This window comes from Paraburkholderia saeva (assembly GCF_907164555.1).
Lineage (GTDB): Bacteria > Pseudomonadota > Gammaproteobacteria > Burkholderiales > Burkholderiaceae > Paraburkholderia > Paraburkholderia saeva.
The window spans coordinates 282,469-511,450 of the sequence record NZ_CAJQZC010000002.1 but is presented as its reverse complement, the minus strand read 5'-3'; the positions used below and the strand labels follow the sequence as shown (position 1 = coordinate 511,450).

General features: G+C 63.1%; 208 protein-coding genes, 1 tRNA gene and 1 riboswitch (2 of these 210 running past the window's edge). Of the genes, 124 read left to right on the top strand and 85 right to left on the bottom strand.

What is annotated here, in order from left to right:
- The 6 genes from LPA36_RS06510 to kdsD form a co-directional block, all read right to left on the bottom strand.
- Positions 1-307 carry the 5' end (the start) of an RNA polymerase factor sigma-54 gene (locus tag LPA36_RS06510; protein WP_228875314.1) on the bottom strand. 1,208 nt of this gene lie to the left of the window's left edge, so 307 of the gene's 1,515 nt are visible here — the first part of the coding sequence; the start codon lies at positions 305-307; its stop codon lies off the left edge, out of view.
- A 198-nt stretch (positions 308-505) separates the two neighbouring features.
- Positions 506-1,288 (bottom strand): LPS export ABC transporter ATP-binding protein, encoded by a 783-nt coding sequence (gene lptB / locus LPA36_RS06505; RefSeq protein ID WP_228875313.1) that lies wholly within the window; start codon positions 1,286-1,288, stop codon positions 506-508.
- A complete protein-coding gene (gene lptA / locus LPA36_RS06500; RefSeq protein ID WP_228875312.1) occupies positions 1,285-1,986 on the bottom strand; it encodes a lipopolysaccharide transport periplasmic protein LptA in 702 nt (233 codons plus the stop codon). Before lptA ends, lptB begins: the two co-directional genes overlap by 4 nt.
- Before the next feature lie 21 nt (positions 1,987-2,007).
- On the bottom strand, positions 2,008-2,613 hold the full coding sequence (gene lptC, locus LPA36_RS06495) for an LPS export ABC transporter periplasmic protein LptC (protein ID WP_228875311.1): 606 nt from the start codon (positions 2,611-2,613) through the stop codon (positions 2,008-2,010).
- Positions 2,610-3,173 (bottom strand): KdsC family phosphatase, encoded by a 564-nt coding sequence (locus LPA36_RS06490; protein WP_228875634.1) that lies wholly within the window; start codon positions 3,171-3,173, stop codon positions 2,610-2,612. Before LPA36_RS06490 ends, lptC begins: the two co-directional genes overlap by 4 nt.
- Positions 3,170-4,153 (bottom strand): arabinose 5-phosphate isomerase KdsD, encoded by a 984-nt coding sequence (kdsD, locus tag LPA36_RS06485; protein ID WP_228875310.1) that lies wholly within the window; start codon positions 4,151-4,153, stop codon positions 3,170-3,172. Before kdsD ends, LPA36_RS06490 begins: the two co-directional genes overlap by 4 nt.
- Positions 4,154-4,302: 149 nt before the next feature.
- Between kdsD and LPA36_RS06480 the strand changes: the two genes are divergently transcribed.
- The 5 genes from LPA36_RS06480 to purU all read left to right on the top strand — a co-directional run bounded on the left by LPA36_RS06480 (position 4,303) and on the right by purU (position 9,471).
- Positions 4,303-6,306 (top strand): monovalent cation:proton antiporter family protein, encoded by a 2,004-nt coding sequence (locus LPA36_RS06480; RefSeq protein ID WP_228875633.1) that lies wholly within the window; start codon positions 4,303-4,305, stop codon positions 6,304-6,306.
- A gap of 129 nt (positions 6,307-6,435) precedes the next feature.
- Entirely contained in the window at positions 6,436-7,014 is a 579-nt protein-coding gene (locus LPA36_RS06475) for an adenine phosphoribosyltransferase (RefSeq protein WP_228875309.1), read from the top strand.
- A 48-nt stretch (positions 7,015-7,062) separates the two neighbouring features.
- The gene (locus tag LPA36_RS06470; RefSeq protein ID WP_228875308.1) at positions 7,063-7,677 is read left to right on the top strand and encodes a LysE family translocator; all 615 of its coding nucleotides are present in this window, start codon (positions 7,063-7,065) and stop codon (positions 7,675-7,677) included.
- An 18-nt stretch (positions 7,678-7,695) separates the two neighbouring features.
- A complete protein-coding gene (locus LPA36_RS06465) occupies positions 7,696-8,541 on the top strand; it encodes an NUDIX hydrolase (RefSeq protein ID WP_228875307.1) in 846 nt (281 codons plus the stop codon).
- A 60-nt stretch (positions 8,542-8,601) separates the two neighbouring features.
- Positions 8,602-9,471 (top strand): formyltetrahydrofolate deformylase, encoded by an 870-nt coding sequence (gene purU / locus LPA36_RS06460; RefSeq protein ID WP_228875306.1) that lies wholly within the window; start codon positions 8,602-8,604, stop codon positions 9,469-9,471.
- 147 nt (positions 9,472-9,618) lie between these two features.
- Here purU and LPA36_RS06455 read toward each other — a convergent pair whose 3' ends face one another.
- Positions 9,619-10,149: a single-stranded DNA-binding protein gene (locus tag LPA36_RS06455; RefSeq protein WP_228875305.1), complete on the bottom strand. Its 531-nt coding sequence runs from the start codon at positions 10,147-10,149 to the stop codon at positions 9,619-9,621.
- Between the two features lie 111 nt (positions 10,150-10,260).
- Positions 10,261-11,448, bottom strand: coding sequence for an MFS transporter (locus LPA36_RS06450; RefSeq protein ID WP_228875304.1), 1,188 nt, complete (start codon positions 11,446-11,448; stop codon positions 10,261-10,263).
- Between the two features lie 317 nt (positions 11,449-11,765).
- On the opposite strand from LPA36_RS06450, the gene uvrA reads away from it, so the two are divergent.
- Together uvrA and LPA36_RS06440 are read left to right on the top strand one after the other, a co-directional pair.
- A complete protein-coding gene (gene uvrA / locus LPA36_RS06445) occupies positions 11,766-14,642 on the top strand; it encodes an excinuclease ABC subunit UvrA (RefSeq protein WP_228875303.1) in 2,877 nt (958 codons plus the stop codon).
- Between the two features lie 32 nt (positions 14,643-14,674).
- Entirely contained in the window at positions 14,675-15,760 is a 1,086-nt protein-coding gene (locus LPA36_RS06440; RefSeq protein WP_228875302.1) for an AI-2E family transporter, read from the top strand.
- 23 nt (positions 15,761-15,783) lie between these two features.
- On the opposite strand, the gene LPA36_RS06435 is transcribed toward LPA36_RS06440, so the two are convergent.
- Positions 15,784-16,992 carry a citrate synthase family protein gene (locus LPA36_RS06435; RefSeq protein ID WP_228875301.1) on the bottom strand — a complete coding sequence of 403 codons (1,209 nt, stop codon included), beginning with the start codon at positions 16,990-16,992 and terminating at the stop codon, positions 15,784-15,786.
- 82 nt (positions 16,993-17,074) lie between these two features.
- Between LPA36_RS06435 and LPA36_RS06430 the strand changes: the two genes are divergently transcribed.
- Positions 17,075-17,590: a DinB family protein gene (locus LPA36_RS06430; protein ID WP_228875300.1), complete on the top strand. Its 516-nt coding sequence runs from the start codon at positions 17,075-17,077 to the stop codon at positions 17,588-17,590.
- On the opposite strand, the gene LPA36_RS06425 is transcribed toward LPA36_RS06430, so the two are convergent.
- A complete protein-coding gene (locus LPA36_RS06425) occupies positions 17,583-17,822 on the bottom strand; it encodes a hypothetical protein (RefSeq protein WP_228875632.1) in 240 nt (79 codons plus the stop codon). The two genes, LPA36_RS06430 and LPA36_RS06425, sit on opposite strands and share 8 nt — an antisense overlap.
- 501 nt (positions 17,823-18,323) lie before the next feature.
- On the opposite strand from LPA36_RS06425, the gene LPA36_RS06420 reads away from it, so the two are divergent.
- Positions 18,324-18,962 carry a flavin reductase family protein gene (locus LPA36_RS06420; protein WP_228875631.1) on the top strand — a complete coding sequence of 213 codons (639 nt, stop codon included), beginning with the start codon at positions 18,324-18,326 and terminating at the stop codon, positions 18,960-18,962.
- Positions 18,963-18,979: 17 nt separating this feature from the next.
- On the opposite strand, the gene LPA36_RS06415 is transcribed toward LPA36_RS06420, so the two are convergent.
- The gene (locus tag LPA36_RS06415) at positions 18,980-19,777 is read right to left on the bottom strand and encodes a bestrophin-like domain (RefSeq protein WP_228875299.1); all 798 of its coding nucleotides are present in this window, start codon (positions 19,775-19,777) and stop codon (positions 18,980-18,982) included.
- A gap of 197 nt (positions 19,778-19,974) precedes the next feature.
- Here LPA36_RS06415 and LPA36_RS06410 point away from each other — a divergent pair, with 197 nt between their 5' ends.
- Together LPA36_RS06410 and LPA36_RS06405 are read left to right on the top strand one after the other, a co-directional pair.
- Complete coding sequence (locus tag LPA36_RS06410) at positions 19,975-20,679, top strand: VC0807 family protein (protein WP_228875298.1); 705 nt, start codon at positions 19,975-19,977, stop codon at positions 20,677-20,679.
- Between the two features lie 252 nt (positions 20,680-20,931).
- Positions 20,932-22,575 carry a methyl-accepting chemotaxis protein gene (locus LPA36_RS06405; protein ID WP_228875297.1) on the top strand — a complete coding sequence of 548 codons (1,644 nt, stop codon included), beginning with the start codon at positions 20,932-20,934 and terminating at the stop codon, positions 22,573-22,575.
- An 87-nt stretch (positions 22,576-22,662) separates the two neighbouring features.
- Here LPA36_RS06405 and LPA36_RS06400 read toward each other — a convergent pair whose 3' ends face one another.
- Positions 22,663-23,553 carry a LysR family transcriptional regulator gene (locus LPA36_RS06400; protein ID WP_228875296.1) on the bottom strand — a complete coding sequence of 297 codons (891 nt, stop codon included), beginning with the start codon at positions 23,551-23,553 and terminating at the stop codon, positions 22,663-22,665.
- A 95-nt stretch (positions 23,554-23,648) separates the two neighbouring features.
- Between LPA36_RS06400 and LPA36_RS06395 the strand changes: the two genes are divergently transcribed.
- From LPA36_RS06395 to LPA36_RS06370, 6 genes are all read left to right on the top strand, one after another.
- Positions 23,649-24,947: an MFS transporter gene (locus LPA36_RS06395; protein WP_228875295.1), complete on the top strand. Its 1,299-nt coding sequence runs from the start codon at positions 23,649-23,651 to the stop codon at positions 24,945-24,947.
- 175 nt (positions 24,948-25,122) lie between these two features.
- Complete coding sequence (locus tag LPA36_RS06390) at positions 25,123-25,773, top strand: response regulator transcription factor (RefSeq protein ID WP_228875294.1); 651 nt, start codon at positions 25,123-25,125, stop codon at positions 25,771-25,773.
- A 162-nt stretch (positions 25,774-25,935) separates the two neighbouring features.
- A complete protein-coding gene (locus LPA36_RS06385; protein WP_228875293.1) occupies positions 25,936-26,670 on the top strand; it encodes a response regulator transcription factor in 735 nt (244 codons plus the stop codon).
- Positions 26,667-27,311 carry a response regulator transcription factor gene (locus tag LPA36_RS06380; protein WP_228875292.1) on the top strand — a complete coding sequence of 215 codons (645 nt, stop codon included), beginning with the start codon at positions 26,667-26,669 and terminating at the stop codon, positions 27,309-27,311. Before LPA36_RS06385 ends, LPA36_RS06380 begins: the two co-directional genes overlap by 4 nt.
- Before the next feature lie 188 nt (positions 27,312-27,499).
- Complete coding sequence (locus tag LPA36_RS06375; protein WP_228875291.1) at positions 27,500-28,243, top strand: aquaporin; 744 nt, start codon at positions 27,500-27,502, stop codon at positions 28,241-28,243.
- 28 nt (positions 28,244-28,271) lie between these two features.
- Positions 28,272-32,027, top strand: coding sequence for an ATP-binding protein (locus tag LPA36_RS06370; RefSeq protein WP_228875290.1), 3,756 nt, complete (start codon positions 28,272-28,274; stop codon positions 32,025-32,027).
- Between the two features lie 178 nt (positions 32,028-32,205).
- Here the strand turns inward: LPA36_RS06370 and LPA36_RS06365 are convergent, their stop codons facing one another.
- Positions 32,206-33,141, bottom strand: a complete 936-nt coding sequence (locus tag LPA36_RS06365; RefSeq protein WP_228875289.1) for a LysR family transcriptional regulator — start codon at positions 33,139-33,141, stop codon at positions 32,206-32,208.
- 440 nt (positions 33,142-33,581) lie between these two features.
- On the opposite strand from LPA36_RS06365, the gene LPA36_RS06360 reads away from it, so the two are divergent.
- The 3 genes from LPA36_RS06360 to LPA36_RS06350 all read left to right on the top strand — a co-directional run bounded on the left by LPA36_RS06360 (position 33,582) and on the right by LPA36_RS06350 (position 36,433).
- Complete coding sequence (locus LPA36_RS06360) at positions 33,582-34,709, top strand: porin (RefSeq protein ID WP_228875288.1); 1,128 nt, start codon at positions 33,582-33,584, stop codon at positions 34,707-34,709.
- A 196-nt stretch (positions 34,710-34,905) separates the two neighbouring features.
- Positions 34,906-35,340, top strand: a complete 435-nt coding sequence (locus LPA36_RS06355) for a CHRD domain-containing protein (RefSeq protein WP_228875287.1) — start codon at positions 34,906-34,908, stop codon at positions 35,338-35,340.
- A gap of 124 nt (positions 35,341-35,464) precedes the next feature.
- Complete coding sequence (locus tag LPA36_RS06350; RefSeq protein ID WP_228875286.1) at positions 35,465-36,433, top strand: alpha/beta hydrolase; 969 nt, start codon at positions 35,465-35,467, stop codon at positions 36,431-36,433.
- Here the strand turns inward: LPA36_RS06350 and LPA36_RS06345 are convergent.
- Positions 36,403-37,245, bottom strand: a complete 843-nt coding sequence (locus LPA36_RS06345) for an EcsC family protein (RefSeq protein ID WP_228875285.1) — start codon at positions 37,243-37,245, stop codon at positions 36,403-36,405. The two genes, LPA36_RS06350 and LPA36_RS06345, sit on opposite strands and share 31 nt — an antisense overlap.
- Before the next feature lie 247 nt (positions 37,246-37,492).
- Between LPA36_RS06345 and LPA36_RS06340 the strand changes: the two genes are divergently transcribed.
- Positions 37,493-39,088, top strand: coding sequence for an MDR family MFS transporter (locus tag LPA36_RS06340; RefSeq protein ID WP_228875284.1), 1,596 nt, complete (start codon positions 37,493-37,495; stop codon positions 39,086-39,088).
- Between the two features lie 29 nt (positions 39,089-39,117).
- Complete coding sequence (locus LPA36_RS06335) at positions 39,118-39,570, top strand: MarR family winged helix-turn-helix transcriptional regulator (protein ID WP_228875283.1); 453 nt, start codon at positions 39,118-39,120, stop codon at positions 39,568-39,570.
- A 94-nt stretch (positions 39,571-39,664) separates the two neighbouring features.
- Here LPA36_RS06335 and LPA36_RS06330 read toward each other — a convergent pair whose 3' ends face one another.
- On the bottom strand, positions 39,665-40,942 hold the full coding sequence (locus tag LPA36_RS06330) for an amino acid deaminase (protein ID WP_228875282.1): 1,278 nt from the start codon (positions 40,940-40,942) through the stop codon (positions 39,665-39,667).
- A 167-nt stretch (positions 40,943-41,109) separates the two neighbouring features.
- Here LPA36_RS06330 and LPA36_RS06325 point away from each other — a divergent pair, with 167 nt between their 5' ends.
- The 3 genes from LPA36_RS06325 to LPA36_RS06315 all read left to right on the top strand — a co-directional run bounded on the left by LPA36_RS06325 (position 41,110) and on the right by LPA36_RS06315 (position 43,958).
- Entirely contained in the window at positions 41,110-42,000 is an 891-nt protein-coding gene (locus tag LPA36_RS06325; RefSeq protein WP_228875281.1) for a MurR/RpiR family transcriptional regulator, read from the top strand.
- A 3-nt stretch (positions 42,001-42,003) separates the two neighbouring features.
- Positions 42,004-43,485, top strand: a complete 1,482-nt coding sequence (locus tag LPA36_RS06320; RefSeq protein ID WP_228875280.1) for an N-acyl-D-amino-acid deacylase family protein — start codon at positions 42,004-42,006, stop codon at positions 43,483-43,485.
- An 86-nt stretch (positions 43,486-43,571) separates the two neighbouring features.
- Positions 43,572-43,958 carry a RidA family protein gene (locus LPA36_RS06315; protein WP_090527857.1) on the top strand — a complete coding sequence of 129 codons (387 nt, stop codon included), beginning with the start codon at positions 43,572-43,574 and terminating at the stop codon, positions 43,956-43,958.
- A 751-nt stretch (positions 43,959-44,709) separates the two neighbouring features.
- Here the strand turns inward: LPA36_RS06315 and queF are convergent.
- From queF to ilvA, 3 genes are read right to left on the bottom strand one after another with little or no spacing between them, the layout of a single operon-like run.
- On the bottom strand, positions 44,710-45,534 hold the full coding sequence (gene queF, locus LPA36_RS06310; protein WP_228875279.1) for an NADPH-dependent 7-cyano-7-deazaguanine reductase QueF: 825 nt from the start codon (positions 45,532-45,534) through the stop codon (positions 44,710-44,712).
- A complete protein-coding gene (locus tag LPA36_RS06305) occupies positions 45,531-46,448 on the bottom strand; it encodes a 5'-nucleotidase (RefSeq protein WP_228875278.1) in 918 nt (305 codons plus the stop codon). The genes queF and LPA36_RS06305 overlap by 4 nt, the downstream gene beginning before the upstream one ends.
- Before the next feature lie 21 nt (positions 46,449-46,469).
- The gene (ilvA, locus tag LPA36_RS06300; protein WP_228875277.1) at positions 46,470-47,993 is read right to left on the bottom strand and encodes a threonine ammonia-lyase, biosynthetic; all 1,524 of its coding nucleotides are present in this window, start codon (positions 47,991-47,993) and stop codon (positions 46,470-46,472) included.
- A gap of 588 nt (positions 47,994-48,581) precedes the next feature.
- Here ilvA and LPA36_RS06295 point away from each other — a divergent pair.
- From LPA36_RS06295 to LPA36_RS06210, 18 genes are all read left to right on the top strand, one after another.
- Complete coding sequence (locus tag LPA36_RS06295; RefSeq protein WP_228875276.1) at positions 48,582-52,688, top strand: DUF3683 domain-containing protein; 4,107 nt, start codon at positions 48,582-48,584, stop codon at positions 52,686-52,688.
- Positions 52,689-52,721: 33 nt separating this feature from the next.
- Positions 52,722-53,150 carry an HIT family protein gene (locus LPA36_RS06290; protein WP_228875630.1) on the top strand — a complete coding sequence of 143 codons (429 nt, stop codon included), beginning with the start codon at positions 52,722-52,724 and terminating at the stop codon, positions 53,148-53,150.
- Between the two features lie 7 nt (positions 53,151-53,157).
- Entirely contained in the window at positions 53,158-53,577 is a 420-nt protein-coding gene (locus LPA36_RS06285) for a gamma-butyrobetaine hydroxylase-like domain-containing protein (protein ID WP_228875275.1), read from the top strand.
- Between the two features lie 82 nt (positions 53,578-53,659).
- Positions 53,660-54,391, top strand: coding sequence for a bifunctional demethylmenaquinone methyltransferase/2-methoxy-6-polyprenyl-1,4-benzoquinol methylase UbiE (gene ubiE / locus LPA36_RS06280; RefSeq protein WP_228875274.1), 732 nt, complete (start codon positions 53,660-53,662; stop codon positions 54,389-54,391).
- 35 nt (positions 54,392-54,426) lie between these two features.
- Positions 54,427-55,437, top strand: a complete 1,011-nt coding sequence (locus LPA36_RS06275; protein ID WP_228875273.1) for a Tim44 domain-containing protein — start codon at positions 54,427-54,429, stop codon at positions 55,435-55,437.
- Between the two features lie 155 nt (positions 55,438-55,592).
- A complete protein-coding gene (locus LPA36_RS06270) occupies positions 55,593-56,237 on the top strand; it encodes a ubiquinone biosynthesis accessory factor UbiJ (RefSeq protein ID WP_228875272.1) in 645 nt (214 codons plus the stop codon).
- A 15-nt stretch (positions 56,238-56,252) separates the two neighbouring features.
- On the top strand, positions 56,253-57,833 hold the full coding sequence (gene ubiB / locus LPA36_RS06265; RefSeq protein ID WP_228875271.1) for a ubiquinone biosynthesis regulatory protein kinase UbiB: 1,581 nt from the start codon (positions 56,253-56,255) through the stop codon (positions 57,831-57,833).
- A gap of 36 nt (positions 57,834-57,869) precedes the next feature.
- Complete coding sequence (locus tag LPA36_RS06260) at positions 57,870-58,529, top strand: methyltransferase domain-containing protein (protein ID WP_228875270.1); 660 nt, start codon at positions 57,870-57,872, stop codon at positions 58,527-58,529.
- A 139-nt stretch (positions 58,530-58,668) separates the two neighbouring features.
- On the top strand, positions 58,669-59,037 hold the full coding sequence (locus LPA36_RS06255; RefSeq protein WP_228875269.1) for an FmdB family zinc ribbon protein: 369 nt from the start codon (positions 58,669-58,671) through the stop codon (positions 59,035-59,037).
- A gap of 81 nt (positions 59,038-59,118) precedes the next feature.
- Positions 59,119-59,781 (top strand): DUF502 domain-containing protein, encoded by a 663-nt coding sequence (locus LPA36_RS06250; protein ID WP_228875268.1) that lies wholly within the window; start codon positions 59,119-59,121, stop codon positions 59,779-59,781.
- Positions 59,782-59,844: 63 nt separating this feature from the next.
- On the top strand, positions 59,845-61,647 hold the full coding sequence (aspS, locus tag LPA36_RS06245) for an aspartate--tRNA ligase (protein ID WP_228875267.1): 1,803 nt from the start codon (positions 59,845-59,847) through the stop codon (positions 61,645-61,647).
- Positions 61,648-61,812: 165 nt separating this feature from the next.
- Positions 61,813-62,289 (top strand): dihydroneopterin triphosphate diphosphatase, encoded by a 477-nt coding sequence (nudB, locus tag LPA36_RS06240; protein ID WP_228875266.1) that lies wholly within the window; start codon positions 61,813-61,815, stop codon positions 62,287-62,289.
- Positions 62,286-63,545 (top strand): phospholipase D-like domain-containing protein, encoded by a 1,260-nt coding sequence (locus LPA36_RS06235; RefSeq protein WP_228875265.1) that lies wholly within the window; start codon positions 62,286-62,288, stop codon positions 63,543-63,545. Before nudB ends, LPA36_RS06235 begins: the two co-directional genes overlap by 4 nt.
- A 316-nt stretch (positions 63,546-63,861) precedes the next feature.
- Positions 63,862-64,461: a TetR/AcrR family transcriptional regulator gene (locus LPA36_RS06230; protein WP_228875264.1), complete on the top strand. Its 600-nt coding sequence runs from the start codon at positions 63,862-63,864 to the stop codon at positions 64,459-64,461.
- Positions 64,462-64,565: 104 nt separating this feature from the next.
- The gene (locus LPA36_RS06225; RefSeq protein WP_228875263.1) at positions 64,566-66,353 is read left to right on the top strand and encodes an acyl-CoA dehydrogenase C-terminal domain-containing protein; all 1,788 of its coding nucleotides are present in this window, start codon (positions 64,566-64,568) and stop codon (positions 66,351-66,353) included.
- A 110-nt stretch (positions 66,354-66,463) separates the two neighbouring features.
- Entirely contained in the window at positions 66,464-68,899 is a 2,436-nt protein-coding gene (locus LPA36_RS06220; protein WP_228875262.1) for a 3-hydroxyacyl-CoA dehydrogenase/enoyl-CoA hydratase family protein, read from the top strand.
- Between the two features lie 83 nt (positions 68,900-68,982).
- The gene (locus tag LPA36_RS06215; protein ID WP_228875261.1) at positions 68,983-70,182 is read left to right on the top strand and encodes an acetyl-CoA C-acyltransferase; all 1,200 of its coding nucleotides are present in this window, start codon (positions 68,983-68,985) and stop codon (positions 70,180-70,182) included.
- 99 nt (positions 70,183-70,281) lie between these two features.
- Positions 70,282-71,052, top strand: a complete 771-nt coding sequence (locus tag LPA36_RS06210) for an enoyl-CoA hydratase (protein WP_228875260.1) — start codon at positions 70,282-70,284, stop codon at positions 71,050-71,052.
- 73 nt (positions 71,053-71,125) lie between these two features.
- Here LPA36_RS06210 and fdhD read toward each other — a convergent pair whose 3' ends face one another.
- On the bottom strand, positions 71,126-71,947 hold the full coding sequence (gene fdhD, locus LPA36_RS06205; RefSeq protein WP_228875259.1) for a formate dehydrogenase accessory sulfurtransferase FdhD: 822 nt from the start codon (positions 71,945-71,947) through the stop codon (positions 71,126-71,128).
- Positions 71,948-72,069: 122 nt separating this feature from the next.
- On the opposite strand from fdhD, the gene LPA36_RS06200 reads away from it, so the two are divergent.
- Complete coding sequence (locus LPA36_RS06200) at positions 72,070-72,564, top strand: nitrate reductase associated protein (RefSeq protein WP_228875258.1); 495 nt, start codon at positions 72,070-72,072, stop codon at positions 72,562-72,564.
- A 189-nt stretch (positions 72,565-72,753) separates the two neighbouring features.
- Positions 72,754-75,867: a sensor domain-containing protein gene (locus LPA36_RS06195; RefSeq protein WP_228875257.1), complete on the top strand. Its 3,114-nt coding sequence runs from the start codon at positions 72,754-72,756 to the stop codon at positions 75,865-75,867.
- Positions 75,868-75,894: 27 nt separating this feature from the next.
- Here LPA36_RS06195 and LPA36_RS06190 read toward each other — a convergent pair whose 3' ends face one another.
- From LPA36_RS06190 to LPA36_RS06175, 4 genes are all read right to left on the bottom strand, one after another.
- Positions 75,895-76,215 (bottom strand): hypothetical protein, encoded by a 321-nt coding sequence (locus tag LPA36_RS06190; RefSeq protein WP_228875256.1) that lies wholly within the window; start codon positions 76,213-76,215, stop codon positions 75,895-75,897.
- Positions 76,212-76,847, bottom strand: a complete 636-nt coding sequence (locus LPA36_RS06185) for a type VI secretion system amidase effector protein Tae4 (protein ID WP_228875255.1) — start codon at positions 76,845-76,847, stop codon at positions 76,212-76,214. The genes LPA36_RS06190 and LPA36_RS06185 overlap by 4 nt, the downstream gene beginning before the upstream one ends.
- Positions 76,848-76,849: 2 nt before the next feature.
- A complete protein-coding gene (locus LPA36_RS06180) occupies positions 76,850-77,404 on the bottom strand; it encodes a PAAR domain-containing protein (RefSeq protein WP_228875254.1) in 555 nt (184 codons plus the stop codon).
- A gap of 228 nt (positions 77,405-77,632) precedes the next feature.
- Positions 77,633-78,028, bottom strand: coding sequence for an acyl-CoA thioesterase (locus tag LPA36_RS06175; protein ID WP_228875253.1), 396 nt, complete (start codon positions 78,026-78,028; stop codon positions 77,633-77,635).
- 230 nt (positions 78,029-78,258) lie between these two features.
- On the opposite strand from LPA36_RS06175, the gene LPA36_RS06170 reads away from it, so the two are divergent.
- Entirely contained in the window at positions 78,259-80,154 is a 1,896-nt protein-coding gene (locus LPA36_RS06170; RefSeq protein WP_228875252.1) for an ABCB family ABC transporter ATP-binding protein/permease, read from the top strand.
- A gap of 55 nt (positions 80,155-80,209) precedes the next feature.
- On the opposite strand, the gene murU is transcribed toward LPA36_RS06170, so the two are convergent.
- The gene (gene murU, locus LPA36_RS06165) at positions 80,210-80,902 is read right to left on the bottom strand and encodes an N-acetylmuramate alpha-1-phosphate uridylyltransferase MurU (RefSeq protein WP_228875629.1); all 693 of its coding nucleotides are present in this window, start codon (positions 80,900-80,902) and stop codon (positions 80,210-80,212) included.
- Positions 80,903-80,949: 47 nt separating this feature from the next.
- On the bottom strand, positions 80,950-82,026 hold the full coding sequence (locus LPA36_RS06160) for an aminoglycoside phosphotransferase family protein (RefSeq protein WP_228875251.1): 1,077 nt from the start codon (positions 82,024-82,026) through the stop codon (positions 80,950-80,952).
- Positions 82,027-82,249: 223 nt separating this feature from the next.
- Between LPA36_RS06160 and LPA36_RS06155 the strand changes: the two genes are divergently transcribed.
- From LPA36_RS06155 to rsmA, 4 genes are all read left to right on the top strand, one after another.
- The gene (locus LPA36_RS06155) at positions 82,250-84,616 is read left to right on the top strand and encodes an LPS-assembly protein LptD (RefSeq protein ID WP_228875250.1); all 2,367 of its coding nucleotides are present in this window, start codon (positions 82,250-82,252) and stop codon (positions 84,614-84,616) included.
- Positions 84,617-84,683: 67 nt separating this feature from the next.
- On the top strand, positions 84,684-86,051 hold the full coding sequence (locus LPA36_RS06150; protein WP_228875249.1) for a peptidylprolyl isomerase: 1,368 nt from the start codon (positions 84,684-84,686) through the stop codon (positions 86,049-86,051).
- 5 nt (positions 86,052-86,056) lie between these two features.
- The gene (pdxA, locus tag LPA36_RS06145; protein ID WP_228875248.1) at positions 86,057-87,073 is read left to right on the top strand and encodes a 4-hydroxythreonine-4-phosphate dehydrogenase PdxA; all 1,017 of its coding nucleotides are present in this window, start codon (positions 86,057-86,059) and stop codon (positions 87,071-87,073) included.
- A gap of 21 nt (positions 87,074-87,094) precedes the next feature.
- Positions 87,095-87,952 carry a 16S rRNA (adenine(1518)-N(6)/adenine(1519)-N(6))-dimethyltransferase RsmA gene (gene rsmA, locus LPA36_RS06140; RefSeq protein WP_228875247.1) on the top strand — a complete coding sequence of 286 codons (858 nt, stop codon included), beginning with the start codon at positions 87,095-87,097 and terminating at the stop codon, positions 87,950-87,952.
- 45 nt (positions 87,953-87,997) lie between these two features.
- Here the strand turns inward: rsmA and LPA36_RS06135 are convergent, their stop codons facing one another.
- Complete coding sequence (locus LPA36_RS06135) at positions 87,998-88,936, bottom strand: DMT family transporter (protein WP_228875246.1); 939 nt, start codon at positions 88,934-88,936, stop codon at positions 87,998-88,000.
- Positions 88,937-89,229: 293 nt separating this feature from the next.
- Here LPA36_RS06135 and LPA36_RS06130 point away from each other — a divergent pair, with 293 nt between their 5' ends.
- The 3 genes from LPA36_RS06130 (at position 89,230) to gloA (ending at position 91,021) form a co-directional block, all read left to right on the top strand.
- Complete coding sequence (locus LPA36_RS06130) at positions 89,230-90,345, top strand: porin (RefSeq protein ID WP_228875245.1); 1,116 nt, start codon at positions 89,230-89,232, stop codon at positions 90,343-90,345.
- Between the two features lie 18 nt (positions 90,346-90,363).
- Positions 90,364-90,519, top strand: a complete 156-nt coding sequence (locus tag LPA36_RS06125; protein WP_228875244.1) for an AMP-binding protein — start codon at positions 90,364-90,366, stop codon at positions 90,517-90,519.
- Between the two features lie 115 nt (positions 90,520-90,634).
- Positions 90,635-91,021 (top strand): lactoylglutathione lyase, encoded by a 387-nt coding sequence (gene gloA / locus LPA36_RS06120; RefSeq protein ID WP_228875243.1) that lies wholly within the window; start codon positions 90,635-90,637, stop codon positions 91,019-91,021.
- A 64-nt stretch (positions 91,022-91,085) separates the two neighbouring features.
- Here the strand turns inward: gloA and LPA36_RS06115 are convergent, their stop codons facing one another.
- From LPA36_RS06115 to glyQ, 5 genes are read right to left on the bottom strand one after another with little or no spacing between them, the layout of a single operon-like run.
- Positions 91,086-91,970 carry a M48 family metallopeptidase gene (locus LPA36_RS06115; protein ID WP_228875242.1) on the bottom strand — a complete coding sequence of 295 codons (885 nt, stop codon included), beginning with the start codon at positions 91,968-91,970 and terminating at the stop codon, positions 91,086-91,088.
- A 45-nt stretch (positions 91,971-92,015) separates the two neighbouring features.
- Positions 92,016-92,774, bottom strand: a complete 759-nt coding sequence (locus LPA36_RS06110) for a lysophospholipid acyltransferase family protein (protein ID WP_228875241.1) — start codon at positions 92,772-92,774, stop codon at positions 92,016-92,018.
- Between the two features lie 40 nt (positions 92,775-92,814).
- Positions 92,815-93,375, bottom strand: a complete 561-nt coding sequence (gene gmhB, locus LPA36_RS06105) for a D-glycero-beta-D-manno-heptose 1,7-bisphosphate 7-phosphatase (protein WP_228875240.1) — start codon at positions 93,373-93,375, stop codon at positions 92,815-92,817.
- Between the two features lie 10 nt (positions 93,376-93,385).
- Positions 93,386-95,482, bottom strand: a complete 2,097-nt coding sequence (gene glyS, locus LPA36_RS06100; RefSeq protein ID WP_228875239.1) for a glycine--tRNA ligase subunit beta — start codon at positions 95,480-95,482, stop codon at positions 93,386-93,388.
- A 15-nt stretch (positions 95,483-95,497) separates the two neighbouring features.
- Positions 95,498-96,505 (bottom strand): glycine--tRNA ligase subunit alpha, encoded by a 1,008-nt coding sequence (glyQ, locus tag LPA36_RS06095; protein WP_228875238.1) that lies wholly within the window; start codon positions 96,503-96,505, stop codon positions 95,498-95,500.
- 378 nt (positions 96,506-96,883) lie between these two features.
- Here glyQ and LPA36_RS06090 point away from each other — a divergent pair, with 378 nt between their 5' ends.
- The gene (locus tag LPA36_RS06090) at positions 96,884-97,960 is read left to right on the top strand and encodes an RHS repeat-associated core domain-containing protein (protein WP_228875237.1); all 1,077 of its coding nucleotides are present in this window, start codon (positions 96,884-96,886) and stop codon (positions 97,958-97,960) included.
- A gap of 12 nt (positions 97,961-97,972) precedes the next feature.
- Entirely contained in the window at positions 97,973-98,245 is a 273-nt protein-coding gene (locus LPA36_RS06085) for a hypothetical protein (protein ID WP_228875236.1), read from the top strand.
- Positions 98,246-98,465: 220 nt separating this feature from the next.
- On the opposite strand, the gene lnt is transcribed toward LPA36_RS06085, so the two are convergent.
- The 7 genes from lnt to LPA36_RS06050 form a co-directional block, all read right to left on the bottom strand.
- A complete protein-coding gene (gene lnt, locus LPA36_RS06080) occupies positions 98,466-100,157 on the bottom strand; it encodes an apolipoprotein N-acyltransferase (RefSeq protein WP_228875235.1) in 1,692 nt (563 codons plus the stop codon).
- 55 nt (positions 100,158-100,212) lie between these two features.
- On the bottom strand, positions 100,213-101,106 hold the full coding sequence (locus tag LPA36_RS06075) for an HlyC/CorC family transporter (protein WP_228875234.1): 894 nt from the start codon (positions 101,104-101,106) through the stop codon (positions 100,213-100,215).
- Positions 101,107-101,364: 258 nt separating this feature from the next.
- Positions 101,365-102,021: a gamma-glutamylcyclotransferase gene (locus tag LPA36_RS06070; protein WP_228875233.1), complete on the bottom strand. Its 657-nt coding sequence runs from the start codon at positions 102,019-102,021 to the stop codon at positions 101,365-101,367.
- 15 nt (positions 102,022-102,036) lie between these two features.
- Positions 102,037-102,495, bottom strand: coding sequence for an rRNA maturation RNase YbeY (ybeY, locus tag LPA36_RS06065; protein ID WP_228875232.1), 459 nt, complete (start codon positions 102,493-102,495; stop codon positions 102,037-102,039).
- 55 nt (positions 102,496-102,550) lie between these two features.
- The gene (locus tag LPA36_RS06060; RefSeq protein ID WP_228875231.1) at positions 102,551-103,615 is read right to left on the bottom strand and encodes a PhoH family protein; all 1,065 of its coding nucleotides are present in this window, start codon (positions 103,613-103,615) and stop codon (positions 102,551-102,553) included.
- Positions 103,616-103,662: 47 nt separating this feature from the next.
- A complete protein-coding gene (miaB, locus tag LPA36_RS06055) occupies positions 103,663-105,036 on the bottom strand; it encodes a tRNA (N6-isopentenyl adenosine(37)-C2)-methylthiotransferase MiaB (RefSeq protein ID WP_228875230.1) in 1,374 nt (457 codons plus the stop codon).
- A gap of 120 nt (positions 105,037-105,156) precedes the next feature.
- The gene (locus tag LPA36_RS06050) at positions 105,157-106,128 is read right to left on the bottom strand and encodes a LysR family transcriptional regulator (RefSeq protein ID WP_228875229.1); all 972 of its coding nucleotides are present in this window, start codon (positions 106,126-106,128) and stop codon (positions 105,157-105,159) included.
- A 114-nt stretch (positions 106,129-106,242) separates the two neighbouring features.
- Between LPA36_RS06050 and LPA36_RS06045 the strand changes: the two genes are divergently transcribed.
- From LPA36_RS06045 to ribB, 4 genes are all read left to right on the top strand, one after another.
- The gene (locus LPA36_RS06045) at positions 106,243-106,674 is read left to right on the top strand and encodes a VOC family protein (RefSeq protein ID WP_228875228.1); all 432 of its coding nucleotides are present in this window, start codon (positions 106,243-106,245) and stop codon (positions 106,672-106,674) included.
- Between the two features lie 15 nt (positions 106,675-106,689).
- A complete protein-coding gene (locus LPA36_RS06040) occupies positions 106,690-107,856 on the top strand; it encodes an MFS transporter (protein ID WP_228875227.1) in 1,167 nt (388 codons plus the stop codon).
- 147 nt (positions 107,857-108,003) lie between these two features.
- On the top strand, positions 108,004-108,687 hold the full coding sequence (locus LPA36_RS06035) for a helix-turn-helix domain-containing protein (protein ID WP_228875226.1): 684 nt from the start codon (positions 108,004-108,006) through the stop codon (positions 108,685-108,687).
- An 82-nt stretch (positions 108,688-108,769) separates the two neighbouring features.
- Positions 108,770-108,931: riboswitch (FMN riboswitch) on the top strand.
- Between the two features lie 172 nt (positions 108,932-109,103).
- Complete coding sequence (gene ribB / locus LPA36_RS06030) at positions 109,104-109,823, top strand: 3,4-dihydroxy-2-butanone-4-phosphate synthase (RefSeq protein ID WP_228875225.1); 720 nt, start codon at positions 109,104-109,106, stop codon at positions 109,821-109,823.
- 79 nt (positions 109,824-109,902) lie between these two features.
- Here ribB and LPA36_RS06025 read toward each other — a convergent pair whose 3' ends face one another.
- The 3 genes from LPA36_RS06025 to glpD all read right to left on the bottom strand — a co-directional run bounded on the left by LPA36_RS06025 (position 109,903) and on the right by glpD (position 113,991).
- Positions 109,903-110,589 carry an HAD family hydrolase gene (locus LPA36_RS06025; RefSeq protein ID WP_228875224.1) on the bottom strand — a complete coding sequence of 229 codons (687 nt, stop codon included), beginning with the start codon at positions 110,587-110,589 and terminating at the stop codon, positions 109,903-109,905.
- A gap of 175 nt (positions 110,590-110,764) precedes the next feature.
- On the bottom strand, positions 110,765-112,270 hold the full coding sequence (glpK, locus tag LPA36_RS06020; protein WP_228875223.1) for a glycerol kinase GlpK: 1,506 nt from the start codon (positions 112,268-112,270) through the stop codon (positions 110,765-110,767).
- Between the two features lie 185 nt (positions 112,271-112,455).
- The gene (glpD, locus tag LPA36_RS06015) at positions 112,456-113,991 is read right to left on the bottom strand and encodes a glycerol-3-phosphate dehydrogenase (RefSeq protein ID WP_228875222.1); all 1,536 of its coding nucleotides are present in this window, start codon (positions 113,989-113,991) and stop codon (positions 112,456-112,458) included.
- Positions 113,992-114,169: 178 nt separating this feature from the next.
- Here glpD and LPA36_RS06010 point away from each other — a divergent pair, with 178 nt between their 5' ends.
- Positions 114,170-114,544: a hypothetical protein gene (locus tag LPA36_RS06010; RefSeq protein ID WP_228875221.1), complete on the top strand. Its 375-nt coding sequence runs from the start codon at positions 114,170-114,172 to the stop codon at positions 114,542-114,544.
- A 119-nt stretch (positions 114,545-114,663) separates the two neighbouring features.
- Here LPA36_RS06010 and LPA36_RS06005 read toward each other — a convergent pair whose 3' ends face one another.
- Together LPA36_RS06005 and LPA36_RS06000 are read right to left on the bottom strand one after the other, a co-directional pair.
- A complete protein-coding gene (locus LPA36_RS06005; RefSeq protein WP_176954051.1) occupies positions 114,664-114,861 on the bottom strand; it encodes a hypothetical protein in 198 nt (65 codons plus the stop codon).
- Between the two features lie 310 nt (positions 114,862-115,171).
- The gene (locus tag LPA36_RS06000) at positions 115,172-115,951 is read right to left on the bottom strand and encodes a DeoR/GlpR family DNA-binding transcription regulator (protein ID WP_228875220.1); all 780 of its coding nucleotides are present in this window, start codon (positions 115,949-115,951) and stop codon (positions 115,172-115,174) included.
- 274 nt (positions 115,952-116,225) lie between these two features.
- Here LPA36_RS06000 and ggt point away from each other — a divergent pair, with 274 nt between their 5' ends.
- The 4 genes from ggt (at position 116,226) to LPA36_RS05980 (ending at position 121,245) form a co-directional block, all read left to right on the top strand.
- On the top strand, positions 116,226-117,863 hold the full coding sequence (gene ggt, locus LPA36_RS05995; protein WP_228875219.1) for a gamma-glutamyltransferase: 1,638 nt from the start codon (positions 116,226-116,228) through the stop codon (positions 117,861-117,863).
- 176 nt (positions 117,864-118,039) lie between these two features.
- The gene (locus LPA36_RS05990; RefSeq protein WP_228875218.1) at positions 118,040-119,377 is read left to right on the top strand and encodes an MFS transporter; all 1,338 of its coding nucleotides are present in this window, start codon (positions 118,040-118,042) and stop codon (positions 119,375-119,377) included.
- A gap of 421 nt (positions 119,378-119,798) precedes the next feature.
- On the top strand, positions 119,799-120,626 hold the full coding sequence (locus LPA36_RS05985) for a ferritin-like domain-containing protein (protein ID WP_228875217.1): 828 nt from the start codon (positions 119,799-119,801) through the stop codon (positions 120,624-120,626).
- Between the two features lie 100 nt (positions 120,627-120,726).
- Positions 120,727-121,245 carry a hypothetical protein gene (locus LPA36_RS05980; RefSeq protein ID WP_228875216.1) on the top strand — a complete coding sequence of 173 codons (519 nt, stop codon included), beginning with the start codon at positions 120,727-120,729 and terminating at the stop codon, positions 121,243-121,245.
- A gap of 29 nt (positions 121,246-121,274) precedes the next feature.
- Here LPA36_RS05980 and LPA36_RS05975 read toward each other — a convergent pair whose 3' ends face one another.
- The 4 genes from LPA36_RS05975 to LPA36_RS05960 all read right to left on the bottom strand — a co-directional run bounded on the left by LPA36_RS05975 (position 121,275) and on the right by LPA36_RS05960 (position 125,866).
- Positions 121,275-122,843 (bottom strand): DEAD/DEAH box helicase, encoded by a 1,569-nt coding sequence (locus tag LPA36_RS05975; RefSeq protein WP_228875215.1) that lies wholly within the window; start codon positions 122,841-122,843, stop codon positions 121,275-121,277.
- A 209-nt stretch (positions 122,844-123,052) separates the two neighbouring features.
- Positions 123,053-123,673 (bottom strand): PAQR family membrane homeostasis protein TrhA, encoded by a 621-nt coding sequence (gene trhA / locus LPA36_RS05970; RefSeq protein ID WP_228875214.1) that lies wholly within the window; start codon positions 123,671-123,673, stop codon positions 123,053-123,055.
- Positions 123,674-123,814: 141 nt separating this feature from the next.
- Positions 123,815-125,113: a c-type cytochrome gene (locus tag LPA36_RS05965; RefSeq protein ID WP_228875213.1), complete on the bottom strand. Its 1,299-nt coding sequence runs from the start codon at positions 125,111-125,113 to the stop codon at positions 123,815-123,817.
- 21 nt (positions 125,114-125,134) lie between these two features.
- On the bottom strand, positions 125,135-125,866 hold the full coding sequence (locus tag LPA36_RS05960) for a c-type cytochrome (RefSeq protein ID WP_228875212.1): 732 nt from the start codon (positions 125,864-125,866) through the stop codon (positions 125,135-125,137).
- A gap of 188 nt (positions 125,867-126,054) precedes the next feature.
- On the opposite strand from LPA36_RS05960, the gene LPA36_RS05955 reads away from it, so the two are divergent.
- Both LPA36_RS05955 and LPA36_RS05950 read left to right on the top strand, forming a co-directional pair.
- Entirely contained in the window at positions 126,055-126,312 is a 258-nt protein-coding gene (locus LPA36_RS05955) for a hypothetical protein (RefSeq protein WP_228875211.1), read from the top strand.
- Positions 126,309-127,238, top strand: coding sequence for a CopD family protein (locus LPA36_RS05950; protein WP_228875210.1), 930 nt, complete (start codon positions 126,309-126,311; stop codon positions 127,236-127,238). The genes LPA36_RS05955 and LPA36_RS05950 overlap by 4 nt, the downstream gene beginning before the upstream one ends.
- Positions 127,239-127,505: 267 nt before the next feature.
- Here LPA36_RS05950 and dgoD read toward each other — a convergent pair whose 3' ends face one another.
- The gene (dgoD, locus tag LPA36_RS05945) at positions 127,506-128,654 is read right to left on the bottom strand and encodes a galactonate dehydratase (RefSeq protein ID WP_228875209.1); all 1,149 of its coding nucleotides are present in this window, start codon (positions 128,652-128,654) and stop codon (positions 127,506-127,508) included.
- Positions 128,655-128,742: 88 nt separating this feature from the next.
- Entirely contained in the window at positions 128,743-128,901 is a 159-nt protein-coding gene (locus LPA36_RS05940; RefSeq protein ID WP_228875208.1) for a hypothetical protein, read from the bottom strand.
- Here LPA36_RS05940 and LPA36_RS05935 point away from each other — a divergent pair.
- Entirely contained in the window at positions 128,830-129,561 is a 732-nt protein-coding gene (locus LPA36_RS05935; RefSeq protein WP_228875628.1) for a FadR/GntR family transcriptional regulator, read from the top strand. The two genes, LPA36_RS05940 and LPA36_RS05935, sit on opposite strands and share 72 nt — an antisense overlap.
- A 126-nt stretch (positions 129,562-129,687) precedes the next feature.
- The gene (locus LPA36_RS05930; RefSeq protein WP_228875207.1) at positions 129,688-130,023 is read left to right on the top strand and encodes a hypothetical protein; all 336 of its coding nucleotides are present in this window, start codon (positions 129,688-129,690) and stop codon (positions 130,021-130,023) included.
- A gap of 89 nt (positions 130,024-130,112) precedes the next feature.
- On the opposite strand, the gene LPA36_RS05925 is transcribed toward LPA36_RS05930, so the two are convergent.
- The 4 genes from LPA36_RS05925 to LPA36_RS05910 form a co-directional block, all read right to left on the bottom strand.
- Positions 130,113-130,189, bottom strand: a tRNA-Met gene (locus tag LPA36_RS05925).
- A gap of 119 nt (positions 130,190-130,308) precedes the next feature.
- Positions 130,309-131,967, bottom strand: coding sequence for an MFS transporter (locus LPA36_RS05920; RefSeq protein WP_228875206.1), 1,659 nt, complete (start codon positions 131,965-131,967; stop codon positions 130,309-130,311).
- Between the two features lie 227 nt (positions 131,968-132,194).
- A complete protein-coding gene (locus LPA36_RS05915) occupies positions 132,195-133,814 on the bottom strand; it encodes a sensor histidine kinase (RefSeq protein ID WP_228875205.1) in 1,620 nt (539 codons plus the stop codon).
- Positions 133,815-133,820: 6 nt separating this feature from the next.
- On the bottom strand, positions 133,821-134,606 hold the full coding sequence (locus LPA36_RS05910; RefSeq protein WP_228875204.1) for a response regulator transcription factor: 786 nt from the start codon (positions 134,604-134,606) through the stop codon (positions 133,821-133,823).
- Positions 134,607-134,834: 228 nt separating this feature from the next.
- On the opposite strand from LPA36_RS05910, the gene recA reads away from it, so the two are divergent.
- The 10 genes from recA (at position 134,835) to LPA36_RS05860 (ending at position 145,163) form a co-directional block, all read left to right on the top strand.
- Positions 134,835-135,908, top strand: coding sequence for a recombinase RecA (gene recA, locus LPA36_RS05905; RefSeq protein ID WP_228875203.1), 1,074 nt, complete (start codon positions 134,835-134,837; stop codon positions 135,906-135,908).
- A 7-nt stretch (positions 135,909-135,915) separates the two neighbouring features.
- On the top strand, positions 135,916-136,770 hold the full coding sequence (recX, locus tag LPA36_RS05900; protein ID WP_407674219.1) for a recombination regulator RecX: 855 nt from the start codon (positions 135,916-135,918) through the stop codon (positions 136,768-136,770).
- A 111-nt stretch (positions 136,771-136,881) separates the two neighbouring features.
- A complete protein-coding gene (locus LPA36_RS05895) occupies positions 136,882-137,619 on the top strand; it encodes a DUF2889 domain-containing protein (RefSeq protein ID WP_228875201.1) in 738 nt (245 codons plus the stop codon).
- Positions 137,620-137,677: 58 nt separating this feature from the next.
- A complete protein-coding gene (gene sucC, locus LPA36_RS05890; protein ID WP_228875200.1) occupies positions 137,678-138,847 on the top strand; it encodes an ADP-forming succinate--CoA ligase subunit beta in 1,170 nt (389 codons plus the stop codon).
- 106 nt (positions 138,848-138,953) lie between these two features.
- Entirely contained in the window at positions 138,954-139,835 is an 882-nt protein-coding gene (gene sucD, locus LPA36_RS05885) for a succinate--CoA ligase subunit alpha (protein WP_228875199.1), read from the top strand.
- A gap of 174 nt (positions 139,836-140,009) precedes the next feature.
- Positions 140,010-140,735, top strand: a complete 726-nt coding sequence (locus tag LPA36_RS05880) for a TerC family protein (protein ID WP_228875198.1) — start codon at positions 140,010-140,012, stop codon at positions 140,733-140,735.
- 111 nt (positions 140,736-140,846) lie between these two features.
- The gene (locus tag LPA36_RS05875) at positions 140,847-141,506 is read left to right on the top strand and encodes a pilin (protein ID WP_324250889.1); all 660 of its coding nucleotides are present in this window, start codon (positions 140,847-140,849) and stop codon (positions 141,504-141,506) included.
- A gap of 140 nt (positions 141,507-141,646) precedes the next feature.
- Complete coding sequence (locus LPA36_RS05870; RefSeq protein WP_228875197.1) at positions 141,647-143,443, top strand: PglL family O-oligosaccharyltransferase; 1,797 nt, start codon at positions 141,647-141,649, stop codon at positions 143,441-143,443.
- Positions 143,444-143,630: 187 nt separating this feature from the next.
- Complete coding sequence (locus tag LPA36_RS05865; RefSeq protein WP_228875196.1) at positions 143,631-144,692, top strand: class I SAM-dependent methyltransferase; 1,062 nt, start codon at positions 143,631-143,633, stop codon at positions 144,690-144,692.
- 84 nt (positions 144,693-144,776) lie between these two features.
- Positions 144,777-145,163 (top strand): DUF6632 domain-containing protein, encoded by a 387-nt coding sequence (locus LPA36_RS05860; RefSeq protein WP_228875195.1) that lies wholly within the window; start codon positions 144,777-144,779, stop codon positions 145,161-145,163.
- A gap of 71 nt (positions 145,164-145,234) precedes the next feature.
- Here LPA36_RS05860 and LPA36_RS29570 read toward each other — a convergent pair whose 3' ends face one another.
- Entirely contained in the window at positions 145,235-145,543 is a 309-nt protein-coding gene (locus LPA36_RS29570) for a hypothetical protein (protein WP_407674240.1), read from the bottom strand.
- A gap of 294 nt (positions 145,544-145,837) precedes the next feature.
- Between LPA36_RS29570 and LPA36_RS05850 the strand changes: the two genes are divergently transcribed.
- The 7 genes from LPA36_RS05850 (at position 145,838) to LPA36_RS05820 (ending at position 151,619) form a co-directional block, all read left to right on the top strand.
- Complete coding sequence (locus tag LPA36_RS05850; RefSeq protein WP_228875194.1) at positions 145,838-146,731, top strand: RES domain-containing protein; 894 nt, start codon at positions 145,838-145,840, stop codon at positions 146,729-146,731.
- Between the two features lie 243 nt (positions 146,732-146,974).
- Entirely contained in the window at positions 146,975-147,715 is a 741-nt protein-coding gene (locus tag LPA36_RS05845; protein ID WP_228875193.1) for a hypothetical protein, read from the top strand.
- Between the two features lie 292 nt (positions 147,716-148,007).
- Complete coding sequence (locus LPA36_RS05840) at positions 148,008-148,598, top strand: hypothetical protein (RefSeq protein ID WP_228875192.1); 591 nt, start codon at positions 148,008-148,010, stop codon at positions 148,596-148,598.
- A gap of 167 nt (positions 148,599-148,765) precedes the next feature.
- Positions 148,766-149,893 carry an FRG domain-containing protein gene (locus LPA36_RS05835; protein ID WP_228875191.1) on the top strand — a complete coding sequence of 376 codons (1,128 nt, stop codon included), beginning with the start codon at positions 148,766-148,768 and terminating at the stop codon, positions 149,891-149,893.
- A gap of 304 nt (positions 149,894-150,197) precedes the next feature.
- Positions 150,198-150,653, top strand: a complete 456-nt coding sequence (locus LPA36_RS05830; RefSeq protein WP_228875190.1) for a hypothetical protein — start codon at positions 150,198-150,200, stop codon at positions 150,651-150,653.
- A gap of 302 nt (positions 150,654-150,955) precedes the next feature.
- Positions 150,956-151,318, top strand: coding sequence for a hypothetical protein (locus LPA36_RS05825; protein ID WP_228875189.1), 363 nt, complete (start codon positions 150,956-150,958; stop codon positions 151,316-151,318).
- Between the two features lie 4 nt (positions 151,319-151,322).
- On the top strand, positions 151,323-151,619 hold the full coding sequence (locus LPA36_RS05820) for a hypothetical protein (protein ID WP_228875188.1): 297 nt from the start codon (positions 151,323-151,325) through the stop codon (positions 151,617-151,619).
- A 685-nt stretch (positions 151,620-152,304) separates the two neighbouring features.
- Here the strand turns inward: LPA36_RS05820 and LPA36_RS05815 are convergent.
- Entirely contained in the window at positions 152,305-153,288 is a 984-nt protein-coding gene (locus LPA36_RS05815) for a tyrosine-type recombinase/integrase (protein WP_228875187.1), read from the bottom strand.
- A gap of 139 nt (positions 153,289-153,427) precedes the next feature.
- Positions 153,428-153,907 (bottom strand): cyclic pyranopterin monophosphate synthase MoaC, encoded by a 480-nt coding sequence (moaC, locus tag LPA36_RS05810; protein ID WP_228875186.1) that lies wholly within the window; start codon positions 153,905-153,907, stop codon positions 153,428-153,430.
- Positions 153,908-154,172: 265 nt separating this feature from the next.
- Here moaC and LPA36_RS05805 point away from each other — a divergent pair, with 265 nt between their 5' ends.
- On the top strand, positions 154,173-155,909 hold the full coding sequence (locus tag LPA36_RS05805; protein ID WP_228875185.1) for a M48 family metalloprotease: 1,737 nt from the start codon (positions 154,173-154,175) through the stop codon (positions 155,907-155,909).
- 5 nt (positions 155,910-155,914) lie between these two features.
- On the opposite strand, the gene LPA36_RS05800 is transcribed toward LPA36_RS05805, so the two are convergent.
- The 6 genes from LPA36_RS05800 to LPA36_RS05775 all read right to left on the bottom strand — a co-directional run bounded on the left by LPA36_RS05800 (position 155,915) and on the right by LPA36_RS05775 (position 160,677).
- Complete coding sequence (locus LPA36_RS05800; protein WP_228875184.1) at positions 155,915-156,544, bottom strand: DUF2946 family protein; 630 nt, start codon at positions 156,542-156,544, stop codon at positions 155,915-155,917.
- Positions 156,537-157,592: a hydrolase gene (locus tag LPA36_RS05795; protein ID WP_228875183.1), complete on the bottom strand. Its 1,056-nt coding sequence runs from the start codon at positions 157,590-157,592 to the stop codon at positions 156,537-156,539. The genes LPA36_RS05800 and LPA36_RS05795 overlap by 8 nt, the downstream gene beginning before the upstream one ends.
- 55 nt (positions 157,593-157,647) lie before the next feature.
- Positions 157,648-158,094 carry a nuclear transport factor 2 family protein gene (locus tag LPA36_RS05790; RefSeq protein WP_228875182.1) on the bottom strand — a complete coding sequence of 149 codons (447 nt, stop codon included), beginning with the start codon at positions 158,092-158,094 and terminating at the stop codon, positions 157,648-157,650.
- 180 nt (positions 158,095-158,274) lie between these two features.
- Positions 158,275-159,300 (bottom strand): lipopolysaccharide heptosyltransferase II, encoded by a 1,026-nt coding sequence (waaF, locus tag LPA36_RS05785; RefSeq protein ID WP_228875181.1) that lies wholly within the window; start codon positions 159,298-159,300, stop codon positions 158,275-158,277.
- 210 nt (positions 159,301-159,510) lie between these two features.
- Positions 159,511-159,705: a zinc-finger domain-containing protein gene (locus tag LPA36_RS05780; RefSeq protein WP_090528136.1), complete on the bottom strand. Its 195-nt coding sequence runs from the start codon at positions 159,703-159,705 to the stop codon at positions 159,511-159,513.
- Between the two features lie 51 nt (positions 159,706-159,756).
- The gene (locus LPA36_RS05775) at positions 159,757-160,677 is read right to left on the bottom strand and encodes a branched-chain amino acid transaminase (RefSeq protein WP_228875180.1); all 921 of its coding nucleotides are present in this window, start codon (positions 160,675-160,677) and stop codon (positions 159,757-159,759) included.
- Positions 160,678-160,987: 310 nt separating this feature from the next.
- On the opposite strand from LPA36_RS05775, the gene LPA36_RS05770 reads away from it, so the two are divergent.
- The 9 genes from LPA36_RS05770 to LPA36_RS05730 all read left to right on the top strand — a co-directional run bounded on the left by LPA36_RS05770 (position 160,988) and on the right by LPA36_RS05730 (position 170,492).
- Positions 160,988-161,734 carry an AzlC family ABC transporter permease gene (locus LPA36_RS05770; protein WP_228875179.1) on the top strand — a complete coding sequence of 249 codons (747 nt, stop codon included), beginning with the start codon at positions 160,988-160,990 and terminating at the stop codon, positions 161,732-161,734.
- Entirely contained in the window at positions 161,731-162,057 is a 327-nt protein-coding gene (locus tag LPA36_RS05765; RefSeq protein ID WP_228875178.1) for an AzlD domain-containing protein, read from the top strand. Before LPA36_RS05770 ends, LPA36_RS05765 begins: the two co-directional genes overlap by 4 nt.
- Positions 162,058-162,277: 220 nt before the next feature.
- Complete coding sequence (locus LPA36_RS05760) at positions 162,278-163,471, top strand: phosphoglycerate kinase (protein WP_228875177.1); 1,194 nt, start codon at positions 162,278-162,280, stop codon at positions 163,469-163,471.
- A gap of 415 nt (positions 163,472-163,886) precedes the next feature.
- Positions 163,887-165,323: a pyruvate kinase gene (gene pyk / locus LPA36_RS05755; RefSeq protein ID WP_228875176.1), complete on the top strand. Its 1,437-nt coding sequence runs from the start codon at positions 163,887-163,889 to the stop codon at positions 165,321-165,323.
- Positions 165,324-165,500: 177 nt separating this feature from the next.
- Complete coding sequence (gene fba, locus LPA36_RS05750) at positions 165,501-166,565, top strand: class II fructose-bisphosphate aldolase (RefSeq protein ID WP_228875175.1); 1,065 nt, start codon at positions 165,501-165,503, stop codon at positions 166,563-166,565.
- Between the two features lie 131 nt (positions 166,566-166,696).
- Entirely contained in the window at positions 166,697-167,587 is an 891-nt protein-coding gene (locus tag LPA36_RS05745; RefSeq protein ID WP_228875174.1) for a phosphoribosylaminoimidazolesuccinocarboxamide synthase, read from the top strand.
- Positions 167,588-167,632: 45 nt separating this feature from the next.
- Positions 167,633-168,151 (top strand): 5-(carboxyamino)imidazole ribonucleotide mutase, encoded by a 519-nt coding sequence (gene purE, locus LPA36_RS05740; protein ID WP_228875173.1) that lies wholly within the window; start codon positions 167,633-167,635, stop codon positions 168,149-168,151.
- A gap of 87 nt (positions 168,152-168,238) precedes the next feature.
- On the top strand, positions 168,239-169,435 hold the full coding sequence (locus LPA36_RS05735) for a 5-(carboxyamino)imidazole ribonucleotide synthase (RefSeq protein WP_228875172.1): 1,197 nt from the start codon (positions 168,239-168,241) through the stop codon (positions 169,433-169,435).
- 13 nt (positions 169,436-169,448) lie between these two features.
- Positions 169,449-170,492, top strand: a complete 1,044-nt coding sequence (locus LPA36_RS05730; protein ID WP_228875171.1) for an L-threonylcarbamoyladenylate synthase — start codon at positions 169,449-169,451, stop codon at positions 170,490-170,492.
- Positions 170,493-170,615: 123 nt separating this feature from the next.
- On the opposite strand, the gene LPA36_RS05725 is transcribed toward LPA36_RS05730, so the two are convergent.
- The 3 genes from LPA36_RS05725 to dacB form a co-directional block, all read right to left on the bottom strand.
- Positions 170,616-171,803 carry an SGNH/GDSL hydrolase family protein gene (locus tag LPA36_RS05725; protein ID WP_228875170.1) on the bottom strand — a complete coding sequence of 396 codons (1,188 nt, stop codon included), beginning with the start codon at positions 171,801-171,803 and terminating at the stop codon, positions 170,616-170,618.
- A gap of 81 nt (positions 171,804-171,884) precedes the next feature.
- Positions 171,885-172,823: a sterol desaturase family protein gene (locus LPA36_RS05720; protein ID WP_228875169.1), complete on the bottom strand. Its 939-nt coding sequence runs from the start codon at positions 172,821-172,823 to the stop codon at positions 171,885-171,887.
- 331 nt (positions 172,824-173,154) lie between these two features.
- On the bottom strand, positions 173,155-174,699 hold the full coding sequence (dacB, locus tag LPA36_RS05715) for a D-alanyl-D-alanine carboxypeptidase/D-alanyl-D-alanine endopeptidase (RefSeq protein WP_407674218.1): 1,545 nt from the start codon (positions 174,697-174,699) through the stop codon (positions 173,155-173,157).
- A gap of 452 nt (positions 174,700-175,151) precedes the next feature.
- On the opposite strand from dacB, the gene LPA36_RS05710 reads away from it, so the two are divergent.
- The 6 genes from LPA36_RS05710 to LPA36_RS05685 all read left to right on the top strand — a co-directional run bounded on the left by LPA36_RS05710 (position 175,152) and on the right by LPA36_RS05685 (position 180,889).
- Positions 175,152-175,814: a response regulator gene (locus LPA36_RS05710; RefSeq protein ID WP_228875167.1), complete on the top strand. Its 663-nt coding sequence runs from the start codon at positions 175,152-175,154 to the stop codon at positions 175,812-175,814.
- A 4-nt stretch (positions 175,815-175,818) separates the two neighbouring features.
- Positions 175,819-177,120 carry an ATP-binding protein gene (locus tag LPA36_RS05705; RefSeq protein ID WP_228875166.1) on the top strand — a complete coding sequence of 434 codons (1,302 nt, stop codon included), beginning with the start codon at positions 175,819-175,821 and terminating at the stop codon, positions 177,118-177,120.
- A gap of 131 nt (positions 177,121-177,251) precedes the next feature.
- A complete protein-coding gene (locus tag LPA36_RS05700; RefSeq protein ID WP_228875165.1) occupies positions 177,252-178,757 on the top strand; it encodes a DegQ family serine endoprotease in 1,506 nt (501 codons plus the stop codon).
- Positions 178,758-178,929: 172 nt separating this feature from the next.
- Positions 178,930-179,424 carry a carboxypeptidase regulatory-like domain-containing protein gene (locus LPA36_RS05695; protein WP_228875164.1) on the top strand — a complete coding sequence of 165 codons (495 nt, stop codon included), beginning with the start codon at positions 178,930-178,932 and terminating at the stop codon, positions 179,422-179,424.
- Between the two features lie 350 nt (positions 179,425-179,774).
- Positions 179,775-180,110, top strand: coding sequence for a DUF427 domain-containing protein (locus LPA36_RS05690; protein ID WP_407674236.1), 336 nt, complete (start codon positions 179,775-179,777; stop codon positions 180,108-180,110).
- Between the two features lie 32 nt (positions 180,111-180,142).
- On the top strand, positions 180,143-180,889 hold the full coding sequence (locus tag LPA36_RS05685) for a CoxG family protein (protein ID WP_228875163.1): 747 nt from the start codon (positions 180,143-180,145) through the stop codon (positions 180,887-180,889).
- A 119-nt stretch (positions 180,890-181,008) separates the two neighbouring features.
- On the opposite strand, the gene LPA36_RS05680 is transcribed toward LPA36_RS05685, so the two are convergent.
- Positions 181,009-182,028: a helix-turn-helix domain-containing protein gene (locus tag LPA36_RS05680; RefSeq protein ID WP_228875162.1), complete on the bottom strand. Its 1,020-nt coding sequence runs from the start codon at positions 182,026-182,028 to the stop codon at positions 181,009-181,011.
- A 227-nt stretch (positions 182,029-182,255) separates the two neighbouring features.
- Here LPA36_RS05680 and LPA36_RS05675 point away from each other — a divergent pair, with 227 nt between their 5' ends.
- Entirely contained in the window at positions 182,256-182,900 is a 645-nt protein-coding gene (locus LPA36_RS05675; RefSeq protein WP_228875161.1) for a cysteine hydrolase family protein, read from the top strand.
- A 93-nt stretch (positions 182,901-182,993) separates the two neighbouring features.
- Here LPA36_RS05675 and LPA36_RS05670 read toward each other — a convergent pair whose 3' ends face one another.
- Positions 182,994-183,641, bottom strand: coding sequence for a TetR family transcriptional regulator (locus tag LPA36_RS05670; RefSeq protein ID WP_228875160.1), 648 nt, complete (start codon positions 183,639-183,641; stop codon positions 182,994-182,996).
- Positions 183,642-184,087: 446 nt separating this feature from the next.
- On the opposite strand from LPA36_RS05670, the gene LPA36_RS05665 reads away from it, so the two are divergent.
- The 3 genes from LPA36_RS05665 to LPA36_RS05655 are packed head-to-tail and all read left to right on the top strand — an operon-like array spanning position 184,088 to position 190,076.
- Positions 184,088-185,320 carry an efflux RND transporter periplasmic adaptor subunit gene (locus LPA36_RS05665; RefSeq protein WP_228875159.1) on the top strand — a complete coding sequence of 411 codons (1,233 nt, stop codon included), beginning with the start codon at positions 184,088-184,090 and terminating at the stop codon, positions 185,318-185,320.
- Between the two features lie 15 nt (positions 185,321-185,335).
- On the top strand, positions 185,336-188,542 hold the full coding sequence (locus LPA36_RS05660; RefSeq protein WP_228875158.1) for an efflux RND transporter permease subunit: 3,207 nt from the start codon (positions 185,336-185,338) through the stop codon (positions 188,540-188,542).
- Between the two features lies 1 nt (position 188,543).
- The gene (locus LPA36_RS05655; RefSeq protein WP_228875157.1) at positions 188,544-190,076 is read left to right on the top strand and encodes an efflux transporter outer membrane subunit; all 1,533 of its coding nucleotides are present in this window, start codon (positions 188,544-188,546) and stop codon (positions 190,074-190,076) included.
- A gap of 167 nt (positions 190,077-190,243) precedes the next feature.
- Here the strand turns inward: LPA36_RS05655 and LPA36_RS05650 are convergent, their stop codons facing one another.
- Positions 190,244-191,680, bottom strand: a complete 1,437-nt coding sequence (locus LPA36_RS05650) for a nucleobase:cation symporter-2 family protein (protein WP_228875156.1) — start codon at positions 191,678-191,680, stop codon at positions 190,244-190,246.
- 389 nt (positions 191,681-192,069) lie between these two features.
- Between LPA36_RS05650 and LPA36_RS05645 the strand changes: the two genes are divergently transcribed.
- From LPA36_RS05645 to fghA, 3 genes are all read left to right on the top strand, one after another.
- Positions 192,070-193,500, top strand: a complete 1,431-nt coding sequence (locus tag LPA36_RS05645; protein WP_228875155.1) for a xylulokinase — start codon at positions 192,070-192,072, stop codon at positions 193,498-193,500.
- Positions 193,501-193,593: 93 nt separating this feature from the next.
- On the top strand, positions 193,594-194,700 hold the full coding sequence (locus LPA36_RS05640; protein WP_228875154.1) for an S-(hydroxymethyl)glutathione dehydrogenase/class III alcohol dehydrogenase: 1,107 nt from the start codon (positions 193,594-193,596) through the stop codon (positions 194,698-194,700).
- Positions 194,701-194,716: 16 nt separating this feature from the next.
- The gene (fghA, locus tag LPA36_RS05635; RefSeq protein WP_228875153.1) at positions 194,717-195,562 is read left to right on the top strand and encodes an S-formylglutathione hydrolase; all 846 of its coding nucleotides are present in this window, start codon (positions 194,717-194,719) and stop codon (positions 195,560-195,562) included.
- Positions 195,563-195,639: 77 nt separating this feature from the next.
- Here the strand turns inward: fghA and LPA36_RS05630 are convergent, their stop codons facing one another.
- Genes LPA36_RS05630 through LPA36_RS05620 form a run of 3 tightly spaced genes read right to left on the bottom strand, consistent with a single transcriptional unit; the run spans position 195,640 to position 198,282 of the window.
- Positions 195,640-196,422, bottom strand: coding sequence for a metal ABC transporter permease (locus tag LPA36_RS05630; RefSeq protein WP_228875152.1), 783 nt, complete (start codon positions 196,420-196,422; stop codon positions 195,640-195,642).
- The gene (locus LPA36_RS05625) at positions 196,415-197,338 is read right to left on the bottom strand and encodes an ABC transporter ATP-binding protein (protein ID WP_228875151.1); all 924 of its coding nucleotides are present in this window, start codon (positions 197,336-197,338) and stop codon (positions 196,415-196,417) included. The genes LPA36_RS05630 and LPA36_RS05625 overlap by 8 nt, the downstream gene beginning before the upstream one ends.
- A complete protein-coding gene (locus tag LPA36_RS05620; RefSeq protein WP_407674235.1) occupies positions 197,335-198,282 on the bottom strand; it encodes a metal ABC transporter solute-binding protein in 948 nt (315 codons plus the stop codon). The genes LPA36_RS05625 and LPA36_RS05620 overlap by 4 nt, the downstream gene beginning before the upstream one ends.
- A gap of 288 nt (positions 198,283-198,570) precedes the next feature.
- Between LPA36_RS05620 and LPA36_RS05615 the strand changes: the two genes are divergently transcribed.
- The 6 genes from LPA36_RS05615 (at position 198,571) to LPA36_RS05590 (ending at position 204,532) form a co-directional block, all read left to right on the top strand.
- Positions 198,571-199,353: an L-iditol 2-dehydrogenase gene (locus LPA36_RS05615; RefSeq protein WP_228875150.1), complete on the top strand. Its 783-nt coding sequence runs from the start codon at positions 198,571-198,573 to the stop codon at positions 199,351-199,353.
- Between the two features lie 68 nt (positions 199,354-199,421).
- A complete protein-coding gene (locus tag LPA36_RS05610; protein WP_228875149.1) occupies positions 199,422-200,744 on the top strand; it encodes an ABC transporter substrate-binding protein in 1,323 nt (440 codons plus the stop codon).
- A 119-nt stretch (positions 200,745-200,863) separates the two neighbouring features.
- Positions 200,864-201,799, top strand: a complete 936-nt coding sequence (locus LPA36_RS05605; RefSeq protein WP_407674217.1) for a carbohydrate ABC transporter permease — start codon at positions 200,864-200,866, stop codon at positions 201,797-201,799.
- On the top strand, positions 201,796-202,659 hold the full coding sequence (locus LPA36_RS05600) for a carbohydrate ABC transporter permease (RefSeq protein ID WP_228875147.1): 864 nt from the start codon (positions 201,796-201,798) through the stop codon (positions 202,657-202,659). Before LPA36_RS05605 ends, LPA36_RS05600 begins: the two co-directional genes overlap by 4 nt.
- Complete coding sequence (locus LPA36_RS05595) at positions 202,656-203,345, top strand: HAD family hydrolase (protein WP_228875146.1); 690 nt, start codon at positions 202,656-202,658, stop codon at positions 203,343-203,345. The genes LPA36_RS05600 and LPA36_RS05595 overlap by 4 nt, the downstream gene beginning before the upstream one ends.
- 77 nt (positions 203,346-203,422) lie before the next feature.
- Positions 203,423-204,532, top strand: coding sequence for an ABC transporter ATP-binding protein (locus tag LPA36_RS05590; protein ID WP_228875145.1), 1,110 nt, complete (start codon positions 203,423-203,425; stop codon positions 204,530-204,532).
- Between the two features lie 107 nt (positions 204,533-204,639).
- On the opposite strand, the gene LPA36_RS05585 is transcribed toward LPA36_RS05590, so the two are convergent.
- From LPA36_RS05585 to dalD, 3 genes are all read right to left on the bottom strand, one after another.
- Positions 204,640-205,623, bottom strand: coding sequence for a sugar-binding transcriptional regulator (locus tag LPA36_RS05585; protein WP_228875144.1), 984 nt, complete (start codon positions 205,621-205,623; stop codon positions 204,640-204,642).
- A gap of 148 nt (positions 205,624-205,771) precedes the next feature.
- Positions 205,772-207,253 carry a xylulokinase gene (xylB, locus tag LPA36_RS05580; protein WP_228875143.1) on the bottom strand — a complete coding sequence of 494 codons (1,482 nt, stop codon included), beginning with the start codon at positions 207,251-207,253 and terminating at the stop codon, positions 205,772-205,774.
- Between the two features lie 137 nt (positions 207,254-207,390).
- Positions 207,391-208,785 (bottom strand): D-arabinitol 4-dehydrogenase, encoded by a 1,395-nt coding sequence (gene dalD / locus LPA36_RS05575; protein ID WP_228875142.1) that lies wholly within the window; start codon positions 208,783-208,785, stop codon positions 207,391-207,393.
- Positions 208,786-209,350: 565 nt separating this feature from the next.
- Between dalD and LPA36_RS05570 the strand changes: the two genes are divergently transcribed.
- Positions 209,351-210,283: an AraC family transcriptional regulator gene (locus LPA36_RS05570; protein ID WP_228875141.1), complete on the top strand. Its 933-nt coding sequence runs from the start codon at positions 209,351-209,353 to the stop codon at positions 210,281-210,283.
- Between the two features lie 29 nt (positions 210,284-210,312).
- Here LPA36_RS05570 and kynA read toward each other — a convergent pair whose 3' ends face one another.
- The 3 genes from kynA to kynB are packed head-to-tail and all read right to left on the bottom strand — an operon-like array spanning position 210,313 to position 213,196.
- Entirely contained in the window at positions 210,313-211,239 is a 927-nt protein-coding gene (gene kynA, locus LPA36_RS05565) for a tryptophan 2,3-dioxygenase (RefSeq protein ID WP_228875140.1), read from the bottom strand.
- 10 nt (positions 211,240-211,249) lie between these two features.
- Positions 211,250-212,500, bottom strand: coding sequence for a kynureninase (kynU, locus tag LPA36_RS05560; protein WP_228875139.1), 1,251 nt, complete (start codon positions 212,498-212,500; stop codon positions 211,250-211,252).
- Between the two features lie 60 nt (positions 212,501-212,560).
- On the bottom strand, positions 212,561-213,196 hold the full coding sequence (kynB, locus tag LPA36_RS05555; RefSeq protein ID WP_228875138.1) for an arylformamidase: 636 nt from the start codon (positions 213,194-213,196) through the stop codon (positions 212,561-212,563).
- A gap of 130 nt (positions 213,197-213,326) precedes the next feature.
- On the opposite strand from kynB, the gene LPA36_RS05550 reads away from it, so the two are divergent.
- Positions 213,327-213,836, top strand: coding sequence for an Lrp/AsnC family transcriptional regulator (locus LPA36_RS05550; protein WP_228875137.1), 510 nt, complete (start codon positions 213,327-213,329; stop codon positions 213,834-213,836).
- Between the two features lie 58 nt (positions 213,837-213,894).
- Here the strand turns inward: LPA36_RS05550 and LPA36_RS05545 are convergent, their stop codons facing one another.
- Positions 213,895-214,404: a flavin reductase family protein gene (locus LPA36_RS05545; RefSeq protein WP_228875136.1), complete on the bottom strand. Its 510-nt coding sequence runs from the start codon at positions 214,402-214,404 to the stop codon at positions 213,895-213,897.
- Positions 214,405-214,652: 248 nt separating this feature from the next.
- On the opposite strand from LPA36_RS05545, the gene msrA reads away from it, so the two are divergent.
- Positions 214,653-215,201: a peptide-methionine (S)-S-oxide reductase MsrA gene (gene msrA / locus LPA36_RS05540; RefSeq protein ID WP_228875135.1), complete on the top strand. Its 549-nt coding sequence runs from the start codon at positions 214,653-214,655 to the stop codon at positions 215,199-215,201.
- A 108-nt stretch (positions 215,202-215,309) separates the two neighbouring features.
- Here msrA and LPA36_RS05535 read toward each other — a convergent pair whose 3' ends face one another.
- Complete coding sequence (locus LPA36_RS05535) at positions 215,310-216,524, bottom strand: SAM-dependent methyltransferase (protein ID WP_228875134.1); 1,215 nt, start codon at positions 216,522-216,524, stop codon at positions 215,310-215,312.
- Positions 216,525-216,674: 150 nt separating this feature from the next.
- Positions 216,675-217,313: a pyridoxamine 5'-phosphate oxidase gene (pdxH, locus tag LPA36_RS05530; protein ID WP_228875133.1), complete on the bottom strand. Its 639-nt coding sequence runs from the start codon at positions 217,311-217,313 to the stop codon at positions 216,675-216,677.
- Positions 217,314-217,548: 235 nt separating this feature from the next.
- Between pdxH and tcdA the strand changes: the two genes are divergently transcribed.
- Entirely contained in the window at positions 217,549-218,430 is an 882-nt protein-coding gene (gene tcdA, locus LPA36_RS05525) for a tRNA cyclic N6-threonylcarbamoyladenosine(37) synthase TcdA (protein WP_228875132.1), read from the top strand.
- 104 nt (positions 218,431-218,534) lie between these two features.
- Here tcdA and trxA read toward each other — a convergent pair whose 3' ends face one another.
- Both trxA and LPA36_RS05515 read right to left on the bottom strand, forming a co-directional pair.
- On the bottom strand, positions 218,535-219,383 hold the full coding sequence (gene trxA, locus LPA36_RS05520) for a thioredoxin (protein ID WP_228875131.1): 849 nt from the start codon (positions 219,381-219,383) through the stop codon (positions 218,535-218,537).
- A gap of 66 nt (positions 219,384-219,449) precedes the next feature.
- A complete protein-coding gene (locus LPA36_RS05515; protein ID WP_228875130.1) occupies positions 219,450-220,331 on the bottom strand; it encodes a pirin family protein in 882 nt (293 codons plus the stop codon).
- 237 nt (positions 220,332-220,568) lie between these two features.
- Between LPA36_RS05515 and LPA36_RS05510 the strand changes: the two genes are divergently transcribed.
- Complete coding sequence (locus tag LPA36_RS05510) at positions 220,569-221,450, top strand: EamA family transporter (RefSeq protein ID WP_228875129.1); 882 nt, start codon at positions 220,569-220,571, stop codon at positions 221,448-221,450.
- Between the two features lie 94 nt (positions 221,451-221,544).
- On the opposite strand, the gene LPA36_RS05505 is transcribed toward LPA36_RS05510, so the two are convergent.
- Positions 221,545-223,077, bottom strand: coding sequence for an N-acetylmuramoyl-L-alanine amidase (locus LPA36_RS05505; protein ID WP_228875128.1), 1,533 nt, complete (start codon positions 223,075-223,077; stop codon positions 221,545-221,547).
- On the bottom strand, positions 223,059-223,616 hold the full coding sequence (gene tsaE, locus LPA36_RS05500) for a tRNA (adenosine(37)-N6)-threonylcarbamoyltransferase complex ATPase subunit type 1 TsaE (protein ID WP_228875127.1): 558 nt from the start codon (positions 223,614-223,616) through the stop codon (positions 223,059-223,061). Before tsaE ends, LPA36_RS05505 begins: the two co-directional genes overlap by 19 nt.
- A gap of 17 nt (positions 223,617-223,633) precedes the next feature.
- Here tsaE and queG point away from each other — a divergent pair, with 17 nt between their 5' ends.
- The 3 genes from queG (at position 223,634) to xerD (ending at position 226,438) form a co-directional block, all read left to right on the top strand.
- A complete protein-coding gene (gene queG / locus LPA36_RS05495; RefSeq protein ID WP_228875126.1) occupies positions 223,634-224,899 on the top strand; it encodes a tRNA epoxyqueuosine(34) reductase QueG in 1,266 nt (421 codons plus the stop codon).
- Positions 224,900-224,999: 100 nt separating this feature from the next.
- Positions 225,000-225,470 carry a methylated-DNA--[protein]-cysteine S-methyltransferase gene (locus LPA36_RS05490; protein ID WP_228875125.1) on the top strand — a complete coding sequence of 157 codons (471 nt, stop codon included), beginning with the start codon at positions 225,000-225,002 and terminating at the stop codon, positions 225,468-225,470.
- Positions 225,471-225,502: 32 nt separating this feature from the next.
- Entirely contained in the window at positions 225,503-226,438 is a 936-nt protein-coding gene (xerD, locus tag LPA36_RS05485; protein ID WP_228875624.1) for a site-specific tyrosine recombinase XerD, read from the top strand.
- 35 nt (positions 226,439-226,473) lie between these two features.
- Here the strand turns inward: xerD and LPA36_RS05480 are convergent, their stop codons facing one another.
- A complete protein-coding gene (locus tag LPA36_RS05480) occupies positions 226,474-228,051 on the bottom strand; it encodes a class I adenylate-forming enzyme family protein (RefSeq protein WP_228875124.1) in 1,578 nt (525 codons plus the stop codon).
- A gap of 130 nt (positions 228,052-228,181) precedes the next feature.
- Between LPA36_RS05480 and ybaK the strand changes: the two genes are divergently transcribed.
- Positions 228,182-228,673, top strand: a complete 492-nt coding sequence (gene ybaK, locus LPA36_RS05475) for a Cys-tRNA(Pro) deacylase (RefSeq protein WP_228875123.1) — start codon at positions 228,182-228,184, stop codon at positions 228,671-228,673.
- A gap of 109 nt (positions 228,674-228,782) precedes the next feature.
- On the top strand, positions 228,783-228,982 hold the 5' end (the start) of the coding sequence (gene plsY, locus LPA36_RS05470) for a glycerol-3-phosphate 1-O-acyltransferase PlsY (protein WP_228875122.1). Its footprint extends 436 nt past the window's final position; the window shows 200 of its 636 coding nt (coding positions 1-200); the start codon lies at positions 228,783-228,785; the stop codon falls past the right edge of the window.

Sequence of the window (228,982 nt, the reverse complement as noted above, 5' to 3'; positions counted from 1 at the left end):
CGACGCCCTGCGGCTCGCCGTTCTCTGAGCGTTCAGAACTGCTGGATGAAGACGGGCTCGAGTTGCCCATCTGTTCCTGCGTGGGCGCGTTGCCCGGCGCCTGCGTGATCAGCGAGCCGTCCGCCGCGACGCGCAATGGACTCGCAATCCAGTCGTCCTCGTTTTCGAGCAGCGGATTCTGGGCGATCGCCATCGAGACTTCCTGCTGCAGCTCAAGCGTAGACAACTGCAGCAGCCGGATGGACTGCTGTAGTTGCGGGGTCAGCGCAAGATGCTGCGACAGGCGGAGTTGGAGGCTGGCTTTCATGGCAGATTGAGATTCATTGTAGAGAGTTTGCCACGAGCGCGATACCTTGCAACAGTCACAAAAACGCCTGTTGCGTGGATTCGATGTTGGTGGGTGCGTTTGAAGCGCCCCGCCAGCGTGTCCCGGAAGTCCGGGAGCGAGGGTGTACTGGCCTTGCAGGCGGCATGACGCAGAAGTTGCCGTCCGCAAGGCCGTCGATTACATGCGGAAGTGCTCGCCCAGGTAGACGCGCCGCACGTTCTCGTTTTCGATGATTTCGCTGGGTGCGCCGGCGGCTAGCACGCTGCCGTCGCTGATAATGTACGCGTGGTCACAGATGCCGAGCGTTTCGCGCACATTGTGGTCGGTGATCAGCACGCCGATGTTACGCTGCTTCAGGAACTTCACGATTTTCTGGATTTCCAGCACCGCAATCGGGTCCACGCCGGCGAACGGTTCGTCGAGCAGAATGAAGCTCGGATTCGTCGCAAGCGCACGCGCAATTTCCACGCGCCGGCGCTCGCCGCCCGACAGCGACAGCGCCGGATTTTCACGCAGGTGAGCAATCTGCAGCTCGTCGAGCAATGCTTCGGTACGTGCGGAAATCGCGTCCTTCGTGAGGCGCTTGCCGTCGTCCTCGAATTGCAGTTCGAGCACCGCGCGGATGTTTTCCTCGACGGTGAGCTTGCGGAACACGGACGCTTCCTGTGGCAGATACGACAGCCCGAGCGACGCGCGTTTGTGGATCGGCAGCAGGCTGATCGACCTGCCGTCGAGATCGATCGCGCCAGCGTCGAGCGGCACGAGACCCACGATCATGTAGAACGACGTGGTCTTGCCGGCGCCGTTCGGACCGAGCAGCCCGACGACTTCTCCGCTCTTCACGTCGAGCGATACGTCCTTGACGACCGTGCGCGAGCCATAGCGCTTCTTCAGGTTGCGAACGGAAAGCGAACTGCTCGTGCCGGCGGGCTTGCGATTGGGCAGGGCGGGTGCGTTCACGGTTTCGTCGCTCCCTGGCCTTGATTCTGACCTTGCCCCTGCGCCGGCAGCTGCGTGGACGGCACGAGCGTGGCCGATGCGCCGTTCAGCGGCGCGGGCCCGCCGTTACGCGGCGCGAGCATCGCACGCACGCGGCCCGACGGATTGCCCGGGCCTGCGACGTCCTTGCCGGCCTTCGCGGTATAGAAATCGTTCTGGCCGTCGTACGTGATCACGCTGCCATGCACTTCGTCCATCAACGTCGTCAGGCCCTGCAGGCGGCGCACCGTCGCCCGCGTCGTGAGCGTGGTCAGGTCCTGTTTGCCGTCGTAATCGATACGTTCCGCATCGCCTTCGACGTATTCGTCGACGCCTTCGCGCTTCTGGCGAAAGTACGAGAGATTCTTGCCGGTCGAGGTGCCCGTCGCGTACTGATAGCCCTGCGGATCCTGATGCACTTCGACGCGATCAGCCTTGATGACGATCGTGCCTTTCGTGGCCACGACGTGGCCCGTGAAAATGTTGACCTGCTTGAGGTCGTCGTAAGTCATGTTGTCCGCTTCGATATTCAGCGGCTTGTCCTTGTCGGCGCGCTCGGCGTGCGCAGCCGGCGCGAAGCCGGCGAGCGGCAATGCGGCCAGCAGCGCGGCAAGCGCGGCACGGCACGCGGACCACGCAGGGGCGCGGCCGGTATCAGGACGAGGGAACGATTCGTTCATGCAGTCACGCCTGGAATGGATTTACCCGGGTTGTCTGGGGGAGCCGGCGCTATCGGACGCGGCGATGGCGCCACGCACGTTGCCGAACAGTTGCATAACCCGGGTGACGTTGTTGTAGTTCATGCCGCTGGCCGTCATGACCGACGGACCGCGTTGAAGTTTAACCGGCTTTTCGGTCTCGATGACATCGTCGTTGACCAGCACGCGGAAATGCTCGGAGTCGGCCTGCATGGCCGGGTCGCCGTAACCCGCGGCACGCAGGATCCGCGCATTGTCGTACAGGTTGACGATCGATGCATCGCCGTTCACCGTGCCGCGATCGCCCGTTGCCGTGACGATCGGCTTGCCCGGCTGGAACGCGCGGATCGCGGGTTTCGTCAGGTCGCTGTCTTCGTCATCCTCGTAATGCACCATGTGCGTCGCGGTCAGACGGTATTGGGTCGCGCCCGACTGGTCGAGTTCGGAGACGGAAAAGGTGTCGGCGAAATAGTCGGGCGTGTGCACCTTCTTGTGCGGCGCGCCTTCGTTGGGCGGCGGGAGCGTCGCCTGCAGCAGCCACCATGTGATACCGGCGAGCGCCGCCATCGCGACAACCGGAACCAGCGAAGTCAGTTTGAACTGGTTCATCCGACGAGGCCCTGCTGGTCGCCGCCGCCGCAGGCTGCCGCGAGCAGTGCATCGTACTTGTGCTGCGCGCGCAGCAGCGTGTCGCAGACTTCGCGCACCGCGCCGTGGCCGCCACGCGCCTCGGATACCCAGTGCGCGCGCGCGATCACTTCCGGATGCGAATTCGCCGGAGCGGCCGCGAAGCCGACCTTCAGCATGACGGCGAGATCGACCCAGTCGTCGCCCATGTAGCCGCATTCTTCGGCTGTCAGACCGGTTTCCTTCAGCAATTCGGCGAACGCTTCAGGCTTGTTTTCGACGCCCTGGTACAGATGCGTGATCTTCAGTTCCTTCGCGCGCACGGCGACGATGCCCGATTTGCGTCCCGTGATGATGGCCGTGTCAATGCCTGCCTGGCGCAACAGTTTCGCGCCGTGGCCGTCCATCGAATGGAACGCCTTCATCGTGTCGCCCTCGGCAGTAAACATCAGACCACCGTCGGTCAGCACGCCGTCGACGTCGAAGATCATCAGCTTCACGCGGCTGGCGCGTTCAGTGGCGGTAAGCGGGGCGGCCATCAGATCACCTTCTTGGAGAACAGGTCGTGCATGTTGAGTGCGCCGATGAGCGTGCCTTTTTCATCGACAACCAGCATCTGGTTGATCCGGTGCCGCTCCATCAGTTCCACGGCTTCGACGGCCAGCTGGTCGGGGCCGATCATGCGCGGGCCTTTCGTCATCACATCGGCGATCGGCAGTTCGCGGAAGTCGCCCGCACGTTCGAGTACGCGCCGCAGGTCGCCATCGGTGAAAATGCCTTCGACGTGATTGTTCGAATCGACGATCGCCGTCATGCCCATGCGCTTGGCCGTGAGTTGCATCAGTGCTTCACGCAGCGTGGCGCTGGCGGGCACCTTCGGGATTTCGTCGTCGGTACGCATGACATCGCGCACGTAGGTGAGCAGGCGCCGGCCGAGCGCGCCGCCCGGATGCGAGCGCGCGAAGTCGTCGGCGCCGAAGCCGCGCGCGTCGAGCACGGCCACTGCCAGCGCGTCGCCGAGCGCGAGCGCGGCCGTGGTGCTGGCCGTCGGCGCAAGATTCATCGGGCAGGCTTCCTTCGATACGCCGGCGTTCAGGTGGACGTCCGCGAGTTTCGCGAGCGTCGAGGCCGGCTTGCCGGTGATGGCAATCAGCTTCGCGCCAAGACGCTTGATGAGCGGCAGGATCGAAACGAGTTCTTCGGATTCGCCAGAATTCGACATCGCGATGAAGACGTCGTCGGCGGTGACCATGCCGAGGTCGCCGTGACTCGCTTCGGCCGGATGCACGAAGAACGCGGGCGAGCCCGTGCTCGCGAGCGTCGCGGCCATCTTGCGGGCCACGTGGCCGGATTTGCCGATGCCGGAAACGACGACGCGTCCGCGGCAACTGAGGATAAAGTCGATCGCCTCGACGAAACCATCGTCGAGTTGATCGCGAAGCGCGCGCACGGCGTCCGCTTCGATGTCGAGCACGTCACGGGCGAGTGCAAGCGCCCGATCGCCATTGATTTTCGCTATCATTCGCGGAGTATAGCAAAGGCGTTTGTTCGCCGCGCCGGGCGGGACGTGCCCGGCCGCTGCCTTCACGGGCCCCATAACCTTGTCGCACGGCCGTTTGCGCGCGGCGGTTCCTGACGAACGAGGACGCTTTTTCCGATGCGCGTTTGCCGATGATCTCCCCGCTCGAAATGACGCTCTTCCTGCTACTGGCTTCAGTGGCAGGCGTCGTCGTGTTCCGCTATCTGAACCTGCCGCCGATGCTCGGGTATCTGACGGTGGGCATCGTCGTCGGTCCGCACGCGTTCGGGATCGTGCCGGATTCAGTGGGCGCGCAGAATCTCGCCGAGTTCGGCGTCGTGTTCCTGATGTTCTCGATCGGCCTCGAGTTTTCGCTCGCGAAACTGCGTTCGATGCGCCGGCTGGTGTTCGGCCTCGGTCTGCTACAGGTGCTCGGCACGATTGCGGTTGCGCTGGCGCTCGGCTACGTGCTGGAGCGCTGGGTGCACATCACGTGGGAGGCGAGCGTAGCGCTGGGCGGCGCGCTCGCGATGTCGTCCACGGCGATCGTCAGCAAGATGCTCGCCGAGCGGCTCGAAATCGAAACCGAGCACGGCCGCAATATTTTCGGCGTGCTGCTGTTCCAGGATCTGGCCGTGGTGCCGCTCCTCATCATCATTTCCGCGTTCGGCAGCGATTCCACGCGTCTGATGGAAGCGCTGGGCCTTGCCGCGGTGAAGATCGTGATCGCGCTGGCCGTGCTGCTAATCGTCGGGCAGCGCTTCATGACCCGCTGGTTCAACGTGGTCGCGCGGCGGCGTTCGCAGGAACTGTTCATCCTGAACCTCTTGCTGGTGACGCTGGGCGCCGCGTTCATCACCGACAAATTCGGCCTGTCGCTTGCGCTCGGCGCGTTCATCGCCGGCATGCTGATCGCCGAAACGCCTTACCGGCATCAGGTGGAAGAGGACATCAAGCCGTTTCGCGACGTGCTGCTCGGGCTCTTCTTCGTGACGACCGGCATGCTGCTGAATCCACAGGTGATCTGGCATCACCCGCTCATCGTGCTCGGCTTTCTGGTCGGGCCGATCGTGCTGAAAGCGGTGATGATCACGGCACTCGCGCGGCTCTTCGGCGCTTCGCCCGGGGTCGCGATGCGCACGGGTATCGGCCTCGCGCAGGCGGGCGAATTCGGCTTCGTGCTGCTGAACCTGATTCTCGACAAGCATCTCGTCGACGCCACGTTGCTGCAGGCGATCCTTGCCGCGATGCTGCTGTCGATGCTGGCCGCGCCGTTCCTGATCCAGAACGCCGACCGGATCGTGCTGCGGCTGTCGTCCACTGAATGGATGATGCAATCGTTGCAGATGACGCGCATCGCCACGCAAAGCCTGAAGCAGAGCGGGCACGTGATCATCTGCGGTTACGGTCGCGCGGGGCAGAATCTGGCGCGCATGCTCGAACACGAAGGCCTCTCGTACGTCGCACTCGACCTCGACCCCGACCGCGTGGCGGCCGCTGCAGCGGCGGGCGAATCGGTCGTGTTCGGCGATGCCGGGCGGCGCGAATCGCTGCTTGCCGCGGGTATCCATCGTTGCGCGACCGTCGCGATCACGTATGCGAACACGCCGTCGGCATTGCGCGTGTTGCACAACATTCACGAGCTCGAGCCGACGCTCCCGGTCATCGTGCGGACCGTCGACGACGCCGATCTGGAAAAGCTGCTTGCCGCAGGTGCGACCGAGGTGATTCCGGAGATCGTCGAGGGCAGCCTGATGCTGGCGTCGCATACGCTCGTGCTGATGGGTGTGCCGATGCGGCGCGTCGTGCGCCGCGTCGAGGAGATGCGCGATGAACGCTACAGCCTGCTGCGCGGCTATTTCCACGGCGCCGACGACCAGAGCGACGAGGACGGCCACGAACAGGTGCGGCTACAATCGGTGCCGGTCGACGAAAAGGCCGACGCGGTGGGCCGCACGCTTGCGGAGCTGGGCCTTTACGAACTCGGCGTCGAAGTGACGGCGATCCGGCGGCACGGCATTCGCGGCGTCGAGCCGGATCCGGCAACGCGTCTGCGCGCGCTCGACATTGTCGTGCTGCGCGGCTTGCCTGAAGCGCTGGCCGAAGCGGAAGAGCGGCTGTCGAAACATCGGCGTGCCGGTGCCGTCGTGATGTGAAATGGCTGAGCCGGCCTCCATCTTTTTCACCTGCCGCGCGCTTTCGCGCGGGAACAGCGCCACGAGCGGCACCTGATGCGCCGCCAGCGCGGCCGATACTGAAGCTGTTACCCGAATACTGGAGACATCATGTCCAATGCACCTTCGCTCGCGCCAGCCGACGCGCCACTGAACGCGGCTGAGTTCGTGAAGAGCCAGATCCGCACGGTGCCCGACTGGCCGCAGGCCGGCGTGCAGTTTCGCGACATCACGCCGTTGCTGCAGCATCCGAAGGCGCTACGTGTGCTGATAGACCTGTTCGTGCTGCGCTATATCGATGCGAAGCTCGATTACATCGCTGGCCTCGACGCACGCGGTTTCATCATCGGACCGATTCTCGCGTATGAGCTGAACCTCGGCTTCATCCCGATCCGCAAGGTCGGCAAGCTGCCGTACAAGACGGTCGCGGAGTCGTATCACCTCGAATACGGCACGGCCACGGTCGAAATTCACGAAGACGCGTGCGGCCCTGGCGACCGCGTCGTGATCATCGACGACCTGATCGCCACCGGCGGCACGATGATGGCCGGCAAGAAGCTGCTCGAACGGCTCGGCGCGCAGGTGGTGGAAGGCGCGGCGATCATCGATCTGCCGGACCTCGGCGGCGCGCGGCTGTTGCGTGAAGCGGGGCTGCCGCTCTACACCGTCACCGAGTTCGGTGGACACTGACCGTACGTCGCGTATCCATCCCACGCACAACGCACCCGGATAAAAACGATGCCCAATTTCCTGCTGTTTCTCGCGACGTCCATCGCGATCACACTGGCGCCTGGCCCCGACAACCTGCAGGTGCTTGCGCGCGGTATTTCGCAGGGGCGCGCGGCGGGCTTTGTCGCGGCGCTCGGTTTTGCTGCTGGCATCACGTTCCATACGACACTTGCGGCGCTCGGTGTCGCGGCCGTGCTGCGCTCGTCGCCGGTTGCGTTTCAGGCGATCAAGCTCGCAGGCGCCGCGTATCTGGTCTGGATCGGCATCAAGGCGCTGCGTAGTCAGGGTCTCGCGACGGCACACGAGCGTCCGCCGCAGCCGCTCTGGTCGGTGTTCCGGCAAAGCGTGCTCGGTAATGTGATGAACCCGAAGGTCACACTGTTCTTCATCGTGTTCCTGCCGCAGTTCGTCGATCCGCACGGCGCGCAGAACGTCACGCTGCAGATGCTCGAACTCGGCGCGCTGTTCATGCTGCAGACCGTCGTAGTGTTTTCGCTCTTTGGCGTGTGTGCTGGCATGATCGGGAGTTGGCTGCGCCGGCGGCCGCGCGTCGGCGTGTGGCTCGACCGGCTCGCCGGCGCGACGTTCATCGCGATCGGCATTCGCGTCGCGCTGCGCGACTGAGCGGCAGGAGCGTCGATCATGACTTTGCCGTGCATCATTTCCGCCCGCCGTTTCGACGCGCGCGCCCACACGCCGTTCTGGATCGGTGAGGAACAGGTCGGCTGGATCCGTACCACCGACGTGCCGCTGCTCACACGCTGGCCGGATGTGTTCGATATCGACGCCACGCGCGTCGCGCTGTCGGCGCGCTTCGACACGTTCGATCTGCGCAGTGCCGCGCTTGGCGCCGTGATCGGTGCGCTCGCCGCCGAGGGCCGAATTCCAGGCTGGCGCGACGAGACCTACGCGATCCGCAACGCGTTCGATGCGCCGCCCCTCGCGTACATCGAACGCGCTGCGTCGCGCTTCTTCGGGACGATGACGTACGCGGTGCATCTGAACGGCGTCGTAGAATATGGCGATCGCGCGCCGCAGTTGTGGATCGCGCGCCGCAGCGATACGAAGGCGACCGATCCCGGCATGCTGGATAACGTCGTCGCGGGCGGTATCGGCTGGGGTTTCGGTATCGAGGAAACCATCGTGAAGGAGTGCTGGGAAGAAGCTGGCATTCCGGAAGAAATTGCCGTGCGCGCGCTGGCGGGCCGCACCGCGCATGTGTTGCAATCGTTGCCCGAAGGCACACAGGCCGAGCAGGTGTTCATCTACGACCTGCCGTTGCCGCCGGATTTCGCGCCGCGCAATCAGGACGGCGAAGTGGGCGAGCATCGTCTCGCACGGATCGACGAAGTCGCGCGCTGGATCGAGGAGGGCACAATGACGGTCGACGCGAGCCTCGCGACGCTCGACTGTCTGCTGCGACGTCGCTGGATCGACGAAGAAGCGTGTGAGGGTATTGCCACGGTGTTTGCGCCGGCGGTGATCTGAAGGCGCAGCGCGTCGTCATACTGAACGAATAACGGATCGAAGAAGGGAGTCACCCAGGTCATGTCGACCGAACATAGCTTTATTCTCAAACTGTCGTGCGCTGACCGGCCCGGCATCGTGCATGCGGTGTCCGGCTTTCTGTTCGAGCGCGGCAGCAATATTCTCGACTCGGCGCAGTTCGGCGACAGCCACACGGGCGAGTTCTTCATGCGCGTGCATTTTCAACAGGTCGGTGGTGATCCGGGGCTGGATGCGCTGCGCGTGTCGTTCGCGCCGCTCGCCGGGCAGTTCGGCATGAAGTGGGAGTTGCACGACGCATCGGTGAAACCGCGCGTTGTGATCATGGTGTCGAAGATCGGCCATTGCCTGAACGACCTGCTGTTTCGCTATCGCACAGGTCAACTGGGTATCGAGATTCCCGCGATCATTTCGAACCACAAGGAGTTTTATCAGCTCGCGGCGAGCTATGACATTCCGTTCCATCACTTCCCGCTGACGGGTTCGACGCCCGACGCGAAGGCCGCGCAGGAAGCGCGCGTGCTCGAGGTGATCGACGGGCATCAGACGGATCTGGTTGTGCTCGCGCGCTATATGCAGATTCTGTCGCCGCAACTGTGCGACCGGCTGGCTGGACGGGCGATGAATATTCACCACTCGTTCCTGCCGAGCTTCAAGGGCGCGAAGCCGTATTACCAGGCGTTCGATCGCGGCGTGAAACTCATTGGCGCGACCGCGCATTACGTGACGACCGATCTCGACGAAGGTCCGATCATCGAGCAGGAAGTGGAGCGGGTGGATCACAGCATGACGCCGGAGCAGTTGACCGCGATCGGCCGCGATGTCGAATGCGTGACGCTTGCCCGCGCGGTGAAGTGGCACGTCGAGCATCGTGTTGTGCTGAACGGAAGCAAGACGGTGGTTTTCCGTTGATGAGTGTGCATGCTGCCGGGGTGTGATTTCCGTCGGGAAACGCTGCAACTTCGTCGTCTGGATTTGAGTAGCACGTAAAAAGGCCCGCGGCATTACTGCCGCGGGCCTTTCAGTTTCAACGTTCAGTTGCTGGCTACGTGCCAGCCATCAGAACGGAATATCGTCATCCATCTCGTCAAACCCACCGCCAGCCGGTGCGCTCGGACGGCTGGCGCCGCCACCACCACCGCTACCGCCACGCGGTGCGCTGGCCTGACCACGACCGCCGCCGCCACCGCTGCGTTCGGACGGTTCACGGCTGTAGCCGCCATCGTCGCCGCCGCCACCGCCGCCCATCGAGCCGCCACGGCCGCCCAGCATCTGCATCTGTTCAGCGACGATTTCCGTCGAATAACGGTCGGTGCCGTCCTGCGCCTGCCACTTGCGCGTGCGGATGCGGCCTTCGATATACACCGACGAGCCTTTCTTCAGGTACTCGTTGACGATTTCAGCGAGGCGGCCGAAGAACGACACGCGGTGCCATTCGGTCGATTCCTTCATTTCGCCCGACGTCTTGTCCTTGTAGCGGTCGGTCGTGGCGAGCCGGATGTTTGCCACGGCGTCGCCGCTCGGCAGATAACGGACCTCGGGATCGGCTCCGAGATTGCCGACGAGAATGACCTTGTTCACGGATGCCATGCGTTTCTCCTGTTGATTCCGTTGCTGGCGGTCGGCAATACGCGGTTTCGTGCTGCGACCCTGTGGGCCGGAGATCGAAGCCGCGCCGCAGCCGTCCGCCGATAAATGCTGTTACGCCCTGCGCGGCGGCTGCTTCATGTTTGCGGCGATTATAAGCCAGCAAAACACGAGCCCCGAGCAGGTAAAAAACACGGCGCTCTGACCGTCCACTTTCAGCAGCCATCCGCCGATCACGCCGCCCATCGCAAGCCCGATCGACTGTGTGGTGTTGTACACGCCAGCCGCCGCGCCCTTGCGCGTGCCGGGTGCAAGTTTCGACACCAGCGAAGGCTGCGAAGCTTCCAATACGTTGAAGCCGAGGAAGTAGACGAAAAGAATCGCCGCGACAGACAGAATGGTATGGGGTGCGAGGCCGAGCAACAACTGGCCGATCAGGATAAGCGCAATTGCACCGAGCAGCACCGCCTTCATCTTGCCGCGCTTTTCAGCCGCGATGATCGCCGGGACCATCATGACAAAAGCGAGCCCCATCACCGGCAAATACACCTTCCAGTGCGACGCGACGGGCAGGCCGCCCGCTTCCAGAATGCGCGGCACGACGAGAAAGAGGGCTGTCTGCGTGGCGTGCAGCACGAGCACGCCGAAGTTCAGGCGCAGCAATTCGACGTTGTGCAGCACTTCGGCGAACGGCGCGCGGACGTGCACGGGCTTTGGCGCATCCGGCACGATCCACAGCACGACGCCGATTGCAAGAATCGAGAACACGCCAACGAGCGCGAACAGGCCGCTCATGCCGACCCACTGGAACACGACCGGCGCGCCGACGATCGCCACGGCGAACGACACGCCAATACTGCCGCCCACCATCGCCATGGCCTTGGTGCGGTGTTCCTCGGCGGTCAGGTCCGCGATGAACGCGATCACCGCGGATGAAACGGCGCCCATGCCCTGAATCACCCGTCCGACGATGATCCACGTCATGTCGTGCGCGCCGGCCGCGACAAAGCTGCCGAGCGCGAAGATCAGGAGACCGGTTGCGATAACGGGCTTGCGCCCGATCTTGTCGGAAATCCAGCCGTAGAAGATATAGAGCAGCGATTGCGTAACGCCGTACGCGCCAAGCGCGATGCCGACGAGCAGCACGTTGTCGCCACCTGGAATCGTTTTCGCGTAGATCGAAAACACCGGCATGATCATGAAGAGACCGAGCATGCGCAGCGCGAAGATCGCAGCGAGCGACACGGTCGCGCGCAGTTCCGGCGCGCTCATGCGTGAAGATGTTGCGGATGGATTGGACATCGGAAGCGATATTCGAGTGATCGGGTCGGCTAGCCGCGGCGCGGCTGTGCGCGATGCGTTCAGCCCGGCGGTGTACCGCGCGCGACAGTCGGCATGCGGCACGGTGCGTTGCCCGGTGGCCCGCTGCTGGCTTGCAGTCGCGGCAAACGTCCCCATCTGAAGGGCCTGAAGCCCGCTCGCCGCGGCGCCTGACCATGGCATGACAAACCTGCTCCGCGCCTTGCGGGCGTTGTCAGGAAGCCGTAACGACGGTCTGGAAAAGTCGTTATAGTAGCAGGTTTAGCCCCCTCTCTTTCTGCCAGGTCATGGAATAGCGCGTGGAACAAATCCGTATCCGTGGGGCCCGCACCCACAACCTGAAGAACGTCAATCTCGACTTGCCGCGTCACAAGCTGATTGTGATTACCGGCTTGTCCGGCTCGGGCAAATCATCGCTTGCCTTCGATACGCTCTATGCGGAAGGGCAGCGTCGCTACGTCGAAAGTCTGTCGGCCTACGCGCGGCAGTTCCTGCAATTGATGGAAAAGCCGGACGTCGATCTGATCGAGGGTCTCTCGCCCGCCATTTCGATCGAGCAGAAGGCAACCTCGCACAACCCGCGCTCCACCGTGGGCACGGTCACCGAAATTCACGACTATCTGCGTCTCCTGTACGCACGCGTCGGCACGCCGTATTGCCCGGACCACGAAATTCCGCTTGAGTCGCAAAGCGTCTCGCAGATGGTGGACGCCGCGCTCGCGCTGCCGGAAGACGCGAGGCTGATGATTCTCGCGCCCGTCGTCGCGAACCGTAAGGGCGAGCACGTCGAGCTGTTCGAGGAAATGCAGGCGCAGGGTTTCATCCGTTTTCGCGTGAGTTCGGGCGGCGGCACCGCGAACGAGGGCGTTGCGAAGATCTACGAAGTCGATTCGCTGCCGAAGCTGAAAAAGAACGACAAGCACACGATCGACGTGGTCGTCGATCGTCTGAAGGTGCGCGCCGACATGAAGCAGCGCCTCGCCGAATCGTTCGAAACCGCGCTGCGTCTTGCCGACGGCCGCGCGATCGCGCTGGAAATGGACACAGAGAAGGAACATCTGTTCAGTTCGAAGTTCGCGTGCCCGATCTGTTCGTATTCGTTGCAGGAACTGGAACCGCGGCTGTTCTCGTTCAACAACCCGATGGGCGCGTGCCCGGAATGCGACGGCCTCGGCCAGATCACGTTCTTCGATCCGAAGCGGGTGGTCGCGCATCCGTCGCTGTCGCTCGCGTCGGGCGCGGTGAAGGGCTGGGACCGGCGCAACCAGTTCTACTTCCAGATGCTGCAGAGCCTCGCCGCGTTCTACGAATTCGATATCGATACCGCGTTCGAGGACCTGCCGGAAAAGATCCGCAAGATCCTGCTGTACGGATCGGGCAAGCAGACCATTCCGTTCTCGTACATGAACGAGCGCGGCCGCACGTCGATTCGCGAGCACGTGTTCGAAGGGATCATCCCGAATCTGGAGCGGCGCTATCGCGAGACCGATTCGGTCGCGGTGCGCGAGGAACTCGCGAAGTATCAGAATAACCAGGCGTGTCCCGCCTGCGAAGGCACGCGTCTGCGTCGCGAGGCGCGCTTCGTGCGCATCGGCAACGATAGCGACGCCCGCGGCATCTTCGAAGTGAGCGGCATGCCGCTGCGCGACACGCTCGGCTATTTCCAGACGCTGCGTCTGGAAGGTGCCAAGCGCGAGATCGCCGACAAGGTGGTGAAGGAAATCGTCGCGCGGCTGATGTTCCTGAACAACGTCGGGCTGGATTATCTGTCGCTCGAACGCAGCGCGGAGACGCTTTCCGGCGGTGAGGCGCAGCGCATCCGGCTTGCATCGCAGATCGGTTCGGGCCTCACCGGCGTGATGTACGTGCTCGACGAGCCGTCCATCGGGCTGCATCAACGCGACAACGACCGGCTGATCTCGACGTTGAAGCATCTGCGCGACCTCGGTAATTCGGTGATCGTCGTCGAGCACGACGAAGACATGATCCGCATGGCCGATTACGTCGTCGACATGGGACCGGGCGCCGGCGAGCACGGCGGCATGGTGATCGCCGAAGGCACGCCGAAAGAGGTGCAGGCCGATCCGGCTTCGATGACCGGCCAGTACATGTCGGGCGCGCGGCGCATCGAGTTTCCGGACGATCGCAAGCAGCCCGACGAGCGCCATCTGCGTATCGTCGAGGCGTACGGCAACAACCTGAAGCACGTTACGCTCGATCTGCCGGTCGGGCTTCTGACCTGCGTGACCGGCGTGTCCGGCTCGGGCAAGTCGACGCTGATCAACGACACGCTGTATCACGCGGTCGCACATCACCTGTATGGCTCAGCCACCGAGCCGGCACCGTACGAATCGATTGAAGGGCTGGAGCATTTCGACAAGGTCATCAACGTCGACCAGTCGCCGATCGGCCGCACGCCGCGCTCGAATCCGGCCACGTACACAGGCCTCTTCACGCCGATCCGCGAGCTGTTTTCCGGCGTGCCGGCGGCGAAGGAACGCGGCTACGATCCAGGCCGCTTCTCGTTCAACGTGAAGGGCGGCCGCTGCGAATCGTGCCAGGGCGACGGCGTGCTGAAGGTCGAAATGCACTTTCTGCCGGACGTCTACGTGCCGTGCGACGTGTGTCACGGCAAGCGCTACAACCGCGAAACGCTCGACGTCCAGTACAAAGGCAAGAACATCAGCGAAGTGCTGGAGATGACGGTCGAGAACGCGTACGAGTTCTTCCGGCCGGTGCCGGTGGTCGCGCGCAAGCTGAAAACGCTGCTCGATGTGGGTCTCGGCTACATCCGTCTGGGCCAGTCGGCGACCACGCTTTCGGGCGGCGAAGCCCAGCGTGTCAAACTTTCGCTGGAACTGAGCAAGCGCGACACGGGTCGCACGCTATACATCCTCGACGAACCGACAACCGGTTTGCACTTCCACGATATCGCGCTGCTACTCGAAGTCATTCACCGGCTGCGAGATCAAGGTAATACTGTCGTAATCATCGAGCATAATCTCGACGTGATCAAAACCGCCGACTGGGTGATCGATCTTGGGCCGGAAGGCGGCGCGGGCGGCGGACAGATCATTGCGCAGGGCACGCCGGAGCAGGTGGCGAAGTCGAAGGCAAGTTTTACCGGAAAGTATCTGGCGCCGTTGCTGAAGCGCCAGGCGGTGGTTCAAAAATAAAACTGCGTCACCAGGTTGGGGACGGGAGAGTCATGACGAAGCGAAACCAGGCACCTGACGACAGGCACGTGCAGGATCTGCGCCCTCGCCCGGTGAGGCTGACGAGCGATATGAGTCTGCCGAAGCTGTCCGCTGTCGAGATCGGCAGTTATATCGTGGCGTTTCTCGCGATGTGGGCGGTGCTGCACCTGCAACTGCTGGGCGCCTTGCTCGCGGGCATGCTCGTCTACCAGCTCGTGCACACGATCTCGCCGCTGATCGAGAAACGGGTGTCGAGCCACTGGGCGCGCTGGATATCGGTGGTGCTGCTGTCGGCGGCAATTGTCGGCGCGCTGACGGGCATCACGATCGGCATCATCGAGCACTTCGAACAGGACGTGCCGAGCGTGCAGAAGCTGCTCGAACAGATGATGCAACTCGTCGATCAGGCGCGCGGGCGTATTCCACCTTCGATTGCCGAATATCTGCCGGTCGACACCGAACAGATGAAGTCGAAGGCAACGATGCTGATGCACGAGCACTCCGCGATGCTGCAACAGGGCGGCAAGAGCGTGGCGCGGGCGTTCGGGCATGTGGTGATCGGCATGATCATCGGCGCGATCATTGCCGTTGGCGCGACGCGCCAGATGCAGCGGCTGCCGCTTTCGACGGCTTTCGTCACGCGCGTGTCACGGTTTGCCGAGGCGTTCCGGCGCATCGTCTTTGCGCAGATCAAGATTTCCGCGATCAACGCGACGTTCACCGGCATTTTCCTTCTGCTGATCCTGCCGCTGTTTCATCAGCGTCTGCCGCTGTCGAAAACGCTGGTGATGGTGACGTTCATCGTCGGTCTGCTGCCGGTGATCGGCAACCTGATCTCCAACACGCTGATCGTCGCAATTGCGTTGTCGGTCAGTTTTCCCGCAGCAGTGATGTCGCTGGTGTTTCTCGTGCTGATCCACAAGCTCGAGTACTTTCTCAACGCGCGGATCGTCGGCGGACAGATCGAGGCTCGCGCGTGGGAACTGCTCGTGGCGATGCTCGTGATGGAAGCCGCGTTTGGCATTCCCGGCGTGATCGCAGCGCCGATCTTCTACGCGTATATCAAGCGCGAGCTGATTTACCTGCGGCTGGTTTGAACGCTGCCTGGCGCGGCCAATCGCTATCGTGGGGCGTTCTCCCCATCCAGCGCCACGCCGACATAACGCGCGCGTGGCCTGATCAACCTGCCGTTGGCCGCCTGTTCCAGTGCATGCGCGAGCCAGCCGACGCAGCGGCCAAGCGCGAACAGCATGAGCGGCGCACCCGCGGGTAACCGGCAAGCCACGCTCAGCGCTGCAAGCGCGAAATCCACGTTCGGACGTTCTCCCACCAGCCGCTCGACCGCCGCAGCCAGTTCGCTGAATTCCTCAGGTACATCAATCTGTTCGAGCAGCGCTTTCGCGCGCGGGTCGCCGTCCGGATAAAGCGGATGACCGAACGCCGGAAACGGACGCCCCTGCGCGAGCCATTCGCGCACTGCGGCCTCGCTGCCGGTCTGCACCGATGACGCGAGCAATGTCTTCATCGACGCCGAAGCGCCGCCGTGCAGCGGCCCGGTGAGCGTGGTGAGGCCGGCAAGCACGCCCACCGAAAGCGATGCGCCCGTCGAGATCGTGACGCGAGTCGCAAACGTCGATGCGTTGAGTTCGTGATCGGCGAGCAGGACCAGCGTGCGGCGGATCGGGTCTTCGTGTTCCTGGCGATTCCACGTCGCTGCGATGCGCGCACTGAGCGATCGTTGCGTGCGCAATTTCCGGCCACGCTCGCGCGGTTCGCGGCCGAGCATCGCGTGGGCCAGCGTCCTGAATACGTCGGCCGCTTCGAGCCGGAGAAGCGGCGCGGCACGTCCGTACGTCGGCAGATCGCCCGCGCAGCGCGCGGCGAGCGCAAGCAGCCCGGCGTTCAGTGAGCCGGTTGCGTTGTCTACAGGCGCCGACTTCGAGTCTGCATCCGGGACAACCCCTGCGTCGTCAAATTGAACCGCATCGCTTTCCCACAGCAACGCGGCCACTTCTTCGAGCGATGCGTGAGCAGCAAGCTCGACCGCATTGTGCCCCCGATACCAGAGCTGGCCAGCCGAGACGGTCGAAATCGCGGACGGCAAAACCGGGTCGCCCCATTCGATCGCTTCGGCCGAAACGGCTTCGACCTTGCGCCGTCCTTGAGGCCGCTTTGCAAGACGCATCACATCGTCGCGGTGATACACGCTGCGGCGCGGATCTTTGGTGTCGCGCTTCGCGCGAATCTTTCCGCGACTGACGTTCGCGTAGAGCGTCTGCGCGCGAACGTTGAGAATCTTGAGCGCATCGTCTGCGCTTAGCCACGCCATGATCGTTTCATGTTGATTGATTGCATCAAGATTGACATCAACTTCCATGAACCTACGATAGCGGAAACGCACGGAGGTTGCCATGTCGCTCAAGGATCATTTCGACACGTTCGCACGCTACAACGCATGGGCTAACGCGCGGCTCTATCACGCGGTCAGTCAATTGAGCGACGTCGATTACCGCGCTGATCGCGGCGCGTTTTTCCATTCGATACACGGTACGTTGAATCATTTGCTCGTTACCGACCGCGTATGGATGCAACGCTTCACGTCCGAAGGCGATGCGCCCGACAGGCTCGACGCGATCCTGTACGACCGTTTTGACGACCTGCGCCACGCCCGCGATCTCGAAGACGCATGCATCACGGCCTACGTGATTTCGCTTGGCGAAGCCGCGCTCGGCAGCATCATTACGTATCGGAGAGTCTCAACTTCAGAGGTGAAAGTGCAGCCGCTCGCGCCTGGTCTTGCACACTGGTTCAATCATCAGACGCATCATCGCGCGCAGGTCCACACGATGCTCACCGGACTGACCGGCGTCGCACCCGAACTGGACCTGCTGATCTTTCAGCGGATGTGGGAAGCGGGACTTAGATAAAGTGAAGGCGCGGCGTTTCGGCGACCGGCGGAAACACGCACCAGCAACCATCAGGATGCCGGAAGAAAAACAGTGCGCGGGTGCCGGCGGGTAAGGATGTCTCTACGCACACGTAACGTTTGCCGTTGCGCGCGGCACGACTAAAGCGGGTGACGTGCAGCGGAATCGACGGGGAGGGCGCGAGCCATTTCTCGATCTGCCCACGCAGGGACTGTTCACTGGAATTTTTCATGTCGGGCTCCAGCAAACACTTCCTGCCGCGAATCCACCATATCTTCGGCGTGCCTCGGCGGCGCCGGATCTTCTTCGTTCTGGATGCGCTCCAGCTCAAGACTGGCTGCGGCTGCCCGAAGCACTCTGCAATTCGCCGAATGCCGCATGTCGGAAAGCAGTCTAACCAGCTGACGCGGTGTTCTGCGTTTCATATCACACCTCCCCGCACTGCACACCAAACTTAAGAAAGCACTTTAACTATAGGACCGAAAAGACTGTCATTGCTAGTGTTTGGCTAAATAGCAACAGCTAGTCTTAAAACGGACACGGTCTGTACCGGCACCGCACACTTTCACTGTGACGCGAAGGTGCATGGCAGTCTGTACGTTTGCGAGCGAAACGCGCGCGCGGTTGACTGCGGGTTTTTGGCGCTGAACGGTAAACAAGTGCATGACGTTCCCGAATCGATGAACCCTGGTTCTTCGATAAAAGCATGTTCCGTTCCAGTCAAACGAAAACCATGGATATCGATTTCTCGACGCTCACCGAATATCAACGCTACAAACTGATGGCGAGCCTCATCGTGCCTAGACCCATCGCGTTAATCACGACGGCGGGCGCAAACGGTGTCGTCAATGCGGCACCGTTCAGCATGTTCTGCATGCTCGGCGAAGAGCCGCCGATCCTGATGGTGAGCATTAACCGTCTCGCGGATGGCGAACTGAAGAACACGTCGGTCAACATCAACGCGACGGGCGAATTCGTCGTGCACATCTGCGATGAAGACATGGCCGCAAAAATGCACCGTTGTGGTGAGCGCTTTTCCGCTGACGTCAGCGAACTGGAAATGGTCGGTCTGCATGCGGAAAAATCGACGGTGGTTGTGCCGCCGCGCATCGCGGAAGCGCCGGTCGCGTTCGAGTGCTGCCTGCACGAGAAGCTGGAAACGGCGAGCCGCGAGATTTTTATCGGACGTGTGCTGTCGTTACACGCACGCGAGGGCCTGATCGACACGGAACGCTGGCGCGTGCGTCTGCAGGATTTCTTTCCAGTGGCGCGCTTTGGCGCGAGCTTCTACATCGACACGCGCAACCGTTTCTCGCTTGATGGCACGGGCGGTCGCGGCGGCGAGAACTCGACTGCCGTCGACGAAATATAAAGCGCGACGATCCAGGACTAGCTGAGCAGATGCGCTAGCGCGTCTCGCATCGGCTGGCTGGGAACGGTGATGGGTCCCGTGAACGGCGTATCGAGATCGACGATGCCGTAAATCGCCGACGCGATCGATAGCGCGCCGAGCGTGATCGTGACCAGCGCGAGCGCGTTGCGCGGCGCGATCAACCCGAAGCTCAGAAAGATGATCGCCAGCCAGAACGTGAGCGTCAGGAAGAACGGGTCGGAAAGCGAGCTGTGCGATTCCTCGATCAGTTTCCAGCGCGCCTTGCTCACTACTGTGAACTGGTCGAGTACGTCGGTGGCGAGCGTCCGGTGGAACGCGTCGGGCGGATTGAGGCCGCGAATCTGGCTTTCAGCCTGATCGAGCAGACGGCCGAGCCGCGGATTTTCCAGGTTCTGCGGATCATGCGGGACGTTCTTCCTGTAGTAGTCGCCGGGCGGCGGTGTTTCCTGCGGCCACGTCGTCGCAATCGCTTCGGCGGTGTAGGCACGCAGCATCGAGCGCGCATCCGCTGCGTCCGGGCCGTAATCACGTAGCTTGAAGTCGAGCTGGATCAGGTCGGCGGCGTAGGCGCGGAAATCGTTCGCAACCGTGTCGAAGCTGGTTTTCGCCGACGCGGTCATCAAACCCAGCACCAGCGCGGCGAACGTGACCAGCATGCCGATCACGAGCTGGATCAGCTGCACGGTTTCGTGCGCCTTGTGCTCTTCCGGCAGCAACGGCCGCACGAGCACGCCGAACCCCGTCGCAATCAGGAGCACGATGAACACCAGCAATCCGGACTCCACTTCGGTCATGGCACGATGCTCCGGTCAATGTTTCGCCACTTTCCGTCAAGCCGCTGGGACAGGCAAGGCGGGTCATCCCCGTGAGTGCGCAACGCCGCATTTTGCATCGTTTGCCGGCGGTTGCGTTCGTCGAATACAGGCGGCCGTTGATCGCGCCGTATGCGCTGGCGCAGAATGTGGGACATCCCGAAAGTCGAACGCGATCCATGCTGGTCAGGATCGTACTCGCCGCGATTTGCGCGGCAAGCAGGTCTGCCCACATCACAGGCATGAAAAAACGGCTCAGATATCTGTCGGCTGTCTGCGTGAACCTGCTGCTGCCATGGCTCGCGTTTCGCCTCGCGGCGCCGCACGGGGGCTACGCCGCCGGTCTGCTCGCGTCCACGCTGCCGCTCCTCGCATGGATGATCTGGGACTACGCGCGCTACCGTCACTTCGACGCGCTGAGCGCGCTCGTGCTCGCGGGGATCGTGATGTCGCTCATTGCACACGAGATCAGCAGCGGCCCGGGGAAACGCGTGCTGGAACAGCCTGTCGTGTCCGGCATGGTCGGCGCATCGTTCCTCGCATCGCTGCTGTTTCGGCGTCCGATGGTGTACTACCTCGGGCGCTCGACGATGGCGCGTGAGAGCCCGGCCCGCGCCGCCGAATTCGAGCAGAACTGGAAGACGCGTCCGAAGCTCGTCGCAGCGCTGCGCATGATGACGCTCGTCTGGGGCCTCTTCATGACGTCCGAGAATCTCGTACGGTGCGTCATCGTCTGGTCACATCCGGGCGACCCGCAGGCCGCGCACGCGTCCGCATTGCTTGGCTATATCGTCTACGGCGGGCTGACGGTGTGGACGTTCTGGTACCGGCGCCAGCGGCTTCAGAAGGACCCCGAAACGGCGTCCGCTGCGATAGCGGAATAGACGACCGCCGGCCGTTGCCCTGCGTCACCCCTCACCGTTCACCGTCTGAAACATTGCGCCGCATCAATATTTGATGCACGTGCGGGGCCATTGCGCCATCAAGTTTTCGACCGTCAGGCCGACAACCAGATATGTTGCGTCCGCTTAACGAAAGACGGATGGAGCGGGGCGGCCGGGATACAGCGAACACGCGGGAGTCCAGCCGCACACGAGGCGCCGGACCCGCCGGGGCTGCATCACGGAGAAGAATGTATGTTGAAGAATTTGTCGATTCGCGCGTACCTGAGCCTGATGGTTGCCTTTTTTGGAATCGTCCTGCTGATCGGTGCGGCGGCGGGCCTGCTGTCGCTGCGTGCCAGCAACGAATCGCTGCAACAGATGTACACGGTCGATACGCCGGCAGTCGCGGATCTTGAAGGCAGTGCCGGCCAGTTGCTGCGCCTGCGCCTCGCTCTGGCAACCTACGCGTCGCTCGTCGATCTGAACGACCAGGATGGCGCCGACGCTGTGCTCAAGCGCTTTGACCAGTATCTGAAATCGTCGAACGATCGTCTCGCCCACTATGTGAGCAGTGCGGGCAACGATGCCGAAGAGCAGCGTCTCATCAAGGACATGCAGGACAAGCGCGATGCGTTCCTGCACGAAGGCGTCGAACCCGCGATGGCCGCGCTGAAGGCCAGCGACAAGACCGCATTCCAGCAGCTTCAGGCGCACAAGCTGCCGACGCTCTACAGCAACTTCGAGAAGTCGATGCTCGTGCTGGAGAAGCTGCAACTGGACCACGGCGAGCAGCGCTACGGCGACGCCCAGAGCCGCTTCAATATCGTGAGCGTGGCGGTTGCGGTCGGCATGGTGGCGTCGCTCCTGTTTGCCTGGCTCGGCCGCGTAGCGATGGTGCGCGCGATCGTGCATCCGGTGAACGCGACGATCGCGCAATTCCAGCGCATCGCGAATGGCGACCTGAGCGGCCGCGTCGCGATTACCGGTGACAACGAAATGGGGCAGCTTGCCGCGGCATTGCGCAAGATGCAGGAATCGTTGATCGCGACCGTGAACACGGTGCGTAGCGGGACGGAGTCAATCGATACGGGCGTGAGCGAAATTGCTTCGGGTAACACCGATCTGTCTCAGCGCACGGAAGAACAGGCCGCTTCGCTGGAAGAAACCGCGGCGAGCATCGAGCAGCTCACGTCGACGGTGAAGCAGACGGCCGAGAACGCGAAGCAGGCCAGCTCGCTCGCGCAGGGCGCATCGGACCTCGCCGCGCAGGGCGGCGAACTCACGCAGCAGGTGGTCGGCACGATGACGCACATCGTCAGCGATTCGCGCAAGATCGGCGACATCATCGGCGTGATCGAAGGCATCGCGTTCCAGACGAACATTCTCGCGCTCAATGCAGCCGTCGAAGCCGCGCGGGCCGGCGAGCAGGGCCGCGGTTTCGCGGTGGTCGCGAGCGAAGTGCGCTCGCTGGCGCAACGCAGTGCGGGCGCGGCCAAGGAGATCAAGGGGTTGATCGGCGAGTCGACGGCGCGCGTCGAAGCAGGCGCGGACCTGGTCGAGCGCTCGGGCTCGACAATGACGGAAATCGTCGATGCCATCACACGTGTGAGCGCCATCATGAGCGAGATCGCAGCAGCGGCTTCCGAGCAGAGCACGGGCATCGACCAGGTGAATCTGGCCGTCGCGCAGATGGACGAGGTGACGCAGCAAAACGCGGCGCTGGTTGAACAGGCTGCCGCTGCAGCAAGTTCGCTCGAAGACCAGGCGCGGCGTCTGACGGCTGCAGTCGCGGTGTTCCATACGGGCACAGGCACGTCGGCCTCCCTGAACGCCCGCGTGGCGCGACGTCCGGCCAGCGCGCCGGCAGGCGCATTGCCGGAAGCTGTTGCGACCTGATTTCGGACTCACGCCAGACCGAAACCTGAGGCTCAAAATGAAGCGACGCCCGCGTCAACGCGGCGCGTCGCTTCCTTTTTTCGGGGCCTAGCTGAAGAGGCGCTGCAACGCGGCGCGGGCGTTGGTCACGAGATCGTCCTCGCCGGGACGGCCCGGCAGCAAATGAAACTCCACTGAAGGCAACGCGGGAAGCCGCACCGAAGCAGGACAGGCGACAAGCCCGGCGCCCACCGACGACTCGTTCAGACACGAGATGCCAAGACCCGCCTTCAGCGCGAGTTGCAGCCCGGCCACGCCGGACGCCGAATGCGAGATGACATACGGCACGTCGCGCTCATCGAGCAGTTTCACGACGAAGCGCTGTAGCTGACAGCTCGATGGCAGCAGCACGAGCGGATATGGCGTCGCGATGCGCGGATCGGCATCGGCCGCCGTCACCCACACCAGCTTTTCGCGGCGAATCACCGAGCCTTTCTGGCGGCTGCTTCCTGTGGCGGCGGGGCGTTTGCTTTCGGGCGTCACGAGACGCAGCGACAGGCCGATGTCGAAGCTGGCGTCGTCGCTGGCGCTGTCGATCACGGCGCTCGGCAGCACCGTCACATGCAGACGCAGACGCGGATGCTGCTCCGAAAACGTCTTCAGCACGCCCGCGATTTCGTGCGGCCGATAGTAGTCGGTGATCGCGATCCGCAGTTCGCCGTCGAGCGCGCGCCCTTGCATGTCCTCGAACGCCGCCTCGCTCATCGCGAGGATGCGGCGCGCGTGATCGAGCAGCTTCGTGCCCGCGGGCGTCGCGGTGACGCCCTGCTTGCTGCGCACGAAGAGCGGCTGCCCGGCGCGCTCCTCGAGCTTTTTCACCTGTTCGCTGACCGACGACTGCGACAGGAACACCCGCTCCGCCGCCCCCGAAACGGTGCCGGCTTCGACCACCGCAACGAAGGTTCGAAGCTGCGCAAGATCGAACGCACGTTGGCTCATGATTCGGAATCTCCGATGGAAGTTATCTTATTTTCCCGCTTTTCCGATGGATCGTCCATCCGTACGATGACCTCATCGAGCCATCAGGAGGTCACATGAGCGGTCATCTATCATCGGATAATTCCAGCGAGCGGGCGCGCGGACATCGCTGGAAAGTGCTGGGCGTCGGCTTCGCGGCCAACGCGAGTTTTTCGGCGGCGTTCTCCGGCATCCCGACTACGGCGGTTTTCATCCGCTCGGGGTATCACGTCGACAATCACGTACTGGGGCTCCTCTTTGGCATGCTGGGCCTCGGCATTGCGGTGAGCGAGCTGCCTTGGGGCGTGCTGACGGATCGCTGGGGCGACCGGCGGGTGCTGCTGCTCGGCCTCGTGCTCACGGCGGCGGCGCTGGCGGCAATGGCGGTATTCGTATCGCCGCATGGCGCGTATGTGCCGGGCGTTCCGGTGCTCGCCGCGGGGCTGCTGCTGGTCGGTCTGCTGGGCGGCAGCGTCAACGGTTCGAGCGGTCGAGCGGTCATGGCGTGGTTTCGGGAAGGCGAGCGCGGTCTCGCAATGAGCATCCGGCAGACGGCGGTGCCCGCAGGTGGCGGGCTCGGCGCGCTGGTCCTGCCCGCGCTCGCTGCATGGCACGGCTTCGCATGCGTGTATGGCGTGCTGGCGGTGCTGTGCGCGGTCACAGCCGGATTCGCATGGCGCTGGCTGCATGAGCCGCCTGCTGCGGAGGGCGTCGCCCATGCCACGCATGAAGACACGCACACGGCGCACAAGCCCGCGCCACAAACGTCGCCGCTGCGCGACGTCCGGATCTGGCGCACGGCGCTCGGCATGGGCGTGCTGTGTGTGCCGCAACTGACTGTCGTGACGTTTGCCACGGTGTTCCTGCACGACTTCGGCCGCGCGGGTCTCCTCACCATCAGTCTTACGATGGCCGCGGTGCAGACCGGCGCCGCCGTCATGCGCGTCTGGAGCGGCCACTGGACCGATCGTCACGGCAACCGCCGCGTCTATATGCGGGCGTGCAGTCTTGTCACCGCGCTGCTGTTCGCTCCACTTGCCGTGCTGACAGCGGGCGTGGGCGCGTCGCATACGGCAATGGCGCTGGTCTTTGCCGTGATGATCGCGCTCGGCGGCGTGTCGGCCTCGGCGTGGCACGGTGTCGCCTTCACCGAACTCGCGACGCTCGCCGGTACACGTCGCGCGGGCACCGCGCTAGCCATCGGCAATACCTGCGTGTTCATGACGATGTTCCTCACGCCGCTCGCCATTCCGCTGGTGCTTTCGCTGGGATCGTGGCCGCTCGTCTGGGCGATGGGGAGCCTGTGTGCGCTAATCGCGCTGCCGGTGTTTCCACGGGCGGCAGCAGCGCGCGGCGCCACGCCCGCGCGAGCATGAGTCGCATGTCATCGGACCTTTGAGCGTTTCTGGCCGAATTACGATTTGTCATACGATTCGGAGCGCTCTGATTTTTGTTCTCCTTTTGTGGTGATGTGATTGGGCATCGCGCGCGCCGCCTTATCCCGGCGCGCCGGTATCTGCCACATACCTAATACCAACATGGAGAGAAAACATGCCGAAACTGCGAGTCGTCGTGGCCGACGATCATCCCTTTGTCGTGATCGGAGTTCGTGCGGCGCTGGCGTTGCACGAGACCATCGAGGTCGTCGGTGACGCGAACGGTCCGCAGTCGCTGATGCGACTGCTGGAGACACAGCCATGCGACGTGCTCGTGACCGATCTCACGATGCCGGAAGGGGGCGCCCCAGCTGAAGACGGCTTGCGTCTCATGCGCCGCATTCGCGAGGCCTGGCCGCAGATCCGCATCATCGTGCTGACGAGTCTCACGAACGCCGGCATCCTGCGCTCGATCATGACCGATGGCGTCTCTGGCGTGATTAACAAGACCGGCTCGATGGAAGAACTGGCAACCGCCGTGCGCACGGTCGGCTGCGGGCGCTCGTACGTCAGCAAATCGATCCTCGCGACGCTCGCCGAAGCCGGTTCCGAAGCAGGCGAAATGACGGTCGTGCCGCGCCTGTCGCCGCGCGAGACGGAGGTGGTCGGTCTTTTCGTGAGCGGGTTGTCAATCAGCGAAATCGCACGGCGGCTCGATCGCAACGTGCGGACCGTCAGCCGTCAGAAGCGGGACGCGATGCTCAAGCTGGGCGTGAGCAACGATCCCGGTCTCTTCGCATTTGTGCGCGCACACGGCATGGCCTGAAAGAATCGGATAACTAATCAAATAGAGCTGATCGTCAGGAATGAAAGGGAATTCAGACCTTTCTTATGTCGATCGGATGGCAAATATTCGATTCTCGATCCGGCAGACAGGACGCCCGCGACGCGGGCATCCACGTGCAGACCCGCGCCGGAGACCACCTTCATGACCGACCCCCACCTTAGCGACGCCAGCGTCATCGGCGCAATCAGAGACGCGGGTGAATCCGCCAGCTCCATTCGCACCATCATCGCCGACGACCATCCGCTCGTTTTGCTCGCGGTGGAAAACCTCCTGTCGGGATCTCCGAACATCCGGATCGTGGGGCGGGCGTCGAACTCGGTTGAGGTGCTCGCGCTGGCCGACGAGACGCCTTGCGACCTTGTGGTGATGGATCTGCATATGCCATACGGCGAACACAGCGATGGACTCGACACAGTCGCGCGCTTTCGGGCGCGTCATCCGCACGTCGCGCTCGTCCTGCTCACCATGGAATCCGACGCGCAGGCATTGCAACAGGCCGTGCAGCTTGGAGCGAACGCGGTGGTGAGCAAGCGCGACCGCATCGACCTGATCAACGTCGCGATCGTGACCGTGCTGGCACGCGAGTGCTATCTCGGTCCCACGGTTCGCGCGCAACTTTCCGATGCTACGCGCATGCGTCAGCTCGATCAGGTGCGCCAGTTGCTGTCGCGCCGCGAGATGGAAGTGTTTACGCACTACGCAACCGGCCTCGGCGTCACTGAGATCGCAACGCGCCTTGGGCGCAGCGTCAAGACGATCAGCGCGCAGAAATGCACCGCGATGAAAAAGCTCGCGCTGCATACTGACGTCGAGCTGTTTCGCTTCGCGGTCGACCATGGCGTCGTGAGCGACGCCGCCGTGCAGGCCGCGCGTTGACAGCAACCGTCCGCGTCATCGTTGCCGACGATCACAGTAGCGTGCGGGCCGGCGTCCGTTCGTTGCTGTCGGCGGCGCCGCATGTGTCAGTTGTCGGCGAGGCCGCCGATACACAATCTCTTGCGGAACTGCTGGATCAGTACCACTGCGACGTGATCATCTCGGATCTCGGCATGCCCGGTGTCGGTGGCGAGAGCAACGCGATATCGCTGTTGCGGCGGGTGCTGCGGGAGTCGCCGCACCCGCGTGTTGTCGTGCTCACGATGGTCCATCACGCGCATACGCTCGTCGGGCTGCTGCATATCGGCGTGAGCGCAATCGTCGACAAACGCGACGCACCCGGGTCGCTGCTGTGCGCGATCGAAGCCGCGGCCGGCGGCACACCATGGTTGTCCGGGTACGCACAGCGCGCACTGGAGAGCGCCGATCCTTCATCACGACCACGACTGGGCGTGCTGAGCCCGCGCGAGTGGGAAATCTTCCAGATGTATGCGCACGGCATGACGATCGACGGCATCGCGCGGGCACTCGATCGCAGCAGCAAGACAATCAGCACGCAAAAACGCAGTGCAATGCGCAAGCTGGGGCTCGCGTCCGAAGCCGAGCTTGCCGATTACGCGCAACAAGTCGGATTGATCTGATTACGTCAGCTGTTCCGTAGGCGGGGCCGATTTAGGAATCGTCCGATAAGTAGCGTGGAAATCGCGCCCCATACTCGCGCGTCCTGGCTAAAGCAGAATTCCATATATTTCGTCATGCAGATTGAATTTGTAAAGACCACGTCAGATGCCGTTGTCACTACGGGACATAACAATCCAGCGGAGACTGCATGGTTAGTCTGAGCAGACGTCTGCTTGCAGAGGGCGCTGGCACGGCCTGGATTGTGTTTATCGGATGCGGCAGCCTGATTCTGAACGGTGCGCAATCGCCGGGCGGCGGAGCAGGCCTCGTGGTGCCGGTCGCGTTCGGTCTGGCACTCGCCATCGCCAGCTACGCCGCGAAGGGCTTTTCCGGCGCGCACTTCAACCCCGCGGTGACGATTGGCTTCGCCGTTGCGCAGCGTTTTCGTGTGAGTCATCTACTACCCTATATCGCTGCGCAGATTCTCGGTGCGACGGCGGGCGCCGCGTTGCTCGACCTCATCGCCAGCGGCCGGCCGGGATTCGATCTTGCGATCAGCGACTTCGGTGCGAACGGCTATGCGGAACATTCGCCCGCCGACTTTCAGTTGCAGTCGGCGTTCGTCCTTGAACTGACGATGTCGCTCGTGTTCGTATGGCTGAACCTTCAGCTGTCGCGGCGGGCATCGCGCATGGTTGCGCCTGCGCTAAACAGCGCCTGCCTTTGCGTCATCTACATGATCGCCGTGCCGGTCACGAATGGGTCGATCAATCCCGCGCGCTCAAGCGGGCCAGCGCTCTTCGTCGGCGGATGGGCGCTCGATCAGCTCTGGCTTTTCTGGGCCGCGCCGATTGCCGGCGGCGTACTGGCCGGTCTGCTGCATATGCGCGCGGGCGTCGGACGCAAAGCGCGCGCAACCGGGGTGCCGCGCGAGGCGCTGGAACGCCCGTGATCCGTCTGCGTCGATGTCCAGAATCCAGATGAAGATTCAATTCGCGCTTTCGCGGTGGGGCGTCGTGCCGCGGGCGGCGCGTTGCGTGCTGATCTGCATAATGTTCGCGGTTGCATCAGTGGCTCACGCAGCGCTGGGCGCTGTGCCGCTTGAATCCGCATCAGTCTCGCTAACCAATGTGTCCACGGCCGGACTCACCATCGGTGTACTCGCGGGCGGCTGGGCACCGTTCGAGAGCATCGATGGCGTGAACCTGAACGGCCTGAGCGTCGATTATCTGCGCGCGCTCGTCGGCCCGGGCGTGACGTTCGAAACCCGCACATACGCCGACATGCCGCACCTGATCGAGGCCGCGTGCGAAGGGCAGTTCGACGTGCTGATGAGCGTCGCCCGCACCCCCGAGCGCGATCGTTGCCTGTTATTTACCGCGCCATATTTTCGCGCGCCTGTTTCCGTGGTGACGCGCAAGGAGCGCAGCGCGTCGTTCACGCGAAGCCAGTTGCAGGATTCCCGTCTCGCAATCGAAAGGGGCTTCGCGCTCGAAGGCTTCCTTGGCGAGCGCTATCCGCGCGCGCGCATTCTCACCTTTGCCGATATGCGTGCGGCGCTTGCCGCCGTCGAGCGACGCGAAGCCGATGCCTATCTCGGCTTCGCGCCCGCTGTCCGCTTGCAGCTATCCAGCCGCGCGTTCGTTGATCTCGATGTTGCATTCGAAGAGGCGGGGCGTACCGGCGAATTGCGCTTCGCCGTGCCGCTCCAGCGCCCCGCGCTGCGTGATGATCTCGACCGTGCGTTGTCGGCGATGCCGCAGGAAGAGCGGCATCGCATCCGCAACCGGTGGATCGGTCCGCCTGCGCCTCCGCGCGGCTTCGGGTCCGTCAGTGCGATGCGTCTGCTGCCGTTCTTGATCGCGGTCGGCGCGATCCTGATCGTGACGTTGCGCGCCTACGTGCTGCTGCAACGCGAGATGCGACTGCGCAAGCGCACCGAGCGCGAGCTCGCCACGCAACTCAATTTCCAGCGGACGATGATGGAAATGGTGCCGTATCCGCTCGTCGCGAAGAATCTCGACGGGCGGTATATCGCGGTCAATCGTGCATACGAGGCGTCTACGGGTCTTGCCCGCGAAGTCGTGGTCGGCCGCACAAGTCTCGACGTTCAGGCCTGGGGCGCAGCGAACAGCGTGAGTCTCGAGCGCATGACGCGGCGCACGCTCGAAAGCGGCGCGTGGCAGCAGATCGAGCTGGAATTCACCGGCCGCGCAGGCGACGTTCGGCACGGTCTCTTCTGGACATGCCTGTGCGCGGGCGTCGACGGCACACCCCTATGCGTGCTTGGGACGCTTGTCGACATCACCGATATCCGTCAGGCCGAAGTGCTCGCGCACGAAACCGAGCGGCGCCTCTTCGATGTCACGCGTTCGCTCCCGGCAGTCGTGTTCCAGCTCCGCCGCGACCCGGCCGGCGCGTATTCCTTCCTCTATGTCGGCGGCGATACGGAAGGTTTGCTCGGCAACGATGGACTTGTGTTGACTGAACCGGGCAGCCTCGATTTCACGCGCGTCTGTGTCGAAGACCGGCGCGCCCTGATGTTTGCGCTCGAACGGTCGGCGCGCACATTGATGCCGGTTCATGTCGAATTTCGTTTCGATGGCGGCGCGTCCGGCTTTCGCTGGGTGCGCGCGGAACTGGTGCCGCGTTGTGAAGCGGCAGGAAGCGTCGTGTGGAGCGGCTACGGCGTGGACGCAAGCGTCGATCACGCCCGCGCGGACGAACTGGCGCGTGCGCGCGACGTCGCCGAAGCGGCATCGCGCGCGAAGGACGATTTTCTCGCGATGATGAGCCACGAAATCCGCACGCCGATGAACGGCGTACTGGGTCTCGTCGAAGTCCTGGAGCGCACGCCGCTCAATGCCGATCAGGGCGAGATGCTCGGCATGATTCACGAGTCGGCGGGCGCGCTGCTGCAGATTCTCGATGATCTGCTCGACTATTCGAAAATCGAGGCGGGTCGTCTCACGATCGAATCCGAGCCGATCGAACTGCGTGAACTGGTCGACAACGCGGTCGGATTGCTTGCGGGGCGAGCACACGAAAAAGGACTGAAAGTGCGCGTGGACGTCGAGCCCGATGTGGCCGCGAGCCTGCGCGGCGACAGCGTGCGGCTGCGACAGATCCTGTTCAATCTGCTCGGCAACGCAATCAAGTTCACGCCGGCCGGTGAAGTGGACGTACGCGTGGCGTTGAGCGGGCAGGCGGACAATATGCAGACCGTCGAAATCATGGTCGAAGACACGGGTATCGGCATCGCGCCGGACGTACAGGCGCAGCTTTTCGAGCCGTTCGTGCAGGCTGAATCATCGACAACGCGGCGGTTCGGCGGCACAGGGCTTGGGTTGACGATCTGTCGCAAGCTGGTCGACCTGATGGGCGGCACGCTTGAACTGCAAAGCACACCAGGCGTTGGTACGCGCATGACATTGCGGCTTGCGATGCCTGTCGAAAGAAGCGGTCATACAGCAGGCCGGCTGCGCGGCAAACGCGGCATGGTTGTCACTGCCGACACAGGCGTGGCTCAAGCGCTGATGCACTTTGGCGAGGCGCTCGGCCTTGCGCTGGAATACCGCTCGCCGACTGCGCTCAACGAGGCAACGCCCCCGATGTTCACCGGCGTCGACCTGCTTTTCATCGCTGAAGTCGTAGCCATTCCGAAAGAGGTTCCGTCGTATGTACGCGTGGTGTGCCTGACGGAAAAGCCCAAGCCCACGGGCTATCGTGTCGTCGACAATAACGTCCGGTTGAGCATCAACCCGATCTCATGGCGTGGGCTCGGTACGGCGTGCGCGGCGGCGCTGAGCGGACTGGCAACCGTGCCGTCGCGGCAGACGGTCGCGATTGAAAACGGCGTCGACGGGCCGGATCGGGAGCGCGCGATGGCGAGTGGACGGCTTGTGCTCGTCGCGGAAGATCATCCGGTGAACCAGGAGCTGATCCGCCATCAGCTCGCGCTGCTCGGCTTCGCGTGCGATGTGGTCGATGATGGCGCCGAAGCGCTCGCCGCGCTCGAACGGACGCGCTACGGCTTTCTGATTACGGACTGTCATATGCCGAATCTGTCGGGCTACGAACTGGCGCGGGAAGTGCGCTCGCGGGAACATGAACGCGGGCAGGATGATGCAATGCGTCTGCCCATTCTCGGCATCACCGCCAATACCGCGCCGGAGGATTTGCGGGCCTGCCGCGAGGCCGGCATGGACGACTGCCTCGTCAAGCCGACCCGTCTTGCCACCTTGCGCGATTACCTCGCGCGCTGGTTCGGCGCGGATATGACGCGTGGGCCGGGCGAGACCGCGCAGACTGCTCATGCTGACGGCAAGCCGGCCATCGAACGTCGTGTGCCGGGGCTGGCTCACACGTTCGTGCCTGTCGATCTTGCGTACATGACGCAATTGTGGGGAAGCGAGTCGACGGTGAAGTCGCTGCTCGACGCGTTTGTTTCCGCGGTACGCGACGACCTGCGCGCATTGCCGGTGTTACTGGAAGCGATTGACGATATGCAGAGCGTCGAGTCACGGAACATCGAGCCTTTGCGGGAGTGGCATCACCGCGTGATGGGCGCGGCCGGGGTGCTGCAGTACCCGCCGCTGCTCGGCTTGCTGGAGCGATACCGGCAAGGGATGCAGCAGTGGCCGTCCACACAGCTTCGAGCGGAAGGGCACGAACTCGTTGCGCAATGCCGGACGATTCTGGATGGAATCGAAGAGCAGGCGGCACTCCTCGCGTGACGATACGTGACGCGTCTGCCTCACGGCGAGGAGAAAACGCAACCGTAGCCGCCCGGGCGAAAAAAAACGCGGCCGTAGCCGCGTTAAAGGTTTGGAGACGTCCTTCGATGAAGGAGTCACTTCTCGCAAGTCGAAGCGTACGCCTTCCGCGTCAAAAGATTGAGTACAGATTGAACAATTAATTGTTGGAATATCTGAAAAGGTGCGCGGGTGGGAGGCCGGCACGGAAGTAATTTACTGTGAAATCTACGAACGAGCGGGTCTTGGCCGACACGTGACGACGGCCCGGATAAACGAGCGACAGCTCCTTGTCAGCATCGAGAATGCGCCAGTCGGGTAGCACGCGCACGAGCGTCCCTTGCGCGAGATCCGTCGCGACATGGTTTTCGGGAAGAATCGTAATGCCCATGTCCGCGAGCGCAGCCTGCCGCAGCATGACCGAATTGTTGACGGCGTAAGCCGGCTGAAGGCTCACCGTATGGGCGCGCCCATCTGCGTGGGCGAAACGCCAGGTGGAACTGTGAATATCGGCCGATGGCGCCAGAAACGTATGCGCGATCAGGTGCTCGGGTTGGCCCGGCGCCGGATGTGTCTCCAGATAGCGCGTGGACGCAACAGCAACCGGGTGCACCTTGAACAGCGGACGCCGGATCATGGTTTCGCTGCTGATCTGCCCTGGCACGACGATGCCGACATCGAAACCCTCCTCGATCAGATCGACCGGCCGATGCAGCAGCGTGACCAGCAGCTTCACCTTCGGATGCTGCGCGTGATAGTGCTGCAACAACGGCGTCAACCCGAAGAGTGAGAACGACGCGACGGCGACAAGCTTGAGCGTTCCTGAAGGCTCGCTCGCGCTGCGGGCGACCTGCGATTCCACTGTCTCGATCTGGTCGAGCACCTGACGGCAGCCATCCGCGTATTCATGACCGGCTTCGGTCAGCGAAATGCTGCGCGTGGTGCGGTTGACGAGCCGCGTGTCCAGATGCGTTTCCAGCAACGCCACATAGCGTGTCACAACAGCGTTCGACAAACCGAGACTCGCGGCGGCGCGTCCAAACGAATTGCTCTCCGCGACCTGGAGAAAGACGCGCATGGCCTGAAGCAGATTCATCGACAGTTCTTACCCCGAAAGCGCGCATAGGGCGCATGAAAGAGCAGGATGTTAGGGGACTGCGGTCGCGGTAGAAACGGGACTTATCCGAAACATTCGCAAGGAATCGCGTATCCCGATTTAGTCGATAGAAAACGGATGTGGCGCAACGGCAACGCTTTATCTAGATAAGCATACCGAAATAAATATCGAGACAAGAGAAAAGTCTTTGTCATCAACATCGAGGACCGCCATATCGCGCGGTTTTTGAATAATTCAAAAAATGTTTTGTGCGTTTGGCAGTGGCCTCGTTAAAACCCAGCCCCCAGACTTTGGCATGCAGATGGAGCCGGTAACGGCCCAGGCAGGGCGCGCGCACCAACGCTGCTCAGGCCTGTAGTTGCGCTCAGTTGCGCTGCGAAATCAATCGAGTCAGTCGACTCAGTATCAAGGGGCTTTACATGAAAAAAACTCTGGTTCTCGCGGCTGTGTCCGCAACTTTCGCCACCGCCGCCAGCGCGCAGAGCAGCGTCACGCTGTACGGCGTGATCGACGCAGGCTTCACATACGTCCAGAATGAACGCACGAGCGCGTCCGATCTGGACGCACACGGCCCCGCGTACCGCATGACAAGCGGCAACGTACAGGGCAGCCGTTGGGGCCTGCGCGGTGCAGAAGATCTCGGCGGCGGCATGAAGGCTGTCTTCACCCTCGAAAGCGGCTTCGACGTCATGAACGGCCACAACGATGTGAACAACAAGCTGTTCAACCGTCAGGCGTTCGTGGGTCTGTCGAGCGATTACGGCACGCTGACGATGGGTCGCCAGTATGACTCCGTGGTCGACTACCTCGGGCCGCTGACGGCGACGGGCAGCTGGGGCGGCACGTACTTCGCACACCCGGGCGACAACGACAATGCGAACAACTCGGTTCGCATGAACAACTCGGTCAAGTATCAGAGCGCCAACTACGCGGGTCTGTCGTTTAGCGGCCTGTATGCGTTCTCGAACCAGGCTGACGGCTTCGCCGACAACCGCGCGTACAGCGTGGGCGCCGGCTACCAGGCGGGCGGCCTGAAACTGGGCGCAGCCTACCTGCAGATTCAAGGCTCGAACCTGAACACCAGCGGCGCCGTGCAGGATGGCCCGATCGCGGGCAATGCGGTGGCCAGCCAGACGCAGCGCACGTGGGGCGTGGGTGGCAGCTACGAGTTCGGCGCGGCGTCGGTCGGTGCTGTGTATACGCAAAGCCGTTACCAGTTCGCGTATGGCGACGGTTCGATCCGCTTCAACAACTACGAAGTCAACGCACGCTACAACCTGACGCCGGCGCTGGCGCTGGGTGCGGCCTACACGTACACGCAGGCCGTCGAGTCGACGCTCAACGCAGCGAACACGTCCAGCCACTGGAACCAGTTCGGCCTGCAGGCAGACTACGCGTTGTCGAAGCGCACGGACATCTACGCAGAAGGCGTGGTGTCGGCAGGTGGCAACGGCGCATTGATCCCGACGCAGGTCTTCGGTACGAACGCGCCTTCGAGCTCGCGTAATCAGGTCGTGGTCTCGACCGGTCTGCGTCACCGGTTCTAAGCCGCGTCCGGCGGGCCTTCCGGCCGCGCCTGATTGCAGCGCACGTAGTGAAAAAAAGCACCGCTCGCGGTGCTTTTTTTCGTTTTGGGCCGACGAAGCCTGGCCGACAACGAGTCTGGCCGATTTGCACTAGTATGTGATGCGACCGGTGCGATCGATTGGTTTGAGCCCGGCGCTACAAGTCGAGGAGAACAGGATGAACACGTTTCGCAGGCTGAGTCTGGCTGTCGCGTTGTGGACATTGGCGTCGGGGGCGGCGCTCGCGGACACCGTCGAGTTGAAGGCCAATCTGCAACCCTCCAGCGAAGTACCGCCGCGTGTGAGTCATGGTCACGGCGATTTGACTGCGACATTCGATACGTCGACGAAAACGCTGCAGTGGACGATCACATACGGTGATCTTTCCGGTCCGGCGACGATGGCGCATTTTCACGGCCCCGCACCGGTCGGACAGAACGCAAAGGTTCAGGTGCCTATCGACAAGGGTGCGCTCGTCAATCCGATCAAGGGATCGGCAACGCTGACCGAGCAGCAGGTGACGGACCTGATGAGTGGGCAGTGGTATTTCAACATCCATACGGCACAGAATCCGACGGGCGAGATCCGCGGGCAGGTGCTGCCGGCGAACTAGCCGTTCATTTTTGCGCAGTCCGGTGGGCGGCGCGTGGGCTGCCTTCGAAACTGGAGCGGGTCCCGGCTTCCGAAGCCGTAATCGCACGTACCATGGCAGCTCACCTTCCGAGGAGATCGACCCGATGAGCTGGCAAAGCGCGCTCGCGTGCTGGTTTCTGCGCAGGCAGTTTCGTCCCCAGACCTTGAAGCCGGATATCAACGTAGGGCGCGCCCGCGCACTCACGGCAAAACGTGTCTGGGTACCGAGTGTGCCGCGCGGCTGGGTCCTGCGTGAGCAGTATCGACCTGACGACGCGCCTCTGCGCGGCGAATGGCTCGAACCCTCACGGACGGGCGGGGCCGTGACCGATGTCGCGCCGCAACGCACGATCCTTTATTTGCACGGCGGCGGATATTACTTTTGTTCTCCGCAATCGCACCGTTCGCTCGTTTTCGAACTGGCGAAACGTGCCGGTGCGCGGACGTTTTCACTCGATTACCGTCTCGCGCCCGAGCATCGGTTTCCCGCCGCGCTCGAGGATGCCGTCGCGGCCTGGCGGCGCCTGCTCGCCGATGGGACGCCGGCCGGATCGATCGTGATCGCAGGCGATTCCGCGGGCGGTGGTCTTGCGCTCGCGACGCTTGTCGCGCTTCGCGACGCCGGCGACCCGATGCCGGCCGGCGCGGTGCTGTTTTCGCCGTGGACCGACCTCGCCGCGACGGGCGATACGATCCGCAGCAACGACGGCCGCGACCCAATGTTCAGCGGTCCCGCCATCGTGCGCGCGGCACAGGTCTATCTCGGCGACGCAGCGCCGACGCATCCCTACGCTTCGCCGCTGTACGCAGACCTGCGTGGGTTGCCGCCACTCTTCATGCAGGCGGGCGAAACAGAAGTGCTGCTCGACGACACGCGCCGGGTTGCCGCAAAGGCACGCGAAGCCGGGGTTCAGGTCGAATGCGAAATCTGGCCGAAGATGCCGCACGTCTGGCACATCTTCGCGCCGTTCATCCCGGAAGCGGGCGCGGCGCTCGATAGGGCAGCCGCGTTCGTCAACCAGGTGACGTCGGTGCGCGCGGCTCAGTCGTCGAGCGAGACGTCGATCGTCTGATACAAGGCCTCGACGAGCGCCTGTCCGTACTGACGTTCCAGCCGGCGCACGGTGAAATGACCGTGCGCGACCTGCTGGAAATGGTCGATGAAAACCGTGTTGACCATGGCACCCAGCACCGCGCCGATCGCGGGAATCGACTTCGCAGCAATCTGCTCGCTGACCTGCACGGAAAACCGCGAAGCGATCGTGTTGAGAAGCCGCAGGAGTGCCGCCGAGCCGTGCGAGGTCATGCCTTTCGCGGCGATTTCCGACGTTGCCTTCGATACGGACTGCGCCAGCGCGCCGCGCACGATGAAATAGCCGAGGTCGGCGTCATCGTCGGCTTTCGATGTGCCGCCCATCCCAAGCGCTGTCAGGCACTGCAGCTGCGTGTCGATGTCCGACAGATCCTCACCTTCGCTGCGCGCGATGTCGCAGATCGAACGGAACATCAGCGTGGTCGTGACCGGCAGTTCGACCGGTAGCGCAAAGAGCCCAAACGCGCCGCCCGCGGCGCCGGTCGTCGCCACGGCGAATTTGTGCAGCAGATTGCCCGGTTTGTCGGGCGCGGCGAATGGACCGGCGGCGACCGGCCGCCTGAGCGTTTTCAACGCGATCTGCAGGCACTTGCGCAGCGCGGCCTGCGTCGCGTCCGCCACTTTCTCACTGGCGATGCCCGGCATGCGCGCAATCAGCTTCTCCAGCGGCGCGCCGACGATACTCGCCAGCTTCATCGCGAGCCCCGGGCTTTCGAGTTCGTGTTTCGCGCGGCGCAGCGCTTTCAGATCCTCGGTCGACAGTTCCAGTGCGGCGCGGGGAATAGATTCCATGAGTCTCCCTGTCGACCAGAGTTGACGCTTTAGCGGCTTACTCTGGTCCCATGCAAATTATTGCGGTCGACCAGAGTGGGTGCAAAGCACTTACTCTGGCCCCATGCAAGTCATTGCGGTGTGGGCTGGCCTGTTCGGGTCAGCAAGGCGTTTCCGGACGACAAAGCCGCCCGTTCAGCCAGTTTAGAACCCGCTGTCGTGCTATGATTCAATATTCGTTGATCCGTCAACAGTTGCGCAATCAAAAATGGCTGTCCACACCGCTGCACACCACTCGAGCGGGCAAGTCCTGCCGTTCCGGGAATCGCTGATGGCGATGCTCGGCGTCTCGTTTGTCACCATGCTGGTCGCACTCGACCAGACCGTCGTCGGCACCGCGTTGCCTACCATCGTCGCGGAACTCAAGGGGTTTGAACTTTACGCGTGGGTCGCCACGTCGTATCTGCTCACGTCCGTGATCACCGTGCCGATCTTCGGGCGCCTTGGCGATTATTACGGGCGCAAGCCGTTTGTGATCGCGTCGATCATCGTGTTCACGGGCGCTTCCGTGCTGTGCGGCATGGCGAATTCCATGCTGTTTCTGGTCATCGCGCGTGGCTTGCAGGGCGTCGGTGGCGGCATGCTCGTCGGCACCGCTTTCGCATGTATCGCCGATCTGTTCCCCGATTCCGTCGTGCGGCTGCGCTGGCAGGTGCTGATGAGCTCTGCGTTCGGTATTGCGAACGCCGTCGGGCCTTCGCTGGGCGGCTTTCTCACGCAGTACTACGGCTGGCGATCGGTGTTCTACGTTAATCTGCCGGTCGGCCTCGTATCGCTGTTTTTTGTGTGGCGTTTCCTGCCGCATTTGCGCCACGTGGTGCATGAGACGAAGATGCGGCTCGACTGGCCAGGCGCGTTGCTGATCGCCGTGGCGCTTGGCTGTCTGCAGCTGTTCGTCGAACTGCTGCCGAAGCACGGTATCAGCGGCGCCGCGCCGCTTCTGCTGGCCATCAGCCTCGTGTCGGGATGGGCGCTATGGAAGTGGGAAAAGCGCTTCCCGCAGCCGATTCTTCCGCTCGACATGTTCCGCAACCGCAGCCTCGCCGCGCTGTTCACGCTTTCCGTGCTGGGCGGCTTCACGATGTTTTCGCTACTGTTCTATGCGCCGCTGCTGTTCCAGGGTGGCTTCGGGCTTTCGCCGAAGGAAGCGGGGATTGTCATCACGCCGCTCGTCGTATTCATCACGATCGGCAGCATTGCAAACGGCCGCCTTGTGTCGCGGATGCGCAATCCGAATCTGATGCTGTACGCAGGCTTTACGCTGCTGGCCGTCGCGTGCCTTGGCGTGGTGGTCGCGACGCGCAGCATGCCTCACTCGATCCTGATGACGTTCATGATCATCGGCGGCCTGGGTCTCGGTTTTGTGATGCCGAACCTGACGATCTTCGCGCAGCAGACGGCCGGCCGCGAGCACCTTGGTATCGCGACGGCGCTGCTGCAATCGCTGCGGATGATTGGGGGGATGATCGGCACGGCGCTGACCGGCACGCTCGTGAGCCATATGTACGCGAACGGCGTGCGCGACGCGCTGGAGAACGACAACGCAACGAAGTGGTTCGAAGATCTAGGCGATCCGCAGATCCTGATCAACCACGACGCGCAGGCGACGCTGCTGGGCCAGTTGACTCACGCCGGTCACAACGGCGCGCTGTTGCTCGAATCGGCGCGCGAATCGCTTGTTTCGGCAATCCACATCGGCCTCGCGGTGGCGGCGGCAATCGCCGTCGTTTCAGTGTGGCAGAGCCGCCGCGTGCCGCCCATCAAGCTTGTCCGTCATGTCGAGCCGGTGATTCACGCCGACTGACGCCCAGACTGCTGCCTTATCGATAAATCATGGAAGAACAGGATCGCATCGCCATCGTCCAGCAGTTCGGACGCACCTATCGGACGTTCATGTCCGCGTTCGAGGCGCACGTCGGCCATCCGATGCCGCGCTGGCGCATTCTGCTGGCGCTGCACAGCCAGGCGGGCGAATCCTCGCAGAAGCGGCTGGTCGAGCATCTGCAGGTCGATCCCGGCGCACTGACGCGGCAACTGAAGACGCTCGAAGGCATGGGCTGGATCGTGCGCAGCATGGATACGCGCGATAACCGCGTAACCAACGTGAGGCTGACCGCCGTAGGTCGCGCGGCAATCGAAGCCAGCATGCCGCGCCGTAATACTTTTCTTCACGAGACGATGGCAACGCTGCCGGACGAAGCGCTCGCCGCGCTTTCCGGCGCGCTGACGATGCTGGAAACGCGCCTCGGCGAAGTCGCCGCGACGTTGCCGGCCGAGCCTGTCTGACGCTGCGGCGTGCGACTGACTAAAAGTAAGAACGCCGACGAATGTCGGCGTTTTTACGTGTACGACGCGTGAAGCGCGAGACTCGAACCGGGAATCAGAAGAACGTCTCGATCACTTCGGTCACGCGATACGACGGATCGACGACCAGCAGCTGGCGCCACTTGTCGAACGTCAGGCACGGGTGCGAGATGTCGAACGCGATCATGTCGCCCACCTTGATGTCCGCGTTCATCGGAATGCGCAGGTATGCGTGCTGGTCCATCAGGCCGAAGATTTCCCACTTCTCGTCTTTCGCGATCGTGCGCGGCGCTTCGGTGCCCGGGCGATAGTGCTTTGCGGGTTCGGGCATGCCGGCATCGAACGCGGAATCGCGCTTGCCGAGACCGATGATCGCGCGATCCGGTTCCGGAATCGACTGCACGTACGCCCACAGTTGCAGCGCCGGCAGCAGACCTTCGCCCATTTTTTTCGCCACCGGATTGCGCGCGAAGATATCGTTCTGTGCCTTCTTGTAGATGCCGACGTCGTGCGTCAGATAGCAGCCGGGACGCAGCACGATTTCAATCTGCCCTTCGGCCGATGCCTTGGCGAATTCTTCCGCGACCACGTCGTACCACGCGGAACCCGCGCCCGACAGGATCGCCGGCAAGCGCGCGAAGCGGCCTTCGCTTGAGAGCGTGCGCGTGATTTCAACCGCGCTGCGCAGGAAATCGCGAACCTGACCTTCTTCCTGCAACACGCCTTCGTAAAGCTCGACGCCCGCGAGCTTCAGCGAATCCGGATAGCGCGCGATCGCTTCGAGCACGGCGTTGCGCTGGCCGGGGCTGCGCACGCCGGTGCGTCCGCCCGGCACGCCCAGTTCGAGCAGCACATTTAACTGTTTGCGTACCGAGCCGAAGAACTTGCCGAGTTGCTCGACGCCATCGGCCGAATCGACGATGCAGAAGAATTCGAATTCCGGATCGCTCAGCAACTCCGCGATCATCATCATGTTGCGGCGGCCGACCAGCTGGTTGGCCATCAGCACGCGCTGCACGCCACCGTGGTACGCCGCGCGCACCTGATGCGCGGTGGCCAGCGTGATACCCCACGCGCCCGTTTCCAGCTGGCGACGGAAGAGTTGCGGCGCCATCGTCGTCTTGCCGTGAGGCGCGAGTTTGACGCCGTATTCCGCGACGAAATCCTGCATCCACTTCAGGTTGTGCGCGATCCGGTCCGCATAGAGCACGGCGGCCGGCAGGCTGACGTCCTCGTCCAGCAGATTCCACTCAAGGCGCGCGGCATCCGTCAGCTGGATGCTGGTGCCCGGAACCATGCCCAAGCCCTTGCTATAAGGATCAATCGTTGCGCCCTGATAGTTTGTAACTTTCATGTACTCCTGCTCCATCGTCCAGTTTAATTGATACAAAGTTGACAGCGAGATCTTAACGAAAGTAGCATGGTTGTCGAAATGTTATTTAGTACCATGCCGGTTTCGTATGCGACAGGCGTGCTATGTCGAACGATACCCCTTGCCGCGTTGCGTTCCCACCGTTTTCCATGAATTCGACTGCCGAGCCGCTCACATTCGACATTGTCGCTCGCATTGCCGAACGCGCGCCTGAATTGCGCTCGGCCGAACGCAAGGTCGCCGGGCTGATTCTCGACGACCTGACGGGCGCCTCGCGCGCGAGCATCGGTGCGCTGGCGCAGCAGGCGGGCGTCAGTATCGCGACCGTGACGCGTTTTGCGAAGGCCGTGGGTTGCCGCGACGTGCGTGAACTGAAACTGCGGCTCGCGCAGGCCGCCGCCGTCGGGCAGCGTTTCCTGCAGACGAATGCAGCGGCGGATGCACCCGAGCTGCTCGCCACGCGCATCTTCGACGAACTTCAGACCGCGCTGGCTCACAACCACCAACTGCTTTGCCAGGCTCCGCTTGCGGACGCCGCGGCCGTGCTGCGCGAGGCGCGGATGATCTACGTGTTCGGCATGGGCGGCGGCTCGACCGCGCTCGCCGACGAGATGCGTTTCCGGCTGGTGCGGCTGGGAAGGCCGGTCGCGACGTACCAGGATGGATTGCTGCAGCGCATGGTGGCGAGCACCGTCTCGCGCGATTGCGTCGTGATTGCGCTGTCGACCACCGGGCGCGTGCCGGAGATGGTCGAGAACTGCCGGATCGCGCGCGATTACGGCGCGACCGTGATTGCGTTGACCGCGCCTGCGTCGCCGTTGGCGAAACTGGCTGACTGGGTGATCCCGATCGTCGCGTTTGAGACAGACTTCATCTACAAACCATCATCATCGCGTTACGCGATGATGATGGCGCTGGACGTGCTCGTCACGGAGCTTGCCGTCAGTCTTGGCGACGAGAGTCGCGAATTGCTGCGTCGCATGAAACACGCGCTCGACGCCCATCGCGGCGGCGGCGAACGACAACCGCTAGGAGATTGATCCATGCATTCGCATCCCGAAGCCGCCGATACGCTGATTGTCGGCGCACAGCTTTACGACGGTACGGGCGCGCCGCCGGTCGAGCGTGACGTCGCGGTGCGCGACGGCAGGATTGTCGCGATCGGCAATCTGTCGAACTGGCTCGCCGAAGACGTGGTCGAGGCGAACGGGCGTGCGCTCGCGCCTGGCTTCATCGACGTCCATACGCACGATGACACGCACGTGATCCGCTCGCCGCAGATGCTGCCGAAGATCACGCAGGGCGTGACGACGGTGATTGTCGGCAACTGCGGAATCAGCGCGTCGCCGGTTGCGTTGAAGGGCGATCCGCCCGATCCGATGAACCTGCTCGGCGAGCGCGACGCGTTCAACTATCCGACGTTTGCCGCGTACGTCGAAGCCGTGAACGCGGCGCGTCCTGCGGTGAATGTTGGCGCGCTGATCGGCCATACGGCGCTGCGCAACAACCAGATGGACCGGCTGGACCGCGCCGCGACCGCGCAGGAAATCGAAGGCATGGTCACGCAGCTCGAAGAGGCGCTGTCGAACGGCGCGCTGGGTCTGAGCAGCGGCCTTGCATATGGATCGGCGTTTTCCGCGCCGACGGAAGAAGTGATGGCGCTGGCCGAGCCGCTTGCCGCGGCGGGCGCGTTGTACACGACGCACATGCGCACCGAGTTCGACGCGATTCTCGATGCGATGGACGAGGCGTACAAGGTCGGGCGTCATGCGCGCGTGCCGGTGATCATTTCGCATCTGAAGTGCGCGGGGCCGTCGAACTGGGGGCGCAGCACCGAGGTGCTTGATTCGCTGGAGGGCGCGCGCCGCCTGCACCCGATCGGCTGCGACTGCTATCCGTACAACCGCAGTTCGTCGACGCTCGATGTGAAGCAGGTGACGGGCGACATCGATATCACGATCACGTGGTCGGAGCCGCATCCCGAGATGGCGGGCAAGCTTGTGAAGGACATTGCCGCCGAGTGGGGCGTGACGCAGCAGGAGGCGGGCAAGCGTCTGCAGCCGGCGGGCGCGGTGTATCACAACATGTCCGAGGACGACGTGCGGCGCATCCTGTCGCATCCCGCGACGATGGTCGGCTCGGATGGTTTGCCGAACGACCCGCTACCGCATCCGCGGTTGTGGGGCGCGTTTCCGCGTGTGCTTGGGCACTACGCACGGGACACGGGTCTGATTCCGCTCGAAGAGGCCGTGCGCAAGATGACGGGTTTGTCCGCGCGACGGTTTGGCCTGGCGCAACGGGGCGAAGTGCACATTGGGTACCACGCGGATCTGGTGCTGTTTGATCCGGTGCGGGTGCGCGACGCGGCGACGTTCGAGAAGCCGCAGCAGGCTGCCGATGGTATCGACGCGGTGTGGGTGAATGGTGTGTTGACTTACCGCGATGGCGCGGTTACCGGCGAGCGGGCAGGGCATTTTGTGGCGCGCGGCGCGGCGTCGAAGAGTGATGCCGCGGGTGGGTTCTGATTTCTGGTTTTTGTGCGTTGTTCTTTAACTTTTACGGCGTGGCTGATTCGTTTGGCGTCGCCGGTTTTTGATCAAGGAGTGATGTGATGAAGCGTTATGGCGTGGAAGGTGGAAAGGGCACCGGTGGGCAGCATATGCCTTTTGCTCGCGCAGTCGAGGCAGATGGCTGGCTGTTCGTATCCGGTCAGACGCCGATGGAGAATGGCGAGGTGATCAACGGTGGCATCGTCGAGCAGTCGCACAAGGCGATTCAGAACGTGTTTGCCATTCTCAAGGAAGCGGGTTACGGCGCTGAGCACGTCGTGCGGTGTGGTGTGTGGCTTGATGATCCGCGGGATTTTGCTTCGTTCAACAAGGTGTTTCGTGAGTATTTTGGTGAGAATCCGCCAGCGCGGGCATGCGTTGTGTCCAGCATGGTGATCGATTGCCGGGTTGAAGTGGATTGTGTCGCTTATAAGGCGCCTGGCGGCTAGGTTTTTTGTTTTGGCCTGGCGCTGATTCTTTTGGCCTTTCCTTGAATTCATGTCGGTCTATTAGTGTTGCCCCTGTGCGGGGCGGCACCTACTTTTCTTTGTCTTGCCAAAGAAAAGTAGGCAAAAGAAAGGCGCTTCGATAACTCACCATTTCCCGGTGTGTCAATGCCGGGGAATGGCAACCCGCGAGGTGTCGCCCCCGCGCGTGAAGCCGTATGGGTCCGCGCACGATCTGATCTCCCGCACAGCACCGCCCGTGACACAGGGCTCATTCATCCCACTCCGCACTGCGTGCGTCGCGGCGCGATTCTTAACGTGGGGGCGGATTTGACATCGCCGCGCGATCAAAGCGTGAGGTCGCCCGCAAACTAAACGCGACCGGGGTAAGTGAAGGATCGAGAAGGGTTATGCCGGTCGGCGACGCGCGTAGCGCGGAGTCGGGTGGATGACCGCTTTGTCACGAGGGACGAATGCGCGCGGGACGAAATCGCGTGGGGACCAATACGTGATGACCTTTTGGGGCGACACTTCTTGGGTTGCCATTCCCCGAAAGCGACACACCGGGAAAAGACGAGTTTTCAAAGCGCCTTTCTTTTGCCTACTTTTCTTTGGCAAGACAAAGAAAAGTAGGTGCCGCCCCGCACAGGGGCGACGCTAATAGACCGACATGACTTCAAGGAAAGGCCAAAGCAAAGAAACAGCTTCAGCACAAAAAAAACCGAAACGCCGCCCCGCCAGGGGGCCAAAAACCTCACTGCCGCGCAGTCCGCAAATTATCCGGCATAGGCAAATTAAAGTTAGTCCGGAACGGATTGATATCAAGCCCACCGCGCCGCGTATAGCGCGCATAAACCGCGAGCTTCACAGGCCGGCAGGCCCTCAGTACATCGACGAAAATCCGCTCGACGCATTGCTCATGAAACCCGGTGTGGTTCCGGTAAGAAATGATGTAGCGCAATAATCCCGCTTGATCGATCTGCGGACCGACATAATGAATCTGAATACTGCCCCAGTCCGGCTGCCCCGTCACAGGGCAATTCGACTTCAGCAGGTTCGAGAACAGCGTCTCCTCGACAGGCGCTTCATTCAGCGCAGCGGTCAGAAACGAAGGCTCCGGATGGTACACGGACGTATCCAGATCCAGCCGGTCCAGCGACAATCCCTCGAACTCCTCCAGCGCAAGCTTGCCAAACTCGGCCGGCGGCGCGAGGTGCAACGAAACCGATGCGCCGCTCGCGGCGGACACGTCCCGCTTGATCGTCTCGCGCACGACATCGATCGACTCGAATGCCGTGTGCGCGAACGAGCCCAGGTAGAGCTTGAACGACTTCGACTCGACGATATTCGGCGAATCCGCCGGAACGAAGAACGTCGCCACCGCGATCTGCGGTTTGCCTCGCGGGTTCAACCACGAAAGCTCGTACGCATTCCAGATGTCCGTGCCGAAGAACGGCAGTTGCGCGCCAATGCCGATCGCCTCGCGCGCCGCACTGCGCGCAATCGGAAAGAGCAGCGATGCGTCGTACTGTTCCGTGTAGGAAGAAGGTTTGCCAAGCGGCGATTGTTCAGGTGTCATGATGCGTTCACGATGCCACTCACGACGTGCCCGGTCGCTGTAACCACGCGGGCCGATTCGCAATGGCGAATTTGGTCGTCGAAGAAAAAGTCCGGTTCGAACTCGCGCAGGAATTCACCCTTGTCGAGCCCGCCGAGGAACATCGCTTCGTCGATTTCGATGTTCCATTGCATCAGCGTCCGGATCGCACGCTCGTGCGCGGGTGCTGAGCGCGCCGTCACCAGCGCCGTACGAATACGCATCGGCGCGCTCTGCACCGGCGCAGCCTCGTCAGCCAGTTTCTGCAAACGATGCAGCGCGCCCAGCAGCGGCTTCAACGGCCCATCCGCAAGCGGCAGATCCTTCTTGTCGGTCTCGTGACCGACGAACGCGCCCAGACCATCTTTCTGGAACACGCGCTCCGCTTCGTCGGAAAACAGTACAGCGTCGCCGTCGAACGCAATGCGAATCTCGTCCGGATGCCTGCTTGCCATTTTCGCCGATTCCGGCAGCACGCGTGCTGCCGGAAAACCGGCGGCCAGGGCGTCGCGCACGTCGTCCTGATTCGCCGACAGAAACAGCGACGCGTTGAGCGGTTTCAGATAGCTGAACGGCGGCCGCCCGCGCTTGAACACACCGCGCTCGATCGCAAGACCATGCTCGCGACACGAGCTGAACGCGCGCAACCCGCTGATCGGATCGCTGCGCGACAGGATCACCACCTCGACCCGATGCGCGCCCGCGTTCAGCGCCAGCAACTTGCGAATCAGCGGAAACGCGACGCCCGGCCGCGCCGGTACGTTCAGACGTTCGCGCTGCAACGCCTCGTAGGCCTGCAGGTCGCCGGCTTCGTACACGCGGTTCTCTTCCTCGAAGTCGAACAGCGCGCGTGATGAAATCGCCACCACCAGCTTGTCTTCGAGCGAAAAAGCCATATGCGTCGATGCCTGGTGCCGTCAGGAAAGAAACAGCCGGTAAACCGGATTCGCGCTTTCTTCCCAATACGGATAACCGAGCGAACCAAGGAAGCGCGCGAATTCGCCGTCCTCCGCGGCCGGCACCTGGATGCCGACGAGGATCGAGCTGTAATCGGCGCCCTGATTCCGGTAGTGAAAGAGGCTGATGTTCCAGTTCGGCGCCATTGAAGAAAGGAACTTCATCAGCGCACCCGGGCGCTCCGGAAACTCGAAGCGGAAGAGCCGTTCGTCGTGAGCAAGCGGCGAGCGCCCACCCACCATGTAGCGGATGTGCTGCTTCGAGAGTTCGTCGTGCGTCAGGTCGACGGTGGCGAAATCGTGGTCCTCGAACGACGCGGCGATTTCGGCCGATTCGCCGCGGTTTTTGATCTGCACGCCGACGAAGATATGCGCCGAACTCGCATCCGCAATCCGGTAGTTGAACTCGGTGACGCTGCGTGTGCCCACCAGTTCGCAAAAACGCTTGAAGCTGCCGCGTTCCTCGGGGATCGTCACCGCGAATACGGCCTCGCGCGCTTCGCCCACCTCGGCGCGCTCCGCCACGAAGCGCATGCGGTCGAAATTCATGTTGGCGCCGGACGTGATCGCAACCAGCGTCTGCCCCTCGATGCCTTCGCGCTCCGCGTACTGCTTCGCGCCCGCCACGGCGAGCGCGCCTGCCGGTTCCAGCACGCTGCGCGTGTCCTGGAAGACATCCTTGATGGCGGCGCACAGTGCGTCGGTATTCACGACCAGCACGTCGTCGAGATACTCGCTGCACAAGCGGAACGTTTCTTCGCCCACCAGTTTCACCGCCGTGCCGTCGGAGAAGAGCCCGACCTCGTTCAGCGTGACACGCTCTTTCGCCTTCAGCGATTCGGCCATTGCGCAGGAATCTTCGGTTTGCACGCCAATCACCCTGATCTCCGGGCGCACCGCCTTGACGTATGCCGCGACGCCCGCCGCGAGGCCGCCGCCGCCGATCGGCACGAAGATCGCGTGAACCGGACCCTGGTGCTGACGCAGAATTTCCATCGCGACCGTGCCCTGGCCGGCGATCACGTACGGATCGTCGAACGGATGAACGAACGTAAGCCCGCGTTCTTCCTGGAGCTTCGTGGCGTGTCCGTACGCGTCGCTATACGATTCGCCGAACTGCACGACTTCGACCGTCGGGCCGCCATGGGCGCGCACCGCGTCGACCTTCACCTGAGGCGTCGTGACCGGCACCACGATGATCGCCTTCACGCCCAGCCGCGCTGCCGAGAGCGCCACGCCCTGTGCGTGATTGCCCGCCGACGCCGTAATGACGCCACGTTCCAGCGCGTCGGCCGGCAGGTTCACCATCTTGTTGTAGGCGCCGCGCAGCTTGAACGAGAAAACCGGCTGATTGTCCTCGCGCTTCAGATAAATCGGGTTGTGCAGCCGTGCCGACAGATTCGGCGCACGTTCGAGCTCAGTCTCGCGGGCCACGTCGTAGACGCGCGCGGTCAGGGTTTTCTTCAGATAGTCGTGGGAAGCCATGCGGGTGGCGCGCAACGCGCTTTGCGGGACAGGAAAGGGCTAATGATAGCGCCAACCGCCGTCCGGCTCCCCCTGGGTTCGCGAGCGTCGGCCTTCTGGCCAGGGCGCAGGTCACGTCGCGCAACCTCGGCGAGCGCGTCATCCGCGCTGCATCGCCTGTTGGGGCTGCCCCGCCGCTCAGTGTTCGCTGTCCGACCGGCGGCGGCGCCGGCGCGGTCGCGTTTGTGTACGAAATGGATCGTCCATGAGGATGACAACGGCGCGAAATGCCCGTTGAAGCCTCGTCCCGCCTCCGGCGCGCGCACTGATCATGCGTTAGAATCCCATTTTGGAACAAGGATCGGAAGATGCACTGGCAGCCCCGGATCGACCATTTGATGCCCGCACCGCGTGAGTCCCGTCCCGCGGCGCAGCGGCACGTCCGGCATGCACGATCGTGTAGCTGCTAGCGCCGTGAGGCCGACGATGTGATTCGCCGTCGTACGGGCCTCGCCCAACAGAAAGATTTCCAGAATTGCGCCCCACGCGCACTGTCAGCCGGCCTCTTCGTCTGAAGCGGGCGTCGCTGACCCACCGAGTCGTCCGAATATGAACGCACCTCAAGTTTTCGATCCGCACGGCGCCGCCGCCGCGGTAGCCGTCGACCTCGAACCGCGCCTGCGCGAAATCCCCTATAACTACACGTCGTTTTCCGATCGCGAAATTGTCATCCGGCTGCTCGGTGACGAAGCCTGGGCCGCACTTGCCGAACTGCGGGCCGAACGCCGCACCGGTCGCTCGGCGCGGATGCTGTATGAAGTGCTCGGCGACATCTGGGTCGTGCGCCGCAACCCGTATCTGCAGGACGACCTGCTTGACAATCCGAAGCGCCGCGCGCTCCTGATCGAAGCGCTGAACCATCGTCTGACTGAAATCGAGAAGCGTCGCAAAGCCGACCTGATCGAGCACGGCGACGAAGCCGGCGTCGATCGCGCCGCGCGCGTCGAAACGCTGGTCGCCGCCGCGCGCCGCGCCGTCGCCGATTTCGCAAGCGAGTTCGAGAAGACCGCCGACCTGCGCAAGCGCGCGACCAAAGTGCTGGGCCGCCAGACGCAGAAGGACAACATCCGCTTCGACGGCCTGTCGCGCGTCTCGCACGTCACCGATGCAACCGACTGGCGCGTGGAATACCCGTTCGTCGTCTTGACACCGGACAGCGAAGCCGAAATCGCCGGCCTCATCAAGGCGTGCTTCGAACTCGGCCTGACCGTGATTCCGCGCGGAGGCGGCACGGGCTACACGGGCGGCGCGGTGCCGCTCACGCCGTTCTCGGCCGTCATCAACACTGAAAAGCTCGAAGAACTCGGCGCGGTCGAGATGACCGAACTGCCGGGGGTGGACCGGCGCATCGCGACGATCTTCTCGGGCGCGGGCGTCGTCACGCGTCGCGTGACCGAAGCCGCCGAACAGGCCGGTTTCGTGTTCGCGGTCGATCCGACGTCGCTCGACGCATCGTGCATCGGCGGCAACGTCGCGATGAACGCGGGCGGCAAGAAGGCGGTGTTGTGGGGCACGGCGCTCGACAACCTCGCCTGGTGGCGCATGGTCGACCCGGAAGGCAACTGGCTCGAAGTCACGCGTCTGGACCACAACATGGGCAAGATCCACGATATCGAAGTCGCGCGTTTCGAGCTGAAGTGGTTCGACGGTGAGTACGCACCGGGCGAAAAGCTGCTGCGCACGGAGTCGCTCGATATCGAAGGCCGGCGTTTTCGCAAGGAAGGGCTCGGCAAGGACGTTACCGACAAATTCCTCGCGGGTCTGCCGGGCATCCAGAAGGAAGGTTGTGATGGTCTGATCACGTCGGCGCGCTGGGTGCTTCACAAGATGCCCGCGAATACGCGCACCGTCTGCCTCGAATTTTTCGGCCAGGCGCGCGAGGCGATTCCGAGCATCGTCGAAATCAAGGATTACCTGTTCGAGACATCGAAGAAGGGCGGCGCGATTCTCGCGGGCCTCGAGCACCTCGACGAGCGCTATCTGCGCGCGGTCGGTTACGCGACGAAGAGCAAGCGCAACGCGTTTCCGAAGATGGTGCTGATCGGCGACATCGTCGGCGACGATGCCGATGCGGTCGCGCATGCCACGTCGGAAGTCGTGCGGATGGCGAACGGCAAGAGCGGCGAAGGCTTCGTTGCCGTGAGCGCCGAGGCGCGCAAGCGCTTCTGGCTCGACCGCAGCCGCACGGCCGCGATCGCGAAGCACACGAACGCGTTCAAGATCAACGAAGACGTCGTGATTCCGCTCAACCGCATGGGCGAGTACACGGACGGCATCGAGCGCATCAACATCGAACTGTCGATCAAGAACAAGCTGCAGTTGATCGACGCGCTCGAAGCGTTCTTCAAGGCCGGGAAGCTGCCGCTCGGCAAGAGCGACGACGCGAACGAAATCCCGAGCGCCGAACTGCTCGAAGACCGCGTGCAGCAGGCGCTGGATCTGCTCAAGCGCGTGCGCGTGCGCTGGGAGTTCCTGCGCGACAAGCTCGACCTGTCGCTGCGCGAGGCGCAGCACTACATGGTGCAGCTTGGCTACGAAGCGCTCGCGGAGAAATTCGCTGACCGCGTCGACGCACAACCGGATGCCACGGTTTTCCACGTTACGCAGGACCGCACGGTGCGCGTGTCATGGAAGGCGGAGATCCGCGCGGAACTGCGCCAGATCTTCGCGGGCGGCGAGTTCAAGCCGATCCTCGACGAAGCGCAGGCCATCCACAAGCAGGTGCTGCGCGGCCGCGTGTTCGTCGCGCTCCACATGCACGCGGGCGACGGCAACGTTCACACGAATATTCCGGTCAATTCCGATAACTACGAGATGCTGCAGGACGCCCACACGGCGGTCGCGCGCATCATGAAACTCGCACGTTCGCTCGATGGCGTGATTTCCGGCGAGCACGGTATCGGCATCACGAAGCTCGAATTTCTGACGGAAGAGGAAATCGGCGAATTCCGCGCATACAAGCAGCGCGTCGATCCGCATGGCCGCTTCAACGCGGGCAAGCTGCTCGCAGGCGCCGATCTGCGCAATGCGTACACGCCGAGCTTTGGCCTGATGGGCTATGAATCGCTGATCATGCAGCAATCCGACATCGGAGCGATCGCCGATTCGGTGAAAGACTGCCTGCGCTGCGGCAAGTGCAAACCGGTGTGCGCGACGCACGTGCCACGCGCGAACCTGCTGTACAGCCCGCGCAACAAGATTCTCGCTACGTCCCTGCTGGTCGAGGCGTTCCTGTACGAGGAGCAGACGCGTCGCGGCGTGTCGATCAAGCACTGGGACGAGTTCAACGATGTCGCCGATCACTGCACGGTCTGTCACAAGTGCGTGACGCCGTGTCCGGTGAAGATCGACTTCGGCGACGTGACGATGAACATGCGCAACCTGCTGCGCAAGATGGGCAAGAAGAAATTCAATCCGGGCAACGCGGCCGGCATGTTCTTCCTCAACGCCACCAATCCGCAGACCATCAATCTCGCGCGGACCGCGATGATGGGCATCGGTTACAAGGCGCAGCGCCTCGGCAACGACGTGCTGAAAAAGTTTGCGAAAAAGCAGACGGCGCGTCCGCCGGCGACCGTCGGCAAGCCGCCGGTCGTCGAGCAGGTGATCCACTTCATGAACAAGAAGATGCCGGGCAATCTGCCGAAGAAAACGGCCCGCGCGCTGCTCGACATCGAAGACAACAAGATCGTCCCGATCATCCGCAACCCGAAGACGACCACGGCCGATTCGGAAGCGGTGTTCTACTTCCCGGGCTGCGGCTCGGAGCGCCTCTTCTCGCAGGTCGGTCTCGCGACGCAGGCGATGCTGTGGGAAGCCGGCGTGCAGACGGTCCTTCCGCCGGGCTACCTGTGCTGCGGTTATCCGCAGCGCGGCTCGGGCCAGTACGACAAGGCCGAGAAAATCGTGACGGACAACCGCGTGCTGTTCCATCGCGTCGCGAACACGCTCAATTACCTCGACATCAAGACGGTCGTGGTGTCGTGCGGCACGTGTTACGACCAGCTCGCGGGCTACGAATTCGAGAAGATCTTCCCGGGCTGCCGGATCATCGACATTCACGAATTCCTGCTCGAAAAGGGCATGAAGCTCGAAGGCGTCAGCGGCACGCGTTACATGTATCACGACCCATGCCATACGCCGATCAAGACGATGGACCCGGTGAAGCTTGTCAATGAACTGATGGGCGCCGAGCACGACGGCTACAGGATTGAAAAGAACGACCGGTGCTGCGGCGAATCGGGCACGCTCGCCGTGACGCGTCCGGATATCTCGACGCAGGTCCGCTTCCGCAAGGAAGAAGAGATGCGCAAGGGCGCCGCGAAGCTGCGTGCGATTCCGGTAGTCGGCGAGGCGGGCGCGAACGCGGTCAATCCGGCGAACGCCTCCGCGGGTGCGGCGGGCGCGGTCGAAGGATCAGTGCTGAAGGCCGCTAACGGCCCGCAACCGAACGGCAAGTCGAACGGCGCGCCGGACATCAAGATTCTGACGAGCTGCCCGTCATGCCTGCAGGGCCTGTCCCGCTATAACGAAGACTCGGGCACGGAAGCAGACTACATCGTTGTCGAAATGGCGCGTCACGTGCTGGGCGAAGACTGGATGGCCGACTACGTCCAACGCGCGAACAATGGCGGAATCGAGCGCGTGCTGGTCTAATGACACGGCTGACATATCCGTTCGGGGAAGATGATGGATTGTGTATTTTGCCGTGAGGAAGGCGGCGATGTGCTGTGGCAGAACGATACGCTGCGTGTCGTTCTCGCCGACGAACACGATTACCCGGGTTTTTGCCGGGTGATCTGGAACGCGCATATCGCCGAGTTTTCAGATCTGTCTGAAGAAGAGCGCGACCGCGTGATGCGCGCCGTCTATGCGGTCGAGCGCGCGATGCGCCGGGTGATGCAACCCGTGAAGGTGAATCTCGCGAGTCTTGGCAACCAGGTGCCGCACGTGCACTGGCATGTGATTCCGCGCTTTTCCAACGACGCGCATTTTCCGCTGCCGATCTGGGCGCCACGCCAGCGGACGGTGTCGGAGGCGCTGCTGTCGCAGCGCCGCGCGCAGGCCACGCTGCTGCGCGAAGCGGTGCGCAACGAAATCGAACAAGCTCTCGCCTGAGGTCACCATGAGCGGACTGACTCCTGACACGCCGGTTCCGACCGGCGTCGTCGTTCACGCGAAATCGCGTGTGCTCGAACTCCAGTACGGCGATGGCAACAGTTACCGCGTACCGTTCGAACTCTTGCGCGTGTTTTCGCCGTCGGCAGAAGTGCGCGGCCACGGTCCAGGCCAGGAAACGCTGCAAACCGGCAAGCGCGACGTGTCGATCGTATCGATCGAAGGCGTCGGCAATTACGCATTGCAGCCGACGTTTTCCGACGGCCATTCGACGGGCCTCTATTCATGGGACCTGCTGTACGACATCGCGGTCCGCCAGGACGAACTGTGGCGCGAGTACTTCGACCGGCTCGAAGCGGCGGGCGTCGACCGCGACGCGCCGATGGCCGCAGCGGGGGCTGCCCACGGGCACGGACATTGCCACTGATTGGGTCGTCCGCTGGTACGATGCGGCCTGCGCGCCGGATAGTGCGGCGCAACATTCCAGAATACGCGAAAGGACAAGCGCGATGAACAAAACCCACTTCGGCTTTCAGACAGTCGACGAACAGGAAAAAGCGAAGAAGGTGGCGGGGGTGTTCCACTCCGTCGCCAGTAACTACGACCTGATGAACGATCTGATGTCGGGCGGGCTCCATCGCGCGTGGAAGATGTTCACGATCGCCCAGGCGGCTGTGCGGCCGGGCTTCAAGGTACTGGATATCGCAGGCGGCACGGGCGACCTTTCGAAGGCGTTCGCGAAGCAGGCGGGCCCGACGGGCGAAGTCTGGCATACCGACATCAACGAATCGATGCTGCGCGTGGGCCGCGACCGTCTGCTCGACAAGGGCGTCATCACGCCGGCGCTCTTGTGCGACGCCGAGAAAATTCCCTTTCCGGACAACTACTTCGACGTGGTCACGGTTGCGTTCGGATTGCGCAACATGACGCACAAGGACGTGGCGCTGGCAGAAATGCGCCGCGTGCTGAAGCCGGCCGGGCGGCTGCTTGTGCTGGAGTTCTCGAAGGTCTGGGATCCGCTGAAAAAAGCCTACGATGTCTATTCGTTCAAGGTCCTGCCGTGGCTTGGCGACCGCTTCGCCAAAGACGCTGAGAGCTATCGATACCTCGCCGAATCGATCCGCATGCATCCGGATCAGGAAACTTTAAAAACAATGATGGAACAAGCAGGCCTCGATGCCGTCAAATATTACAATTTGTCAGCTGGTGTGGTAGCTTTACACGTAGGGACGAAGTACTAGCGTCCTAACTCATTGTTTTTTAAGGAATGTGAAAAATGTCTGATTCCGTTGTGTTAGCTTCCCGTAAGAAATCGGGTTCCTGGGCGAGGCGAATCGGACTGCTGGCGATGGTCGGTCTGATCATGGCTGGAACCCTCGCATCGCTCGACGCCGAGGCGCGTCGCATGGGCGGCGGTCGCAGCTTCGGCCGCCAGTCGAATACCACCCAGCAGTCCACTACGCCGCCGCCGGCGCAGCCCGCGCAACCCATGCAGCAATCGGCGCAGGGCGCCCAGGCCCAGCGCGCGCAGCCGGCACCTGCCGCTACGCCGGCGCCGGGCCGCTCGCGCTGGCTTGGCCCGATCGCGGGTCTCGCCGCCGGCCTCGGTATCGCGGCACTGCTGTCACACTTTGGCCTCGGCGAGGCGTTTGCCGGCGCAATGGCGAACTTCATCATCATCGCGTTGATTGCGATGGTGGCTGTCTGGCTGATCCGCAAGTTCATGGGACGCAGGCGTAACGCCGGCACGCCAGCGTACGCGGGCAGCGCCGGTTCGCCGACGCTGAACGCCAGCGGAACGGGTTATTCGGCGCAGGAGCCGGTCTATACGGCGCCTCCTTCGAACCCGTATGCCGCGCCGCTCGGTAGCGCATCGGATGCATCGGCGGTTGGCGCCGCGCCTTCGGTGCCCGCGAACTTCGACACGGAAGCGTTTCTGCGCAACGCCAAGGTGTACTTCGTGCGACTGCAGGCTGCATGGGACGTCGGCAACATGGAAGACATCCGCGAATTCACGACGCCGGAAATGTTCGCTGAGGTGAAGGTGGATCTTTCGTCGCGCGGCGCGGATGTCAACCAGACGGACGTAGTGCAGCTGAATGCGGACCTGCTGGGCGTCGAGGACCGTGGCGCCGAGTACCTGGCAAGCGTGCGCTTCTCGGGTCTGATCCGCGAGACGGCCGGCGCTGCAGCTGAGCCGTTCGTGGAAATCTGGAACCTGTCGAAGTCGACGCGCGCGGACGAAGGCTGGCTGCTCGCGGGCATCCAGCAGGTCGCGCAGCACTGACCCTGAAGGCCGGGCACGCTATCGAAGCACCCGGTCGTGCATTCATCCGGCCGTCTGACTGGCCGTTCGGCATAGACAGTCCGCAAGCCAACGGACGTTACAATAGGAACCCGCGCTGGCAGATCGCCGGCGCGGGTTTTTTCTTTCCACTCCCGATGACCCTCGCCGCCAAGCCCTTCGCTGCTGCCGTCAACCATCTGCTCGCCCGCGAATCGTGGGCACGCGAGCGCCTCGCCCCCTACGCCGGCAAGACCGCCCGGCTCACCTGTTCACCTGTCACGCTGATACTGCTCGTCGGGCCGGACGGCTATCTGTCCGCGGTCGACGAAATCGAGACGCAACAGTTCGACGTCGTCGTGTCGGTGCCATCGGACGCATTGCCGGCCTTCGTACAGGGTGGTCAGGCTGCGGTCATGAAGCACGTGAAGATCGAGGGCGACGCCGAATTCGCCACGGTGATCGCGAAGCTCGCCGAGCATCTGCGCTGGGAGCCGGAAGAAGACCTGGCGAAGCTGATCGGCGACGGTCCGGCCGTGCGCATCGCGACGCTGGCGCGTACGGCGCATGACCAGGCACTGCGCACAGGTCGCAATCTGCTCGATTCGGTCGCGGAATATCTGCTCGACGAAAAGCCGCAACTGGTGCGGCGCGCGGCGCTGGACGACTTCAACGCCGAACTCGCCCGTGCGCGCGATGCGCTGGCGCGCGTCGAAAAGCGCGTCGAACGTCTTGAACACAAGGTTGAAGCCCGTGACGCCGATGCGTCGGGCGGAGCCGCCACTTCGCGCGGCACGCGCTAGTCACCGGGCTCAACGATGCGTTTTCTGCGCTTTCTAAAAATATTCTTTACCGTCATCCGTTTCGGTCTCGACGAGATGATGTTGAGCCGCGTCAACGACCGGCGCGTGCGTCTGCTGCTCCGTATCACCACGATCGGCCGCAAGTTCGACCAGCCGCCGGGCGTGCGTCTTCGTCTTGCGCTCGAAAGTCTCGGGCCGATCTTCGTGAAGTTCGGTCAGGTGCTCTCCACGCGGCGCGATCTGCTGCCCGTCGACATCGCCAACGAACTTGCGAAGCTGCAGGACCAGGTGCCACCGTTCGATTCGGATGTCGCGATCGCAATCGTCGAGAAATCGCTGGGTGCGCCCGTCGGCGTGCTGTTCGACGATTTCGAACGGGTGCCGGTGGCGAGCGCGTCGATCGCGCAGGTTCACTTCGCGAAAGTGAAGGCCGGTCAGCACGCGGGCAAGCCCGTCGCGGTCAAGGTGCTGCGGCCGAACATGTTGCCGGTGATCGACTCGGACCTCGCGCTGATGCGCGATCTTGCCGTGTGGGCCGAGCGTCTTTGGGCAGACGGCAAACGCCTGAAGCCGCGCGAGGTCGTCGGCGAATTCGACAAATATCTGCACGACGAACTCGACCTGATGCGCGAGGCCGCGAACGGCAGCCAGCTGCGCCGCAATTTTGCCGGGCTCGACCTGCTGCTCGTGCCGGAGATGTACTGGGAGTTCTGCACGCCCAATGTACTGGTGATGGAGCGCATGGTCGGCGTGCCGATCAGTCAGGTGGAAACGCTGCGCGCGGCGGGCGTCGATATTCCGAAGCTGGCGCGCGAAGGCGTCGAGATTTTCTTCACGCAGGTGTTCCGCGACGGTTTCTTTCACGCCGATATGCACCCGGGCAACATTCAGGTGAGCCTCGACCCGAAGCATTTCGGGCGTTATATCGCGCTTGATTTCGGCATCATCGGCGCGCTGTCGGACTTCGACAAAAACTATCTCGCGCAGAATTTCCTCGCGTTCTTCAAGCGCGACTATCACCGCGTCGCAACGCTGCATCTGGAGTCCGGATGGGTGCCGAAAACGACGCGCGTCGAAGAACTGGAAAGCGCGATTCGCGCGGTGTGCGAGCCTTACTTCGATCGCGCGCTGAAGGATATTTCGCTCGGTCAGGTGTTGCTGCGTCTGTTTTCCACGTCGCGGCGCTTCAACGTTGAGATCCAGCCGCAACTCGTGCTGCTGCAGAAGACGATGCTGAACGTCGAGGGTCTCGGTCGCTCGCTCGATCCCGAACTCGATCTGTGGAAGACCGCGAAGCCGTACCTCGAACGCTGGATGAACGAGCAGATCGGGCTGTCCGGCTGGTACGAGCGCCTCAAGATCGAAGCGCCGCAGTGGAGCAAGACGTTGCCGCAACTGCCGCGCCTGATCCATCACGCGCTGGCTGCACGCCATGACGCGCAGCACGGCCAGCCGAACGACGACGTCATGCGTCTGATCCTGCTGGAACAGAAGCGGACTAACCGGCTGTTGCAAGGGCTCCTGATGTTTGGCATTGCCGCGGGCGTGGGCGCGGTGATCGCACGCGTCTGGCTCGCCATGGTGTATGGCGGCTGATCACGGCCTGACAGCCAGCCCCACCAGGAGATATCGATGAGCGCCGAGTCAAACCGTCCTCCGTCGCCTTCCAGCGCAGGCCAGGTCGTGCCGGAATTCGCTTCGCGTGACCCGAATTCGCCTGCGTTCTGGGACGAGCGCTTCGAACGCGGCTTCATGCCGTGGGATCAGGCGGGCGTGCCGGCAGCGTTCAAGGCCTTCGCTGCGCGGCACGCCGAGGGCGCGGTACTGATTCCCGGCTGCGGCAGCGCGTGGGAAGCGCTGGCGCTCGCGCGGGAAGGGCGTCACGTGCGGGCAATCGACTTTTCGCCGAACGCGGTCGCCACCGCGCGCGAGCAGCTGGGCACTTACGCGTCAGTCGTCGAACAGGCGGATTTCTTCGAGTACGAGACGCCGTTCACGCCGGCCTGGATTTACGAGCGCGCGTTTCTCTGCGCGCTGCCGAAAGCCCGCTGGAGTGATTATGCGCAGCGAATGGCCGCCTTGTTGCCAGCAGGGGGGTTGCTCGCCGGCTTCTATTTTCTCGGTGCAACGCCCAAAGGGCCGCCGTTCGGCATCGAGCGTGAGGAGCTGGAGACGTTGCTGATGCCGCATTTCGAGTTGATCGAAGACGAGGCGGTCGCGGATTCGATTCCGGTGTTCGCCGGGCGGGAACGCTGGATGACATGGCGTCGTCGCGGTGTTGTGGCAGCTTGATCCAGGCCACAACGCCCCCATTTGATGTCGCGGCGGGTCTGTCCCGCCGCAGGCCCGGTTTTCCAGGGCGGCAGACCGTTTGCGGCTATAATTCAAGGCTTTGCAGGCGTTTACAGGATTTTCGCAGGGAATAAAGATCATGCCGATCTACGCTTATCGTTGTGAATCATGCGGCTTTGGGAAGGACGTGCTTCAGAAGATGAGCGACGCCCCGCTGACGCAATGCCCGGAATGCGGCAAGGACGCGTTCCGCAAACAGGTGACGGCCGCGGGTTTCCAGCTGAAGGGCTCGGGCTGGTACGTCACTGACTTCCGCGGCGGCTCCGGCGGCGCGAGTGCAGCCGCGAAGCCCGCTGCCGGCGAAGGCGGCGCTGCCGAACCGGCGAAAGCCGATGGCGGCAAGAGCGATGCGGGTTCGTCGCCGGCTGGCGCGGACAGCGCGAAAGCTGCGCCGGCCGCACCGGCGGCCGCGGCGCCTGCATCCAGTGCCGGTGCAGACGGCGCATAGCGGCATCGCGGCCCGAAAGGGCGGAAAGGGCGACAAGCACACCGCGGCGGATCGATCCCGCGCGGTTCACTGGCGGTACACATGACGACGAAAAAGACGACGCTCAAATCGGTGTTCCTGACTGGCCTGCTGGTGCTGGTGCCGCTCGCCATCACGCTGTGGGTGCTGGGCCTCATCATCGGCACGATGGACCAGACGCTCCTGCTGCTGCCGGAATCGTGGCAGCCGGAGCGCGCGCTCGGGTTCCGTCTGCCGGGGCTGGGTGCGGTGCTGACCATTGCGTTTATTTTTATCGTCGGTCTATTGACGCAGAACTTCATCGGGCAGACGCTCGTGAAGTGGTGGGAAGTCGTCGTGCGTCATATTCCGGTGGTCGGTCCGATCTACACCAGCGTGAAGCAGGTGTCGGACACGCTCCTTTCCAGCAGCGGCAACGCGTTTCGCAAGGCGCTGCTGATCGAGTATCCGCGCAAGGGTTCCTACACGATCGCGTTTCTGACGGGCATTCCCGGCGGCGACGTGGTCAACCACCTGAAGGAAGAGCACGTGAGCGTGTACGTGCCCACGACGCCGAATCCAACTTCCGGCTTCTTCCTGATGGTGCCGAAGAGCGAGGTCGTCGAACTCGATATGTCGGTCGACGCCGCGCTCAAGTACATCGTCTCGATGGGTGTCGTGGCACCGTCCGTGCCCGTGCAGCCGGCGCCCGTGCGCCGCGCGACCACCATCGAGCCTCCGCTGTAATGCCGGAGCGCGCCGTCAACCGGCGTGCACCGTTCGATCAATGCAAAACGAAAGACAAACATCATGTCGATGAGATCTGAATACTGCGGTCTGGTGACCGAACACCTGCTGGGCCAAACCGTGTCGCTGTGCGGCTGGGTGAGCCGTCGTCGCGACCACGGCGGCGTCATCTTCATCGACCTGCGCGACCGCGAAGGCCTCGTTCAGGTCGTCTGCGATCCGGATCGCGCGGAGATGTTCAAGATCGCCGAAGGCGTGCGCAACGAGTTCTGCGTGCGCGTTCAGGGCGTGGTGCGCAACCGTCCGGAAGGCACGGCGAACGCCAGCCTGAAGAGCGGCAAGATCGAAGTGCTGTGCCATGAACTGACCGTGCTGAACGCGTCGGTCACGCCGCCGTTCCAGCTCGACGACGACAACCTGTCGGAAACCACGCGCCTCACGCACCGTGTGCTCGACCTGCGCCGTCCGCAGATGCAGCACAACCTGCGACTGCGCTATCGCGTCGCGATGGAAGTACGCAAATACCTCGACGCGCAAGGCTTCATCGACATCGAAACGCCGATGCTGACCAAGAGCACGCCGGAAGGCGCGCGCGACTACCTCGTGCCGTCGCGCACGAACCCGGGCCAGTTTTTCGCGCTGCCGCAGTCGCCGCAGCTGTTCAAGCAGCTCCTGATGGTGGCGAACTTCGATCGCTACTACCAGATCGTCAAGTGCTTCCGCGACGAAGACCTGCGCGCCGACCGTCAGCCGGAATTCACGCAGATCGACTGCGAAACCTCGTTCCTCACCGAACAGGAAATCCGCGATCTGTTCGAAGCGATGATCCGTCACGTGTTCAAGGAAACGATCGGCGTCCAGCTCGACGAGAAATTCCCGGTCATGCTGTATTCGGAAGCCATGCGCCGCTTCGGTTCGGACAAGCCGGACCTGCGCGTGAAGCTCGAATTCACCGACCTGACCGACGTCATGAAAGACGTCGACTTCAAGGTGTTCAGCACGCCGGCCAACACGAAGGACGGCCGCGTTGCAGCGCTGCGCGTGCCGAAGGGCAGCGAACTGTCGCGCGGCGACATCGACAGCTACACGGAATTCGTGCGCATCTACGGCGCGAAGGGCCTCGCGTGGGTCAAGGTCAACGAAGTCGCGAAGGGTCGTGACGGTCTGCAAAGCCCGATCGTCAAGAACCTGCACGACGCGTCGATCGCGGCGATCCTCGAGCGCACCGGCGCGCAGGACGGCGATATCATTTTCTTCGCGGCAGACCGCGCGAAGGTGGTGAACGACAGCCTCGGCGCGCTGCGTCTGAAGATCGGCCATTCGGAATTCGGCAAGGCGAACAGCCTCGTCGAAGACGGCTGGAAGCCGCTGTGGGTCATCGACTTCCCGATGTTCGAGTACGACGAGGAAGAAGCGCGCCACGTCGCCGCTCACCATCCGTTCACGAGCCCGAAGGACGAGCACCTGGAATATCTGGAAACGGATCCGGGCCGCTGCCTCGCGAAGGCGTACGACATGGTGCTGAACGGCTGGGAAATCGGTGGCGGTTCGGTGCGTATCTATCAGGAAGAAGTGCAGAGCAAGGTGTTCCGCGCGCTCAAGATCGGCGCGGAAGAAGCCCGTGCGAAGTTCGGCTTCCTGCTCGACGCGCTGCAGTACGGCGCGCCGCCGCACGGTGGTATCGCGTTCGGTCTCGACCGTATCGTCACGATGATGGCGCGTGCCGATTCGATCCGTGACGTGATCGCATTCCCGAAGACGCAGCGCGCGCAGTGTCTGCTCACGCAGGCGCCGAGCGAAGTGGACGAGCGCCAGCTGCGCGAACTCCACATCCGTCTGCGTCAGCCGGAACCGAAGGTTCAATAAGCGTTCATCGAACGTTCGAACCGGCTTCAGCTGCATCAGGGAAAAAGGCGCGTCATGCGCCTTTTTCTTTTTTTGCGTTACAGTCGAAGCGAACCCGCTCCACTGACTGACACGTAGCGTGCGTACCCTGCGCGTGCACGGTGCGTTGCCCGATTACCGATCACCATGCCGAAACCGCCGAAGATTCCGGAGTCTGTCCTTGTCGTCATCCATACGCCGCAACTCGATGTGCTGATTATCGAACGGGCCGACCGGCCGGGTTTCTGGCAATCCGTGACGGGTTCGAAGGATCACGTCGATGAGCCCATCGTCGAAACGGCGGTGCGGGAAGTGGGTGAGGAAACGGGCATCGTCGTCGGAACGCCCGAGGTGCCGGCGAGCGCGCTGGTCGACTGGCAGCATCAGATCGAATACGAGATCTATCCGGTGTGGCGGCATCGCTACGCCGAAGGTGTGACGCGCAACGTCGAGCACTGGTTCAGCCTTCAGGTGCCCGCGCGCCTCGAAGTAACGCTCGCACCGCGCGAGCACACGGCTCACGCATGGTTGTCGTACGAGGAAGCGGCGGCGCGCTGTTTCTCGTCGTCGAACCGGGAGGCGATCCTGCAACTGCCGACGCGTCTCGCGGCGCGCCCGCGATGAAGAGCCTCGCCACGCGACGTTTCGCGCGGCTCCGGCAGAGCCTTCGCAACCGGCGTTACTGGCGGCGATACCGCTTCACCACCGGCAACGGCATCGAACTCTTTCGTTCCGGCAACGAATACTTCGACACGCTGACCCGACGCATCGACGCCGCGACGCACGACGTCGCGCTCGAGACATACATCTTCTGCGACGACGAAGCCGGCCAGAAAATATCTGCCGCGCTTTTGCGAGCCGCGGCACGGGGCGTGCGGGTGCGCGTGATCACCGATGGCGTCGGCACCGCGAAGCTCGCGCTCTTTACCGACTGGCTTCCGAACGGCGTCGAACACCGTATCTACAATCCGCATATTTTTGGTCGCTTCGGTTTTTCGCGCACGCACCGCAAGCTCGCGGTGATCGACGAGACGTATGCGTACTGCGGCGGCATCAACATCGTCGACGACTTCGACAACAACGGCGCGCGCCTGCCGCATCCACGCTGGGATTTCGCGGTCGAACTGAGCGGGCCGGTCGTGACCGACATCCGCGAAGCGTTCGAAGCACAGTGGCGTCGCATACGCATCGGACATAAGCCTGCCGAAATGCCTGGCGCGGGCGGCGAGCCGCCGCCTGATCTCGGCCGCTCGGCGCGCCTGCGGATGCGACGCCGCGCGCGCGGCGATGTGCGTGAAACCGGGCTGCCGTGCGTCGCGTTCGTTGCGCGCGATAACCTCGTCAACCGGCGTGCGATTGAAAAGGCGTATCTGACCGCGATTGGCCAGGCGCGCACCGAGGTACTGCTCGCCAATCCGTACTTCATGCCGGGCCGCAAGCTGCGGCGCGCGCTCACGCATGCGGCGCGGCGCGGCGTCGACGTCCGGCTCATCATCGGGCGCAAGGAGTTCGCCGCGCTCGATTACGCGGTGCCGTTCCTGTACCGGGCGCTGCTGCGTGCGGGCGTCAGGATCGCCGAATACGAAAAGACGCTGCTGCACGGCAAGGTCGCTGTCGTCGATTCGAGCTGGGGAACGGTGGGCTCGTCGAACCTCGACGCACTCAGCCTGCTCGTGAACAACGAGGCGAACGTCGTGCTGGTGGCCGATCCCGAGATCCACGACCTGCGCGCGGCGATCCTGACGGCGTTCGACGAGTCGCGCCGTATCGACCTCGCGCACTACGAAGCGCGTCCGCGCGTCGAGCGCATCCTCAACTGGCTGGCCTACAACACGTACCGGGCGGTGATGAAGGTGCTGACGGTGGGCGGCTACGACTGAACCCCGGCGCCTTCCCGCCTGGCGAGGCGACGCGCGCGACCGGGCCGCCAGAATCGTCACCCATCCTGTCCCGCGTCGTAGCGCAATCCGGGTAATTCACCTGGATACACCGAAGCCCCGAGCCGGTAAAACTGCCATTGAGCAGGATTGGCGAACAATCCCAAAGATGGCGCCTCGTCCGATTGACGGATGCCGCAAAATTGGTGGCCAGTTAGAAACCGGTTTCTAATAAAGTCCTTGTTTCGCGGGCGGTCGTACTCAACAATAGTACGGCCGTTCGATTTTCTTTCGGTCAAATCAGAACGGTACAAAAGCTATGCGAAAAGGCGAACAGACGCGGGCCGCAATTCTCGACGCAGCACTCGACCTGGCAAGCCGCGACGGACTTGAAGGTCTGACGATTGGTCTTCTGGCCGAGCGCATGCAGATGAGCAAAAGCGGCGTGTTCGCGCATTTTGGGTCGCGCGAGGATCTGCAGGTGGAAGTGGTCAGGGAATATCACCACCGGTTTGAAGAAGAGGTGTTTTTTCCGAGTCTGCGCGAACCGCGCGGGCTGCCGCGTCTAAGGGCGATGATCTCGCGCTGGATTGAGAAGCGCATCCAGGAAGTCACCACTGGATGCATCTATATCAGCGGCGCTGTCGAGTATGACGACCGCGCGGACAACCCGGTGCGCGAACAACTGGTGTCGAGCGTGACCACCTGGCGCGCCGCGCTCACGCGAGCCATTTCGCAGGCACAGGAAGAAGGGCATCTGCGGGCGGACGCCGATCCGCAACTGATGCTCTTCGAACTGTACAGCCTCACGCTGGGTCTGCATCACGATGCGCGCTTCCTGCATCTGCCGGACGCCGTGCGCCTGACGTGGGCCTCGCTGGATAAATTGATCGTTTCGTATCAGAGCAACAGCCGCTAGTCACGCCTCCGGATCCACAGGGTTCGTCGGCGCAACAGGTCCACGTTCTGGACGCTGGCTGGTGGCGAGGCTTTAAGCCAACACCTTTGGAGTGGAGAAGAGTCATGGGACAGTACGCCGCGCCGCTGCGCGACATGCAATTCGTGTTGCACGAGCTGCTTAACGTCGAAGCCGAGATCAAGCAGATGCCGAAGCACGCGGATCTCGACTCCGATACGATCAACCAGGTGCTCGAAGAAGCCGGCAAGTTCTGCTCCGAAGTGCTCTTCCCGCTCAACCAGAGCGGCGACCAGGAAGGCTGCACGTACGTCGGCGACGGCGTCGTGACCACGCCAAAGGGCTTCAAGGAAGCCTATCAGCAGTACGTCGAAGCGGGCTGGCCGTCGCTCGGCTGCGATCCCGAATACGGCGGCCAGGGTCTGCCGGCATTCGTGAACAACGCGCTCTACGAAATGCTCAACTCGGCGAACCAGGCCTGGACGATGTATCCGGGTCTCTCGCACGGCGCGTACGAATGCCTGCACGCGCACGGCACGCCGGAACTTCAGCAGCTGTATCTGCCGAAACTCGTCGCCGGTGTGTGGACGGGCACGATGTGCCTGACCGAGCCGCATTGCGGCACCGACCTCGGCATCCTGCGCACGAAGGCCGAGCCGAACAGCGACGGTTCCTACGCGATCAGCGGCACGAAGATTTTCATCTCGAGCGGCGAACATGATATGGCGGAGAACATCGTCCACCTCGTGCTCGCACGTCTGCCGGACGCGCCGAAAGGCACGAAGGGTATTTCGCTTTTCATTGTGCCGAAGTTCGTACCGAACGAAGCCGGCGAACCGGGCGAGCGCAACGGCGTGAAGTGTGGCTCCATCGAACACAAGATGGGCATTCACGGCAACGCTACGTGCGTCATCAATCTCGACAACGCGAAGGGCTGGCTCGTCGGTGAGCCGAACAAGGGCCTCAACGCGATGTTCGTGATGATGAACGCCGCGCGTCTTGGCGTCGGCATGCAGAGCCTGGGTCTGACGGAAGTCGCCTACCAGAACTCGCTCGTGTATGCGAAGGAACGTCTGCAGATGCGTTCGCTGACGGGCCCGAAGGCGCCGGAAAAGGCGGCCGATCCGATCATCGTCCATCCGGACGTGCGCCGCATGCTGCTCACGCAGAAGGCCTATGCTGAAGGCGCGCGCGCGTTCACGTACTGGTCGGCGCTGCAGATCGACAAGGAACTGTCGCACGCCGACGAAACCGTTCGCAAGGAAGCCGCTGATCTCATCGCGCTGCTCACGCCGATCCTGAAGGCGTTCCTGTCCGACAACGCGTTCGAAAGCACGAACCACGCAATGCAGATTTACGGCGGCCATGGCTTCATCGCTGAATGGGGCATGGAGCAGTACGTGCGCGACGCGCGTATCAACATGATCTACGAAGGCACGAATGCCGTTCAGTCGCTCGACCTGCTGGGCCGCAAGGTGCTCGGCGACATGGGCGCGAAGATGAAGAAGTTCGGCAAGCTGGTCGCCGATTTCGTCGAGGCTGAGGGCGTGAAGTCTGAGATGTCCGAATTCATCAACCCGCTCGCCGACATCGGCGAAAAGGTGCAGAAGCTCACGATGGAAATCGGCATGAAGGGCATGCAGAATCCGGACGAAGTGGGTGCTGCCGCCGTGCCGTATCTGCGGACCGTGGGTCATCTGGTGTTCTCGTATTTCTGGGCGCGCATGGCACGCATCGCGCTGGATAACGAAGCGTCGGGCGATCCGTTCTACAAGGCCAAGCTCGCCACCGCGCGCTTCTACTTCGCGAAGCTGCTGCCGGAAACCGCCATGACGATCCGTCAGGCGCGCGCCGGTTCGAAGTCGCTGATGGAAGTCGAAGAGTCGCTGTTCTAAATCCATTCAGGCACGCGCCGCGCGCAGCGTCACGCTGACCGCACGGCGCGTGTGCCCCCGTCGCGCATTCGCGCGACGGGCGATACCGCACCACTCCCCGGAGGAACGACGTGAGCAATCTGATCATTCGCAAGGTAGCCGTCCTCGGCGCCGGCGTGATGGGCGCGCAGATCGCTGCGCACCTGATCAACGCCAGGGTGCCCGTGCTGCTGTTCGACCTTCCCGCAAAGGAAGGCCCGAAAAACGCGATCGCGCTGAAGGCGATCGAAAATCTGAAGAAGCTGTCCCCGGCGCCGTTCGGCGTGAAGGACGACGCGCAGTACATCCAGCCCGCGAACTACGATGACGACATCGCGAAGCTCGAAGAATGCGATCTCGTGATCGAAGCGATTGCCGAGCGCATGGACTGGAAGCACGACCTGTACAAGAAAGTGTCGCCGCACATCGCGCCGAACGCGATCTTCGCGACGAACACGTCGGGTCTCTCGATCACCGAACTGTCGAAGGGTTTTTCGGACGAGTTGAAGTCGCGTTTCTGTGGCGTCCACTTCTTCAATCCGCCGCGCTACATGCATCTCGTCGAGCTGATTCCGACCGCCACGACGCGCCCGGAAATCCTCGACCAGCTCGAAACGTTCCTGACGAGCGTGGTCGGCAAGGGCGTCGTGCGCGCGAAAGATACGCCGAACTTCATCGCCAACCGCGTCGGCATTTTCTCGATCCTCGCGGTGATCACCGAAGCGCAGAAGTTCGGTCTGCGTTTCGACGAAGTGGACGATCTGACGGGCAGCCGTCTCGGCCGCGCGAAGTCGGCGACGTTCCGTACCGCCGACGTGGTCGGTCTCGACACGATGGCGCACGTCATCAAGACGATGCAGGACACGCTTGCGGGCGACCCGTTCTTTGCGGTCTACGAAACGCCCGCCGTGCTCGCCGGCCTCGTGAAGCAGGGCGCGCTCGGCCAGAAGACCGGCGGCGGTTTCTACAGGAAGGAAGGCAAGGCGATCAAGGTGCTCGACCCGAAGACGGGTGGTTACGTGGACGGCGGCGCGAAGGCCGACGACATGGTCGGCCGTATCCTGAAGCGTCCGCCGGCGGAGCGTCTGAAGCTGCTGCGTGAATCGGATCATCCGCAGGCCCAGTTCCTGTGGGCGATTTTCCGCGACGTGTTCCACTACATCGGCGTGCACCTCGAATCGATCGCAGACAACGCGCGCGACGTCGACCTCGCGATCCGCTGGGGCTTCGGCTGGAACGAGGGTCCGTTCGAAGGCTGGCAGACGGCTGGCTGGAAACAGGTCGCCGAGTGGGTGCAGGAAGACATCGCAGCCGGCAAGGCGCTCTCGGACGCACCGTTGCCCGCGTGGGTGCTGGAAGGCCCGGTCGCGGAAAAGGGCGGCGTGCATACGAACGAAGGCTCGTGGTCGCCGGCTTCGAAATCGTTTGTGCCGCGCTCGTCGCTCGGCGTGTACGACCGGCAGGTGTTCCGTGCGCCGCTCGTCGGCGAAAGTTCTGCTGATCCGAAGACGTACGGCAAGACGCTGTTCGAAACCGATGCCGTGCGCGCATGGGTCGACGACCGCACGGGCGAGAACGATGTGCTCATCGTGTCGTTCAAGAGCAAGATGAATACGATCGGACCGTCGGTGATCGACGGCCTCGTGCAGGCCATCGACCTCGCCGAGAAAGACTACAAGGGCCTCGTGGTGTGGCAGCCCACATCGCTGAAGCTCGGCACGCCGGGCGGCCCGTTCTCCGCAGGCGCGAATCTCGAAGAGGCGATGCCCGCGTTCATGATGGGCGGCGCGAAGGGCATCGAGCCGTTCGTGAAGAAGTTCCAGCAGGGCATGTTGCGCGTGAAGTACGCAAACGTGCCGGTGATTTCAGCCATCTCGGGCATTGCGCTCGGCGGTGGCTGCGAGCTGGCGCTGCATAGCGCGAAGCGCGTCGCGCACATCGAAAGCTACCTGGGCCTCGTCGAAGTCGGCGTTGGCCTCGTGCCGGCGGGCGGCGGTCTGAAGGAAGCCGCGTTGCGTGCCGCCGAAGCCGCAACCCAGGTGGGCGCCACAAACGACCTGCTGAAGTTCGTGCAGAAGTCGTTCGAGAACGCCGCGATGGCGAAGGTTTCGGCCTCCGCGCTCGACGCCCGCGCAATGGGCTACCTGAAGCCGTCCGACACGATCGTCTTCAACGTGTTCGAACTGCTCGACACCGCGAAGAAGGAAGCCCGTGCGTTGTCGGCTTCGGGTTACCGCGCGCCGCTGCGCGTGACGCAGGTGCCGGTGGCGGGTCGTTCGGCGATTGCGACGATCAAGGCATCGCTCGTCAACATGCGCGATGGCCGTTTCATCAGCGAGCACGATTACCTGATCGCCGGCCGCATCGCGGAAGCGGTGTGCGGCGGCGATGTCGAAGCGGGCAGCCTCGTCGACGAAGAATGGCTGTTGCAACTCGAGCGCCGTGCGTTCGTCGATCTGCTTGGTACGCAGAAGACGCAGGAACGGATCATGGGCATGTTGCAGACCGGCAAGCCGGTGCGTAACTAGGCGCGACGAGCTGACAGCAATCAAATGCATGGGACCGGAGTAAGGCGTTAAGGCGCGCGCTCCGTTCGACCTGGGAGTTTCAAATGGCAAAGCAATTGCAGGACGCATACATCGTTGCCGCGAGCCGCACGCCGATCGGCAAGGCCCCGCGCGGGATGTTCAAAAATACGCGCCCGGACGAGCTGCTGGTGCACGCGATCCGTTCGGCCGTGGCGCAGGTGCCGGGCCTCGACACGAAAGTGATCGAAGACGCGATCATCGGCTGCGCGATTCCGGAAGCGGAGCAGGGCCTCAACGTCGCGCGGATGGGCGCGCTGCTCGCCGGTCTGCCGAATACGGTGGGCGGCGTGACGGTGAACCGCTTCTGCGCGTCGGGCCTCACGGCGCTGGCGATGGCGGCGGACCGCATTCGCGTCGGCGAATCGGATGCGATGATCGCGGGCGGCTGCGAATCGATGAGCATGGTGCCGATGATGGGCAACAAGCCGTCGATGTCGCCGCACATTTTCGATCGCAGCGAAGACTTCGGCATCGCCTATGGCATGGGCCTGACCGCCGAGAAGGTCGCCGAGCGCTGGAAGATCAGCCGCGAAGCGCAGGACCAGTTTTCGGTCGAATCGCACCGCCGCGCGATCGCCGCGCAGCAGGCCGGCGAATTCAACGACGAAATCGCCGCGTACACGATCACCGAGCGTTTCCCCGATCTCGCCACTGGCGAAGTGAAGGTGAAGACGCGCGAAGTGGCGCTTGACGAAGGTCCGCGTGCCGATACGTCGATGGAAGGTCTCGCGAAGCTGCGCACGGTGTTCGCCAACAAGGGTTCGGTCACGGCCGGCAACAGCTCGCAGACGTCGGACGGTGCGGGTGCCCTGATCGTCGTGTCGGAAAAGATGCTGAAGGAATTCAACCTGACGCCGCTCGCCCGTTTCGTCAGCTTCGCCGTGCGCGGCGTGCCGCCGGAAATCATGGGCATCGGTCCGAAGGAAGCGATTCCGGCTGCACTGAAGGCCGCCGGTCTGAAGATCGACGACATGGACTGGATCGAACTGAACGAAGCGTTCGCCGCCCAATCGCTCGCGGTGATCCAGGATCTCGGCCTCGATCCGTCGAAGATCAATCCGCTTGGCGGCGCGATCGCGCTCGGTCACCCGCTCGGCGCGACGGGCGCGATCCGCGCTTCGACGGTCGTCCACGGGCTGCGTCGCCGTAACTTCAAGTACGGCATGGTGACGATGTGCGTCGGAACCGGGATGGGCGCAGCGGGCATCATCGAACGCCTGTAAGCGCGGACGGCACAACGCACAGGCAAGACGAACGGTTCGCAGGTCTCGTGGCTTGCGAACCGTTTTTTCCATTCGGGAAGTCGAAGAGATAGTAAGGAGATGGCGATGGATATTCTGGTCGAGCGCGCCGACGGCGTAATGACGATTGCCTTCAACCGGCCGGACAGAAAAAACGCGATCACGGCCGCGATGTATCAGACGATGGCCGACGCGCTTGTCGAAGCGCACAGCGACGCCTCGGTGCGCGCGATCCTGATTCGCGGCAGCGTCGGCATTTTCAGCGCCGGGAACGATCTGGAAGACTTCATGAAGTCGCCGGGCGGCGGTGAGAACGCGCCGGTGTTCCAGTTCCTGCGCGCTATCAGTTCGGCGGAAAAGCCGCTGGTCGCTTCCGTGGCGGGGCCGGCGGTCGGCGTTGGCACGACGCTGCTATTGCATTGCGATCTGGTCTACGCAGCGGAATCGGCGACGTTCTCGCTGCCGTTCACGCAACTGGGTCTGTGTCCGGAAGCGGCTTCGTCGTTGCTGTTGCAGCGCGTGGCCGGCTATCAGGGCGCGGCGGAAAAGCTGCTGCTCGGCGAAGCGTTCGACGCGAAGGAAGCGCAGCGCATGGGCTTCGTGAACCGCCTGCTGCCCGCTGCCGAAGTGGACGCGTTCGCAATGGCTCAGGCGCTCAAACTGGCGGCGCTGCCGGCTTCCTCGCTGCGCGTGACAAAAGCGCTGATGAAGCGCGCCGCGCAGCACGAGATCCAGACGCAGATCAGCGAGGAAGCCGTGCACTTCGGCAAGATGCTGCTTGCGCCGGAAGCGCGCGAGGCGTTCAAGGCGTTTTTCGAGAAGCGCAAGCCGGACTTCCGGCAGTTCGACTAGCCAACACCGGCTGGTGTTCATGACGGGCGCTGCGATTCCATTTCGCCAGCGCCCGGCATATGACACAGGAAGATCACCGCGTACCGTATTCGACGTAACCCGATTCACGACAGAAGCTCACCAGCCTGAGCTGTGCTTTCTTCGCAATCGCGATCGCAAGCGACGATGGCGCCGAAATCGTTGCGAGCATCGGAATGCCGACGCGCGCGGCCTTGCGCACCAGTTCGTAACTCGCGCGGCTTGACAGGAACACAAAGCCATCCTTTGCATCCGCTCGATCGAGCACAAGCTGGCCGATCAGCTTGTCGAGCGCATTGTGGCGGCCGACGTCTTCGAACGCATAGCGGATTGCGCCTTTTGCATCGCACCATGCGGCGGCGTGCAGCCCGCCCGTGAGTTTCGTCAGCGACTGATGCGCCGGCAATGCACGTGCGGCGCGTGCAATTGCATCGGGCGCGAGGCGTGTCAGAAAGCCGGTATCCGGCACCACTTCCGGCTGCAGGTCGAGCAGATCGATACTTTCGATCCCGCAGACGCCGCAGCCCGTGCGTCCCGCCAGCGCGCGACGTTTCTCCTTCAGCGCGACGAACGCCTGCTGCACGACCGTCAGCTGTACTTCGGCGTACGGCATTTCGCCTTCGAAGCACGCCACCTCGATGTCCTGAATGTCGCTGCTGCGCCCGACGATGCCCTCCGAAATCGCGAAGCCGACGGCAAACGCCTCCAGATCACGCGGCGTGCACATCATCACGGCATGCGAAATGCCGTTGAAAACGAGCGCGACCGGCCATTCCTGACCGACGTGGTCGGTGACCGTTTCGACCGAGTCTCCGCGATGCCGGTGCACAATCTGCTCGACGGCGCCCGGCTGGCCGGTGGTTTCCAGTTCGTTCAAGCGTTCACTCCTTCGATTGCCGCGTGCGGGGTGCCGTCAATGCAGCCTCCAGCCCGCGAATAAGGTTCTAAAATACCTCAAGCTGGCATCACGCGTTGCCCGCTACCAACGAGGACACTGACATGGGACTCAACGAGGCGCCGCTCCTCTTCAACTTCGAAGTCGCTTCATCGGAGAATCTCACCTTCATTCCGATGTCCGTGCGCTTCAATCTGGACCGGTTCGGCCTGCGCATCTCGCTTGCGCAGTGGCAAATGCTGCCGCACGAGGACCGCGCATTGCTGGCGCGTTTTCCCGTCGAGGACGACGCGACTATCGAGCCGAATTTCGATCACGCGCTCTTCGAGATGCTGCGCACGCACGCGAACGTCGAGCCGGAGTGGTTCACCCCCGAAGAAACGCCCGCGTGGCGCGACACGGAAGCGGTGCCGGATGGCGTCGTGCATCAGTCGCTCGTCGCGCGGCTGCGGGCGCCGACGCGCGAGCAGTGGGCACGGCTCGATCCGTTCCAGCGCTACGTGCTCGCCAAGCTGTCGCGCAAGCCCGAAGGCAACCACGATTTCGTCCCGGCGATGACCGAATTCGGCATCGCGGCTTCGGGGCACGACCTGCGCTAAGTGCGCGGCGCGGCCGTTCGCTGCCGCCGCGCACCGGTTTATTTCCGGCCCCACCCTCAATCTCCTCCGAAAGCGGTCGTTAACCAGAGGTTAGCGCGCAAAAGACCCGCGTTCGTGCTGCCGTATCGGCCACGAAAAGCAGGCTGGCCCGGGCTTCCCGCCCGCAGAACGACCCGACGTTCGGAACCCATGACTTCTCTTTTTTCGAAGCGTCTGCTGATTAATCTGGCAGTCGTCGCCGCGGCCGTCGGCGCGAACGCTTTTGTTGCCTACACGCAGATCTGCGGCCAGCGGGCCGCGGACGCGCGCACCTTGCGCTCGATGGGCGTCAAGCAGGATCTGGATGCCTGGCGCGAGACGCTCGAAGGCGGACTGGCCGCGCTCGGCCGTTTCGAGACGTCGGGCGCCGTCGAGCCGTCCGATGCCGCCACGCGGCGGGCCGTCGAACTCAGCAGGCTGGAGACGTCGCTGCGTGCCCGGTTCAGCGCCGAGCCGCGTCTGATCGAAGGCCTCGACCGGCTCGTGCCGGCTTCGCGGGTGTTGCAGCGCGGCGTCGACACGGCGCTTGCGCGCGCGGCGCAACCAGGGCTCGATGCTTCGCGGGCGTGGGCCGCGATCGAGTACACGCGCCTTGACACGCAGCTCGACGCGTTCGATTCGAGCCTGACGGCAATGCGTCAGGACGAGGACCGCGCGCTCGAAGCCGCGCTCAGCGAATCGGCGAAAGCAACCGAGGTCGCGATGCTGTTCCTGCTCGTCACGACACTCGCCGGTGGCGGCCTGCTGATCTACACGTTCGGCGTGCGTGAGACGGCCGCGCGCGAAAAGATTCGCATCGTGCGGGCGTTGCGCGGCAACGACGAACGCTTTCGCGGCCTGTTCGACGCGCATCCCGTGCCGATGTACATCTTCGATCGCGAGACGCTGCGCTTTCTCGCGGTGAACGGCGCGGCCGTGCAGCAGTACGGCTATTCCGAAGCAGAATTCCTTGCCATGACGATCCGCGTGATCCGGCCGGTTTCGGAAATCTCGCGACTGGAGTCGCATCTGCAACGCAGCGACGTCGTGCCCGCCAACGGACGGACGATGGCCGGCGTGTGGCATCACCGACGCAAGGATGGCTCGCACATCAGCGCGGACATTTCGTATCACGCGCTGAGTTTCGCCGGCCGTCCGGCGTTTTTCGTGCTCGCCGACGATGTCACCGAACAGATCAACGCCGAAGCCGAGGCGCAGCGGTCGAACCAGATGCTGGAAACGGTCATCGATAACATTCCGCAGCGCATCTTCTGGAAAGATCGCGAATCGCGCTATCTCGGCTGCAATATGGCGTTCGCGCGGGACGCCGGGCTCGCGTATCCGGAGCAGGTGATCGGCAAGACGGATTTCGACATGCCGTGGCGCGAATTCGCCGCACACATGCGCACGCACGACGAGGAAGTGATGGTATCGAGCGTGCCGAAGATGAATTTCGAGTTCGATCTCGTGATCGATGGCGTGCACCGCACGACCGTCACGAGCAAGCTGCCGTTCACCGACAGCGACGGCAGCGTGATCGGCGTGCTCGGCTCGTACACGGACATCACCGAACGCAGGCGTTCGGAACTCGCGCTACGTCTGCAAAGCCGCGCGCTCGACGCGAGCGTCAACGCGATCCTGATTACAGGCCCGGCGGAAACCGGCAACCTGATCGAATACGTGAACCCCGCGTTCAAGCGCATCACGGGCTACGATCCGGTCGAAGTGCTGGGGCAGGACTGTCGCCTGCTACAGCGCGACGATCGCGACCAGGAAGGGCTTGCGGCGATCCGTCAGGGGCTCGCCGCCAATCGCGAAGTGAGCGCCGTGCTGCGCAATTACCGCAAGGACGGCGCGCTGTTCTGGAACCAGCTCTTCGTCGCGCCGGTGCCCGGCGCCGACGGCCTGACGACGCATCACATCGGCATCATCAACGATGTAACCGAACTGATCCGCTATCAGGAGCAGCTCGAATACCAGGCGAACTACGACAGCCTCACGCGTCTGCCGAACCGCAACCTGCTGCGCGACCGGCTGCAGCACGCGCTGATTTCGGCGCAGCGTCGCGAGCGGGGCGTGGCCGTGGTGTTCATCGATCTCGACGGCTTCAAGAACGTGAACGACAGCCTTGGACACAGCGTCGGCGACCGGCTGCTGGGTGTCGTAGCGGAGCGGCTCGGACGATGCGCGCGAGCGAGCGACACGGTCGCGCGTCACGGCGGCGACGAGTTCGTGATCGTGCTGGCCGATACCATCGACGAACAGTTTCTGGTTGCGTGGATGGAGCGGGTGCGCGCATCGATTTCGGAGCCGGTCTGGCTCGACGGCACCGAGCTGTATGTTGGCTGCAGCATGGGCGCGAGCCTCTTCCCGCAGGACGGGCACGACGCCGAAACGCTGATGAAGAAGGCCGACCTCGCGATGTATCGCGCGAAGGACATGGGCCGCAACACGTTCCAGTTCTTCGAGCCGGAGATGAATGCCAGCGCGAGCGCGCGGATGAATCTGGAGAGGCGTCTGCGGCGCGCGCTGCGCGACAGCGAATTCCTGCTGCACTACCAGCCGCAGGTGGATATCGTCAGCGGTCGGATTGTCGGGATGGAAGCGCTCGTGCGCTGGCTCGATCCGGAAGTCGGGCTGGTGTCGCCGGCATCGTTCATTCCGGTGGCCGAAGAAAGTGGGCTGATCGGACCGCTGTCGGAATGGGTGCTCTTTGAGGCTTGCCGTCAGAACAAGGCGTGGCAGGACGAAGGTTTGCCGCCGGCGCGCGTGTCGGTGAACCTGTCGGCGCGGCAGTTCCAGCAGCGCGACGTCGCGGTGCTCGTCAAGCAGGTGCTCGCGCAGACGGGGCTCGAGCCGAGATATCTCGAACTCGAACTGACCGAGAGCACGATCATGCGCAACGCGGAAGACGCCGTGGCGATGCTCACCGAGCTTTCCGCGCTCGGCATCGGTCTCGCCATCGACGATTTCGGTACCGGCTATTCGAGCCTGAGCTATCTGAAGCGCTTTCCGGTGGATCGCCTGAAGATCGACCGCTCGTTCGTGTCGGATATCGGCGCGTCGAGCGACGACGAAACGATCACGTCAGCGATCATCGCGCTCGCGCACTCGCTGGAATTGCAGGTGATCGCGGAGGGTGTGGAGACGTCGGCGCAGCTCGAATTCCTGCGCGAACGTGCGTGTGATGAGATGCAGGGCTTTTACTTTGCAAAGCCGATGCCGTGCGAGGCGATTCCGGCGATGTTGCGGCAGGGGGTGGCGCAGGAGGTGGTAGACATATAGATATTCCCGCCAGAATCTTCGCCGCTCCTATATGAGTTGCGCCTGATGCGCGTAGGCAAACCACGTGATTGCCAGCATTAGTGCGCTGGAGGCGATAGCGAAAGCCATCACTGCGGGCACTCGTCGAGCTGCAGATTCCCCGGTGGCAAATGCAAGAAGGCCGGCCCAGACAATGGGCACAACCAGATAGACACCGAGTGACCCTAGCCTGAACCACGGCGGACAGGATTCCCTGCATAGATAGACACCGGTCGATTTCTCGATTGCAACCGGTATAAGGTCGAACAGGCACCCGATCAGCGCGCCTGTCATGCCGCCCGCAACCAGCACCACGATGCGACGCATCATTTGATCTCGAAGAAAAGAATGACCTTCGAGTTTCGAAGATCCGAGTACATCGGTATCCATGGGTTCTGGATATTCAGACTGAATCGCATGAATGTCTCGATGGTCCCGAAAAAGCCGTTGTTCGTCAGTCTGCTGCCATTCCAGAGATCGATGTGGCCACCTGATGCTGACTCTTCCGATTCACCGTCGCGGCGCCAGTAGCCGCCAAAAAATACGATGCCGGTGCGCCTTGCGACTAACCGCTGCCAGTCTGCGCCGCTGATGTTTTCGGGCCTGGCAGGCAGGCCGGCAAAAGGTTTGAGACTGAGCCACTGAGCCAGTTCGTCGGCGCGGGTTGCCGTGGGTTTGCCGTTGAGGACAATCCGTCCGATGCCTGTTTTTCCTGCAGCCGGCTTTACCACTTTCGACGAAAAGGACTTCATGTCAATTCCGGCGCGGTGCAGTGTGACGCTCATTCGAATTGCACACTGGTTCGAATAAGTACCTGTCGGATCGTCATAGGGATTTCCTGTTGCGTAGTTGTCCCATAGTTGCTGAAACATAACAGGTTGTACTTGCAGGCTGAGAACGGAGCCAGGTGTCGAGTTGGTCCTGACCGTGTGGCGGCCGGCAGCGGGCACATGCTGCGGCATGTTCAAACCCTCGCGAGGGCTTCGTCACCCCAGAAAATCTCGTACATTCCTGGCCCTTCGGTTGCGATACGCGGCAACTGACCGTTCGAATCCAGTTGTCCGGCGAAACGTCGGCCATCCGTGGTTTGAACAAGGAAGGGCAAACCGGCCAGGTCGCGGCCATGGATTGGCCGCGAGAGCTGTACCTGCTCGTCGAACAGTCCCACTTCACCGGTAAATCCGGTCTCCACGGGAGACTTTGCGTAGCCTAGGGCAACGAGTTCCTCATGAGTGAAACGGTGCTTCACATTCGTCATGGAAGCAATCAGTTGCGGCTTCGGGTCACACTTGCATATGCAGAGATCGCCTTCGAGGGCATCTTTCCTGCCGTGGAACGAGTTGTTGCGATGTGGTCCGACACAAAGGATGCGTCCCATCGTTTCGCACGCCGGACAATAGACTTCGTCGCCCTCCAGGGCGAATGGCTTCCCTTTGTTTGTCATCCGCATATCGGATGCACCGACGATATAGCCACCTGTTGTCGTCTCGTCGCCCTGAACGCAGTTGTGGCGCTCCATAGGAAACTCCTGGATTGGCTTTTGCGAAGCCAGACAATTTGATTGTCTACCACGCTAGCACGCTGTCATTCCGGGATTGTCAAGAACTGTGGTGGCTCAACGCGTACGGCGAGACCCTGTGTGGGACACGCAATACAGTCGAAACATATGCGAGGGAAATCGTCGAAGCGACGTGTGACTTACCGCTGCGAATTCGGGAACTACCATCCCGAAACACAAATGGACGACTCAATCCAGCGCCGGCAACGCACGCGGACGGCGGTCGGTGTCGGTGGCGACGTACGTGAGCGTCGCTTCGGTCACTTTCACGACCTGCTCAGCGAGACTCAGACGCTGCGCGTACACCTCGACCGAAACCGTGACCGACGTATTGCCCGTCTTCACGATATCCGCGTAAAAGCTCAGCAGGTCGCCGACAAAAACCGGCTGCTTGAACACAAACGAATTGACCGCGATCGTCGCGACGCGGCCGTTCGCGCGGCGGCTCGCCGGGATCGATCCGGCGATGTCGACCTGCGCCATGATCCAGCCGCCGAACACGTCGCCATGCATGTTCGAATCCGACGGTTGCGGGACGACACGCAGAGCGGGCGGTTTTTGCGGGAGCTGGAGATTTTCAGTCATCGTGACATCCATGGGGCGGGTGGGCTTCGTGCCGGCTGGCTTTGTTTCGTATAAAAGCGCTTCTCACGCCATGGGCGTGGCGGGTGCCCGGCCAGCGCGGCGAAAGCGGCGCCAGCCGGCTTCTGCGACAATAGGTAGATCAGGAATTGTACGGGAAAGCGCGCAAACCGGAAGCTGGCGGGCAGGCGCGCCCCGATACATCCGACACCCCCTCCCCACAGCCGACCTTCATGCGCCGTTATTCCGCCTCGTCCGAGCCTTCTCCGATCTCAACCCAGCCGCGCAACGACTGGCAGACGATCCTCTCGCTGCTGCCGTACCTCGCGACCTATAAGTGGCGCGTGATATTCGCGCTCAGCTGCCTGATCGGCGCGAAGGTCGCGAACCTCGGCGTGCCGATCGTGATGAAGCGCATCGTCGACGGTCTCGCTTCGGTTCAGCATCTGACCGCGCTCGGCCGCGCGGATCACGCGCCGGGCATCGTGCTGCTCGGCGGCATTGGTCTGCTCGTGGTCGCCTATGCCGTCGTGCGGCTTTCCACATCGCTTTTCACCGAACTGCGCGAAATCCTGTTTTCGAAAGTGACCGAAAGCGCCGTGCGGCAACTCGCGCTGAAAGTGTTCAGGCATCTTCACGCGCTGTCGCTGCGCTTTCATCTGGACCGGCAGACGGGTGGCATGTCGCGCGACATCGAACGCGGCACGCGCGGCATCACGCAACTCATTTCGTATTCGCTCTACAGCATCCTGCCGACGCTCGTCGAAGTCGGGCTCGTGCTGGGATTTTTCGTCGTCAAATACGAGGCGTATTACGCGATCGTCACGTTTATCGCGCTCGCCGTGTACATCACGTTCACGGTGAAAGTGACCGAGTGGCGCACGCATTTCCGTCGCACGATGAACGACCTCGATTCGCGCGCGAATTCCCGTGCCATCGATTCGCTGCTGAACTACGAAACCGTCAAGTACTTCGGCAACGAAGAGTGGGAAGCGAAGCGTTACGACGAAAACCTGAAGCGCTATCGCGCAGCTGCAATCAAGTCACAGAACTCGCTGTCGGCGCTGAATTTCGGCCAGCAGGCGATCATCGGCACGGGCCTCGTGTTCATCCTGTGGCGCGCGACGCAAGGCGTCATGGCGGGCAAGCTTACGCTCGGCGACCTCGTGCTGATCAACACGTTTATGCTGCAGCTCTACATTCCGCTGAATTTCCTCGGCGTGGTGTATCGCGAGCTCAAACAGAGCCTCACCGACATGGATCGCATGTTCACGTTGCTCGGCGCCGCGCAGGAAGTGCCCGACCTGGAAAACGCGACCGAACTCGCCGTGCGCGGCGCGGAAGTGCGGCTCGATCACGTGAATTTCGCGTACGAACCCGCGCGCCAGATCCTGCACGACGTGAGCTTCGCGATTCCTGCTGGCACGACGACGGCAGTCGTCGGGCACAGCGGTTCCGGCAAGTCGACGCTCGCGCGGCTGCTGTTCCGTTTCTACGATCTGGACCGCGCAACGGGTGGCGCGATTACGATCGATGGCCAGGATATCCGCGACGTGACGCAGGATTCGTTGCGTGCGTCGATTGGCATCGTGCCGCAGGATACGGTGCTCTTTAACGACACGATCTACTACAACATCGCCTACGGCCGCCCGAGCGCCACGCACGACGAAGTGATCGCGGCGGCGCGGGCGGCGCACATTCACGATTTCATCGAAGGGTTGCCGAAGGGCTACGAGACGCCGGTCGGTGAGCGGGGCCTGAAGCTGTCGGGCGGTGAAAAACAGCGCGTCGCGATTGCGCGCACGATCCTGAAGAATCCGCCGATCCTGATCTTCGACGAGGCGACGTCCGCGCTCGATTCTCGCTCCGAACGCGCGATCCAGCACGAACTCGACCAGATCGCCCGCGAGCGCACGACGCTCATCATCGCGCACCGGTTGTCGACGGTCGTGCACGCGCAGCAGATCATCGTGATGGACCGCGGACGGATCGTCGAACGCGGCACGCACGCGGAGCTGGTGCGCGCAGGCGGTCTCTTCGCGCAGATGTGGGCGTTGCAGCAGCAGCGCGCGGAGCACGCGGACGAAGCGGCGGAACACGCAACCGAAGCGGGTAGCGGCGCCAAGTGACGCCCACTGGCACTGGATTCGCGCGCGGCGTCTGGCGCCGCGCGACCGGGGTCAGCTAGCGACGTGCAGCGAGCTTTTCGTCGAGCGCCTGCAACTGCGCCGGCGTGCCGACGTTCTCCCACAATCCTTCGTACAGCTCGCCCGTTGCACGCCCACGCGCGATCGCGTCGCGGTAGTAGGGCGTCAGCGCCCGACGCGTGCCAGGTTGCAGGTCACCGAACATCCGTGTGTCGTACAGCCCGATGTTGCCGAACGTGAAACGCGGGCTCGCATCGAGCGACAGCACGCCTTCGACCAGCCCGAAATCGCCGGCTGGATGGAACGGCGGATTCGGCACCATCACGAGATGCATGCCAGGCTCGGGCAACGCGGCAAGCCGCGCGCCGTGATCGTCGAGCGTGCCGTAGTCGAAGTCAGCGTATACGTCGCCGCTGACCGCCACGAAAATTTCGGGCTTGCCCGCGTCCTCCAGCAGCGCTCGCGCCTGTGCGATGCCGCCGGCCGTCTCCAGCGCTTCGCCTTCGGGCGAATAGCGCAGTGCGATGTTCCAGCGCGAGCCGTCGCCGAGCGCGGCCTCGATCTGCGCGCCCAGCCACGCGTGATTGATCACGACGGTCCTGAAACCGGCTCGCGCGAGGCGCTCGATCTGCCATTCGATCAACGCACGGCCGCCGGCTTCGAGCAGCGGCTTCGGACGCGAATCCGTCAGCGGACGCATCCGCTCGCCGCGCCCCGCGGCAAAAATCATCGCTTTCTTCAGGTAATTCACAGGGGGACCGATCCTGGATGAAATGCTCAGAACGTGTAGCCGACGTCGATGGCGCGGCCTTCCAGCTGGTCGAGCAGCTTCGCAAAAGGCGCGAGTGGGCGATACCGTTCGGCCACCTTGCGCGCATAGCCGATGAAGCGCGGCAGGTCGGCCATGTAGTGCGGCTTGCCATCGCGGTAGTTGATCCGGCAGAACAGGCCGAGCACCTTGATATGCCGCTGCAGGCCCATCCATTCGAGCTGGCGGAAGAATTCGCCGAAATCGGGGTCGACCGGCAGGCCGGCTTTTTTGGCGCGCTCCCAGTAGTACACGAAGCAGTCGAGCTCGAACTCCTCGTCCCAGCTCAGGAAGGCGTCGCGCAGCAGCGAAGCGACATCGTACGTAATCGGGCCGTAGACCGCGTCCTGGAAGTCGAGCACGCCCGGGTTCGGGGTTGCGATCATCAGGTTGCGCGGCATGAAATCGCGCAGCATGAACACCTGCGGCTGCGCCCGCGCGCTCGCCACCAGCAGCGCGAACGTGCGGTCGAGGACGCCGCGGGTGGTGTCGTCGACGGCCTGATCCAGATGCCGGCCGATAAACCACTCGGGCATCAATTCCATTTCACGGCGCAAAAACGCTTCGTCGAACGGCGGCAGGACGTCTGCCTGCGATGCGAGCTGCCAGCGGATCAGCGCATCCAGCGCGTCGCGCATCAATGTGCGTGGGACCGTGCTGCCTTCTTCGCCCTGCGCTCCGGTCAACGCCCGCAGGTACGACTGGGTGCCGAGATCGGTGACCAGCATGAAACCCGCGTCGAGATCGACCTCCAGCACACGCGGCACGTGAACGCCCGCCTGCGCGAGCAGTTGCGCGACCTGCGCGAACTCGCGGCACTTCTCCGGCGGCGGCGCGTCGACCGCAATCAGCGACGCGCCGTGCTCACCGCTGGCGGCAAGCCGGAAATAGCGCCGGAAACTCGCATCCGACGAAGCCGGCGCGAGCGAGGCCAACTCAAGGCCATACCGGTCGGCATGCGGACGAAGCCAGGTGTTGAGCAGATCCAGACGGGTGTCGGGGGTTGGGGAGGCGGCGCTGGCGCCGGAAAGCGTGGAAAAGGTCATGAAAACCCGAGGCAAATTCTGAGGGGCAACGTCTTGCCATATAATACCCCACGACTTTTTTGACGCGACTCGCGCCAGCTTTCGCCCATCCCGTTTGACCGCCCGCCTTATCGATCGACAGATTGTGATTTTTTTGTCTGCATTCTGGCTGACACGGCCCGATTGCGCTGGCGGCGGACAGTGACTGCGTGGGCTGGCGGCGGGTCGATTCGCCAAACGATACATGCCGCCCAGACAGCTTTTCCAAACGACACCTTCTTGTGACGGTGTACCGCGCAAAAGGCGGCTCGTCGCGGCGCTGATCGCCGTGCCGGGCCTGATGCCCGCGCTGACGCACGCCCAGCTGGTCGGCGATGCCGCGCAGGCGCAGCCTGTCGATGCGCCATGGGGCCTGCGGCTGGCCCCGCAACTCGAGGAGCATCCGGTCGCAAGCGGTCAGCGGCCCGCCACTTTCGTGCTCGGCGATTCCACCACCGGCACGGGCGGCCAGGATATGGCCGCGAAAGGCTCGGCCGAAGTGCGCCGCTTTACGTCGGTCATCAAGGCCGACGCGCTCCACTACGACGAAGACACCGACATGGCCGACGCCTACGGCTCGGTGCACGTCATCAACAACGGCATTGCGTTTACCGGGCCTGAGGCGCACATGCGCGTCGAGGCGAGCGAAGGCTACATGCCCGCGCCGAAGTACCACTTCAACGTGACGGGCGGTTCCGGCAGCGCCGAGCGCGTCGACATGCTCGATAACGAGCGCTCCGTGTTTACGCACGGCACCTATACGGCGTGCCAGTGCACGGACGACCCGGCGTGGTACATCAAGGGCACCGAATTCAATTTCGACACTGGCGCGGACGAAGGCGTCGCGCACAACGGCGTGCTGTTTTTCGAGGGTGTGCCGATTTTCGCGAGCCCGTGGCTGTCGTTCCCGCTATCGGGCGAGCGGCGCAGCGGTTTTCTGCCGCCCGTTGCATCGCTCAGTTCGAACAACGGTTTCGAACTGTCGGTTCCGTATTACTTCAATATCGCGCCGGATCGCGACCTGACGCTGACCCCGCGGCTCATCTCGAAACGCGGCCTGCAGACCCAGGCGACGTTCCGCTATCTGTCGCCAACCTATAGCGGCACGATCACCGGTGAGTTCCTGCCGCACGACGCGATCACGAAGACCGATCGTTACGCGATCTACCTGCAGCACAACCAGAACTTCGGCAACGGGTTCGGCGGATACGTCTATTACAACAAGGTTTCGGACAACACCTATCCGGAAGACCTCTCGTCGACGACGAACCAGTTCCTGAACGGCACGCAGTTGCTGTACCAGCAGGAAGCAGGCCTCACGTACAACAATGGCCCGTGGTCCGTGCTTACACGCGTGCAGCACTGGCAGACGCTCGAGCCGTCGATACCGCCGTATTCGCGCGAGCCGCAGTTGAACGTGAAGTACACGAAGTACAACGTCGGCGGCTTCGACTTCGGTGCGGAAGCGGATTACACGCGCTTCAAGACGACACAGGACGATACGACCGAAGGCCAACGGGTCATGTTCAACCCGTACCTGTCGTATTCGGTGGTCGGGCCCGGCTATTTCGTCACGCCGAAGGTGCAGTTTCACTTCGCGTCGTACGATCTCAGTACGATCGGCAGTGGCGCACCGGCTGGTCAGCCGAAGAATTTCACCGAGTCGATCCCGACGTTCAGCTTTGACACCGGCCTGATTTTCGACCGCTCGGTGCGCATCTTCGGCCAGGACTATATCCAGACGCTGGAGCCGCGGCTGTACTACGTGTACACGCCGTATCGCAACCAGGACTTCGCGCCGCTCTTCGACACCGCCGATTCGGATTTTGGTCTCGCGGAAATCTTTACGCCGAACACGTTTGTGGGTGGCGACCGGATCGCGGATGCGAACCGGATCACGGCAGCGCTCACCACGCGCTTCATCAATCCGGCGACGGGCGACGAACGTGCGCGTTTCGTGATTGCGCAGCAGTATTACTTTCAGGACCAGCGCGTCACGCTGCTGCCCGGTCAGTCGACCGCGCAGGCGACGCATTCGGACCTGATCGCGGGCGCATCGCTGAAGCTGGGGGCCGGTTTCGCGTCGGAAACCGCGTTCCAATATAATGCGGACAACAATCAGCTGACCAAGGCCAGCGTCGGTTTCGGCTTCAGTCCGGCGTCGGCCAAGGTGATCAACGTGGCTTACCGCTACACGCGTGCGAACACCACGCTCGACAACCAGCCGATCAACCAGATCCTGGTGTCGGGCCAGTGGCCGCTGACCCACCGTGTGTACAGTGTCGCGCGGCTCAACTATGACGTGGGCGGGCACAGGCTGGTCGACGGCCTGATCGGCATGCAATACGATGCCGACTGCTGGACGCTGGGGGTCGGTTTCCAGCGCTATGCAAACGGGCTGAATACGTCGGGCGCCCACACGTCGAGCACGAAGTTCCTCGCGCAGCTGACGTTGAAGGGCCTGTCGAACGTCGACAACGGGCTGATCTCGGCGTTCCGCGCCAGCGTGCCCGGTTACACGCCGCTGCAGCCGGGCACGCCGCCGCAGTCGCGATTCACCAACTACGAATGACCGTCGCCCGATCATTTATAAAATGCGAAAAGACGGGCGGGGCGCGCCCGACATCACTGGAGTATCTGTGGCAATCATGAAAAAGCTTCGCCTCGCAACGCTTGCAGCGGGTATCGCCGCCGCGGCGTCCTTTCTGCCAGTTTCATCTGCTCAAGCGCAGGCGCTCGGCAACAGCAACGGCCAGACAGTCGACACGATCGCAGCCGTGGTGAACAACGGGGTCATCACGCAGCGCGAACTCGACGAGCGGGTCAGCCTGATTTCGCGGCGTCTCGCCCAGCAGAACGCACCGGTGCCGCCGGCCGACCAGCTGCGTGCGCAGGTGCTGAACCAGATGGTGCTCGAACGCATTCAGCTTCAACGCGCCAAAGAAGACGGCATCGTCGTCGACGATGCGGCTGTGACCCGCACGCTCGAACGCCTCGCGCAGTCGAACGGTCTGACGCTCGACGTCTACCGCGCGAAGATCGAGGCGCAGGGTGTGCCCTGGACCGTGTTCACGAACGATGCGCGCACCGAACTGACGCTCTCGAAGCTGCGCGAGAAGGAAGTGGACAGCAAGGTCACGGTGACGGACGGCGAAGTCGCGAACTACATCGCGAGCCAGCGCGGACCGAATCCGGGCCAGACGAGCGATCTGCACTTCCAGCACATCCTGCTGAAGGCTGCGCAGAACGCGCCGCAAACCGAAATCGAAGCCGCGCAGCAACGTGCGCAGGCGTTGCTGCAGGAAGCCACCGGCGGGGCCAACTTCGAAAAGCTCGCGAAGTCGAATTCGCAGGCACCCGATGCGGCGAAGGGCGGCGACATGGGTTTCCTGTCGCAGTCGAAGCTGCCGCCGGAGTTCGTCACCGCGGCCGCGACGTTGCGTCCGGGCCAGGTGAATCCGTCGGTGATCCGCACAGCGGACGGCTTTGAAATCGTGCGTCTCGTCGAGCGTCGCAGCTCGCAGGGCACGGCATCCGCCGATGCGTCGCATCTCACGCAGACGCATGTGCGCCACATCCTGCTGCGTATCGGCGACGGCATGTCGGAACCGGAAGCGCGTCAGAAGCTGCTCGACATCAAGCGTCAGATCGTCGCGAGCGGCGGCGACTTCGACAAGTTCGCCCGCACGTATTCGCAGGACGGCTCGTCGTCGCAGGGCGGCGATCTCGGCTGGATCAGCCCGGGCGAAACGGTGCCGGAGTTCGAGCGCGCGATGAATACGCTGCAGGACGGTCAGATCAGCGACCCGGTGCGCAGCGAATACGGCTATCACCTGATTCAGGTGCTGGGCCGCCGCGAAGCTGAAGGCTCGGTTTCGCAGCAGATGGATCTGGCGCGTCAGGCCATCGGCCAGCGCAAGGCCGAGCAGGCTTACGCCGACTGGCTGCGCGAACTGCGCGACACCGCGTACATCGATTACAAGATCGACCAGCCGAGCGTTCAGTAACCGTCATGAAACCTTCCGCCCAGCCGCAACGCGCGCCGCTGCAGATCGCGATCACGACGGGTGAACCCGCCGGCGTCGGTCCCGAACTGACAGCGCAGGCGCTCGCGGCTGCGGCAGCGCATTGGCCCGACGCACGGTTCACCGTGCTCGGCGACGCTGCGCTCATGGCAGAGCGGGCGCGCGCAGTCGGCGTCGACTGGGCCGCAGTTACCGGCGAACGCGGGGGCGGCCGCATCCGTATGCAGCACGTGCCGCTTAACGCGCCGTCGCAGGCCGGCAAGCTCGATGCGGCGAACGGCCGTTACGTGCTCACGCTCCTCGACCACGCGATCGACGGCGCGCTCGCGCACACGTTCGATGCGATCGTCACCGCGCCGCTGCAAAAAAGTACGATCAACGATGCCGGTGTGCCTTTCACCGGTCACACCGAATATCTCGCGGAGCGCACGCAGACACCGCGCGTCGTGATGATGCTCGCGGGCACCGGCCAGCGGCCGCTGCGCGTCGCGCTGGCCACGACGCATCTGCCGCTGAAGGACGTGTCGGCGGCGCTCACGATCGACGGCATCGTCGAGACGTTGCGCATTGTCGATCACGATCTGCGTCATCACTTCGGCATTCCCGCGCCGCGAATCCTCGTCACGGGGCTCAACCCTCACGCGGGCGAGAACGGCTATCTCGGCCATGAAGAAATCGATGTCATCGCGCCGGCCCTGAAGCAGGCGAACGACACGGGCATCGACGCACGCGGCCCATATCCGGCCGATACGCTGTTCCAGCCGCGCTATCTGAAAGATGCCGACTGCGTGCTCGCGATGTTCCACGATCAGGGCCTGCCGGTCCTGAAATACGCCACGTTCGGTGAAGGCATCAACGTCACGCTGGGCCTGCCGATCATCCGCACTTCTGTCGATCACGGCACTGCGCTCGACCTCGCCGGCACCGGCCGCGCAGACGCGGGCAGCCTGATCGCCGCCATCGACACCGCCGTTTCGATGGCGCGCCATCGTCGCGCGGCCTGAACTCTTTTTACTGTTTCTCCGATGTCCAACAGCCCAGGCAGCAGACAGCATCAGGGCCATTTCGCCCGCAAGCGGTTCGGACAGAATTTTCTGGTCGACATGGGCGTGATCGACTCGATCGTCGACGTGATCGCGCCGAAACGCGGCGAACGCATGGTCGAGATCGGACCGGGTCTCGGCGCGCTCACTGGTCCGCTGATCGAGCGTCTGTCGACGCCCGAAGCGCCGTTGCATGCGGTGGAACTCGATCGCGATCTGATCGTGCGTCTTACGAAGCAGTTCGGCGCGCTGCTCGAACTGCACGCGGGCGATGCGCTCGCGTTCGACTTCGGCTCGCTCGCCGCGCCGGGCGACAAACCTTCGCTGCGGATCGTGGGCAACCTGCCGTACAACATTTCGAGTCCGCTGCTGTTTCACCTTACGGCGTTCGCGCCGGTGGTGATCGACCAGCACTTCATGCTGCAGGACGAAGTCGTCGAACGCATGGTCGCGGAGCCTGGCAGCAAGGCGTTCGGCCGGCTCTCCGTGATGCTGCAGTATCGCTATGTGATCGACAAACTGCTCGACGTGCCACCCGAATCGTTCCAGCCGCCGCCGAAGGTGAATTCGGCGATCGTGCGCATGATTCCGTACGCGCCGCACGAATTGCCGGACGTCGATGTGCGCGTGCTGGGCGACGTGGTGACGGCCGCGTTTTCGCAGCGTCGCAAGATGCTGCGCAATACGCTTTCGGCGTATCGCGATGTCATCGATTTCGATGCGCTTGGTTTTGACCTGCAGCGCCGCGCGGAAGATGTGCCCGTCGAGGAATACGTGCGCGTCGCGCAGACGGTGTCGGCTTCGTCGAAAGCACGGCCGGGCGGCGCGGAACCCGCGTAACGCCCGCGTTTCAGGGCGGCGCCACGCCGGCAATGCGAAAGCGCGTCAGGCAACGCGCTGGCGCGCAGGCGCATTGACGAGCGCGATGCCGGCGAGCACCAGCACGGCCGCCATCAGAAAACGCAGGCTGAACGATTCGCCGAGCAGCAGCACGCCGAACGTCACCCCGAAAAGCGGCGTCAGAAACGAGAACACCGAAAGCCGCGACGCCATATAGCGCGTCAGCAGCCAGAACCAGATCAGATAGCTGACGAACGCCACCACCACCGCCTGATACGCGAGACTTGCGACGACGAGCGGTGTAACCGTCGCCACGTGCACCTGCCCGAGCGGCACGGACAGCGCAAGCAATACCACCGCCGATACGGTGAGCTGATAAAAAAGCGTCTTGCTTGCGCTCGTATGCGCGAGCTTCGTTGCGCGCACGACGACCGTCGTCGCGGCCCAGGCGATGCCGCCGGCCACGCCTAACGCATCGCCCGCGACGCCCGCCAGCATCGACGCATGGCTCGTCGCGCCCGCGCGCGTGAAGCCGTCCGCGAACGCCAGCGCCATGCCTGCGAACGCCGTGATCACGCCGATCCACTGAATGCGTCGCATGTGTTCGCCTGCCACGAACCAGTGCAGCCCGAGCGCTGTGAAGCACGGCGCGGTGTAGAGAAAAACGGCCATGCGCGACGCGCTCGTGAGCGTGAGGCCAAGAAAGATACAGACGAATTCACAGGCGAACAGCACGCCCGCGAGGAGGCCAGCGCCGAGCGTGCCGTCGTCGCGAAAGAGCGGCGTGCCACGCAGCCGTGCCCAGCCGCACACGAGCACAGCGGCAATCGCCGAGCGCAGGCCCGCCTGGAACACCGGTGCAAGTGCAGCATTCGCGTTCTTGATGGCCACCTGCTGCATGCCCCAGATCGCGCACAGCGCGACCATCAACAGGATGGCAAAGGTATCGGGTGCGCGGCGAACCGCAACCGCATGGGTGCTCATTGCGCGACCTGCATGGCGTGCGTTGCGGGCCGCGCCTTCGCGCGTGCTGGGGTGCGAAAACGCAGGATCATGGGCTCTCTCGTGTAAGGGCAGGCCATACCATATCAAAAGGCACGTGTCACCGCCGCGATGCCCCCACGACGCGCACGTGCTTCCATTTCGCCACGCCGTGCATGGACGCGATGGCCGCTGGCGACGCTGTGGAGTACATTCCTCAGACGTTCCACCGGCCTCTCGTCCCGAGAGTGACCGTCATGCAAGGTTCACAATCCTGCGCCGCCAGGGGAGACCGTATGACGAAGCTGAGCACGTGGCGTTTTGCACTGATTCCGGCGGCGCTCGCGTGCCAGATGGCGCACGCGCAATCCAGCGTCACGCTCTATGGAATCGTCGACGGCAGCATCCGCTACATGACGAACGTCGACCAGGCGGGTAATTCGAAAGTCGTGATGGGCAACGGCGGCATGAGCGAAAGCCGCTGGGGCATGAAGGGCGTCGAAGACCTGGGCGGCGGCTGGTCTACATTCTTCAAGCTCGAAAACCGCTTCTATCTGAACACGGGCCAGAGCGACCCGACGCTGCCGTTCTTCAACGAAGCGCAGGTCGGCATCCGCTCGACATCGTACGGCCAGGTCATCATCGGGCGCCAGTTCAACGTGATGATCGAGGGCATCACGATCGGCGGATACGGCAGCAATCCGTGGATCCCGTACAGCTTCAGCTATCAGCCGGAGGTCACGTTGTCCGGCGGCATCTGGACCAGCAACCAGGTCCAGTATCAGGCGCACTTTCACGACATCCTGTTCTCGGCCGCGTATGCCGTCGGGGGCGTCGCGGGTCAGACATCGTATGGCAGCCAGTACGGCGCGGCGATGGCGTATGCGCCGGTGGGCGGCCCGGTCAGCCTGGGCGGCGCGTATGAGGAGACGAAGGACTCCGTCAACGGTTCGGGGTCGCTCGCGTGGACGGTCGGCGGTTCGTACACGTGGGACAAGACGCGTTTTGCCGTGGGCTACATCGTCAACCAGAACGACGCGGGCTTTTCCAACTTCGCGAACGGACCGTTCACGGCGCCTGTGCTTGCGGCGCTGAAGTACACGGACTTCTCGAAGCGTCGCATGATTCTGGGCGGCATCACGCAGCAGATCGGCGCGGCGTGGCATCTGGCCGCGAATGTCTGGCGCACGCTGCAGGACGGCAAGACGCCCGCACAGGACGGCTCGGCGTGGCAGTACCAGCTCGTCGCCGACTATGCGCTCTCAAAGCGCACCGATGTCTATCTCGAAGGCGACTACGCGCAGTATCACGGCGACCTGATTGGCGCGCAGTTGCAAGGCGTGAACAGTATCGGGCTCGCGCAGAAAAGCACGCAGCTTGGGATCATGGCGGGTCTGCGTCATACGTTCTGAGCGCGTGGTTTTGTGTTTGTGAACCACGAAATCTGCATTCGCGGGCCGCAGGTGATGGCGGGCTACTGGAACCGTCCGGAAGAAACGGCGCGCGCGATGACGCTATGCGCGGAATTGCCGAAGAGTGCGGTCGGCAAGATCCTGCGGCGGGCGCTGCGCGACGGCGTGACCTAGACGGCGTGGCCTGGACGGAGTGGCCTGGACGGAGTGGCACCGCCGGGCGCCAGCGGCATCGTGGGTTCCTTGGTACATTTACGTCCTCGACGTTAAATGCAACAGGGGGTCTACGATGCGTCTGCTTCACACCATGCTTCGGGTCGGCAATCTCGACCGTTCGATCGCTTTCTATACCGAACTGCTCGGCATGAAAGTGCTGCGCCGCAACGACTATCCGGAAGGAAAATTCACGCTCGCGTTCGTCGGCTACGAAGCCGAACGTGACGGCACAGTGCTTGAACTCACGCACAACTGGGACACGGAATCGTATGAAATGGGCACGGCGTTCGGCCATCTGGCCGTCGAAGTGGACGACGCCTACGCCGCATGCGCAAAGATCAAGGCGCAGGGCGGCACGGTCGTGCGCGAAGCCGGCCCGATGAAACATGGCACGACCGTCATCGCATTTGTGACCGACCCGGACGGCTACAAGATCGAATTCATCCAGAAGAAATCGTAACGCGCACGTGCCCCACGCGTAGCGCAAAAAACAGAAGGCCCGCTACACAAGCGGGCCTTTTTCATCAAAGCGTGGGCAGCAGTTCCGGTGGATGATGCTTGAGCGTTTGCCGCGCTTCACGGAACTCGGGAAAGATCGACTCGACCGTTTCCCAGAACCGCGGGCTGTGGTTCATCTCACGCAGATGCGCGAGTTCATGTGCGACAACGTAATCGATGATCGACAGCGGAAAGTGGATCAGGCGCCAGTTGAGGCGGATGCGCCCATCGCTGGAACAACTGCCCCAGCGCGTCGCCGCCGACGACAACGCATACGCGCGATAGCTCACGCCGAGCTTCTCGGCATAGATCGCGAGCCGCTCGCCGAAGATACGCTTCGCCTCGTTCTGCAGCCAGCCCTGCACGCGGTCCTTGATCTGCTGCGGATCGGCGTGTTGCGGCAACGGTAGCAGGAGCGCGGCGTGACGTGCGTCGAACGTGAGCGTGCCGCGTGAAGCCGCCAGCGTCACGCTGACGGGCTTGCCGAGATACGGCACCTGCGCGCCATCTTTCCAGTCGACCTGCGGCAGCGCGCGCTGTTCGACGCGATTCTGCCATTCGTTGATCTTCGTGAAAATCCAGCGCTGCTTTTCGGTGATGGCCGTTTCAATATCGGCGAGCGTCACCCAGCGTGGCGCGGTGATCGTGAGCCCCGTGCTGTCGATCGCAAACCCGATCGAGCGCCGTGCCGAACGCTTCAACAGATAGTGGAGCGTCTGCGAACCGAGCGTGAGGCTGCGCAGCTTCGTGCCGTCGGGTGCGAACTGGGCGCCCGGCTTCGCTGACGGAGTCGGGGTTTGGGGTGACGCGGGAGAGGGCGGCATCGGGACAGCCGGCTCGGCAAAGAGCGGCAGATCGAGTTGCCGGCTATCGAGCGCCGCAGCGGGCTGCGGCGTGGGAGACTTCTGCATCGGCTTCGGCTTCGCGCTATACGCCACGTGATGGCGTGGGGCGCGTCAGATTCGGGCAGCGGCAGGCGTGCTATCGGCAGCGCTGTACGCAGCAGGATCGATACGGTGCATTTCCGCTTCGATCCACGTTTCGACGCGCGTGTTCACTTCGTCGGGCGTGAGCCCCGTTGTCTCAATCGGCTTGCCGATCGACACTGTGACTATACCCGGATATTTGAAGAACGAGTTGCGCGGCCACACGCGGCCCGCGTTGTGCGCGATCGGCACAACCGGTGCGCCCGTCGCGATTGCAAAGCGTGCGCCACCCGTCTTGTACTTGCCTTTTCGGCCCGTCGGCGTGCGTGTGCCTTCCGGGAACATGATGACCCATGCGCCTTCGGCCATGCGTGCCTTGCCTTGCCTGATGACCGATTCGAATGCGTACTTGCCTTCCTTGCGATCGATGTGAACCATCTTCAGCAAGCCAAGCGCCCAGCCGAAGAACGGCACGAAGAGCAGCTCACGCTTGAACACGTAGCAAAGCGGACGCGGCATCAACGCCGGAAACGCAAGCGTCTCCCACGCCGATTGATGCTTCGACAGCAGCACTGCGGGGCCATCGGGCAGATTCTCGAAACCTTCGATGCGATAGCGGATGCCGTTCAGCCAGCGCACGACGTGCAGCGTCGTTGCGCACCAGCCCGCGGCCATCCAGTAGCGCTTGTCGGCACGCATGAACGGAAACGCGATGAAGCATGCAATCGCGTACGGCACGGTGAATACGACGAAATAGATCAGCAGTAGCAGCGAACGAATAAAGCGCATCGGCGTGGTCAATCAATGAGAGTGATGCGCGCAGGGCGCATCACTCGTGTTCTTCGGAGAGGAAGTCGAGCGCGAACGCGCGCAGGTCCGCATGCACGATCGTGCCTTCGGGCAGGCCGCCCGCGGCGAGCGTTTTCTGGCCCTTGCCGCTTAGCACCAGGTGCGGAATAAAGCCGAGCGCCGCGGCCGCCTGCAGGTCGCGCAGCGAGTCGCCGACGCACGGCGTTTCTTCCGGATCGTTTTCGAAACGCTCGGTGATCATCTTCAGCATGCCGGGCTTCGGCTTGCGGCATTCGCATTGATCTTCCGCCGTATGCGGGCAGAAGAACACGGCGTCGATGCGGCCGCCGGCCGCCGCGACCATCTTGTGCATCTTCAGATGCATCGCGTTCAACGCGTTCATGTCGAAGAGACCGCGGCCGATGCCAGACTGGTTCGTCGCCACCGCGACGCGATAGCCTGCCTGGGTCAGACGCGCGATCGCTTCGAGCGCGCCCGGCAGCGCGACCCATTCGTCTGGCGATTTGATGTACGCATCCGAGTCGACGTTGATCACGCCGTCCCGGTCGAGTACCACGATCTTTTTTGCGCTGGTGGGCATGGTGCGGCGCTCAGGCGGCGAGCCGCGAAATGTCGGCGACGCAGTTCATCTGCTGATGCAGTGCACTGAGGAGCGCCAGACGGTTCGCGCGCAACGCCGGGTCTTCAGCGTTGACCATGACGTCGTTGAAGAACGCATCGACCGGTTCGCGCAATGCAGCAAGCGCCGTGAGTGCGCCCGTGTAGTTGCGCTCCGCGAGCTGCGTCTGCACGCTGGGTGCAACCTGCTCGAGCTGCGCGTGCAACGCTTTTTCCGCCGCCTCGACGAAGAGCGCAACCTGCACGCCACCCGTCGTCGCGCCTTCCGACTTCTTCAGGATGTTCGAGATCCGCTTGTTCGCCGCCGCGAGCGAGGCCGCTTCGGCGAGCGCTGCGAATTCGCGCACGGCGTCGAGGCGCGCGACGATGTCGTCGAGGCGCGTCGGGTTCAGTGCCAGCACCGCGTCGATTTCGCCTGCAGCGTAGCCGCGTTCACGGAGCAGACCCTTCAGACGGTCCATGCAGAATTCGTAGATCGCCGCGGTCGAATCGGCGACGTTCGGCACCGCTGCGAACTGTGCATACGCCGCGCGTAGCAGTTCGACGAGGTCGACCGGCAACTGCTTCTCGACGAGGATACGCAGTACGCCCAGCGCATGACGGCGCAGCGCGAACGGGTCTTTCTCGCCGGTCGGTTGCAGGCCGATGCCCCAGATGCCGACGAGCGTTTCGAGCTTGTCCGCGAGCGCGACGATCGTGCCGGTGGTCGTTGCAGGCAGCGCATCGCCGGAGAATCGCGGCTGATAGTGTTCCGAGCACGCGAGCGCGACTTCTTCCGGCTCGCCGTCGTGGCGCGCGTAGTACGTGCCCATCGTGCCCTGCAGTTCCGGGAATTCGCCGACCATGTCGGTGATCAGGTCGGCCTTCGCGAGACGCGCCGCACGCGTGGCAAGCGCGACGTCGGCGTTCATCATGCCGGCGATCGCGCCAGCGAGCGCTTCGACACGTTCGACGCGTTGCAGCGCCGAGCCGAGCTTGTTGTGATACACGACGTTCGCGAGCAGCGGCACGCGATCGGCGAGCGGCTTCTTCTTGTCCTGCGTGAAGAAGAACTTCGCATCGGCAAGACGCGGACGCACCACACGTTCATTGCCTTCGATGATGTCGCCGGGCGTCTTCGTTTCGATGTTCGACACGATCAGGAAGCGCGAACGCAGCTTGCCCGCAGCATCGGTGAGCGCGAAGTATTTCTGGTTTGTCTGCATCGTGAGGATCAGACATTCCTGCGGCACCTGCAGGAATTCGTCCTCGAACCTGCACGCGTACACAACCGGCCATTCGACGAGCGACGTCACTTCGTCGAGCAGCGCTTCGGGCATCACGACCTGGTCGCCTTCAGCCTGTGCGAGCAGATGCGTGCGGATCGTTTCCTTGCGGTCCGCGAAATTCGCGATCACACGGCCCTTGTGCATCAGCGTATCCGCGTAGGCGTCGGCGTGCTGGATCTGCACGAAACCTTCGGACAGGAAGCGATGGCCGAGCGTCGTGTCGTCGGCATCGACGCCGAGTGCGCTCACCGGCACGACCTTGTCGCCATGCAGCGCGGTCAGGCGATGCGCCGGACGCACGAACTGTACGTTCGTGCCGTCCGGGCGCTGATACGTCATGACCTTCGGGATGGGCAGCTTCGCGAGCGTTTCGTCGAGCGCAGCCTGCAGGCCTTCGGTGAGCGTGGCACCGGGCGCGGCGTAGCGCAGGAAGAATGCATCGGCCTTGCCGTCCGGCGCGCGTTCCAGATCGTTCACCGAGAAATCGGGGAAGCCGAGCGCCGCGAGTTTCTTCGCGAGCGGCGGGGTGGGCTGGCCGTCCTTGTCGAGCGCGACGGAAACCGGCAGCACTTTTTCGCGCACGTGCCTTTCGGGCGCGACGTCGCGCACGTTCTGGATGACGATCGCGAGACGCCGCGGCGTGGCGTAACGTTCGAACGACGGTTCGCCGTCGATCAGGTCGCGCGCCGCGAGGCGCTGCGCAATGCCTTCAGCAAACGCATCGCCGAGACGCGCCAGCGCTTTCGGCGGCAGTTCCTCGGTCAGCAGTTCGACGAGCAGGGTGTGTTGGGGATGAGTCATGTGTTCGTGGTCTCGTCAGTCGGCGTCGATCTTGCGTTCGACTTTGAGCGGCGGCGCCCAGGCGGGCATCGCGGCGTCCTGCGCATCGGTAGTGAGGCCGGGCACGCAGTGCACCGGATTGCCGAGCATCGGGAAGCCGAGCTTCTCGCGCGAATCGTAGTAAGCCTGCGCAACGAGACGCGACAGCGCGCGAATGCGGCCAATGTACGCCGCACGCTCCGTCACGGAAATCGCACCGCGCGCGTCGAGCAGGTTGAAGGTGTGACCGGCCTTCAGCACGAGTTCATACGCGGGTAGCGCGATCTGCGCGTCGATCATGCGCTTCGCTTCCGCTTCGTAGCTGTTGAAGAACGTGAACAGCAGATCGACGTTCGCGTGTTCGAAGTTGTACGTCGACTGTTCGACTTCATTCTGGTGATACACGTCGCCATAGGTGAGGCGACGCATTTCCGGACCGTTCGGGCCTTGCTCTTCCCATTCGGTCCAGACGAGGTCGTACACGTTCTCGACCTTCTGCAGATACATCGCGAGACGTTCGAGCCCGTACGTGATTTCTCCGAGCACCGGCTTGCAGTCGAGACCGCCGACCTGCTGGAAATACGTGAACTGCGTGACTTCCATGCCGTTCAGCCAGACTTCCCAGCCGAGACCCCATGCGCCGAGCGTCGGATTTTCCCAGTCGTCTTCGACGAAGCGCACGTCGTTCTGCTTCAGGTCGAAGCCGAGCGCTTCGAGCGAGCCGAGGTACAGGTCGAGGATGTTTTCCGGCGCCGGCTTCAGCACGACCTGATACTGGTAATAGTGCTGCAGACGGTTCGGGTTCTCGCCGTAGCGGCCGTCTTTCGGACGGCGCGACGGCTGGACGTACGCCGCGCGCCACGGCTCGGGGCCGATCGCGCGCAGAAACGTGTGAACGTGGGATGTGCCCGCGCCGACTTCCATATCGATCGGCTGGAGCAGCGCGCAACCCTGCTTGTCCCAGTAGGACTGCAGCGTCAGGATGATTTGCTGAAACGTGAGCATGAAGTGCCTTTCAGGCATAAGGGCCACGCCGCGGGCGCCAGGGCGCGCAGGAGGGTGGCCGTGGAGCAAAGTGCCAAATCGTAGATTTTAACGGAAAGGGGGCGGGGTGCGTCCTTTTCGGTGACGGACGCTCGCCGCGCTATCCGGTTCGAGCGGCTGCGGCTTGAACGTCGTGGGCTCGAACCACACGCTTCGCTCTTGTGTGTCGCCCGGGCAGCACGCGCTATGTAGTACGCAAATGGCGCGGCGAAAGCCAGCGGTTCGCCGGCGTCGGTGTATTCCGACGCAATCTCGGACGGGGAGGACAGCCGCGCGATTCGCGATTCGATATCTTCGAAGATATTCAGTAAGTCATATGAAATGTCGAAGGAGATATCGATGATTGACGCATTTTCGCAAGCGGTGCGGGGTTCGGTCCGGTTTGGCAGGGCGCGATCGAGGATCCCGACCTGGGCAAGTGGGGCCGCTGCGCTTGCTTGCGCGCTCGTCATGCCGTCGATTGCTCGCGCTGACGATATTACGTACGCAGGACGGCGTGTCAAAGCCGGTGGGAGTCTGGCGAAAGTCGTTCTGCCACAGCCGCAAAGCGATATCGGGTATAACGCCGCGAATCAGCTCACTCGCTGGGGCGGCAAGACGCTGACCTACGATCCGAATGGCAATCTTTCAAACGACGGCGTGAATCGCTACGAATGGAATGAGCAGAATCTGTTGAGCCAGATGAGCGGGGCGGTCACAGCGGCCTTCAGCTACGACGCATTCGGGAGGCGTCGCGTGCGTAACGTGGCTGGCAGCCCGATGAATTACTTCTGGGACGGCGACGAACTCAATCTTGCGATTCCGTCGGGCGACTGGGCGCAACGGAGCCGCCTGTTTTCCGCGTACCCGGACGGTGAGGTCGACGAGCAGACGTTGCGACGAACTGGCGATGATGCGAGTCAGGATCGCTGCTTTCTGCATGACGGCAACAATAACGTGATCGCGTTGACCGACTCTGATCAGCAGATCCTGACGCAATACCGTTATGAACCGTATGGTGCGACGACGCTGACTGGCGCCGCCGATGTGAATACGCAGCAATTTGCGGGAAGGGAGAATGATGGGACAGGGCTGTATTACTATCGGAACCGGTATTACAGTCCGCAGACTGGCAGGTTCATCAGTGAAGATTCCATAGGCTACGCGAGTGGGCAGACGAATGCGTATGCTTATGTGGGTGGCAATCCGGTGCAGTTCAGCGATCCCTTTGGTGAGGCAGGGATAATCACGGGATTTACGCGGCATGGCTTGAATCGGGCTATTAACCGAGGTGTTTCACCGGGCGCTATGTGCGACGCGGTGAACAATCCAATCAGCGTTACCGAGCGATCGAATGGGACTACCAGGTACACAGGGGCTGGTGCCGTTGTAGTGCTCAACCCTGCCGGTCGGGTTGTAACGGTTTGGGGCCAATAGAGGGGCATCTCGATGAGCGGAAAACAGCGGCATAGCCAAGCCTTGCAGGATGCAGTCAAAGAGGTTCTGCTTCGTGACTGGGATCCGATCGGTATCGGAAGAGAGGATGCCGAGAAGGATGAATACGATGCCTATGTCACCAGGATTTGCGCACTCATCGTGCAAAGACAGTCGGTTGAGGAAGTGATCGATTATCTGTTATGGGCCGAGACAGAACAGATGGGGTTGCAGGCAGATGTCGAGCGAGCGCGAAGAGTGGCCGGAAAGCTGATTCAACTCGTTTAATTACCGCGCGCCAATGATCTAACGTCGTTTCGTGAACGAAGGGTCGCTCAATCGGCCCTTCTGTCTTTCAAACGAGGTAGCGAGGAGCGGCTGCTGTTCGAGGGCGTCGAGCACATGCGCGTGCGATCTCGCGGAAACCAGCAACTGACGCTCTCAAGAGCCCATCAGCGAAGTGCGGAACGAGCGCGCGACCGCCTCCTGCGATGCCCAACGCCAGACTTCATTCATCCCGCTTCTCATTATCGCGCCTCTCCCGCCCCGGCCCAAACGCAAACCCCACCGCGAGCAGCAACAGCGAAACCGCCAGCACCGTGTTGTTGCCGCTCGTCACGTATGGCGTTTCGCCCGCTGTGCCCTGAATGGTCGCGTCGAGCGAACCTTGCGTGTAGACCGGCAGACGCGCGATCACCTTACCCTGCGCATCGATCGCCGCCGTGGTGCCCGTGTTCGTCGCGCGCAGCATCGGGCGGCCGGTTTCAAGCGAACGCATCCGTGCAATCTGCAGATGCTGGTCGAGCGCGATCGTGTCGCCGAACCATGCGAGATTCGTCGAGTTGACGAGCACGCCTGGCGACGTGTCGCTCTCGCGCACGGTGCGCGCGATCTCTTCGCCGAAGATGTCCTCGTAGCAGATATCGACCGCAACCGGCTGGTTGTGAACCATGAACGGCTTTTGCACCGGATCGCCGCGAGCGAAGTCGCCGAGCGGAATGTTCATCAGGTTCACGAACCAGCGAAAGCCCCATGGCACGAATTCGCCGAACGGCACGAGATGATGCTTGTCGTATCGATAGACGTCCGGCGAGCCGGGCGTGATGCCGAAGAGACTGTTCGTGTAGTCGACGATCCGGCCTTCGGGCGTGACCGTTCCGCCCACCGCGCCGAACACGATCGACGAGTTCGTCGTGTCGGCGAACCGGCGCACGGCGGTTGCGAACGGCTGCGGAACCTGCTGCGCGAGCACGGGAATCGCCGTTTCCGGCGTGATGATCAGATCGGCGGGTTTCGCGGTGATCATCTGCTGGAATTCGTTGATAGCGGCCATGACGCCGGATTCCTCGAACTTCATTTCCTGCTTGACGTTGCCCTGCAGCAGGCGCACCGAAAGCGGTGCGCCGGACGGCACCGTCCATTGCACCAGCGGCAGCAGCATGCCCGCCGCGAGCAGCGCGATAGCGACGATCGCAGGCGTAAGCACGCGCCCGATGCGCCTCTTGCGCGGGCGGTTGGTGTCAACTGCCGCAACCGGCTCGCGCGAACGCGCTCCCGCCTGCACGATCAACGCGGCCACCAGCGCCAGCATCCAGCCGACGCCGTACACGCCCGCCACGGGCGCGAAGCCGGCGAGCGGGCCGTCGACCTGCGGATAGCCGCTCGCGAGCCACGGAAAGCCCGTGAATACGGTTCCGCGCGCCCATTCACCGATTGCCCACGCGCCCGCGAACGCGAACGCGCCGTGCCATGTCGGCGAGAACGGTTTGTCGCTGAGCCGGCCATTACGTGCGTGCCCGGCGCAAAACGACCAGACGCCCGCAGCCAGCGCCGGATACAGCGCGAGATACAACGAGAACAGCACCAGCGCCGCGCCAGCGAGCGGCGCGGCCATGCCACCGTAGTCATGCATGCTGACGTACAGCCACCACACACCAGTGACGTAATTGCCGAAGCCGAACGCGCCGCCCGTCAACGCCGCGCTTTTCCAGCCCGTCGTGCGCGTGAGCCAGGCGAACAGGAACACGAAGAGCGCGAGTTCGAGCCAGCCGCCATGCGGCGTGGGTGCGAAGGAGAGGGTATTCGCCGCGCCGGCAACCAGCGCAACCAGGTAATGCCAGCGCGGCAGCGCGCGGCCGCCCGCTTCTGCGGCGGTGGACGTCACGCCACGGCGCAGACGGGAAGAGATCGGGTCGGCCATCGTTACGCGGTCGGCGGGAAAGGTGAAAGAAAGATGAGCGAAGCGTCAGCGAAAATCAGGTCTGGACGTGCTGCGCGTCGCGCTCGCGCTGTCCGGCCATCGGGTCACGGCGCACCAGCAGCATGTGAATCTGCCGCGCATCGCCGCGCAGGATCTCGAAGATCAGATCGTCCAGACGAACCTTCTCGCCACGATGCGGCACCCGCCCGAAGTGATGCGTGACGAGGCCACCGATCGTGTCGACTTCTTCGTCGGAATAGTGCGTGTTGAACGCTTCGTTGAACTGCTCGATGCCGGTCAGCGCACGCACGCGGAAGCGTCCGTCGGGCGACGCGATGATATTGCCGCTTTCTTCGTCGAAATCGTATTCGTCTTCGATGTCGCCGACGATCTGTTCCAGCACGTCTTCGATCGTGATGAGACCCGCGACACCACCGTATTCGTCGACGACGATCGCGATGTGATTGCGGTTCACGCGGAAGTCATGCAGCAGCACGTTCAGGCGCTTCGATTCCGGAATGAACACGGCCGGGCGCAGCATGCCGCGCACGTCGAACTCTTCTTCCGCGTAGTAGCGCAGCAGGTCTTTCGCGAGCAGCACGCCGATGATGTTGTCGCGGTTGCCGTCGTACACCGGGTAGCGCGAGTGCGCTTTTTCCAGCACGTACGGCATGAATTCTTCAGGGGTATCCGCGATGTTGACCGCGTCCATCTGGGCGCGCGGGATCATGATGTCGCGGGCGCTGAGTTCGGAAACCTGGAACACGCCTTCGATCATCGACAGCGAATCGGCGTCGATCAGATTGCGTTCGTGCGCGTCCTGCAGGATTTCGAGGAGTTCGCCGCGGGTGTCGGGCTCGGGCGAGATGAAGTCGGTCAGTCGCTCAAGGAGTGAGCGCTTTTCTGGCGGTTTGTCGGTATGGCGTCGACTGGGATACGTGTCGTTCATGATGGTGCGCCCGGCAAGGCTGGGCGCGTGATGGCAGAGCATTAAGGATACACCACGCACATGGCGGCTCCGTGTCCGGCCGCACCTGGGCGGATGGTCAGGCCACGGCTCATGCGCCCAAAGCCGGTAGCGGAGGGCGTGCGAGGCGGGATTCGATCCTGGCGCAGAAACCGCGCGACAGGACTTTTTGCCAAAAATGCGGGCGGTTTGGTGTTTCGCCGGCCGGCACGGGGTGGCCGCGGGGAAACCGGCCGAGGATTACCGGCAGCGGGCGAGCAGGGCTTCGAGCGCGCGATCGGGCATGCCGCTTTCGCGCAGCGCCGCGACGGTGCGGCTGACGTAATCGAGCGTCGTGCCGTAGCGGCCGCTCGCGCAGCCGAGCACCGTCCGGACGGTGTCGTCGCGCAGCTTGCCCGTGTAGCTCGGCACGTCGCGACGCATGACGAAGGCGAGCGCCGCGACGCGGCGGCCGTCGGCGAGCACACACGGCAGCCATGCCGGCCGATAGGAGCCCATCGGCATTTCGCGTCGCCAGAGCGCTTCGAGATGCGGCATCGCGCCTTCGCCGGCAAGCCGGAAGGCGATGCCGGTGCATGAACCGCCGCGATCGAGCGCGAGAACGAGGCCCGGCTGCTCCGGCGTGCCGCGATTCACGCGCGACCACAGATACAGCCCGCGGTGATAGCCGTGCACCTTCGAGCGCGTGGCCTCGATGGTCGGCAGGCCGGGATTCCAGATCAGTGAGCCGTAACCGAAAAGCCACAGGTCGCTTTTGCGGTCCCACTTGCGTAGCGCGTTGTCCAGCGAAGCCGCGAGTTCCGTCTCCGTCAGCAACCGCGATTCGCCGAGCGCCGGCGGATAGTCCGGACAGGGCGCGGCGTCGTCTTCGGTGGGATTGGGGTAACGGGCGCTCACGGTGAATCCGGCGTATCAGTAAGGATCGGGGAAGCCGAGCTTCACGAGGATCTCCGTCTCGATGCCTTCCATTTCCTGCGCTTCTTCTTCGACCTCGTGATCGTAACCCTGCGCATGAAGGGTGCCGTGAACCAGAAGGTGGGCATAGTGTGCTTCGAGCGATTTGCCCTGCTCCGAGGCTTCCTTTTCGACGACCGGACAGCACAGGATCAGGTCGCCCGTCACCGGATCGTCTTCCGATTCGGCGTACGCGAAGGTCAGCACGTTGGTCGCGTAATCCTTGCCGCGATACGTGCGGTTCAACGTGCGGCCTTCTTCCGCGTCGACGAGGCGCACGGTCAGTTCGGCATCCGCGAAGAGCGCCGCCTTGATCCAGCCGGCGACGGTTGCGCGCGGCAGGATCGCCTTGTGCTCAGGGAAGGCCTTCGAAGCCGGAAACTGCAGATTCAGTGAAAGTTTCGGAGCGCGACTCATGCGGATGCTTTTCTGTTCGTCGGGTCGAGGGTTCGAAGTTTCGTGGGCGCGATGGTCAGCGCGTGTCCGACGGTTTGTCGGCGGCCTTCGCGGAATGCGCGTCGTACGCTTCGACGATGCGCGCGACGAGCGGATGGCGTACCACGTCCACGCTCGTGAAGCGCGTGAGCGCGATGCCGCGCACGTCGGACAACACCTGCTGTGCCTCGATCAGCCCGCTTTTCGCGCCGCGCGGCAGGTCGACCTGGGTCGTATCGCCGGTCACGACGGCTTTCGAGCCGAAGCCGATCCGCGTGAGGAACATCTTCATCTGTTCGGGCGTGGTGTTCTGGGCCTCGTCGAGGATGATGAACGCGTGGTTCAGCGTGCGGCCGCGCATGTACGCGAGCGGCGCGATTTCGATCATCTGCCGCTCGAACATCTTCGCGGTTTTATCGAAGCCGAGCAGGTCGTAAAGCGCGTCGTACAGCGGACGCAGATACGGATCGACCTTCTGCGCGAGATCGCCCGGCAGAAAGCCGAGCCGCTCGCCGGCTTCGACGGCCGGGCGTGTCAGCACGATGCGTTTCACCTGATCGCGTTCCAGCGCATCGACCGCGCACGCCACCGCGAGGTACGTCTTGCCCGTGCCGGCCGGCCCGATGCCGAACGTCACGTCGTGCGAAACAATCTGCTTCAGGTATTCGCGTTGGGCGGGCGTGCGGCCGCGCAGATCCGCGCGACGCGTGTACAGCTTCGGACCGAGTTCTTCGAGGTCTGCGTCGTCCGTGTCGGCTGGCTGGTCGAACGGGTGATCCGGGTTGCCGGGAAAGCGGGCGTCCACGTGATCCACGCCGTTCGCACGTGAACGCGCCGGGTGGCGGGCTTCGACCAGCGCGAGCTGGATATCGTCGACCGACAGCGGCTCGCGCGCGTTGTTGTAGAAATTTTCGAGTGCCGTGAGCGCGATCTTCGCGCCGCGTCCGCGAATCGTGATGCGATGGCCGCGGCGTTGCAGCGTGACGTCGAGCGCCTGCTCGATCTGCCGCAGGTTTTCGTCGAGCGGGCCGCAGAGGTTGGCAAGCCGCGCGTTGTCTTCGCGCGGCGCGGTGAATTCCAGATGCTGCTGAGTGGTCTTCAAGGCGGTGGGTCGATCCTGTCGGTTTCGTTGCGCTTCAGAGGCGTTGCTCAATGCGTGGTAGCCGGGACGTCGTCGTGCAGCAGCACGAGTTCGCCGCGCAGCGAGTGCGGGTACGCCTGCACGATCTTCACGTCGACCATCTGGCCGATCAGGCGCGCATGCGACTCGACCGGCGCCGGAAAGTTGACCACCCGGTTGTTTTCGGTGCGGCCCGCGAGTTCGTTCGGGTCCTTGCGCGCCGGACGCTCGACCAGAATGCGCTCGACCTTGCCGACCATCGCCGCGCTGATACGGGCGACGTTTTCTTCGATCGTAGCCTGCAGATGTTGCAGGCGTTTCAGCTTCACTTCGCGCGGCGTGTCGTCGTGCAGGTTCGCGGCCGGTGTGCCGGGGCGCGGACTGTAGATAAACGAGAAGCTTGTGTCGTACTTCATCTCGTGAATCAGCGTCATCATCTTGTCGAAGTCTTCCTCGGTCTCGCCGGGGAAGCCGACGATCATGTCGGTCGACAGCGACAGGTCCGGACGGATCGCACGCAGCTTGCGAATCACCGACTTGTATTCGAGCACGGTATAGCCGCGCTTCATCGCCATCAGGATACGGTCGGAGCCGTGCTGCACCGGCAGGTGCAGGTGGCTCACGAGCTTTGGCACCTTCGCATAGGTGTCGATCAGGCGCTGCGTGAATTCCTTCGGATGCGACGTGGTGTAGCGAATCCGTTCGATGCCCGGAATCTCGGCGACGTATTCGATCAGCGTCGCGAAGTCGGCGATTTCCGTTTCCCCCAGCGTCAGCGGGCCGCGATACGCATTCACGTTCTGCCCGAGCAGCGTGACTTCGCGCACGCCCTGATCGGCGAGGCCGGCGATTTCGGTGAGCACGTCGTCGAGCGGGCGCGACACTTCCTCACCGCGCGTGTACGGCACGACGCAATAACTGCAGTATTTGCTGCAGCCTTCCATGATCGACACGAACGCGCTCGGCCCATCGACGCGCGCGGGCGGCAGATGGTCGAACTTTTCGATTTCCGGGAAGGAGATGTCGACCTGCGCGCGGCCGCTTTCGCGGCGTTTGTCGATCATCTGCGGCAGACGGTGCAGCGTTTGCGGACCGAACACGAGATCGACATACGGCGCGCGCGCGACAATCGACGCGCCTTCCTGGCTCGCGACGCAACCGCCAACGCCAATGATCAGATTCGGGTTCGCTTCCTTCAGCTCGCGCACGCGGCCGAGGTCGGAGAAGACTTTTTCCTGCGCCTTTTCGCGCACGGAGCAGGTGTTGAAGAGAATGACATCCGCATCTTCCGGGGTGTCGGTCTTCACGAGGCCTTCAGCCGCGCCGAGTACGTCGACCATCTTGTCGGAGTCGTACTCGTTCATCTGGCAGCCAAAGGTCTTTACATAAACTTTCTTGGTCATCGAATTTCGCCGGTCGCAGTGGTTAACCTGGGGGCGCGGTAGTAACGGGAACGAAGGAACTGCACGGGTTTGACGATGGCTCTTTTGACGTGCCGCCCGCCCGTGTAGCGTAGCCCGACATTATATCCCTTGCTGGCGAATGGTTTTGCGCGCCGGTGGGGGCGCCGGAAAGCCCAGCAGCGCCTCGAGTTCCCCGGAAACCTGCGCAAACCGCTCGCTCAGGAAATCGAGCAGCACCCGCACGCGTGGCGCCATGAAGCGGTTGCGGTGATAGAGCGCATGCAGCGGCGCGTCCGGATAGCGCCAGTCCGGCAGCAGGACGCGAAGCCCGTCCGAGCGCAGATCGGCTTCGACGTCCCACATCGACTTGACCACGATCCCATAGCCGCGCAACGCCCATTCGCGGGCGATGGCGCCGTCGTTGGTTTCGCGGGCCGTATCGAGCGGCACCGTGTAGTGCTGCACTTCGTCGCCGCGTGTGAAGCGCCATTCGTTGATCGGGCCGGAAGCGGTGCCGAGCACGATGCAGTTAAAGCGTGCCAGATCGCTCGGATCCTTTGGCTCCCCGTGCTTCACGATGTAGTCCGGCGACGCGCAGAGCACGCGCCGGTTCGGCGCGAGCGGCTTCGCGACGAGCGAGCTGTCGGGCGGCACGCCAAAGCGGATCGCGAGGTCGATGTCGTCCTGCAGCAGGTTCTGCAGCGAATCGGACAGCGTGAGTGCGAACGTGACTTCCGGATATTGCGCGTTGAACGCGTCGAGCCAGTGCATCAGCAGGTTGCGGCCGAAGTCGGACGTGGCGGAAATCCGCACCTTGCCGCGCACGACGTTCTGGCCGGCCTGCAACGCGGCTTCGGCGTCGTCGAGCGCCTGCAGCGCCTGACGGCAGCAGTTCAGGTAGAGGCGACCCTCGTCGGTGAGCCGCAGCTGGCGCGTCGTGCGCTCGAAGAGGCGCGCCCGCAGGCCGGTTTCAAGCTTCGTCAGCCGCGCGCTGGCGGCGGCGGGCGTGAGGCCCAGCTTGCGGCCCGCGGCAGACAGACTGCCCGCCTGCGCCGCCTCGACGAAGAGGCGGATATCTCCGAGGTTATCCATCGATATTTCAAAATAATTTGATAATGATTCAAATGCTACGCCAATTCTCAAGTCAAGGCGTACCAGGGAGAATGCGCCCTGTGAAAGTGTTTCCTGGCCGGAGGCCGCTGTTCCATGTACCTCGATCACGCGACGATCGTTACGCCCGATCTGGAAGACGTCCGACGGTTTTTCGTCGACGTCGTCGGACTCAGCGTGGGCACGCGCCCGCCGTTTGGGATCGACGGGTACTGGCTGTCGGCTGACGGGCGGCCCGTGATTCATCTCATTGCGGCGACATTGCCCGGTCATGCCGGACGGGCCGTGCCACGCATCGATCACATCGCGTTCCGTATCGACACCGCCGCCGAATGGAACGCATTCGTCGAAAGACTGCGTGCCGCCGAGGTGCCTTACCAGCTCGCCGAGGTTCCACTCTCGGGCGAAACACAACTTTTCGTCGTGCTGGGCGCGGGCGTGGTCGTCGAATTCGTGACGGCGCTTCGTGGCTCACCTCGTAGCCCGCTTGATAGCCCGATTGATAACCCGCTTCGCGCGCAATCCTGAAACCTGGAGATTCAGATGCCCATTCCCCTTCTGGCGCTGGCGATCAGCGCATTTGCCATCGGAACGACCGAGTTCGTGATCATGGGCCTCCTGCCCCAGGTCGCGCAGGATCTGGCGGTGTCGCTGCCGTCGGCGGGGTTGCTCGTCAGCGGCTATGCGCTTGGCGTTGCAGTCGGTGCGCCGCTCCTCGCCATGGTCACGAGCAGGATGCCGCGCAAGCTCGCGCTGCAGCTGCTGATGGGCGTGTTCATCGTCGGCAACGTGCTGTGCGCCATCGCCGGGAATTACTCGATGCTGATGATCGCGCGCGTGGTGACGTCATTCGCGCACGGCTCGTTCTTCGGGATCGGCGCGGTGGTGGCGGCTTCGCTCGTGCCGCAGGAAAAGCGTGCGAGCGCAATCGCGCTGATGTTTACGGGGCTCACGCTCGCCAACGTGCTCGGCGTGCCGTTCGGCACGTTCATCGGCCAGGAGTTCGGCTGGCGCGTCGCGTTCTGGATCGTCGCGGCGTTTGGCGTGCTTTCGCTGGCCGGTGTCACCGCGCTCGTGCCGAACCGGCATGACGCCGGCCCGACCGGCCTCGGCCACGAAGTGCGCGTGCTGAAGGACCCGCAGGTGTGGATCGCGCTCATGATGACTGTGCTGGGCTTTGGCGGCGTGTTCGTCGTCTTTACGTACATCGCGCCGATTCTTGAGCAGGTGAGCGGCTTCACGCCGCGTGGTGTCACGCTGATTCTCGTGATCTTCGGTATCGGCCTGACGGTCGGCAACACGATCGGCGGAAAGCTCGCGGACCGCGCGCTGATGCCTTCGCTGATGGGCATTCTCGTGGCGCTCGCCATGATCATGGCGATCTTCGCGAAGACGAGCCATTCGCAGATCGCCGCCGGCATTACGGTGTTTGTCTGGGGCATTGCCGCGTTCGCGACGGTGCCTCCGCTCCAGATGCGCGTCGTCGAAAAGGCGACGGCCGCGCCGAACCTCGCGTCGACGCTGAACATCGGTGCGTTCAACGTCGGCAATGCGGGCGGCGCGTGGCTCGGCGGCCTTGCTATCGGTCACGGCTATGCGCTCGATGTGCTCCCCTGGGTGGCCGCTGGCGTGACGGTGCTCGCGCTTGCACTTACGCTGGTCGCCGCGCGTATGGATGCGCCATCGGCCGCCGTGCCGCAGCAGGTGTGAACGACATGCACGGGCATTGCGCGGGACCCTCCCGCGCAATGCTGATAACGGTGTGACGATAACTTCGTTGGGCGTAGCGAAATCCGCTGATAGTCTGGCTCCTCACTGATGCGCGTCCGCTTCCTGGCGGCGCTTCTGGAGGCCACCATGCATTCCCCGCTTGCGCTGGTTCGCGACCCCGCGGCCGAACTGTCCGACGGCCCGCGCGCGCCCGAACCGTTCGATGCGCTCGAGCAGCTTGTCGGCGTCAACCTGGCCCGGCTGCGTGCCGAGCGCCAGCTTTCGCTCGATGCGCTTGCGCGCGCTTCCGGCGTTTCGCGGGCGATGCTCGCGCAGATCGAATCCGCACGCAGCGTGCCGTCGATCAAGGTGCTGTGCAAGGTCGCGGCCGCGCTGAAGGTTTCAGTCTCGGCGTTTTTGCGGCGGCACGCGGTCAACGGCTTCGAGCATCTGCCGGCGGGGCAGGCGGCGCGCCTCGTCAGCGCGAGCGGCCGGTATTCGTCACGCGCGCTGTATCCGGAAGGCGGGCCCGTCGCCGCAGAGTTTCATGAACTGCGCATCGCGCCGCTGCATACCGAAACCGGCACACGCCGCGCGCCCGGTACGACGGTGAATCTCGTCGTGAGCGACGGCACGCTCGAAGTGCGGGTGCACGACCAGCGCCAGCTGCTCGCAACCGGTGACGCGATCGTCTTCGATGCCGACCAGCCGCACAGTTTTCGCAATCCCGGCGACACCGAAACGCGCGCGTTTCGCGTGACGCTCAACGCCGAGACGCCGCCGCGTTGGGATGTGCCGCACGACACGGCAACGCGGCCCGCGGCGTCCTGAATGTCCCTGGATCGAATGGGGCAAAGTGATCTTTTCCGTCGAACTCGTGTATCCTTTGCCGGCCGGTTTTAGCCGGTAATCAGTGCGTCTTCAGGGCGGGGTGTAATTCCCCACCGGCGGTATGCAGGCCATGGCAGTCTGGCCCGCGAGCCCGCGAGCGCCCGCGCTTTACGTTGTAGCGGGGTCAGCAGATCTGGTGAAATGCCAGAGCCGACGGTCATAGTCCGGATGAGAGAAGATGTGCAGCCAGTCATGGTCCAACCCATGCGTTTCGTCGCTTTGTCCGTGTAGGCGGGCGGCGGCGCGTGGACGTGTGTCGCTTCGCGTTTGTTTTGCGTCTGAGGCGCGCACGGGGTTCTGTCTGTTTGCAATGCCCTGAAACGTTTTTCGCCCAACTTCCGCGAGGAGCGTTTCACATGTCTTTTGCTACTTTTCCTGCACCGGCTGCGCACTTCGAAAGCGCTTTCGCCGATCTCCCACTGCTTTCCACCGAAGCCGTTCCCCCGCGTATTGCCGCTGCACTGGAGGCAATGCGAGACGGTCGCGCCGTCGTGCTTCAGGACGACCACGACCGCGAAAACGAAGCCGATCTGATTGTTTCCGCCGAGCGTCTGACGAACGAAACGATGGCCTTGCTGATCCGCGAATGCAGCGGCATCGTGTGTCTGTGCCTGCCCGACGAGAAGATCCGCGCGCTCGAACTCCCGCCGATGGCCGTCAATAACGAAAGCCGTCACGGCACGGCGTTCACCGTTTCGATCGAAGCCCGTGTGGGCGTGTCGACGGGCGTATCAGCCGCCGACCGCGTGACGACGATCCGTGCGGCCATCGCCGATCACGCGAAGCCTGCCGATATCGTCCGCCCGGGGCACGTGTTCCCGCTGCGCGCGATGCCAGGCGGCGTGCTCGCGCGACGCGGCCACACGGAAGGCACCGTCGACCTCGCGATTCTTGCGGGACTGAAGCCGGCGGGCGTGCTGTGCGAACTGATGAACGCGGACGGCACCATGACGCGTGGCGCCGATGTGGAGCGCTTCGCCGCGCGACACAATCTGCCGATGCTGACGATTGCGGAACTCGTCGAGTTCCGTGAGGCGCTGGCAACCGTGCGCGAATGCTGCACGGACGCCGCGTGAAGTAAGGCAGGCGCGCGGCCCATGGCGGCCGGCGTTAGCATTGAAGTCGACGCCGCTACCTCAACCCGCGCAACGCGATCTACGACTGTACGTCGCCGAATTCGCCGCGTTTGCCGGCTTCGACCAGCGCGGGCAGTTCATCCATGTGTTCCATGATTCGCGTGATGCCCATATTGCGCAGCACGTCCGCGTAACCGTCGGGGATGTGACTCGCACCGACAAACGCGATCGTCTTCATGCCCGCGGCGCGCGCCGCATTCAGCCCCGCAATGCTGTCCTCGACAACAACGCAGCGCGCCGGCTCCACGTTGAGTTGCTGCGCGGCAAGCAGATAGACGTCGGGGTAGGGCTTCGGTCGGGCGACCTGCTCCGCGCTGAAGATGCGTCCCGCGAAAATCTCCGTCAGCCCCGCACGTTTCACCGAAGCGAGCACGCGCGACATCCGGCTGTTCGACACGACCGCTGCCGGCAACATCACGCGTTGCAGCGCGTCGCGCACGCCGCTGATCGCGCTCAGCGAAGAAGCCAGCGCACGCTCGACGTTCTGTTCGACGGTCTGCAGAAAATTCGCCGGCAGCGTGATGTTCTGGCTCGCCTCGAGGTTTTCGAGGAAGCGTGAGGTCTGCTGGCCGAACGCGGTCTTCACGATGGCTTCGAAGTTGATGCCGGGGAAGGTGGTCGTCAGCGTATCGAGCATGACGTGATCGGCGATGACTTCGCTATCGACGAGGACACCGTCGCAATCACAGATGAGATGGTCGAGCATGCGTAAAACGGGCGCGGAGGGTCGGGTTGGCGGACCGGCGAGTCTCGTGACGCGCCGGCCGGCGTGGATCGAAAACGCCATCATACGTGGTTGTCGGGCGTGGATGCTTGCGGCGCCCCGCGCTGCGCGGATTTCCGGCCAGTCACGCGAACCTCAATCCGCAACGCGAACAGGCTCAATGTTCCGGTGAATCGGCCCACGCGGTCGCGGCCCGTACCGCGCGATGCCAGCCGTCGACACAGGCTTTCACATCCGCTGACGGCAGCGCGGGCGAAAAGCGACGATCGAGCTTCCACTGGCTTTGCAGTTCGCCGACATCCTTCCAGTACCCGACCGCAAGCCCCGCGAGATACGCGGCACCGAGCGCGGTCGTTTCGCTGACCTTCGGACGCACCGCGTCCACGCCGAGAATATCCGCTTGGAACTGCATCAGCAGGTTGTTTGCGCACGCGCCACCGTCGACGCGCAGCTCACCGACGCGAATGCCCGAATCCGCTTCCATCGCGCGCAGCACGTCGACCGATTGATAAGCGATCGAATCGAGCGCCGCGCGCGCGATGTGTGCCGACATCGTGCCGCGCGTGACGCCGAACAGCGTGCCGCGTGCGCGTGCGTTCCAGTGCGGCGCGCCGAGCCCGGCGAACGCCGGCACGAGATAGACGCCGTCGCAATGCGACACGCTGCGCGCGAGCGATTCGATCTCCGACGCGCTCTTGATGATGCCGAGCCCGTCGCGCAGCCACTGCACGACCGCGCCCGCGATGAAGATGCTGCCTTCGAGCGCATAGTTGATCTGGTCGCCGATCTGCCAGGCGATGGTCGTGACGAGGTTGTTCTTCGATTCGATCGGCTTGTCGCCCGTGTTCATCACGAGAAAACAGCCAGTGCCATATGTGTTCTTCACCATCCCCGATTGCGTGCACATCTGTCCGAAGAGCGCGGCATGCTGGTCGCCCGCGATGCCAGCGAGCGGAATCTTCGAGGCGAACACCGTCGTTCTGGTCGGCCCGTAAATCTCCGACGAAGGACGCACCTCGGGCAGCATGCTGCGCGGAATATCGAGCGCGTCGAGCAGTTCGTCGTCCCATTGCAGCGTGTGGATGTTGAAGAGCATCGTGCGCGATGCGTTCGTCACGTCGGTGACGTGCAGGCCGTGCTGCGTGAAGTTCCACACGAGCCAGCTGTCGACCGTGCCGAACGCGAGCTTGCCCTGACGCGCTTTCTCACGCGCGCCTTCGACGTTGTCGAGAATCCAGCGGATCTTGGTGCCCGAGAAATACGAGTCGATCGGCAGACCGGTCTTCGCCCGAACTTTTTCTTCGAGGCCCTGCGCTTTCAGCTGGTCGCAGAAATCGGCGGTGCGGCGGTCCTGCCAGACGATGGCGTTGTAGACCGGATGCCCGGTTTCGCGATCCCAGACAATCGTTGTTTCGCGCTGGTTCGTAATGCCGATCGCGGCAATCGACGTGCCGTTCAGGCCGGCACGCGTGACGGCTTCGGCCGCGACGCCGGCCTGCGTCGACCAGATTTCCTGCGGGTCGTGTTCGACCCAGCCCGGGTGCGGATAGAACTGCTGGAACTCCTTTTGCGCGATCGATACGACGTTGCCGTCATGGTCGAACAGCATTGCACGCGAGCTGGTCGTGCCCTGGTCGAGCGCGAGGATGTACTGATCCGGCATTCTGTCTTCTCCATGTTTTTCGTGACGCGGCCGTTCGCGGGCAGCCGGTGTCCGTCAGCATGCAGCAACGTGCGTGCTTCGGCCAGCGCGGCGTGCGGTGTCGGGTTGCCCGCGACGGCTGGCCGTCCTGTGGCTGCTTTTTGTGCGTCTTCGTTGAAGGCGCGCCGCATGCGGTCGCTTCGACGTCACGCGTGCGGCGTGACGTCTTCGCGTGCGAACCATGCGTCGATTTCGCGCGTGACCGTATCGAGCGTGCCAGGTCCGACGAGATGCAGGCCGAGCTTGGAGCGGCGCCAGAGCACGTCGTGCGCAGTGCGCGCCCACTCGGTATCGCGAAGATAGCGCAGTTCCGATTCGTAGAGACCCGGCGCAAACGCGTGACCGAGATCGTCAAGCGCGCGCGCCTGGCCGACGACATACGCCGCGCGGGTCCCATAAGCGCGTGCGTAGCGGCGCGCGAGATCGGCGGGCAGCCACGCGTGCTGCTGCCCGAACTGCGTGGCGAAGCGCTCGAAACTGGCGTTCGCGATATCGCCGCCCGGCAGCGGGGCGCCGGCCGTCCACGCAGGCGCCGGCGATTCGAGCGCGCGGGAGAGTTCGTCGACCGCTTCTTCCGCGAGCTTGCGAAACGTCGTGATCTTGCCGCCGAACACGGAGAGGAGCGGCGCCTGACCTGGCGGCGCGTCGAGTTCGAGGCGATAGTCGCGCGTGACCGCCGACGGGTTGTCCGCGCCTTCTTCCTCGAGCAGCGGCCGCACGCCGGAATAGGTCCAGCAGACGTCCGCCGGCGCGATCTTGCGCTTGAAGTAGCGGTTGATCGAGTCGCACAGGTACTGTGTTTCGCCGGCGGTGATCGCGACTCGGGCGGGATCGCCGCGATACTCGATATCGGTCGTGCCGATCAGCGTGTAGTCGTGCTCGTACGGTATCGCGAAGATGATCCGCTTGTCCGGATTCTGGAAGATGTACGCGTGATCGTGCGTGAAGAGACGCCGCGTGACGATGTGGCTGCCTTTCACGAGGCGCACGCTGTGCGTCGTCGCGCCGCGCCCGAGCGCGCCCTGCAGCAGTTCGCCGACCCACGGGCCCGCCGCGTTCGCGGTGGCGCCTGCGCGCATGTCGATGACGCGGCCGTCCGTGCTTTCGAGCCGCGCGTGCCATTCGCCGCCCGCACGCACCGCGCTGACGAGTTTTGTCCGGGTGAGAACGGTGGCGCCGCGCTCGGCGGCGTCGACGGCGTTCAGGACGACGAGCCGCGCATCGTCGACCCAGCCGTCCGAGTACACGAAGCCGCGACGGATCGAGTCGACAAGCGGCTCGCCCGCCGGATGACGGTGCATGTCGATGCCGCGCGAGCCGGGCAGCAGTTCGCGACGCGCGAGATGGTCATACAGAAACAGGCCAGTCCGGATGAGCCACGCCGGCCGCAGGTCCGGCATGTGCGGCATGACGAAACGCAACGGCCACATGATGTGGGGTGCCGCGCGCAGCAGCGTTTCACGCTCCTGCAGCGCCTTGCGCACGAGCCCGAACTCGCGGTACTCGAGATAGCGCAAGCCGCCGTGAATGAGCTTCGTGCTCGCCGAGGAAGTGTGCGACGCGAGGTCGTCCTGCTCGCACAGCAATACGGAGAGGCCACGCCCGGCGGCATCGCGCGCGATGCCCGCACCGTTGATTCCGCCGCCCACGACGAGCAGATCGTACCTTGCGCCTTGCGTCACCGGCTGTGTCCCCTTAATTCCGAAGGAAATTTTGACGGAACCGTAATGTTCGTATTCGAACTTTAATGAACATATTCGAAAAAGTAAAGTTCGGGAGACTGATGGCCGAACGGCCAGGGTGACACGGAACACGCTCGCGGACGATACTCACGAGACGGGCCAACAAGAGGTGAGAAACATGCGTGGAATCTGGATAGCGGGCACGGCGGTGCTGCTGGCGGGGTGCGTCAGCACACCCGATCTGGGCGGCACGATGGGTGCACCCTCGTTCACGTCGTTGCAGGAAATGTGCGGCGGGCAGGCGCTCGATTACGGCAAGGATGCGCAGTCGGTGTATTCGACGCTATTCGATGCGTACGTTGGCAGCGGTCGTGGGAAAGGTTCGAAAGATGCGTACTGCGCGTTCCAGACTGAACTTGCGCAGCACTACGCGGCACAGGGTGCGAGCAGCGACGCGCACATGCGCGACCAGTGGGTGAGCTACCTCACGTCGCAGCGCGCGAAGGCACTCAGCTGGCGGGCGACGGTCGATCCGAGCTTGCGTGGCGGCTAGCGGACGGCAACGCGCAACACCGAGCGTGGATTGCACGGTTCCTGCGGCTGGAGCAGGCGTGCGACGTCCGCACGCCGTGGGCATGGTAACGATTCTGGTGAACAGGGGCGGCGCGACGGTCAGGAGAAACGCTTGATTGCCCTGAGTGCAGAATCGCCAACTTCGGTGAGACGCCACTGCTGGAGGCCGGACGCAAGCTTTTCGAGCTGAACGAGCTGACGTTCGAGGAGCGCGTCGAGTTCGTCGCGTTCCATGTCGGTCTGATTGGGGGAGTCTTTCACGAGCAACAACGTGGCGAATTCATGCGGACTCAGCATTGTTCTCTCCATGTCAGTGATGCCGGACTGTGCATATGGCGCCGAGGCAGTGCGGAACATCTGGCTGTGCGGCGGCATGGGTGCTCACGCCGGCGCATACGGTATATGCGTCGGGGAACTGGAGTGTAGTCAACCGCACGCAGAACGCCAAACCGTCCCCGGAAAATTTTCCCGTTGACAGAATCGTGCGCCAGCGGCGGTCTGGTTTCGCCGCCAGATCCTTGATTTCACTCGAGGTTTCTCGTGCGGCGCAGCAAAACGCAATGCGCGTGACCGGGCGTGTTTGGCCGGCCATGCGCGCCCGTTGTCGCTATTCGGCGATATAGACCTGCGTGCCGGCGTTCGCGAGCGTTTCGGTCATGTCGGGCGGCGGCGCGGCGTCGGTGAAAAGTGCGTCGATCTGGTCGAGATGTCCCTGCCGGACGAGCGCCGGGCGGCCGAACTTCGAGTGATCGGCGGTGAGAAAAACGGTGCGCGCGTGTTCGATGATCGCTTCCGCGACGCGCACTTCGCGGGTGTCGAAATCGCGCAGCGTGCCGTCGGTCTCGATGCTCGACGTGCCGATGATCGCGAAGTCGACCTTGAACTGGCGGATGAAATCGATCGCCAGTTCGCCGACGATTCCCTTGTCCCACGGTCGCACGATGCCGCCCGTCACCAGCACTTCGCAGTCCGGGTAGCCGCTCATCATGCTCGCGACGTTCAGGTTGTTCGTGATCACGCGCAACCCGCGATGGCGATTGAGCGCCCGCGCCACCTCTTCGGTTGTCGTGCCGAGGTTGATGAAGAGCGAGGCCTGATCGGGAATGTGAGTGGCCACCAACATGGCAATGCGGCGCTTTTCGTCGTGGAACATCCGCTGTCGCGCGGTGTACGAGACGTTCTCGGAACTGGTCGGCAGGCTGGCGCCGCCGTGATAGCGTCGCAGGAGGTTCATGTCCGCGAGCCAGTTCACGTCGCGGCGGATTGTCTGCGGCGTCACGTCGAAGTGGGCCGCCAGGTCGTCTACGGTCACGAAACCGTCGCGCTGGACCCATTCGAGCAGTTCCTGCTGGCGTGCGTTCAGGGTCAGGCGTGGGTCTCGGGTCATGGCGAAAAGATCGGGTGCCGTTCAGCGACGCAGGCCGGATGTCGCGCCTCTGACGGGCAGGTATTGGAGTCGACGTATTGTAAGACCTAGAGGCAGCTTGTCAGCAAGGTTGCAGCAAGCGTCGTCGTCGATTGGGATTAAGGTGTTTTATGCATTTATTTAGTCAATAAATGAATTTGTTTTTTGTCCCCGAACAGGATGCAATTTCGGGTTCCCGTTTTCAGTGGTTCGACGTCGTATCTCGTCGGGCTGCGTATTCCAGAGAGTGTCTGACATGACCCGCTTCAACTGGCAAAACCCTTACCCGACACCGCGCCTGCCGGTCTTTGCCCGCAACATCGTCTCGACTTCACATCCGCTCGCGGCCCAGGCCGGTCTGCGTATGCTGTGGAAGGGTGGCAACGCGGTGGACGCGGCGATCGCGGCAGCGGCGGCCATCACGGTGGTCGAGCCGGTGTCATGCGGTCTGGGCGGCGACGCCTTCGCGCTCGTATGGGATGGCCGGAAGCTGCATGGTCTGAACGCGTCGGGCGTGTCGCCGGCCGCGTGGAATGTCGACTACTTCAGGCAGAAGTACGGTGAGGAAAACGGCCTCGCGAAGCAGCCGAAGCGCGGCTGGGACGCCGTTACCGTGCCGGGTGTGATTGCCGGCTGGGAAGCATTGCACCGGAAGTTCGGCTCGCTGCCGTTTGCCGACCTGATGGAACCCGCGATCGAGATCGCCGAACGCGGCCACGCGGTGGCAAGCATCGTGGCGTACAAATGGGCCGCAGCCGTACCGGAACTGAAGGATCAGCCGGGTTTCGCGGAGACATTCATGCCGCGCGGCCGCGCGCCGGAAGTCAGCGAACTGGTGCGCTTTCCCGGTCATGCAAAAACACTGCGCAAGCTGGCTGAACTCGGTCCGCGCGCATACTACGAAGGCGAAATCGCCGAACAGATTGCCGGCTTCGCACGCCAGAGCGGCGCGGCGCTCACGCTCGACGATCTGCGCAACTATCGCGCCGACTGGGTCGAACCGATCGCCAAGGATTATCGCGGCTATACCGTGCATGAAATTCCGCCGAACGGCCAGGGTATCGCCGCGCTGATCGCGCTCGGCATTCTCGAACATTTCGATATCAGGTCGCTGGCCGTCGACAACATCGAATCGCAGCATCTGCAGATCGAAGCGATGAAACTCGCATTCGCCGACGTCTACCGCTACGTTGCGGATCCGCGCTCGATGGACGTAACGCCCGAACAGATGCTCGACGACGCGTACCTGGCCTCGCGCGCGAAGCTGATCGATCCGAAGCGCGCGACGCAGTTCGACTTCGGCATGCCAAAGGCAGGCGGCACGATCTATATGTCCGTGGCGGACGACCGCGGCATGATGGTGAGCTTCATCCAGTCGAACTACATGGGTTTCGGCTCGGGCATCGTCGTGCCCGACAGCGGTATCGCACTGCAGAACCGCGGCTGCGGCTTCTCGATGGATCCGAAGTCGCCGAACGTCGTCGAAGGTGGCAAGCGGCCGTTCCATACGATCATCCCGGCGTTCCTCACGCAGCAGGTCGATGGCCAGCAGGAAGCCGTCATGAGCTTCGGCGTGATGGGGGGCGACATGCAGCCGCAAGGCCATCTGCAATCGATCGTGCGGATGCTCGACTACGGCCAGCAACCGCAGGCCGCGTGCGATGCGCCGCGCTGGAAGGTCAATCGCGACTTCACGATCGACATCGAATCCACACTGGATCCGCAAACGGCGAGTGCGCTGGAAGGACTCGGTCATACGATCAAGTCCGTCGACGATCCATATATGGACTTCGGCTCCGGTCAGTACATCTGGAAACTCGACCGCAATGATCCGGAGCGCGGCTATGTCGCCGCAAGCGACAGCCGTCGCGACGGGCTCGCGGCCGGGTTCTAGGGCGAGGAGCAGGGCACATTCCGCATACGACGGAGGGCCCGCGAAACAGGCCGCCGTTCGTCGTCGCGATTTCGCGTTTTCGGGATTCGTGTGACGCAATTCGCGTCACGCGGCCCGGCGCGAAAGCAGTACACAACGACAGTAATCAAGCAATGACAGGCAAGGCAGGAGACATCATGAGCACCCACGCGTCGCACGCTGCGACCGCTTCCGCACCGCAACTCGCGCCGCTTTCGAAGGCGACGGTGCGGCGCATTGTGTTTTCGTCGTCCGTCGGCAACGCACTCGAGTGGTTCGATTTTCTGGTCTACGGTTATTTCGCGACCATCATCGCGAAACAGTTCTTCCCGACGCACGACGAGTGGCTCTCCACCTTGCTTGCGATCGGCACGTTCGGCATCTCGTTCCTGATGCGCCCGCTCGGCGCCATCGTGCTGGGCATCTACGGCGACCGTAAAGGCCGCAAGGCGGCGCTCACGCTCGCCATTGCACTCATGATGGTCGGCACGCTCGCGATGGCCGTCATGCCGCCGTATTCGGCGATCGGCATTGCTGCGCCTCTCCTGATTCTCGTCGCGCGTCTCGTGCAGGGCTTCGCGGTGGGTGGCGAATTCGGCAGCGCGACCGCGTTCATGGTCGAGCACAGCGCGACGCGGCGCGGATATTACGCGAGCTGGCAGTTTGCAAGCCAGGGGCTCGCCGCGATCACGGCCGCGGCGTTCGGCTCGCTGCTGACGGCCTGGCTGCCGTCCGAACAGCTCAACGCGTGGGGCTGGCGTATTCCGTTCGTGTTCGGTCTGCTGGTCGGGCCCGTCGGCTATTACATCCGTTCGCATCTGGACGAGACGCCTGAGTTTGTCGCTGCCCAGCGTGAGCGCGTCGTCGAAAGCGCCGCGCCGCTCAAGGATCAGGGCGCGTCGTTCAACAGGCAGTGGGTCAACCTGCTTCTCGCGATCGGCATCGTCGCGCAATCGACGGTCGGCGTGTATGTGCTTCAGCTTTATATGCCGCTGTATGCGGTGAAGCAGCTGCACATGGCGGCGGCCGCTTCGTTCGGCGTTGTCGTGCTGAACGGGGGCCTGCAGTTCGTACTGTCGCCGGTGATGGGCGCGCTGTCGGATCGCATCGGCCGCATCCGCATCATGCTGACGACGTCGGTGCTGATGGGCGTGCTGATCTATCCGATGTTCGCGTTGCTGCAAACTCACCCCACAATCAGTTGCCTGTTGTTGCTCCAGGCCATGGCCGGTATTTTCAAGGCCGCTTACTCTGGGCCCATGCCGGCGCTGATGTCGGAAATCTTCCCGGTGCGCGTGCGCTCGACAGGTCTTTCAATTGGCTACAGCATCGGCGTCACGCTCTTCGGCGGATTTGCGCCCACCATTGTCGAGACGTTCATCCATCTGACCGGCGACAAGCTCGCGCCCGCCTATTACGTGTTGCTTGCGGCGGCGCTGTCGGGCACGTCGCTCGTGATCGTTGCAATTCGTATGCGCGTGCGTCGAGGCGTCTGACCGCACGGATGCTGGCGCGCAGCTTCTGCTGGGCGCAGCGCGGCGAGAACCGCGCCCACCGCGGCACTTCAAAAGCGAAAGCCCGCGAAATATCGGGCGCATTAAAAAACAGCAGCCGTTCGCGGCTGCTTTTTTTGCGCACCTCTCAGGCGTGGTTGCGGCCGCTTGCGGTCACTGCACGCCTTTCATTTGACGAATGTCGCACGTGCTGAGCGCTTTCCCTGGTACGGCGCGGAACTGCGGACATCCGGCACGGTCTGTGCTGTGGTATCTGCAGATTTGCGCGACATTGGCTAAGATGCAGTTGAGAAGGGGTTAAACATTTCAAAGCGCTGGATGTAGCAACGGTGCGCAGCCGGCCGGGCAGGAGGCATACGGTCGGCATGTTCCCGTGTCGCAACAGCTTTTGGGAGCACGAACAATGCGAACAGACTCCATGCACGTGATGCCCTGGCGTATCGAGGACATCGATCTCAGCCGGATCGACCGGCAGAAAGCGGTCGTCAACGAGGATCTGCTGTTGCTGCTGTGCGCGGCGTCGTTCATTGAAAGCGGCACTGATCTGTACACGAGCAACCTCAGCACGTTCTTCCATGGCGATCCGGAAGTATCCGCATGGCTCAACAACGAATGGGAACCCGAAGAACTGCAGCACGGGCGCGCGCTCAAGACCTACATCGCGCACGTGTGGCCGGAGTTCGACTGGGACACGGCGTTTCATAACTTCTTCGAAGAGTACAAGCTGACCTGCTCCGTTGAAGACTTCGAAAAGACGCGCGCACTCGAAATGGTTGCACGGTGTGTCGTCGAAACCGGCACAGCAACGCTGTATCGCGCGATTGGTGAATGCTCGGATGAACCGGTGCTGAAGGAAATCACCGACAACATCCGTACCGACGAAGTGCGGCACTACAAGCACTTTTTCAAATACTTCAAGAAGTACAACAGGATCGAAGGCAACGGCCGGCTGGCGGTGCTGGGTGCGCTGATGCGTCGTGTGATGGAGATCAAAAACGAAGATTCCGAGATCGCACTGCGTCATGTGTTTGCGATCCGTTATCCCGAGCGCGTCAACGATTCGGCCTACAATCGTGACCGCGCCGCGCGTATCAATACGCTGGTGCGCCGCAATCTGTCGGCCGATATGTGTGTGAAGATGCTGCTGAAGCCACTCGATCTGCCCGCGAAGATCCAGCCGGGCGTGCACTATCCGCTGGCGAAAATCACGCAGCACGTGTTCTTTCGATAGCCGCAGTCAACGCGCGGCGCGAGTCGTTGCGCGGCAGTGACCGGATGGCCCGCCTGCGCGGGCCATTTTGTTTTCCTTGAACCTCACATGGAGCGACGTGATGACCGCCTCAACGGATCGCGAGCGAGCACTCGAACAGGACGTCTTCGACGAATGGCCGCCTGCATTGCGTGCAGCCTTCGACGGGACATCGCTGGAGACAAAGATTGGCTTCACCGCATCGCTCGTCACGCGCGACGTGAACGGTCATCTGCGCACCTCGTTGCTCGGCGTCGGCGAACTGTATGCGCCCGACTCGCGCACGCTGTGCCTCGCGCTGTGGCCGCAGTCGCGTGCAGCCCGGGCGTTGCGCGAAGGCGGCCGCGCGGCGCTGACGTTCGTCTTCGACGACGCGTTCTATCAGGTGCAACTCGACATCCAGCCGCTGCCGAACACGGGCGGCGGCCTCGCATGCTTTACGGGGTCGATCGATACGGGCGAAGCGCAACGCGTGCCCTATGCGCGCCTCACCGGCGGCATTTCGTTCGATCTGGAAGAGAATCGCGATGCGGTGCTCGACCGCTGGAAGCAACAGATCGAGCACCTGAAAAAAACGGCCGGAGCAAGCCCCGGCCGTTAGTTCGCTGATACGGGCGATGGACCTGCGGTTTATCGCCCGCGCTGCCCGCCGTTGCGCGCGGAATGCGATCCACGCGGGCCGCCGCCCAGCAATGCGCCGGGATTGCCGCCGCCAGCCTGCTGCGGCTTGCGCGGTGCGTGCGAACTGGCGTTGCCGCCTTCGTGCGACGCAGCGCGCGGCTTGTCGTGATGACGCGTGGTTTCGTGACGCGGATTGTCCTTGCGCACTTGCGCGGGACCGTTGCTCACGGGCTTGCTGCCTTGTGCACGGGCCTGTTGCGGTTGCTGCGCGTTTTGCGATGCACCGCCACGCGAGTTCGGGCGCGACTGCGCCGGCTTCGACGAAGACGCACCATCGCGCTTCGGTGAGCCGCCTTGCGACTGACGCGGCTGACGACCACCGCCACCACCACCACCTTGCCCGCGACGCAGGATCGGCTCGGGCTTCGCCGTCGGATCGGGCTCGAAGCCCGCGATGACTTCCTGCGGCACCTGGCGCTTGATCAGCTTCTCGATGTCCTTCAGCAACTGCAGTTCATCAACGCAAACCAGCGATACCGCTTCGCCCGACGCGCCCGCGCGACCCGTACGGCCGATGCGGTGAACGTAGTCTTCCGGCACGTTCGGCAGATCGTAGTTGACCACGTGCGGCAGCTGGTCGATATCGATACCGCGCGCGGCGATATCGGTCGCGACGAGCACCTGCAGCGTCGCGTCCTTGAACTCGGCGAGCGCGCGCGTACGGGCCGACTGGCTCTTGTTGCCGTGAATCGCGAGCGCGCTGATGCCGTCCTTCGTCAGCTGTTCGGCGAGGCGGTTCGCGCCGTGCTTCGTGCGCGTGAACACGAGCACCTGAAACCAGTTGTGCTGCTTGATCAGATGCGTCAGCAGTTCGCGCTTCTTGTCACGGTCGACGGGGTGAATTTTCTGCGCGACCAGTTCCGCCGTCGTATTGCGGCGTGCGACTTCGATCAGCGCCGGCGAGTCGAGCAGGTTGTCGGCGAGCGTCTTGATCTCGTCGGAGAACGTGGCCGAGAACAGCAGGTTCTGGCGCTTCGGCGGCAGTTTCGCGAGCACGCGCTTGATGTCGTGAATGAAGCCCATGTCGAGCATGCGGTCGGCTTCGTCGAGCACAAGAATATCGAGCTGCGACAGATCGATCGTCTTTTGCTGCATGTGGTCGAGCAGACGCCCCGGCGTTGCCACGACAATGTCGACACCGCGTCGCAGCGCATCGATCTGTGGATTGATGCCGACGCCGCCGAACATCACGGTCGACTTCAGCTTCAGGTATTTGCCGTACTGGCGCACGCTTTCTTCGACCTGCGCGGCGAGTTCGCGCGTCGGCGTAAGAATCAGCGCGCGCACCGCGCGCTTGCCGTTCGCGTTGTTGACGGGTTGCATCGTCGTCAGACGTTGCAGGATCGGCAGCGTGAAGCCGGCGGTCTTGCCGGTGCCGGTCTGGGCGCCGGCAAGCAGATCGCCGCCGTTCAGTACGGCCGGAATAGCTTGCGTCTGGATCGGAGTCGGGGAGGTGTAGCCCAGTTCGTGAACAGCACGGACCAGCGGTTCGGACAAGCCGAGGGAATCAAAAGACATAGAAACTCTTTGCAAATGCAGATGTGGCGACCCGCTCGTTCGCAGCCGGAAAAGGCGCGATAAAAGCCGAAGCAAAGGCAACGGCAAAAGCCGAGGCCTGAAGCTGGTCGCCGGGAAATCGGCGGTACGCTCGCTGGCGTACCGAATGCATCAACGCGCTATCAAGACACGTCGACTGGCGTTAAGTTGCATTTCGCCGCCGTGGAATGTCATGCGACGTAGCGCGCGACACTGACGAATTGACACAGACTGCCGGCCAGCACGAACAGGTGCCAGATGCCATGTCCATGCCGGATGCGCTCGTCGTTGATGAAGAAGTAGATGCCGGCGCTGTAGATGAGACCGCCGGCCACGAGCCATGCGGTGCCTGCTGGCGGCAATGCTTCCACCAGCGGACGAATGGCAACGAGCGCGAGCCATCCCATCAATATGTACAGCACCATCGAAACGCTGCGGGTGCGTCGCCCGAGCGTCAGTTCCTGCGTGATACCGAGAGCTGCGAGCCCCCAGCTCACCCCGAACAGCGACCAGCCCCACGGACCACGCAGCGTAACCAGCGTGAACGGCGTGTAACTGCCGGCGATCAGCAGATAGATCGCCGAATGGTCGCATTTCTGCAGGATCGCCTTCAGACGCGGATGGCGAACACTGTGATAAAGCGTGGAGATAGCATACAGCACGAACAGCATCGCACCGTAGACGGCGAAACTGACGACCTTGTACGCATCGCCATCGAGCGCGCCCATCGTGACGAGCGTCGCCAGCCCCGCCACCGACAGCACGGCGCCGACGAGGTGGGTAATGCTGTTGAATCGCTCACCAAAATGCACGGTACTCTCTCCTGCCTGCCGTCATGCGCATCCTGCTTCGCGCGTAACTGGCAACTGATTCCTGAAAAACCGGATCCAGCAAAAAACAAAGGGCGCAGCCGCGAAATCCGCTGGCCGCGCCCCGGGTGCACCCGGCATCGCTTAATCGAGCGGCGCCGAACGCAGATCGCTGACCTGTTGCGGCGACACCGGCGTACCGTGGTTGCCCCACGACATACGGATGTACGTCACCACTGCAGCCACTTCCTGATTCGACAGCGACTGTGCAAACGGCGGCATGCCATACGGCTTCGGATTGCCATCCGTGCTCGGTGGATAACCGCCATTCAGCACCATGCGGATCGGGTTCACAGCCGACGGCATCTGGATCGACTGGTTGTTCGCGAGGGGCGGGAAGTTAGGCGGCTGGCCGAGACCATTCGCTTCGTGACACTTCGCGCAGTTGTCAGCGTAGATCTTCTGACCTTGCTTCAACAGTTCGCCGCCGAACTTTTCCGACGTTTCGAGTTGCAGACCTTCAGGCGCTTCCTTCTTCTGCGGAATGGTCTTCAGGTACGTCGACATTGCGTGGATGTCTTCGTCCGACATGTACTGCAGGCTGTTGTGAACCACTTCAGCCATCGGGCCGAACACCGCGCCGCGATTCGACACGCCGTTCTTCAGCAGATCGGAGATGTCCTTGATGTCCCAGTCGCCGAGGCCGGCTTCCTTGTTCGACGTCAGCGAAGGCGCATACCAGTTCTGCAGCGGGATCAGACCGCCAGCAAATGCCGCCGAGCTCACCGGGCCGCCCATTGCGTTGATCGACGTGTGGCACATGCCGCAATGGCCGAGGCCTTCGATCAGGTACGCGCCGCGGTTCCATTCGACCGACTTGGTCGGATCGGCCTTGTACTCGCCTTCACGGAAAAACAGCGTACGCCAGCCAATCAGCATGTTGCGCTGGTTGAACGGGAATTTGAGCTCGTGCGGACGGCTCGCCACGTTCACCGGCGTGACCGAACGCAGATACGCGTAGATCGCGTCCGAGTCGGCGCGCGTGACCTTCGTGTAGCTCGTGAACGGGAAGCCCGGATACAGCAGGCTGCCGTCCTTCGAACGGCCCGTGTGCATCGCGCGGTAGAAGTCGTCCTGCGTCCACTTGCCGATGCCGTATTGATCGTCCGGCGTGATGTTCGGCGTGAACATCGTGCCGAACGGCGTAGCCATCGGCAGGCCGCCGGCGAACGTCTTGCCGCCGCGCACCGTGTGGCACGCGATACAGTCGCCGGCGCGGGCGAGGTACTCGCCGCGTTTGATCAGTTCGGCCTGGTCGGCGGGCGTTGCCGCGACGGCCGTACCGTTATGCAGGTTGTCGCCGCCGGACCACAGGACCGGAACAAGCGCGGCGGCTGCTACGACGACAACAGCCGAGAGTGCGAACAGGGACTTGCGTTTCATTTGAATATCTCTCCCGGTGCCTTATTGCGGTTCGCTGCCGCAGGCAAGCGGAGTCTTCATCGAACGGGCAGGGGCCGGCACGGGGTTGTGCGGAGCCGGTTGCGTGGAAAGCCATGCCGCGACGGCGTTCACGTCTTCATCGGTGAGGCGCGTGGCGATCGTGTGCATGCAATCGGGCTCGACGGCGTGACGCGTACCCGAGCGCCATGCACCGAGCTGTGCGCTGATGTAGTCAGCGTGCAGACCGACGAGACCCGGGATCGCCGGTTCCATACCGGTCAGGCCCTTGCCGTGACAGGCCGCGCAAGCGGGAATCTGCTTCGATGCGTCGCCGTTCAGCACGATCTGCTGGCCGCGCGCGACCGTGGAAGCCGATACGGTCGGCTTCGCAGGCGACGGATACGGCGGACGCTGTTGCGAGAAGTACGTCGCGATCTGATGGAGGTAGTCGTCCGAGAGATACGTGACGAGGTAGTTCATCGGCGGGTACTTGCGGCGGCCTTCGCGGAAATTCTGCAGCTGGTTGAACAGATAGTCGGCCGGCTTGCCTGCGAGACGCGGGAAGTAGTCGTTATCGGTACCCTGACCATGGGAGCCGTGGCACGCAGTACAGCCCTGCACGCGTGACTCCATCGTGTCCGGGGCCTTGGGCTGGGTCTGCGCATTCGCTGCGCTGAAGACGCCTGCACTGCCGATCAACAGAACGGCGAGCAATGGGCGGAAAATGCGTCTTGAAGACACGCGTAACTCCATCAAAATCGGGGACCTGACCGAACTTCGAACGGCTCGGTGTGGAAGCCAGCCGGCGCTGCGGCGACGCAGCATTCTATCATCGATGATTGATGGTGACTATTTGACTCATTGACGTGAGTTCCTGTGTCAGCATCGATGCGACAGTTTGCCGCAGAATGGGCGTCGCCTGCATCGCAGGGACTGGCCGGATGGCCGAAACCATCGCGCGGCGGCCGCATCGAAGCGTACACTCGCGGGTCTTGCCGGCGCCGCTGCCCGCATCGGGTCTGCTGCCGCGTTCATGCCGTTTTTCTGTTTATCTCCTCATTTCATTCATGAAGCCAACTGATTTTGCCGGCCTGCCGCCCGACTCCGTGATCGAAAGTCTTTCTCTGGAACATGAAATGGCGTCAGGCGTGCCTGGTCGCGTCGATTTCCGTCTGGATAGCACGGGCGCCGCGCAATGAACGTCGACGGACTGTGGATCGGGCAGGTCGCCATGACCGCCCTCATGAATATTGCGTTTGCGTTTGCCGTCGGATCGGCGCTTCTCGCCGCGTGGCTCGCGAAGGATGGCGGGCAAAAAGTTGCGCCCGCGCGACCCGCGTTGTTGCGTGCGCAACGGTCGCTGGTGACGGGCGCTGTCGTGCTGGTGCTTGCGGACCTTGGCTGGCTCATCTATCAGAGCGCGACGATGAGTGGCGTCGGGCTGCCCGAGGCGCTCGGCGTCGTGCCATCCGTGCTGACGCAGACGCACGTCGGCTTTGCCTGGAGCATCGCCTTCGGTGGCGCACTGGTGCTGCTTCTCACGTCGGTTGCAAGCCATGAGGGCGTGTTGCGCAACGCGTTGCTGTGGCTCGCGGTGATCGCGGTCGCGGCAGGCAAGGCGGGGCTCGGCCACGCGGCGGACGCGGGCATTGCCTCGGCGGCCATCGCCATGCAGACGCTGCATGTGCTCGTCACGGGCGTGTGGGGTGGTCTTGCGCTGTCGTCGGGGCTGGCGGTGCTGCCGGCGCTGGATACGTCGACGGCGCGCGGCGTCCTGATCCGCACGGCGGGTCAGGTGTCCAGTTTGTCGCTTGTCGCGGTGGTGTTCGTGCTGCTGACGGGCGTGTTCAACGCGGTGCGCGGCTCGGGCGGTTCGTTCGAAGCCATCGACGCCAGCACGTGGGGTCATGTGCTGACGCTCAAGCTGGCGCTCGTCGCCCTGGCGCTCGTGCTGGGCGGCCTCAACCGCTTTTCGGCGCTGCCGCGCCTGCGACGCACCGCGTCGACGATGGACGCGCACACGTTCAACAACGTGATGTACCTGGAAGCGCTCGCGATGCTGGGCATATTCGTCGCGGCCGCCGTGCTGTCGCACAGCATTCCGGGATTTGCCGCAATGGGCTGAGCCGTGCCGTTCCTTGCTGGCGGTTCAGCTGAGTCGCGTCGGGCGCACAGCGTTATGCCGCAACGTTCCTGTGTTCGCGACGGAAATCCGGAAGTTCAGCAGGATCGAGCGTTAAAGTTAGTTTGGTTGTTTTGATGAAACGCCGCTGGATCGACGCCACGCAATACGTCGACTGACGGCGTAGCTGAGTACGTGCGACGCAAACAGAAACGCCGCCCGAAGGCGGCGTCTCAAGCTACGCGAACAGACGTTCACACGTTTACGTGCTTACCACTCTGCGACGCTGCCGTCCGCGTGGCGCCATACCGGGTTACGCCAGCGGTGGCCGACCTTCGCCATTTCGCGGACCTTCTCTTCATTGACCTCGATACCGAGGCCCGGGCCTTGCGGAATCGACACCATGCCGTCTTCGTATTTGAAGACTTCCGGGTTCTTGATGTAGTCGAGCAGGTCGTTGCCCTGGTTGTAGTGAATGCCGAGGCTCTGTTCCTGAATGAACGCGTTATAGCTCACCGCGTCGATCTGCAGACACGTGGCCAGCGCGATCGGGCCAAGCGGGCAGTGCAGCGCGATTGCGACGTCGTAGGCTTCGGCCATCGTTGCGATCTTGCGGCATTCGGTAATGCCGCCCGCGTGCGATGCGTCCGGCTGCAGGATGTCGACGAAGCCGTTCGCCAGGATGTGCTTGAAGTCCCAGCGCGAATACAGACGCTCACCCAGCGCGATCGGCGTGTTCGTCTGGTTGACGATATCGCGCAGCGCTTCGGCGTTTTCCGACAGCACCGGTTCTTCGATGAACATCAGCTTGTACGGGTCGAGCTCCTTCGCGAGCACCTTCGCCATCGGCTTGTGCACGCGACCATGGAAGTCGACGCCGATGCCGATGTTCGGACCCACCGCTTCGCGCACGGCAGCGACGTTGTCGATCACGCCCTGCACCTTGTCGAAGGTGTCGATGATCTGCAGCTCTTCCGAGCCATTCATCTTGATCGCCTTGAAGCCGCGTTCGACGACGGCACGCGCGTTGTTCGCCACGTCGCTCGGGCGATCGCCGCCAATCCACGAATACACCTTGATCCTGTCGCGCACCTGGCCGCCGAGCAGCGCGTGCACCGGTACGCCGTGATGCTTGCCCTTGATGTCCCACAGCGCCTGGTCGACGCCGGCGATCGCGCTCATCGTGATCGGGCCGCCGCGGTAAAAGCCGGCACGGTACATCACCTGCCAGTGATCTTCGATCAGGAGCGGGTCTTTGCCGATCAGGTAGTCCGACAGTTCGTCGACCGCCGCTGCCACCGTATGCGCGCGACCTTCGACAACCGGCTCACCCCAGCCGACGATGCCTTCATCCGTCGTGATTTTCAGGAAGCACCAGCGCGGCGGGACGATGAAGGTTTCGAGTTTGGTGATTTTCATGCTGAGACTCTCCTGACTGCCGCTCGGGCCAAATCGTGGGACGGTGGAATCGCGAATCCGGGACGCACATCCTACAACAAAATCGCGGTTAAGTAGTATTAATAGTACTATTGGTGTGGGCATCGACTGGGTGTGATTTGAACTGGTCGCTGTATCCGGTGCCTGATGCCGGATAATCCGGGTCGTTCCAGTTACCTGTCGCGCCGTAAGGCGAAAGCGGAGAACCGATATTCAGCATGATCTGCACGGGCGTGTCGCCTACCTGCTCGCAACCGCCATCCTGCGTGGTGACTATGCGCCCGAGTCCATCCTGCCGCGTGAGGCGGAGCTGATGGAGGCGTTTGGCGTCAGCCGTACGGTGTTGCGCGAGGCGCTACGGACGCTGACATCGAAAGGTCTGATTGAGTCCCGCCCGCGGGTGGGGACGCGCGTGCGTCCAAAAAACGCGTGGAATCTGCTTGATGTCGACGTGCTCGACTGGTACTCACGCGTCGCGCCGCCGATGGCGTTCGCGCTCAAGCTGCAGGAAATGCGCGAGATGATCGAGCCGTACGCGGCGGCGCTTGCTGCGTCGGCGTGGAGTGAGGCGACCTTTGCCGCGCTCGATGCGGCGCACGCTTCGATGGTGGCGGCGCGTAACGTCGACGAATGGGTTCGGGCCGATCTTCAGTTTCATCTGAACGTGCTGACGGCGTGCAGCAACGAACTGCTGATTCCGCTTGGCACCCTGATCGAGCGCACGCTCGAAGCGCAACTGCAGCTGAACGCGCGCCGGGCGGGCGTATTCAACGCGTCGCTTGCGGAACACACGGCGGTCTTCGAGGCGATCCGCGATCGCGACGCCGAGGCCGCGCGCGAGGCCATGGCGAACCTGCTGGGTGTGACGCGCCGGCGGATTGAAGGATGAACGCGCGCGGGCGACATGCTAAGGTCTGAGGCCCGGATTGCGATGCCGAAGTGATGCTGCCGCGGGTGTTCACGCTGGCGGCGGGTTGCGGAGGTGTCCAGTCAGCCGAGCAGAGGAGAGTCGTTCATGTCAGTCCGTTTCGTCGCGCGTATGCTCGCGCTCCCGCTAGCGTTCCTGTCTGTGGTGACCTCGCTGGCCGCACATGGCGAGCCGGTTCCGGAAAGCCAGTGGCAGGCGAGCCAGGCAACCTTGTTCACACTCGTGCAGGACGGCTACCGGATCGTTTCGGTGATCGAGGAGCGGCGCGGGGAGGCGAATTCGACGCAGACGTTCTATCTTCAGCGCGAGCAGGGCGCGTTCAAGTGCATCGAGCAACATCAGATCGAGCCGAAGACGCATGCGTCCGAGGCGCAGTTCGCGTGTTTCGAGCTGGCGCAGCCGTTTTCGACGAAGGTGAAGTAGGGCTGGTCGCGTTGAGTTGGACCCGGCTGAACGTCTGCGGAAACAAAAAAGCCGCTGCTTCGTGAGAAGCAGCGGCTTTTTCTTGATGCTGGTGGCGAATCAGGGACTCGAACCCCGGACCTGCGGATTATGATTCCGTCGCTCTAACCAACTGAGCTAATTCGCCGAAAGAAGCGAGATTATGCGGATGACGGCGGGGGCTGTCAACCCCCGCGCGCCATTTTTGTGAACTCTATCCAGGCGCGCCCTCAACCGCTTGCGGCAGAGGGCGCCGCACCCACGCCATCAATCTTCGGCGTAGATGTTCGAGTCCTTGGTCTCCTTCACGAAAAGCATGCCGATCACGAACGTCGCCAGCGCGATCACGATCGGATACCACAGCCCCGAATAAATGTTCCCCTTCGCCGCCACGATCGCGAAGGCGGTTGCCGGCAGGAAGCCGCCGAACCAGCCATTGCCGATGTGATACGGCAGCGACATCGACGTATAACGGATCCGCGTCGGGAACATTTCCACCAGCATCGCCGCGATCGGGCCGTACACCATCGTCACGTAGATTACGAGGATCGTCAGGATCACAACCGTCATCGGCCAGTTGATCTGCGACGGATCGGCCTTCGGCGGATAGCCGGCCGTCTTCAGCGCGGCGCCCAGCGTCTTGTCGAACGTCTTGCCCTGTTCCTTCGCGTCGGCAGCCTTGCCGTCATAGGTGTTGATGACCGTCTCGCCAACCTTGATCTCGGCCAGCGTGCCCGCCGGAGCCGCCACGTTGTCGTAGTTCAGGCCGGCCTTCGAAAGCGCGCTCTTCGCGATATCGCACGAGGTCGTGAACTTCGCCGTGCCAACCGGGTTGAACTGGAACGAGCATTCGTCCGGATTCGCGACCACGACGATCGGCGACTTCTGCTGCGCGGCTTCCAGCGCCGGGTTCGCATAGTGCGTGAGCGCGTGGAACAGCGGGAAGTACGTGAGCGCCGCGATCAGGCAGCCGGCCATGATGATCGGCTTGCGGCCGATCTTGTCCGACAGCGAACCGAAGAGCACGAAGCACGGCGTGCCGATCAGCAGCGCCAACGCGATCAGGATGTTGGCGCTCGTGCCGTCGACCTTCAGCGTCTGCGTGAGGAAGAACAGCGCGTAGAACTGGCCCGTGTACCACACCACTGCCTGACCGGCCGTAAGGCCGACCAGCGCCAGAATCACGATCTTCAGGTTCTTCCATTGACCGAACGCTTCGGTCAGCGGGGCCTTCGACGTCTTGCCTTCAGCCTTGATGCGTTCGAACGCCGGCGATTCCTGCAGTTGCAGGCGGATCCAGACCGAGATCGCGAGCAGCAGGATCGACGCGACGAACGGAATGCGCCAGCCCCAGTCGCCGAACGCTTCTTCGCCCATCGACGTACGCACGCCGAGAATCACCAGCAGCGACAGGAAGAGGCCGAGCGTCGCTGTCGTCTGGATCCACGAGGTGTAGAAACCGCGACGGTTAGCCGGCGCATGTTCAGCGACGTAAGTCGCCGCACCGCCATACTCGCCGCCGAGCGCGAGACCCTGCAGCATGCGCATCGCGATAAAGATCACCGGAGACGCCATGCCGATCGCCGCGTAACCCGGCAGGAAGCCGACGACGAACGTCGACAGACCCATGATCACGATCGTGACGAGGAACGTGTACTTGCGGCCCACCATGTCGCCGAGCCGGCCGAACACGATCGCGCCGAACGGACGCACCGCGAAGCCTGCCGCAAAACCCAGCAGCGTGAAAATGAAACCCGCAGTCGGGTTGACGCCGGAAAAGAAGCTCTTGCTGATGAAGGCCGCCAGCGAACCGGCCAGGTAGAAGTCGTACCATTCGAAAACGGTGCCGAGCGACGATGCGAAGATCACCCGCTTCTCATCGCTTGTCATCGGCGCGTGCGAGATTTGCCCGCCAACGGTTGCCATATGTCGTCTCCAATATTGATATAAGCATGCGGCCTCGCCGGCAAGGCGAGCCCGTGAGCCGATTATTGGAGCCAAAACTTACTGCCTACTGACGCTTGTCTCATAATTCGGCACGATGAGCCGCGGCCGAAATTCTTCTTAAATCGCCTAATGTGCGTGCAAGTCGCGTGAATAGTGTGTTAATCCGGCAATCCGGTGGAATTCCGAGTTTGCTGGAAAACCGTCAGTTAGGGTAAGTCCCGGGCGCGTTCCAGCATCCTCAGGCTGACACGCACGAGCGTCCCTGCGAGCCGCGGGGTTGCCTGATACACGTTGTCGCCAATGGTCAGCGTGCCGCCGTGCATCGTCGCGATCTCGCGGACGATGGCGAGACCGAGGCCGCTACCGTCGCCCTCGCGGCCGAGAATCCGGTAGAAGCGCTCGACGACGCGGTCACGCTCGGCGGCCGGAATGCCCATGCCGGTGTCTTCCACTTCCAGATGCACGAGCCCCGCTGCAGGCTCGGGTGTCACGCGCACGGTGATGCGTCCGCCTTCGGGCGTGTAGCGGATTGCGTTATCGATCAGGTTCGACAGCATTTCGCGCAGCATCACGAGGTTGCCATCGACTTCGATGCGGCCGTCGTCCTGCGCATCGGCGTCGTAGGGGCCTTCGTAGCCGAGATCCATGCGTCGGGCGAGCGCGGCCTGAATCCAGTCGCGTACGGCGTTGCGCGCGACTTCCGTGATCTCGACCGGCGTGAAGATCTGTCCCGACATGCGGTTCTCGGCGCGCGCAAGCGCCAGCAGCTGCGTGACCAGCCGCGCGGCATGCCCGGAACTGGTTGCGATTTGCTCGAGTGAGCGATGCACCTCAGCGGACGCATCCTGCCGCAGCGCCAGTTCCGCCTGCGTGCGCAAACCGGCGAGCGGCGTCTTCATCTGGTGCGCGGCGTCGGCGATAAAGCGCTTTTGCAGCTCCATGTTCTGTTCGAGGCGCGTCAGGAGGTCGTTGAACGACGTCACAAGCGGCTCGATTTCGGGCGGCGCGCGCCGGGCTTCGAGCGGCGACAGATCGTCCGGACGGCGCGCGCGGATGTTCGACTGCAGCGCGTGCAGCGGCGCGAGCCCGCGCGAAAGCCCGAACCACACGAGCAGGATCGCCAGCGGCAGGATCACGAACTGCGGCAGGATCACGCCCTTGATGATGTCGTTGGCAAGCTGGCTGCGCTTGTCGAGCGTTTCGGCCACCTGCAGCAATACAGGCTGCGTACCCGGCATCTGCGGAAATTCGACCGTCGTGTACGCGACGCGGATGTCGTTGCCGCGCAGCACGTCGTCGCGAAACTCGACGATGCCCGGTTGCGGCCGGTCTTCCTCGTGCGGCAGCGGCATGTCGCGGTCACCGCCGACGAGTTCTCCACGCGTGCCGAGCACCTGATAGAACACGCTGTCGACGTTATCCGCGCGCAGGAAGTCGCGCGTCGAATCGGGCAGCGACAGTTCCGCGATCCCGTTCACCGGATGAATCTGCCGCGCGAGCACGTAGGCGTCGGTTTCGAGCGCGCGGTCGAACGGCCCGTTTGCAATGGATTTGGCGACGAGGTAGGTGACCGCCAGACTCATCGGCCACAACAGCAGCAAGGGCGCGAGCATCCAGTCGAGAATTTCGCCGAAGAGCGAGCGCGGACGCGCTGCGGCAGCGGCCTCGCTTTCGTCGGGCGGGGCGAAAGGGTTGGCGTAACGGGCGTCGCGGGCTTCATCGTCGAGACCTGCGGCGGAAGCGGGCGGCACGGATTGCGCGGGTCGTGCCGGTGAGGGGGGCGCTTCGGCGTGACGCGCGGCGGTGTGCTCCTGGCGAGCGGACATGCGGTCCTACTTGAAGTAGTGGCTCGCGGGCATCGCGCCGGGAGCGGGCGCGGCAGTTGCAGCGGTCGTGGGGGTTGCTGAAGGCGTTGCCGGTGTTGCAGCGGTTTCCCCGGCTGCTGGCGCCGGTGCAGCCTTTTCGAGGCAGTAGCCGAGCCCGCGCACCGTGATGATGCGCACGCCGCTCGGCTCGATCTTCTTGCGCAGCCGGTGAACGTAGACTTCGATGGCGTTGTTGCTGACTTCCTCGCCCCATTCGCACAGGTGATCGACGAGCTGTTCCTTCGACACCAGCCTGCCGATCCGCTGCAGCAGCACTTCCAGCAGCCCGAGTTCGCGCGCCGACAGTTCGACCACCTGGTCGTTGACATAGGCAATGCGGCCAACCTGGTCGAAAGACAGCGAGCCATGTTTCACAACCGTGGGCCCGCCACCCGCGCCGCGCCGCGTGAGCGCACGCACCCGCGCTTCGAGTTCGTTGAGCGCGAAGGGCTTGGCCATATAGTCGTCGGCACCGAGATCGAGGCCCTTCACGCGTTCGTCGACGCTGTCCGCAGCCGTGAGAATCAGCACCGGCATGTTCGAATTACGCGCCCGCAGACGCCGCAGCACTTCGAGCCCGGACATGCGCGGCAGGCCCAGATCGAGAATCAGCAGGTCGAAAGTCTGCATCGAAAGCGCGGTATCGGCCTCGACGCCGTTCTTCACGTGATCGACGGCATAGGCCGACTGGCGGAGTGATCGGACGAGACCGTCCGCGAGTATGCTGTCGTCTTCGGCAATGAGAATTCGCATGAGGCGTTGAGGCTCTGGCATTGCCCGCGTCGTGGTGTCGCCCGGCGCGCGGCGGTCTCCGAAACAATCGTGGTGGTGGGGCAGGCGTTGCGTACGCGTCGAAATGAATGCGAAACGCGCTTGCCAAAACCACTGTTTTTTTATACAGTGTCTGCGTTAAGCGCGCCGTCCGCAAAAACGGACCGCAACCCTGCGTCAGACGCCGTTCATCATAGCAAAGGACGATTCATGGAAGAAAGCAAGAAAGGCCCGGCTGGACTGACTGCTGAAAAGAGCAAGGCACTGGCTGCCGCGCTCGCGCAGATCGAAAAGCAGTTCGGCAAGGGGTCGGTCATGCGGCTCGGCGCGGGCGAGGCAGTCGAAGACATTCAGGTGGTCTCCACCGGGTCGCTCGGCCTCGACATCGCATTGGGCGTCGGTGGTCTGCCGCGTGGTCGCGTCGTCGAAATCTACGGTCCGGAATCGTCGGGTAAAACCACGCTGACGCTGCAGGTCGTAGCCGAAATGCAGAAGCTGGGCGGCACGGCAGCGTTTATCGACGCGGAACACGCGCTCGATATCCAGTACGCAGCCAAGCTCGGCGTGAACGTGAACGATCTGCTGGTTTCGCAGCCGGATACCGGCGAACAGGCGCTCGAAATCGCCGACGCGCTGGTGCGCTCGGGCTCGATCGACATGATCGTGATCGACTCGGTCGCGGCCCTCGTGCCGAAGGCTGAAATCGAAGGCGAAATGGGCGATTCGCTGCCGGGTCTGCAGGCACGTCTCATGTCACAGGCGCTGCGCAAGCTCACCGGTACGATCAAGCGTACGAACTGTCTTGTGATCTTCATTAACCAGATCCGGATGAAGATCGGCGTGATGTTCGGCAACCCGGAAACCACAACGGGTGGTAACGCACTCAAGTTCTACGCATCGGTGCGTCTCGACATCCGTCGTATCGGCTCGATCAAGAAGAACGACGAAGTGATCGGTAACGAAACGCGCGTGAAGGTCGTCAAGAACAAGGTGGCGCCGCCGTTCCGCGAAGCGATCTTCGACATTCTTTATGGCGAGGGCATTTCGCGTCAGGGCGAGGTCATCGATCTCGGCGTGCAGGCGAAAATCGTCGACAAGGCCGGCGCGTGGTACAGCTACAGCGGCGAGCGCATTGGTCAGGGTAAGGACAACGCGCGCGAATTCCTGCGTGAGAATCCGGACATCGCGCGCGAAATCGAAAACCGTATCCGCGAATCGCTTGGCGTGAACGCGATGGCAGATGTCGCCGTGGTCAGCGCTGAAATCGCGGGCGAAGACGAGTAATCGTCGCGTGATACGTAAGGGCCGGCCTGCATCGCAGTTTGATTCGCAGCCTGAAGCACGGTCAGTTCGACGTGCAGGACGTGATGCGGACGGCCCGCATGAAGACGACTCGTTCGAGTCGTTCGACGCACACGATCGCGCAGCAGGGCGTCGTTCGTCGGCTGCGGCCGCGACTGCGCCGAGATCGCGATCAGGTGTAACGCCAACGCCAACGGTTAGCGCGGCTGTCTCGTCCACTGCGACCCGGGCTTCAAATCCAGATTCAACCTCCGCCAACACCTTCGCTCCAGACTTCACCCCGGAAAGCGGTCAGGCACCCGCGGAAGCCACTTACTCGCGCTCGCGTCGCGCGCCGGGCGACCCGCCGCTCGCAGGCAAAGACCGCTCCACCAACGCCAAACGTCCCGCACGCTCATTGAAGGGACGCGCACTCGGGTATCTCTCGCGTCGGGAATACAGCCGCGCTGAACTTGCCCGCAAGCTCGCGCCGTTCGCTGAAGAGGACGACAACGTCGACGCGCTGCTCGACATCCTCGAAACCGAAGGCTGGCTCTCCGATTCGCGCTTTGCCGAAAGCCTGATTCACCGTCGTTCGTCGCGTATGGGCGCGAGTCGCATCGTGAACGAGCTCAAGCAGCATGCAGTCGGTCAGACGTTGATCGAGGAAGCGAGTGCGCAGTTGCGCGAAACTGAACTTGCCCGCGCGCAAAGCGTCTGGCGCAAGAAATTCGGCCATCTCCCTGAAACCCAGGCGGAGCGCGCGAAACAGGCGCGTTTCCTGGCTGCGCGCGGATTTTTGGGCGCAACGATCGGCAAGATACTGAAAGGGCTGGACGAAGACTGGGCCGAAGGCGGCGAGTAGCCCGCCAAATCGTCCGTCGAGCCTTGCGGGGCGGGCTTGCCGTGTCCGGATAGTGTCAAATACCCAGTATGCTAAAATTCAGTGGTTTCCCAATCCGGCCTTACCTCTCGCATGCCGCTTTCCCCGCCAGTCTCCCGTCAGTTGCGCCATCGTCGCGCAATACGAGCGGAAGCCTATGAGCGCGAGGACGGGCTGTGGGACATCGAGGCATGCCTCACCGACGAAAAGCCTCGCGATGTGGTGCTTGCGTCGGGCGTCCGGCCCAACGGTCTGCCGATCCATGAACTCTGGCTCCGCATTACGATCGATCGCAAGCTCAATGTCGTCGACGCTGAAGCGTCGTCCGACTGGGTGCCCTATCCGGGCATCTGCCAGACCGCCAGTCCCGCCTATCGGGCCCTCATCGGGCTCAACCTGTTCAACAACTTCCGTCGCGATGCCAGCCGTTTGCTCGGTGGCACCGCTGGCTGCACGCATCTCACCGAGTTGTGCGCAATCATGCCCACGGCCGCCATCCAGGCGTTCGCGGGCGACGTCTGGAACACGAACAGCGGCGATGCACCTGGCGAGACAGCAGGACCGGCGACGGCTGGCGAGGCCAGTGAACATGCGGCGACCAGCGGATTGGCAAACGGGGCTGAAAACGGACCCACAACTGAACGGTCCGACAGGCCGGCAAGGGAATCAACCGACAAACCGCCTTTCCAGCTCGGTCGCTGCCACGCGCTGCGATTCGACGGTGAAGCGGTGCAACAGTTTTATCCGCGCTGGTACGGCCGCGCGCCGCGAGCAGAGGAGCGCGCGGAAGGTGCATCCGACGGACAAGCCGCGCGAGCGGCGCGTCGTTGAACAGCAATAAAAGCGGAAGCGAAGTTCAATCCAACTCTCAGACTGAAGGGAATCACGCATGAAGATTCACGAGTACCAGGGTAAGGAAATCCTGCGGAAATTCGGCGTCGCGGTACCGCGCGGCAAGCCGGTCTTCTCGGTGGATGATGCGGTCAAGGCCGCGGAAGAGCTCGGCGGCCCGGTTTGGGTCGTGAAGGCTCAGATCCATGCGGGTGGCCGTGGCAAGGGCGGCGGCGTGAAGGTCGCCAAGTCGCTGGAACAGGTTCGCGAATACTCGAACCAGATCCTCGGCATGCAGCTCGTCACGCACCAGACCGGTCCGGAAGGCCAGAAGGTGAATCGCCTGCTGATCGAAGAAGGCGCTGACATCAAGAAGGAACTGTATGTCGGCCTCGTGATCGATCGCGTTACGCAGAAGATCGTCGTGATGGCATCGAGCGAAGGCGGCATGGACGTCGAAGAAGTCGCGGAAAAGACGCCTGAGCTGATTCACAAGATCGCGGTCGACCCGTCGACCGGTCTGAAAGACGCCGAAGCCGACGAGCTCGCAACGAAGATCGGCGTGCCCGCCGCTTCGCTGCCGCAAGCGCGCGCGATCCTGCAGGGCCTCTACAAGGCATTCTGGGAAACGGACGCGTCGCTGGCCGAAATCAACCCGCTGATCCTGACCGGCGACGGCAAGGTCATCGCGCTCGACGCGAAGTTCAACTTCGATTCGAACGCGCTGTTCCGTCATCCGGAAATCGTCGCGTATCGCGATCTGGACGAAGAAGATCCGGCCGAAGTCGAAGCATCGAAGTTCGACCTCGCGTACATCTCGCTTGACGGCAACATCGGCTGTCTCGTGAACGGCGCTGGCCTCGCAATGGCAACGATGGACACCATCAAGCTGTTCGGCGGCGAACCGGCGAACTTCCTCGACGTAGGCGGTGGCGCCACGACCGAGAAGGTCACGGAAGCGTTCAAGATCATGCTGAAGAACCCGAACCTGACGGCGATTCTCGTGAACATCTTCGGCGGCATCATGCGCTGCGATGTGATCGCTGAAGGCGTGATCGCGGCTTCGAAGGCCGTCTCGCTGAAGGTGCCGCTCGTGGTCCGCATGAAGGGCACGAACGAAGACCTCGGCAAGAAGATGCTCGCTGAATCCGGCCTGCCGATCATCGCGGCGGACAGCATGGAAGAAGCTGCGCAGAAGGTCGTCGCGGCCGCTGCGGGCAAGGCGTAAGCCGCCCCGGCGCTCATCACGGATTACGAATGGCGGCGCGCATGCGACGCGGGCGAAGAATATCCTGCCCACGCGCGTGCGACGCCAGACGAACAGAGGTCAATACATGTCGATTCTGATCAACAAAGACACCAAGGTCATCACGCAGGGCATTACCGGCAAGACCGGTCAGTTCCACACGCGCGCCTGCCGTGAATACGCAAACGGCCGCGAAGCGTACGTCGCGGGTGTGAACCCGAAGAAAGCCGGCGAAGACTTCGAAGGCATTCCGATCTACGCAAGCGTCGCTGAAGCCAAGGCTGAAACGGGCGCGACCGTGTCGGTCATCTACGTTCCGCCAGCAGGCGCTGCTGCTGCAATCTGGGAAGCCGTTGAGGCCGACCTGGATCTCGCAATCTGTATCACGGAAGGCATTCCTGTCCGTGACATGATCGAGCTCAAGGCACGCATGCGCGCAAAGAACAGCAAGACGCTGCTGCTCGGACCGAACTGCCCGGGCACGATCACGCCGGACGAGCTGAAGATCGGCATCATGCCGGGTCACATCCACCGCAAGGGCCGCATCGGCGTCGTGTCGCGTTCGGGCACGCTGACGTATGAAGCAGTCGGTCAATTGACGGCGATCGGCCTTGGCCAGTCGTCGGCAGTCGGTATCGGTGGCGACCCGATCAACGGTCTGAAGCACATCGACGTGATGAAGATGTTCAACGACGATCCGGATACGGACGCCGTCATCATGATCGGCGAGATCGGTGGTCCGGACGAAGCGAACGCCGCTGAGTGGATCAAGGACAACATGAAGAAGCCGGTGGTTGGCTTCATCGCTGGCGTGACGGCGCCTCCGGGCAAGCGCATGGGCCACGCCGGCGCGCTGATCTCGGGCGGTGCGGATACGGCCGAAGCGAAGCTGGAAATCATGGACGCATGCGGTATCAAGGTCACGAAGAACCCGTCGGAAATGGCGCGTCTTCTGAAGGCGATGCTGTAATCGAAATGTCGACGACGGCCCCGGCCGTCCCGAAATTTTGATACTCTTACGAATCCCTTTCGTGAGAGCGAAGTATCAAGGCGAGGGAGCGTCTGCTTCCCTCGCTTTTTTATTTGTCTTCGTGCTTTGCGTTTCCGCTGGTTTTTCGTTTCGCATCCTTCTACGCTGCCTGTCATGCTCGAGTTTTTCGCTACGCTCCACTGGGGCGCTGTCCTCCAGATCATCGTGATCGACATCCTGCTGGGTGGCGACAACGCAGTCGTGATCGCGCTGGCCTGCCGCAATCTGCCGCCCGATCAGCGCACGCGCGGCGTGCTGTGGGGCACGGCGGGCGCGATCGTGCTGCGCGTCGCGCTGATTGCGTTCGCGGTCGCGCTGCTGGATGTGCCGCTGTTGAAGTTCGCAGGTGGCCTGTTGCTGCTGTGGATCGGCGTGCGTCTCATGGCGCCGGCACATGACGTGCACGAGAACATCAAGCCTGCCGACAAGCTGATTGCCGCGATCAAGACCATCATCGTCGCCGACGCCGTGATGAGCCTCGACAACGTCATCGCGATTGCCGGCGCCGCCGAAGCGGCCGATCCACAGCACCGGATTGCGCTCGTGATCTTCGGGCTGATCGTGAGCATTCCGCTGATCGTGTGGGGCAGCCAGCTGGTGCTGAAGCTGCTCGATCGCTTGCCCGTAGTGATCACGCTGGGCGCGGCGCTGCTCGGCTGGATCGCGGGCGGCCTTATCATCAACGACCCTGCCGGCGACCGCTGGCCCGTGCTCGACATGCCGGCCGCCGAGTACGGCATGAGCATCGCAGGCGCGCTCTTCGTCGTGATCGTTGGCTATGCGCTCAAGCGCCGCAACGAGCGCCGCGAGGCCGCGCAGGCGCCCCCCGGCGCACATTGAACCCGCAGCACTGGCCATCCGGCCGACTGCCTGAAACGCCCGCCGCTCGCTACGATCGAAGCGCCTGCCTCAATACATGAAGCAGGCGTTTTTCGTTTCGGGAGCCTGCTGATGATTGTTTCTGTACCTTGTTCCGTATCGCCTGCTTTATCGCCATCTCAATCGATGGCCCGCCGCATTCGCACGCAGGCCGCGCAATGCTTCAGCCGCTGGCCAGCCGAACTGGCGCACGTGTGCGGCCAGTACGCACGCCGGGGCCGCGCTGGCTTTACGCTCATCGAACTGATGATCGTGCTGGCAATCGTCGGCGTGATTGCCGCGTATGCCATCCCGGCGTATCAGGACTATCTGGCGCGCGGTCGGGTAGGCGAAGGTTTGTCGCTGGCTTCGTCGGCGCGCCTTTCGGTTGCGGAGAACGCTGCGAGTGGCAGCGCGCTCGGTGGCGGATACGCGTCGCCACCGGCTACGCGCAACGTCGAATCGATCCATGTCGACGACGACACCGGCCAGATCACGGTCGCCTTCACAACCCGTGTCGCGCCGGCGGGCACGAACACGATCGTGCTCGTGCCGTCGGTGCCGGATAACCCCGAAGCGCCCACGGCGCGCGTCGGCCTCGTCAAGGGGACGTCCCAGCCGGGCACGCTCACATGGGAATGTTTTGCGGGCGGCAAGAACAGCTCGTCGTTGCCTGCGCCGGGCTCGGGTCCGGCACCGGCAGACGCCGCGACGTTGCCTGCGAACCTCGCGCCGCCTGAGTGCCGCACCTGAGGACCGATGTAGAGACGGACTCGTGACGTATGGCGGGCGCATGGGCGTATCCCTGTAATCTCGTGTTATTTAGGCCAGCCGGCGCACAGGTCATTGATTTTTTTGTATAGTGCGCCGGTTGCTGACGCCCCCGGTTACTCATGCCCACCCCATTCGCGCGCTATCTGTCTCTCGTCCTGCTGGCTCTCGCATTGATCCTGCCGTATGCGGTGGTCAATCACACGTACCCGATTCCGACGTTCTATGCCGAGTTCACCGCGCTCTCGCTGTACCTGCTGACCGGCGCCGCCGTCGTGCTGCTCGTCGGCAACGCGCGGCCGCGTGTTGCGTTCGCGTCTCCGGTGGTCGCGCTCGTGCCGCTTGCATTCGGTCTCCTGCTGGTTCTGCAGTCGTTCGTGCTGTCTGTTGCGCAGCCGTCGATGAACTGGCTCGGCGCCGGGTTCCTGCTGGCCGCGTTCATGGCGACCCACGCGGGCTACGGTTTCACAACCGCGAACCTGAGCGAGACTGCGTTGCGCTGGATGGCGGGGGCGCTGATCGTCGGCGGTCTCTTTGCGGTGTTCTGTCAGGTCATGCAACTGTTCCATCTGGAGGCGAGAGTCACGCCGCTCGTGGTGGCCTACAACATCACGATCGATCGGCGGCCGTTCGGCAACATGGCGCAGGCCAATCACCTCGCGACCTACATTGCGTTCGCGATGGCTGGTGCGCTGTATCTCGTGCAGACGCGGCGTCTGAACCTCGTGCTGTGGGTCGTCGTCTCGACGATTTTCAGCACCGGTCTCGCGCTGACGGTCTCGCGCGGGCCATGGCTGCAGATGGGCGTGATTGTCGTGGCCGGGTTCTGGATGGCGTTTGCCGGCCGGCGCAGCGAGCCGCTCGATCGCAAGACGGGCAAGCGCAGCGACCGCGCGTGGCTGGTTCCGCTGGCGCTGGCGACGCTCTTCGTCGTCGTCAACGCAGCGATCCGCTGGGCGAACGTGCGTTATCACCTCGATCTTGCACAGTCCGCGGCAGAGCGGATGAAAGACGCCGGCCAGATCGCGCCGCGTCTTGCGCTGTGGAAGTACGGCTGGACGATGTTCAGGATGCATCCGTTGATGGGCGTGGGGTGGGGCGAGTTTCCGCGCTATCAGTTCGATCTGGCGAAGACATTGGGCGGCGTTGAAATCGCGAACAATTCGCACGATATCTTTATCGATCTGCTCGCGAAGACGGGGCTACTCGGCATCGCGATCGTCATCTTCGGACTGGTGAGCTGGCTGATCCGTGTCGTGCGCGCGCCGCATACGGCAGCGCGCATTTTCGGACTCGCGATGATCGGTGTGCTGGTGATGCACGCGCTCGTCGAGTATCCGCAGCAGTACATGTTTTTCCTGCTGCCTGCGATGTTCGTGTTCGGCCTGCTTGAGACGAAGCCGCTGCCTCTCGTGCCGCAGGGCGCGTCATTCGGCATCTACGCGCTCGTGGTGTTCGTCGGACTCGCCTCGCTTTACCCGGTGTATCGCGACTACGCGCGCGCCGAAGTGCTGTACTACGGCAAGCGTCCGGCCGAGGAGTATCAGGCGGATCCCTCGTTCCTGTTCCAGGCGTGGGGCGAATACGGCATGGCAACCTTGCTGCCGATGAACGCGCAGGAGTTGCCGCACAAGCTCGCCATGCACAGGCAGGCGATCGCGTTGTTGCCGGGTGAGACGGTGTTGCGGCGCTATGCCGTGCTGCAGGCGCTCAACGGCGACACGGATGCTGCGTTCGACACGGTCGAGCGTCTGAAAATCTTCGCGCAGCTATTGAAGGACTGGCCATCGCAACTCGGCTATCTGTATGACCTTTGCGACGACCAGAAGACGCTCGCCGGCTTCAAGGCCGAACTCGTGAAGAAGTACGGCACGCCGCCGAAAGACATCAATCAGGACGACGACGCCGACGACGAGTGATGTCGTTAATACATTGACGAGGCGCGCACGCGCAACGCGTGCGCGCGTGTGAATCGCCTTTCAGTTTCCTGCTGCAAACCTATACTTTCCGGTACCGAGCGAGCGCCTCGAAAGCGAATCGTAGCGTAGCCGTTCAATTTCCCCGCGCCATGCCCGTTTCGTTTTTAACTCAAACGGGAGAACGATCATGCCGATCGATCAGGACAAGCTGCAGAATTTCATGGGACGAATGGTGGGCGAATTCGGCGCGGTCGCTTCGGCGCCACTGATCCTGCTGGGTGACCGGCTGGGTCTCTACAAGGCAATGGAAGGGCAAGGCCCGATGACCGCCTCGCAGGTCGCCCAGGCCGCGGAAGTCTCCGAGCGCTATGTGCGCGAATGGCTGCTTGCGCAGGCGGCCGCCGGTTTTCTTCGCTATGACGCCGACACAGACGCCTTCGAACTCGAAGCCGAGCAGGCAATGTGCTTTGCCGATGAGACGAGTCCGACGTTCGTGCCGGGCTTCTTTCAGGTGGCCGAATCGATGTTCCGCGACATCCATAAACTCGAAGGCACATTCCGCACCGGACTCGGCCTCGGCTGGCATCAGCACGATCATTCGCTCTTTCGTGGCACCGAGCGGTTCTTCCGTCCGGGGTACGCGGCCCACCTCGTCAGCGCATGGATACCGGCGCTCGACGGCGTCGAAGCGAAGCTGAAGGCGGGCGGCGCGAAAGTCGCGGACGTCGGCTGCGGGCACGGCACGTCGACCGTGCTGATGGCGCAGGCGTATCCGGACACGACGTTTGTCGGCTTCGACTATCACGAGCCGTCGATTCAACGTGCGCGTCAACTGGCGGGAGAACTGGGCGTGCGCGATCGCGTCACGTTCGAAGTGGCGCCCGCGAAGGAATACCCCGGCAACGACTACGACCTCGTCGCGTTCTTCGACTGCCTGCACGACATGGGCGACCCAGTGGGCGCGGCCGCGCATGTGCGGCAGTCGCTGAAGCCGGGCGGCACGTGGATGATCGTCGAGCCGTTCGCGAACGATAAAGCCGTCGACAACATGAATCCCGTCGGGCGCATTTACTATTCGGCATCGACGATGATCTGCACGCCCGCATCGTTTGCGCAGGAAGGGCAGATGGGCCTCGGCGCGCAGGCGGGCGAAGCGCGGCTGCGTGACGTGGTGACGAAGGGCGGTTTCACCCAGTTCCGTCGCGCAACCGAGACGCCGTTCAATCTCGTGCTCGAAGCGCGGCCGTGAAACGACAATGCGCTGTTAAGCGCGTATGACGATAACGAACATGGTGGCGCGTGGACCACGATCCGCGCCAGCCTCCCGACGCCTATGACTAACTCGCAACGCATGACCTGGTTACGGATCGCACTCGTTATAGCGGGTGCGATGTCACTCGGTTTATATCCGCTGATGGTGGTCTGGCCGTCGGGCTGGACGTGGCACACGGGCCATTCGGATTATCCGGCGATGATCGTCGGCGTTTACGCGACGCTCGGCGTCTTCCTGCTCCTCGCGGCGCGCAATCCGCTGCGTTATCTGAGCCTGATCTGGTTTGCCGTCTGGTCGAGCGTCGTGCACGGCGCGATCATGACCGTTCAGGCGCTGGAGAACCCCGCGCATCTCGGTCATCTGGTCGGCGACGTGCCTGCGCTTTTCATCGGCGCAATCGTGCTGGGCGTGCTCACGCCGCGCGGCGACAAGGCGCGAGCGATGTGATCGTCATCGAAAGGAACGGCCCGCGCGACATGCACGGCGCGTCCGTCAAGGTCTGCGAACGATCGAAGCGGTCAGGGATTGGCCACCCAGTCCCCCGACTTCCCGCCGTGCTTCTCCAGCACCTTCACATCGTTGATCGTCATGCCGCGGTCGACCGCCTTGCACATTCTGGTTTCCGTGCGTAGCCTTGTGTTGACGGTCTTACAAATCAAAGACTTACCGTTTGCGAAGCGTTCGATCCTGTCCAAATCGGTTTGTGAACTTGGACGGCGTTTGGACAAGACTTGGACAACAATTCCTGACCATTCGCCGGATGTAAGTTTACGCGATTCGCTCCAATCTTGAACATGCAACGAAGCATGGCGACGTGCTGCACCCATGCAATATCAACCTGAACGCCGGATTTGTTGCCGGTCTGCTCGGTTCACTGAGGCATCGGCTACGCTCGCGACGACAATGCGATTGGGCCGGTCTCTCGATCACGAAGAAGGTCACCGGGTTGTGACCAAGTCGGGTTCGATAATGCGAAAATGACAGAAAGGTAAGGCTACAGATGCAATGCCGTGCGAGCCACGTGGATGTAAGTTGTTGCCGATGGCATAGGATTCGAACCCAAGTCGGTCTTGCATTTTATTAAATGAGTACGCATCGTTTGCCGATTTGGCGCGGTGGAAATGGAGAAATCTTTGGTATCGACACTCACGCAGACTTTCCCTCCGTTACCACTCGAAGAGTTGCTTTGCGAGATTTCGACCTTCCAAGAGAAGCCATTTGTTGAAAAACAAGCGTTGATTAGACGGCTCGTTGATGCTCACCCAATCCTGAGCTTAACGTGGGGTCCGGGGCACAGTTATCGTCGGGCAAGACGGCTGCATGCAGGTGAATCGCTTCCTTCCGAAGTCGATGGCGTTATATGGCGTAAGGACATACCCGCCAAAGCAGGGAGGGCTAACGCCGCAGGTTTTCCGGTTTTGTATCTCGCGGACAATGCTGAGACTGCCTTTAGCGAAGTTGGGATTTCGGACGATCAGGTGGTACTCGCGGAATTCGAAATCCAACCCAACAAGACGGTGCAAATTGCGCCAATCGGAGAAATGAGACAAATTCAACGTACAGGACGCGGCGCGTTGTCTGGTGGTGGGTCTCGGGCTATATCAGACCTATTAAACGCTTGCGGTGTTGAGGAAGCGAGGTCCTTACTGATTGCAGATGCATTTCTCTACGACTGTCTGATGAACCCGGACGACGACTACAGCGTGTCCTCTTTGGTCGCGATGAACATTTTCGGGAAGTTGCCAGACGTGTCGGTCATTGCCTATCCGAGCCGCCGACAGACCGGGGCGCTGAATTTTGCAGTACGCGTCGAGGGATTTTGGGATCGGTGGGGAGTAAGTGCCGTTCGCTGCGGCAGAGCGGTACATCTGAAATACGGATACTTCCGGTTCCATGATGTAAGGCACGTTGTCGGAATCACTGTATCTGGGTCGATGCGTTGGGACAATAACATCGTGGTACCGAGTTTAAGCAACGTACTCCGTCCGCTGTGGAGGCCACGCGTCGATGCATGAACCGACGCCTGACGCTGGCCTGAATGCCGGTGGGCTTCGTCCATCGACGCATGCATATCGGCATTGTTGTCATAGATTTAATTGTGGGCATCGTCCATCAACTTGCGCTCGATAGCAACGGTCCGCACGTCATCTCTGCGTCTCGATATTCAGCAACCGGGTCGAACTGTCGGACAGTTGATCGAAGCGAAAGGTGAACCGGACGCACTGACTGTGTGATTCATTGATCTCGGGGAGGGCCGGATGATACGGAAGCGAACGCGGTCGTTCGTGCGGCGATGGCTTTGGTACACGATCCACGATGCGTTCGCGCAGACGTTCGGCTGGCTTACGCTGTTCGGTGGGTCCTTTGGTGGCTTCGTGCTTGCCAAGTTTGGCGTCAGCGCGACCAACAACGAATTTACAAACAACGTCATCGGGGCGGTCGGCGGTTTTGTCATTGGCTTGGGCTTCTACGCGATAGTCGGCATCTTCAAAACCCAGCGATACATGCAGCCGCTTGCATTGTCGATCACAGACGACATGCGGTCGCCGGACTTCACCTTCAACGATCAGATTCGTGGCTACAGCGTGGCGGCTGTCGTTCAGAACCGTTCGGGCGTGCACTGGAAGGACTGCACTGCGCACGTGATGAACGCACCACTGTACGACGGATCAACCGGTCCGCGATTCGTGGAGAAATTCGACCTTCCGCCGAAGTCGTACAAGACGGTCTACATCGCCTACTGGTTCTCGCGTGAACCGCCAAACCCCGATGACCAAGACATCGGCCTAACTGGTCCGGTTGCCGCTTGTTTTGGTGGCAATGTGTGTAGGGTGCCGGGTGCAGGGACAAACCTTCACATTCGGGTTCGTCCGCACGATGCGGATAGTAAAGATATTGCGTGTCGCATCTGGATCGACGGCGACGAGCGACGACTCCGGGCCGCCACGTTGCCGGAAGCGACGTTAAGTGGCGCGATGATAGTAGGTCTGGAAACTTGAACTCCAATGGAAATCCGGCATGGCGAACTATTCAAAAAATATAATCGAAAGGTTGACTAACCGGGGGCCGAACGTCGGGTATTGCGCGATCTGCCGGACACATGGTCCGCTAACAAAGGATCACGTCCCGCCCAAGGGCTGCGGAAATATCAATGACTCGATAATCAGCCATGTCTACGGGAACAACTCGGAAAAGCCGGGTCGGCCTCTTCTGTCGCAAGGCGGATCACATTTCCGAACGATATGTGGAAGATGCAACAACACGCTGCTTGGAACTGAGTATGATTGGGCGTTGAGCGACACCGTTTGCGCCATTGAAGCGTATTTTCAAAGGGCATCGGCTAGTCGGCTGACCTTGCCTCGAACGCAACTGTTCGACTATCAGCCAAACCGCTTCCTTCGCTCGGTAATTGGACATCTCTTGGCGGCGAACGCGGTCCCGGATGTTACAGAAAAGGACCGTGCTATCCCACTGGATGACGCGCTGAGAGCGTACGTGCTTGATCCTTCGGCGACTTTGTCAGATCAGGTTTGCGTCTACTACTGGTTCTATCCGCATCGACGCCGGGTCGTCATGAAGCACTCGGCGATGGGGTTCTGTGGCGGGAACGGGGCGGCGATATACGGACACGTCTTCAAGTTCTTCCCTTTCGGTTTCTGGGTTGTGTGGGATGAGCACGGCGACCGAAGCAATCACTTTAACCTCCGCCGACTTGCTGATTCAACGCCGACCATTTCAGCGTCCGCCCGATTGGTCTTGGACCTGTCGCAACTGCCGCCAGCGGATTTCCCAGAAGCTCCCACTGACAATGGCATGTGGCTGGTGACCGACTACCTAGTGTCACAGGCGGAGGACAGAACCAAGCCGGTTACGCCGATCTGATGCGTCGCGGCCATCGAGCAAACTAAACCAAACGCTTAAGCCAGAAGCGACAGTGACGGTGACCCCTCGCATTTACCACTGGCCGAGACGATGCGGTTCGCACCCGATACCTTAACGCTGCTATAGGTGGGGTCTCGCCATATATGCAAAGTTGATTGAGGAATTACATGAACGGTCAATGGCTTGGCATCAAACACGCGACGGCACAGGGTAGAGATAGCAATTTAGTTATCAATCTCGACCTTGTTGGCGATGCCTACGTTGGTATGATCTTCGAATGGCCTATTGATCCGCCTTCAATCTGCGCGGCCATACCCATTCGAATTCCCGTTGGCGCGAACCCGTTTCAGACCGAAGGCCCGTTGCTGGGATACACATCTCAGATCGATGCGGGTTTCCCGTTCATTGATGGCAGTCAGTTAGCATCGAAGTTGGCCGGTAAGCCCCTTTCTGTTGCACGACGCGTCTACATTGAAGGGGATTGGAATGGGAACCGAATGCGTCTCTCATATACGACCGATCTCGGCAACGCGGGGCACGCTGTGGTCCATCGATTCGGCGGCAAGGCCGAAAGCAAAGTGGTGGCGCGAGCATTCAGTTGGGAAGAGTTAAAGACGCGCCTATTCAACACTTCGTACTGGAAGTACATCTTCAGGGGACAAGCTAATTCTCGGTGGCCGCTTCGCTCGTTGTTCCATCGCGAAGGTCGTGCCGATCTGTACCGATACACGCAAGAGGACGTGCTTCACATGCACCGGCGATTGAGCGGATTGTTGTCGCATCCGATGGACATCGCGGTAAATGACGGTAGAGGCAGTTTTCTACATCTGTTGCAACACCACGGTTATCCCACGCCCTTGTTGGACTGGTCGTTTTCACCTTTTGTGGCCGCGTTCTTTGCTTTTCGTGGTCATCAGAGGGCAACCGCATCAACGCCGGGATACGTTCGAATCTTCAGAATCGATTATGAGGCGTGGACGAACACGATGGAATCTATTCCTATGTTGGCGACGCCGCGCAACAACCTATCGTTCCTTGAATTTCAGACGATCAACAATCCACGCGCAATTCCACAGCAAGCATTGTCCAGCGTGACTAGCGTGGATGATGTGGAAAGCTACATTGCACAGTGCGAGAAGGGTTCAAATAAAGGGTTTCTGGAAGCGTTCGACATTCCGATCAGTGAAGCGCCCGCTGCACTGGCAGACTTGCGCCTGATGGGGATCACGGCGGGTTCACTGTTTCCGGGCATTGATGGCACGTGCGAGGAAATTCGCTCGTTGCGTTTTCCTTGAATCAATCCATCCGGCTTTCTCGCTGTTTGTCTTTCAACAGCAGTGGTGTCAACGGCTGCGGCGAAAAATCATCGCTCCGTCGGCACTGGCGCTGTCGTCGTTCGCGACTGTTGCTGTTGCTTACAGTAGTGGCGGCGCTGCAATGGTGAATCATTCACGCTGTCGCGACTGGGTGCGCTGGCCATAGTGTCGGCGGTGACACTGCGGCGGTCGTGGTTCCCCGCACTGTCCGAACGGGTGCCGCGTAGGCAGTCGTTCATGGACACTGTAGAGCCGGTAGGGACTGGAAGGGCGGTAGTGTGGATTGACAGTACGCCGAGACGCTGAAGCGGTCTCTTTTGTTACCACTGACGATGACTACACTGTTTCCTTGCGTATGTCGGCACTGGTAAGCACCGGACCATTGGCGGCGATGGCTCCATTCTTTGGTGAGGCCCAACAGGTGCACTATGCCGATGAATATCCTGTAGTCGATTTTTTCCGAACTCCGCACGCGGAACAAGCAGACCTAATATTCCTGACTAAATTCAGTGGCTGGTCCTATGAAGCAGAATACAGGATCATCGATCATACAAACGGCCCCGGACTGCATGAATATCCGGCGGAACTGCTACGCAGCGTCACGTTTGGGTTTCGCATGCCGGAAATCGACCGAGCAAGGATCAAAGACTGGGTTGGGCGAAGGGGATGTGACGTTCAATTCTTTGAGGCGATCCGAGATGATCGTCGTTTTAGGATTGATGTCAGGGAGATTAGGTAACGCAGAAAGCGTTGTCTGGCGGTGGTCCGCCGATGGATGTCTGCAAATTCATATTCACCTTCTACTACGGAAATTGTCCAGCGGTGGCCCCGAAGTCGAAGGGTTTCATTCAGCCAGTCCAGCGGTACAACTTTACGGTCGTACCACACCGTGTCTGTGTCGCGCGGTTCGATACCGCTCTCAATGAAATATCGCTCTTTCAACGCCATGACGACTAGCTTTCTTGCCATGTATTGGGGACTATCAGGTGCATCACCACCTCGGCCCGGCTCAATGTGAGGACGCCCATACGGCGGTTTGAGGTGCCCGCGATCCTGACCATCAAAAAGATGTGCACGGAACGCTCTTCCTCCCCGACCGCCGCGACCATCGGCTTGGTTTGCCTCGCCTCCTTGTCCGCCCGCGCTGAACAAGTCGTCACGGTCAACGACAATGTCGCCACCGGGTTGACCGGGGCCTATGCCACCGCGCCCGCCTCGTCCTCCTATGCCGGTACTCCGGTTTCCGGTCACTCGGGCATTTCCGCCTCGTCCGCCGTCTCCTATAACAGCTTCGCCCCCACGACCTCCAACCGCGCTGCTATGATCGCCATGGACTTCGGCGTCTCCGCCGGTTCCACCGGTTCCCTTCTCAAGATGCTGCCTCTGTGCATTCGAATCGAGTGACGACATGACGGACAAATCACAGGTTGTGGGTGGATTGACTTTAGCGCAGTGGGAAGCAATGTTTCGTCCCGGGATGCCTGAGTTTGCGGCATCGACTTTCACTTTTTCCGGGGAAGCAGAAGGGCAAGTCCGCATCGCATTCGGAAATCGAGGCCCTTTCGTGAGCGATAATGAGCGCCTACCGGTCTTTACTCATGCCGTCACATTGTCGCCAACAGTCGCGGTTGAACTCGCACGCGTTCTGATCGAGCACTTCGCTAAACCGGCGGACGACCCAAAAGACCCCATCGCGAAAATCTAACCCGCCCCGCCGTCGCCGCCCCTAGCTACAGAATTGTTGCCACGAACGGTCGCGTGTCCGCCAGTTCCGCCGATTCCGCCGGTTGAGTCACCGCCTTTCCCGCCAATGGAGATGTTCCCGTCACCGGTCGCCGATGCATTGCCCCCGCGACCACCCCGTTCACCTGTACCGTTGTTCCGAACTCTGTACGCAACCCAACAGGTTCCAGCGATCAGCAGCAATGCGGATACGTTCAGCAGCCATGCAATCGTATGCGAGATGGCTACGCCTATAGCGGGTAGACCGAGTCCAGCCAACAGCATGGCTATCCCAATGGCCAGCGGGATATAAAAGGTATCGAATGGATGGCGAGACATCGAAGCTCCATAGCTAGAGGACGCGCGGGCCGACATCGCAGCCGGTCATCAGCGTTCGTCTCGATTGTAGCGGCGCTTCGCGACTCAGCCAACGCCACTCGTCAGCGTCGGTCAGTTGACGCCCGAGTTCTGGGCGGCGGTGTGGTCGGTTCACGATTCGGTGTTCGCGCATCACTCCTGTACGTCGTTCGACGGTGTGGTCTTGCTGGGCCATGCGATGAACAAGGCTCACTTGTTTGCCGTTGCGCGATCAACCTGACCAAAACACGTGGGTCTCACGGAAACCGGTGGAATGGACGACGCCGCGAGAGCGTCGCTTCTAAAGCAAATCAACCTAGCTTTCGCGCCAACTCAGTTGCTGACGGATGATAGTACCGCTTCAACATCGTCAAGCTGCGGTGGCCCGAAACAGCAGCCAGTTCGATGACGTTCGGCAGCTTCTGGGCTAATCGAGTGATAGCCGTATGCCGTAGGTCATGCCAATGGAAGTCGCCAATCTCCGCGCGTTTGCACGCCTTCCTGAACGCAGCGTGCAACGTATTACCCTTGACGGGAATGACACGACCATCAATGGATCGTGGAAGCGCAGCCAAGGTGCCGACCGCTTTCGTAGACAGCGGAACCGTCCGTGCCATGCCGTTCTTGGTAATGGGCAAATACGCAGTCTGCGCTTCGAGATTGATGTTTGACCATCGAAGTTCGACCAATTCACCTCGTCGCATGCCGGTCTCCAAGCTTAAGACCGCTGCTGGAAGCAGCCACACATTCCTTCTGCCGGTAGGAGCGAGCGCTGCAAGAAGTCTGGCCTCCTCGTCGGCTGACAAAATTCGATCCCTGCCTTGTGGAGAGGGTGGCTTGCGGATCAGCGTGATGGGATTGGTGATGTTGATGTCCCACTCTCGGCGGGCGTGATTGATGATGGCCGATAGAAAGGCCAGTTCTCGAATGACGGTCGCTGGTTTCACTTTTATCAATCGTTCATCCCTATATGCCGCGACGGCCTTCGGAGTTAGTGCCGACATGCTGAGTTTCGCGAACGTGTTGCGGCAGGTAGCGCGAAGCCGAATGATCGCGTCTGCGCCGCTGCGTTGCGTCGGACATACATCGTCGATGTAACGGTTGATGATGTCTTCGAGCGTGTTCGCTTCCGCTTCGCTACGACTGATGAAGCTGCCGCGATCCATCTCGGTTTCGACGGATCGCGCCCATCGTTCTGCATCAGCGCGGATGTTGAACGACTTTGTTTCAGGGGGGTATCCCGCACGGCACACACGTGCTTGCCACTTGCTACCTCTCTTTCGAATCGATGCCATTCCTGTCTCCGACTTGGACAGAATTTGGACAGGATCGAACTTTCGTATGCCAGAAGTCAGATTTGTAGTGATTTCGTCAGGTGGCCGGGAGATGGCGATGATAGGTCGAGCGTCAAGCTAAGACTTAAGAAACAATGACTTAACCCGTCGCCACCCAATCCCCCGACTTCCCCCCGTGCTTTTCCAGCACTTTCACATCAGTAATCGTCATCCCCCGATCCACCGCCTTGCACATGTCGTACACGGTCAGCAGGCCGATCTGCACGGCGGTCAGCGCTTCCATCTCCACGCCCGTGCGTCCGAGCGTTTCCACCTGCACGGTGCAGTGCACGCCGGGTAGCGCTTCGTCGAGCATGAAGTCGACGGCGACGCGCGTCAGCGCGAGCGGATGGCAAAGTGGAATCAGGTCGGCGGTACGCTTCGCACCCTGGATCGCCGCGATGCGCGCGATGCCGATCACATCGCCTTTTTTCGCGTTGCCGTCGCGGATCAGCGCGAACGTTGCCGGCAGCATGCGGATCGTGCCGCTCGCGATGGCGATGCGTTTCGTCTCCTGCTTGCCGCCGACGTCGACCATATGCGCCTGGCCTGCGGCATCGAAATGAGTAAGTTCCGTCATGGTGGGCTCCCTGAAGGGCGCCATCATAACAGCGCCCATTCGCCGACGATTGTCCGCCTCGCGCGGCGCACATGCACGCCGCGCCTGTAACTGCCGGAGGCTTCGGTACGAAAATGGGGCTGCCGGCAGGTGTAAACATCGGCACACACCGGGTTCTCGACAGCGCCTGCGACTGGGTACAATTGAAGCGCGCCCGACGCCCCAGCGCCGAAGCGCCCGACTGGTTCCTGACCTTGCTTTTTGCCCTGTTTTTGCCCATCGCGCAATGCGTCTGAAACGGCTTCTTGCAGTCTGTCTTTCCATCGCGCTCGCGGCGCCGCCGGGGGCGTTTGCGCAATCCGCCACACCGGCTGCCGCCCCCGCTTCTACACCGAAGGTCACGCATCTCGCCTCGGCGCAGGCGCCTTCGCTCGAGATCGGGCCGATCCGTTCGTACGCGTCGCCGCTCATTCCCGACAACATCGCGCCCGGCGTGTTCGGCACGTACGGCGGCGCGGAGAGCCGCTTTGCCGGCACGCCGGGGGCCAACGTCACGCTGCGCGCACCGCTTCTCACACAGCAGTTGCCGGATCTCGGCGATGGCTCCGGCGGCTCGCTCACGCCACAGGCCGAGCGCAAGCTCGGCGAGCGCGTCATGCGCGAAGTGCGTGCCGATCCCGACTACCTCGACGACTGGCTCATTCGCGACTACCTGAATTCAGTTTCGGCCAAACTCTCGACGGCGGCGACGGCGCTCTACATCGGCGGTTACCAGCCCGATTTCGACCTGTTCGCGATGCGCGACGCGCAGATCAACGCGTTTTCGCTCCCGGGCGGGTTTATCGGCGTGAACACCGGCCTGATTGTCACGACGCAGACAGAATCCGAACTCGCATCCGTGATCGGCCACGAAATGGGCCACGTGCTCCAACGGCACATCGCGCGCATGATCAGTTCCAGCGAGCGTAGCGGCTACGCCGCGCTCGCTGCAATCCTGCTGGGCATTCTCGCGGGTGTCGCCGCCCATAGTGGCGATCTCGGCAGCGCGATCGCGATGGGCGGCCAGGCATACGCGCTCGACACCCAGCTGAAGTTTTCGCGCGCGGCCGAGCACGAAGCGGACCGCGTCGGTTTCCAGATGCTGGCGGGAGCGGGCTACGACCCGTACGCGATGTCGACGTTCTTCGGCAGGCTCGACCGCGCGTCGATGGGCGATGCCGGCGTTCCGGCCTATGCGCGCACGCACCCACTGACCGTCGAGCGCATCGCCGACATGGAAGATCGCGCGCGACGTTCGCCGTATCGTCAGCCGCGCCAGGCGTCGGAGTACGGGTTTGTGCGCGCCCGTGCCCGCGTGCTGCAAAACCGTTCGCGCAGCGACTATGCCGACGAGATTTCGCGGATGCGCGCCGAGGTCGAAGACAAAACCGCGCTGAACGTCGCCGCGAACTGGTATGGCATCGCGCTCGCGCAAATGCTGCTCGATCGAAACGACGATGCGGCCGCGTCGCTCGCGACGGCGCGTCGCGTCTTCGGCGCGGCCGGGCGCAGCGAAGGCGTGGCCGCCCGCAGTTCGCCGAGCCTCGATGTGCTGGATGTCGATATCGCCCGCCGCGCCGGACGCAACGACGACGCCATACGCCTTGCCGAAGTGGCGCAGCGTCGCTGGCCGGATTCGCACGCCGCGATCGACATGCGGCTGCAAACGCTCCTCAGCGCCCGACGCTTTGCCGATGCACAGGCGCTCGCGTTCAAGGAGACGCGAAGCGATCCGCAGCAGCCGTTATGGTGGCGCTATCTCGCGCAGGCGAGCGTCGGTACTGGCGATGCACTCATGCAGCATCGCGCGCTCGCGGAGAAGTTCGCGCTGGAAGGGGCGTGGCCGTCGGCGATCCGTCAACTGAAAGAAGCGCGCGACATCAAGACCGCCGGCTACTACGACCTGTCGACGATCGATGCGCGCCTGCATGACTTCGAGACGCGCTACAAGGAAGAGCGCGAAGACGACAAGATTCGCGGGTAGACCGCTCAGGCGGGGCCGTGGTCGTCGGGCGCCGGGGCCGCTTGCGCCGCGGTCGCTTGCCCCGCGGGGCTGGCGACAAAGCCAAAGCGTGCGCCGACGTCCGCGCGTGCAATGGCCTGCAACGGCAACGTCACGTCGGAGCGCCAGTGGAACGCGCCGCTTTGGCCATCGGCGGCGATTTCCGCGTGTTCCGAGAACAGATCGAGGTCGTGGTCGTGCAATGCGGCCACGCGCGGCTGTTCTCGCTCGCCGGCCGGCGCTTGCGTGAGCAGGATGCCGCCTTCGTCGTCGAGCCAGGCGGCGTTGGGCGTGAACGTGCCGCCGGCCTGATCGGTGAGCGTCAGCGCGCCGTTTGCGTCGACCGCGAGCCGCACGATCCACGGCGTATAGACCAGCTCCACATACACGCGCTGCGGGCCGTTCTGGAAGAACCACTGCCCACGCGCGTCGGCTTCGTAGTTGCGGTGAATGAAACCCAGCAACGCCTCGTGACGGATCGGTTCGCCGGGCGCGCCCTGCGCCTGCGCGGCCTCGTCGCGCATGCGCCAGTTACCGCGCCGGTCAAGCAGCAGCCAGCCGGTGCAGTGCGGTACGTTTGGCCATTTGGCAAGGGCCTGCCTGACGATGTCATCCATGATGGGCGAAGGGTGAGAGATAGCCGAAAATGCGCTGGGCAAGCCAGTCGATGCGGCCCGGGAAGGGCCCCGTCATGAAGCCGACGTGGCCGCCGTGATCCGGCTGATCCAGTTCCACCGATACCGACACCTCGTGTCGCGAAGGCAGCACCGTGCCCGGCAGGAACGGGTCGTTGCGCGCGTTCAGCACGAGCGTGGGCACCGTGATGTCTGGCAGCAAGGGACGCGTTGTCGCGCGTGTCCAGTAGTCGTCGGTATCGCGAAAGCCGTGCAGCGGCGCGGTTACGACGTTGTCGAACTCGTACATCGTGCGGCTTGCGAGCATCGCGTGACGGTCGAAGAGGCCCGGGAACTGCGTGAGCTTCTGGTCCGCTTTCAGCTTCAGCGTCTTCAGAAAGCTGCGCGTGTACACCTTGCCGAAACCCTGCGACAGCGCGTGTCCACCGGCGTGCACGTCGAGCGGCGCGGAAATCGCCGCCGCCGCGGCGACAAACGACGCGTCCTGTCCGCGCTCGCCCAGCCAGCGCAGCAGCACGTTGCCGCCAAGCGATACGCCCGCCGCGACGATCGGCCCGCGATGCTGGCTGCGCAGACGCCGCAGCACCCAGTCGACCTCGTCGCTGTCGGCGAGGTGATAGAAGCGCGGCAACAGGTTCAGCGTGCCACTGCAGCTACGGAAATGCGGTACGACGCCGTGCCAGCCGCGATCGCGCGCGCCGGCCATCAGCGCACGCGCGTAGTGCGACGCGGAACTGCCTTCGAGGCCATGAAACAGCACGAAAAGCGGCGCTTCGTCTTCGGCGGTGGGCGCGGCAGATGACGGCTCCCGCTTCAGCCAGTCGAGTTCGATGAAGTCGCCATCGGGCGTGTCCCAGCGCTCGCGAAGGTAGGAGACGGCCGGCACGCGTGCAAAAAGCGCGGGAATGATGGTCTGGACGTGACTGTTCGGCAGCCACAGCGGCGCGCGATAGCGCAGATCGGCAAGCAGTTCCGCGACGTCCCCAACAGGCGACGTACCCGGACCGTTCTTGTTGTGCGTCGTACTCATGCCAGCAACCAGATCGAAAAGCAGACAGGCAAAACAGCAGGAAAAACGGGCAACGTCAGTGCAGCGACCCCTGCCCGTGCCGCATCCTGGCAGCGAACTGGCTCGCGGCAGCATCCGGCATCGGGCTCGAGTGAATGTGCGCAATGCGCCATTCGCCGCGCTCGTGAACCATCACGTATGTTGTGAAAACCATCGCGGGCGCGGCGGCCGGGTCGGCCGGACGATGCGCCTCCGCAATCGCGTAGACCACGGTGCCAAGACTGTCGTAGACGCGGATATCGAGCGGCTCGATCGACACCCGGTTCATTTCGAGCTGCACCGAAAGACCGGCGCGTATGCTTTCGAGGCCGTGCAGGTGCGAGCCGTCCGCCCAGATGCAGCTGACGAATTCCTCATCGATCCACAGGCCCATCAAGCTGTCGATATTGACCTCGGCAATGGCCTGATACCAGGCGTTGAGCGTGTCGGCGGCGGCTTCGAAGATGTGGGCAAAACGTGGCATGGCTCGTCAGTCTCTTGTGCGCGGCGCGCGCGGTTGCGTGCCCGGGTGCATCTCCCGGACGTCTCGACAGTCAGCGGCAATGCCCCGGCGTGCGTGAACGTAGGGGACTTCCGCGAGGATGCCCGCGCCGTGAGGCGCGGGCATGACGCGATAAAGCATGCGTACGGCGATCAGACGGTGCTAGCGTTGCGCGACCAGCATGCCGCGCAGGTCATCGAAGACCTGTTCCGCGCTCAGCTGCCGCAGGCAGTTCAGATGGCCAAGCGGGCACTCGCGCTGGAAGCAGGGACTGCATTCGAGATGCAGCCATTGTACCTTCGCAAGCTCTGACAGGGGCGGGGTGTGGCGCGGATCGGTCGACCCGTAGACGGCCACCAGCGGCCGGCGTAGCGCGGCCGCGACGTGCATCAGTCCGGAATCGTTTGTGACGACGGCGCTTGCCCGCGAGATCAGCGCACACGCCTCGCCGAGCGCGGTCTGGCCGCACAGGTTGCGCACGTTCGGCGCGCGTTCGGCAATCGCCTGCGCGAGCGGCGCGTCTTTCGGCGAACCGAGCGCGACGATCTGCGTGTAAGGAAACGACTGGCCGATCATCTTCGCGAGCGCGGCGAAATGCTCGGGCGGCCAGCGCTTGGCCGGGCCGTATTCGGCGCCCGGGCAGAACACCACGAGCGGCACGCGCGTATCCAGATTGAAGCGCGCCGAGACGCGCGACGCCTCGTTCAGGTCGGCGTCGAGGCGCGGCATCGGCAGGTCGTCCGGCACTTTTGCACCCGGCGTGTACGCGAGCGCCGCGTACTGGCCGACCATCGGCGGACGTTCGTCCTTGCGCGGATTCGCGTGCCGGACGTTCAGCAGACCATAGCGGCTCTCGCCCGTATAGCCGATGCGCAGCCCGATGCCCGCCATCCACGGAATCAGCGCGGATTTCAGCGAATTCGGCAGCACGTAGGCGGCGTCATAGCCGACGTCGCGCAGATCGCTTGCGAGTTGCCAGCGGCGCAGCATCTGCAGCTTGCCGTGCGCGAGATCGGTGGCGTAGACGTCGCGAATCTCGGGCATGCGTTCGAGCACGGGCGCGACCCAACTGGGTGCGACCGCATCGATCGCGATGCGCGGATGCAGTTTCACGAGCCGCGAAAACAGCGGCTGCGCCATCAATGCGTCACCGATCCAGTTCGGTGCGATTACCAACGCGCGACGCATCAGGGTGGGTTTCCGGTGTCGAAACGAAGCATCGCGCGCACAGGCGCGCGGCGTTCAGGTTGTTGGGAAAAGGCCGGGCCGCGTAAGGCCGGGCCACGTAAGGTCCGGCCGGATGGGGCCCGGCCGGTAAAGACCGGCCGCGAAATGGCAGCCTGGCGAGCCGGAACGGGTTCCGGCTTCGCGCGGCCGGCTGCCGCAACGCGGACGCGCTCAGTGGCCTTTGACCACTTCGCCGGCACGCAGCTTGTAGCGCGTGCCGCAATACGGGCAGCGCGCTTCGCCGTGCGTCACGTCGATGAAAACGCGCGGATGCGTGCTCCAGCGCGGCATCGACGGATTCGGGCAATACGCCGGCAGATCTTTTGCCGACAGTTCGACCAGCGGCATTTCCTTGATTTCGCTCATGGGGACTTTCTCTTTGTATTCGGATGAAAACGCGGCGTGCGGGGTGAAGGCTTAAACCTTCGTGAGCCAGTTCGCGTACTTCGTGCTCTTGCCGTTCACGATGTCGAAGAAGCCCGATTGCAGCTTTTCCGTGATCGGACCGCGTGCGCCCGAACCGATTGTGCGGTTATCGAGTTCGCGGATCGGCGTGACTTCCGCGGCCGTGCCGGTGAAGAACGCTTCGTCGCAGGTGTAGACCTCGTCGCGGGTAATGCGCTTTTCGATCACTTCGATGCCGGCGTCTTTCGCCAGCGTGATGACGGTGTCACGCGTGATGCCGTCGAGGCACGACGACAGGTCCGGCGTGTACAGCTTGCCGTTGTTCACGAGGAAGAAGTTTTCGCCCGAGCCTTCCGACACGTAGCCGTCCACGTCGAGCAGCAGCGCTTCGTCGTAGCCGTCGGCGGTGGCTTCCTGGTTCGCGAGGATCGAGTTCACGTACCAGCCCGACGCCTTCGCGCGCACCATCGACACGTTCACATGATGGCGCGTGAACGACGACGTCTTCACGCGGATGCCCTTTTTCAGGCCGTCTTCACCCAGGTAGGCGCCCCACGGCCACGCGGCGATCGCGACGTGGATCGTGTTGCCCTTTGCCGACACGCCGAGCTTTTCCGAGCCGACCCAGATGATCGGGCGCAGATAGCACGATTCCAGCTTGTTCTCGCGGACGACCTCGCGCTGCGCCGCCGCGAGCGTTTCGTGGTCGAACGGGACGTCCATCTGGAAGATCTTCGCGGAGTTCAGCAGACGCTTCGTGTGTTCCTGCAGACGGAAGATCGCGGTGCCGCTGTCCGTCTTGTAGGCGCGCACGCCTTCGAAGACGCCCATGCCGTAGTGCAGCGTGTGCGTGAGGACGTGGATTTTGGCGTCGCGCCAGTCGATGAGCTTGCCATCCATCCAGATCTTGCCGTCGCGGTCGGCCATTGACATACGATTCTCCAGGCGGTGCGTAATGAGGTATTCGGGGTGCCACAGCGACGATCCGGCCGGAACGCGCGACGCAGGCTTACGGCAGGCGTAAGCCGGAATGCGTGGCGCAGAAAGCCAAAACACAGATCCGTCAAGCGGCGAAGTCCGTTATTTTAGCGTCTTTTGCACACGGAACGGGCATTCAGCCACCTTACGGACGCTATAATTCTGCGCACACATAAATCAGTTCCGGATGCGCCTGCGGAGGTTTTCCGACAGGCTGTGTCTTTTCTGCCATGGCCGCGCATCGCGCGCCGGGCCGCCTCGTCCAATGTCCGCTCGCCTCTCTGAAGTTGATCGCCAAGCCTTTCGCCAGGGCCTGCGCGACTATTCGCCCACGCTCATGGCGATATTCTCCTGGGGGCTCGTGACGGGCATCGCGATGAGCAAGTCTGTGCTCACGCTGCCGCAGGCGCTCGGCATGTCGATCGCGGTGTATGCGGGTTCGTCGCAACTGGCCGTGCTGCCACTCTTCGCCGCGAAGCTGCCGATCTGGACGATCCTGCTCACCGCCGCGATGGTCAACACGCGGTTTGTGATCTTCAGCGCGGGTCTCGCGCCGCATTTCTCGTATCTGCCGCTGTGGCGGCGCCTGCTGCTCGGCTATTTCAACGGCGACATCATCTATCTGCTGTTTCAGAAGAAGAGCTTTCCAACTGGCTTCCAGCCCGGCAAGGAAGCGTATTTCTGGGGCATGGCGGTTGCCAGCTGGACGTCGTGGCAGGTTTCGTCGGTGATCGGCATCCTGCTCGCGAGCCTTTTCCCCGACAACTGGGGGCTCGAACTGGCCGGCACGCTCGTGCTGCTGCCGCTTATGGTCTCGGCGATCGTTACGCGTTCCACGGCGGTCGCGGTCGGCATCGCGGGTGTCGTTTCGCTGCTGGCGTTCGATCTGCCGTACCGGCTCGCGCTGCCGCTCGCGGTGATCACGGCGATTGTCGCGGGCAGCATCACCGATTCGATTGTCGAGCGCGCCGACCTGCGCCGCATCCGCCAGCGCGCGGGAGATTCCCGATGACCACCACGCAGATCTGGCTTGCCATCCTCGGCATGACGTTCGTCACCGCATTCACACGCGCAATGTTCCTGATCGGCGGCGAACGCACGGTGTTGCCGGAGCGCGTGCAGCGCATGCTGCGCTACGCGCCGGCCGCCGCGCTCGCCGCCGTCGTGCTGCCCGACGTCCTGGAAACCGGCAACGGGCTGTCCTTTGGTCTCTCCAATCACGAGTTCTACGCTACGGTGGCGGGGCTCGGCTGGTATCTATGGCGCCGCAGCATGATCGGCACGATCGTCGTCGGCATGGCCGTGTTCACCGTCCTGCGGCTTGCTGTCCACTAGGCCGATGCAGGGAAATATTGCATTGCAGCATTGTGCGGTATCCGCCCAAATGCTGGACATTCGCTGCCGCACGTCCAGGAACGTCATGGGTATCGGTTAAAATACGTGTCTTCCGGATCACTGCGCGAAGCTGCGGCCGATGCCGCCGGCCCTGTCCTCTTCATGTCGGGCAGGTAGTGCTGTCCATCACCGCCTTCCAATCAAACTGCATCCAGACACCATGACCCAAGTGAAGCGTCTCACCGATCTGATCGCCGAAGGCAAGCTTGCCGGCCAACGCGTTTTCATCCGCGCCGATCTGAACGTGCCGCAGGACGATCACGGCAACATTACCGAAGACACTCGTATCCGCGCGTCGGTGCCGGCCATCCGGGATGCGCTCGATGCAGGTGCGGCCGTCATGGTCACCTCGCACCTCGGCCGCCCGACGGAAGGCGAACTGAAGCCGGAAGACTCGCTCGCGCCGGTCGCGAAGCGCCTCGGCGAACTGCTCGGCCGCGACGTGCCGCTCGTCGCGAACTGGGTGGAAAACGGCGTGAACGTCGCGCCGGGCCAGGTCGTGCTGCTCGAGAACTGCCGCGTGAACAAGGGCGAAAAGAAGAATTCCGACGAGCTCGCGCAGAAGATGGCGAAGCTCTGCGACATCTACGTCAATGACGCGTTCGGCACCGCGCATCGCGCCGAAGCCACCACGTACGGCATCGCGAAATACGCACCGGTCGCATGCGCGGGCCCGCTGCTCGCGGCCGAACTCGACGCGCTCGGCAAGGCGCTCGGCGCGCCGAAGCGTCCGCTGGTGGCGATCGTCGCCGGCTCGAAGGTATCGACCAAGCTCACCATTCTCGATTCGCTCGCCGGCAAGGTCGACCAGCTGATCGTCGGCGGTGGCATCGCGAACACGTTCATGCTGGCGGCGGGCCTGAAGATCGGCAAGTCGCTCGCCGAAGCTGATCTCGTCAAGGAAGCGAAGGCGATCATTGATGCCGCGAAGGCGCGTGGCGCTTCGGTGCCGATCCCGACGGACGTCGTCACAGCAAAGGAATTCTCGCCGACGGCGAAGGCCGAAGTGAAGGCCGTGGCCGACGTAGAGGACGACGACCTGATTCTCGACATCGGCCCGGATACCGCGAAGGCGCTGGCCGCGCAGCTGGAAAAGGCCGGCACGATCGTCTGGAACGGCCCGGTTGGCGTGTTCGAATTCGACCAGTTCGGCAACGGCACGAAGACGCTGGCTGACGCGATCGCGAAGTCGCCGGCGTTCTCGATTGCGGGCGGCGGCGACACGCTCGCGGCGATCGCCAAATACGGCATCCACGACAAGGTCAGCTATATCTCGACGGGCGGCGGCGCCTTCCTCGAATTCCTCGAAGGCAAGAAACTGCCCGCCGTCGAAATCCTGGAATCGCGGGCTTAACGTGGCAACGCGCTCCCCGACGAAGTCAGCAAAAGGCCGGCCCACGCCGCGTACGACAGCCGCAGGGGAGCGCAGCGCGCGCTCCAGCAGCAAGCCGCTGCAAGCGGCTCTGGCGCCAGCAGGCGCGCCGGGCCAGCCAGCGGTGCAGAACACACAGCATCCGCAGGATCAGGCAATAGCGGCGCAGCACAGCGTCGCGCCTGCAGAAACCGCCCCATCCGACACCGCCGCGCTGGCCGAAGCCAGCGTACCGGCACAAGACTTCGCAGCATCGGCCACGCCCGATGCGCAACGCTCAAACAAAGCGACGCAGGCTCCAGCCGGCGCGCAGCCCCAGGCAGCCGCTCGCGCGGCAACGCCACAGAATCCGACTCGCAGCGCTTATCCCAGCGAACCCATCCAGACGAGGAGACTCATGCATCGCGCCACCAAGATTGTCGCCACCATCGGCCCGGCTTCCAGTACGCAGGAAATCCTGCTGCAAATGATTGAGGCCGGATGTGATGTGGTGCGGCTCAACTTCTCGCACGGCACCGCCGACGACCATCGCCAACGCGCTGAGTTCGTCCGTGAAGCCGCGCGCCAGGCTGGCCGCGAAGTCGCCATCATGGCTGACCTGCAAGGCCCGAAGATTCGCGTCGGCAAGTTCGAGAACGGCAAGACGACGCTGATCGCCGGCAATTCGTTCATCCTCGATTCCGCGTGCGAGCTCGGCAACGACGACCGCGTCGGCCTCGACTACAAGGATCTGCCGCGCGACCTGAAACCGGGCGACGTGCTGCTGTTGAACGACGGCCTGATCGTCCTGAACGTCGTGCGCGTGCTCGGCACCGAGGTTCACACCACGGTGAAGATCGGCGGCGACCTGTCGAACAACAAGGGCATCAACCGCCAGGGCGGCGGCCTCACGGCGCCGGCGCTGACCGAAAAGGACATGGAGGACATCAAGACCGCCATGTCGCTGGGTGCGGATTTTGTCGCGGTATCGTTCCCGAAGAACGCCACCGACATGGAAATGGCCCGCCAGCTCGCCAACATCGCGGGCGCGCCGTACGGCATCAAGCCGAAGATGATTGCGAAGATCGAACGCGCGGAAGCCATTCCGGCGCTGCAGGGCATCCTCGACGCTTCCGACGGCATCATGGTCGCGCGTGGCGATCTGGCCGTGGAAGTGGGGAATGCCGCAGTCCCGGCGCTGCAAAAGCGCATGATCCGTATGGCGCGCGAGTCGAACAAGTTCGTCATCACGGCCACGCAGATGATGGAATCGATGATCCACGCACCGGTGCCGACACGCGCCGAAGTGTCGGACGTCGCGAACGCGGTGCTCGACGGCACGGATGCCGTGATGCTGTCGGCGGAATCGGCGGCGGGCAAGTATCCGGTGCAGACCATCGAAACGATGGCCGCGATCTGCGTCGAGGCTGAGAAGTCGGAAAATTCGGAACTGGACAAGGATTTCCTCGACCGCACGTTCACGCGTATCGACCAGTCGATCGCGATGGGCGCGCTGTTCACGGCGTTTCACCTGGGCGCGAAGGCGATTGTCGCACTGACGGAATCGGGTTCGACCGCGCTGTGGATGTCGCGTCACTGGACCCATGTGCCGATTTTCGCGCTCACGCCGCGCACCGGCAGCGAACGCGCGATGGCGCTGTATCGTAATGTGACGTCGCTGCACCTCGACACCAACACCGACCGCGACACCGCGCTTGCGCAGGCGCTCGAAGTGGTGGTCAGCAAGGGTTATGCGTCACGCGGCGACATGGTGGTGCTCACGGTGGGCGAGCCGATGGGTCAGGCCGGCGGAACGAACACGCTGAAGATCGTGCGGGTGGGTGAACCGTACTGATCAGACTGGATTTTTACCCGATCGGCGCGGCGAGCAGGCCGCGTTCCCGGGAGAGGCGGCGCGCCCCTGAACCACGCTCAGGGAAGGCACGCACGGGAATGCGGCTTGCTTCGCGATAAAATCGTAAAAATTAGATGCCGACGGCACAGGTTTCGTTTCAATCTAAGGAGTTTCACCATGCCTCTCGTATCAATGCGTCAGTTGCTGGACCATGCCGCCGAAAACGGCTATGGCCTCCCGGCATTCAACGTGAATAACCTGGAACAGGTGCAGGCGATCATGGCGGCGGCGGACAAGGTCGGCGCGCCCGTCATCATGCAGGCGTCGGCTGGTGCCCGGAAGTACGCCGGTGAGCCGTTTCTGCGTCACCTGATCGAAGCGGCAATCGAGTCGTATCCGCATATTCCGGTTGTGATGCATCAGGATCACGGGCAGTCGCCTGCAGTGTGCATGGCGGCCATGCGCAGTGGTTTTACGAGCGTAATGATGGACGGTTCGCTGGAGGCGGACGGCAAGTCGGTGGCGTCGTATGAATACAATGTCGACGTGTCGCGCAAGGTCGTGGAGATGGCGCACTCGATCGGCGTGACGGTCGAAGCCGAACTGGGCGTGCTCGGTTCGCTCGAAACGATGAAGGGCGACAAGGAAGACGGCCACGGCGCGGAAGGCACGATGACCCGCGAGCAGCTCCTGACCGACGTCGAGCAGGCCGCCGATTTCGTGAAGCTCACGCAGTGCGACGCGCTGGCGATCGCGATCGGTACGTCCCATGGCGCGTACAAGTTCACGAAGAAGCCGACGGGCGATATCCTGTCGATCCAGCGCATCAAGGAAATTCACCAGCGCATCCCGAACACGCACCTGGTAATGCACGGGTCGTCGTCGGTGCCGCAGGAACTGCTCGCGGAGATCCGCGAGTTCGGCGGCGACATGAAGGAAACGTACGGCGTGCCGGTCGAGGAAATCCAGGAAGGCATCCGTAACGGCGTGCGCAAGATCAATATCGACACCGATCTGCGTCTCGCGATCACCGGCGCGATCCGTCGTGCGATGGCAGAGAACCCGTCGAAGTTCGACCCGCGCGACTACCTGAAGCCGGCGCGTGAAGCTGCGACGAAGGTGTGCGTGGACCGCTACCTGGCGTTCGGCTGCGAAGGCCAGGCCGCGAAGATCAAACCGCTGTCGCTCGACAGGATGGCGGAGAAGTACAAGTCGGGCGACCTCAGGCAGGTCGTCCGCTAGGCTGTTCGTTCAGCACTGACCTGGCCATCCGGCCAGGTTGTTGTTAGATCGCCGTTCCCGCATGATCTGGGGAACGGCGTTTCCCTTTTGTTCCGGTCTCATTTTTGCCCCATTTCTAGCGAACTACGACGATGTCTACCCTTTACGAATCCACGCTCCGCTCGCTGCCGCTGCTCGGCCGCGGCAAGGTCCGCGACAACTACGCGGTGGGCAACGACCAGTTGCTGATCGTCACGACCGACCGTCTGTCGGCGTTTGACGTCATCATGGGCGAGCCGATTCCCAAGAAGGGTCGCGTGCTGAACCAGATGGCCAACTTCTGGTTCGACAAGCTGAAGCACATCGTCCCGAATCACCTGACGGGCGTCGAGCCGGAAACGGTCGTCGCAGCGGACGAAGTCGAACAGGTCAAGGGTCGCGCGGTTGTCGTCAGGCGTCTCGAGCCGATTCTGGTTGAAGCGGTGGTGCGTGGCTATCTGGCCGGCAGCGGCTGGAAAGACTACCAGGCAACGGGCGCCGTGTGTGGCGTCGAACTGCCGCCGGGCCTGCAGAACGCGCAGAAGCTGCCCGAGCCGATCTTCACGCCGGCAGCGAAGGCCGAAATGGGCCACCATGACGAGAACATCACGTACAACGAGATGGAACGCCGCATCGGCACCGAACTGTCGGCCACGATCCGCGACATTTCGATCCGCCTCTACAAGGAAGCCGCTGAATTCGCGGCCACGCGCGGCATCATCATCGCCGACACGAAGTTCGAATTTGGCCTCGACAACCACGGCAGGCTGTATCTGATGGACGAGGTGCTGACGGCTGATTCGTCGCGCTTCTGGCCGGCCGACCAGTATCAGGTGGGAACGAACCCGCCGTCGTTCGACAAGCAGTTCGTGCGCGACTGGCTCGAAACGCAGCCGTGGAAGAAAGAGCCGCCGGCGCCGAAGCTGCCGGATGATGTAGTTGCAAAGACGGGCGAGAAGTATCAGGAAGCGCTCGAACGCCTGACCGGGCAGAAGCTCGCTTAAGCCCGCTTCAATCACTGAAGCCCGCCCGATAAGGAAGTTCGTACGATGAGCGAAGCACAAACCGCCCACACGCATGCCGCGCCACTCGTTGGTGTGCTGATGGGCTCCAGTTCCGACTGGGACATCATGAAACACGCCGTCGCGCTCCTTCAGGAGTTCGGCGTGCCCTACGAAGCGAAGGTCGTTTCGGCGCACCGCATGCCCGACGAGATGTTCGACTACGCACAGCGCGCGCGCGAGCGCGGCCTGCGCGTGATCATCGCGGGTGCGGGCGGCGCCGCGCACCTGCCCGGCATGCTGGCCGCGAAGACCACGGTGCCGGTGCTGGGTGTACCGGTCGCGAGCAAGTATCTGAAGGGCGTCGATTCACTGCACTCGATCGTCCAGATGCCGAAGGGCGTGCCGGTCGCGACGTTTGCGATCGGCGAAGCGGGCGCGGCGAACGCGGCGCTCTTTGCGGTATCGATCTTGAGCGTGAGCTCGCCTGAGTACGCGAACCAGCTTGCTGCGTTCCGCGTGCGTCAGAACGAAGCTGCACATGCAATGGTATTGCCCGCGCTGTAAGCGCGAACCGATGTTTCCTGCCTGACCCCGGCCGTTGCGCATCAGATTCCCTGGCTGCCTGCGCTGCGGCCGCTGCCGACCACTGAGATGAATTCAGACAACACACCGGTTTCACCGATTCTGCCTGGCGCCTGGCTGGGCATGGTCGGTGGCGGCCAGCTTGGCCGCATGTTCTGCTTTGCCGCACAGGCGATGGGTTATCGCGTCGCGGTGCTCGATCCGGACGAGACCAGTCCGGCGGGCGCCGTCGCGGACCGGCACCTGCGCGCCGCATACGACGACGAAGCGTCACTGACGGAGCTCGCGCGCCTGTGCGCGGCCGTCTCGACCGAGTTCGAAAATGTACCCGCCGCGAGTCTCGATTTCCTCGCGCGCTATACGTTCGTCAGCCCGGCTGGCCGATGTGTCGCCATCGCGCAGGACCGCATTGCCGAGAAGCGCTTTATCGCGGCGTCCGGCGTGGCGGTGGCGCCGCATGTGGTGATCGAATCGTCCGCAGCGCTTGAATCGATCGAAGACGCGAAGCTCGAAGCCGTGCTGCCTGGCATTCTCAAGACGGCGCGTCTCGGTTACGACGGCAAAGGCCAGATTCGCGTGTGCAATGCCGGGGAAGTCCGCGAGGCGCATGCATCGCTGGGTGGCGTTGCGTGCGTGCTGGAAAAGCGTCTGCCGCTGAAGTTCGAGGTCTCGGCACTTATCGCCCGTGGCGCGAACGGGACATCGGCGGTCTATCCGCTCGCGCAGAATACGCACCGCGACGGTGTCCTGTCGCACACGATTGTGCCGGCGCCCGACGCGAGCGCTTCGCTCGTCAAGCAGGCTCAGCAGGCCGCGTTGCAGATCGCTGCGAAGCTGGATTACGTCGGCGTGCTGTGCGTCGAGTTTTTCATTCTGGAAGACGGCTCGCTCGTCGCGAACGAGATGGCGCCGCGTCCGCACAATTCCGGTCATTACACCGTCGATGCCTGCGCGACCAGCCAGTTCGAACAGCAGGTTCGCGCGATGACAGGCATGCCGCTCGGCGACACGCGCCAGCATTCACCGGCGGTGATGCTGAACATCCTCGGCGATGTCTGGTTCAAGGACGGTCCGAAACGTGCGGCCGTCACGCCGCCGTGGCACGAAGTGGCGGCGATGCCCGCAGCGCGGCTGCATCTGTACGGCAAGGAAGAGGCGCGGCCGGGCCGCAAGATGGGCCACGTGAACTTCACCGCCGCGACGCTCGAAGAAGCGCGCACGGCCGCGCGTGACTGTGCGCGTCTGTTGCACATCATCAAGAGCTGAGATCGCAGTCACGATGCCGGATCAACCGAAATCACCGGAAGAGAGCGCGCTCCCCGTTGGCGAGGCGGACATCGCGAACGCCGCGGCGCTGCTCGACGCAGGGGAGCTCGTCGCGTTTCCGACGGAGACTGTCTACGGCCTTGGCGGCGATGCTGAAAGCGCGGATGCCGTCGCGCGTATCTATGCCGCGAAGGGGCGGCCGGCGAATCATCCGGTCATCGTGCATCTCGCGCCGGGCGGCGACCCGGGGTACTGGGTCGAGCGTCTGCCTTCCGAGGCGCAACGGCTGATCGATGCGTTCTGGCCGGGCCCGCTCACACTGATCCTCAAGCGCGCGGCGCATATTCCGTCGGCGGTAAGCGGCGGCCAGGATTCGGTCGGCTTGCGCTGCCCTTCACATCCGGTGGCGCAGGCGCTGCTCGCTGCATTCAGCGCGCTGCGTGATGGGCACGGTGGCGTCGCGGCGCCGTCGGCGAACCGCTTCGGCCATGTGAGTCCGACAACTGCGCAGCATGTGCGCGAAGAGTTCGGCGATTCGATTCATGTGCTTGATGGCGGCTCGTCTGAGGTGGGCATCGAGTCGACGATTCTCGATCTGTCGCGTGGCTTTCCGGCGCTGCTGCGGCCGGGTCGCGTGACGCCGCAGGACATCGCCGACGTGCTGGGCGAGATGCCGCGTCTTCCGGACGGCTCTGATGCAACGGCGCCGCGCGCTTCGGGCACATTGAAGGCGCACTACGCGCCGCGCACGCCGCTCGCGCTGCTGCCTTTCGAAGCGCTGGAGCCGATGCTCGAAGCGCGTGCGATGGACGAGCGCGTGGCGCTCGTCGCGCGAGTCTCGCGCGCGGGGAACTGGGCGGATGCGGACGGTGTGCATTTCGTTGCCGCGCCGGAAGATCCTCACGCGTACGCACGAGAGTTGTACAGCCTGTTGCGTGCGCTGGATCGCGCGGATGTTTCGCGGATACTGATCGAGAAGTTGCCCGATACGATCGAATGGATCGCGGTCAACGACCGTTTGGGACGAGCGGCGGCGGCGTTTGAGGCGCAGGGTTAGAACCCCGCTGTTCTATCCGTACATCGCAGTTCGACGGACCAACAAAAAACCCGGCTCAAAAAATCGAGCCGGGTTTTTCTTTTTCAGCACAGTAGCGTCAGCGGCCACTGCAACCTGAAGACATCATTTGCCGATGCCTTTTTGAGCGATTGCCTGCTCGACCGTCTGCGCGAAGTTCGCGTGCAGATGGGTCGACGGGTGGACCGAATCAGCGAACATGTACGACTGATCCGCACCGGCCACCGTGTAGGTTTGCGGCGAGCAGAACAGCGATGAACCGAACGAGCTGCCGAAGTCGGCGGCGGACTGGCCCGGAGCGAGCACGCTCGGGTTTTGCTGGGCGTAAGTCGTCGCTGCTGCCTCCATCTTGCCGAGCGCACAACCCGTATCCGTGTTCGACACCGTGAAACCCAGTTGCTGGTAATTGGCAACCGACTGGTCGATCCAGCTATATGCGCTCACGAGGATGACCTGCGGCACGCTGCCCAGGTACTGCTTCAGCGCGTTGTTGTACGGCACGGTGAGGGAGTCGAACAGCAACTGGGCGTTCGGGCCGCCCTGGACGCCTTCAGGCGTAACTTTCAGATCCGGCACATCCGACACGACAACGTGCGTCGCGCCCTTCGACAGGATCAGTTGCACCGCGCCGATAAACTGCTGCGCGGCCAGCGTCATGCCGGCGCTTGCCTGTGACTGTGCCGCCGCCAGCTGCGAAGGCGGTAGTGTCCCAGCCTGGACTGCGGCTGCGGTTTTCTGGATGACCGTTGCCCAGTAGAAAATGTCGTTCGCGCCACCGTTGATCAGCACGAGCTGATTCGCGTTGAAGGTGCCGTGTTCAGAGATGTACTGGTTGACCTGATCGGTGATCGGCAGCGTGGTCGCCTGCGCGTAAGACGGCAGCGGCGGGCTTGCGAAGCCGATGCCCGGCTGCGTCCCGACGCGCGATCCACCCTGCGCGTAACCCAGCGCACCCGTCGCGGCCAGCGGCTGGCCGAAACCGCCCAGATTCGCTGCCTTCAACGTGTCGCCGTAGTATTCGGCCACTTTCTGCGTCCAGATTTCGCCCGGATTCGTCGTAAAGCGACCGCCACCGAAATTGCCCTGAATGTTCGGCGCATACGTGCCCACATCCGAAAGGCTGTCGCCGAATGACACCACCTGCAGCTTCACCCCGCCCGGCGGCGTGCTGTTCGCATTGTTGTCGTCACCACCACCTCCGCCGCACGCGGCGAGCAGAACAAACGCTGCGCCTGCGATCGCGCACTGCGCGGTCCGCGCGAATCCCCGATATCCGATTCCGTTATGCTTCATTTCGACTTCATCTCCTCGTGTGTCTGGCCTTATGCCATGTGATGCAGGCAGCGTCCGCCGTTTGGACGGCGTGACAGGTGCTTACAGAATTTCTCTCTCTTCACGCGACGTGGGAAACACGATCGCGTCCTCCCGTGAATGCCCGGCAGCATCGTTCATACCCGCCATCCGCGCGTGATATGCCGCAGCCCATGCAGGCGGCGCAAACAGCGCGCGCGCCTTGTTGCGCCAGCCCGACACGCGTGCCGCGTCGGCGAACATCGAACCCCACTCGTGAAACGTCGCTTTCAGCGGGTTGTATGTGTATAACGGCTCGACGATGCCGTACCTGGGGGGATCGACCGGATCTTCATCGACGTAGCTGCCGAACAGACGATCCCAGACCGACAGCACGCCCGCGTAATTGCGATCGATATACCGGTCGTTGCGCGCGTGGTGCACGCGATGCATCGACGGCGTGTTGAAGACGTAACCCAGCCAGCGCATCGAGCCGAACAGCTGGGTGTGTACAAAAAACTGAAATCCGAGATTGATCAGCACAATCGCGACGATCTGCTTCGGCGGAAAACCGAGCACGGCGAGCGGCGTCCAGAAGAGCCACATGCCGGCGACTGGATACATCAGGCTTTGCCTGAACGCTGTCGAGAAATTCATGCGCTCCGACGAGTGATGCACGACGTGCGCGGCCCAGAGCCAGCGCACGCGATGGCTGCACCGATGAAACACGTAGTAGAGAAAATCCTGTGCGACGAACAGCACGACAAGCGATACCCAGCCGGCCTGCCATTTGAGGAGCCGGTAGTGGTCGTAGAAAAACGCGTATACGGGAATGATCGCGAGCCAGGCGAGCTTGTCCGCGGCCTGCTGGAGCAGCGCGAGCGCGGCGTTGCACAGCGTGTCCCGCCAGCTATAGATGCCCGCTTCCGGGCGCGTGCGATGAAGATGCCACGCTTCCCAGCCGATGCATGCGAGAAACACGGGCGCCATGGCAAGCAGGAGCAATTCGGCATCGAATTGCATGGTCGTCTTCCTCCGTCCCCTGTCGACCAGAGTTGACGCTTTAGCTGTCGACCGGAGTTCGCGCTTTAGCGCGCTACTCCGGTCCCATGCAAAGCGCTTACTCTGGTCCCATGCAAGTTATTGCGGTCGACCAGAGTTGAAGCAAAGCACTTACTCTGGTCCCTTGCAGGATGATTGCTGTACCTGTCGTTGTCGTTTGATTGCATCGCACGCCGCGGGGCGGCGCGCGACGCATGTCCTCATGCGTCTGTTTGAACACGCTTTTTTGACATTGTCCGACAGCGTACACGCTACCCGTGTAGGGAACGAACGGCTTCCGTAGAAGAATTCCTCAATGCGCGCCGCGCGGATGCGGGTTTTTCCTGGGCTTTGCACGGGACGCGTCGGAAATATCCGACATCGATACAGACGGTCCCTGATAGACCCATTCAAGCAGTGCGTCATGCGCGGCGCGGGCGGCTTCGGCATGCGGATCGTTGATGAAGCTCACCACGACATAGCTCGTGCCATCCGAAGAAGCCACGTAGCCCGCGATCGCACGCACGTCGCGCAACGTGCCGGTCTTGATGTGCGCGTTGCCGTTGACGGGCTGGCCCGTCAGGCGGTTGCGCATCGTTCCGTCGACACCGGCGATCGGCAGCGAATCGACGAATACCTGTGCGACCGGGCTCGCGTTAGCCGACTGGAGGAGGTCCGCCATCGAGATCGCCGGGATATGCTCGTCACGTGACAGGCCGGAGCCGTTTTCGAGCTGCAGATATTCGGTGGGCAGTGCGCTGCGATGCATGAACGTGTCGATGGCGTCGACGGATTTTTCCGGCGTCGCGGGCGGCTTGCTGATCGCCGCGCCGATTGTCAGGAACAGGTTGCGCGCCATCGTGTTGTTGCTGAACTTGTTGATGTCGCGAACGATGTCCGAGAGCACCGGCCCCTGGTGAACAGCCACCTGCTTTGCCGTGACCGGCACGGCGCCTTCGCGCGTCGTGCCACTGAACGTGCCGCCGCTTTGCTGCCAGAGCGCAAGGAAGCCGCCCGCGAAAAACGCGGTGTGGTCGAGCACGGCCACGTTGACCGTGCGGTCGCCGCACCGTACCGGAAAGTCGCCGCTGAACGTCGCGTCGACGATGCCGTTCGGCATCGCCGTCACCGTTGGTGTAACGGCGGTCAGGTCGCCGCGGCACGGGCCGTTCGTCGCGCGCAGCTGGTTGGCGATCTGCAGTTGCGCGAGCGCGGGCTGCACGTCGATGGCAACGGTGCCGTCGGGCGAAGGCGAGAGCGCGAACGACAGCGACTTGAACGCATACAGCAGCGGGTCGGGACCGACGTTGTACGGCGCGGTGGTGTCGTCGTCGAAGGGCGGCAGATCGCGGGTCGACACATCGAAGAACCGCTTGTCGAGCACCAGCGCGCCGTCGATGCCATTGATGCCCGACTTGCGGATCTTCTGCACGAGATCGATCAGCTCTTCAGGCACGAGCTTTGGGTCGCCGGTGCCCTGGATGTAGAGATTGCCGTGCAGTACGCCGCCGGCGTCCATCGTGCCGTCGGCGAAAGCGCTGGTGCGCCAGCGATAATCCGGCCCGAGAATCGACAGCCCGGCGTAGGTCGTGACGAGCTTCATTGTCGAGGCCGGCATCATCGGTTTGCCCGCGTTGAGCGCGAGGATCGGCGTGCGGTCGCCGATCTTCTCGACCACCACGCTCACCGACGAGAGTGGCACGTGCGCGCGCGCGAGCCCGGCCATGACCGCTGGCGGCAGCACCGTCGTGACGTTGACGGCGGGGTTCTTCACCTTCTTCGCGCGTGCGAACGCCGGCGCGGGTGCCGCCACGCACGCGAGCGTCAGCGCGAGCACGGCGGCGCAGGTGAATGGCATGCGTTGCGCGCGGAGCGTATGAAGCGTGCCCGGGACGTGCGATACGTGACGGCGGCCGGCAGGCGACAGGGCGTCCGCCGTGCCCGGGCGGCATGACGTAGCGGTAGCACTGGATGAAGCACGGCGCGCCGAAAGGCTGCGCGCAACGTTGAGGAGAAAAGCGGTCGTCATGCGAGAGAGCGGAGATCAGGGCTTTTGTAAGGCTGTGCGCCGCGTCGTGCGGGCGGCCAGACAGCGAAATGCACGGCGAACCACGCGGCGTCGCGCAAAAGCGCTCATTGTAGAGACAAGCCGTGACGGTGCGCGAAAACGCTGGCATCGGGCGGTCTCGATGATCGCTCGCGGTTCACCTCATGCGACGAAAGATAGAATGCGGGTTCACAGCCGTGACTGAAACAGAACCGAACCACGACTGAATCAGGACCGAACCAGAAAACGTCAGGACGGGTGCCATGCGGATACTGCTTGTCGAAGATGACCGGATGATCGCGGAGGGTGTGCGCAAGGCGCTGCGTGGTGAGGGTTTTGCCGTCGACTGGGTGCAGGACGGCGAAGCGGCGCTCACGGCCGTGTCGGGCGAGTCCTACGACCTCGTGCTGCTCGACCTCGGCCTGCCGAAGCGCGACGGCCTCGACGTATTGCGCACGATGCGCTCGCGCGGCCTCGCGTTGCCGGTGCTGATCGTCACGGCGCGCGATGCGATCGCCGATCGCGTGAAGGGCCTCGATGCCGGTGCGGACGACTACCTCGTCAAGCCGTTCGATCTCGACGAACTCGGCGCACGGATGCGCGCGCTGATCCGCCGCCAGTCGGGCCGTAGCGATTCGACGATCCGTCACGGTGCGCTCACGCTCGATCCGGCTTCGCATCAGGTGACGCTGGAAGGTGCGCCGGTTGCGCTTTCGGCGCGCGAATTCGCGCTGCTGGAAGCGCTGATCGCGCGACCCGGCGCCGTGCTGTCGAAGAGCCAGCTCGAAGAAAAAATGTACGGATGGGGCGAGGAAATCGGCAGCAATACCGTCGAGGTCTACATTCACGCGCTGCGCAAGAAGCTCGGCGCGGATCTGATCCGCAACGTGCGCGGCCTCGGCTACATGCTTGCGAAGGAAACCTGAACTGATGCGCTCGATTCGCCGTCAATTACTGTTCTGGCTGCTCGCGATCGTGCTCACGGGCGTGTGCATCGCAGGCTGGCTCATCTATCGTCAGGCACTCGCCGAAGCGAACGAACTCTTCGATTACCAGCTGCAGGAAATCGCCGGTGCATTGCCGTCCGAATCGTTCTCGCAGGTGCTCGGCTCGCGCGACACCGGCGAAGAAGGCATCGTGCTGCAGATCTGGAATCGCAACGGCGTGCTGATGTACTACTCGACGCCGCGCGCACCGCTTGCGCCGCACGCGGAACTCGGCTTTTCGACACAACGTACCGAGCGGGGCGACTGGCGCGTGTACGGCGCGATCGTCGGGGATAACGTCGTGCAGCTTGCGCAGCCGCTCTCGGTGCGCAACCGGCTCGCCGCGAACGTCGCGCTGCGAACGCTGTGGCCGCTGATCGTGCTGCTGCCGCTGCTTGGCGTGGCCGTGTGGGTCGTCGTGGGTCGCGGGCTGAAGCCGTTGCGTCGCGTGGCGGGTGCGCTCGATACGCGTCATCCCGAAGCGCTTGACCCGCTGCCCGACCAGCGTCTGCCGCTCGAAGTGCAGCCGCTCGTGCGTGCGCTCAACGGGCTGCTCGCGCGCCTGTCCGCCGCGCTCGATACGCAGAAGGCGTTCGTCGCCGACGCTGCACATGAGCTGCGCACGCCACTTGCCGCCGTGCAGATCCAGACGCAGCTCGTCGCCCGCGCGCGCGACGACGAAACGCGTCAGGAAGCGCTCGTCGATCTGCAGGCCGGCGTGACGCGCGCGACGCGTCTCGCGGAACAACTGCTCGCGCTTGCCCGCGCGGAACCCGATGGTCACGCGGCGACGGTCGCCGTCGATCTGCACACGATGCTCGACGAATGCGTGGCATCGCGCGCGCCGCTCGCGCAGCAGCGCAACATCGACCTCGGCATCGAGGCGACCACGCGGGCGACGGTGATCGGCGAACCCGAAGCGCTGCGCGTGATGCTCAACAACCTGCTCGATAACGCAACGAAATACACACCGGAAGGCGGCCGTATCGATGTGAGCCTGAAGGTCGAAGAAGGGCGTCCCATCGTGCGGATCGCGGATACGGGTCCGGGCATTCCCGTCGAAGAGCGCGAGCGCGTCTTTGACCGTTTTTACCGCGCGGGCGCCGGTGTAAATCGTGTACGCAGCGATATCGCGGGTAGCGGGCTGGGGCTTGCGATCGTGAAGCGCATCGCGCTACAGCATCATGCGGATGTCACGCTCGGCGAATCGGCTTCTGGCGGCCTGCTCGTGACAGTGCGGTTCTGACGGGCCCGTCCGGATCGCGGGAACCCCTGACAGAAAGGGTTGCGCGGCTTTTTTCCACTTAAGACTCTTTTAAGTGACGCCGCGTACGCTTCGAATCATTCTGAAGCGCACCTCTTTGTCAGGAGTACACGATGCAAGCGAAGACCCTCAAACGTAGCGCCGCCGCCGTGGCGGTCGCAGTCGCACTGTCGGCGGGTTATGTGGCCGGTCACCGGAACGTGGCGCCGCCTGAAGTCATCGCACCGGCGCAGGCTGCGATGATGCCTGCCGAAGCGGCCGCCAAAACCGGCGTGCCGGATTTCTCCGGGCTCGTGGAAACGTACGGCCCGGCCGTCGTCAACATCAGCGCGAAGCATGTCGTGAAGAACGTCGCGCAGCGCGGCGGCGGTAACGCCGGCCAGCTGCCGATCGATCCGTCCGATCCGTTCTACCAGTTCTACAAGCACTTCTTTGGCGGCATGCCGGGCGGCCCTGGCGGTCCGGGCGCAGGTGGCGACGACCAGCCCGACGCACCGAGCGCAAGCCTCGGTTCAGGCTTCATCGTCAGCAGCGACGGCTACATCCTGACCAACGCGCACGTCGTGGACGGCGCAAACGTCGTCACCGTCAAGCTGACCGACAAGCGGGAGTTCAAGGCGAAGGTCGTCGGTGCGGACAAGCAGTCGGATGTCGCCGTGCTGAAGATCGACGCGGGCAATCTCCCGACGGTGAAGATCGGCGATCCGCGTCAGAGCAAGGTCGGCCAGTGGGTGGTCGCGATCGGCTCGCCGTACGGCTTCGACAACACGGTGACCTCGGGCATCATCAGCGCCAAATCGCGCTCGCTGCCGAACGAAAACTACACGCCGTTCATCCAGACCGACGTGCCGGTGAACCCGGGCAACTCGGGCGGTCCGCTCTTTAACCTGCAAGGCGAAGTGATCGGCATCAACTCGATGATCTATTCGCAGACGGGCGGCTTCCAGGGGCTGTCGTTCGCGATCCCGATCAACGAGGCGATCAAGGTCAAGGACGACCTCGTGACCACCGGCCATGTGAGCCGCGGACGCCTCGGCGTCGCAGTGCAGTCGATGAACCAGACGCTCGCCGATTCTTTCGGGATGAAGACGCCGCAAGGCGCGCTGGTGAGTTCGGTCGACGCGAGCGGTCCGGCCGCGAAGGCCGGCCTTCAGCCCGGCGACGTGATCCTGTCGGTCAACGGCACGCCGGTGGCGGATTCCGCGGATCTGCCTTCGCAGGTCGCGGGCCTGAAGCCGGGCACCGTTGCCAATGTGCAGGTATGGCGCGACAAGGCGTCAAAGGACGTGAAGGTGACGATTGGCGCGCTGTCGGACGCGAAGGCGGCATCGGCGGAGACGCCGGCGCAGGACCAGGGGCGTCTGGGTGTGGCGGTGCGCCCGCTCACACCGCAGGAAAAGAGCGGCACGTCGCTGACGCACGGTCTGCTGGTGCAGCAGGCGGACGGTCCCGCCGCAAGCGCTGGTGTCCAGCCGGGTGACGTGATTCTCGCGGTCAACGGCAACCCGGTGACGAGCGTCGACCAGTTGAAGCAGATGGTGAAGAAAGCCGGCAACAGCATCGCGCTGCTGATCCAGCGCGACGATGCGCAGATCTTTGTACCGGTCGACCTCGGCTGATGTAAGAAGTACCGTCGCCGGTCTGTCTCCGGCGCTGCGGCCCGCTGGTCCTTCGGACCGGCGGGCCGCAGCTACATCAGGGCTGCGGCATTCCACGTGCGCTTCCGCGCCTCCGGGCATGGAGCTTGCAGCCCATCGTTTTCAGCACGAACCGTACACAGGAGCGATGCACATGAAAACGCAGGATACTCAACGAAGAATGCTTGCCGCGGCGGTCGCTGCGGCTCTCGCGCTCGGCACTGCAGCCAGCGCGTTCGCACAGGCAAGCGACACCACCGGCGGCACCACAACCGACACCACCAGTGCCGGCAACGCGAACGGCGGCGGCCTGCCGCAGGTCCAGCAGCAGGGCGACGTGTCGTACACCTCGGGCGGCGTCGGTCTGGATGAATCGAAGGCGTTGCAGGCGGCGCAAAGCCAGTGGCCGCTTTCGTTGCGCTTCACGGGTCCCGGCGCCGACTTCCTCGCGGATGTCGCGGTGAAAGTGGTCGACGCGCACGGCGCCGATGTGCTGAACACGAAGTCGCGCGGCCCTTACATGCTGGTCAAGCTGCGCCCTGGCCACTATACGGTCCATGCCACCTACAAGGATCTCGAACAGAGCAAGGCGGTTTCCGTGACGGGCAAGGGCACGGCGCGCACCGCGTTCTACTGGAACACGCAATAACGGCAGGCTTCTGCTGCGCCGCACAAGCGTTGCTTTCAGGTGCGCCAGGAAACGTAAAGGCCGCGCAAGCCGGCAAAGTTTCGCCGATAATGAAGCCACGGGCACGCCCGTGGCTTTTCTGTTTTGAAGCCGCGCAGCCTGCCGGAAAGCGCACGCGCGGCAAGCGGATCGGCGGCGGATAGCCGTCGTGCCGTCGCGCGGGTTTCCACCGCACCTCGGAGCTGGACATGACGCACGACGCCCCGGCAGGCAACGCAAGTCCCAACCCGGACGACGCTACCGGCAACCCGTCAGACCGGACCGTGGGCACGCCGTGCACGGAGCATGGCAGCCAGGGCGGCGGTCATCGCGTGGACGTCAACACGAACCGGCACCGCGTACGGGTCATCCATCTTGGCGTGACGGTGGCCGATACGCAGGCGGCGCTGACCGTCTCTGAAACCGGCCTTCCGGACGTGTTCTATTTTCCGCGTGCCGACGTCAACATGGCGCGGCTCGAACGTTCCGCGCACACCTCCCGATGTCCGTTCAAGGGCGAGGCGTCCTACTATCATCTGCTGACCGAAGAAGGCGTCGTCGAAAACGCCGTATGGACATACGAGACGCCCATCGAGACCGTCCAGCAGATCAAGGGTTATCTGGCGTTTTACACATCGAAGGTGGACCGCATCGATCAGACCTCCTGATCGCGCGGTGAGAGGCTTATGGGGAGGCCGTCATGGAACTGAACGACGCGTTGCGGATTCCGCTTGCACCATCGGATGTGTGGGAAGCGTTACAGGACCTCGCGCTGCTGCGTGCGAGCCTCGATAACTGCGAGTCGTTCGCGCGCCTGCCCGGTGGCGAATATGCGCTGACGATGACCGTGCCGCTCGGCCCGCTGCGCGCGCATTACGACGTGCGCGCGCATATCGTCAGCCCGGACGGCGTCGAACCGGAAACCATGCACCGGATGCTCAACTTCAAGGCGCGCGCTGAGGGCGTCGGTGCGCTGCGCGGGCAGATGGAAGTGCGGTTGCGCGCCGACGACCACTGGCTCGGCGGCGCGAAACATCCTCACACACGCATCGACTATTCGGTCTGGGCGACGCTCACCGGGCCGCTCTCGCAGTTGCCCGCGCGGCAGATCGAGAACGCGTTGCACGACCTCGCGGACACGTTTTTCACCGAGTTCTGCGAAGTCGTGCAGGCCAAGCACGGGATGAAACCGAACCGCGTGCACGGCACGCCGGCGCGGCGTCAGCATGTGTTCCTGCGGCCGGTCAATCTGAGCGCGCTCGCGCGGCGCGCGCGCCCGCACGACCACGGTGGCGCGCTGACCGGGCGCGCGGCGAGCACGATACTCGGTGCGCGCGCGCATCAACATGAGCATGACCCGCATGCCGTGCCGAACTGGGCATGGGCGGGGATGATCTTTTTCGTCGCGGTGCTGCTGTATCTGGCACGGTGGTTCAGCCAGAACTAGCCGTTTCGCGCGTGGCGGCGGTTGCGAGGCCGCCCGCTTGGCGCCCGCATTTCGATCTGTCGCGACGGGCTGCGCCTCTCGTCTGATTTCCGCGTGCTCGTATGCCGCTCACGCGTTGCTCACACCCCGCGAAACTCCCGCCGGTACGCCGATGGCGAAGTACTGAACGCCTCGGCGAAATGCTGGCGCAACGAAGCCGTCGAGCCGAAGCCCGCGCTGCCGGCAATCGCATCCACAGACTGATCCGACGTCTCCAGTAGTTGCTGCGCCCGCGCGAGGCGCTGCGCGAGCAGCCACGCGCCGACGGTCGTGCCGGTCGCTTCGCGAAAGCGTCGCGTGAACGTGCGGCGGCTCATCAGTGCGCGTTGTGCGAGCGAGTCGAGCGTATGCGGCGTGTCGAGGTTGCTGCAGACCCAGTCGAGGAGGCCCGACAGACGGTTGCCGTGCCTGTTTTCCGGAACGGGCTGCTCGACGTACTGCGCCTGACTACCCTGACGATGCGGCGGCACGACCAGCCGGCGCGCGACATAGCTTGCCGCCTGTGCGCCGAACCGTTTGCGCAGTACGTGCAGACAGCAGTCGAGTCCCGCGGCGGTGCCGGCGGAGGTCAGCACGTCTCCGTCGTCGATATAGAGGACGTTCGCGTCGAGTTTCACCTTCGGGTAGCGCCGCGCGAAGTCGTCGGCCCATGCCCAGTGTGTCGTGGCGGGTCGTCCGTCGAGTAAGCCGGCGGCCGCGAGCACGAACGCGCCAAGACACAGGCCGACCAGCTGCGCGCCGCGCGCGTGCGCAGCTCGCAACGCGTCGAGCAGTGCGGCTGGCGGTGGTTCGTCCGGGTCGCGCCAGCTCGGCACGATGATCGTGCCGGCATCGGCGAGCGCGTCGAGGCCGTGCGTCGCGTCGATCGAAAACCCCGCGGTCGTGGACAACGTGCCGGGCTCGGCGGCGCAGACGCGAAAGTCGAACGCCACGCCGCCCTCGGCGCGGTCTTCGCCGAACACGACGCAAGGGACCGAAAGATGGAATGGACTGATCCGGTCGAACGCGATGACGGCGACGACCGGCTTCGCGCCCTGCAGCGGAGATGCAGGCGCTGCGCGGGCAGGCGAGGGGTCTCTCGAGGAAATGCGGCGGGTCATAGGAGTCTTCCGTGAAGCGTTGCGCGCGGTTCGCAATCAAAATGCGCTCGCCGGAGAAAGAGCACGCGAAAACACACGGCTCAGAACGCGATTGGCCCAATCTTATCGAAAGTTGTCATTCGGGTCACTGTCGGCGGTGCGGCCGCGGGGGAAGAATGCAGTCATCGCCGCGGCACTGGAACGAACCACGCGCGGCGAGCCACCAGACAAAGCAAAGGAGTGTTGTCATGACCACACCGCGCCGTGCCCTGATCGTCATCGACGTGCAGAACGAATACGTAACCGGCGACCTGCCGATCGAATATCCGCCGGTCGACGTATCGCTCGCGAACATCGGCCGGGCGATCGATGCGGCGCAGGCCGCTTCGGTGCCGGTGGTCGTCGTGCAGAACCTCGCCCCGGCGACGTCGCCGATTTTTGCAACCGGCTCCGAAGGTGCGGCGCTGCATGACGTGGTCGCCTCGCGCAAACACGACCACGAGATCACGAAGTCGTTGCCGAGCGCGTTCACCGGCACCGATCTCGCCGACTGGCTCGCGCAGCATCAGATCGATACGCTGACCGTGACCGGCTACATGACGCACAACTGCGATGCGTCGACCATCAATCATGCCGTGCATGCAGGACTCGCCGTGGAGTTCCTGCACGATGCGACGGGTTCGGTGCCGTACGCAAACAGCGCAGGCTTTGCGAGCGCGGAAGATATTCATCGCGTGTTCTGTGTCGTGCTGCAGTCGCGCTTTGCGGCGGTGGCGAGCACGGATCAATGGATCGACGCGCTATCTGCTGGCAAGCCGCTGGAGCGTGATTCGATCTACGCGTCGAACCAGAAAGCGCGCACGATGCAAGCTTCGGCGGCAGCTATGGTGTAAGCCTCGCATCACTTGCAAGCTGTGACGTTGCGCATGAAAAAAGGCGGGAACCGCGAGGTCTCCGCCTTTTACGTTCAGCCGTGTACAGGGCCCTTAACCGTTCGCGCTGCTCCTGCGCAGCGCAGGGCTTGTACGTAGTGAATCGAACAGGGCATGGACCATTGCTTCGGCATGCTCACCGAAATCGAATGCGCCGGGCAGGAACAGCATGTCGCGCAATGATCCACTGATAAACGCATGAATCATCGATACAGCCCGTGAGACTTCGAGATCGGCAGGCAACTGGCCTTTGGAGATGGCGTTGCGCACGCCGCCCCTCATACTTTCCAGTCCGTCGCGCATGTTGTTCTGGCAGCGCGCCATGACGGGGCCCATGTCTTCGACGAATTCGCATTTCATGAACAGGATGTCGAACACGCGCCGGCGGCGCGGATCGTTCGCCGTGTCGCGCAGACACAGGATGCAGATGTCGATCATGCGGCCAAGTGGATCGGGCTCCTCAGGATCGAGCGACGCGGCCTTCAACTCGTCGAGCGGCAGTAGCACACGGTCGAACATCTCGGTGAACAGATCGCCCTTGTTAGCGAAATGCCAGTAGATCGCGCCGCGCGTGACGCCGGCGGCTTGCGCGATGTCCGCGAGCGATGTTCGCGAGACGCCTTTTTCGAAGAAAACCTGCTCTGCCGCGTCGAGAATGCGGTTGCGCGTCTCCAGCGCCTCTTCTTTGGTTCGGCGAACCATATCTGTCTGTCCTGCCAATATGCGTGATTGCGGGTTGTCCCGAATGTTATTAAGTGCGGTCAATGTCAATCCGTTCAACAGTCAGGCTATTTAAGAACGGATCTTGCCGCGACAGCACGCAGGACGTTGTAAACGCTCTTTTACGTGCAATCATGAATGTATATATAATAGCACCCCATCGATCGGATAGCCCAAGCCGTGTCGACCGGTTAATATCCGACACTGTTGTCTTTTAAAACGCTTGCGAATCGTCCGAAAGGGCGTCGCAGTGCGGCATTTCCCGGTTTGGCGCGCTTCTGCCAGAACTCCACCTTCGGTCGGCCAGCATGGCACGTGGAATTGTCAGGGCTATCGATCACGCGTCTAACGACGCATGTGTGCGCCGTCGTCCCCGGGGTAGGGATGCGCGCACTTTTTCATTCTCAGTCTTTGACAGAGGTCGCTCCATGCGCGTCGAACGGGTTCCATTCCGCTTAATCAGTGCCGCGACGGCTGCCGTAATTCTTGCAGCATGCGGTCAAAAACAATCAGCCCCTCCGCCTCAACCGCCTGAAGTCGGTGTCGTGACCATCCAGCCGCAGCCCGTACCGGTTACCACCGAGCTGCCGGGCCGCACCAGCGCGTTCCTCGTCGCGGAAGTCCGCGCACGGGTGGATGGCATCGTGCTGCGCCGCGAATTCACCGAAGGCGCCGAGGTCAAGGCCGGGCAGCGTCTTTACAAGATCGATCCGGCACCGTATATCGCCGCGCTGAACAACGCGAAGGCTTCGCTTGCCAAGGCGCAGGCGAATCTCGCCACAACGACCGCGCAGGCAAGCCGTTACAAGGTGCTCGTCGCGGCGAACGCCGTCAGCAAGCAGGACTACGACAACGCCGTCGCGGCGCAGGGTCAGGCCGCCGCTGACGTCGAAGCCGGCAAGGCCGCCGTCGACACCGCGCAGATCAATCTCGGCTATACGGACGTCACCTCGCCGATCACGGGCCGCATCGGCATTTCGTCGGTCACACCGGGTGCGTACGTGCAGGCAAGCCAGGCCACGCTGCTCTCGACTGTCCAGCAGCTCGATCCGGTCTACGTGAACCTGACGCAGTCGAGTCTCGAGGGCCTGAAGCTGCGTCGCGAAATCCAGGAAGGGCGTCTGAAGACGAGCGGCATCAACGCCGCCAAAGTCACGCTGCTGCTGGAGGACGGCCGCTCCTATTCGGAAACCGGCAAGCTGCAGTTCAGCGACGTGACGGTCGACCAGACCACGGGTTCGGTCACGATCCGCGCCATTTTCCAGAACAAGGACCGTGTGCTGCTGCCGGGCATGTTCGTGCGCGCGCGCATCGAGGAAGGCACGAACGAAAAGGCGCTGCTGGTGCCGCAGGTCGGCGTGACGCATGACCAGAAGGGCCAGCCGACGGCGCTCGTCGTGGGTCCGGACGACAAGGTATCGCTGCGTCCCCTGGTAGCCTCCACCACGTACCAGTCGAGCTGGGTTGTCGAAAGCGGGCTGAATCCGGGTGATCGCGTGATCGTGCAGGGCACGGAGAAGGTTCGTCCGGGCGCGACAGTGAAGCCGGTCGCCGCGCAACTGCCGGCCACCCCCGCCTCCGGCGCCACGGCTCAAGGCGCACCAGCGGCCAGCGGTGCGCAGACGGCTCAGGCTGCCTCTGCTGCATCGGGCGCGCAATAACAGGGAGCCCGTTTCATGGCAAAGTTCTTTATTGATCGCCCGATTTTTGCATGGGTGATCGCCATCATCCTGATGCTCGCGGGTGTCGCGTCGATCTTCACGCTTCCGATCGCGCAGTACCCGACCATCGCGCCGCCGGCCGTGCAGATCAGCGCAACGTACCCGGGCGCATCGGCGAAGACGGTTGAAAACACCGTCACGCAGGTGATCGAGCAGCAGATGAGTGGTCTCGACCACTTGCTGTACCTGTCGTCCACATCGGACGATTCCGGCACGGCCACGATCACGCTGACCTTCGCGGCCGGCACCAACCCCGACATCGCGCAGGTGCAGGTGCAGAACAAGCTGCAGCTCGCCACGCCGCTGTTGCCGCAGGTTGTCCAGCAGCTCGGTACCAAGGTGACGAAGTCCAGCAGCAGTTTCCTGCTGGTGATGGCGTTCGTCTCCGAAGACGGCAGCATGAGCAAGTACGACCTGGCGAACTACGTCGCGTCGCACGTTCAGGATCCGGTCAGCCGTCTTGACGGCGTGGGCACGGTGACGCTGTTCGGCTCGCAGTACGCGATGCGGATCTGGCTCGATGCGAACAAGCTGACCAACTTCGGTCTCACGCCGGTCGATGTGCAGAACGCGCTCCTTGCGCAGAACGTGCAGGTGGCGGGCGGGTCGCTCGGCGGCACGCCTTCGGTGCCGGGCCAGGTGCTGCAGGCCACCATCACTGAAGCCACGCTGCTGCAGACGCCGGAGCAGTTCGGCAACGTGCTGCTGAAGGTGAACCAGGACGGCTCGCAGGTCCGGATCAAGGACGTCGCGCGTATCGACCTGGGCGGCGAAAACTACAACTTCGACACGAAGTACAACGGTGCGCCGACGGCCGGCTTTGGTATCCAGCTCGCAACGGGCGCGAATGCGCTGGCGACGGCCAAGAGCGTGCGCGCGAAGGTCGACGAACTGTCGAAGTACTTCCCGCACGGCCTCGTCGTGAAGTACCCGTATGACACGACGCCGTTCGTGCGCCTGTCGATCGAGGAAGTGGTCAAGACGCTGCTCGAAGGTATCGTGCTGGTGTTCCTCGTGATGTACCTGTTCCTGCAGAACCTGCGCGCCACGCTGATCCCGACGATCGCCGTGCCGGTGGTGCTGCTGGGCACGTTCGCGATCATGGGTCTGGTGGGCTTCTCGATCAACACGCTGTCGATGTTCGGGCTCGTGTTGGCGATCGGCCTGCTGGTGGACGATGCGATCGTGGTGGTGGAAAACGTCGAGCGGGTGATGGCCGAAGAAGGGCTGTCGCCACGCGACGCAACCCGCAAGGCGATGGACCAGATCACCGGCGCGCTGATTGGCGTCGCGCTCGTGCTGTCGGCGGTGTTCGTGCCGGTGGCGTTCTCGGGCGGCTCGGTCGGTGCCATTTACCGGCAGTTCTCGCTGACGATCGTGGCGGCGATGGTGCTGTCCGTGATGGTCGCGCTGATCCTGACGCCGGCGCTGTGCGCGACGATCCTGAAGCCGATTCCGCAGGGCCATCATGAAGAGAAGAAGGGCTTCTTCGGCTGGTTCAATCGCACGTTCGACAAGAGCCGGGACAAATATCACGTCGGGGTTCACCATGTGATCAAGCGTTCGGGTCGCTGGCTCATCATCTATATGGTGGTGATCTTTGCGGTCGGCCTGCTGTTCGTGAAGCTGCCGAAGTCGTTCCTGCCCGACGAAGACCAGGGCACGATGTTCGTTCTGGTGCAGACGCCGGCCGGCTCGACGCAGGAAACCACGGCGCGCGCGCTGAAGGACGTCTCCGACTACCTGCTGAATGACGAAAAGAGCATCGTCGAATCGACCTTCACGGTGAACGGCTTCAGCTTCGCGGGTCGTGGCCAGAATGCGGGTCTCGTGTTCGTGCGGATGAAGGATTACGCCGAGCGCCAGCATTCGGACCAGAAGGTGCAGGCGCTGGTTGGCCGGTTGTTCATGCACTTCGGCAGCTACAAGACTGCGCTGGTGTATCCGGTGAATCCGCCGTCGATTCCGGAACTCGGCACGGCCGCGGGCTTCGACTTCGAACTGCAGGATCGTTCGGGTGTCGGCCACGAGGCCTTGATGGCCGCACGGAACCAGCTGCTCGGCATGGCCGCGAAGGATCCGGTTCTCGCACAGGTGCGACCGAATGGCCTGAACGACACGCCGCAGTTCAAGGTGAGCATCGACCACGAGAAGGCTTCGGCGCTGGGCGTGTCGCTGTCCGCGATCGACCAGACGTTCTCGATCGCGTGGGCGTCGCAGTTCGTGAACAACTTCCTCGACGTCGACAGCCGGATCAAGAAGGTGTACCTGCAGGGTGACGCGCCGTTCCGTATGACGCCGGAAAACCTGAACGACTGGTACGTCCGCAATTCCGCGGGTGGAATGGTGCCGTTCTCGGCGTTCGCAAGCGGCACGTGGATTTACGGCTCGCCGAAGCTCGAGCGCTACAACGGTATTTCCGCGGTGGAAATCCAGGGTGCGGCGGCGCCGGGCAAGTCGACCGGTCAGGCAATGACGGCGATGGAAGCGATCGCGGCGAAGCTGCCGGCGGGTATCGGTTACGAATGGACCGGTCTGTCGTTCCAGGAACGTCAGTCGGGTTCGCAGGCGCCGATCCTGTACGCAATCTCGATCCTCGTCGTGTTCCTGTGTCTCGCGGCGCTGTATGAAAGCTGGTCGATTCCGTTCTCGGTGATCATGGTGGTGCCGCTCGGCGTGATCGGCGCACTGCTGGCGGCCACGCTGCGCGGGCTCGAAAACGACGTGTTCTTCCAGGTCGGTCTGTTGACGACGGTGGGGCTCTCGGCGAAGAACGCGATTCTGATCGTGGAATTCGCCCGCGAGTTGCAGCAGTCCGAAGGCATGGGGCCGGTCGAAGCAGCGCTGGAGGCCTCGCGTCTGCGGCTGCGTCCGATCCTGATGACGTCGCTGGCGTTCATTCTCGGCGTGTTGCCGCTCGCGATCAGTAACGGTGCGGGTTCGGCGAGCCAGCACGCGATCGGTACCGGCGTGATCGGCGGGATGCTGACGGCGACGTTCCTCGCCATCTTCATGATCCCGATGTTCTTCGTCGTGATCCGCGCGAAGTTCGGCGGCGAGAAGGAAGACCCGGATGTTGCGATGGAACACTACAACCAGCACCATCCGCACGATCCGGAAGGCGGCGCGGGTGGCAATGGCTCGGGCAAGGAAGGGCATTGAGATGCAAAAACATTCTTTGATTGCAGTCGCGGTGGCGTTCCTCGCCGCGGGTTGCACGATGGCGCCGAAGTACGAGCGCCCGGCCGCGCCCGTTACGGACGGTTTTCCGACGGGCGGCGTCTACTCGACGCAGCCAGGCGCCGCTGACAACGGCACGCGCAGTGCGAATGGGCAGGCGGCCACGGACATCGGCTGGCGCGATTTCTTCACCGATCCGCGCCTGCAGCGTCTGATCGAGCTTTCGCTGAAGAACAATCGCGATCTGCGCGTCGCGGTGCTGAACATCGCGGCTTCGCGCGCGCAGTATCAGATCACGCGTGCCGAGCTGTTCCCGACACTGGATGCCGCGGCCTCGCAGAGCAAGCAGCGCACGCCGAAGGATCTGTCGATTTTCGGCAATACGATCTCCAACGAGTATTCGGTTGGGGTGAATGCGTCGTGGGAAATCGACTTCTTCGGTCGTATCCAGAGCCTGAAGGATCAGGCGCTGGCGCAATATCTGGCGACGGCGCAGGCGCGCAAGGCAGCGGAAATCGCGCTGGTGTCCTCGGTGGCGGACCAGTATCTGACGCTGCTTTCTACCGACGATCTGCTCAAGGTCACCGAAGGCACGCTGAAGACGGCGCAGGATTCCTACAACATCACGAAGCTGCAGTTCGACACCGGCACGGGCTCTGAACTCGACCTGCGTCAGGCTCAGACTGTGGTCGAGCAGGCGCAGGCGAGCCTGCAGGTGCAGTTACGTCTGAGGGCACAGGCGGAGAACGCGCTCGTGCTGCTGGTCGGTGAGCCGCTTCCTTCCGATTTGCCGCCGGGCATGCCGCTCAACGACCAGAATCTCCTCACGGACATTCCGGCCGGTCTGCCGTCGGATCTGCTGCAACGTCGTCCGGACATCATGGAAGCCGAGCAGAATCTGCTCGCCGCGAACGCGAATATCGGGGCGGCGCGCGCGGCGTTCTTCCCGCGCGTCTCGCTGACGGGCAGCTTCGGTACATTGAGTCCGACGCTCGGTGGTCTCTTCAAGCCGGGTTCGGCGGCGTGGTCGTTCGCACCGCAAATCACGCTGCCGATCTTCGAAGGTGGCGCGAACAAGGCGAATCTCGACCTCGCGACCGTGCAGAAGAACATCCAGATCGCGCAGTACGAAAAGGCGATCCAGACGGCCTTCCGCGAAGTCGCCGACGGTCTTGCGGCGCGTGGCACGTTCGATCAGGAAATTGCCGCGCGTGAACGCAATACGTTCGCCGAGCAGCGTCGTTTCGATCTGTCGGACCTGCGCTACAGGAACGGCGTGGACAGCTACCTCGCCGTGCTGACCGCGCAGAACGATCTGTATCTCGCGCAGCAAACGCTGATCACCGCACGTCTGCAACGCCTGACGAACCTGGTCGATCTGTACCAGTTCCTCGGTGGCGGGTGGATCGAGCGGGCCGGCGAGCAACCGCGCCCGGCCGATGAGCCGGTCGACTACGGCGCGACGGGCGCGGCCAGTGCGCCGGCAGCGGCTTCGGCGCCGGCGGCGGCAGGGTGATGCAGGTGAGTTGACTGGTCTGGCGGTGCTGTGCGGTTACCGCCAGGCAGCAGACAGCACACACAAAAAAAATGCCACGGTTTGAAACCGTGGCATTTTCAATTCTGACGTCACTACTTCGCTTCGTCACCGGATCGCGCGACGTGGATCGCGCGGTGCGGCGCCTTTCAGTGCGCGTCTGCGGGCCGCACTTCGAAGTCGTTTGCGGTATGCAGCGTGTCGTCGCGTGACGGCAGTTCGGCTTGCGCGCGGCCGTCGAAATCCTTGCCCGCGCGACGGATCGCGTTCTTCGCGGCACGCTCGCCTTTCACGCCATTGAAGATCAGGTTCAGCACGACCGCCGATACCGACGCGAGCAGAATCCCGCTATGCAGCAGCGGCGACAGTGCGGGCGGCAGCTTCGAGAAGAAGTGCGGCGACACGACCGGCACGAGGCCGAGCCCGATGCTGACGGCAACGATGAACAGGTTGTGGTGATTCTTCACGAAGTCGACCTTCGAGAGCACCTTGATGCCGTTCGCCGCGACCATGCCGAACATCACGATACCGGCGCCGCCGAGCACGAACGCCGGCACCGATGCGACCACCTGCGCCATCTTCGGAAAGAGGCCGAGCAGCACGAGGATCACGCCGCCCATTGCACAGACGAAGCGGCTCTTCACGCCCGTCACGCCGATCAGCCCGACGTTCTGCGAGAACGACGTATGCGGGAACGAGTTGAAGATGCCGCCGATCAGCGTGCCAAGGCCGTCGACGCGCAGGCCGCGCACGAGCGTCTTCTGGTCCACCGGACGGTCGACCATGTCGCCGACCGCGAGAAACATGCCGGTCGATTCGATGAACGTGACGAACATCACGGTGACCATCGTCGCGATCGACAGCGGGTCGAAGTGCGGCAGGCCGAAGTGGAATGGCATGACGAAGCCGACCCACGGCGCAGCCGTTACGCCATCCATGTTGACGCGGCCGAGCAGCGCGGCAATCACGAAGCCCGCCACGATGCCAAGCAGCACGGAAATGTTCGCGACGAAGCCTTTGCCGAACTTGTTGATCAGCAGGATCAGCATCAGGACGACAAACGACAGGCCCAGATAGACGGGATTGCCGTAATCCGGATTGCCGACGCCGCCTGCTGCCCAGTTGATGCCGACTTCCATCAGCGAGAGCCCGATCACCGAAATGACCACGCCGACCACGACGGGTGGAAAGAACCGCAGCAGCTTGCCGATCGCGGGCGCAAGCAATATGCCGACGATGCCGGCCGCGATCGTCGAGCCGAAAATATCGAGAATGCCGAGCGAAGGATTGGTGCCGATCGCGACCATCGGGCCGACAGCGGCGAACGTGCAGCCCATGATGACCGGCAGACGGATGCCGAAAATCCACACGCCGAGCGTCTGGATCAATGTGGCAATACCGCAGGAAAACAGATCGGCGCTGATGAGAAACGCAATCTGCTCTTTCGGCAGTTTGAGCGCGCTACCGATAATCAGCGGGACGGCGACCGCCCCGGCGTACATGACGAGCACATGCTGAATACCCAGTGTGAGCAACTGACCGGCGGGCAGCCGCTCGTCGCACGGATGGACCGTGTTTGATTGCATTTTGTCTCTCTCCACATCTCGTTTTCGGGATGACTCCAAGGTAGGTGGAATGAAAAGATGCAACAAGACCACTGGGGCCTATTCCGGACTTCGCGGGGTTCATATGCGCACGGTACATTTGTAAGGTGTGGCAGCCGCGCACGCGGAGCGATTCGGCGGGGAGCCCCGTGCGGCGGTGCGCGGCGCGGATGCGGCCGCCGAGGCCCTTTCGCCCCGATATGTGTGAAAATCGATGAAGCGTATTCGGTGTAGCGCATAGTGTCGTTTCGACGCTCGCGCCCGCGCGGCGGGGTTAACCCGCGATTTGTAGTTTTGACATGCCTGAAGCGCCGCGCAAAAAGCGCCCTGTTTTTGTGCCTGTTTTCCTCTCTTTCGACCTTTCTTCGCCCATGCGTTTTCTTGGCATCGACCTCGGCACCGGTTCACTGAAACTTTCCACCGTTGATGAGGCAGGGCGCGAATGCGCGACAGCGAGCGTCGCGTATTCAATCGCGACGCCACGTCCCGGCTGGGCCGAAACGTCCGCCGATACATGGTGGCGCGCACTCTGCGAAGCGTCGGCGAAACTGCCCGCCACGGAGCGCGACGACGTTCACGCGATCGGCTTTTCCGGGCAGATGCACGGCGTCGTGCTCACCGATGCACAGGGCCGCGCAGTACGCTCCGCGATGCTGTGGCCCGATACGCGCGCGCTGTCGCTGCTCGAAGCGTGGCCCGAGCCGCAACCCAATCCCGTTGCGCCCGGCATGGCGGGCCCGCTGCTGCGCTGGATCGTGCTGAACGAGCCGCGCACTGTGGAAGCCACGCGCTGGGCGTTGCAACCGAAGGACTGGCTGCGCGTTGCGCTGGGCGGCGCGTTCGTCACTGATCCTTCCGATGCGTGCGCGACCGCGCTCGCCGATCCGGCTGGCGTCTGGGATCACGCGCTGCTCGATCGCCTCGGCGTGCCGCACGCATGGTTCGCGCCGCTTGCGCCTTCGTATGCATCTGGCGGCGTGCTTTCCGGCGAGGCGGCGCGCGCGCTGGGCCTGCGTGCCGGTATCACGCTTGCGACGGGTGCGGCCGACACACCGTGTGCCGCGTTCGGCAGCGGTCTTGCAAACGATGGCGACGCGCTGCTCACTACCGGCAGCGGCGGGCAGATCGTCGTCCTTGCAACTGGCGAACCGCCTGCGGCGCGCGGGCTGCATCGCTATCGCGCGGCAACCGATCACTGGTACCGGATGGCCGCGATGCAGAACGTCGGTGTCGCGCTTGAAGCGGTGCGCGGCTGGCTCTCGTACGAATGGGCCGACGCCTATCGCGATGCCTTCGCCGACGAAGCCGCGCCCGGCCTCACGTTTCTTCCGTATCTCACCGGCGAGCGCTCGCCGTGGCTCAATCCTTCGGCGCGAGGCGGCTGGCTCGGGCTCGCGCTCGGTCATTCGCGTGGCACGATGATGCGTGCTGCATTCGAAGGCGTGGCGTTTTCGCTGCGCGCGGGCCTCGACGCGATTCGCCGCAGCGGCGCAGAAGTGACGACGCTCCGTCTTGCGGGCGGCGGCTCCGTCGACGCGCGCTGGCGCCAGATGCTCGCCGATGCGCTCGATGTCGAGCTGTACGCGGTCGATTGTCCTAACGCAGCGGGTCGTGGTGCGGCGATACTGGGGGGTCTTGCGAGCGGGCACTGGCATGCGTCGGATCTGGCGTCGCTGGGGCCGGCGACAACCCGCGTCGCAGGTCCGAAGAACGATCGTGCGCTGGCCGCGCGTTATACGCGCTTCCTCGACCTTTACGCGCGCGTGGAGGACTGGTTTCCTGCCTCTGCCACGCCTGACTGAATTCGAAATTCGAAATTCGCAAACCAATACATGACATTCCGGTCGAACCCGAACCTCGATCGACGCATCGACCGACTTTAAGGAGCATTCACGATGAAGACCAAGGCAGCCATTGCATGGAAAGCTGGCGCACCGCTGACAATCGAGGAAGTCGATCTCGAAGGCCCGCGCGCGGGTGAAGTGCTGATCGAAGTGAAGGCGACCGGCATCTGTCACACCGACTACTACACGCTCTCTGGCGCCGACCCCGAAGGCATCTTCCCGGCGATCCTCGGCCACGAAGGCGCGGGCGTCATCGTCGATGTGGGCGCGGGCGTGGGTACGCTAAGGAAGGGCGATCACGTGATTCCGCTCTATACGCCGGAATGCCGGCAATGCAAGTTCTGTCTGTCGCGCAAGACGAATCTGTGTCAGGCCATCCGCTCGACGCAGGGCAAGGGCCTGATGCCCGATGCAACGTCGCGTTTCTCGCTCGATGGCAAACCGCTCTTTCACTACATGGGCACGTCAACGTTTTCGAACTACATCGTGGTGCCGGAAATCGCCGTCGCGAAGGTGCGTGAAGACGCGCCGTTCGACAAGATCTGCTACATCGGCTGCGGCGTGACGACGGGTGTCGGCGCGGTCGTGTATTCGGCGAAGGTCGAGGCGGGCGCGAATGTGGTCGTGTTCGGTCTCGGCGGTATTGGGCTCAATGTGATTCAGGGCGCCAAAATGGTGGGCGCCGACAAGATCATTGGAGTCGATCTGAATCCGGGCCGCGTCGAACTCGCGAAGAAATTCGGCATGACGCATTTCATCAACCCGAACGAAGTCGAGAATGTCGTCGATCACATCGTGCAACTCACCGATGGCGGTGCCGACTATTCGTTCGAATGCATCGGCAACACGAAGGTGATGCGTCAGGCGCTGGAATGCACACACAAGGGTTGGGGCCAGTCGTTCATCATTGGCGTGGCCGCGGCGGGCGAGGAGATCAGCACGCGTCCGTTCCAGCTCGTGACGGGCCGCGAATGGAAAGGCTCGGCGTTCGGCGGCGCGCGCGGACGCACGGACGTGCCGAAGATCGTCGACTGGTACATGGAAGGCAAGATCAACATCGATGACCTGATCACGCACCGCCTGCCGCTCGAACGCATCAACGAGGGCTTCGACCTGATGAAGAAGGGCGAGTCGATCCGCTCGGTTGTGCTGTACTGAGGCAGGGGAGATCGCCATGCTCGAACTTCTGTCTTCGCATGTCTGCTTCGGTGGCGTGCAGCGGTTCTATCGTCATGATTCGTCGACGACGGGTCTGCCGATGCGCTTCTCTGTGTACCTGCCGCCGCAGGCGTCGCACGGCAACGTGCCGGCATTGTTTTATCTGGCCGGTTTGACCTGCACCGAGGAAACGTTTCCGATCAAGGCGGGCGCGCAGCGCTTCGCCGCGCAGCACGGTATCGCGCTGATCTCGCCGGATACGAGTCCGCGCGGCGCTGGTATTCCGAACGAAAGCGCTGCCTGGGACTTCGGCGTTGGCGCGGGGTTTTATGTCGACGCGACGCAGGAACCGTGGTCGAAGCATTTCCGCATGTACTCGTACGTGCGCGACGAACTGCGTGAAACCGTGCTGGCGAATCTGCCAGTGGATGGCGTGCGCCTTGGCATTTTCGGTCATTCGATGGGCGGTCACGGCGCGCTGATGATGGCGCTGCGCAACCCGGAGATTTACCGTTCGGTGTCGGCGTTCGCGCCGATCGCGGCGCCGTCGCGCTGCCCGTGGGGCGTGAAGGCGTTCACCGGTTATCTCGGCGAAGATCGCAGCGCGTGGCAGCAGTACGATTCGAGCGAGCTTGTGGCGCGCGCAACGCACCGGTTTGATGAAGGTATTCTCATCGATCAGGGATTGGCGGACCAGTTTCTTGCGGAACAGCTGAACCCGGATGTGTTTGAAGCAGCGTGCCGTGCTGCAGGCCAACCGCTGACGCTACGCCGGCACGATGGCTACGATCACGGTTACTACTTCATCCAGAGTTTTATCGAGGACCATCTCGCGCATCATGCGAAGGTGCTCCTCGGATAGACGTCACGTTCGGCCAGACGTGAAAAAGGGACGGCGGATCATCTCCGCCGTCCCTTTTTTTCGTCAAAACGGCCGCCTCACCGCTGCCGCAACAAACTCCCACCATAAACCAGCGCGGCCAGCGCGGTGATCCAGAAGCTCGTCGGCCAGTCGGTGTAGAACGCGAGCGTGACGCCCAGCCACGCCTGCGCAAGCGCGAGCAGTGCAGCGAGGACGAGCCCGCTGGAAAGCCGCGTCGTGAAGTTCTGCGCGGCTGCCGCCGGGCCGACCATCAGCGTGAATACGAGCAGCACGCCGACGATCTGCGTACACGCCGCAACGGCGAGCGCCGCGATCGCGAGAAACAGTACCGACACAAGCCGCAGCGATACGCCTTTCGCTTCGGCCAGTTCCGGCTGTAACGAAGCGAACAGCAGCGGCCGCATGATCGCCGCGAGCGCCAGCAGGCTGACGATGCCGAGGCCAGTCAGCACCGCGAGCGTCGACGTGTTCACGCCAAGCACGTTGCCGAACAGCAGCGCGGTGACCTGGGTCGCGTACGCGGTGAAGAAGTGCAGGAACAGCAAACCGAAGCCGAGCGCGAGCGACAGAATCACGCCGATGGCGACATCGCGTCCGGCGAGCCGCTCACCGAGCGCGCCCATGCCGACGCCCGCGGCGAGTGTGAAGCCGATCATCCCCCAGATCGGCGACACGCCGATCAGCACGGCGCCCGTTGCGCCCGTAAAGCCGACGTGCGAGAGCGCGTGACCCGCGAACGTCTGCCCGCGCATCACCAGAAAATAGCCGACGATGCCCGCCAGCACCGCGACGATCCCCGACGCGGCGAATGCGTTCACCATGAAATCGTATTCAAACATCGTGCGTATGTCCGTTGCGGTGTGTGCGGCCGTGCGCCTTCGCAGGTGAATGCGCGTGTCCGTGGCCGCCGCCATGATCGTGGCCGTGATCGTCTTCGTGTTCGTGATCGTGCTTTTCGACTTCGACGTCGCCCGACATCACGAAGATTCGGCCGTTCACGCGCATCACGTCGATCGCCGAACCATAAAGCCGCGACAGGACCGGCTTCGTGATCACTTCATCGACGGTGCCGAGCGCCGCCACGCCGCTGCCGAGATACAGCACGCGGTCGAGTGCATGCAGCAACGGGTTCAGTTCGTGCGCGGAAAAGAGCACGGTGATGCCGAGTTCCTGCTGCACACGCCGCACGAGTTCGACGACGCTCTTTTGATGATGCGGGTCGAGACTGATCAGCGGTTCATCGAGCAGCAGCAGACGCGGATTGCCGAGCAGACATTGCGCAAGCAGCAGCCGCTGACGTTCGCCGCCTGAAAGCTCCGACAACGGCCGCAAGGCGAGTTCGCGCGCGCCAACCAGTTCGAGCACGCGGTCGACTTCCTTGCGCGCTTTGGCGTTGTGATGCGGGAGACCCCAGCGATGCCCGTCAGCGGCCATCGCGACGAAATCGCGACCGCGCACGCGGCGGCCGGCGAGCGCGCTGCGCGTCTGCGGCATGTAGCCGATCGACGCATTGCCACGCTCGACCGTCTGACCCAGTACGCGGATGGCGCCGCTCGCGGCCGGCACGAGACCGAGCACCGCGCGCATCAGGGTCGTCTTGCCCGCGCCGTTCGGCCCGAGCACGCCGATGAACTCATTCTGGTTCACGACGAGGCTCGCGTCGTTCAGGATCGCGCGGCCGCCCAGTTCGAGCGTAACGCGATCGAGTTCGAGCACAGGTGCGGAGCCGCGCTGCGCGGCGCCAGTCGGTGTCATTGCGATTGTCCTTTTGCCTTGCCGGCAGCGTCGCCTTTTGCGAGCGCCGCGGCCAGGTCGTCGAGTTGCGACAGCATCCACTGCTGGAAGGTCTTGCCGGCCGGTTGCGTCTCGGTGACGCTGACCGTCGGCACGTTCGACTGCTGGGCGAGCTTCAACATGCGTTTCGTCAGCGCCTCGGTTGCCTGGCTGTTATAGATCAGCACGCGCACGCGTTTGTCGCGCAGGTCGCGCTCGAACGCGGCAATATCCGATGCGCTCGCTTCCGTGTCATTCATCGCGGCGAGCTGGAAACGCATGTTCCGCATATCCAGGCCGATAGCGTCCGACATGTAGCCAAAAACCGGCTCCGTCGCCGTAACGGGCGCGTGCGCATAGCTGGCGCGCAACGCGGCGACTTTCGCATCGACCGGCTTCAGCGAAGCCAGAAACGTCGCGAGGTTCGCATCGTACGCCGTTTTGTTCGAAGGATCAGTGGCAACAAGTGCCGCGTTCACCGCGCGTGCCACTGCCGGCATCGTACCCGGCGCGTACCAGAGATGCGGATTGTCGCCGCTTTTGCGGCCAGTCAGATCGGCCGCGACGATCGTCGTGCGCTTCGCATTCTTCGATGCGGCAAGCAGCTTCGCCATCCACGGATCGTAGTCGGCGCCGTTGTACACGACAAGGCTCGCGTTCTGCAACGCGCGCGCCGTTTTCGGGCTCGCCTCGAAGAGGTGCGGATCCTGATCCGGGTTGCTGAGGATGCTCACCACGTTCACATGATCGCCGCCCAGCTGGCGCACGACATCGCCATAGAAATTCTCCGCTGCCACGACCGGAATTTTTGCATCGGCGGCAAAAGCGGCGTGGCCGATCGCCAGCACGAGCGCGCCCGCGGCCAGACACGTCGATATCACGCGAGCGTGCCGCATGCGATTCCACAGCGAGCCAGGTGTACTCATCATGGTTGTTGGGTCCTTGAAAGATGGGCGAATCCGTCTCAATTTGTCGCGAGTTCGGAATGATATAACGTATCGCGAATTTTTTGGCGCGGCGCGTGCATCCGCCAGACGTCGGCGTGGCTGGGAGCCAGACGGGAAACGGGTAAACACTGCCGCGTTGCAGCATCGAAATCCTGCATTGCGCCTTGACATGACCCGATGCGTATCCGATCATTCGATCACTAACAGAGCAATTGTTCGCGTGATGGGCGTTCGCTCACTACGTAGAACGCAGAACTGGAGACAGCATTGAACGCGCGATTGCAGGACAAGGTGGCGATCCTGACGGGTGCAGGCAGCGGTATCGGTGAAGCCGTGGCCCGGCGTTATCTCGACGAAGGCGCGCGCTGTGTGCTCGTCGATGTGAAGCCCGCGGATCAGTTCGCGCAGACGCTGACGCAAAGTGATGCTGATCGCGTGTTGACCTTGTCCGCCGATGTCACGCGTCGCGACGACATCGAACGCATCGTGTCGGCCACGCTCGGGCGCTTTGGCCGCATCGACATTCTGTTCAATAACGCGGCGCTGTTCGATATGCGTCCGCTCCTTGACGAATCCTGGGATGTGTTCGACCGCCTCTTCGCGGTCAACGTGAAGGGCATGTTCTTTCTGATGCAGCGTGTCGCGCAGCAGATGGTCGAGCAGGGACAGGGCGGCAAGATCATCAACATGTCGTCGCAGGCGGGTCGCCGCGGCGAGGCGCTTGTGTCGCACTACTGTGCAACCAAGGCCGCCGTGCTGAGCTACACGCAATCCGCCGCGCTTGCACTCGCGCCGCACAGAATCAACGTGAACGGCATCGCACCGGGCGTCGTGGATACGCCGATGTGGAAAGAGGTCGATGCACTCTTCGCTCGCTATGAAAACCGGCCGCCAGGCGAGAAGAAACGACTCGTCGGCGAAGCGGTGCCGCTCGGCCGCATGGGCGTGCCGGACGACCTGACGGGTGCGGCGCTCTTCCTCGCCTCCGCCGACGCCGATTACATCACCGCCCAGACGCTCAACGTCGACGGCGGCAACTGGATGAGCTAACCCGACGCGCTGTACCCATCCGCCAGAAGCATCACACGAAGAACGACTCATCCAGAAGGAGACAACTCATGAAACCAGCCTTCCAGACCGCGCTCAAGCTATTTGGCGCCAGCGCGACCGCATGTGCCGCGTTGAATGCATCGGCCGCGACCGTCACGATTGCAGCCCTCAACAATCCCGACATGATCGAGCTGAAGAAGCTCTCGTCGAACTTCGAGCAGGCCAATCCGGACATCAAGCTGAACTGGGTGATTCTCGAAGAAAACGTGCTGCGCCAGCGCGCCACGACCGACATCACGACGAACAGCGGCCAGTTCGACGTGATGATGATCGGCACGTATGAAACGCCGCAATGGGGCAAGCGTGGCTGGCTCACGCCGATCACCGGCCTCGCCGCCGACTACGACCTCAACGACGTCGTGAAGACCGCGCGTGACGGCCTGTCGTACAACAACCAGTTGTACGCGCTGCCGTTCTACGTCGAAAGCTCGATGACGTTCTACCGCAAGGATCTGTTCGCGGCGAAGGGCCTGAAGATGCCCGACCAGCCGACCTATGACCAGATCAGGGAATTCGCCGACAAGCTCACCGACAAGGCGGGCGGCACGTACGGCATCTGCCTGCGCGGCAAGGCCGGCTGGGGCGAAAACATGGCGTACGTGACGACGCTCGTCAACACGTTCGGCGGCCGCTGGTTCGACGAAAAGTGGAATGCCCAGCTGACCTCGCCGGAATGGAAGAAGGCCGTGAACTTCTACGTCGACCTGCTGAAGAAAGACGGCCCGCCGGGAGCCAGCTCGAACGGCTTCAACGAAAACCTGACGCTGATGTCCTCGGGCAAGTGCGCGATGTGGATCGACGCGACGGTCGCAGCCGGCATGCTGTACAACAAGGCGCAGTCGCAGGTGGCCGACAAGATTGGCTTCGCCGCGGCGCCGACGGCTGTCACGCCGAACGGCTCGCACTGGCTGTGGTCGTGGGCACTGGCGATTCCGAAGTCGTCGAAGCAGCCTGACGCCGCGAAGAAATTCATCTCGTGGGCAACCTCGAAGCAGTACATCGAACTCGTCGCGAAGGATGAAGGCTGGGCCTCGGTGCCGCCGGGCACGCGTCAGTCGACGTATGCGCGCCCCGAGTACCAGCAGGCCGCGCCGTTTGCGAGCTTCGTGCTGAAGGCAATCCAGTCGGCTGATCCCAACCATCCGACGGCGAAGCCCGTGCCGTACACTGGCGTGCAGTTCGTCGGCATTCCGGAGTTCCAGTCGTTCGGTACGGTGGTCGGTCAGAGCATCTCGGGTGCCGTCGCGGGCCAGATGACGGTCGATCAGGCGCTCGCGGCCGGTCAGGCCACCGCCGATCGCGCCGTGCGTCAGGCGGGCTACCTGAAGTGATAGCGACGTAACCCGCAGTCAAAGCGCCGGCTGACGTTCACGCGTCAGCCGGAACGCAGCAGCACAGCGGGCCGCCTGCAGCTTCGTGGCCCGCGAACTACCCGACAGGTGGTCCGATCATGCGTCATCTGCGCCTTCCTCTCATGCAAGTCCATCCCCAAACCGAAAAGGAACGCGAGACCCGCAAGGCGGCGTCCGCACGATGGCTGGTTTCGCCATCGTTTGCCGTGCTGCTGTTGTGGATGGCGATTCCGCTTGCGATGACGATCTGGTTTTCGTTTTCGCGCTACAACCTGCTCAATCCCGATGTGAAGGGTTTCGCGGGCCTCGACAACTACAAGTATCTCGCCAGTGATCCGGCCTTCGGACCGTCGATCCTGATCACGCTGGAGCTGATTGGCTCTGTGCTGATCATCACCGTGGTCGGCGGCATCCTGATGTCGGTGCTGTTCGACCGCAAGTTCTACGGCATGGGCGTCGCGCGCCTGCTCGCGATTGCGCCGTTCTTCGTGATGCCGACGGTCAGCGCGCTGATCTGGAAGAACATGATCCTGCACCCGGTGTACGGGCTCGTCGCGCAGGGCATGCGTGCGATCGGTCTCACACCGATCGACTGGTTTGCCAACTATCCGCTCACCGCCGTGGTGATGATCGTCGCGTGGCAGTGGCTGCCATTCGCGTTCCTGATCCTGTTCACGGCGATCCAGTCGCTCGACCAGGAGCAGAAGGAAGCGGCGCGTATCGACGGCGCCGGGCCGTTCTCGATGTTCTTCTTCATCACGCTGCCTCACCTGAGGCGGGCGATCGCGGTCGTGGTGATGATGGAAACGATTTTCCTGCTGTCGATCTTCGCCGAAATCTACACGACGACGGGCGGCGGTCCGGGCACGGCGACGACCAATCTGTCGTACCTGATCTACTCGCTCGGCCTGCAGCAGTTCGACGTCGGTCTGGCTTCCGCGGGCGGGATTCTCGCCGTGGTGCTCGCGAATATCGTGTCGTTCTTCCTCGTGCGTATGCTCGCGAAGAACCTGAAAGGGGAGTACGAAAAATGAGCCAGCTTGCTGCCACTTCCGCTGCATCTGCTTCGTCGATCAATTCGCCGGCGGCGAAGCTTCGACGCAGCATCCCCGGCATTCTTGCGTGGCTCGTCGCGCTGCTGCTGTTCTTCCCGATCTTCTGGATGACGATCACCGCGTTCAAGACGGAGCAGCAGGCATACGCGTCGTCGCTCTTTTTCATCCCGACGCTCGACAGTTTTCGCGAGGTGTTCGCGCGCAGCAATTACTTTGCGTTCGCATGGAATTCGATCCTGATTTCGGCGGGCGTGACGGTGCTCTGCCTGCTTCTCGCCGTGCCGGCTGCCTACGCGATGGCGTTCTTTCCGACCCAGCGCACGCAGAAAATGCTGCTGTGGATGCTGTCGACGAAGATGATGCCGTCCGTCGGCGTGCTGGTGCCGATCTATCTGCTGTGGAAAAACACCGGGCTGCTCGACACGGTGTCCGGCCTCGTGATCGTCTATACGCTCATCAACCTGCCGATTGCGGTGTGGATGTCGTTCACGTATTTCGCGGAGATACCGCGCGACATTCTTGAAGCCGGACGCATCGACGGTGCGGCGACCTGGCAGGAAATCGTCTATCTGCTGATGCCGATGTCGTTGCCCGGCCTTGCATCGACGGCGTTGTTGCTTGTGATCCTGTCGTGGAACGAAGCGTTCTGGAGCATCAACCTGTCGAGTTCGCACGCGGCGCCGCTGACGGTTTTCATCGCTTCGTATTCGAGTCCTGAAGGTCTTTTCTGGGCCAAGCTCTCGGCGGCTTCGCTGCTGGCAGTCGCGCCGATCCTGATCGTCGGCTGGCTGTCGCAGAAGCAGCTGGTGCGCGGCCTCACCTTCGGGGCGGTCAAATGAGGGTGTCGAATCACGCGCTCATCTGCGATTGCGATGGTGTGCTGATCGACAGCGAAGCGATCGCCGCGCAGATGCTCGTGCACGAACTGGAATTGCGCTGGCCCGACGCGGATGTCGCGCCTGTCCTGATGCCGTTGCTCGGCATGCGCACCGAGCACGTGCTCGATGCGACGGCGGCGCATCTCGAGCGCACGCTGAGCGCCGCCGATATCGAGGCGATCCGCGCAGCGGTGAGCGCCGGTGCGATGGAAGCGCCGCTCGTCGAGGGCATCGTCACCGCGCTTGGCGAGATTCCACTGCAGAAGGCCTGCGCGAGCAACAGCAATACGGCTTATGTGCAGGCGGTGCTGGCGCGCACGGGGCTCGTCGAATTTTTCGGCGACCGCGTGTTCTGCGCCGACAGCGTGGCGCTGCCGAAGCCCGCGCCGGATGTTTATCTGGCGGCGGCGCGCGGTTTGAATCTCACGCCGGACGCGTGTCTCGTGGTCGAAGACAGTGTGACGGGCGTGAGCGCGGCGAGCGCGGCTGGCATGACCGTGATCGGCTTTATCGGCGGCGGTCATGCGAACGAAGCGCAAATCGAGGCACTGCGCGCAGCCGGCGCGGTGCACGTGTTCGACGACATGCGGCAGTTGCCGGGATTCGTCACGCAATGGATGGAGCGCGTTGCCATTGGCTCGCATTGAAGCCGGACAGCCAGCGAAGCGGCGCGCACGATTAACATGAAAGTGGAAGCATCAGCAGCACCTTCAGGAGACACATCATGGCAAGCCTGACCCTGCGCGGCATCGCAAAGCGCTACGACGAAACCGAAGTGATGCGCAACATCAACCTCGACATTGCGGACGGCGAGTTCGTCGTATTCGTGGGGCCGAGCGGCTGCGGAAAATCGACGCTGATGCGCATGATCGCCGGCCTCGAAGACATCAGCAGCGGCGACCTGAACATCGACGGCGTGCGCGTGAACGATATTCCGCCGGCCAAACGCGGCATCGCGATGGTGTTCCAGTCATATGCGCTCTATCCGCATATGACGCTGTACGACAACATGGCGTTCGGCTTGAAGCTCGCCGGCACGAAAAAGCCGGAAATCGACGCGGCCGTGCGCAACGCAGCGAAGATCCTGCACATCGACCATCTGCTCGACCGCAAGCCGAAGCAGCTGTCGGGCGGACAGCGTCAACGTGTTGCGATTGGCCGCGCGATTACGCGCAAGCCGAAGGTGTTCCTGTTCGACGAACCGCTGTCGAATCTCGACGCGGCGTTGCGCGTGAAGATGCGCCTTGAGTTCGCGCGCCTGCACGATGAGCTCAAGACGACGATGATCTACGTGACGCACGATCAGGTCGAAGCCATGACGCTCGCCGACAAGATCGTCGTGCTGTCGGCGGGGAACATCGAGCAGGTCGGCAGCCCGAACCGGCTGTATCACGCGCCGGCGAACCGCTTCGTCGCGGGCTTCATTGGCTCGCCGAAGATGAACTTCTTCGAAGGCACGGTGCAGTCGGTCGCGGCCGATGGCGTGACGGTGCGCTACGACACGGGCGAAACGCAGCGCGTGGCCGTGGAGCCATCGAAGGTGAAAGAGGGCGACAAGGTGACGGTCGGTATCCGGCCCGAACACACGCATGTGAATTCGGGCGAATACGGTGTTTCGGTGAAAACGATGGCGGTCGAGTCGCTCGGAGATGCGGCGTATCTGTATGCCGAATCGAGCGTGGCGCCGGACGGTGTCATCGCGCGCATTCCGCCGCTGGAGCGCCACGATCGCGGCGAAACGTTGAAGCTCGGCGCGACGCCGGACCACTGCCATCTGTTCGACGCGAACGGTCAGGCGTTCGAGCGCAAGATCATCGAAGTGCTGGCGGCCTGAGGGATTTCGATGTTTCGCGGCGCGGTGTTCAAGGCCGCCGCGCTGCAGAACTGAGCCGGGCAACTGACTGCTGCGCCGTCTGCCGTCTCCTCGGCGGCGCAGCTTTTTTAGCGCTTGCGGGCCGGCTTGTCCGTCTCCTGCGTGCCGTCTTCGAGTGCCGCGCGCGCACAGCGTTCGTCGGTCACGAGACCCGACAGCCAGCCACCCTTCAACGCCGCGATGACCGCATCGCGTTTGCGCTCGCCACCCGCAAAGCCGATCGTCGGCCGTTTCGGCGGCGAATCCAGATAGAGGCTCGTGACGCGGTTGCCCGTCGGCGACACAACGCGCGCGCCCGATGCGTTGATCGGCAGCCCGAGCATTTCGGCGACCGCGCCGCGCTGAACGAGATCCTTCACTTCCGCTGACGTGATGAAACCGTCCTCATGCAACGGACAGTTCGGCCCGATATTGCCGATCCCGACAAACGCGACATCCGCCGACCCCGACAGCGATTCGACGATGCGATACAGCCGGTGATTGACCCACTGCGCGCGCTCGGCTTCGTTATCGGCGATGAGCGGCGCGGGCAGCAGAAAATGCTTGCCGCCGGTTTTCTCGGAGATGTGCAGCGCGACGTCGTAGCGGTTCGACGAGCCGTCCTGCGCGATCGCGCCCACCATCGACACCAGCCGGTGCTGCGGACGGTCCAGTTGCGCGATCTGGTCGACGGCGGCCTTCAACGTACGCCCGCTGCTCACCGCGACGATCATCGGCTTTTCTTCGAGCAGATAGCGCTCCATCACCTGCGCACCCGCGACGGCGAGTTTGCGGTCGATCTCTTCGGGCGTATCGTCGTCGACCGGGACGATTTCGCAGAACGACAGCCCGTAGCGCTTCGACAGCTGGTCGGCAAGCGCCAGGCAATCCGCGAGCTGATGATCGACGCGCACGCGGATCAGGTTCTTCTCGACCGCAAACGCGACGAGCCGCTGCGCGACCGGGCGCGACACCTGGAGCTTTTCCGCAATCTCGTTCTGTGTGTTGCCCGCGACGTAGTAGAGCCACGCGGCGCGGGTGGCGAGATCGAGTTTTTCGGTTGATCTGGACACGATGGATCTTTGACGTGAGCGGCTTGCGCCGCGTGACAGGGTTCGGTGCGTCGATGAACGGGAGTGGATCGCGTGCCGATGATAACAGTCGCCTTTCTACAAACAGTTGCGCGTCCAGGCGATGGACGCACTCACTCACATCAATGGCTCACGCAAGCGGCTCGCGCGCCGGATCGAAGAGCGGCCGCACATGTCGGTAAAGCGCGCGATACGTGTCGAGCCGCGCGCGCAGTGCGGCATGCCGTTCCGGGTCCGGCGTGAATTCGATTTCGACGGGCGGCTTCGTGAGCACCGTCGACGGGTCGCCGCCGGCCGCGAGCCAGCCGAGCCGTGCGGCACCGAGCGCCGCGCCGGTTTCGCCGCCGCCATGCTTGCGTGTCGGTGTATCGAGCGCGTCGGCGAGCAGTTGGGCCCAGTAGTCGCTGCGCGCACCGCCACCGATCAGCGACAGCGCACGCGCTTCGGTGCCGGCGGCACGTAGCGCGTCGAGGCCGTCGGTGAGCGCGAGCGTCACGCCTTCGAGTACGGCGTAGCCGAGCAGCGCGCGATCGGTGGCGTGCGTCATGCCGAAGAACACACCCTGCGCGTACGGATCGTTGTGCGGCGTGCGTTCGCCGGAGAGATAGGGCAGAAAGAACGGCGCGGTTGCGAGCGCATCGGGCGGCAACGCGGCGACCTCGGCGAGGAGCGTCGGTTCGTCGGTCGAGGTGAGCTTGCAGACCCAGCGCAGACAGCTTGCCGCCGAGAGCACGACGCTCATCTGATGCCAGCGGTCCGGAATCGCATGACAGAACGCGTGTACCGCCGACGCCGGATTCGGCCGGAAGCGATCGCCGACCACGCACAGCACGCCCGAAGTGCCGAGCGATACGAAGCCGTCACCCGGCTGGATTGCGCCGATGCCGATCGCGCTCGTCGCGTTGTCGCCACCGCCGGCCGCCACCACGACGCCATCCTGCAGGCCGAACTCGCGCGTTACTTCCGGGCGCAACGTACCCGACGACGCGCTGCCTTCTTCAAGTCGCGGCATCTGCGCGCGGCGCATGTCGCACGCGGCGAGCAACGCGTCGGACCAGTCGCGCTTCGCGACATCGAGCCACAGCGTGCCGGCCGCATCGGAAGGATCGGACACCTTCTCGCCCGTCAGCATCAGACGCAGGTAATCCTTCGGCAGCAGCACGCAGGCCGTCTTGCGGAAGAGTTCGGGTTCGTGCCGCCGCACCCACAGGAGCTTCGGCGCGGTGAAGCCCGGCATCGCGAGATTGCCTGCGATGCGATGCAGGTCCGGCGCACGCGCGGTCAACTCGTCGCATTCGTCGACGCTGCGCATGTCGTTCCAGAGGATGGCCGGCCGCAGCACGCGATCTTCTGCATCGAGCAGCACGGCGCCGTGCATCTGGCCAGAGAGACCAATGCCGCGGATCTGCGCGAATTCGTCGGGATGGTGCTGGCGCAGCACGGCGAGCGCGGCACGCGTGCCGTCCCACCAGTCGGCCGGGTTCTGCTCGGCCCAGCGCTGATGCGGACGCGAGACGGTGAACGGTGAACCCGCAGTGCCGATCACGCGCCCGGTGGGCGCGAGCAGCAGGACTTTTACTTCGGACGTGCCGAGGTCGATGCCGAGATACATGGGCGCGGAACCTTCGTCATTGGAATGCGCTACTTTATCCGCACATGGCAGCCGTCGCCATGCGCATTAGACCTGGCTCGCGTGCATGCACTTCGCGATGGTGTTGCTACGTCACGTGCCTTGCCTGGCGCGCGGTTTCAGCCTCGCTTTGCAAGCCACGCATCGACGCGGCCCAAAGCGGCCCGCAGCATGTTCTCGAGCTTCGGTGTCTGCGCCATGCTGCCCCACAGCAGACGATCGGCGCAGAACGCCTGTAGCGGGTCGGGCGCGGCGAAGAAGCCGCGAGCGACGCGCTCGTCCATCACGCCGTCCTGATAGGCATACGGCAGCTTGCCCGCCTGCCAGCGGTCGAGGAAACGGAAGAAGAGCGCAGGCAGCATCGCGGTGGCCGCCGGTTCGACGCCGCGCGCGAAGCACTCCGACAGCGTGGGCGCGATGAAGCCTGGAATCTTCGAGAAGCCGTCGGCGGCGACGCGCTGGTTCGTGTCCTGGATGAACGGATTGCTGAAGCGTTCCAGCACGACATCGCGATAGCGTTCGAGGTCGAGCGGGCTTGGCGTGAGACACGGGATCACGTCCTGCGTGACGTAGTCGTACGCGAATTTCTGGATGTCGGCGTCGATTGTGCCTTCGTGGATATAGCGCAGGCCGACGAGCGTGCCCGCCCACGCGATGCAGCTGTGCGTCGCGTTCAGAATGCGGATTTTCGCTTCCTCGTAAGGCAGTACCGAGTCGACCAGTTCGGCGCCGACCTTTTCCCACGCGGGACGTCCGGCGCGGAAGTTGTCTTCGATCACCCACTGGATGAACGCTTCGCCCATGACCGGGCAGGCATCGTTAAAGCCGGTCGCGGCGAGCACGCGTTCGCGGACGTCGTCCGTAGGGCGGGGCGTGATGCGATCGACCATTGAATTCGGCGAGCTCGTATTAGCATGGAACCACGTCTTGAACGCGACATCGCCGCGCCGCTCCAGAAACTCGCTCATGCCCGCGTGAAAGCGTTCCCCGTTGCTGCGCAGGTTGTCGCAGGTCTGCAGCGTGACAGGGCCGGCATTGCGTTTCATCCGCGCTTCGAGGATGGCCGCGAGCGCCCCGTAGATGGTGGTGCGGCCGCCCTTGAGGTCGGCAGCGAGATCGGCGTTGGCGGTGTCGAGGTGGTCGTGTTCGTCGAGGTAATAGCCGCCCTCGGTGACGGTGAACGCGATGATCCTGCACGCAGGATCGGAACCGGCTTCGACGAGCCCTGCGAGATCGGCCGACCATGGCAGTACGCGTTCGATCGAGCGGACGGTCTCGTAGGCGCGCTCGCCGTGCGGTGTCACGGTTTCGAGCGTGTAGGCGCCGTCCTGCGAGTCTAGCGCCTGCAGCACGGCGTTCATGTCGCCACGGATATTGCCGACGGTCAGCGACCACTTCGGATCGCCGGCCGCACGCGCTTCGTTGAGCCGGTGCAGATACCACGCCTGATGCGCGCGGTGAAACGATCCCGCGCCGATGTGCAGGATCACCTGGACGTTCGCGTCGCTGCTCATACTCTGTCTCCTGTCGACCAGAGTTGGTGCAAAGCACTTACTCTGGTCCCACGCAAGATGGTTGTTGTCTGGCGCGCACGTCTTCGAGCCGGCGCTTTTGTCGATGCAAGAGCATTTGCTCTGTGTGTGAACGAATGATCGTATCCGGAGAATCGAAAGTCAAGGCAATGCGGGGCGCTTTCTGTGGCGCAGCGCGGCGTGAAAGGCTTTCCGGGCGTTACGGGTGGCGGTGTGCAGTGCGCAACGCGCGCGCCGGAGGCCGGCTGCTGCGATGCGTCAAATTTGACCTTTCTCGCGTTAGTGCTTACCCCGATGCAAAAAAGTATCAGTAAGGGGTTTCATTTTGAGTGGAGCGAAACGCGTTTGACGGCTACTTTTCGCTATACAAGACTAGGTCCCGCGGCGCACTGTGCAGGAAGCACCGGCGCAGGTCGCAGCAGCCCCATGGAGGAAGACACAGGATGATCGCCACCGCTCCGGCATCAAAGGCCGTTCCCCGTCTGCAACGGATTTGGCATGCGGCAGCCGCCGCATGAAGCGTACGCGAAGTCATCAGGAGGGCTCCGTGCAACCCGATCTCGAACTGGTAGCCGTGCGCCGCGACGAGTCGTTCAAGGTGTGGTCCCACGGTTATCCGTACCGCACCGTGCGCTGGCACTTTCATCCTGAATACGAGATTCACCTCATTACCGCGACGACGGGCAAGGTGTTCGTCGGCGACTACATCGGCAGCTTTGCGCCAGGCAATCTGGTCATGACGGGACCGAACCTGCCGCACAACTGGGTCAGCGAAGTGCCGCGCGGCGAATCGGTCGAGCAGCGCTGTCTCGTGCTGCAGTTCGGTGCCGATTTCATCGCGAAGTGCATCGATACGTTTCCCGAGCTGAGACACATCGAAACGATGCTCGAAGATTCGCGCTCAGGCCTGCTGTTCGCCGGAGCGACCGGTGAGGCTGCGAAACCCGTTCTGCTGGAACTGCTTCAGGCCCATGGATTCCGGCGCATCACGCTCTTCCTGCAACTGCTCGAACTGCTCGCGCAGTGCACCGAACGCAGGACGCTTGCGAGCGCGACGTGGCAATCCGATCCGTCCGGCTATGCGTCGACGCGTATCAACCACGCGCTCACGTATATCGGCAAGAATCTCGCGCAGCCGATGCGTGAAGCCGATCTCGCGCAGCTGGCCGGGCAAAGCGTGAGCGCATTTTCCCGCTATTTCCGTCGTCACACCGGCCTGCCGTTCGTCCAGTACGTGAACCGGCTGCGCATCAACATGGCGTGCCAGCTGCTGATGTCGGACGAACTGAGCATCACCGACATCTGCTATCAGGTGGGCTTCAACAACCTGTCGAATTTCAACCGGCAATTCCTGTTGCTGAAAGGCATGCCGCCGTCGAAGTTCCGCGCATACCAGCAGCTCAACGCAGCGAGCGCCGTCGGGCCGGAGATACCGCCGCCGATGCGCACGCAAGCCGTGGCGTCATTCGCCGCCGGGTGACGGTACTCGCCCGGCTCCGGCCGCGTGTCTTAAAGCACCGTACGCACGTGCCACAGCTCAGGAAACAGCACGACGTCGAGCATTTTCCGCAGATACGGCGCGCCACTCGTGCCGCCCGTGCCCTGCTTGAAACCGATGATCCGCTCGACGGTCGTCACGTGCCGGAAACGCCACTGGCGAAACGCGTCTTCCAGGTCGACCAGTTCCTCCGCCATCTCGTAGAGTTCCCAGTGCTGCGACGGATTGCGATATACCTCGAGCCACGCCGCTTCGACCGATTCGTCGTGCGTGGTGGGTTGCGTCCAGTCGCGTTCGAGCCGCGCCGGGCTGATCGCGAAGCCGCGGCGCGCGAGCAGCCGGATCACTTCGTCATAGAACGACGGCGCTTCGAGCGTCGCCTGCACTTCGGCGAGCACATCGGCGCGATGCGCGTGAGGCTTCAACATCTGCTCGTTCTTGTTGCCGAGCAGAAATTCCAGTTGCCTGTACTGGTAAGACTGGAAGCCCGATGATGCACCGAGCCAGGGCCGCATCGCGGTGTATTCGGAAGGCGTCATCGTCGCGAGCACGCTCCAGGCCTGCACCAGCTGTTCGAGGATGCGCGACACGCGTGCGAGCATCTTGAACGCGGGCGGCAGTTTGTCGCCATGCACGGCGGCGAGCGCGCCGCGCAATTCGTAGAGCGCGAGCTTCATCCATAGCTCGCTCGTCTGATGCTGGATGATGAACAGCATCTCGTTGTGATCCGGCGAAAGCGGATGCTGTGCCGACAGGATCGAGCCGAGCGACAAATAGTCGCCGTAACTCATCGACTTCGAAAAATCGAGTTGCGCGTCGTGCCAGCCTTCGGTGCTGGAAGGCGGAACGTGCGGTGCGTGGGTGCCTGCGGCCGCGCCATGTCCAAACGGACAGCCCTGCGCAGGTTCGTCGCCGGGCAACTGCATGTGGTCAGTCATTGCGTGCTCCTCAGGTCACCGCACCGCGCGTCGCGAATTCGGGCGCGCGCCAGGTCTCGTTCGCGAGCACGTCGCGCAGCGTTTCGACTGCATCCCACACGTCGACGTAGCGCGTATAGAGCGGCGTGAAGCCGAAGCGCAAAACGTGCGGCTCGCGATAGTCGCCGATCACGCCGCGGGCAATCAGTGCCTGCATGACTTCATAGCCGTTCGGATGCTCGAAGCTCGCATGCGAGCCACGCTTTGCGTGCTCGCGCGGCGTGACAAGCGTCAGCGGAAATTCCTTGCAGCGCGATTCGACGAGTTCGATAAAGAGATCCGTCAGCGCCAGCGACTTCTTGCGGATCGCCTGCATGTCCGTTTGCAGGAACACGTCGAGACCGCATTCGACAAGCGCCATCGAAACCATCGGCTGCGTGCCGCACAGAAAGCGGCCGACGCCGTCGTCCGGGCGGTACGTCGGGTTCATTTCGAACGGCGCGCGATGTCCCCACCAGCCGGAAAGCGGCTGCGAAAACGCGTTCTGATGCCGCTCGGCGACCCACACGAATGCGGGCGAGCCGGGGCCGCCGTTCAGATACTTGTATGTGCAGCCGACGGCGTAGTCCGCGTTCGCGCCGTTCAGATCGACCGGCACCGCCCCCGCCGAATGGGCGAGATCCCAGAGCGCCAGCGCGCCTTTTTCGTGGATCAACTTCGTCAACGCGGGCATGTCGTGCATGTAGCCGGTGCGGTAGTTCACGTGCGTGATCATCACGACGGCCGTGTCGTCGCCCAGCGCGGCCGGCAGTTCCGACGGATCGTCGATCAGCCGGAGTTCGTAGCCGCGGTCGAGTTGTTCGATCAGACCTTGCGCGATATACAGATCGGTCGGGAAATTCGAGCGCTCCGACACGATCAGGCGGCGCTTCGGATCGCGACTGTCCTGCAGTCGCAACGCCGCGGACAGCAGCTTGAAGAGGTTCACCGAAATCGTATCGGTGACGACGACTTCGTTTTCGTTCGCGCCAATCAGCGGCGCGAGCTTGTTGCCGAGGCGTCGCGGCAGCGCGAACCAGCCGGCGCTGTTCCAGCTGCGGATCAGGCCTTCGCCCCATTCGGCGGCGATGACGGTCTGCGCGCGCTGCGCGGCGGCGGCCGGCGCGACGCCGAGCGAGTTGCCGTCGAGGTAGATCGCGGCGGTGGGCAACGCGAATTCGTCGCGCAATGCGGCGAGCGGGTCGGCGCTGTCGAGCGCCACGGCTTCTTCACGGGTATTCATGGTGATCCAGTCAAAAAGTGAATCGGTTTAGCGGCGTGCGGTCCCGACGGGACGCGAACCTCACAGCGCACGCAGCACGGCGCGTACCGGGCTCGCATCGAGCGTGGTGAATTTGAGCGGCAGCGCGATGAGTTCGTAGTCGCCTTCTTCGACGGCATCCAGCACGATGCCTTCGAGAATCGCCATCCGGTGCGCCCGGATACGGTGATGGGCGTCCATGGTCTTCGACGTCTGCGGATCGAGCGAAGGCGTATCGATGCCGATCAGCTGGACGTCGCGCGAAGCCAGCAGGTCGATCGTTTCCGGCGCCACCGCGCAGAACGCGCTGTCCCACGTGGTGGTCGGCGCGCGTCTGTAGGTGCGCAGCAGCACGCGTGGCGGCAGCGTTTCGTCGAGATCCAGCGCGGCGGCGATGTGCGCGGGCGTCACCCGCGGCGCGGCGCCGATGCAGTGAATCACGCGGCAGCGCCCTATATAGGCGTCGAGCGGCACTTCGCCGATTGCCGCGCCTGCGGCGTCGTAATGCAGCGGCGCGTCGGCATGGGCGCCCGTGTGCGGCGACAGTGTCATCCGCGCAACATTCACCGGCGAGCCGGCCTCCATACGCCAGAGACGCTCGATGCCAACCGGCGTGTCGCCCGGCCAGACGGGCGTTGCGGGGTCGATCGGCGGGGTGATATCCCAGAGTCCGTCCATGTCTCCATCGTCATGTCTGTCCAATCCTGGAATGATAGGCGCGACCCCGTGAAATGTGATTGCGAAAAAATCACCTTCTTTGGCCTGTCCTGGAACATAATTTGAGATAAATGGGAAAGGGAGACCGAATATGAACGCGATCTCGCTCGACGCCACCGATTGCCGTATCCTGGCGGTGCTTCAGCATGAGGGACGGATCAGTAACCTCGATCTGGCCGAACGGATTTCGCTGTCCCCGTCCGCCTGTCTCAGGCGGTTACGCCTGCTGGAAGAGCAGGGCGTCATCGAACGTTACCGCGCGTGCCTGAACCGCGAGGTGCTGGGTTTCGAGCTGGAAGCGTTCGTGCAGGTGTCGATGCGCAACGACCAGGAGAACTGGCACGAGCGTTTCGCGGCGGCGGTGCGGGACTGGCCGGAGGTGGTCGGCGCATTCGTCGTAACGGGGGAGAGCCACTACGTGCTGCGCGTGCTGGCGCACAACCTCAAGCACTATTCGGACTTCGTGCTGAGCCGGCTGTACAAGGCGCCCGGCGTGATGGACATTCGCTCGAATATCGTGCTGCAGACGCTCAAGGAAGATTCAGGCGTGCCTGTTGAGCTGGTTTCCGGTGCAAGCCACACCGTGGCAACGGCGAAGTAACCGGGGCGCCCGATGTCGGTGGCGAGCGCCCCCTGGTTCGCGGGGCACCCGTTTTCGCTCAGAGCGGTCCGAGCCCGTGGAAATTACCGTTCTGGAACACGAGCGGCTGGGTTTCGCCCGCCTCGTCGATGAAACCGCAGCGCTCCACTTCGCCGACGAAGATCACGTGATCGCCTTCTTCGTAGCGGCTGCGGTTGTGGCACTCGAACCATGCGAGCGCGCCGTCGAGCACGGGCATGCCGGAGTCGCCGGCCGCGTGCGAAACGCCCTCGAAGCGGTCGCCCTTGACGGTCGCGAAGCGTTTGCACAGGTCGAGCTGCGACGCCGCCAGCACGTTCACCACATAGTGACTGTTTTCGCGAAACACGGGCATCGAAGCCGAGCGGGTCGCGAGACTCCACAGCACGAGCGGCGGCGTCATCGAAACCGAGTTGAATGAACTGGCGGTAATGCCGATGAGCTTGCCGGACGACGCACGTGTGGTGATGACCGTGACGCCGGTGGCGAACTGGCTGAGTGCGCGCCGGAACGCAACCTGATCGAAATTGGGCGGGCTCGCGGATTTCATCGGGCGAGTGCTCCGGATACCGGTAGTTCGGACGGTGCGGGCGGTGCGAATGCAGCGCGACGGGCAGGAAGAATTGATTCGAAAGTCATGTAGAAAATTGGCGAATTGCCCCAATTCTATCGGAATCGCGGGCAGGCCAGCCGCGCACCTCTGCCAGCATTCGCAAAAGCCGCTAAGCTGGACGGATTCCGCTGGAATCGCTGCGCGGGCGGCGCGTGCGGCGCAGCAACAAAGAAGGAGTGTTCAGCATGAGTCAGGCAAGTGAAACCGCCACCCTCGGCGGCGGATGTTTCTGGTGTCTGGAAGCGGTCTATCTGGGTGTCGACGGCGTGAACGCCGTGGAATCCGGCTACGCGGGCGGCCAGGTCGACCAGCCGACCTACGAACAGGTCTGCGACGGCGATACGGGCCATGCGGAAGTCGTGAAGGTCGACTTCGATCCGTCGAAGATCAGCTACCGCGAGATTCTCGATATTTTCTTCGCGATCCACGATCCGACGCAGTTGAACCGCCAGGGCAACGATGTCGGCACGCAGTACCGGTCGGTGATCTTCACCCACTCGGATGCACAGCATGACGTGGCGGAACAGGCAATCCAGGAAATCGCCGCCGAAGGCATCTACGACGGCAAGATCGTCACGCAGGTGCTGCCGCTCGACGGCAACTACTTCCCGGCCGAGGCGTATCACCAGAACTACTTCGCGCAGCATCCGGATCAGGGCTATTGTGCGTTCGTCGTCGCGCCGAAGGTCGCGAAGTTCCGGCAGAAGTTCGCGCACCGCATCAAGGCAGGCTAACCGGGGGCGTCGCCGTTCATCGATTCCTGTCGCCGCTGGCGACAGCTTTGCGATCGTGAAGCCGGACAGATGCGCGGTGCTGCCCGCGCTCTGCCGGGTGTCAGCGCATCACTGCGACCTGTCGTACATATAGCGCCGCGACCACGGCAGCGTTTTCGCGCTGCGGCCGGCCTTGCGGCAAACCACCTGGAAGATCGAGACGTCGTCGTTTTCGAAAGCGTACGCACAACCGGCCAGGTACACGCGCCAGATGCGGAATTTCTCGTCATCGACGAGACTGCGCGCCGCATCCGCATGCGCTTCGAAATTCTCCGCCCAGATATCGAGCGTGCGCGCATAGTGCCGGCGCAGGCTTTCGACATCGACCGCTTCCAGCCCGCCACGCTGCATCGCTTCGAGCGCGAGACTGATGTGCGGCAACTCGCCGTCGGGGAACACGTAGCGGTCGATGAACTCACCGCCGCCGAGCGCCGTTTCGCCGCTGTTGTAGTCGGTCGAAGTGATGCCGTGATTCATCGCGACGCCGTCGTCGGCGAGCAGATCGTGCATCTTCTGGAAATAACCCGGCAGATTCTTGCGCCCTACGTGCTCGAACATGCCGACGCTCGTGATCCGGTCGAACTGGCCTTCGATGTCGCGATAGTCCTGCAGGCGGATTTCGATCTGGCCTTCGAGGCCAGCCGCTTTCACGCGCGCTGTCGCGAGATCGAACTGGTTCTGCGACAGCGTCACGCCCGTGCACCGCGCACCGAACTTCTGCGCGGCGCGTAGCACAAGCGCCCCCCAGCCGCAGCCGATGTCGAGCAGACGCTGGCCTGGCTGCAACTGGATTTTCGTCAGGATGTGATCGATCTTCTTGATCTGCGCGGTGGCGAGATCCTCATCGCCGTTCTCGAAGTACGCGCATGAATACACCATGTTGTCGTCGAGCCAGAGCTTGTAGAACTCGTTCGAGACGTCATAGTGATACTGGATCGCCTTTTTGTCGGACGTTTTCGAGTGCGTGAAGTAGCGTCGCACGCGCGCGAGCTTGCCGGCGCTGGTCACCGTGCTCCGGGCGAGCGAATAGCTCACGTTGATGATGTCCGACAGCTTGCCTTCGATGTCGATCTTGCCCTTCACGTACGCCTCGCCGAGATTGTCGAGGCTCGGTTCGAGCAGATACGGCAGCGCGGTCGCGCTCTTCACGTGCAGCGTGACCCGGGGCGCGGCGAACTGCCCGAAGTCGTGCTGCTGGCCATCCCACAGCACCAGACGTGCGGGCACGTTGGCCGTGCTTCTTACACTTTCTACCCACTGCGCCAGCTTCTTCTCCCAGAACATGTGATTTCTCCGTGTCCAATGAAATCAAAGCAAAGCCCGTAGATCGCTGTGTGTCGCGGCGTGACTCCAGTGCCCGAATGAACACGCAATCCGGCCGGTCGACGCGGCCGCCCGTTTCGGGCGTTCCGCGCACCGGCATTCGTTAAATCATCAAGGCGACAACCGCGCGATCTGCCATTCGCCAGCGGTGGTACGCGTGTACAGCAAACGGTCGTGCAGACGCGACGGCCGTCCCTGCCAGAATTCAATGGCGTCCGGCGCGAGCCGGTAACCGCCCCAATGCGGCGGACGTGGCGGGTTATCGCCAAAGCGTTCGCTGAAATCGCGCTCACGTGCTTCGAGCACGGCGCGGCTTTCAATTACCTGACTCTGTTCGGATGCCCAGGCACCGATGCGCGAGCTGGCCGGGCGGGACGCGAAGTACGCATCGCTTTCGGCTTCGCTCGTCCTGACGACGGTGCCCTCGATACGCACCTGACGCTCGAGTTCGATCCAGTAAAAGAGCAGGCTCGCGTGCGGGTTTTCCGCAAGCGCACGGCCTTTGCGGCTTTCGTAGTTGGTAAAGAAGGTGAAGCCGCGTTCGTCCACGCCCTTGATCAGCACGATACGTGCCGAAGGGCGGCCGCGACCGTCGACGGTCGCAAGCGTCATGGTGTTCGGTTCGGGGAGCTTTGCGTCGAGGGCCTGCGCGAACCACGTGTTGAACTGCCGGATCGGGTCGCGGTCGACGTCGGCTTCGTCCAGCGAACCGAGCGAGTAATTCTTCCGGAGTTCGGCGAGGGTCGTCATGTTCTTATGCGAGCGCTACAGTGAGGCCAGTATAGCGAAGGAACGAAATTTCTGCGTTGTGCCCTGTCAACGTGGGGACACTGCCTCGACGGACGCCGCGCCTTCCGTCACCGACCCGAAAGCAGATGTTCAGGCAGAATACCGGCAGCGCTGTCCGGCCTGCCATGGCCGCATGTCAACCCGCCATCCACGCAGCACACGCTGTTTCAAGCCCGTATCCGCCAGGTCCCCGATCATGTCCACGCCGCACGCAACCGTTCCTTCCGACGCATCACCCGATGTTACTACCGGCATCGACGGGCGTGAATCCGCCGATCACGTCCGGCGTTTCGGCGGCATCGCGCGGTTGTACGGCGTGCCGGCGCTGGCTGCGTTCGAGCGTGCGCACGTGGCGGTCATCGGTATCGGCGGCGTCGGATCGTGGGCCGCCGAGGCGCTGGCACGCAGCGCCGTCGGCACGCTCACGCTGATCGATCTCGACAATGTTGCCGAGAGCAACACGAACCGGCAGATTCACGCGCTCGACGGCAACTATGGCAAGCCGAAAGTCGAGGCGATGGCCGGGCGCATCAAACTGATCAATCCGCAGTGCGACGTGCGTCTCGTCGAGGACTTCATCGAGCCGGACAATTTCGCGTCGGTGCTGGGTGGCGGCGGTTTCGACTATGTCGTCGATGCGATCGACAGCGTACGCACGAAGACCGCGCTGATCGCCTGGTGTGTGGCGCAGAAGCTGCCGCTCATTACGGTCGGCGGCGCGGGCGGTCAGCTCGATCCCACGCGCATCCGTATCGACGACCTTGCGCTGACAATCCAGGATCCGCTGCTCTCGAAAGTGCGCGCGCAGCTGCGCAAGCAGCACGGTTTTCCGCGCGGTCCGAAGGCGAAGTTCAAGGTGAGCGCCGTGTATTCCGACGAGCCGCTGATCTACCCGGAAGCCGCCGTCTGCGATATCGACGAGGAAGCGGAGCACGTGAGCACGTCGCCGGGACATACCGGGCCGGTCGGGCTCAACTGCGCGGGCTTTGGCTCAAGCGTGTGCGTGACGGCGAGTTTTGGATTCGCCGCGGTCGCGCACGTGCTGCGCGCGTTTGCCCAGCAGGCAAGCGCGAAGTAATCGCCAGTGTGAAGCGGCCGGATGCGCCGCACGCGTAAAAAACGCGACCCGTGGGTCGCGTTTTTTATGATGCCGGCTGTGAACGCAAATGCAGACGCGGTCGATCAGTTCAACGCCGCGCTCAGCTTGCGACGCCACTGCGCGACGAGTTCCTGCTGATGCGCCGCGAGATCGAACACCGAGAGCATCGTCTTGCGGCCGATGTCCTCGCGGAACGTGCGGTCGCGCTGCACAATGACGAGCAGCTGCTCCAGCGCCTCGGCGTACTTGCGTCGCGCGATGAAGGCGCTTGCCAGATCGAAGCGCGCTTCCAGATCGTCCGGCTGCGCGGCAACGCGTGCTTCGAGCGCATCCGTGGGCGGCAGGTCGGCGGCGGCGTCCACGGCGTCAAGCCGCGTCTTGATCGCATTGAAGCGGGCGTCGATGCCCTGCGTCGTTTTCGGCGACAGCAGATCGACCTCATTGCGCGCTTCGTCGAAACGGTTCTCCGAGAGCAGCAGTTCGATCAGGTCCATACGTGCGTCGTCGTAACCTGGATCGAACGCGAGGGCCGCCTTCAGATGATCGTGCGCGTCCTCCAGGCGCCCTTCGGCGATGGCGATCTGTGCGTTGCCGCGTTCGGCATCGGCGGAATCCGGCACGAGGCGATCGAGAAACTCGCGCAACTGGCCTTCCGGCAGTACGCCGACGAACTGGTCGACCGGGCGGCCATCGGCGAACGCCACGACGTGCGGAATGCTGCGCACCTGGAAGTGCGCGGCGAGTTCCTGATTCTCGTCGACGTTCACCTTCACGAGCTTCCATTTACCTGCGTATTCGGCTTCAAGCTTTTCGAGCATCGGCCCGAGCGTCTTGCACGGGCCGCACCACGGCGCCCAGAAATCGACCAGCACCGGTGCGAGCGTCGAGCCTGCGATCACGTCTTTTTCAAATGTGGCCAGCGTGGTATCCATTGCGTCCTCGTCGGAAAAACTGTCTCGGAACAAAGTGGGGACGTTTATCCCGAATTCAATGTCAGGTCAGGGGGCCTTGCGTTCGGGCAACGGAATCCATTCCGTCTCGCCTGGCACCTGGCCCATGTCCTGGTTCGTCCAGGCAGTTTTTGCACGCTCGATCTTCTCGCGCGAACTTGCGACGAAATTCCATTCGATGAAGCGCTCGCCTTCGAGTTTTTCGCCGCCGAGGAGCATCACGGTTGCGCCTTTCGCGCTCGCGAGCGTGACCGTTTCACCCGGCGTCAGCACGGCCATCTGGCCGGCCTCGAGCGACTCGCCGTCGATCTGCAGATCGCCTTCCACAAGATAGACGCCGCGCTCGTCGTGTTCGGGTTCAAGTGCGAACGCGCTGCCCGGCGTGAACGATGCAGCGACGTACAGCGTGCCGGAGAAGGTCGTCGTCGGCGCTGCGTGACCGAACGCGGTGCCGGCGATCACGCGCAGTGTGACGCCGTTGCGTTCGATCTCCGGCAGCGTGGCGGCCGCGTGATGTTCGAACGACGGTTCGTCGTCTTCGTGCGCGAGCGGCAGCGCGACCCACGTCTGGATGCCGTGCATCGCCAGGCCGCGACCGCGGTCTTCGTCGGGCGTGCGCTCGGAGTGCACGATGCCGCGGCCGGCCGTCATCCAGTTCACGTCGCCGGGGACGATTTTCTGCTCCGAGCCGAGGCTGTCGCGATGCATGATCGCGCCTTCGAACAGATAGGTGACGGTTGCAAGACCGATGTGCGGATGCGGCCGGACGTCGAGCCCGACGCCGGGCGCGAGCGTAGCCGGCCCCATGTGATCGAAGAAGATGAACGGCCCGATGAGGCGTGCCGCCATCGCGGGCAGCACGCGCCGCACCGTGAGGCTGCCGACGTCGCGCAGATGGGGCTTGAGAACCGCTTTGATCGAAGAGGACATGGCGTGGGTTCCAGACGGGTGCGTTTGAGGGGACAGGTCATTCTAACGCCCGCGCGGGGCGGATGCCCGCTGGACGGAACCCCGCGTCGGCCGCGGCGCGCCACGACGGCGTCAGAAAAAGCGCAAGACTGGACATGTGCGCCACGCGTCACCTCGCAACCTGCGTGGCGCGCTCCGCTAAACTCCGGAGTTCGGAGAGCTAAACCTGAAGTGAAACCGGAACGAGAGGAAGCTGGAATGTCGCCGAAGGACCTTTTGCTGGCGCTGGTCGTCGTAGTCGCGTGGGGTATCAACTTCGTGGTGATCAAGGTGGGCCTGCACGGCGTGCCGCCGATGCTGCTCGGCGCGTTGCGCTTCCTGCTCGCCGCCGTGCCTGCCGTGTTCTTCGTCAAACGTCCGCAGGTGCCGCTGCGCTGGCTGTTCGCTTACGGCGCGACGATCTCATTCGGACAGTTCGCGTTTCTCTTCACCGCGATGTACGTCGGCATGCCGGCCGGACTGGCTTCGCTCGTGCTGCAGGCGCAGGCGTTCTTCACGCTGCTGTTCGCGGTGATGTTCCTGCACGAGCGGTTGCGTGTGCAGAATGTAGCCGGTCTGCTGGTCGCAGCCGCCGGTCTCGCGCTGATCGGCATGCAGGGCGGCCATTCGATGACCGTCGCGGGTTTTGTGCTGACACTGTGTGCGGCGGTTTCGTGGGCGCTCGGCAATATCGTCACGAAGAAGGTGGGGAAGGTCGATCTGGTCGGACTCGTGGTGTGGGCGAGCCTGATTCCGCCTGTGCCGTTTTTCGTGCTCTCGTATTACTTCGAAGGACCGCAGCGGATCGGCGCTGCGCTGACGGGTATCGGCGCCATGTCGATCTTTGCGATTGTCTACCTTGCGTTCATCGCGACGCTGCTCGGCTATGGATTGTGGAGCCGTCTGTTGTCGCGCTATCCGGCCAGCCAGGTCGCGCCGTTCTCGCTGCTCGTGCCGATTGTCGGGCTGGCGTCGGCGTCGCTGTTTCTCGATGAGCATCTGTCGCAGGCGCAGATCGCGGGCGCCGCGCTCGTCATGGCCGGTCTTGCGGTGAACGTGTTCGGTGGGTGGGTCGTGCAACGGTTCGCGGCGGCGCGCTGAGCGCCTGCCCGCAAGCAGCGAATGCTGGCGAGACGCAAAGCATAACGGCCGCACGAAGCGGCCGTTATGCTTTCAGCGCGACGCAAAAAGCGCGCTACGTCATGCGGTTTTTCGCGAGCGGCGGATTGGCCGCGAAATAACGCTTGATGCCGGTCATGATCGCGTCGGCCATGCGGTCGCGATAGGCGTCGTCGTTCAGGCGCTTCTCTTCGTCCGGGTTGCTGATGAACGCGGTTTCGACGAGGATCGACGGAATATCCGGTGCTTTCAGCACGGCAAAGCCGGCCTGCTCGACCGATCCCTTGTGCAGCTTGTTGATGTCGCCGATTTCCTTCAGCACGAAGTTGCCGTAGCGCATCGAATCGCGGATCTGCGCCGTGGTCGACATGTCGAAGAGCGCGCGATTCACGCTGGCATCGTCCGACTTGATATTGATGCCGCCGATCTGGTCCGACGCGTTTTCCTTGTTCGCCATCCAGCGCGCGGCCGCGCTCGAAGCGCCGTGCTCGGAAAGCGCGAACACCGAAGAGCCGCGCGCGGAAGGATCGGTGAACGCATCGGCGTGAATCGACACGAAGAGGTCCGCGCCGACGCGTCGCGCCTTCTGCACGCGCACGTTGAGCGGCACGAAGAAGTCGGCGTCGCGGGTCATCATGGCGCGCATGTTCGGCTGGGCGTCGATTTTCGCGCGCAGTTTCTTCGCGACGTCGAGTGCGATGTGCTTTTCGTACGTGCCGCCACCGCCGATCGCGCCGGGATCTTCGCCGCCGTGGCCCGGGTCGATTGCAACGGTCAGCAGACGCACCGTGTTGCTCCTGCCTGACTTCGGTGCGGTGAATCTGTACGTGTCGTCGTCGCTATCGTCGCTGTCGTTGTTGCGCGCGATGGCCGTGGGCGGCTGCGTCGGCTTCGGAATGGCCGGGCGCGGCACGGGCGTCGGCGTGAGGTGCGCGGGCGGACGCGGCACATCGGGCGATCCCGCTGTCGGGCCGCTTTCCTGCGCATAGTGCTGGAAGAACGCGTCGCTGTCGTTGGGCGGCGGCGTGGCGGGGCCGCTCAGCGTGGCGGGCGGCGCGCTGTTTTCGTTGAGCTTCTGTTCCTTGCGCTCGGTCTGCGCGAGCAGATCCATCAGCGGATCGGGCGCGACGGCCGGATACAGGTCGAACACGAGCCGGTACTTGTACGTGCCGACGGGCGGCAACGTGAACACCTGCGGCTTCACCGAACCCTTCAGGTCGAACACCATGCGCACGACGTGCGGCTGATATTGCCCGACGCGCACCGATTGAATCTGCGGATCGTTCGGCGTGATCTTCGAGACGAGATCGCGCAGCGCCTGGTCGAGATCGAGCCCGTTCAGATCCACGACGAGCCGGTCGGGAGCTTGCAGCAACTGCTGCGCGTTCTGCAGGGGCTGGTCCGATTCGATCGTGACGCGCGTGTAGTCGCGTGCGGGCCAGACGCGCACGCCGAGCACCGAGCTTGCCCATGCAAGACGTGGCGCGACGAGTCCGAGTACGAGCGTCGACGCGCCCGCGCGCAGGATCTGCCGGCGGCGCCAGTTATGCGTGGCGGTAGCAGCCGATTCGATCGAGCGGAACGGTTTGATCAACATCTTTCGAGACATGCCTTTCCTGATTCGCTGAATGCGCGCGCGACGAGAAGGCGTCCTTCGCCCTCCACATCGAGCGAGAAGACGAGATCCGGCACGCCCAGCAGGGCGCCCGCGCGTTGCGGCCATTCGACGAGGCAGATCGCGCCGCTGTCGAAGTATTCGCGAAAGCCTGCGTCGGCCCATTCGGCCGGATCGGTAAAACGATAGAGATCGAAGTGATACAGCTCAAGTTCCCCATCGGGCCTCTCGACCGCGTACGGTTCGACGAGCGTATAGGTCGGGCTGCGCACGCGCCCGGTGTGACCGAGCGCGCGCAGTGTGGCGCGAACGAGCGTGGTCTTGCCCGCGCCGAGGTCGCCCGTCAACTGCACCTGCAAGCCCTGAAATGCGCGCGCGCCGCTGTGTTCGCCGGCTGCCTTGCGTACGCCGTCGATGGCGTTGGCGAAGCCCGCGCCGAATGCGCTGGTGGCGGCTTCGTCCGCGAGCGCGAAGTGGCGTTCGAGCAGGACGGGAGCGGCGGGCGTGATGGCTTGATCGGGCTGGTCGGGCATTCTCGTAAAATGGCGTGATGAACCGAAGTCCGGACCCCCCAGAATCCTGCACGCCTGCGTCTGACGACGATGTGCGTGCCGTGCGTCATTTCGATGAAGCGGCGCTGGAAGCACTCGCGCAACGCATCAAAACGTGGGGCCGTGAACTCGGTTTCAGTGCAGTCGGTATCAGCGATACCGACCTCACGGCTGCCGAAGCGGGGCTCGCCGCATGGCTCGAAGCGGGCTGCCACGGCGAGATGGATTATATGGCGAAACACGGCATGAAACGCGCGAGGCCAGCCGAGCTTGTGGCCGGCACGCTACGCGTGATTACCGCGCGAATCGCCTATCTTCCGGCCGAAACGCTTGCAGGAAAGCGCGATGAAAGCCACGCAGGCGTTGCGTCAGATTCCGCCGGAAGCGCCGTGCAGCCGGCCATCTACGACTGGCGGGTGCAGGAAAACCAGCGCCTCTCGGACCCCTCCGCGGCAGTCGTCTCGATCTATGCGCGCGGTCGCGACTATCACAAGGTGATGCGTAACCGTTTGCAACAACTCGCCGAAAAAGTCGAAGCGGAGATCGGCGCGTTCGGCTTTCGCGTTTTCACCGATTCCGCGCCGGTACTCGAAATCGAGCTCGCGCAGAAGGCGGGCATCGGCTGGCGCGGCAAGCATACGTTGCTGCTTCAGCGCGACGCGGGGTCGCTCTTTTTCCTCGGCGAAATCTACGTCGATGTGCCGCTGCCGACCGATGCGCAAACCGCGCCAGAACGCGCCCCGGAAACGCCGGGTGCGCATTGTGGCAGTTGCACGCGCTGCATCGATGCCTGCCCGACGGGCGCAATCGTCGAACCCTATAAAGTCGATGCGCGTCGCTGCATTTCCTATCTGACAATCGAGCTGAAAGGCAGTATTCCAGAGGACCTGCGTCCGCTGATCGGCAATCGTGTGTATGGCTGCGACGACTGCCAGACGGTGTGTCCATGGAACAAGTTCGCGCAGGCCGCGCCGGTCGCCGATTTCGACGTGCGCCACGGCCTCGACCGCGCGACGCTCGTCGAACTGTTCGAGTGGAGCGCCGACGATTTCGACACGCGCATGCAGGGCAGCGCGATCCGTCGCATCGGCTATGAATCGTGGCTGCGCAATCTCGCGGTGGGCATGGGCAACGCGCTGCGTGCGGATCGCGCGAGCGTTTCCGCCGATGCCCGCGCGGCGATCGTCGACGCGTTGCACAAGCGGGCAGACGACGCATCGGCAATCGTGCGCGAGCACGTGCAATGGGCGCTCGAAGCAGCGTAAAGTAGCGGCAATCTTATCGTTTCCGCCATTGCGGTCGGCCGCTGTGCGCGCTGAAACGAACGCAAAGGCGCACCGCACCTGAACCGGCAGGGAGGCAGTCATGTTCAACGCAGTCATGGATGCGCCGTTCGGCAAGGTCGGCATCCGCATTGAAGGTAATGCCGTGCGAGAGATCGTCTATCTACCCGATTCGGTGCGTAACGTCGAGCCGGATTCGCCGCTCGCGAAAGAAGCGGTCGAGCAGATCGAACGGTATTTCGAGCGCGCTTCGGCGACGTTCGATCTGCCACTCGCCAATGTCGGCAGTGCGTTTCAGCGGCGCGTGTGGCAGGCGATCAGCGATATTCCGCCGGGCATCGTGCGTACGTATGGACAGGTCGCGAAACAGATCGGCAGCGCGCCGCGCGCGGTCGGACAGGCGTGCGGCGCGAATTATTTTCCGCTGGTGATTCCGTGTCATCGTGTGGTCGCGTCGGGTGGCATCGGCGGATTCGCGAATCACGACGACGACGGCTATTTCCGCAAGGTCAAGCGCTGGCTGCTGGCTCACGAAGGTGTCCCCTACGCATGACCGGCACGAACGGCACGAACCGCACCAAAGGCATGAGCGAAACCATTCTCGAAGAAGCAGCCGCCGAATCGCCGCTTTTCGTCGCGAGCAGCGCCTCCATCGATGCGTTCTGCGACGCGCTCTGGCTCGAACACGGTCTGTCGCGCAACACGCTCGACGCCTATCGTCGTGATCTGAAGCTCTTCGCCGGATGGCTCGCCGGCACACGCAACGGTTCGCTGGATACCGCAAACGAATCCGATCTGAGCGCGTACAGCGCGGCACGGCAGAAGGACAAGTCGACTTCTGCGAACCGGCGTCTTTCTGTGTTTCGCCGCTATTACGGGTGGGCCGTGCGCGAGCACCGCGCGAGCGCCGACCCGACGCTGCGCATCCGCTCCGCGAAACAGCCGCCGCGTTTTCCTTCGACGCTGACCGAAGCGCAGGTCGAGGCGCTCCTCGGCGCGCCGGATATCGACACGCCACTCGGCCTGCGCGACCGCACGATGCTCGAACTGATGTACGCGAGCGGGTTGCGCGTCACGGAACTCGTCACGTTGAAAACGGTGGAAGTAGGCTTGAACGAAGGTGTCGTGCGCGTGATGGGGAAGGGCTCGAAGGAGCGGCTGATTCCATTCGGCGAAGAGGCGCACGGGTGGATCGAGCGCTATCTGCGCGAGGCGCGGCCCGCATTGCTTGGTGCGCGCGCAACGGACGCGCTCTTTGTGACGTCGCGCGCGGAAGGGATGACGCGTCAGCAGTTCTGGAACATCATCAAGCGTCACGCGGCGGCTGCGGACGTGCGCGCGCCGCTGTCACCGCATACGCTGCGGCACGCGTTCGCGACGCATCTGCTGAATCACGGCGCCGATCTGCGCGTCGTGCAACTGCTGCTCGGCCACACCGATATTTCAACGACGCAGATCTATACGCACGTCGCGCGCGAGCGTCTGAAGTCGCTGCACGCGATGCATCATCCGCGCGGATAGCGCGGATAACGTTGCGGCCCGAAGCTCGGGTCCGTTCAGGTCAGCTCGCGAAGGCGGTGCTTGAGAATCTTGCCCGTCGATGCAGCCGGTAGCGCCGCGAGCACGCGCACTTCAGCGGGGCGCTTGTAAGGCGCGAGCCGCCTGCCGCACCATCCGATCAACTCAGCCGGCGTGACTTTGGCACCGGCCACGAGTTCGACGAACGCGACCACTTCCTCATTGCCCTCGACCGCGCGTCCGATCACCGCCGACTGCACGACCTCCGGATGCGCGTTCAGCACATGCTCGACTTCGGCCGGATAGACGTTAAAGCCCGAACGAATGATCAGCTCCTTGCTGCGCCCGACGATGGAGAGCGTGCCATCCGTTTCCTCGCGCGCGAGATCGCCGGTCTTGAGCCAGCCGTCCCCGGTGATGGTCGCGCGGGTCTGCTCCGGGTTGCCGTAGTAGCCAAGCATCACGTTCGGTCCACGCACCCACAGTTCACCGATTTCGCCGCGCGCCGCCTCTGTGCCGTCGAGCATCACGAAGCGCACTTGCACGCCGGGAATCACCTGTCCAACCGATACGTCCGCGCGTGGCGCGTCGAGCATCGTCTGCGAAATGGTCGGGCTGCTTTCTGTCATGCCGTAGCCGTTGTGCAGCGTCACGCCGTACACGCTTTCGACGCGCGCCTTGAGCGCCGCGTCGAGCGGCGAGCCGCCCGAATACGCGAACCGCAGACGCGGCGCCGACCATGCGTGGCCATGCGTCTGCAGATGTTCGAGCAGTTTTGCGTGCATGGCCGGCACGCCCTGAAAGATCGACACGTTCTCATGCGCGAGCGCGTGACGCACCGCTTCCGGCGCAAAGCGCGACGCAAGCCGTAACGTGGCTCCTGCGTAAAGGCTGCCAAGACACACCGAAGCCAGGCCGTACACATGCGAAATGGGCAGCACGGCGTACACGACGTCGTCAGCGCCGACGCGGCGCAGCGTGCTTGAAACGGTCGCGATGAACATCAGGTTCCGGTGCGAGAGCATCACGCCTTTCGGAGTGCCTGTCGTGCCCGTTGTGTAGATGAGCGCGGCGCACTGCTTTTCGCTGGCGGTATCGACGGGTTCCGCGTGCACGTTCGCATCGGCGACACACCCCCACGCGCCAATATCGATTGTCTGGCCCGATACGCCTTTAGAAGCCGCCTGTGCGCCATGGCGTTGCGCATGATCGCGCGCATCGGGAGAGGCATCGACCGCGTAAGCGACTACGCGCGGCTGTGCATGCGCGCGGATCGCATCAAGCTCGGCCGCCGAAAGCCGCGCGTTCGAGACGAGCGCCCACGCATCGAGTCTTGCGGCGGCGAACAGCAGCACCACCTGCACGATGCTGTTCTCCGCAACGATCATTACGCGGTCGCCCGCGCGCACCCCCAGATCGCGCAGTTGCGCGGCGGTCTGCCCGACTGCATCCGCGAGCTGCTGGCGCGTGAGCTGACGCCCGTCCTCGATCAGCGAGACACGATGCGGGTCACGCGCGGCCGCGAGCGTCGGAATATCGGCGATGCGCGCAGGCAGCGAGGCGAGCAATGCGGGAATATCGAATGCGGCGGAATGCGGGGCGGTGCTGGCCGTCACGGCTGTCTCCTCGTGCCGCCGCGGCGCGCGGCGGCGAACATTTGCGAACGATCGTGCCACATTCGTGCGGCACACACAATTCAGGTTTGAGCAAATAGCTGTCGCGCGGCGACGCCATTACAATGCGCCGATGAGCAAATCCAGACACGTCTCCGAAACGCCCGCGACGCAGTTTCTGCGACGTCACGGCGTCGCGTTCGGCGAGCATCCTTACGAATATGTAGACCACGGCGGCACTGCGGAATCGGCGCGCCAGCTGGGCGTCGACGAGCATCATGTCGTCAAGACGCTCGTGATGGAAGACGAACACGCCAAACCACTGATCGTCCTGATGCACGGCGACCGCACCGTATCGACGAAGAATCTCGCGCGACAGATCGGCGCCAAGCGCGTCGAGCCCTGCAAACCTGAAGTCGCGAGCCGGCATTCAGGGTATCTGATCGGCGGCACGTCGCCGTTCGGCACGAAAAAGGCGATGCCGGTGTACATCGAATCGTCGATTCTCGAACTCGACACGATCTGGCTCAATGGCGGACGGCGCGGGTTTCTGGTCAGCATCGCGCCGAACGTCGTGACCGGGCTTCTTCAGGCTAAGCCGGTGCAATGCGCGATCGACGACTGACGGCAGTGTCTGCAATGCGCGACGTCCGCGCATGTTTCGCCGGCAGCGTTCGGTAGAATATGCGCCTTCCCCTTCGCCTTTCCGGCACACTACAAGAAGAGTTCCCAGCATGGAAAACCTGATCGTCGCCGTCCTGGCCTACCTGATCGGCTCGGTGTCGTTTGCCGTGATCGTGAGCGCAGCGATGGGGCTCGCCGACCCGCGCTCGTATGGATCGAAGAACCCCGGCGCGACCAACGTGCTGCGCAGCGGCAACAAGCTCGCGGCGATCCTGACGCTGCTCGGCGACGCATTCAAGGGCTGGCTTGC

What these genes read in the sequence shown, in the direction of transcription:
- lptA (WP_228875312.1), bottom strand. Translation starts at nt 1,986, where the DNA reads ATGAACGAATCGTTCCCTCGTCCTGATACCGGCCGCGCCCCTGCGTGG.
- lptC (WP_228875311.1), bottom strand. Translation starts at nt 2,613, where the DNA reads ATGAACCAGTTCAAACTGACTTCGCTGGTTCCGGTTGTCGCGATGGCG.
- kdsD (WP_228875310.1), bottom strand. Translation starts at nt 4,153, where the DNA reads ATGATAGCGAAAATCAATGGCGATCGGGCGCTTGCACTCGCCCGTGAC.
- LPA36_RS06480 (WP_228875633.1), top strand. Translation starts at nt 4,303, where the DNA reads ATGATCTCCCCGCTCGAAATGACGCTCTTCCTGCTACTGGCTTCAGTG.
- LPA36_RS06475 (WP_228875309.1), top strand. Translation starts at nt 6,436, where the DNA reads ATGTCCAATGCACCTTCGCTCGCGCCAGCCGACGCGCCACTGAACGCG.
- LPA36_RS06470 (WP_228875308.1), top strand. Translation starts at nt 7,063, where the DNA reads ATGCCCAATTTCCTGCTGTTTCTCGCGACGTCCATCGCGATCACACTG.
- LPA36_RS06465 (WP_228875307.1), top strand. Translation starts at nt 7,696, where the DNA reads ATGACTTTGCCGTGCATCATTTCCGCCCGCCGTTTCGACGCGCGCGCC.
- purU (WP_228875306.1), top strand. Translation starts at nt 8,602, where the DNA reads ATGTCGACCGAACATAGCTTTATTCTCAAACTGTCGTGCGCTGACCGG.
- LPA36_RS06455 (WP_228875305.1), bottom strand. Translation starts at nt 10,149, where the DNA reads ATGGCATCCGTGAACAAGGTCATTCTCGTCGGCAATCTCGGAGCCGAT.
- LPA36_RS06450 (WP_228875304.1), bottom strand. Translation starts at nt 11,448, where the DNA reads ATGTCCAATCCATCCGCAACATCTTCACGCATGAGCGCGCCGGAACTG.
- LPA36_RS06440 (WP_228875302.1), top strand. Translation starts at nt 14,675, where the DNA reads ATGACGAAGCGAAACCAGGCACCTGACGACAGGCACGTGCAGGATCTG.
- LPA36_RS06435 (WP_228875301.1), bottom strand. Translation starts at nt 16,992, where the DNA reads ATGGCGTGGCTAAGCGCAGACGATGCGCTCAAGATTCTCAACGTTCGC.
- LPA36_RS06430 (WP_228875300.1), top strand. Translation starts at nt 17,075, where the DNA reads ATGTCGCTCAAGGATCATTTCGACACGTTCGCACGCTACAACGCATGG.
- LPA36_RS06425 (WP_228875632.1), bottom strand. Translation starts at nt 17,822, where the DNA reads ATGAAAAATTCCAGTGAACAGTCCCTGCGTGGGCAGATCGAGAAATGG.
- LPA36_RS06420 (WP_228875631.1), top strand. Translation starts at nt 18,324, where the DNA reads ATGGATATCGATTTCTCGACGCTCACCGAATATCAACGCTACAAACTG.
- LPA36_RS06415 (WP_228875299.1), bottom strand. Translation starts at nt 19,777, where the DNA reads ATGACCGAAGTGGAGTCCGGATTGCTGGTGTTCATCGTGCTCCTGATT.
- LPA36_RS06410 (WP_228875298.1), top strand. Translation starts at nt 19,975, where the DNA reads ATGCTGGTCAGGATCGTACTCGCCGCGATTTGCGCGGCAAGCAGGTCT.
- LPA36_RS06405 (WP_228875297.1), top strand. Translation starts at nt 20,932, where the DNA reads ATGTTGAAGAATTTGTCGATTCGCGCGTACCTGAGCCTGATGGTTGCC.
- LPA36_RS06400 (WP_228875296.1), bottom strand. Translation starts at nt 23,553, where the DNA reads ATGAGCCAACGTGCGTTCGATCTTGCGCAGCTTCGAACCTTCGTTGCG.
- LPA36_RS06395 (WP_228875295.1), top strand. Translation starts at nt 23,649, where the DNA reads ATGAGCGGTCATCTATCATCGGATAATTCCAGCGAGCGGGCGCGCGGA.
- LPA36_RS06390 (WP_228875294.1), top strand. Translation starts at nt 25,123, where the DNA reads ATGCCGAAACTGCGAGTCGTCGTGGCCGACGATCATCCCTTTGTCGTG.
- LPA36_RS06385 (WP_228875293.1), top strand. Translation starts at nt 25,936, where the DNA reads ATGACCGACCCCCACCTTAGCGACGCCAGCGTCATCGGCGCAATCAGA.
- LPA36_RS06375 (WP_228875291.1), top strand. Translation starts at nt 27,500, where the DNA reads ATGGTTAGTCTGAGCAGACGTCTGCTTGCAGAGGGCGCTGGCACGGCC.
- LPA36_RS06370 (WP_228875290.1), top strand. Translation starts at nt 28,272, where the DNA reads ATGAAGATTCAATTCGCGCTTTCGCGGTGGGGCGTCGTGCCGCGGGCG.
- LPA36_RS06365 (WP_228875289.1), bottom strand. Translation starts at nt 33,141, where the DNA reads ATGAATCTGCTTCAGGCCATGCGCGTCTTTCTCCAGGTCGCGGAGAGC.
- LPA36_RS06360 (WP_228875288.1), top strand. Translation starts at nt 33,582, where the DNA reads ATGAAAAAAACTCTGGTTCTCGCGGCTGTGTCCGCAACTTTCGCCACC.
- LPA36_RS06355 (WP_228875287.1), top strand. Translation starts at nt 34,906, where the DNA reads ATGAACACGTTTCGCAGGCTGAGTCTGGCTGTCGCGTTGTGGACATTG.
- LPA36_RS06350 (WP_228875286.1), top strand. Translation starts at nt 35,465, where the DNA reads ATGAGCTGGCAAAGCGCGCTCGCGTGCTGGTTTCTGCGCAGGCAGTTT.
- LPA36_RS06345 (WP_228875285.1), bottom strand. Translation starts at nt 37,245, where the DNA reads ATGGAATCTATTCCCCGCGCCGCACTGGAACTGTCGACCGAGGATCTG.
- LPA36_RS06340 (WP_228875284.1), top strand. Translation starts at nt 37,493, where the DNA reads ATGGCTGTCCACACCGCTGCACACCACTCGAGCGGGCAAGTCCTGCCG.
- LPA36_RS06335 (WP_228875283.1), top strand. Translation starts at nt 39,118, where the DNA reads ATGGAAGAACAGGATCGCATCGCCATCGTCCAGCAGTTCGGACGCACC.
- LPA36_RS06330 (WP_228875282.1), bottom strand. Translation starts at nt 40,942, where the DNA reads ATGAAAGTTACAAACTATCAGGGCGCAACGATTGATCCTTATAGCAAG.
- LPA36_RS06325 (WP_228875281.1), top strand. Translation starts at nt 41,110, where the DNA reads ATGAATTCGACTGCCGAGCCGCTCACATTCGACATTGTCGCTCGCATT.
- LPA36_RS06320 (WP_228875280.1), top strand. Translation starts at nt 42,004, where the DNA reads ATGCATTCGCATCCCGAAGCCGCCGATACGCTGATTGTCGGCGCACAG.
- LPA36_RS06315 (WP_090527857.1), top strand. Translation starts at nt 43,572, where the DNA reads ATGAAGCGTTATGGCGTGGAAGGTGGAAAGGGCACCGGTGGGCAGCAT.
- queF (WP_228875279.1), bottom strand. Translation starts at nt 45,534, where the DNA reads ATGACACCTGAACAATCGCCGCTTGGCAAACCTTCTTCCTACACGGAA.
- LPA36_RS06305 (WP_228875278.1), bottom strand. Translation starts at nt 46,448, where the DNA reads ATGGCTTTTTCGCTCGAAGACAAGCTGGTGGTGGCGATTTCATCACGC.
- ilvA (WP_228875277.1), bottom strand. Translation starts at nt 47,993, where the DNA reads ATGGCTTCCCACGACTATCTGAAGAAAACCCTGACCGCGCGCGTCTAC.
- LPA36_RS06295 (WP_228875276.1), top strand. Translation starts at nt 48,582, where the DNA reads ATGAACGCACCTCAAGTTTTCGATCCGCACGGCGCCGCCGCCGCGGTA.
- LPA36_RS06290 (WP_228875630.1), top strand. Translation starts at nt 52,722, where the DNA reads ATGGATTGTGTATTTTGCCGTGAGGAAGGCGGCGATGTGCTGTGGCAG.
- LPA36_RS06285 (WP_228875275.1), top strand. Translation starts at nt 53,158, where the DNA reads ATGAGCGGACTGACTCCTGACACGCCGGTTCCGACCGGCGTCGTCGTT.
- ubiE (WP_228875274.1), top strand. Translation starts at nt 53,660, where the DNA reads ATGAACAAAACCCACTTCGGCTTTCAGACAGTCGACGAACAGGAAAAA.
- LPA36_RS06275 (WP_228875273.1), top strand. Translation starts at nt 54,427, where the DNA reads ATGTCTGATTCCGTTGTGTTAGCTTCCCGTAAGAAATCGGGTTCCTGG.
- LPA36_RS06270 (WP_228875272.1), top strand. Translation starts at nt 55,593, where the DNA reads ATGACCCTCGCCGCCAAGCCCTTCGCTGCTGCCGTCAACCATCTGCTC.
- ubiB (WP_228875271.1), top strand. Translation starts at nt 56,253, where the DNA reads ATGCGTTTTCTGCGCTTTCTAAAAATATTCTTTACCGTCATCCGTTTC.
- LPA36_RS06260 (WP_228875270.1), top strand. Translation starts at nt 57,870, where the DNA reads ATGAGCGCCGAGTCAAACCGTCCTCCGTCGCCTTCCAGCGCAGGCCAG.
- LPA36_RS06255 (WP_228875269.1), top strand. Translation starts at nt 58,669, where the DNA reads ATGCCGATCTACGCTTATCGTTGTGAATCATGCGGCTTTGGGAAGGAC.
- LPA36_RS06250 (WP_228875268.1), top strand. Translation starts at nt 59,119, where the DNA reads ATGACGACGAAAAAGACGACGCTCAAATCGGTGTTCCTGACTGGCCTG.
- aspS (WP_228875267.1), top strand. Translation starts at nt 59,845, where the DNA reads ATGTCGATGAGATCTGAATACTGCGGTCTGGTGACCGAACACCTGCTG.
- nudB (WP_228875266.1), top strand. Translation starts at nt 61,813, where the DNA reads ATGCCGAAACCGCCGAAGATTCCGGAGTCTGTCCTTGTCGTCATCCAT.
- LPA36_RS06235 (WP_228875265.1), top strand. Translation starts at nt 62,286, where the DNA reads ATGAAGAGCCTCGCCACGCGACGTTTCGCGCGGCTCCGGCAGAGCCTT.
- LPA36_RS06230 (WP_228875264.1), top strand. Translation starts at nt 63,862, where the DNA reads ATGCGAAAAGGCGAACAGACGCGGGCCGCAATTCTCGACGCAGCACTC.
- LPA36_RS06225 (WP_228875263.1), top strand. Translation starts at nt 64,566, where the DNA reads ATGGGACAGTACGCCGCGCCGCTGCGCGACATGCAATTCGTGTTGCAC.
- LPA36_RS06215 (WP_228875261.1), top strand. Translation starts at nt 68,983, where the DNA reads ATGGCAAAGCAATTGCAGGACGCATACATCGTTGCCGCGAGCCGCACG.
- LPA36_RS06210 (WP_228875260.1), top strand. Translation starts at nt 70,282, where the DNA reads ATGGCGATGGATATTCTGGTCGAGCGCGCCGACGGCGTAATGACGATT.
- LPA36_RS06200 (WP_228875258.1), top strand. Translation starts at nt 72,070, where the DNA reads ATGGGACTCAACGAGGCGCCGCTCCTCTTCAACTTCGAAGTCGCTTCA.
- LPA36_RS06195 (WP_228875257.1), top strand. Translation starts at nt 72,754, where the DNA reads ATGACTTCTCTTTTTTCGAAGCGTCTGCTGATTAATCTGGCAGTCGTC.
- LPA36_RS06190 (WP_228875256.1), bottom strand. Translation starts at nt 76,215, where the DNA reads ATGATGCGTCGCATCGTGGTGCTGGTTGCGGGCGGCATGACAGGCGCG.
- LPA36_RS06185 (WP_228875255.1), bottom strand. Translation starts at nt 76,847, where the DNA reads ATGCCGCAGCATGTGCCCGCTGCCGGCCGCCACACGGTCAGGACCAAC.
- LPA36_RS06180 (WP_228875254.1), bottom strand. Translation starts at nt 77,404, where the DNA reads ATGGAGCGCCACAACTGCGTTCAGGGCGACGAGACGACAACAGGTGGC.
- LPA36_RS06175 (WP_228875253.1), bottom strand. Translation starts at nt 78,028, where the DNA reads ATGACTGAAAATCTCCAGCTCCCGCAAAAACCGCCCGCTCTGCGTGTC.
- LPA36_RS06170 (WP_228875252.1), top strand. Translation starts at nt 78,259, where the DNA reads ATGCGCCGTTATTCCGCCTCGTCCGAGCCTTCTCCGATCTCAACCCAG.
- murU (WP_228875629.1), bottom strand. Translation starts at nt 80,902, where the DNA reads ATGATTTTTGCCGCGGGGCGCGGCGAGCGGATGCGTCCGCTGACGGAT.
- LPA36_RS06160 (WP_228875251.1), bottom strand. Translation starts at nt 82,026, where the DNA reads ATGACCTTTTCCACGCTTTCCGGCGCCAGCGCCGCCTCCCCAACCCCC.
- LPA36_RS06155 (WP_228875250.1), top strand. Translation starts at nt 82,250, where the DNA reads ATGCCGCCCAGACAGCTTTTCCAAACGACACCTTCTTGTGACGGTGTA.
- pdxA (WP_228875248.1), top strand. Translation starts at nt 86,057, where the DNA reads ATGAAACCTTCCGCCCAGCCGCAACGCGCGCCGCTGCAGATCGCGATC.
- rsmA (WP_228875247.1), top strand. Translation starts at nt 87,095, where the DNA reads ATGTCCAACAGCCCAGGCAGCAGACAGCATCAGGGCCATTTCGCCCGC.
- LPA36_RS06135 (WP_228875246.1), bottom strand. Translation starts at nt 88,936, where the DNA reads ATGAGCACCCATGCGGTTGCGGTTCGCCGCGCACCCGATACCTTTGCC.
- LPA36_RS06130 (WP_228875245.1), top strand. Translation starts at nt 89,230, where the DNA reads ATGACGAAGCTGAGCACGTGGCGTTTTGCACTGATTCCGGCGGCGCTC.
- gloA (WP_228875243.1), top strand. Translation starts at nt 90,635, where the DNA reads ATGCGTCTGCTTCACACCATGCTTCGGGTCGGCAATCTCGACCGTTCG.
- LPA36_RS06115 (WP_228875242.1), bottom strand. Translation starts at nt 91,970, where the DNA reads ATGCAGAAGTCTCCCACGCCGCAGCCCGCTGCGGCGCTCGATAGCCGG.
- LPA36_RS06110 (WP_228875241.1), bottom strand. Translation starts at nt 92,774, where the DNA reads ATGCGCTTTATTCGTTCGCTGCTACTGCTGATCTATTTCGTCGTATTC.
- gmhB (WP_228875240.1), bottom strand. Translation starts at nt 93,375, where the DNA reads ATGCCCACCAGCGCAAAAAAGATCGTGGTACTCGACCGGGACGGCGTG.
- glyS (WP_228875239.1), bottom strand. Translation starts at nt 95,482, where the DNA reads ATGACTCATCCCCAACACACCCTGCTCGTCGAACTGCTGACCGAGGAA.
- glyQ (WP_228875238.1), bottom strand. Translation starts at nt 96,505, where the DNA reads ATGCTCACGTTTCAGCAAATCATCCTGACGCTGCAGTCCTACTGGGAC.
- LPA36_RS06090 (WP_228875237.1), top strand. Translation starts at nt 96,884, where the DNA reads ATGATTGACGCATTTTCGCAAGCGGTGCGGGGTTCGGTCCGGTTTGGC.
- LPA36_RS06085 (WP_228875236.1), top strand. Translation starts at nt 97,973, where the DNA reads ATGAGCGGAAAACAGCGGCATAGCCAAGCCTTGCAGGATGCAGTCAAA.
- lnt (WP_228875235.1), bottom strand. Translation starts at nt 100,157, where the DNA reads ATGGCCGACCCGATCTCTTCCCGTCTGCGCCGTGGCGTGACGTCCACC.
- LPA36_RS06075 (WP_228875234.1), bottom strand. Translation starts at nt 101,106, where the DNA reads ATGAACGACACGTATCCCAGTCGACGCCATACCGACAAACCGCCAGAA.
- ybeY (WP_228875232.1), bottom strand. Translation starts at nt 102,495, where the DNA reads ATGAGTCGCGCTCCGAAACTTTCACTGAATCTGCAGTTTCCGGCTTCG.
- miaB (WP_228875230.1), bottom strand. Translation starts at nt 105,036, where the DNA reads ATGACCAAGAAAGTTTATGTAAAGACCTTTGGCTGCCAGATGAACGAG.
- LPA36_RS06050 (WP_228875229.1), bottom strand. Translation starts at nt 106,128, where the DNA reads ATGGATAACCTCGGAGATATCCGCCTCTTCGTCGAGGCGGCGCAGGCG.
- LPA36_RS06045 (WP_228875228.1), top strand. Translation starts at nt 106,243, where the DNA reads ATGTACCTCGATCACGCGACGATCGTTACGCCCGATCTGGAAGACGTC.
- LPA36_RS06040 (WP_228875227.1), top strand. Translation starts at nt 106,690, where the DNA reads ATGCCCATTCCCCTTCTGGCGCTGGCGATCAGCGCATTTGCCATCGGA.
- LPA36_RS06035 (WP_228875226.1), top strand. Translation starts at nt 108,004, where the DNA reads ATGCATTCCCCGCTTGCGCTGGTTCGCGACCCCGCGGCCGAACTGTCC.
- ribB (WP_228875225.1), top strand. Translation starts at nt 109,104, where the DNA reads ATGTCTTTTGCTACTTTTCCTGCACCGGCTGCGCACTTCGAAAGCGCT.
- LPA36_RS06025 (WP_228875224.1), bottom strand. Translation starts at nt 110,589, where the DNA reads ATGCTCGACCATCTCATCTGTGATTGCGACGGTGTCCTCGTCGATAGC.
- glpK (WP_228875223.1), bottom strand. Translation starts at nt 112,270, where the DNA reads ATGCCGGATCAGTACATCCTCGCGCTCGACCAGGGCACGACCAGCTCG.
- LPA36_RS06010 (WP_228875221.1), top strand. Translation starts at nt 114,170, where the DNA reads ATGCGTGGAATCTGGATAGCGGGCACGGCGGTGCTGCTGGCGGGGTGC.
- LPA36_RS06005 (WP_176954051.1), bottom strand. Translation starts at nt 114,861, where the DNA reads ATGCTGAGTCCGCATGAATTCGCCACGTTGTTGCTCGTGAAAGACTCC.
- LPA36_RS06000 (WP_228875220.1), bottom strand. Translation starts at nt 115,951, where the DNA reads ATGACCCGAGACCCACGCCTGACCCTGAACGCACGCCAGCAGGAACTG.
- ggt (WP_228875219.1), top strand. Translation starts at nt 116,226, where the DNA reads ATGACCCGCTTCAACTGGCAAAACCCTTACCCGACACCGCGCCTGCCG.
- LPA36_RS05990 (WP_228875218.1), top strand. Translation starts at nt 118,040, where the DNA reads ATGAGCACCCACGCGTCGCACGCTGCGACCGCTTCCGCACCGCAACTC.
- LPA36_RS05985 (WP_228875217.1), top strand. Translation starts at nt 119,799, where the DNA reads ATGCGAACAGACTCCATGCACGTGATGCCCTGGCGTATCGAGGACATC.
- LPA36_RS05980 (WP_228875216.1), top strand. Translation starts at nt 120,727, where the DNA reads ATGACCGCCTCAACGGATCGCGAGCGAGCACTCGAACAGGACGTCTTC.
- LPA36_RS05975 (WP_228875215.1), bottom strand. Translation starts at nt 122,843, where the DNA reads ATGTCTTTTGATTCCCTCGGCTTGTCCGAACCGCTGGTCCGTGCTGTT.
- LPA36_RS05965 (WP_228875213.1), bottom strand. Translation starts at nt 125,113, where the DNA reads ATGAAACGCAAGTCCCTGTTCGCACTCTCGGCTGTTGTCGTCGTAGCA.
- LPA36_RS05960 (WP_228875212.1), bottom strand. Translation starts at nt 125,866, where the DNA reads ATGGAGTTACGCGTGTCTTCAAGACGCATTTTCCGCCCATTGCTCGCC.
- LPA36_RS05955 (WP_228875211.1), top strand. Translation starts at nt 126,055, where the DNA reads ATGGCCGAAACCATCGCGCGGCGGCCGCATCGAAGCGTACACTCGCGG.
- LPA36_RS05950 (WP_228875210.1), top strand. Translation starts at nt 126,309, where the DNA reads ATGAACGTCGACGGACTGTGGATCGGGCAGGTCGCCATGACCGCCCTC.
- dgoD (WP_228875209.1), bottom strand. Translation starts at nt 128,654, where the DNA reads ATGAAAATCACCAAACTCGAAACCTTCATCGTCCCGCCGCGCTGGTGC.
- LPA36_RS05930 (WP_228875207.1), top strand. Translation starts at nt 129,688, where the DNA reads ATGTCAGTCCGTTTCGTCGCGCGTATGCTCGCGCTCCCGCTAGCGTTC.
- LPA36_RS05920 (WP_228875206.1), bottom strand. Translation starts at nt 131,967, where the DNA reads ATGGCAACCGTTGGCGGGCAAATCTCGCACGCGCCGATGACAAGCGAT.
- LPA36_RS05915 (WP_228875205.1), bottom strand. Translation starts at nt 133,814, where the DNA reads ATGTCCGCTCGCCAGGAGCACACCGCCGCGCGTCACGCCGAAGCGCCC.
- LPA36_RS05910 (WP_228875204.1), bottom strand. Translation starts at nt 134,606, where the DNA reads ATGCGAATTCTCATTGCCGAAGACGACAGCATACTCGCGGACGGTCTC.
- recA (WP_228875203.1), top strand. Translation starts at nt 134,835, where the DNA reads ATGGAAGAAAGCAAGAAAGGCCCGGCTGGACTGACTGCTGAAAAGAGC.
- LPA36_RS05895 (WP_228875201.1), top strand. Translation starts at nt 136,882, where the DNA reads ATGCCGCTTTCCCCGCCAGTCTCCCGTCAGTTGCGCCATCGTCGCGCA.
- sucC (WP_228875200.1), top strand. Translation starts at nt 137,678, where the DNA reads ATGAAGATTCACGAGTACCAGGGTAAGGAAATCCTGCGGAAATTCGGC.
- sucD (WP_228875199.1), top strand. Translation starts at nt 138,954, where the DNA reads ATGTCGATTCTGATCAACAAAGACACCAAGGTCATCACGCAGGGCATT.
- LPA36_RS05880 (WP_228875198.1), top strand. Translation starts at nt 140,010, where the DNA reads ATGCTCGAGTTTTTCGCTACGCTCCACTGGGGCGCTGTCCTCCAGATC.
- LPA36_RS05875 (WP_324250889.1), top strand. Translation starts at nt 140,847, where the DNA reads ATGATTGTTTCTGTACCTTGTTCCGTATCGCCTGCTTTATCGCCATCT.
- LPA36_RS05870 (WP_228875197.1), top strand. Translation starts at nt 141,647, where the DNA reads ATGCCCACCCCATTCGCGCGCTATCTGTCTCTCGTCCTGCTGGCTCTC.
- LPA36_RS05865 (WP_228875196.1), top strand. Translation starts at nt 143,631, where the DNA reads ATGCCGATCGATCAGGACAAGCTGCAGAATTTCATGGGACGAATGGTG.
- LPA36_RS05860 (WP_228875195.1), top strand. Translation starts at nt 144,777, where the DNA reads ATGACTAACTCGCAACGCATGACCTGGTTACGGATCGCACTCGTTATA.
- LPA36_RS29570 (WP_407674240.1), bottom strand. Translation starts at nt 145,543, where the DNA reads ATGGGTGCAGCACGTCGCCATGCTTCGTTGCATGTTCAAGATTGGAGC.
- LPA36_RS05850 (WP_228875194.1), top strand. Translation starts at nt 145,838, where the DNA reads ATGGAGAAATCTTTGGTATCGACACTCACGCAGACTTTCCCTCCGTTA.
- LPA36_RS05845 (WP_228875193.1), top strand. Translation starts at nt 146,975, where the DNA reads ATGATACGGAAGCGAACGCGGTCGTTCGTGCGGCGATGGCTTTGGTAC.
- LPA36_RS05835 (WP_228875191.1), top strand. Translation starts at nt 148,766, where the DNA reads ATGAACGGTCAATGGCTTGGCATCAAACACGCGACGGCACAGGGTAGA.
- LPA36_RS05820 (WP_228875188.1), top strand. Translation starts at nt 151,323, where the DNA reads ATGACGGACAAATCACAGGTTGTGGGTGGATTGACTTTAGCGCAGTGG.
- LPA36_RS05815 (WP_228875187.1), bottom strand. Translation starts at nt 153,288, where the DNA reads ATGGCATCGATTCGAAAGAGAGGTAGCAAGTGGCAAGCACGTGTGTGC.
- moaC (WP_228875186.1), bottom strand. Translation starts at nt 153,907, where the DNA reads ATGACGGAACTTACTCATTTCGATGCCGCAGGCCAGGCGCATATGGTC.
- LPA36_RS05805 (WP_228875185.1), top strand. Translation starts at nt 154,173, where the DNA reads ATGCGTCTGAAACGGCTTCTTGCAGTCTGTCTTTCCATCGCGCTCGCG.
- LPA36_RS05800 (WP_228875184.1), bottom strand. Translation starts at nt 156,544, where the DNA reads ATGGATGACATCGTCAGGCAGGCCCTTGCCAAATGGCCAAACGTACCG.
- LPA36_RS05795 (WP_228875183.1), bottom strand. Translation starts at nt 157,592, where the DNA reads ATGAGTACGACGCACAACAAGAACGGTCCGGGTACGTCGCCTGTTGGG.
- LPA36_RS05790 (WP_228875182.1), bottom strand. Translation starts at nt 158,094, where the DNA reads ATGCCACGTTTTGCCCACATCTTCGAAGCCGCCGCCGACACGCTCAAC.
- waaF (WP_228875181.1), bottom strand. Translation starts at nt 159,300, where the DNA reads ATGCGTCGCGCGTTGGTAATCGCACCGAACTGGATCGGTGACGCATTG.
- LPA36_RS05780 (WP_090528136.1), bottom strand. Translation starts at nt 159,705, where the DNA reads ATGAGCGAAATCAAGGAAATGCCGCTGGTCGAACTGTCGGCAAAAGAT.
- LPA36_RS05775 (WP_228875180.1), bottom strand. Translation starts at nt 160,677, where the DNA reads ATGTCAATGGCCGACCGCGACGGCAAGATCTGGATGGATGGCAAGCTC.
- LPA36_RS05770 (WP_228875179.1), top strand. Translation starts at nt 160,988, where the DNA reads ATGTCCGCTCGCCTCTCTGAAGTTGATCGCCAAGCCTTTCGCCAGGGC.
- LPA36_RS05765 (WP_228875178.1), top strand. Translation starts at nt 161,731, where the DNA reads ATGACCACCACGCAGATCTGGCTTGCCATCCTCGGCATGACGTTCGTC.
- LPA36_RS05760 (WP_228875177.1), top strand. Translation starts at nt 162,278, where the DNA reads ATGACCCAAGTGAAGCGTCTCACCGATCTGATCGCCGAAGGCAAGCTT.
- pyk (WP_228875176.1), top strand. Translation starts at nt 163,887, where the DNA reads ATGCATCGCGCCACCAAGATTGTCGCCACCATCGGCCCGGCTTCCAGT.
- fba (WP_228875175.1), top strand. Translation starts at nt 165,501, where the DNA reads ATGCCTCTCGTATCAATGCGTCAGTTGCTGGACCATGCCGCCGAAAAC.
- LPA36_RS05745 (WP_228875174.1), top strand. Translation starts at nt 166,697, where the DNA reads ATGTCTACCCTTTACGAATCCACGCTCCGCTCGCTGCCGCTGCTCGGC.
- purE (WP_228875173.1), top strand. Translation starts at nt 167,633, where the DNA reads ATGAGCGAAGCACAAACCGCCCACACGCATGCCGCGCCACTCGTTGGT.
- LPA36_RS05735 (WP_228875172.1), top strand. Translation starts at nt 168,239, where the DNA reads ATGAATTCAGACAACACACCGGTTTCACCGATTCTGCCTGGCGCCTGG.
- LPA36_RS05730 (WP_228875171.1), top strand. Translation starts at nt 169,449, where the DNA reads ATGCCGGATCAACCGAAATCACCGGAAGAGAGCGCGCTCCCCGTTGGC.
- LPA36_RS05725 (WP_228875170.1), bottom strand. Translation starts at nt 171,803, where the DNA reads ATGAAGCATAACGGAATCGGATATCGGGGATTCGCGCGGACCGCGCAG.
- LPA36_RS05720 (WP_228875169.1), bottom strand. Translation starts at nt 172,823, where the DNA reads ATGCAATTCGATGCCGAATTGCTCCTGCTTGCCATGGCGCCCGTGTTT.
- dacB (WP_407674218.1), bottom strand. Translation starts at nt 174,699, where the DNA reads ATGCCATTCACCTGCGCCGCCGTGCTCGCGCTGACGCTCGCGTGCGTG.
- LPA36_RS05710 (WP_228875167.1), top strand. Translation starts at nt 175,152, where the DNA reads ATGCGGATACTGCTTGTCGAAGATGACCGGATGATCGCGGAGGGTGTG.
- LPA36_RS05705 (WP_228875166.1), top strand. Translation starts at nt 175,819, where the DNA reads ATGCGCTCGATTCGCCGTCAATTACTGTTCTGGCTGCTCGCGATCGTG.
- LPA36_RS05700 (WP_228875165.1), top strand. Translation starts at nt 177,252, where the DNA reads ATGCAAGCGAAGACCCTCAAACGTAGCGCCGCCGCCGTGGCGGTCGCA.
- LPA36_RS05695 (WP_228875164.1), top strand. Translation starts at nt 178,930, where the DNA reads ATGAAAACGCAGGATACTCAACGAAGAATGCTTGCCGCGGCGGTCGCT.
- LPA36_RS05685 (WP_228875163.1), top strand. Translation starts at nt 180,143, where the DNA reads ATGGAACTGAACGACGCGTTGCGGATTCCGCTTGCACCATCGGATGTG.
- LPA36_RS05680 (WP_228875162.1), bottom strand. Translation starts at nt 182,028, where the DNA reads ATGACCCGCCGCATTTCCTCGAGAGACCCCTCGCCTGCCCGCGCAGCG.
- LPA36_RS05675 (WP_228875161.1), top strand. Translation starts at nt 182,256, where the DNA reads ATGACCACACCGCGCCGTGCCCTGATCGTCATCGACGTGCAGAACGAA.
- LPA36_RS05670 (WP_228875160.1), bottom strand. Translation starts at nt 183,641, where the DNA reads ATGGTTCGCCGAACCAAAGAAGAGGCGCTGGAGACGCGCAACCGCATT.
- LPA36_RS05665 (WP_228875159.1), top strand. Translation starts at nt 184,088, where the DNA reads ATGCGCGTCGAACGGGTTCCATTCCGCTTAATCAGTGCCGCGACGGCT.
- LPA36_RS05660 (WP_228875158.1), top strand. Translation starts at nt 185,336, where the DNA reads ATGGCAAAGTTCTTTATTGATCGCCCGATTTTTGCATGGGTGATCGCC.
- LPA36_RS05655 (WP_228875157.1), top strand. Translation starts at nt 188,544, where the DNA reads ATGCAAAAACATTCTTTGATTGCAGTCGCGGTGGCGTTCCTCGCCGCG.
- LPA36_RS05650 (WP_228875156.1), bottom strand. Translation starts at nt 191,680, where the DNA reads ATGCAATCAAACACGGTCCATCCGTGCGACGAGCGGCTGCCCGCCGGT.
- LPA36_RS05645 (WP_228875155.1), top strand. Translation starts at nt 192,070, where the DNA reads ATGCGTTTTCTTGGCATCGACCTCGGCACCGGTTCACTGAAACTTTCC.
- LPA36_RS05640 (WP_228875154.1), top strand. Translation starts at nt 193,594, where the DNA reads ATGAAGACCAAGGCAGCCATTGCATGGAAAGCTGGCGCACCGCTGACA.
- fghA (WP_228875153.1), top strand. Translation starts at nt 194,717, where the DNA reads ATGCTCGAACTTCTGTCTTCGCATGTCTGCTTCGGTGGCGTGCAGCGG.
- LPA36_RS05630 (WP_228875152.1), bottom strand. Translation starts at nt 196,422, where the DNA reads ATGTTTGAATACGATTTCATGGTGAACGCATTCGCCGCGTCGGGGATC.
- LPA36_RS05625 (WP_228875151.1), bottom strand. Translation starts at nt 197,338, where the DNA reads ATGACACCGACTGGCGCCGCGCAGCGCGGCTCCGCACCTGTGCTCGAA.
- LPA36_RS05620 (WP_407674235.1), bottom strand. Translation starts at nt 198,282, where the DNA reads ATGAGTACACCTGGCTCGCTGTGGAATCGCATGCGGCACGCTCGCGTG.
- LPA36_RS05610 (WP_228875149.1), top strand. Translation starts at nt 199,422, where the DNA reads ATGAAACCAGCCTTCCAGACCGCGCTCAAGCTATTTGGCGCCAGCGCG.
- LPA36_RS05605 (WP_407674217.1), top strand. Translation starts at nt 200,864, where the DNA reads ATGCGTCATCTGCGCCTTCCTCTCATGCAAGTCCATCCCCAAACCGAA.
- LPA36_RS05600 (WP_228875147.1), top strand. Translation starts at nt 201,796, where the DNA reads ATGAGCCAGCTTGCTGCCACTTCCGCTGCATCTGCTTCGTCGATCAAT.
- LPA36_RS05595 (WP_228875146.1), top strand. Translation starts at nt 202,656, where the DNA reads ATGAGGGTGTCGAATCACGCGCTCATCTGCGATTGCGATGGTGTGCTG.
- LPA36_RS05590 (WP_228875145.1), top strand. Translation starts at nt 203,423, where the DNA reads ATGGCAAGCCTGACCCTGCGCGGCATCGCAAAGCGCTACGACGAAACC.
- xylB (WP_228875143.1), bottom strand. Translation starts at nt 207,253, where the DNA reads ATGTATCTCGGCATCGACCTCGGCACGTCCGAAGTAAAAGTCCTGCTG.
- dalD (WP_228875142.1), bottom strand. Translation starts at nt 208,785, where the DNA reads ATGAGCAGCGACGCGAACGTCCAGGTGATCCTGCACATCGGCGCGGGA.
- kynA (WP_228875140.1), bottom strand. Translation starts at nt 211,239, where the DNA reads ATGACTGACCACATGCAGTTGCCCGGCGACGAACCTGCGCAGGGCTGT.
- kynU (WP_228875139.1), bottom strand. Translation starts at nt 212,500, where the DNA reads ATGAATACCCGTGAAGAAGCCGTGGCGCTCGACAGCGCCGACCCGCTC.
- kynB (WP_228875138.1), bottom strand. Translation starts at nt 213,196, where the DNA reads ATGGACGGACTCTGGGATATCACCCCGCCGATCGACCCCGCAACGCCC.
- LPA36_RS05550 (WP_228875137.1), top strand. Translation starts at nt 213,327, where the DNA reads ATGAACGCGATCTCGCTCGACGCCACCGATTGCCGTATCCTGGCGGTG.
- LPA36_RS05545 (WP_228875136.1), bottom strand. Translation starts at nt 214,404, where the DNA reads ATGAAATCCGCGAGCCCGCCCAATTTCGATCAGGTTGCGTTCCGGCGC.
- msrA (WP_228875135.1), top strand. Translation starts at nt 214,653, where the DNA reads ATGAGTCAGGCAAGTGAAACCGCCACCCTCGGCGGCGGATGTTTCTGG.
- LPA36_RS05535 (WP_228875134.1), bottom strand. Translation starts at nt 216,524, where the DNA reads ATGTTCTGGGAGAAGAAGCTGGCGCAGTGGGTAGAAAGTGTAAGAAGC.
- pdxH (WP_228875133.1), bottom strand. Translation starts at nt 217,313, where the DNA reads ATGACGACCCTCGCCGAACTCCGGAAGAATTACTCGCTCGGTTCGCTG.
- tcdA (WP_228875132.1), top strand. Translation starts at nt 217,549, where the DNA reads ATGTCCACGCCGCACGCAACCGTTCCTTCCGACGCATCACCCGATGTT.
- trxA (WP_228875131.1), bottom strand. Translation starts at nt 219,383, where the DNA reads ATGGATACCACGCTGGCCACATTTGAAAAAGACGTGATCGCAGGCTCG.
- LPA36_RS05515 (WP_228875130.1), bottom strand. Translation starts at nt 220,331, where the DNA reads ATGTCCTCTTCGATCAAAGCGGTTCTCAAGCCCCATCTGCGCGACGTC.
- LPA36_RS05510 (WP_228875129.1), top strand. Translation starts at nt 220,569, where the DNA reads ATGTCGCCGAAGGACCTTTTGCTGGCGCTGGTCGTCGTAGTCGCGTGG.
- LPA36_RS05505 (WP_228875128.1), bottom strand. Translation starts at nt 223,077, where the DNA reads ATGTCTCGAAAGATGTTGATCAAACCGTTCCGCTCGATCGAATCGGCT.
- tsaE (WP_228875127.1), bottom strand. Translation starts at nt 223,616, where the DNA reads ATGCCCGACCAGCCCGATCAAGCCATCACGCCCGCCGCTCCCGTCCTG.
- queG (WP_228875126.1), top strand. Translation starts at nt 223,634, where the DNA reads ATGAACCGAAGTCCGGACCCCCCAGAATCCTGCACGCCTGCGTCTGAC.
- LPA36_RS05490 (WP_228875125.1), top strand. Translation starts at nt 225,000, where the DNA reads ATGTTCAACGCAGTCATGGATGCGCCGTTCGGCAAGGTCGGCATCCGC.
- xerD (WP_228875624.1), top strand. Translation starts at nt 225,503, where the DNA reads ATGAGCGAAACCATTCTCGAAGAAGCAGCCGCCGAATCGCCGCTTTTC.
- ybaK (WP_228875123.1), top strand. Translation starts at nt 228,182, where the DNA reads ATGAGCAAATCCAGACACGTCTCCGAAACGCCCGCGACGCAGTTTCTG.